Below are 230,686 nucleotides of genomic sequence, written 5' to 3' on the forward strand. Positions count from 1 at the left end.
TTATCGCTCTCGTTTCATTAGTTTCATTCTGCAGCGCCTTGTTTCTTTGAAGCGAAAAGACCATTGATAAAATTTTTTATACCAATAACCTTAATAACTTTATAAATCAAATAGCCCATACCTATGAAGCAAATGTTTTTCAAAACAAAAAGCACCTTATCGTTAGTGCTACCAATTCCTAAGATATATAGTTCATAAATAGATCTAATTGTTTCTAATCCAAAAAACAAAACCGCACCCACACCAAAGGCATAGTAAAAATACTGAAGTTTTAATTTTGTTTTTAGACTTTCCACTAGCTCTGTGTTTTTGCTAGTTCTTAAAAATACAAAATAGATTGCAAACAAAACAAATATCCCACCCATACACAATCCTAACAGATGCTCTAACCCTCCTATATACCCTAAGAATGAATGAGCATATGCTTCCATTATTCTTTGTTTGGCTTGTCCTATCTGCATCAGAAGTTCATACCTTTTTTCTTGCGGTAGCTTTTCTATTTCTATCAGGATATTTTTCAACTCTTCTTGATTCTTTAAAGCTTCGTGAAATCTTTGCTCCCCTAAACTCCCTTTGGGATATAACGAGTCTAGCAAATTTAAAAGATCATTGCTCTGTGAGTTGCTAGGTGGTGGGGCGTTTAGCGGATTGGATCCATGATGCTCTGTTGTATCGTTCATGAAATTCCTTTCAAGAATTAAATTGAGAAATTGTTTTGATATTATACCATTCTCTCTATGAGTTGTGATTGTCTTATCTCTTTGAATTAGGTGCTTCTAAAATTTCATTATTAGGTTACGACTGCTTACTCATTGCTCTTACTTTTTGAGTTGCATCGTGTTTCATCTTGCTTCTTATTTGAAGCAATTCGCTGCTTACATTACTTATAAGGAATCTTTGTTCAACGCCTTATCCAAAAAGGTTTTTGTTAAAGGTTTTTTCAAATATATATTTTTACAGAAATTTTGCTATACTATAACTGAAATTGTTTTAAGGAGTTTTTGATGAAAAAATTTCTCAAGTATTTCTCAAGTTTTACAACCAACGAACCAATGAACTAAACAATAAAGCTGTCGCATGTTAGGGAAAAAAAACGAGAAAGTCTTGATTGATGAAAATTTGGTTGGGGGTGTGATAGCCCTTGATAGATTGGCAAAACTCAATAAGGCCAATAGGACTTTCAAAAGGGCTTTTTATCTCTCTATGGTGCTCAATATCGCCGCTGTAACGAGTATTGTAATGATGATGCCTTTGAAGAAAACGGATATATTTGTTTATGGCATTGATCGATACACAGGAGAATTTAAAATTGTTAAACGCTCCGATGCTAGACAAATTGTCAATTCTGAAGCTGTTGTGGATAGTGCAACTTCAAAATTTGTTTCATTGCTGTTTGGTTATAGCAAAAATTCTTTGAGGGATCGCAAGGATCAACTAATGCAGTATTGCGATGTGAGTTTCCAAACCCAAGCAATGAGAATGTTCAATGAAAATATCAGACAATTCGTAGATAAAGTCCGAGCAGAAGCTATCATTAGCTCTAACATACAAAGAGAAAAAGTCAAAAATAGTCCCTTAACGAGATTAACGTTTTTCATTACCATCAAAATCACGCCTGATACAATGGAAAATTATGAATATATCACTAAAAAACAAGTAACTATTTATTATGATTTTGCTAGAGGTAACTCTTCTCAAGAAAATCTTATCATCAATCCTTTTGGCTTCAAAGTGTTTGACATTCAAATCACAGATTTACAAAACGAACAGACGGTAAGCGAAATTTTAAGAAAGATTAAAGAAGTGGAATCAAAAAATAAGGCATTAAAACAATAAGAGCATGTTTAATATTAAAAGGACTTTTTTTATAACGATCATAAGTTTTTTTCTCATTGTTCCTAATTGGTTGAAAGCTATTGATTTGCCCATTGTTTCAAATCTCAAAATTTACCAAACAGTTTATTGCATGCTGATACCGAGTTATGTTTTAACCAACAAAAGTTTTGCAGATATTTTGACAGGCTATACATCTATTGGTGCATCAGGGAGTGGAAAGAGTTCAGGGCAGGGTGTGATCGAAGCGCTTAGCACACCATTAGCCACAAGTTTAGCCGCTAGCAATCTGGTGAAATATTTGAATACTTTAGGTCCTTTATGGGGATCGGCGTGGGCAAGTGTTGCTACAGCTATACAAGGTTTTGCTCTAACGCCATCAAGTGGCTGTAATTTTGGTTGGAACGCATTGATAAATAAAAACATAGATGTATCCATGGATAGCGTGCTAGACAATTTGAGCAACAAGATTCAGAATTTTACCAAAGGCGGTGTTGAGGACAATGTGAAAGGCAATATTCTTTTGCAAATAATTGGCTCAATAACCGCTCAAGCTTCTACGAATATTACAGCTGATGGTTTAATTTGGCTGATTGGTAAAGAATTCACTGCAAATAAACTGCAAAACAACACTACAGCCATGCTTGCTTTTGCCGCATTAGAATCTGTTGTCAAAGGAGCGGACGCTGCTGTTCTTCCTGCATATGGTGTAGTCAATCTGCCTGATATTATCATAGGGCAAGGGTCATATCTTGATTTTGTTTCTTACCTAATTTATATTGTTTTTGGGATTTTTGTTTTTATTTCTTTTATGAAATTGAGAGATATTTCAAATGGCATTCAGCTTAACATAGGTTTTGAATACATGCGATTTATTGGGGGGACATTATTCAAAATGGCGATGGTCTCTTTTATTGCCTATGCAGGTTTTGGTTATCTTTATAAAATCTCTTATTCCATTTATTTTGGTTTAGCAGGCGCTTTTGGGCTGAATCAAGTTCTTTTTTGGGCTTTAGATTTAGTGCTGAATTACACTGTTAATTCAATTTTACCTGCGGTAAGAGCTGTTTTTTCTAATGTTGGCAACAACGCTCCTAGTTTGTTACAAGGCTTGCAAGTGGCAGGTATTTCTTTATTCGCTATTTTTATGCAAGTAACTATCATTATGAGAATAAGCACTGTGGTTGTGAAACCTTTGATAGCGGGGGCTTTTAGCGGTATTGTGTTCCCTATTGCGGTATGTTTGATCGTGCTAGATTGGTTCAAAGATTCTATGAAAAACATATTGATATGGTTTATTAATAATTTGTTTATCTTGGTTTTAGCTATTCCTATTTTGCTCTTTGGTGTTTTGGCATTATTGGCATTCAATTTGACCATAACGCCCTCTGTTGCTATACAGAACATCAATCAAGGGGGACTAGGTATCGATTCAACCATTGCGAGTCTTATCACTTTATTTATTTTAAAGGGTTTCATAGAGACGATTATTGAAAGTGTCAATGCGATCGTTAACACCATTTTCAGCTCTGTTTCTATGGATGGCAGCAGAATGGATAGAGAAAGAGATGCCTTAATGGTTGGAAGAGTTGGTGGATCTATGTTTAAAGGATAAGCCACTTTATTCTTGTGTTGCAATTACAAATATTTTTTAAGAGGAATTGTTGATGGGGCAGGCATTTTTTAAAAAAATTGTTGGCTGTTTCTGTCTTGGTTATTTATTTTTATCTAGCGTAATAGAAGCAGCAGCACCTGACATTAAAAATTTTAATCGTGGTAGGGTGAAAGTGGTGAATAAGAAGATTGCTTATTTGGGAGATGAAAAACCTATTACGATTTGGACTTCATTAGACAATGTTACTGTGATCCAACTTGAAAAAGATGAAACTATTTCTTACATCACAACAGGTTTCAATAAAGGTTGGAGTATTGTGCCTAATTCTAATCATATATTCATTCAACCTAAATCGGTAAAAAGTAATCTCATGTTTGAAAAAGAAGCAGTGAATTTTGCCCTAATGACAAGAGATTACCAAGAATTTTTAAAAACAAAAAAACTTATCGTAGATGCACCTGACCCTAAAGAATTAGAAGAACAAAAAAAAGCTCTAGAAAAAGAAAAAGAAGCTAAAGAACAGGCGCAAAAAGCGCAAAAAGATAAAAGAGAAAAAAGAAAAGAAGAACGCGCAAAAAATAGAGCCAATTTAGAAAATCTCACTAACGCTATGAGTAACCCACAAAATTTGAGCAATAACAAAAATCTTAGCGAATTTATCAAGCAACAACGAGAAAATGAATTAGACCAAATGGAACGACTAGAGGACATGCAAGAGCAGGCTCAAGCTAATGCGCTCAAACAAATTGAAGAACTCAACAAGAAACAAGCTGAAGAGACAATCAAGCAAAGAGCCAAAGATAAAATCAGTATTAAGACAGATAAGCCTCAAAAAAGTCCTGAGGATAACTCCATAGAATTATCTCCTAGCGATAGCGCTTGGAGAACTAATCTTGTTGTGCGGACTAATAAAGCCTTGTATCAATTCATTTTGAGGATAGCTCAAAAAGACAATTTTGCTTCAGCGTATCTAACAGTCAAATTAGAATACCCACAAAGACACGAAGTTTCTAGCGTTATTGAAGAGGAGCTAAAAAAGAGGGAAGAAGCAAAGAGGCAGAGAGAATTGATCAAGCAAGAAAATCTTAACACCACAGCCTACATCAATAGAGTGATGATGGCGAGCAATGAACAGATTATCAACAAAGAAAAAATAAGAGAAGAAAAACAAAAAATTATACTAGATCAAGCAAAGGCGCTAGAGACTCAATACGTGCATAATGCATTAAAAAGAAACCCTGTGCCTAGAAACTACAATTACTACCAAGCGCCTGAAAAACGCTCTAAACATATTATGCCCTCTGAAATTTTTGATGATGGCACATTCACTTATTTTGGTTTCAAAAACATCACTCTCCAACCCGCTATTTTTGTGGTTCAACCTGATGGGAAATTGAGCATGACTGATGCCGCCATTGATCCTAACATGACCAATTCAGGATTGAGATGGTATAGAGTTAATGAAATTGCAGAAAAGTTTAAGCTCATTAAAGACAAAGCCCTTGTAACAGTAATAAATAAAGGCTATGGGAAAAATCCATTGACAAGAAATTACAATATCAAAAACTATGGTGAATTGGAGCGCGTGATTAAAAAGCTCCCTCTTGTCAGAGATAAATAAAAAGGCGTTAAGACATGAATGAAGAAAACGATAAACTTGAAACTTCTCAAAAAACCCAACAACATTCACCCCAAGATTTATCCAATGAAGAAGCGACAGAAGTCAATCATTTTGAAGATTCTTCAAAAGAATCCAAAGAAAGCTCAGATCATTATCTTGACAACCCCACAGAAACTAAAACCAATTTTGATGAAGACAAGTTAGAAGAAACCCAAACTCAAATGGATTCTGGAGGTAATGAAACTTCAGAATCTAGCAATGGCAGTCTGGCAGACAAGTTATTCAAGAAAGCCAGAAAATTGGTTGATGATAAAAGACCTTTCACTCAACAAAAGAGTTTAGATGAAGAAGTCCAAAAACTGAACGAAGAATATGATCAAGAAAATAATTGGCATCAAGAAGAAACTCAAACGGACTTAATTGATGTTGATGATAAAAGACCTTTCACTCAACAAAAGAGTTTAGATGAAGAAGTCCAAAAACTGAACGAAGAAGACGATCAAGAAAATAATGAGTATCAAGAAGAAACTCAAACGGGCTTAATTGATGATGAAACTTCTAAAAAAGCCCAACAAGATTCACCACAAGATCTATCTAATGAAGAAGCGACAGAAGCCAATCATTTTGAAGATTCTTCAAAAGAATCCAAAGAAAGCTCAGATCATTATCTTGACAACCCCACAGAAACTAAAACCCAAGAAACTAAAACCCATTTTGATGGAGACAAGCTAGAAGAAATAACTGACGACTCTAACGATCAAGAGATTATCAAAGGAAGCAAAAAGAAATACATTATTGGTGGCATTGTAGTCGCTGTTCTTATTGTGATTATTTTATTTTCTAGAAGCATTTTTCACTACTTTGTACCTTTGGAAGATAAAAGCTCTCGTTTTAGCAAAGACAGGAATCTTTATGTCAATGATGAAATCCAAATAAGGCAAGAGTATAACCGATTGCTGAAAGAACGGAATGAAAAAGGCAATATGATCGATAAGAATCTTTTCCTCAATGACGATCCCAATAGAACCTTATACAACTATTTGAATATTGCAGAAATTGAGGACAAAAACCCATTGAAAGCCTTTTATGAATGTATTAGTAATGGCGGCAACTATGAAGAATGTTTGAAGCTTATCAAAGACAAAAAACTTCAAGATCAAATGAAAAAGACTCTAGAGGCTTATAATGACTGCATCAAAAATGCCAAAACTGAAGAAGAAAGGATCAAGTGTTTAGATTTAATCAAAGATGAAAACCTGAAAAAAAGCTTACTGAACCAACAAAAAGTTCAAGTGGCGCTAGATTGTTTGAAAAACGCCAAAACCGATGAAGAACGAAACGATTGTCTAAAACTCATCAATGACCCTGAGGTTAGAGAGAAATTCCGTAAGGAATTAGAGCTTCAAAAAGAGCTTCAAGGGTATAAGGATTGTATCAAAAACGCCAAAACAGAAGCTGAGAAAAACGAATGTTTGAAAGGCTTGTCTAAAGAAGCTATAGAAAGATTGAAACAGCAAGCTCTAGATTGTTTGAAAAACGCTAAAACCGATGAAGAACGAAACGAGTGCTTGAAAAATATTCCCCAAGACTTGCAAAAAGAACTACTAGCTGATATGAGCATCAAGGCTTACAAGGATTGCGTATCTCAAGCCAAAAACGAAGCTCAAGGCGAAAAATTACAAAGCGATTTTTAGCTAAAACAGGTTTAAAGCTTATAAAAACGCTATCTCAAGCCAAAAACGAAGCTGAGAAAAAAGAATGCGAGAAATTACTCACCCCTGAAGCGAAAAAACTGTTAGAGCAACAAGCACTAGATTGTTTGAAAAACGCTAAAACCGATGAAGAACGAAAAAAGTGTATCTCAAAAAACGAAGCTTGCGAGAAATTACTCACGCCTGAAGCGAAAGACTTGCAGAAAAAGGTTTTAGCCAAAGAGAGCGTTAAAGCTTATTTGGACTGCGTTTCAAGAGCTAGAAATGAAAAAGAGAAACAAGAATGCGAAAAATTACTCACCCCTGAAGCGAAAAAACTTTTAAAAACGCTAAAACCGATGAAGAACGAAAAAAGTGTATCAAAGATCTCCCTAAAGACTTACAAAGCGATATTTTAGCTAAAGAGAGTCTTAAAGCTTATAAAGACTGCGTATCTCAAGCCAAAACTGAAGCTGAAAAAAAAGAATGCGAGAAATTACTCACCCCTGAAGCGAGGAAACTTTTAGAAGAAGAAGCCAAAGAGAGCGTTAAAGCTTACTTGGATTGCGTGTCTCAAGCCAAAACTGAAGCTGAGAAAAAAGAATGCGAGAAATTACTCACCCCTGAAGCGAAAAAAAAGTTAGAAGAAGCTAAAAAAAGCGTTAAGGCTTCCTGAAGCTCAAGAAAAAAAAGAATGCGAGAAATTACTCACGCCTGAAGCGAAAAAACTCTTAGAGCAACAAGCACTAGATTGTTTGAAAAACGCTAAAACCGATGAAGAACGAAAAAAGTGTATCAAAGATCTCCCTAAAGACTTGCAGAAAAAGGTTTTAGCCAAAGAGAGCGTTAAAGCTTATTTGGACTGCGTTTCAAGAGCTAGAAATGAAAAAGAGAAACAAGAATGCGAGAAATTACTCATTTTAGAAGAGGCTAAAGAGAGTCTTAAAGCTTATAAAGACTGCCAAAAATTACTCACCCCTGAAGCGAGGAAACTTTTAAAGCTTAAAGCTTAAAAAAGCCAAAAAAGAATGCGAGAAATTACTCACGCCTGAAGCGAAAAAACTCTTAGAGCAACAAGCACTAGATTGTTTGAAAAACGCTAAAACCGATGAAGAACGAAAAAAGTGTATCAAAGATCTCCCTAAAGACTTGCAGAAAAAGGTTTTAGCCAAAGAGAGCGTTAAAGCTTATTTGGACTGCGTTTCAAGAGCTAGAAATGAAAAAGAGAAAAAAGAATGCGAGAAATTACTCACCCCTGAAGCGAAAAAACTTTTAGAAGAGGCTAAAGAGAGTCTTAAGGCTTATAAAGACTGCGTATCAAAAGCCAGGAATGAAAAAGAGAAACAAGAATGCGAAAAATTACTCACCCCTGAAGCGAGGAAATTTTTAGCGAAGCAAGTGCTAAGTTGTTTGGAAAAAGCTAGAAATGAGGAAGAAAGAAAAGCATGTCTTAAAAATATCCCTAAAGACTTACAGAAAAATGTTTTAGCCAAAGAGAGTCTTAAAGCTTATAAAGACTGCCTCTCTCAAGCTAGAAATGAAGAAGAAAGAAAAGCTTGCGAAAAATTACTCACCCCTGAAGCGAGGAGACTCTTAGAGCAAGAAGCTAAGAAGAGCGTTAAGGCTTATTTGGACTGCGTATCAAAAGCTAGGAATGAAAAAGAGAAACAAGAATGCGAAAAATTACTCACCCCTGAAGCGAGAAAATTTTTAGCAAAAGAACTCCAACAAAAAGATAAAGCGATCAAAGATTGCTTGAAAAACGCCGATCCTAACGACAGAGCGGCCATTATGAAGTGTTTGGATGGTTTGAGCGATGAAGAGAAGCTCAAATACCTGCAAGAAGCTAGAGAAAAGGCTGTCTTGGATTGTTTGAAAACGGCTAGGACCGATGAAGAAAAAAGGAAATGCCAAAACCTTTATAGCGATTTGATCCAAGAAATCCAAAATAAAAGGACACAAAATAAACAAAATCAATTGAGTAAAACAGAAAGATTGCATCAAGCAAGCGAGTGCTTGGATAACTTAGATGACCCTACTGATCAAGAAGCCATAGAGCAATGTTTAGAGGGCTTAAGCGATAGTGAAAGGGCGCTAATTCTAGGAATTAAACGACAAGCTGATGAAGTGGATCTGATTTATAGCGATCTAAGAAACCGCAAAACCTTTGATAACATGGCGGCTAAAGGTTATCCGTTGTTGCCAATGGATTTCAAAAATGGTGGCGATATTGCCACTATTAACGCTACTAATGTTGATGCGGACAAAATAGCTAGCGATAATCCTATTTATGCTTCCATAGAGCCTGACATTACCAAGCAATACGAAACAGAAAAAACCATTAAGGATAAGAATTTAGAAGCTAAATTAGCTAAGGCTTTAGGTGGCAATAAAAAAGATGACGATAAAGAAAAAAGTAAAAAATCCACAGCAGAAGCTAAAGCAGAAAGCAATAAGATAGACAAAGATGTCGCAGAAACTGCTAAGAATATCAGTGAAATCGCTCTTAAGAACAAAAAAGAAAAGAGTGGGGAATTTGTAGATGAAAATGGTAATCCCATTGACGACAAAAAGAAAGAAGAAAAACAAGATGAAACAAGCCCTGTCAAACAGGCCTTTATAGGCAAGAGTGATCCCACATTTGTTTTAGCGCAATACACCCCTATTGAAATCACTCTAACCTCTAAAGTAGATGCCACTCTCACAGGTATAGTGAGTGGGGTTGTAGCCAAAGATGTATGGAACATGAACGGCACTATGATCTTACTAGACAAAGGCACTAAGGTGTATGGGAATTATCAAAGCGTGAAAGGTGGCACACCCATTATGACACGCTTAATGATAGTCTTTACTAAAGCCATTACGCCTGATGGTGTGATAATACCTCTAGCAAACGCTCAAGCAGCAGGCATGCTGGGTGAAGCAGGGGTAGATGGCTATGTGAATAATCACTTTATGAAGCGCATAGGCTTTGCTGTGATAGCAAGCGTGGTTAATAGCTTCTTGCAAACTGCGCCTATCATAGCTCTAGATAAACTCATAGGCCTTGGCAAAGGCAGAAGTGAAAGGACACCTGAATTTAATTACGCTTTGGGTCAAGCTATCAATGGTAGTATGCAAAGTTCAGCTCAAATGTCTAATCAAATTCTAGGGCAACTGATGAATATCCCCCCAAGTTTTTACAAAAACGAGGGTGATAGTATTAAGATTCTCACAATGGACGATATTGATTTTAGTGGCGTGTATGATGTTAAAATTACCAACAAATCTGTGGTAGATGAAATCATCAAACAAAGCACCAAAACTTTGTCTAGAGAACATGAAGAAATCACCACAAGCCCCAAAGGTGGCAATTAATTCAAGAGAAAGGATAAAATATATTGATGTTATTAAACTCGGTTCTTTACAAAATAAAAAACAAAACCAACGACAGGCTCTTCTAGAGAATATAGTGGCGGAAAAAACCAAGCAAAAACAATGAAAGGAAACAGCAATGGAACTCGGTTTTAATGAAGCAGAAAGACAAAAGATCTTAGACAGCAACAGATCTCTTATGGGAAATGCAAATGAAGTAAGGGATAAGTTTATTCAAAATTACGCCTCTTCTTTAAAAGATAGCAACGATCCGCAAGATTTTTTGAGAAGAGTTCAAGAGTTAAGAATCAATATGCAAAAGAATTTTATTAGTTTTGATGCTTATTACAACTATTTGAACAACCTTGTGTTAGCCAGTTACAATCGTTGCAAACAAGAAAAGACTTTTGCAGAAAGCACGATCAAAAATGAACTAACGCTTGGGGAGTTTGTTGCAGAAATTTCTGACAACTTCAATAATTTTATGTGTGATGAAGTGGCAAGAATTTCAGACCTAGTGGCTTCTTATCTGCCAAGAGAGTATTTACCGCCATTCATAGATGGCAATATGATGGGCGTGGCGTTTCAGATTCTAGGGATAGATGATTTTGGGAGAAAGCTCAATGAGATTGTCCAAGATATAGGGACTAAATATATTATTTTGAGCAAAAATAAGACTTATCTCACTTCTTTAGAAAGAGCTAAATTGATAACCCAATTAAAATTAAATTTGGAATAAGAACATGACTGAAGACAGATTGAGTGCAGAAGATAAAAAATTTCTAGAAGTAGAAAGAGCCTTAAAAGAAGCGGCATTAAATCCTCTAAGGCATGCTACTGAAGAACTTTTTGGTGATTTTTTAAAAATGGAAAATATCACTGAGATTTGTTACAATGGGAACAAGGTTGTGTGGGTTTTAAAAAATAATGGCGAATGGCAACCATTTGATGTGAGAGACAAGAAAGCCTTTAGTCTGTCTCGTTTAATGCATTTTGCCCGGTGTTGTGCAAGTTTTAAGAAAAAAACAATAGACAACTATGAAAATCCTATTTTGAGCAGCAATTTAGCGAATGGTGAAAGGGTGCAGATTGTCCTTTCCCCTGTTACAGTTAATGATGAAACCATTTCCATATCCATAAGGATACCTAGCAAAACAACCTATCCTCATAGCTTCTTTGAAGAGCAGGGTTTTTATAATCTGCTAGATAACAAAGAACAAGCGATCAGCGCGATTAAAGATGGTATTGCTATTGGTAAGAATGTGATTGTTTGTGGTGGCACAGGAAGCGGTAAAACGACTTATATCAAAAGCATCATGGAGTTTATCCCCAAAGAAGAAAGGATCATATCCATTGAAGACACCGAAGAGATTGTATTCAAACACCACAAGAACTACACACAGCTTTTTTTTGGTGGGAATATCACCTCTGCTGATTGCTTAAAGTCATGTTTGAGAATGCGGCCTGATAGAATCATTTTAGGAGAACTCAGAAGCAGTGAGGCATACGATTTTTATAATGTGCTTTGTAGCGGTCATAAAGGCACGCTAACCACTCTGCATGCAGGGAGCAGTGAAGAAGCGTTTATCCGTTTAGCCAACATGAGTTCATCTAATAGTGCAGCAAGGAATATCAAGTTTGAAAGTCTTATTGAGGGCTTTAAAGATTTGATTGATATGATTGTCCATATCAACCACCACAAACAGTGTGATGAATTTTATATCAAACATAGGTAGTAGGCGCAATGGAAGACTTTTTGTATAACACCTTATACTTCATAGAGGATTATAAGTTGGTTGTTATTTTTAGTTTCATAGGGTTAATAGCGTTATTTTTCCTCTACAAATTCATAAAAGCTCAAAAAAAGGCTTTTAAAGATAAAGCTAACCAACCTCAAAAGAAAAAAAGCTTTAAAGAAATCATTATAGATGGGCTGAAAGAAAGGGTTAAAACCTTTGGCTTTTGGTTGCAAGCTATATTATTACTATCCTATTCTTTTATCACATCAGGGTTATTTTTCTTGATTCTCTTAGGTAATTTTTATGATGATAATCGATCGCCTGAGAGCGATGATGATCTTTTTGATATATGGATCTATGCGATACAAGATTTTCCTAATTACTATTTTAAAGCGCTTGGTTTTAGTTCACTCAAGATTTATGGGTTCAATATATCATTAGTCGTATATAGTTCTATTTTATGTTCTTATATCTTCATTACCTTTTTTGTGTGGTTCTTAAAATACTTAACTCGGACTAGAGACATAGGAGCGAATAAAAAAGTTGATGATCTCTTTGGGAGCGCGAGTTGGGAAACTGAAGAGAAAATGATCAAAGCTAAACTTATCACACCCAATAATAAAAAACGCGCCTTTGACAAACGAGAGGTTATTGTAGGCAGGCGTGGTTTAGGGGATTTTATCGCTTACGCAGGACAGGCGTTCATTGGCTTGATTGCTCCTACTAGAAGCGGTAAAGGTGTGGGTTTCATCATGCCCAATATGATCAATTATCCTCAAAATATCGTTGTGTTTGACCCTAAGGCGGACACTATGGAAACTTGCGGAAAAATCAGAGAAAAACGTTTCAACCAAAAAGTGTTCATCTATGAACCTTTCTCCTTAAAAACACACCGATTTAATCCTTTCGCTTATGTGGATTTTGGTAATGATGTGGTTTTAACTGAAGACATACTCTCTCAAATTGACACACGCCTAAAAGGGCATGGGATGGTGGCTAGTGGGGGGGATTTTTCCACTCAAATCTTTGGATTGGCAAAGCTCGTGTTCCCTGAAAGACCTAATGAAAAAGATCCTTTTTTTAGCAATCAAGCGCGGAATCTTTTTGTCATCAATTGCAATATTTATAGGGATCTCATGTGGACTAAAAAGGGGCTTGAGTTTGTCAAAAGAAAAAAAATCATCATGCCTGAAACCCCCACAATGTTTTTCATAGGTTCTATGGCAAGCGGTATCAACTTGATTGATGAAGACACAAACATGGAAAAAGTCGTGTCTCTGATGGAATTTTTTGGAGGTGAAGAAGATAAGAGTGGCGACAATCTAAGAGCGCTTAGTCCTGCTACTAGAAACATGTGGAATAACTTCAAGACAATGGGTGGCGCTAAAGAAACTTATAGTTCTGTGCAGGGGGTTTATACATCAGCGTTTGCGCCTTACAATAACGCCATGATCAGGAATTTCACGAGCGCTAATGATTTTGATTTCAGGCGTTTAAGGATTGATGAAGTGAGTATTGGCGTGATCGCTAATCCTAAAGAAAGCACTATTGTTGGGCCGATATTAGAGCTGTTTTTCAATGTGATGATTTATAGCAATCTTATTCTGCCAATCCATGATCCACAATGCAAAAGAAGTTGCTTAATGCTTATGGATGAATTCACGCTCTGTGGCTATTTGGAAACCTTTGTTAAAGCGGTAGGGATCATGGCAGAATACAACATGCGCCCCGCTTTTGTATTTCAAAGTAAGGCGCAACTAGAGAATGACCCCCCACTTGGTTATGGTAGGAACGGCGCTAAGACTATTTTAGACAACCTTTCTTTGAATATGTATTATGGGATTAACAACGATAACTACTATGAACATTTTGAAAAACTTTCTAAGGTGTTAGGGAAATACACAAGGCAAGACGTGAGCCGGAGCATTGATGATAATACCGGTAAGACCAACACTTCTATCAGCAACAAAGAGCGGTTTTTGATGACCCCTGATGAATTGATGACTATGGGCGATGAGCTTATCATTCTAGAGAATACGCTCAAACCCATCAAATGCCACAAGGCGCTTTACTATGATGATCCATTCTTCACTGATGAACTCATCAAGGTGAGTCCAAGCTTGAGCAAGAAATACAAATTGGGGAAAGTGCCTAATCAGGCAACATTCTATGATGATTTGCAAGCCGCTAAAACTAGAGGTGAATTGAGCTATGACAAGTCTTTAGTGCCTGTGGGTTCAAGCGAACTGTGATTAAGACAAAATATCTTAACAAAAAGAAGCAAAATATATTTTAGAAAAATTAAAAGATAATGGTGTAAATGATATTATTATAAATTCATAAAATAATAGGATTGTGTCATCAAAATTGCTTATAAAATGAGTATGCTCTACTCGTTATATCGCACTTGAGAATAGATGCAACGGAATTTCTTCACGTAAGCGCCATTAGGGTTGTGTTTCATTCCCCCATTGTAAGCGCCTATTGCCATTTCTACTAATTGATACACGCTTTTGTTGGGATATTTCTGTTTGTAGTAATCAAAATTTTCTTTTAAAATTTGTTTGGCTAATTGGATCGCAAAATCCACATCATTGAGCAATTTGAACTTGAGGAGCGTTTTAGAATAGGTAGGATAGAATTTTTTAGCGGTGTTCAAAGTGATATGAAACATGGAATAAGAAGTGTCTTTTAGGGAAATTTCACGCTTGTTGTTCAAGCCCAAAGAACTTTCTAGTAAAGCGATAGAAATGAGCGTTCTGCACATTATTTCATTGTCGCAGCCTTTTTGATGGATATGGATAAGATTTTCGTATTGCTTGAAACTGATGGTTATTTTTTGGCATGGATAGGCTAAGGAATTAAGAAGTAAAGTCAGACCAATCCATTTCCCAAACAAAACTTCACTTTACTTTGAATCTTTCAGTAACGCTTTTTGTAACTTTTGCTTGTCGTATTTGAGCTTGTCCTTTAATGGCAAAAGTAAAGTTTGAACGCTCTCATAACCACACAGCATTCCCTCTTTATAGGGGTCGTTTTTGATTTTTACATAAAGACTGATGCCATTAGCATAACACAAACCATTAGACTTGATATAGTAGCTTTTGATTTCTTCTTCTAAGTTTCTCAAGTCATTAGGGTTGATAGGCGATTTTTTGCTGTAAGAATTTTCGCTAATCAAAGTCCCCTCATAGCTTCTTTTGATCGTGGTTTCTTTATCCACTAATAATCCATTATAGTTTTCTTTTTCTTTGACAACTCTCATTGTTTCAAAAGAATTACTTGTTTTAGGAGAAATAGGCACTTCCACTACTCTAGGTTTCTTAGCATTTTTCTTTTTCAACTCTGCTTCTAAAGCTTTTAGTTTCTTTTGATTTTCTAAGTCTTTGAGCTTGTATTTAGCCAATTCAGCCTCTTGTTTTTCTTTTTCTGCCAAGAGTTTCTTTTCCCTCTCTTCTTCATTGGCTATGAGTTGGGAGTTAGCGATTAACTCCTCTATGAGCTTCTCTTTGCTGTTTTCAGGAGCGGTTTGAGTGGCTGATGGTTGGGCCTCATTGGCGTTATTTGTCTCTTTTAGTTTATACAGGCTATAAGGAGCAATGATATTGGGTTTTTGAGTAACGCTATCGCTAGTGGGCATAGCGACCATCTCATCTCTTAGGGGCGAACACACTTCATCATTGGGTCTGCAGATCACATCGTTGGCGTAGTTGAAATACGCGCGTTTTTGTTGTTCAAAAAGCTTGTTCTCATCAATTGACGCTCCCTTATCAAGCGTGTGGGCATTGGGATCGCTTCTTTTTGGCACTCTCAAAAAAGTCGCTTGGGCATAAGGCATGTTCTCATTGATTTTTAACACAAACTTAGCGTTTCGTTTGTTGAGCGCTTTGAGAATGTTGTAATACCCATTGACTTGTTCTAATGAACCTGTGATGATGATGAGATCCGCATAAGTCCCCATCGCTCTTGTTTTGATAATGGGGTTTTCTATGGATAAATAGTTGTTGTAATCCAATAGATCCATAGCGTAGAGATAGGTTTTGTCTTTCAAAGCGCTATTACCAAACCAATCCCCAAAGCTTTTATCATTCACGTTCAAGGTGTCGTATATATCAAAAAGTGCTTGAGTTTTTGTGTCATCAACAGAGGCATATTGAGGTTTCTTATGATCAGGGATCTGTCGGCGCTGTTTAGCTTCTTTTTTGAGTCGTTTAGCTTCTTTCTTGGTCTCTTTAGTTTCTTTAGTGGCCTTAATGACCTTATCGGCTTCACTTATTTCTTTAGCATAAAGAGTGTTAGAGGTTAGTAAGCCTATGAGCGATACAGCGGTTGCTAGTTTTCTAAACATTAGTTTCCTTTTTTTCAGATTGGTATAGAGACAAAATTCCATATTCCATTGCATTTAAGGTAAGCGATGTAGCTGTAAAAAACTCATTGTTTTTGAAATTCTTTTTTCTTTTCATCAATCCATTGCATTTGGGATATTTAGGATCTTGTGAATCCACGCTAGCAATCCATTTGCACTTAAGATAATTTTTACACCCTAAGAAAAAAGAATTTTCTTTAATATTAGCTTTTACACTAGCCAAGCAGACCATTTTCATTGAGCCATTTATTTCTCGTAAAACGCCCTTACAGTCGCCTTTATTTACATAATTAGAGCAACTATAAAATGAGACACTATTCAATTCTCTTTGTATCATTTTACAGGTCGCTTGTGTGGGTCATGCAGTGAGTAATAAACCACTACAACGCCTAAATTTTTGAAATTTTCTCTTATTCTTTCTTCAGTCAAAATCGTTGTTTTGCCTCAATCTTTCGTCTCTTTAGCTTCAGTTGGTTCGTTGGTAACGCTTGTTGCTTGAGATTTTTGGGTTTCGTTATTGACAGTTGTTGCCGCTTTAGATTGCTTTTTGAACAATTTTTCAATTAATTTCACTAAGTTGATATTAGAAAAAGACAAAAAGATTCCCATTGCAACAAAGATTATCCCAACAATCCCCATAGCACCGCTCAAGACACAACATAAAACCCCTGCTCCAATGAGACCTAATGAATCATAACGCTTATCAGTCAAACTGTTTTTGAAAAAATTTACAAAAGCGTTTGGTTTTTTTGTTTCATGGGTTGTTTCAGTTGTATTGATTGTGTCAGCCATAGTGTTACCTCCATAATAATGGTATATTCTCAATTTGTTACTATAAAACAAATCCATGTTATTATAGCAAAAAATATAAAACCATTGGTTTGGCTAGAAAAACAGGCTAAAGAATGGCTCAAATTGTAAAAGGACTTGACATGTTTAAAGATTTTTATCGCACCACCCTCTCTTTTTTAAAGCCTTTATTGCTTTTACTAGTTTTATTGTTGTCATTTTCACTTTGTATAGCTGATGAATATATTAGCATAAGTGATGATTGGGATGAAAGGGCACGAAATCAGTGGGATGAAATTGCGCGAAATCATAAGACATATTATTTTGAAAATGGTTTAGACCATTTTAATCAAGGCCAATACAAACAAGCCTTTAAAGATTTTAAATTGGCGCAAGAATACAGCATTGGGCTTGGCAGCGTTTATTTAGCCAAAATGTATTTGGAGGGAAAGGGCGTGAAAGTGGATTACAAAAAAGTGCAATTCTATGCACAAAACGCTATCAAAGGGTATGGGAGTGGCATGCTAGGGGGCACTTTAATTTTAGGACGCATGCAAGCAGAAGGCTTAGGGATGAAAAAGGATTTGAAACAAGCGCTTAAGACTTACAGGCATGTGGTTCGCATATTTTCTAATAAAAGCACAAATTATTTTGCTAACAATTTTAGATTACCAAACCTTGCGTTCACTAGTATGCTTATTGGATCGCGATTCATTGATCTTTCAAGTTTGAGCGCGAATCCTATAAAATTTGGAAAGAAATTTGGAATACTTGTTATGAAATCCACCCAAATCAAAGATAAGACACTTCTTTGGGAAGACATTGCTGAAATTTCAAGCAATATTATTTTACTCAAACAACAAATGGGGGAAATCCTTTATAGAATTGGGATCGCTTATAAAGAAGGGCTTGGCACCAGAAAACAAAAAAGTAGGGCTAAAAAATTCTTGCAAAAATCCGCAGAATTTGGCTATGAAAAAGCCATGGAAGCTCTGTAGTTTTTTTAATCAAACTTGTATCAAGCTTGACTGAATGGGTTAAAAAATCCGTTTAGACTCTCATTAAAGCAAAACCCTATTTTTCCATTATAATAGACACTTGATTGTTTTCAATCTCTATGTAGAGTTCTTTTTGAGAATTAGAGCTGTAAGAGAGCTTGTTTTGCTGGTAGGCTTTGTAATCTTGGTCAAACGCCACATAAAACAAGCGTTTGTTCTGGGAGTTGGGGTAAGGGACCACACTAATAGAAGAAAAAGCGATATTCTTTTTTTCGTTTTTTGCAAACACCCTTTTTTTATACTCTTTAAAAGCGTTGAATTTCATGCCGTCATAGCGGGTGAAATTGGGGTTATAAAAACGCATATAGCGTTCAAAATCGCCCCTAGCCCAGGCTTCTTTCCATTGAAAAAGGGAGCTTAAAATCATGCTCAATTCTTCTTTGGTGCTGGGGAAAAACTTGTCTTCATAGATGATAAGGAACGCTTTTTCGCCTTTTAATACCTTATCATAAGAGCTTAAAAGCGGGTTTTCAATCGCAATACAGCCCTTAGTGTTCAATTCATTCCGATCGCCATTTAAAGGCATTCCATGCACCCAAATGCCATGCCCGGTGCGTTTTTTCAAAGTGTCATACAAATTAGGGTAATTCGTTACAAAAGCCAAAACGCCATAATATTGATCCAAGCGCTCCAATTTCTGCGTGATACGATACACTCCAATAGGCGTAGCCAAATCGCCCTCTAAAGTTTTATCGCCCTTTTTAGAGCCTACAAGGGCTTTAGAGCTGTTGATTTTTTTAAGCATGTTGTTGTCTATTTCATAAAACTCTAAACTAGGCTTGGATTTATTGGCCACAAATAAAAACTGCTTGTTTTGATAATAGCCAAAATCCGTGTCCTTGTTTTGAAGCTCTTCTGCCCAAAAAGCTTTATCCGCTAAATAAGAATCCAACTTTTGACCCACCACTTCCAAGCCTTGCTTTTGATAAAGGTGCATGATTTCTAACAAACGATCACTAGCATTCAATCCCACAAACCCTATTAACAGAGCCGGTAATATTTTTTTCAATCCCTATTCCTTTGATGGATATAACCCAGTTTTTGCAAGCTCTTTTCTTCCTTGCTCCATGATTTTTGAGCGATCACTTGCAAGTTTAAAAAAACCTTTTTTTCGCCCACTTCTTGCATTTTCAATCTAGCACTAGTCCCGATGCGTTTGATATTCACCCCGTTTTTGCCTATCACGATTTTTTTTTGGCTTTCTTTTTCTACAATAATATACGCATACACCTTGTCTATGCGTTCTTCTTCTATAAATTTATCAATCATCACATCGCTTTCATAAGGGATTTCATCGCTCAAAAAAACAAACAAACTCTCCCTAATGATTTCCTTATAAATATCGCGCATTTTTTCATCGCTCATCAAATCCTTTTCAAAAAGCCATGCGCTAGGGCTTAAATGCTTGCTGATGCATTCTAAAAGCGCGTTTAAATTTTGAGATTTTTTCGCGCTCAAAGGCACTAGAGCTAAAAATTGCGAAGCGTATTTTTGATACTCTTGTAATTTTTGCAAAACCTGCTTATGCGTGGCGGTGTCAATCTTACTCACAGCCAAGATATGGGGTTTTTGGCACAAACTCAAAAACTCTTCATAGCCTTTTAAATCATCATGCACAGAAGCTAAAAAAACGTGCAATTCAGCATCGCCCATCGCTTTTAAAGCCTGTGAGAGCATGCATTGGTTGAGTAATTTTTCTTGATGGTGAAGCCCTGGAGTGTCTAAAAAAATGATCTGGCTCTCATACCCTTCTTTATCTTTAAAAGGCACAATGCATTTCATTAATTTTCTTGTCGCATTAGCCTTATGCGAAACGAGGGCTAAATGAGCGTTTAATAAAGTGTTTAAAAGAGTGCTTTTTCCAGCGTTTGGTTTGCCTATAAGAGCTACAAAGCCTGCCTTAGTTTTCATTATAAAATATACTTCACTAAATTTTCATCAGCCACTAAATCCTCTAGCTTTGATTGGACCAACTCTTTAGTGATAGTAACATTTTGCCCCGAATAATCCTCCGCTTCAAAACTAATGTCTTCTAGCACTTTTTCAATGGTGGTGTGCAACCTTCTAGCGCCTATATCTTCGCTTTTTTGATTGGCGTTATAAGAAAGTTTGGCTAACTCTTTGATCGCATCGTCTTCAAACGCAATTCCTACGCTCTCCACTTTTAAAAGGGCTTGGTATTGCTTGATGATAGAGTTTTTAGTTTGGGTTAAAATCATATACATGATTTCTTCGGTTAAATCCTCTAACTCCACCCTTAAAGGGAAACGCCCCTGCAATTCAGGGATCAAATCGCTCGGTTTAGAAAGATGAAAAGCCCCGGCTGCAATGAATAAAATATGCTCTGTTTTAATAGAGCCATACTTCGTATTCACCACACTCCCCTCTACAATCGGCAACAAATCCCTTTGAACCCCCTCTTTACTAGGATCTTGACGGCCTCCTTCTTTAGAGCTTACAGCGATCTTATCAATTTCATCAATAAAAATCACCCCTGAACTTTCCGCGCGCTTCAAACCCTCCATTTTAATGGCTTCGCCATCTAAAAGCGTGTCGCTAATTTCTGCCTTTAGGGCTTCTTTAGCCTCTTTAACGCTTAAAGTTTTTTTGACTTTATCATGTTCTTTATGGAAAACCTTAATCAAGTTTTCTTGAACCCTTAAAATTTCAGGTGGCACATTAGAATCAATCTCTATGCTTTTTTTACGCACTTCAATTTCAATTTCTCGGCTATCCAACTCGCCTTGCGCGATTCTTTGTTGCATTTTTAAAAGGCTGTTAGCGTATTCTTGTTTTTTTTCTTCGCTCACGCCACTAGGCAAGGGGGGTAGGAGTTTTTTAGCGATTTTTTCTATAACCGCTTCTTCAATCTTATCTTTTAATTTTTCTTTATGCTCATTTTCCACTAAAAGCACGCTGTTATTGACTAAATCCCTCACCATAGACTCCACATCGCGCCCCACAAAACCCACTTCTGTGTATTTGCTCGCTTCCACTTTCACAAAGGGGAGTTCCATGATTTTTGCTATTCTTCTTGCGATTTCAGTTTTACCCACGCCAGTAGAGCCAATCATCAAAATGTTTTTAGGCGTGATTTCTTCTTGTAAGGATTTTTCCAGTTGTAAACGCCTGTAACGATTCCTAAAAGCGATAGCGATAGACTTTTTAGCTTCCTTTTGCCCAATAATATATTCATCTAAATAAGCGACAATTTCTCGTGGGGTCATATTCAATTTAGACATTAAAGCTCCAAAATTTTAATATTCGTGTTGGTGTAAATGCAAAGATCCCCTGCGATTTTTAAGGACTCTTCTACAAGTTTTCTGGGCTCTAAATGAGCGAAATTATCTAAAGCCCTAGCCGCGCTTAAAGCGTAATTCCCCCCACTCCCAATAGCAGCGATCTTATTGTCTTCAGCCTCTAAAACATCGCCCGTGCCGCTCAAAATGAAAATGTGATCCAAATTTAAAACGATCATCATCGCTTCCAGTCGGCGTAAATACTTATCTTTGCGCCATTCTTTGCTGAAATCCACCACGCTTTTAAACAAATCCCCTTTTTTGCTCTCTAAAATGCGTTCAAACATATCAAACAAACTAAAAGCGTCCGCAGTGCTCCCGGCAAATCCGCTTAAAACCTGGTTGTGGTACAAGCTTCTGATTTTTGTCGCATTGGCTTTGACCACGCAATTACCCAAAGTTACCTGCCCATCGCCTCCAATGAGCGCGAACTTCTTGCCCCCCATCTCCCCTCTATAGCCTAGAATCGTCGTCGCTTCAAACATTTTCTACTCAGCCACCACATCAATTTTAAACACGCCCACAACCCCAAATCCGAGCTTGACTTCAATCTCATAAATCCCTGTGCTTTTAATCGGGTGTTTGAGCTCAATGTCTTTTTTATCTAAATCCAAATTCGCATGCTGTTCTTTCAAACGCTCCGTGATTTCTTCCTTAGTGATCGCTCCAAATAAAGAGCCGTTCGCACCGACTTTTTTATGGATAGTCAGCGTGATGGTTTGTAAGGTTTCTACCATTTGCAATTTTTGCACCTTTTCTAGGGCTTCTTTTTCAGCTTTCTTTTTAACTTCGGCTTTGTATTTGTTGATCACTTCGTTAGTGGCGAGTTTGGCTTTTTGGTTAGCGATTAGAAAGTTATTCCCATAGCCATCCTTAACCTCACACACTTCACCCGCTTTGCCTAAATTTTTCACATCTTCTAGTAATAGAACCTTCATTACATCCCCTTTAAGTTTTAAGTAGTTTGTAATTATACTCTTTATTTTAATAAGTTGGGTTTTTATTGCCTGTTCCTACCACCCATCTGTTTTTCTAAAGCCTGTTTGATCAACCCCAAACAATAAGGGATATCCTCTTTTGTTTTTAGTTTGACTTCTATGTTTCCAACGCATGAATGACCGATATTGGAAACATCTCTAATCTTTAGTTTTTCCTTTATTTCACCTTGCAACTCAGAAAATTCAATTTTTAACATCAATGTTAATTCATCTTTTGAGGGAACAATGCTCGTAAAAATGGTGTCAAACTTATAAGTTATATATGCTTTCGTAAAGCTTTCGGCGATCTTTTCATCAAAAGCTTTAATCTTTTCTCTTAAAATATCAAACAATTCCCTTGAATGAGAGCTAAACTTATAAGAGCTTAAATCATAAGCCTTTTTTCTCTTTTTCCTTTCTGTTTATATTTCTCTAATGTTTCTGCATCTAGATTGTGGTAAGTCCAAATCTTTAAAGCCCAATCCGCTAAATCATTAGCTCTTTTTTCAATCTCTTTTTCGCCAAAAGATTCTAAATCCCTCAAACCCTGATTGAGTCTCAACGGGCTTTGTTTGAAGCCCTTCTCCATATCTCTTTTTTCTTGGAAAGATTTGTTACTATACTCTTTGTTATAACCGGTTAGAGTGAGATTGCCTATTGTGTGGAGGTATTTATCATGTATTGCTTGAAAATTTTCACCAAGATCCCTTTTCCATTCTAAGTTAAGGGTTTTAGGCATGATGTGTTCTATAGTGCATTCCTTAGTATTGACCGGCTCTTTTGTGTCAAAATTTTCTAACCTTTCAAAAAAGTATTCCTTTTTTCCAAACTTATAAAAATTTATCGTAATAAAAAGCTTTTTAAACTCATCATTGTTTGGGAATCTTTGTTTTTCTGTCAGATAGCCAAAATGCGCTTTTAGGCTTTTAAAATATTCATCTTTTTGGATGTGCTTTGTAAAAGAGAGAAAGACTTTATTGAGACTATTTGTGCCAAGCCCGCACACCGCCCTTCTGCAAATATAGCTCTCTGTTAAATAGATAGTAGGGATAAAATCAGCCTTGGATAAAACCCCATCGCTATAATCGCTATAAAGCTCTAGTAATAGCGGATAGATCACATCCATCTCTAAATCCACCAAAAAACTTAAAGCCTTGTTTAAATCTTTATCGGCTTCTTTTTTGAATGCAATCTGGCAAAAATACCCGCAATATTTTTGCAAATCTTTTAGTAAATCCTCTATTTCTATCCTCTCTTTTTGCTGATAATCCTTGAAAGCTTCATAAACTCTTTTCTCATTGGGAATTTTTCCTATTTTGATCGTGAGATAGTGCCTGACAAATTTACTAAACAAATCCTCTCTCTTACTCTGTTTCTTACTCTGTTTCTCACTCTGTTTAAAATCTTCCTCCATAGCCCTCCAATATTGATTATAAAAATCTTCCCGTTTTCCAACCTCTGTTTCCATTATGATATAGTTTCTGAGCAAATCCGCTTGCGTGAGTTCGATACCTTTTGAGTTCATGCTCTCAAAAATAAGTTGAGGATCATCTTTTCCTTTTTCTAAAGCAATCCAAACTATCATGAGTTTTTTTAATCCTTTAAAAATCGTTTCTAGTTTGTCGGTGTTTTTACGGATCCATTCTTCAAATAATTCAAAATTTTCCATTATTTTTAACGAAGGCTCGCTCGGTTTTCTTCTGTCTTTATCAATCAAAGATAGCAGGGTATCTTTATCAGACTCTGAGAGGATGAGTCTGAATTTCTTATCGCCGTCCTTATCGCTATTGATAAGATAGTGATCCTCTATTTCTTTACGCTCAACTTCATCGTTTAAATGATCCCTCAAAGCGATGAGTAAAATCGTGATAGTGGTGAGCCTTTGTTGGCCATCAATAATGAGTAATGTATTGTTAGAGTGTGTAATATTATCTAGCACATACAAAATAGAACCGATAAAATGCCCATCCATCTTATCATTTCCACCAATTTTTATAATATCATCCCATAATTGCTTGCATTGCTCCTTTTCCCAACTATACAATCTCTGATAGATGGGAATGACCAATTGATTCTTTTGATTTTCTTTAATAAAATTTAATAGTGTGGTTGCCTTTGCTTCCATAATAACACTCCTTGATTTAGCGGATTTTACCGCATGCATCTTAATAAAACTTGATACAGATTTTACTTTTTTTACCCCATAAATGCTATAATCACCCCTATCAATCAAACTCAATTCATAACAATTAAAGGTGGTTAATGGTAGTAAGAACTCAAAATAGTGAAAGCAAGATCAAAGAGTTTTTTGAATTTTGCAAAGAAAATGAAGTGGAATTTGTGGATTTTAGATTCAGCGATATTAAAGGCACTTGGAATCATATCGCTTATTCTTTTGGGGCTTTAACGCATGGCATGTTTAAAGAGGGGATTCCTTTTGATGCGAGTTCTTTTAAGGGATGGCAAGGCATTGAACACTCTGATATGATTTTGACCCCCGATTTGGTGCGTTATTTCATTGACCCTTTTAGCGCGGATGTGAGCGTGGTCGTGTTTTGCGATGTGTATGATGTGTATAAAAACCAACCTTATGAGAAATGCCCTAGAAGTATCGCTAAAAAAGCCTTACAACATTTAAAAGATTCAGGTTTGGGCGATGTGGCTTATTTTGGCGCGGAGAATGAATTTTTTATCTTTGATTCCATTAAAATTAAAGACGCTTCTAACTCACAATACTACGAAGTGGATAGCGAAGAGGGCGAATGGAATAGAGATAAGAGCTTTGAAAATGGCGTGAATTTTGGCCATAGACCGGGCAAGCAAGGGGGCTATATGCCTGTGCCGCCAACGGATACGATGATGGATATTCGCACTGAAATTGTGAAAGTCTTAAACCAAGTGGGGTTAGAAACTTTTGTCGTCCATCATGAAGTCGCGCAAGCGCAAGGCGAAGTGGGCGTGAAATTTGGGGATTTAGTGGAAGCCGCTGACAATGTCCAAAAACTCAAATACGTGGTTAAAATGGTCGCCCATTTAAACGGCAAAACCGCCACTTTCATGCCAAAACCTTTATACGGGGATAACGGGAGCGGGATGCACACCCATGTAAGTATTTGGAAAAACAACGAAAACCTTTTTAGCGGCGAAACTTACAAGGGCTTGAGTGAGTTGGCGTTGCATTTTTTAGGGGGAGTGTTGCACCACGCTAGAGGGTTAGCCGCTTTCACTAACGCTTCCACTAATTCTTACAAACGCTTAATTCCAGGCTATGAAGCCCCATCTATTTTGACTTATTCGGCTAATAACAGGAGCGCGAGCGTGCGCATCCCTTATGGGATTTCTAAAAACAGCGCGAGGTTTGAATTCAGATTCCCGGATAGCTCATCAAACCCCTACTTGGCTTTTGCAGCGATTTTAATGGCAGGTATGGATGGCGTTAAAAACAAGATTGATCCCGGCGAAGCGATGGATATTAACCTTTTCAAATTGACTTTAGATGAAATCAGAGAAAAGGGTATCAAACAAATGCCCCACACTTTAAGGCGATCGTTAGAAGAAATGCTAGCCGATAAGCAGTATTTAAAAGATAGTCAAGTCTTTAGCGAAGAATTTATTCAAGCCTATCAGTCTCTTAAATTCAACGCTGAAGTGTTCCCATGGGAGAGCAAACCCCATCCTTTTGAATTTATCACCACTTATTCATGCTAAAACAATGAGCGGGTCAATAATCCCATTTTAAAAATTTAGAATAAGGCAAAAATGCCTTGTTCTTAAAAAAAGTGGTTGGAAAAATTTATTTTCTTTGCTTTTTAAATAAGTCTTACTTAACGCTCTTTAATCTTTAAAAAGGGGTTTTTAACTTTATTGTTTATGTAAAACCCATTTTTTAAGTGGATAGAGAGCGTTTGAAACAACACCCCTAAAACCCCAACTAAACCCAGTGTCGGTTTAGTCAGTGTGGTAATGGCTATCAAAGTCTTTGAGCGTGTAACGTGCTTCTTTCTCTACAAACAAGCGTCTTTAACACAAGCAACACGCAAAGCGTCAAAATAAGTCCCAACGCTAGCGCAACCGCCGAGTAAAGACGCTCCAATAAACACGCTATTTCTAATGGTTTTCATTTTATATCCTTTTGTTCTAAAATTTTTTAATAACTCAAATACTTTAATCATGCGTTTATGATAGTTAAGATTTATCATTAAACAAAAAGTAAATAAAACTCAAAACAACTGAAATAACGCCCTAAATCCAAAAACAGAAACGCTACCCTTTGTAATCTTAGATAATTTTTGCTATAATAAAGCCCTAACTGAAATTGTTCGTTTTATTTTAGTTAGGCTCCTTGAATTGAAATTATAGATGGGTTTTACCACACTAGCCTTGTGTTATTAATCACACAAGGCAAGATTAATCCTTACAAAATAAACTCTTCCAATACAGCAAAGAATTAAAACATTCAACCAAACATCTCGTTGATTTCATATTTTTTAGCGGCTTTATCCTTAAGCCATAGAGCCACTTCTAAAGCCCCTTTAGCAAAAATAGATCGGTTAGTCGCCGTATGGCTAAGCTCTATGTATTCGCCCTCTAAATAAAACCCTATCGTGTGCTTCCCGGCAACATCGCCCCCCCTTAAAGCGGCTATGCCAATGCTTTCTTTAGAGCGCAAACCTTCTCTGTGAGTGGTAAGGGCGTTTTTTTCATCATACCCCCTAGCCTTAGCGCAAGTTTCATACAAACTCAACGCAGTGCCGCTCGGCGCGTCTTTTTTGAGATTGTGGTGCGTTTCTACAATTTCAATATCCGCATCTTTTAATTTCAAAGAAGCTAAAAAGGCTAATTGATTGAGCATCGTAATCCCTAAAGACATGTTGTGCGCATGCAAAAGCGGCGCTTTTAAGGCTAATTGTTGCATTTTTTCTAGCGTTTCTTTTTCCAAACCGGTCGTGCCAGAAACTAAAATTTTAGGGCATTCTAAAAGAGCCTCTAGCAAATTATCCACGCCTTTAGGTAAAGAAAAATCAATCACGCATTCGCATGCCCTCACAAACGCTTTTAAATCATTGGTTACTAAAGGGGCGCACGAAAAAGAACTGAAATCCGTTTCGCATTTTTGCCTGACAAACACGCTAGATAGCTCTAATCCCTTATACCCCCCTTTTAATTCTTCTAAAAGCAGTTTCCCTATACGACCGCTCGCTCCATAAACACCGATTTTCATGCGCTTTCCTTGCTTTTAACCTTACAACCCCATTTTAAAAGGGTTTAAAATATTATTAGGATCAAGGGCTTTTTTAATATTCCTAAAAAGCTCCATTTCACTCTGATTGAACGCTAAAGGCATGAATTTGGCTTTAGACAAGCCTATGCCATGCTCCCCACTTAAAGTCCCCTCCAAACTAATAGCGGCCTGAAAAATCTCTTCCATAGCCTTATGCCCTTTTTCTAAATCCCTTTTAGGATCTTCTAGCATGATATTCACATGCACATTGCCATCGCCCGTATGCCCAAAGCAAGGGATTTTAAAGCCGTATTTTTGGCTTATTTTAGCGACTTCTTGCAACAAACTCGGCAAACTCGCCCTAGGAACGGTCACATCTTCATTCAATTTCTTTTTACCATAAACGCTAATACTTTGGGAAGCATTACGCCTTGAAAACCACAGATCTTGTTCTTCTTGTTCGTTTTGAGCGATCTTAAAACCCACGCACCCATTGGCTTTGAAATGCTTTTCTATTTCATTGAGTTGCCATGCAATCTGCTCTTTAACCACGCCATCCACTTGAGTGATGAGTATCGCTCCAGCGTCTTTGGGTAAGCCTTTAGAAAATCGTTCTTCAACCGCCTTGATGCTCAAATTATCCAAAAATTCCATCGCCACAGGCGTAACGCCGCTGCTCATTGTCTTATAAACGGCGTTCATGGCGTCTTCAATATGGTTAAAAACGCCCATCGCGCTTTGTTTTAGGGGCGGTTTGGCTAAAAGCTTTAAAGTGATTTCAGAAATCACGCCCAAACACCCCTCACTAGCGATCATCAGCCCTGCAACATTAAAGCCTGCGACATCTTTGATCGTTTTTTTGCCTGCCCTTATGATTTCACCATTCGCTAAAACCACCCTTAAAGCCATGACATAATCTTTCGTAATGCCGTATTTAGCCGCACGCATGCCACCGGCGTTTTCAGCGACATTCCCCCCTAAAGTGCTTTGATTTTCACTCGCTGGATCTGGGGGGTAGAAGAGATTCAATTTTTCCACTTCGTTTTGGAAATGCTTGTTAATCACGCCCGGCTCGACTCTAGCGATTAAATTTTTAGTGTCAATCTCTAAAATCTTATCCAAGTGCTTTTCCACGCTTAAAACTAGCCCCCCGCTCACGCTCAACGCCCCCCCTGTAAAACCGCTCCCAGCCCCCCTAGGCACAACGATGATACGATGCTCGTTGCAATATTTTAAAATCTGGCTGATTTCTTGCTCGTTTTTAGGGAAAATCACACCGCTAGGCAAATGCCTTTCTTTGGTAGCGTCATAGCAATAAGCGTTCAAATGCGCTAAATCAGTGAAAAAATCCTCTCCCCCTACTAGGTTTTTAAAATATTGGATGTGTTGCTTCTCTAACATGCTATTTTTTACCCGCTTCTAGTGCCTTTCTTCGCTCTTCAAGCTCTTTTTCATCTCTTTCTTGATGCTCTTTCGCTCTTTGTTCAAATTCTCTCGCTCTTTGTTCGGCTTTGGCTTTTTTCTTTTCTTCTTTCAAGCGGCGTTTTTCTTCTTTAGAATTTGGTTTTTTCTCTTCTTTAGAAGCGTTGTTCTCTTTAGGAGCGTTTTTGTTTTCGCCTTGTTGGGTGGCGTTATTTTCATTACTTGGCTCTTTAATGGCTCCTTGCTTGGTTTCTCGCTCATTTTCTTTGGCATTGACTTTTTCATTGCCTTTATCCATTTCTAAAGCTTTTCTTCTTCCTTCAGTCTCTTGTTCATCCCTTTCATCATGCTCTTTTTCTCTTTCTTCAAATTCCGTAGCCTTTTTGGTGGCTTTGGCTTTTTTCCTTTCATCTCTTAAATAGCGCCTTTCTTCTTTAACATCAAGTTTGCGCTCTGCTTTTTGGTAGTTTTTCTCTTCTAAAGTAGGAGCGTTTTCTGTGCCTTGATTGGCTTTTTTAGGCTCTTTAATGGCTTCTTGATTGATTTCTCGTTTAATTTCTCTAGCATCAACCTTTTCTTCTCTCTTTTTAATCCTTACTTCTTTGCGTTTTTCTTTTTTCACTAAAGCGTCATAGTAAGCGAAGTAATTTTTAGATTGACTGCCTGAAAAAAGTTTCCCTAGCGTGCCTGCATCAATGCCCTCAACCCTAGAAAAAAACGGCGTAGAAGTTTTAGTAACACCGCTTGTATCCAGCTCTCTTTTTTCTAAAATTTCAAAACTCTCACAGCTTAAAATATTGAGCGTGTTGGTGGTTACAATATAAACCACCCCCACGCTATAAACATTGCACGCTTTTCTTAAATTAGCGATTTTTGGGTCAAACCCGTTCAAAAAAGTCACCAACAAATCAGAACTAATAAAATTAATATCGGTATTAGTCGCTCTGATTTGCTCATAGATTTCATCATTAGGAGCGATTAAAAACGCTTGGTTGTTGAATTGCCTAAAATAGACCAAATCGCCCTTTCTAGCGACCATTCTTGGAGTGGGCAAATGGGTTTGTTTCATTGACTCAAACGCTCTGAATTTAGCCGTTGCGACGCCATTTTCAACGGCAATAATGACCACTTCAGAATTAACGATTTCATAATCTGAAAGTTTAGTAACGACAAAACCAAACTCCCCCACTTGCAAATCATGAGCAGGAAAACGAATGATTTTTTTAGGCAAATCCACAAATTCTATACTCACTCTTAAGGGTTCTTGCCAAGAGGCTGATTGCAAGCTTATAAAACTCATTAAAAGAAGTCCCATCAAAAGCCTTAACATACAATTCCTTTTAAACATTTTTAAACTTTTTTAAATGCCACAAAATGGCTAAAGACAATCCGGTGGTTTTAGCGTATTGAAAATCCATTATAAAATCAAGAGCTTTTGATCGCTCTAAAAACAGCACTTCAATCTTTTCGGTATCAATCCCCCCACCCTTTGAAACCCTCAAATTCTTATGCACTTCAGCGTAATAGAGCGTTTGCAAACTCCCGCTCAACCCAGTCGCACTATAAAATTGGCCTATTGTTTCTAAATTTTTAGGGCTGATCTGATAACCGCATTCTTCTAGCGCTTCTTCGCAAGCGATTTCTTCTAAAGTCTTATGAGCCTTATCCACAAGCCCTGCACACAATTCATAAGTGTATCCGTCAATATTTTGATCCTGATCGCGCTTAAAATGAAAATGGCGCGCATAAATGGCTGGGCGGAATTGTTTCACAATCACAAAACAATCGGATTCTTTTTCATAGAGTAAAACCGCCACGCTGTCTAAAGACTTAATAATATCCCATGTTTTCTTAGTATTCTCTTCATTATAATGCATGCGTTTTAATTCTATGAAATTAGAGCTAGAACAAGGCTCTAAATACACACTAGAATCATCTATTAAAGATTTTTGATTGAAAGCATTTTTAAAATAAGACATTAAAACCCCTCTAAAAGATAAAATGAATTTTTTTCAAAAGAATGGGTTTTCAAAAGTTCTTCTAATTTTTGCTTAGAATGCTGAGCTTTTTCTAAAAAAACCTCTCTTTGCTTGCCGTGTAATTTGCTTTTAGCGGTGCGGATATAGCCTAAAGGATTAATGGGGCGGGAGTTTTTATACACGCCAAAATGCAAATGCGGCCCGGTGCTAAAACCCGTGCTTCCCACTCTTCCTATGATTTGCCCTTTTCTAACGAATGATCCTTTTTTTAACCCCTTAGCAAACGCGCTCATGTGGGCATACACCAAACGCAATTCATTCAAATGGATTTCAACCACACTCCCATACCCCACCTTAACCCCTATAAAACCCACACGACCATCTGAAGCAGAATGGATCAAACTGCCATGTTTAGCCGCATAATCCACGCCGTAATGAGGCCGTCTGACTTTTAAGACAGGATGGAACCTCCCATACGAAAAAGGCGAAGAAATGCGGGTGTATTTCACCGGGGTTTCTAATAAAAACCCTGCCACTTCTTGCGCCTTTGAATCGTAATAGCGCCCGTTTGAATGGGAAAAAAGATAGTATTGGTTAGAGTGAGAGCTGACCATCGCCATTTTGATAGTCGGTTGGCCAAACGCTTGCCCCACGCGATAATCTCTTGTATAAACGATAGCGATTTTATCGTTTTTTGCTAGGCGTTTAAAAGGCACGCTTTTTTTATACGCGTTTATCAATTGGTTGGCTAAAAGGGGGTCATTGGTGGCTTTGATAATATCTTGATAGGGCGAAGTTTGTAAAGAAAGAAGCAAAGTTTTTTCTTTACGAGTGAAAATAATAGGGATAAAGTCTAAAAAATAATCCTCCCCTTTTTTGTAAATATGGATTTGCAAATCCTGGCTTATAGGGATAAGGGCTTGAATGAGCGTGTTGTTAGCATCTCTTAAGGTATAGTAGGTAACATTGCTTTGGATTTCAGCGCTCAATTCTTTATCTTGAGAGCTCAGGTTGTAGTAGAGTTTTTGGGGGATATGGTTTTTTTCTAAAAACCCTAACAGCGTGAGCTTATCCCACACAAGCCTTTCACCCACCAATAAAGTTTGCTTTTTAGCCATTTCATCGGCTTTTAAAAGAACCCCATGGGATAAAAAAGCAACCATTAAAGAATAGATAAAATTTAAAATAATTTTCTTATGAAAAAATACCATGCAGTCGTTTAATGCCTTCAATTGAATCTGTATTTTATTAGTATAACATAAGCCATTAAAGAAAAACGATACAAGTTTAAAGCCTAGCCTTGTTTTTATAGCTTTATGAAGCGCGTTTTATTGGTGCATGGTGGTTTCTCATAAATGGTTTTATCTCGCCTTATAGCGTTGGGTATTCCTTTTTAATCAATCCATATCATTGTTAATTTTGAAGTATTTTTTCTAAAATCTTTAACACATCGTCATGGTGCGCTTGGCTTAAAAGTCCAAAAATTTTAAGCATTTTTAAAAACATGGGAGCGTTGGTTTTATGGATAATCAAAAGAGCATGTTCTTTGAGTGTAGCCGTTCTGTTTAATAAGGGGGTAGCGGTTTTTAATTCCAAAATAGAAAAGCAAAAATACAGCATGGCTTGGGTTTTAGAGCCATATTGTTGTTCTCTAATAACAATCTCACTCAACTGATTATCATTAAAAGAATGAATGAGTAAAGGATAAGAAATGCGTGAAAGTTCAAAATCCATGCCACCAAATTGATGCGATCTAAATCTTTCTCTTGTAATCATAAAATTATCTTCTATAAATTGTTTTTGTTTTTCTAAATATTTTAAAGTATTTTCTAAATTTTCTAAACTGATTAACCCTAATTGCTTAGCGTAATAAATCATTTCGCTCAATTCATAAAGAGTTTTTACTTTATTATTAGCCCCTAAAAAATAATATTTTTCATCTTTTAAAGCAGTGAGTTCAAATTTTTCTTTATCTTTAATGGGGACATCATAACCGATTTGCCACTCTACATAATGTTTTAAACTGAAAGGGATTTTTCTAGTCGCTGTTGAAATACCATAATCGCTAAAGGCATGCCTGATTTTCACACGCACTTTGCCTGAAATTGAAGTTAAAGGAATAGAAACCTCAATTACTTTTTTACTATCATCAATCCTAATCAAACTCACAAGGGTGTCCTTGAAACAATTTTTTAAAATATTCTAAACGCACTCTTTTATCTTTTAAAAAAGCGTCTTTAATTTTTAAAAAAGCAAAATGATCGATAATAATATCTAAATTACCAAAATAATAAGGGATTTTAGGAGCGATTTCCTTAAAATAATGGATATATTGGTAATAAATCAATTTATCTTGACTGATTCGCACCGCATTTTCGCTTGGTGCGTTTAAAAAAGTTTTGTTGCGTTTGAGAGCGTTAATATCTCGCATGGGGAAAAAATAGCCCACGCATTCACTGACTCTTTGAGCGTTAGGGTATTTATCCACATAATTGGCTATATAATCAAAATCGTTTAAACATAGCGTTGTGTCATAATCCGTTTGGAAAACAAAACGCCTAATATCTGCATAGTCCATTCGCCCTTGCTCATATAGGGCTATCACGATAGGAAACTCGTTACTTTTAGTGAAATGTTTGGAAGAAACAACCAAAGCGTCTAAAAGCCTGTAATGATCCTTAAATAGCTTTAATTGCTTAAAATTAGCTTCTTTGATGAGGTAAGATAAAGGGTGTAACACGCAAATAAACGCCGGCTTTAAAATTGCAAAAGATTTTAAAAAACTTATCCCTAAATCCCTAGATTTCAAATCGTTGTCTATCTCAAAAATGAAATCTTTATTTTTAATATCTTGTTTGATAAAAGAAGTTCTATCGTTATAGGGGGGATTTCCCACGACGATTAAAGGCTCATCTTGGCTAATGCCATAATTTTCTCTTTTAGGATTGGCTAAAGCGTTTATCATTAAAGCACCACACTTAGGGTCAATATCCGCTCCTATTTTTTTAGGGTGGTGGAGTTTTAAAAACTCTTTATTGCCACATGCGGTGTCTAAAAGCGTGTAGTTTTCAATACCAACATGCTTTTTTAAAAGCTTGTAAGCGCAATCCACTAAATAAGGGGGCGTGTAGTAAGCCCCTAAATTCACGCTCTCTCGCTGATTTAAATGTTTAGGGGTTCTAATCAAGATCCCTTACACATCTAGCTGCTTTACATCTTTAGCATGCGCTTGGATAAAGGCTCTTCTAGGCTCTACTTCATCGCCCATGCAAAGCGAAAAGACTGCATCGGTTTTTTCTAAATCTTCAATTTTAAGTTTGATTAAGCTGCGGTTTTCTTTATGCATGGTCGTTTCCCATAAATCATTAGGGTTCATCTCGCCTAGCCCCTTATAGCGCTGGATATTCGCTCCCTTTTTAGCGTGATTTTCCACTTCTTCTAAGAACGCCAAAATATCCTTATTTTCCAAGAAATCTAAATTATACTCCATAAGCTTTTGATAAGTGTAATTCGCTTCTTCAAACAACACTTCTTTAAAGAGGTTGTCATCTAGGTTAAATTCCACCAAGCCTTTAGGGGTTTGCGCATGCAAATTTAAGCTTTCTTCAGTAGCAAAAGAGCGTAAGATCTGATAATTCAAGCCCTCTAATTTTTCTAAAATGCTTTTTTCTAAAACTTTCATATCAAGGCTTAAAGCGTCCTTAGTTTCAATCAAAAAGCGTAAAATTTCTAGCAAATTGTAGCGTTTTTCTAATTCCAAAAGCGCGTAGCGGTAATGGCGCGCCACTTTTAACAAACCCATCAAATCGTTCTTGCCAATCCCTTCAATATCCACCGAATTGATGCCATGCTCAATTAAAAAATGATCCAAAGCGACGCCGTCTTTAAGATAAATTTCTGTCTTGCCTTTCTTGTATTTGTAAAGAGGGGCTTGAGCGATATAAACATGCCCTTGTTCAATCAGCGGGCGTAAATAACGATAGAAAAAAGTCATCAGCAAGGTTTGGATATGGCTCCCATCCACATCAGCATCGGTCATGATAATGATTTTATGATAGCGCAATCTTTCTATATCAAAACTCTCTTGAATGCCGCACCCAAAAGCCGTGATCATGTTTTTAATTTCTTCTGATTTCAGGATTTTTGACAAATGGCTTTTTTCCACATTTAAAATCTTACCTTTTAATGGCAAGATCGCTTGGAAAGCCCTATCGCGCCCTTGTTTAGCGCTCCCGCCCGCGCTATCGCCCTCCACTAAAAAGATTTCACTCTCTAAGGGGTCTTTACTCTGGCAATCGGCTAATTTTCCAGGCAAAGTGCCGACACTCAAATTATCTTTTTTCCTTGTAAGCTCTCTGGCTTTCTTGCTGGCTTCTCTGGCTTTTGCGGCTAGTAGGGCTTTATTGGCAATGATTTTGGCTTCGTTAGGGTTTTCTTCTAAAAATTGATGGATCTTATCATAGACTAATTTTGAAACCAACGCGCGCGCATACGAACTGCCGAGTTTGGATTTAGTCTGCCCCTCAAATAAAGGCTCACTCATTTTCAAGCTCACAACCGCAATCAACCCCTCTTTAATGTCTTCAGAAATGGGGCGTGACTCTTTAGTTTTAATGTTATTGTCAATATATTGTAAAATCGCTTTAGACAAGCCCATTTTAAAGCCCGCCTCATGCGTGCCACCCTCAGAAGTTTTAATGTTATTCACAAAGCTTAAAGTGTTTTCGTTGTAATCATCAGCATACGCTAGAGCGACTTCTATAGAAGTGCGCGTTTCTTCATCCATGCTTTTAAACGAAATAATGGGGGTGAGCAACTCTTTTTTAGCGCTGTCTTTAACGAATTGTTTCAAGCCGTCTTCATAGAAATAAGTCTCTTGCAGTTGGGTTTTTTCTTCTTTGAAAGAAATTTTTAAGCCGTCGTTAAGATACGCCATCTCTTTGAAGCGTTTTTGCAAAATACCCGCTTGAAATTCAACGACTTCCATCACGCTTTCATCAGGGAAAAATTCAATAGTCGTGCCGCTTTCTTTAATGCTTTTGGTTTTGCCAATGATTTCAAGCTCGCTAATGGGGATACCCTTTTGAAACTCTTGGCGATAGATTTGACCCTCTTTTTTAATGGTCATAATCAAGCGTTTGCTTAAAGCGTTCACAACCGAAACGCCCACGCCATGCAAACCGCCTGAAACTTTATAAGTATCGTTATCAAACTTGCCCCCCGCATGCAAAATCGTTAAAACCACGGTGCAAGCGGGGATTTTTTCCGTGGGGTGAATATCTACAGGAATGCCTCGCCCGTTATCTTCTACAATGCATGAACCCTCACCAGTCAAAGTGATATTAATCGTATCGCAAAAACCCGCCATGCTCTCATCTACAGCGTTATCCACGACTTCATACACCATGTGGTGCAACCCACCCACATTGGTATCGCCAATATACATTCCAGGGCGTTTCCTAACCCCCTCTAAGCCTTTTAAAACCTTGATACTATGGCTCTGGTAACTTTGCATTCAAATCAGCCTTTATAGTGTGATTGGCATCATCAAAGTGGAGATTTTAGCGTTCAAGTGGCTTTGCTTTTCATCAAGAGGCTCTTGGATTAAAAAAGGCGAAGAAGGCTCATTGCATTTTAAAACAAATTGCGTTGTCCCTAAAGCGTTTAAGGCTTCAAGGAAAAATTTCGCGTTCACGCCCAAATGAAAGGCTTTTTCAATATCCAAACCTTTTTCAATCTCAACAGAGGTTTTAGCCGTTTCGCTATGTTCAGAATCCAAAGATTCAAACAAAGCGTTGTTTTTTTCTAAAGTGAGTTTAATGGTGGAGCTTAAAGAACTGCATAACTTAATGCTCTCTTTAAATTCTTCCTTGCCTAATGTGAAAGAAGAAGTGTATTCTTTAGGGAGGATTTTTTGATAATCGGGGTAATTCCCATCAATGAGCTTGGTGAAAAAAGTGTGCGTTTCGTTTTCAATTACCGCTAACATGCCATCGCTTTTAAAACTGAAATTTTCATAAAAAAGCTTAAGGATTTCTAATAAAGCTCTTTTAGGTAAAATACAAGAGATGTCTTCTTCGGTGGAATGGATAGAGATTTTTTCTAACTGCGTGTAAGAGAGCCGTTTGGTATCCGTGCCTACTACTGAAAGGGTTTGATGTTTTTGATCAAATTGCATTAAAATACCGGCTAATTCCCTTTTATAGCTGGTTTGCTCAATCACAGGAGCGATCTTTTTAAACGCATCTGTTAAAAAGGGGGCATTGACTTCCAAACTCACTTTGGGATCAATAACAGGGAATTCAGGGAACTCATCAGCGTCAAACATGGGGAGTTTGAAAGAGCTTTTATTTTGTTTGATCACCAAGCTGTCATCTTTAGTTTCTAAAATAATATTAGAGTCTTTTAAACATGAGATAATATCCAAAAACTTTTTCCCGTTGATCGTGCCTACGCCCTCTTTATCGCTAGATTGCGTAAAAATATAGCTTTTTAGCCCAATATCTGAATCGCTGGCTTTTAAAAAAAGCTTTTCTTTAATGACTTCTAAATGGATGTGTGAAGCGATAGAAGAAGCGTCCTTTTTATCCAAAAAAGCTTGCAAGTAGCGCAAAGTATTTTCTAAATCGTTTTTACTAACACTGATTTTCATAGCCGAATAATCCCCTTGAATTTTTGGTCTTAATTATAGCATAAAAGAACGCTTTTTTAAGGGTTTAAGCGTATTCCTACCCCTATACGATTGGAAAAAACATCGTATTCATACAAGCCATCGCCATAGCCGTTAAACCACTGCGCATAAATCCCCACAAAAGGGTTAATACGGTAGGTATAGCCTAAGCGGAAAGCTCCATGCCAGCGATCATAACGCCAGTATTGCGTGAAAATATCATAAAGTTGCAATTCAAAATGGTGGCGCCCTCTCCTGTAATCAATTTTAGCGTTACCATACCCCATGTAATCAATCAAATTAGGGTTGGATTGATCATAAGGGACATAGGGCCAATAAGCGACCATGATTTTTAGGCCTCCCTTTTCCCACACCAAACGAAACACAGGGCGTTGCCCCGCGCTCACCGAACGACACCCCCCCCAGCGCACATCTTTTTGCCCGTTATAATCTTTAACGATTACAGGTCCTCCTGGGAATTGGTTTTCAGGATTACCTTCTTTATTAAAAGGCTGATAACATTGCGCGCCTCCCACGCCATTAGAAATGTGTTGCCAACCTATCCAAATCTCAGAAAAATTCCCTATTTTACCCCCAAAAGGTTTGAAATTGATAGGATAAACATAAATGAGTTCAGGCATGAAATTGATCATTCGCATGGGAGCGGATTGGGGGTTATTGTAAATTTGAAACCAGTTAGTTTGGGTATAAGCCAGATAAAGCGTGCCTTTAGTCCAAAGAATATGCCTAAACACAGGCACTCTAAAACTGATTTGGAACTTAAACTCATTGCGTTGATAGGGGTTGATATTGGGGTGGTACCATTGAAAAATGGGGGTGAAACTATGATAAAAAGGCAAAAAATAAGTGCCTAGATAATCCATCATGTTTAAATATTTTTTAGCAAAATCCACCCAAGAATGTTCTTTGGGGGCTTTTTGTGGAGGGAGATACCAGGCATTGGACAAATCGTTTTGCGTTTTAATGATGTGCAAATCCTGTTTGCGCAAATAGTAGTTATAATCCACCTTAAAATTATCTTGTGAAAATTTTTTGCCTTCTAACTGACAAACTACAAAAATCATAAAGAGCAAAATGCTTTTCATCAAGCATCCTTATTTCACTTAAATTGCAAGATGAAAATCGCTAAAATCACTACAGGCGCGATAAAACGAATGCTAAAATGCCACGCTTTAAAAGCGTTTGCGTTAAAGAAATGCTTCGTGGCTAAAAAAGAGCGCTTTTTATTTAAAATCCATCCTACAAACAAGACTGAAAACAAGCCTCCCAAAGGCATTAAAAATGAAGAAGTAATGAAATCCAGCCACCCAAACACGCTCTTATGAGCAAAACTCAAAAACTTAGCGTATCGTTCATTCATAGAAAGAATGACTAAAACGCCTAAAACATACACAACAATCCCTATCCATAGCGACGCTTGAGTGCGCGAAAAATTAAAACGATTGATCAGATAAAGCGCTAAAGGCTCTATCAAAGAAACCGTAGAAGTGATCCCAGCAAAAACAAGTGCCATAAAGAAAAAAAGCGAGACAATCTGCCCGCTTATCCCCATTTTAGCGAAAGTCAAAGGTAAGGAAATAAAAACAAGCCCTGGCCCTTGAGACACATCTGCATGGTATTCAAACACAAAGGTAAAAATCATCACCCCGGCAATGAGAGAGATTAAAATACCCGGTAATACAATAAATAGAGAGCTTTTGAATAGGTTTTCTCTTTTGGGCGTAAAAGCTGAATAAGTAATGATCGTGCCTACCCCCAAACTCAAAGAAAAGAACATCTGCCCTAAAGCGTCCATAACAACCTTAAAATCAATCTTTTGAATCTCAAAATTAAACAAAAAGTGCAAAGCTTTAGGCATGCTTTCTAAAGTCATCGCATAGATTAAAAGCCCTATGAAAATCACAAACAATAAGGGCATCAGCACGACATTTAATTTTTCAATCCCTTCTTCAATCCCCCTAGAAACAAACCATATTGTCGGCAATAAGCATGCACTAAAGCCAATAACAGGCCAAATTAAACTGCCATTTTGGAGCATGCCAAATTGCATTTTGGCTTGCTCTAAATCTTTAGGCAAATCAAAAGTTACTACAAAAAGATAGTAAAGCACCCAACCTAACACCACCGCATAAAAGGATAAAATGAGAGGGCCGCCTAAAATAAAAAAAGAAGTGAAAGGGTAGTATTTTTTCCTTTTAGGATCTAGTATTTGATAATTAGAAACAACATCTTTTTTACCCAAATTCCCAATCAGCATTTCTACTAAAAGCATAGCAATGCCTAAACTCAAGGTTAGCACCAGATATAAAAGCACAAACGCGCTCCCCCCATTATGACCTACCATATAAGGAAAGCGCCAAATATGCCCTAAACCGATAGAGCTACCCAAAGTGGCTAAAATAAAGCCTAATTTAGAAAATTTTCCCATGCTAAATATTTTAATAAATCTTGCTCAACCAAATAGAAAACACAATTAAAGGGGTGATGTATTTAAGCAAGAAATACCAAGTTGCAAACAATTTAGGGCCTAAAAAGTGCGTGCTTAAAAGACGCAATTTTTCTTTTTTCAAAACCCAGCCCATAAAAATAAAGGTTGCCATCCCGCCTAAAGGCATGATAATGGTGCTTGATGCAAAATCCAACCAATCAAAAAGACTTTTTTCAAAGAAAGTGAGATAGTCTTTATAATCCTTATGGAGCGAAAAAATCAACACCACGCCTACGATAAAAATTAGCGCTACAAGACCCCAAGTAACCTTAAAACGAGAGTATTGATACCTTTCGGTAAGATACATCACGCTTGGCTCTAATAAAGCCACCGTAGAAGTGATGCCAGCAAAAGCGAGTGCGAGCAAGAAAAGAACTGAAACAAGAATGCCTATCGCTCCCATTTGGCCAAAAACTACCGGTAAAGAAGTGAAGATTAACCCTGTGCCTTGTGAGACATTCGCCCCATATTCAAACACAAAAGTGAAAATCATAAGCCCTGCCACAAGAGAAATTAAAATCCCTGATAAAACCACCCAAATAGTGCTTTTAAGCAAATTCTGCGTTTTATCCGTAACCGCAGCATAAGTGATATTGATCCCTAAACCGATGCTTAAAGAAAAGAAAACCTGCCCCAAGGAATAAGTGAACACTTGAGAAGTCAAATCTTTTGGTTTGAAATCAAACATGAAATGGAAAGCTTTAGAAAAAGAATCCATGCTCATCGCATAGAAAAGTAAACCAAAAAAAGTGGCAAAGAGTAAGGGCATTAAGACTAGATTGAGTTTTTCAATCCCTTCTTTAATCCCCCTAGAAACAATCCATCCGGTTATGAATAAAACGCTAAAAAGCCCTATGGATTGTAGCCCTATAGACTGCAAAGTTTGAGTAAAAATTTGTTCAGATTCTTGGATATTGTTAGGCAAATTAAAACTAACACTCACCAAATAATAAAGCACCCAGCCTAAAATCGTGCCGTAAAAAGTCAGTATTAATGGCCCAGAAATAAGCAAAAGCCCTGCGTATTTCCAGCGTTTTTTAGGGTTAAGGTCAAGCTCTTTAAAAGCTTCTGTTACATTTTTTTGCGTGCTTTGTCCTAATAGCATTTCAGCGATAAACATCGCCGCGCCAACGCTTAAAGATAAAAATAAAAACAATAAAACAAAAGCACCCCCACCACTCACCCCAGTCATATAGGGGAAACGCCAAATATGCCCTAAACCTATCGCGCTCCCTAATGCCGCTAAAACAAATCCTAATTTAGAAAAATGATTACCCATTTTTAAACTACCAAACTCCTTGTAAATGATTAAAATTAAAGAGCGATGTCCTTAATCGCCCAACTATTGCTGTATTAGTTTTTTGAAATCTTTAAAGATCTTAAGATTTAAGAAAAAACCCACTTTAAAAATACCTAAAAAACATAAAGCAAGACCACTAGATTATACTATAGTTAAGTTACATATTGTATAATTTTGAGAAAAATTCATTATTCAAGTAAGGGGAATTAATGCGCTGTAGGGTATATTACGAAGATACCGACTCTGAAGGCGTGGTCTATCATGCGAATTATTTGAAATATTGCGAAAGGGCTAGGAGCGAGTTTTTTTTTAAACAAAAGGTCTTGCCAGAAAATGAAGAAGGCGTGTTTGTTATCCGCTCTATCAAAGCGGATTTTTTCACCCCTGCGAGCCTTGGGCAGGTCTTAGAAATAAGAACGCAAATTAAAGAATTAAGAAAGGTTTTTGTGGTGCTTTTTCAAGAAATTTATTGTATCCAAAACGCTTCTTTAGAGCCTATGAAGCCTTTTAAAGTCTTTGCTTCAGAAATCAAGTTTGGCTTTGTCAATCGCTCTACATACAGCCCTATTGCCATTCCTAAATTGTTTAAAGAGCTGTTCAATGCCATCTGATTCAGGAAAACCCACCATTATTTACCCTTGTCTTTGGGATTATAGGGTGATCATGACTACTAAAGATGAAAGCGTGTTAAAAGAGCTTTTAAAAACCTACCAACGCCCCTTTAAATTGGAATTAAAAAACACTTCTAAAAACGCTAAATTTTATAGCTTTAATGTTTCTATGGAAGTTTCAAATGAAGAAGAACGGAACGAGATTTTTCAAAAAATTTCACAATTAGACAAAGTGGTTCAAACGCTTTAATCTTTTAAAACAAACGCTTTAAATTTTTGACCCCTTTCTTTATACGAAGAAAATTGATCCAAACTGGCCGCGCTGGGTGAAAGCAAAGCGATTTCATTTTGCGATAAAACGCTTTTAATTTCTTGAACCGCTTTTTCTAACTCCAAACAAACCTGACAAGAAACATTAAATTCTAACGCTAAGGCTTGGACGATAAAAGCGCTTGATCCTATCGCATAAAGGCTTACTTCATGGTTTTTAAATTCTTCAAAAAGGGGGGTTAAATTGACTCCTTTAATATCGCCCCCTAAAATCAAATGGATTTTTTGGTTTTTAAAGGTGTTTAGGGCTTGTAAGGTGGCGTCAATGTTCGTGGCTTTGCTGTCATCTACCCACAAACGCCCTTGTTTATCCCTAAATTCTTCCATTTTATGCGAGCCGATTTTAAAAGCGTTCAGTCTTTTAAGGGCGTTTTCTCTATAATCTTGCCATTTTAAATTCTTTATTTTTAAAAATTGCTCATAAACTAAAAGGGCTAAGGCAGCGTCTAATAAAAACGCTCCCTTAAAAAAAAGAGCGTTAGAAGGGATTTTTAAATATTCTAAAACCTCTTCGCTTGTGTCAAAAAAGATTTTTTGCGCTTGCGAGTTTTGAATAATGGGGTGTTCTTTGAATTTTAAAGGGAGGATAGCGAGCGAAGTTTTAGGCATCAATGTTAAAACCTTGAGTTTAGCGTTCAAATAATTTTCAAAACTGCAATGCCAAGTCAAATGATCGGCTTCTACATTGATGAGCAAGTAGATTAAGGGGTAAGCCTTATTGGTGTAATGCAAAGAAAAAGAGCTTGTTTCTAACACCCACAAAAGCGATTGCTTTTCAAACAATTCAATCAAGGGCGTGCCGATATTCCCCCCACTCACAGCCTTAAAATCTTCTAAAAGCATGGTGAGCATTTCTGTCGTGGTGGTTTTCCCGTTAGTGCCGCTAATACTGATTATAGTAGGCGTGAAAACCAAATCAAACAAGCTATTAATATAATCGTATTCGCTCACTAAATGCTTGGCTTTTATGACTAAAGGGTGCGTGAAACTGATGCCAGGGCTGACTATCTCTAATTGGGAATCATTAGGGTTGAAATTCTTACTAGGGTAGCAAAGAAAACCCTCTCTATCCTTATGAAATGAAGAGAATTGATCATCAAAAAATTTGACTTCGTTATGGTTTTTTTTAAAAAAACGCGCTAGGGCTAGAGTGGTTTTGCCATGCCCCAATAAAGAGATTTTCATTTAACGCACCTTCAAGCTTAAAAGAGCGACTAAATTACTCAGCATAGAAATGATCCAAAAACGCACGATCACCTTGTTTTCTGCCCAGCCCTTTTGCTCAAAATGATGATGGATTGGCGCCATTAAAAAAAGGCGTTTTTTACGGGTTTTATAACTCCCTACTTGCAAGATCACAGACAAAGTTTCTACCACAAAAATTGATCCCATTAAAACCAATAAGATTTCATTATGCGAAACAATAGCGTTATAAGCGATAAACCCCCCTATTGCCAAACTCCCGCTATCGCCCATAAACACGCTTGCCGGGTTGCAGTTATACCACAAAAAGCCAAAGAGCGATCCCACTAACGCCAGCGAGACAACAAACAATTCCCCCACATCTATGACTTTAGGATAGAGCAAGTATTTAGAAAATTCCGCATTCCCTGCCACATACACAAAGATAGAAAGGCTTAAGAGGGTGAAAATGCTAGGCACGCTCGCTAAGCCGTCTAACCCGTCGGTTAAATTCACCGCATTGCTCGTGGATAAAAAAACCAACACCCAAAAACCAACCGCTAACATCGTGGGCATTTCAAACAAGGGGTTTTTCAAAAAAGGCACGTATAAAAAAGTGTCTAACCCCTTAAGGCTCAATAAAACAGACACCACAAGAGAAAGGACAAAAAGCATACCAAATTTCATTTTCGCGCTCATTCCGGCATTGCTTTGTTGGTTGATTTTAGTGTAATCGTCTCTAAAACCCACAAAACTAAAGCCCATTAACACTATTATCCCTAACAACACATAAAGATTACCCAAAGACGCGCACAACACGCTCGCAACAATGGTTGCAAAAACAAAAACAATCCCCCCCATCGTAGGGGTATCCTTTTTATTCTGGTGGCTTGGCACGAAGTTAGAAATGGGCTGGTTAGCCTTTTTAGCCTTGGCCCATAGAATGAATTTGGGCATTAAAAAAAGCGTGAGGAAAAAGGCTATGAAAAACCCTAACCCTGCTCTAAAAGTCAAATACTGGAAAAGATTGATATTGAAATAACCATATAGTAAAGAATAGAGCATAAAATCCCCTAAAATCGCCATGCTTGAAATTTAGAAAAAAGAAAATTGTAGCGCAAATTGATTTACTTAAAAATAGCATGAATAGGGTAGGATAGGAGTTTATTTTAATTTTTAGGAGTTTTTTATGGAGCGTTCGCTTATTTTTAAAAAAGTTAGAATTTATTCTAAAATGTTAGTGGCTTTAGGGCTTTCAAGCGTGTTGATCGGTTGTGCGATGAATCCAAGCGCTGAAACAAAAACACCAAATGACGCCAAAAATCAAGTTCAAACTCATGAAAGAATGAAAACAAGCTCTGAATATGTTACGCCACTAGATTTTAATTATCCAATACATATTGCTCAAGCCCCACAAAACCATCATGTTGTAGGTATTTTAGCGCCACACATTCAAGTGAGCGATAATCTAAAACCCTATATTGATAAGTTTCAAGACGCTTTAGTCAATCAAATCCAAACTATTTTTGAAAAAAGAGGCTATCAAGTGTTGCGTTTTCAAGATGAAAAGGCTTTAAGCACTCAAGATAAGAGAAAGCTTTTTTCCGTTTTGGATTTGAAAGGGTGGGTAGGAATCTTAGAAGATTTGAAAATGAATTTAAAAGATCCCAATAATCCTAATTTAGACACGCTAGTGGATCAAAGCTCAGGCTCTGTGTGGTTTAATTTTTATGAGCCAGAAAGCAATCGTGTAGTCCATGATTTTGCTGTGGAAGTAGGGACTTTTCAGGCAATGACCTATACTTACAAACATAGTAATTCTGGAGGGTTTGATTCTTCAGACAGCATTATCCATGAAGGTTTAGAAAAGAATAAAGAAGACGCGATACATAAGATCTTAAACAGAATGTATGCCGTTGTCATGAAAAAAGCTGTAACAGAACTTACAGAAGAAAATATTGCCAAATACAGAGACGCTATTGATAGAATGAAAGGCTTTAAAAGTTCTATGCCTCAAAAAAAGTAGTTCTTAAACGAACCATTTAAAAATTAGCCTTAAAATCAGTCTTTTTAAAGGCTATTTTAAGTATAATGCAAAGTTTATTTCAATAATTAAGGATATACAATGGCAAAAAGATGCACTTTAACTTTCAAAGGGCCTATGATAGGCAATCATGTCAGTCATGCGAACAACAAAAATAAACGCCGCTTACTCCCTAACTTGCGATCGATTAAGATCCAATTAGACGATGGCACGACTAAACGCATTAAAGTGGCTGCTTCCACTTTAAGAACCATGCGTAAAGGGGCTTAGTTTTTAGAATTTCTGTCCGTTTTGATTGTAGGGGTGGTTTTGATGTTTTTGATAACCTTTTTAAAACTCCCCTTGAGATCTAAACTTCTTTTTGAGATTAAAACACAGCTTAGGTTTAGCGTTTTGATTAAATTTAGAGGTAAACGCTTTCAAAAGAATTTATTTTGATCTAGGAATTGGTTTTGTTTGAAAAGTTGAAATTTTTTAAAATCAAAAAAGACGATGAAATTCAGCCAGAAGTCAATTTAAATTCTGAAATCTATGAGCAATTTAAGGTCTTTAGACTCCCGCTTATTTTAATCCAATTACTCGTGCTTTTAGGCACTCTGGGATACTTCGCCCTAGAAAATTATAGCCTTATGCAGGCTTTCTTCCAAACGACTTACACCATGACAGCCACAGGGTTTGGCGCTTTAAATGAAAGCCAGTTTGGGCCTATAAGTATTTTTTTAACTTCCATTTTAATGTTTTTTGGGGCAGGAATTATTGCCTTTAGCGTGGCTATTTTAGTTAGCGTGGTTAATAAAGGCACGCTTACCAGATTGATTAAGGAGAAAGGTATGATTTATAAAATCGCGCGCCTTAAGGATCATTACGTGATTTGTTACCACAACGAATACACCATTGAGTTGAGCAAGCAGTTCCGTTCCGCTCAAATCCCTTTTGTGGTCGTGGATAATGACCCTAGTTTTGAAGAAGAAGCCATTAAGCACAAATACCCCTACTATATCATAGGCGATCCGCACACCAATTTAGCCATGCTAAAAACCCACTTGAGCAGCGCTAGGGGTGTTGTGGCTTTGTCTAAGATTTTACCGGTGAATGTGGCGTTAATGGTGAGCGTGCGCTTGTTTGAAAAGGAATTAAAGCGCAAACCTTACTACATCATTGCAAGCGCGCATAGCGATGAAGGCTTAGAAAAATTAAAAAAATTAGGGGCTGATATGGTGGTTTCCCCTACAAAACTCATGGCGCAGAGAGTGAGCGCGATGGCGGTGCGCCCGGATATGGAAAATATCTTAGAGCGCTTTATCAATAAAAAAGACACGCTTTTAGATTTAGAGGAAGTGATTGTCCCTAAAACCAGCTGGCTTGTGTTAAGGAAATTAAAAGAAGCCCATTTTAGAGAGATCGCTAAAGCGTTTGTGATTGGTATCACTCAAAAAGATGGCAAATACATCCCCATGCCCGATGGAGAAACGATCATTGCAAGCGAATCCAAGCTACTAATGGTTGGCACTTCAGAAGGCGTTGCGACCTGTAAGCAACTCATTGCCAACCATCAAAGACCCAAAGAAGTGGATTACATTTCCTTGTGATTGATACAGCCTTTTTTAAATAAAAAATGTTTTTGCTAATTGGCGTTTAAGGTGTTGGTTACCTCTTGCTCGTTAGTTCGCATGCTCGTATTGAAAGAATTAAAAAAGCTCTCGTATTCTTTCATTTTATTTTTCAAGCGCTCGCCGGAGTTACCGATCCATTCAATGGAGTTTCTTAAACTGCTGTCAATCTCGTTAGCGTTTTTGAAAAAGTCAAAACTCAAAAGCACTTCTAAAATCCTAACGATGCCTTTAAGGCTCAGTTCTACTTGCTCGGTAAAAAGCGCGTTACTCTTTAAAGCGCTCTGTAGTTGCTTTAAAAGCTCGTTAGTGATTTCTTTTACCTGTGGTTGTTCTGTGATTTCTAAAGCGCTGTTAGGCAAATTAGGATAGTTCATTATGTTCTCCTTGACTTATTCAAGTTTTTTAAGTATTGTTCTTTTTAGCACCACTATAGGAACTCAACCTATGGTGCACCTTCACATCAGCGTCGAGTGAGGTGCTTGAAAATTCTTTATAAACTTCATTATTCTTATAATCTCCTTTACTCTTGAACATTGTTTTTAAAACTAATTCATTTTTCTTATTGATCGCTTGCTCTACCACTACCGCATAATCATTAACTTGTTTAAACGCCGTTATAGCTTCTTTGTCGTATTTGTCTAAAGTCCTAAGAATTGCATCAGCGTTATTAACGATATATCTATAATTCGCTATATCTTCGTTCGTAATAGGAATTTCTCCATTTCTAACATTAACAGAATTAACGCCATGCCTTTTGAGTATATGAGCGATAGCATCATGATCTAAACTCGCTCTTATGTTTTCAGGGTGTTTAAAGTTAGCGTCAGCTAAAAGTTCTAATTCTTTGTTAGAGGCTTTTTCTATAATCATTTTCTTGTTGTTTTTGTGCAGGAATTCAACAATTTCAGGGTTTAGGTTATTAGTTCCAAAAGTGATCGCGTCTCTCCCGCTTGTAGGGATTTCTGCGATCAGTTCTGAACTCTTACTAAACTCGCTTGCAAAGTAGCTTTTTTCAACGCATAGCCGCTAAACTAAAAAACCTTTTTTAAGAGCACAGTTGTTGTAAGGCTTCTTTAATCGCTGCTTCTATGCTGAGATTGGGTTTTAGGGTCTTTAACACTTTATTGATTTCGGTGCTTTTAAAGCCCAAACTCTCTAGGGCTAAAAAGACTTCATTGCGCGCAGGGCTTGTTTCATCTTGAATGAAAAAGCCAATGAGATCCACCATGATCTTATCAGCGAGCTTTTTGCCTATGCCTGGGACTTGCTGGAGTCTTTTGACTTCTTTAGTGGCAATAATGTTCTCAAATTCATTCGGCGAAAAGCTTGAAAGAATGGCTAAAGCGATACGCCCCCCTACCCCATTGATTTTTAAAAGCCTTTCAAAGAAGATTTTTTCGCTCTCTTCTAAAAACCCGTATAAAAGATGCGCATCTTCTTTAATCACTTGTAAGATTTTCAAACGCGCTTTTTGACCCGCTTGAAGCAAAGCAGAAGTTCGCATAGAAACTTGCACCCCATAAACAACCCCTTGCACTTCTATATGCACTTCTAAAGCAGAAATTTTTTCCACAACCCCTATCAAACCCACTATCATTTTTATCCCTTTTTTATTTCTCGCTCTAGCCTTTTATAGCGCTTTTAGGGACTTTTTTGATTTTATGATCTTCATAGATCACATTCACGCTTTCATTATGGCTTAACATAGCGCTCAAGTTGCTCACTTTAGGGTAATTGCGATGATAGATCACGATATTTTCTTGCTTGAAAGGGTTTTTAGTCATAATACTTGCATGTTGAAAGCTGTTTTCTATGCTGATGAGTTTAGCGTAACATTCGTTATTGATTTTTTGCAATTCTAGCATTTGGGCTTTTAAGATTTTCAAACGCTTTAAGGCAAACATAAACTCGCTATAAGCGTCTTTCACGCTTTCTTGTTGCATTAAAGAGCGTTTGATCTCTTCGGTGGCGTTTTTAAGCTTTTCCATGATGGCTTGATGGTTTTTGACTAAATGGTTTAAGGACTGGTGCTGAGCGATGATTTTTTTAGATTTTAACCCTAGCGCATTGAGTTTTTGTTTAGCGGCCTTCAACTCTTCTTGGTTTTCTCGCCCTCCAAAAGCGTAAAAAATAAAGCGGTTGCCATTACCATCCACCTCATCAATCCAACATTGCTTGGAAAAATACAGCTTGTTATCGCTTTTAAGCTTTTCTAAAGCGATTTCTTTCGCATAGACCACGCTCCCCGCGCTCGCTTCCACTTTAACGCTATTGGCATACACCTTAGCGCGCTCTAAATACTTGCACTCAAACTCTTTAGCGTAGCACACGCCCTTATGATTAGTGATGCGCGCTTTATTGGCATAGACATAGCTTTCAGGGTGGATTTGCCCCTCTATAGTAATTTCTTTGGCCACTAAGATCACATTCTTGCCCACATTGCCCTTAATGTTAATCGCGCTCGCTTCTAAAATGAGATTAGAATCAATCGCATCGCTCAATTCGTCTTTAGCTTGAATTTCTAAAACTAGCCCGCTCTCCACTCCCCCTAAAAGATTAGGCACTTCAATGGATTTGATCCCATTTTTAAAAATAAAATTTTGCTTAGAAACCAAACGCCCTTTTTCCATTTTAACCCCTTGTAAGGCTTTGGAGTAATACACTAAAGCGTTATTTTCTTCTCTTTCTTCAAAAGCGTTTTTGTCATGCCCTATAGGGGTGGGCGAATTGGCAACTTTAGGCAATTCAATATAAAGGCCTTTAAGGTTACGGCCGTCTTTGCCTTGTTTGGGGTAATTCACGCAAGCGACTTTTTGATTTTCTTTAGCGATATAATCATTTTCTTTAACCAACGATTCTTCTTGATCGCTTAAAAAAATGGTATGGGTTGGAAGGTATTCTTCTTCTAATAAAAAATGGGATTGTTCTTCTACATTAGGGATAAAGGTTGAAGAAGCGTATAAAATAAAGCGCTTATTTTGGGCTTCTTTTTTATATTTTCTCAATTCTGTTTTTAAATTTTCATACATTTGTGGAAAGTGGCGAAACACCACGCCCTCAAAAGCTAAACGCTCTTTAATATACGCAAACATTTCTTGGTAATGCTCTTCAGTGTCTAGGACAATAAAACACTCATCTAGAATGATTTCTATTTTGCTCAAATTTTCATCCACTTCCACTTCAAAAAAGCGCTTATAAGCGTTTGATTTGATTTTAATGTCGTGGGTTTGATAAAGGGTTAGCTCTTTTTTTTCATAGTATTCATCTTCTTCTAATTGCTGCAATTCCCCACCAAAAGCCTCGCTAAAATCGTCTTTAGCGCTGTTTTTGATAAAAATAGAAGTTTTTAAAATCTCAAACCATAGATCTTCTGTTTGTAATTTATTTTCAGCGGCCACTTTTTTTAATTCTTTTTGAATGTCTTTGCACCGCTCAACTTTTATAGGGGCAAAATGCTCCAAGCTCATTTTTTAATCCTTAAATGGTATAATATAAGAATTTGAAAAAAGGAATATGCTAACAAAAAAACACTGAAAATTAGGTAATAAATACAACCAATATGCTAAAAAAAATATTTTTAACCAACAGCTTAGGGATTTTATGCTCTAGGATTTTTGGCTTTTTACGGGATTTGATGATGGCTAATATTCTAGGGGCTGGGGTGTATAGCGATATTTTCTTTGTGGCTTTCAAATTGCCTAATTTGTTCAGGCGTATTTTTGCGGAAGGTTCTTTTTCACAAAGCTTTTTACCGAGCTTCATACGAAGTTCCATTAAAGGGAGCTTTGCGAGTTTGGTGGGGCTTATTTTTGGTAGCGTTTTATTGGTATGGTGCTTACTAGTAGCATTAAACCCCTTATGGCTGACCAAACTCCTTGCTTACGGCTTTGATGAAGAAACGCTCAAACGATGCGCCCCTATTGTAGCGATCAATTTTTGGTATCTTTTATTGGTGTTTATTACCACTTTTTTAGGCGCGCTCTTGCAATACAAACACAGCTTTTTTGCCAGCGCTTATAGCGCAAGCTTGCTCAATTTATGCATGATTTCAGCCCTTTTGATTTCTAAAGACAAAACGCATTTAGAAGTGTTGTATTATTTGAGCTATGGCGTGCTTTTAGGGGGCGTGGCTCAAATTTTATTACACTTTTATCCTTTAGTCAAATTGGGCTTATGGGCTTTATTATGGAAAGGATTTTTGAGCTTTAAGACCAAAAACGCCACCAAAAAAGAATACCGCTCTAAAAGGGCTAAAAAAGATCTAAAAGGGTTTTTCAAGCAATTCCTCCCCAGCGTCTTAGGCAATTCTAGCGCTCAGATCGCTTCTTTTTTAGACACCACGATAGCCTCTTTTCTGGCGAGTGGGAGCGTGTCTTATTTGTATTACGCTAATAGAGTTTTCCAGCTCCCTTTAGCTTTATTTGCCATAGCCATATCCACAGCCCTTTTCCCTAGCATTGCGATCGCCATTAAAAACAATCAGCAGGATTTAATCTTAGAGCGCTTGCAAAAGGCGTGGTTTTTTTTGGTGGGGGTTTTGCTTCTTTGCAGCATTGGGGGGATCATGTTAAGCAAAGAAATCACAGAGCTTTTATTTGAAAGGGGGCAATTTAGCCCTAAAGACACCCTAATCACTTCGCAAGTCTTTTCGCTCTATCTTTTAGGCTTGCTCCCTTTTGGGCTAACCAAACTCTTTTCTTTGTGGCTTTATGCGAAATTAGAACAAAAAAAAGCGGCTAAAATCTCTTTAATTTCGCTTTTTTTAGGTTTAATGGCTTCTTTGAGTTTAATGCCTTTGTTAGGGGTTTTGGGTTTAGCGTTAGCGAATAGTTTGAGCGGGTTATTTTTATTTGTTTTAACGATAAAAGCGTTTGGCTTTCAATCATTCTTGGGTATAATCAAGAATTTAAAATCATGGCTTGTAATCCTTTTCCTCGCTTGCGTGGAAATCTTATTACTCTTAGCGTTCAAATCGTGGGTTACACATTTATATTTATTTTATTATTTTCAAGGTTTTTAAATGTTCATTTATGATACCAAATTAAAACAAAAAGTCCCTTTTGAGCCTCTAATTGAAAAAAAGGCGAATATTTATGTGTGCGGGCCTACGGTGTATGATGACGCTCATTTAGGGCATGCCAGGAGCGCGATTGCTTTTGATTTGTTAAGGCGAACGCTTGAATTGAGCGGCTATGAAGTGGTGTTAGTAAGGAATTTCACGGATATTGACGATAAAATCATCAACAAAGCCTTAAAAGAAAACAAAAGCATTCAAGAATTAAGCAGCATTTATATTGAATCTTACACGAGGGATTTAAACGCTTTGAACGTGAAAAAACCCAGCCTAGAGCCTAAAGCGAGCGAGTATTTAGACGCTATGGTGGGCATGATTGAAACGCTTTTAGAAAAAAATATCGCTTATCAGGTCTCTAATGGGGATATTTATTTAGACACGAGCAAGGATAAAGATTACGGCTCTTTGAGCGTGCATAATAGTAGTATTGAATTTGGCCGTATTGGTTTGGTGCAAGAAAAACGGCTTGAACAGGATTTTGTGTTATGGAAAAGCTATAAGGGGGATAATGATGTGGGCTTTGATAGCCCTTTAGGCAAAGGGCGCCCTGGCTGGCATATAGAATGCTCTAGCATGGTTTTTGAAACTTTAGCGCTCGCTAACGCCCCTTATCAAATTGATATTCATGCAGGTGGAGCGGATTTGTTATTCCCCCACCATGAAAATGAAGCGTGCCAAACCCGTTGCGCCTTTGGCGTGGAGCTTGCCAAATATTGGATGCATAACGGCTTTGTGAATATCAATAACGAAAAAATGTCTAAAAGTTTAGGGAATAGCTTTTTTATTAAAGACGCCCTGAAAAACTATGATGGCGAAATTTTGCGCAATTACTTACTGGGGGTGCATTATCGCTCTGTTTTGAATTTCAATGAAGAAGACTTGTTAGTGAGTAAAAAACGCTTGGATAAAATCTATCGTTTAAAACAGCGCGTTTTAGGGACTCTTGGAGGAATCAATCCAGACTTTAAAAAAGAAATTTTAGAATGCATGCAAGATGATTTAAACATTTCTAAAGCGTTGAGCGTTTTAGAAAGCATGCTTTCTTCCACTAATGAAAAACTGGATCAAAACCCTAAAAACAAGGCTCTAAAGGGCGAAATTTTAGCGAATTTGAAGTTCATAGAAGAACTGCTTGGCATCGGGTTTAAAGACCCTAGTGCTTATTTCCAATTAGGCGTGAGTGAAAGCGAAAAACAAGAAATTGAAAACAAGATAGAAGAAAGAAAACGCGCCAAAGAGCAAAAAGATTTTTTAAAAGCCGATAGCATCAGAGAAGAGCTTTTGAAACAAAAAATCGCTTTGATGGACACCCCACAAGGCACGATCTGGGAGAAGTTTTTTTAAACGCCTCCAATTTTACCTTTTTACACATTCTAGCCACAAATTTCAACATTTTTGCTTTTTAATCTTGTAAATTTTATATTCATTTACCTAATACTTGATAGAATTGGACATTGGCTGTAAATACTACATATTTATAACCTTAATCGTAAATACAACGGAAATTTTCCAGTTTAAAGTCGCACCCTTTGTGCAAAAATCGTTTTATTAAGAAGAAAGGAAGAAAATGGAAATACAACAAACACACCGCAAAATCAATCGCCCTCTGGTTTCTCTCGCTTTAGTGGGGCTATTGGTCAGCATCACACCGCAAAAAAGTCATGCCGCCTTCTTTACAACCGTGATCATTCCAGCCATTGTTGGGGGTATCGCTACAGGTGCTGCTGTAGGAACGGTCTCAGGGCTTCTTGGTTGGGGGCTCAAACAAGCCGAAGAAGCTAATAAAACCCCGGATAAACCCGATAAAGTTTGGCGCATTCAAGCAGGAAGAGGCTTTAATGAATTCCCTAACAAGGAATACGACTTATACAAATCCCTTTTATCCAGTAAGATTGATGGAGGTTGGGATTGGGGGAATGCCGCTAGGCATTATTGGGTCAAAGGCGGGCAATGGAATAAGCTTGAAGTGGATATGAAAGACGCTGTAGGGATTTATAAGCTTTCAGGGCTAAGAAACTACACCGGTGGGGATTTAGATGTCAATATGCAAAAAGCCACTTTACGCTTGGGCCAATTCAACGGCAATTCTTTCACAAGCTTTAAGGATAGCGCCGATCGCACCACGAGAGTGGATTTTAACGCTAAAAATATCTTGATTGATAATTTTTTAGAAATCAATAACCGCGTGGGTTCTGGAGCCGGGAGGAAAGCTAGCTCTACGGTTTTAACTTTGCAAGCTTCAGAAGGGATCACTAGCGATAAAAACGCAGAAATTTCTCTTTATGATGGCGCCACGCTCAATTTGGCTTCAAACAGCGTTAAATTAATGGGTAATGTGTGGATGGGCCGTTTGCAATACGTGGGAGCGTATTTGGCCCCTTCATACAGCACGATAAACACTTCAAAAGTAACAGGGGAAGTGAATTTTAACCATCTCACTGTGGGCGATAGAAACGCCGCTCAAGCAGGCATTATCGCTAGTAACAAGACTTATATTGGCACACTGGATTTGTGGCAAAGCGCGGGGTTAAACATTATTGCCCCCCAGAAGGCGGCTATAAGGATAAACCTAATAGTACCAATTCTCAAAGTGGCGCTAAAAACGACAAAAATGAAAGCGCTAAAAACGACAAGCAAGATAGTAACACTCAGGTCATTAACCCACCCAATAGCGGACAAAAAACAGAAGTTCAACCCACGCAAGTCATTGATGGGCCTTTTGCTGGCGCCAAAGACACGGTGGTCAATATCAACCGCATCAACACTAACACTGATGGCACAATTAAAGTGGGAGGGTATACAGCTTCTCTTACCACCAATGCGGCTAATTTGAATATCGGCAAAGGCGGTGTCAATCTGTCCAATCAAGCGAGCGGGCGCTCTCTTTTAGTGGAAAATCTAACCGGGAATATCACCGTTGATGGGGCTTTAATGGTGAATAATCAAGTGGGCGGTTATGCTTTGGCAGGCTCAAGCGCGAATTTTGAGTTTAAGGCTGGTGTGGATACCAAAAACGGCACAATCGCTTTTAATAACAATATCAGTCTGGGAAGATTTGTGAATTTAAAAGCGAGCGCTCATACGGTCAATTTTAAAGATATTGATACTGGTAATGGTGGTTTCAACACCTTAGATTTTAGTGGTGTTACAAACAAGGTCAATATCAACAAGCTCATTACAGCTTCCACTAATGTGGCCGTTAAAAACTTCAACATTAATGAATTGTTGGTTAAAACCAATGGGATAAGTGTGGGGGAATACACTAATTTTAGCGAAGATATAGGCAATCAATCGCGCATCAACACCGTGCGTTTGGAAACTGGCACTAGGTCAATCTATTCTGGGGGCGTTAAATTTAAAAGCGGTGAAAAACTGGTTATCAATGATTTTTACTACGCCCCTTGGAATTATTTTGACGCTAGGAATATTAAAAATGTTGAAATCACCAACAAACTTGCTTTTGGACCTCAAGGAAGCCCTTGGGGCACATCACAGCTTATGTTTAATAATCTAACCCTAGGCCCCAATGCAGTCATGGATTATAGCCAATTTTCAAATGTAACCATTCAGGGGAATTTTATCAACAATCAAGGCACTATCAATTATTTGGTTCGAGGCGGGAACATAGAAACCTTAAGCGTAGGCAATGCAGCAGTCATGAGTTTTAATAATGATATAGATAGCGCGACTGGATTTTACAAACCGCTTATCAAAATTAACAGCGCTCAAGATCTCATTAAAAATAAAGAACATGTCTTATTGAAAGCGAAAATCATCGGTTATGAAAATGCTTCTTTAGGCACTAACAGCATTAGTAATGCGAATCTAATAGAGCAGTTCAACGAGCGCCTAGCTCTTTATAACAACAATAACCGCATGGATACTTGTGTGGTGCGAAATACCGATGACATTAAAGCATGCGGGATGGCTATTGGCGATCAAGCCATGGTGAATAACCCTGACAATTACAAGTATCTTATCGGTAAGGCATGGAAAAATATAGGCATTAGCAAAACGGCTAATGGCTCTAAAATCTCTGTGCGTTATTTAGGTAATGCTACCCCTGCTGAGAATGGTGGCAATACCACAAATTTACCTACAAACGCCCCTAAAAATGCGCGTTTCGCTAGCTACGCTCTCATAAAGAACGCTCCCTTCGCTCATTATAGCGCCACTCCTAATTTAGTCGCTATCAATAAGCATGATTTTGGCACCATTGAAAGCGTGTTTGAATTGGCTAACCGCTCTGGTGATATTGACACGCTTTATGCTAACTCAGGCGCGCAAGGCAGGGATCTCTTACAAACCTTATTGATTGATAGCCACAATGCAGGTTATGCCAGAACAATGATTGATGCTACAAGCGCTAATGAAATCACCAAGCAATTGAATACGGCCACTGACGCTTTAAACAACATAGCCAGTTTGGAGCATAAGACAAGCGGCTTACAAACTTTAAGCCTGAGCAATGCGATGATTTTAAATTCTCGTTTAGTCAATCTCTCCAGAAGGCACACCAACAATATTGACTCATTCGCCAAACGCTTGCAAGCTTTAAAAGACCAAAGATTCGCTTCTTTAGAAAGCGCGGCAGAGGTGTTGTATCAATTTGCTCCTAAATATGAAAAACCCACCAATGTTTGGGCTAACGCTATTGGAGGAGCGAGCTTAAATAGCGGTGGCAACACTTCATTATATGGCACAAGCGCAGGCGTAGATGCTTACCTTAATGAGAAAGTGGAAGCCATTGTGGGCGGATTTGGAAGCTATGGTTATAGCTCTTTTAATAATCAAGCGAACTCTCTTAACTCAGGAGCCAATAACGCTAATTTTGGCGTGTATAGCCGTATCTTTGCTAACCAGCATGAATTTGATTTTGAAGCTCAAGGAGCTGTAGGGAGTGATCAATCAAGCTTGAATTTCAAAAGCGCTTTATTGCGAGATTTGAATCAAAGCTATAATTACTTAGCCTATGGCGCTGCAACAAGAGCGAGCTATGGTTATGACTTTGTGTTTTTTAGGAACGCTTTAGTGTTAAAACCAAGCGTGGGCGTGAGCTATAACCATTTAGGTTCAACCAACTTTGAAAGCAACAGCACCAATAAAACGGCTTTAAAAAATGGCGCAAGCAGTCAGCATTTATTCAACGCTAGCGCTAATGTGGAAGCGCGTTATTATTATGGGGACACTTCATACTTCTATATGAATGCTGGAGTGTTACAAGAATTTGCTCATTTTGGTTCTAGCAATGCGGTGTCTTTAAACACCTTTAAAGTGAATGCCGCTCGCAATCCTTTAAATACCCATGCAAGAGTGATGATGGGTGGGGAATTGAAATTGGCTAAAGAAGTGTTTTTGAATTTGGGCTTTATTTATTTGCACAACTTGATTTCCAATGCAGGCCATTTCGCTTCCAATTTAGGAATGAGGTATAGTTTCTAAATACCGCTCTAAATACCGCTCTTAAACCCATGCTTTGGCATGGGGTTTCTTAAGAGATCTTACAAAACATTTAACCCCTACAACGCATACACGACAAGCTTGTTATCATGCCAGATCGCTTCTAGGGGCGTGTCATAGAGCACGCTTAAATTGTGCGAAGTCATAGCGATTGGCGTGGAAGCTTGCAAAAAAAGTTTTTTATCTTTGAGCATGACCACATGCGTGGAGTGCCTAGCAACCAAATTGGGGTCATGGATATTGACTAAAACGCTCAATTCTCGTTTTTTCATCTCATCTTTAATCGCATCAAAAAAAAGGGCTTGGTTTTTTAAATCTAAAGCGCTCGTAGGCTCATCTAGTAACAATAAGGGCGTTCTTTGCAACAAACTTCTGGCTAAAAGCACCATTTGCCTTTGACCGCCGGACAAATCATTAATACCTTGATCTTTTAGGGACTCTAAATCCAAGCGCTCTAAAACGCTAACAGCTTCTTTAATGTGCTTGGCTTTAGGCATAGCGAACAGATTCAAATGCGTCGCTTTCCCCATTAAGACAAAATCCAGCACGCTGAAATTAAACGCATAAGATTCCACTTGGGGGATATAAGCGATTAGTTTAGCTTTTTCATAAGGCTTTAAGGGTAAAATATCTTTGTTACACGCTTTAATTTCGGTTTCTTCTAAAGGCTTTAAAAGCCCTAAAAGGCATTTTAAAAGCGTGGTTTTACCCGATCCATTAGGCGCTAAAATGCTGGTAATGCTGTTTTTTGGCACGCTAAAACTCAATTTATCCAAAATGAGTTTTTGAGAATATTTAAAGGACAGGTTTTTAACTTCTAAGACCATCACACCCCCCTAGTCCTGAATAAAAGCCACAAGAAAAAAGGCGCTCCTAAAACGCTTGTCGCAATGCCCACCGGTAAATCATAGGGGGTAATGGTTTTAGCCACCACATCCGCTAAAAGCAAGAAAAACGCTCCCATTAACAAAGAGCTTAAAAGCAGTTTTTGCAAATTCGCCCCAAAAAACAACCTAGCCACATGCGGAATGACTAACCCAATCCAGCCAATCGTGCCGGACACGCTCACCGCTAAAGCACTCGCCACGCTCACGCACACCAAACAAAGCGATCGCAACAGCACCGGGTTAATCCCCAAGCTCAAACTTTGCGCATCGCTCAAGCTCAATAAATTAATGCGCCACCTTAACAAAAAAAGCGGGATAAAGCCTAAAGATAGCCCTATGAAAGCGATCAAGCAATCCTTATAACTGCTCAAAGACAAGCTCCCTAAAAGCCACACGACAATCGCTTGCGCTTTTTGGGGGATCACAAAGAATTTTATCGCTCCGGCTAACGCGCTTAAAAACGCGCTCAACACCACCCCTGAAAGCACCAACGAAAGGACGGAATTGCCTAAAACCCTATTCATCGCTAAGACAGCAAGGCTGGCTAAAATCGCCCCAAAAAACGCCAAAATCGCAATGTTAGACTCCACTACCGCTATCGCCATCGCCACGCCTAGCATCGCCCCGCTAGAAATCCCTAGTAAAAAGGGATCCACTAAGGGGTTTCTAAAAATCGTTTGCATTACCACCCCACTCCCGGACAAACTCGCTCCCACCAGGAGCGCTAAGATCACTCGTGGTAGTCGTATTTCTAAAATAATAATACTTAAGGAGCTTAGTTCTTCATTGTGCAAAAAGTGGTTTTTCACATTAAGGCACACTTCTTGCCATTCTTCCAAACTCAAAGACTCCCCTCCAAACAACAGCACCACCACCGCTAAAATCACGCAAGCTAATGCAATATGATAGGTTTTAAGCATCACGCTTCCTTTTAAGAACGATTAATCTGAACAAAGAATCATACCAACTACTCGGGAGGATTCTATACAACGCTAACAATAATTGGGTTTTTAAGCCGATCAAATAGCGGGCCTTGATTTTTTGACTCATGGTAAGAAAAACGATTTTTTGCGCCACGGCTTTAGGGCTTAGGGCTTTTTGATACACGCCAGAATAAAAGTTTTTAGCCGCATTCACCTCTAAGGCATAAAGGCCGTTTTCATTCTCAAAATTCTCAACTGAAAAAGCGGTTTTTTCCCAGTTGCTTTTCACCGGGCCTGGCTCAATCAAACACACTTGAACATTAAAAGGTTTAAGCTCTAAACGCAAGGCATCGCTATAAGCCTCTAAGGCATGCTTACTCGCGCTGTAATGGCCTAAAAAGAGCATGCTCACACGCCCTGCTATGGAAGAAAGATTGAAAATCTTAGAATGGGGCTTGTTTTTTAATAAGGGCAAACAAAACTGCACCACTTCACAAAGGGCGAAAAAATTCACGCTAAATTGCTTTTTAACCTCTTCAATAGGCGTGTCTTCTACGCTCCCAAACACCCCATAACCGGCGGAATTGATCAAAACATCGCAATGATTTTCTTTAGCGCTGATGTTTAAAAACGCTTCTTTTAAAGCGTTAGAATCGCTCACATCAATATCAATGCTCTCGCATAACGCATGGTTTAACGCTACGCACAAAGTCGCATGCCTAGAGAGCGCATAGACTTTATACCCTTGATCTAGTAGCATTAACGCGCACTCCAACCCAATCCCAGAACTCGCCCCGGTGATAATTGCCACCTTTTGGCTTTCTTTTTTCTCGCCCATTCTCTAACGCCAACTCTCTTATTATTTTTATAATTCCTCTAATATTCACTCAATATTACTTAATTTTTACTAATATATAGTTCTTGGAATGTTTTTTACAAAAGACATTTTTAACACCAATTTTAATTAAGGAGAAGCAATGCCTCAAATACAATCATCGCATTCTAGCCATTTTGATTTTACTATAGACACAGCGGATCGCACTAAATTATTGATGAGCTATTTAGTCGTGCCTACAACCGCTAATTTCAACAATGTCATGCATGGGGGGGAATTATTGAATTTATTGGATAAAGTGGCTTATGTGTGCTCAACTCGTTATTGCGCTAAAGGAACGGTCACTTTAAGCGTGGATGGGGTTACTTTCAAATACCCCATTCCTGTAGGGAATTTGCTCACTTTTTTAGCCAGTATCAATTATGTGGGCAACACTTCGTGCGAAGTGGGGATTAAGGTTTTAAGCGAAGATATTAAAACTCGTGAAATCACGCACACCAATTCATGCTATTTCACTATGGTGGCTGTGGAAAATGGCAAACCCACCCCCATGCCTAAATACGAGCCTAAAACAGAGGTTGAAATCCGCCGTTATGAAGGGGCTTTGAAACGCAAGGAAATGCGCACACGAGGGTATTTAAAAAGCGGGAAACACGAGAATATTTAAAAAAACAAAAAGCGTGAGCGGTGTTTTAACCCTAAATTTTACCCCTAAAAAAGGGGGGGTAGTTGGTGGGCGATTAGTTTAAGCGTTATGAGTGGTGTGGGCGGTTCAAAACAACTCGTTATGACTGCCTAGTCTTACTAAAAATAGAGTGTTTTCTTGTTTTTTAATTTGATAGACAAGCAATAAATCCGGTTTTAAGTGGCATTCCCTAAAATCTTTTAAACCGCCTTTGAGTGGTCTTTGTATTGGGGAGCTAGGGGTTGCTCTTTGGCTCAATTTTCAACCACTTTATATAAAAGCTTTAAATCAAATTCGTTTTTAACAAGAATTTTAAAATCCTTATCAAATTTTTTACCGGTTTCAATCATCAGCATTTTTAAATCTTAAGTTTTCACAATGCTTTTTAAAATCCTCTATGCTTTTAAAACAAAGGTGGTTCTTGGTATCTTTAGCCCTTGCTAAGATTTCTCGCTCTTCTTCTATGGTGTATCCATTTTCGGTTAAATGGAGCGCTTTAAATTGGAGTGCTTTTTTAATTCTTTGTTTTTGAGCTTGGATTTCTTTCAATTTTTCTAACGCTCTTTTTTGTTTGGTCTTAATAGAATTTAAAAAGTTAAAAAGCTGTTTTTCGCTGTATTGTGTGTAGTCTTTTTTGGTGGGAGAGTTAGGCATGCTTTATCCTTTTTTAAAAATACCGCTTCATTATAGCGCAAGCGATAGAGCGAGAAAGGTTAGGAAAATAAAAACTTAAAAAGTGCTTTGAGGAGTCAGCAAAAAATCAGTAAAAAGAAAAAGATCAAACCCCCCCAAAAAAAAAGAGAATTTAAAAAAGAAATCCCTTAAAAAAAGAGGGTTCAAAAAAAGAGCTTAAAAAAAGAGCTTAAAAAAAGAGCTTAAAAAAAGAAACCCCTTAAATAAAAAGAAAGAGTTCAAAAAAAGAAATCTCTTTAAAAAAAGACTTCAAAAAAGCTTTAAAAAGAAACCCCTTAAAAAGGGAGTTTCACAAAGGGTTTTAAGCTTTTAGTAAGCGAACACATAATTCAAATACACGCTATAAAGCCTTCTGTATTTGAGTTCAGCCCCCATAAAGGAATAATAATTGGTGTTGATGGTGGGGATTTTCACGCCTAGCTCAATCCCATGCTGAGCCACATGATCGCTGTCTTTTTTCTTAGGTCTGGCTAGATTCATTCTCACTCCCATGTTGAATAAGAATTGGAAATTCGCCACATTCATTTTAGCGTTATAGACATTATTCACGGTGGCTAAATTCACATATTCAGAATTAAGCCATGAAGTGCCCGCTAACGCAATCCCGCCAAAAAGCCCCACGGAAAGCTTGTTGTTCTTGCCTAAGAAATTAGTGGCTTTATCGTTGATGAAGTTATAAAGAGCGTCCGCTCCAAAGCCATAAGTCCATACATCAGAAGCCGAGTTGAAGAAGCTGGATTTAATAAATGCATGGTTGTAATCAAAAAAGCCGTAATACCTAGCGCCCCATTTTCTTTTTTGCCCAAAGAATTGCTTGTAACCCACTTGAATACCGATCCCATTCATGGCACCGTTGTTGGTTTGAGAGCTGACGATGCCCATTTTCCTGAAAGGGTTACGCCCTAGTTCTTGGTTGATGGTTTGGATTTGGTTATAAGAATTTTGATTCAAGTAATAATTGGTTTCTATGCCTTGCGGGCTATAGGGGTTGTTCTTTTGGCTCACCACGCTTTGCAAGCTTTGCGCGTTAGGGACTTTGGAGAGCGCGGTGGTGATGCTGTTATAAGTGTTGCCCAATTCGCTGTATCGGGATTTGAAATTCACTAGAGTGTCAGCGATGTTTTCGGCTTGCTGTATCTGCTGTTCTTGAGTGCCAAAATGAGCGATGGAGTTGTTTAAATTCGTTATGGTTTGTTCCACATAGGCGCAACCGGAAGCGAAAGTTTGAGTGGTCACTGTGCCAGGAGGTGAACCTTGTGTGCCACTAGTGCCAGCTGTTGAGGGGTTATTGCATGTGGCTAAAAAGTCTTTAACAAAATGTTGAAAATTCCCGGTAAGCCTGTCAGGGTTAAGGGTTTGCCCCACTTGTTCGCTCAAATTGAGCATTTTGGCTTGCGCTTGCGCGTTAGCGAGCATGCCTTGCGCGAAGCTAGCGTCTGTGTAGGGGTTGAAAGGCTTGCCATTACTGCCTCCCACTTGTTGATTTGTTTGTTCATTGCTGTTAATCACACTCGTTTGATTGACAAGCTCTTGCGCGTCCGTGATCATCTTTTGGATCGCGCTGATTTCTTCTGAAAAAGCACCGCATATTTTCCCAGTAGTAGTAGTGAATTTTGGGGCATTAGCCTCACTGCTATTATTAGCATGGAAATACGGGCATGCGGTGTTGATGGTGTTGATGAGCGTGCTCGCTTGCGCTAACAAGGCTTGAGCGTTATCAGGCACTCCGTTTAATTGGTTGGTGATTTCGGTGTAGGAGACACCTGATGTGTTACCACTTGCTCCGCTATCAACGACTTTCGAACTGATCGTGATATTCACTTGCTTGCCGTCTATGGTTTGGGTTTCAGTCTTGGTTCCGCCGTTTTGATTGCTTACACCTGTGGCTTGTTGCGAGCAGTTATCATTCCCATTCCCTGAACATGTGTAGGTATAGGTTACATCGACCTTCCCGTTTTTTTGATTGAGCGTTGGCAAGCCTCGTTTCAAAGCCGTTTGGAGGATTTGATAGGCTTCGTTAAGCTTTTTAAAATTCTCAATACTCATAGGGCCATAGTATCCAGGAGTATGACCATTCAGAGAACAAGTGATGGAAGTGGATCGATACCCTGGCTCGTTGTTGAAGATGGTTGTTGAAGAGCTGCTTTCTTGACCATTGGCATTACCTCCGCATTGCGTAACATAGCCTAAGACATTCCAAAACCCCACCGCCGCGTTGATCGCTAAAAGCACGGCTTGATAGGCGGGGGAGGCTTTTTCGCCGATCAAATTCTTCGCGCTCGCGCCCAGATTTTCACGTGCCGCATTAATCGCACTCGGGTCAGAGGATAATTTGATGAGGGTGTTTAGGGTGCTGTATCGGGTTAAAAGCTTGCTCAAGTTTTCATAATTGTCTGAAAGCTGTTGGATGCCTTTGGTGTTTTTCACCATTTGAGCGGCTTCACCGATTTGATAGCCTGCGCTCATGTAAAAGCCGTCGTCTTCAGCGCTCAAAGTGGAAACTAAAAGCGAGCCTAAAGCTAATGAAAGGATGTGTTTTTTCATGTTTTCTCCTTTTTAGATTGAATTGAATATTAGGGATTTCATACATTCATTGGATATTTGGAATGTATTTGAAGCATTATAGCATAAAAGCGTTTTTTTTTTTTTGTCATTTTCTTAAAAATTTTATCATTTTTTTGATTTTGGTGTTTTTGGTTTCGTTTGGTGGTGTTCGTTTGGTGGTGTTCGTTTGGTGCTAGAATTTTGTTAAAAATCATTTTCTTTAAAGGGATAGTTTAAAAAGATAGGGGGGATTTTTAAAAGAGATTGGTTGCGGAGAATGGATTTGAACCACTGACCTTTGGGTTATGAGCCCAACGAGCTACCGGACTGCTCTACTCCGCGCCAAAATACGCTAATATGAGGAAAAATGGCTGGGGTGCAAGGATTCGAACCTCGGAATGCCAGGACCAAAACCTGGTGCCTTACCGCTTGGCGACACCCCAAAAACTAAAAAAAGCATTATACAAAAGCTTTTTAAAAAAGTCAAGCTAAAACGCTATAATTTCATCATGGAAGAAAACGGATTTGACCCCCTCATTTATAAACGCTACCTGAAAAAGAAAGAAACCTTTTTGCTTTTTAAAAAAATCGCTCAAGTCTCTGCACTTAAAAATTTAAAACTCCAACTCAAGCGAAGAGAAGCGATTAAGCGCTATGTTTCTCAAGCTTTGGGGGATTTAAAAAAAGGCTTTAGATACGCCAAAATAGAAAATCAAATCCTAAAAATCTATTTCACGCACCCTAGCTATTTGAAAGCCTTTAAAATGGAAGAAGATCATTACACCAACCACCTGAAAGCCCATTTTAAAGAAACGCAAAAAATCCTAAAAGCTTTGGATTACCCTTTTGATTTTAAGGCAATCCAAGCGGGCGTGAAAAAAAGGGCTTATCAAAAACCGGTTGAAAAAAAAGAAAATCCTCCTAAAAAACCGGTTAGCATCAATGTCAATTGCGAAGGTTTGAGCGATTTCACTAAAAGGCAATTTTTAAAGCTCAAACGCGCTTGTAACGATAATACGCCGCGCACGCCCCCTCAGAGCTGACCATGCAACTGCCGATCGGATTTTGTGGGGTGCAAATTGTGGCGAATAATGAGCAGTCTAGGGGCTTAGCGATGCCTTTTAAAATTTCCCCGCACTTGCATGCCTTGTTTTCTTTAGAGGTTTTGTGGCTTAAGTGTTCTTTAAAGACTTTTTCAGCGTCATAAGAAGCGAACGTTTCTTTGAGTTTGAGAGCGGAATGTTTGATATTCCCTAGACCTCTCCATTCAAAATCTTCCCTTATTTCCATGCAAGCATTGACTAACTCTTGCGCTTTCACATTCCCCCAATAGCTCACCGCTCTTTTGTATTGGATTTCTAGCTTGGCTTCTTTGCTTAAGGCTTGTTTGATGAGCATCAACACGCTTTCTAATATATCCACCGGCTCAAAACCGCTCACGATAATGGGGAGTTTAAAGCGATCCACTAAAGGAGAATAGATTGAAGCACCGCTTATCACGCTCACATGGCTAGGGGCTAAAAGAGCGTTGATTCGGCATGCTGGATCTTTTAAAATCGCGCTCACGCTGGGAGGCACTAAAATGTGGTTGATGTGGAAAAAAAGATTGTGGAGTTTTTCTTTTTTGGCGTTCCATAAAACGCTAGCGCTCATGGGCGTTGTGGTTTCAAAACCGATCGCAATGTAAATGACTTTTTTATGCGGGTTTTCTTTAGCGATCTCTAAAGCTTGCATGGGCGAATACAAAAAACGCACATCTAGCCCCTTTTCTCTGGCTTGTATCAAACTCCCATAGCTCCCGGGGACTTTCATCATATCCCCTAAACTTAAGATGATGCTGTCTTTGATCATAGCGAGTTCATAAGCTTCATCAAGGCGCGCTCGTGGCATCACGCATACCGGACACCCTGGCCCATGCACAAACTCTAAATTTTTAGGCATCAAATCTAAAAGCCCGTATTTCATGAGAGAATGCGTATGCCCTCCGCACACTTCCATGATGACTAATTTTTTTTCAAGTTTAAAAGCGAGTTTTTTGATTTCATTAGAGAGCGCTAAAAGGGTTTGCTTGTCCCTAAAGGGCGAAATGAGATGATCAACGCTCATTGTTTTTATTCATGCATTTATTCATGCGTTTCGTTCATTTTGGCGATCATTTCTTGATACAGCTCAATGGATTCTAGGGCTTCTTTTTCATCAATCTTACTCATCACATAGCCGATGTGGAGCAACACGTAATCGCCCACTTTAACGGACTCACCCATTAAATCCAAGCTCGCCTCTCTTTGAACGCCCAAAGTCTCTAAGAGCGCCACATTATCGTTAATGGCTATGACTTTAGAGGGGATCGCTAAACACATTAAAACGAATGCGTGGATTGGTAATTTTCACGCTTTTTTTCTAAAAGGAAGTTTTTAAAATCTTCCAAACTTTTAGGGTCTTTGGAGCTCATTAAAAAAATGGGCGCTTCAGGCTTTAATTTTTGCATGTCTTCTCTGACTTGAGAAACCCTAAAATTAAACACTTCAATCATGTCCGCTTTACTGATAACCACCGCATCCGCGCACATGAACATCGTAGGGTATTTTAGCACCTTATCATCGCCCTCTGGAACGGAGAGTAAAACGATATTCATCGCCGCCCCTAGATTATAGCTTGAGGGACAAACCAGATTCCCCACGTTTTCAATGATTAAAAAATCGCTTTTTTCTAACGCTCCCTCATCTTTGAGCAAATCAAACGCCCCTTCAATCATGCTCGCTTCCAGATGGCACGCTTCGCCGGTGGTGATCTGGTGCGCGCTCACGCCTTTTTTACGCAATCTGTCCGCATCTCTATTGGTTTGCAAATCGCCCTCCACCACGCAAAACTTAAAGTCTTTAAAATCCGCTAGATTTTCTAGCATTGTGGTTTTCCCGCTGCCAGGAGAACTCATGAAATTTAACACATACAAGCCTTCTTTTAGGTAGCGTTCTTTCATTTCAGCGGCTTTGATGTCGTTCTTGCTCAAAATCTTTTCCACGATTTTGACATCTTTTTTACTCAAATTAGGGTTATTTTGTAAAGATTCTTTTCGTTGTTCGCTCATGTTTTTCCTTTCTTTTAAAATTTTCGTATCGTAGCGCGCTTAATTAAACGGCTATGATCTAGCGGCTTTTTTTATCTTTTGGGCTATTTTTTTAAATCAAAAAAATCCGCCTAATTTAACCCCTTTCGTTGCTGTCGTCTTTATTCTTTAGCACTAATCTAATAATCCTCCAGATGATGATTAATAAAATTATGGTTAAAAGCAAATACCAAGTATTCATAAAAACAACTTTCATCATTTCATTTTCCTTATTTTTTACTTAAAGATAGCCTTATAACGCTATTTTCTAAAGCGTCCAAACGATGCAAAACTTGGGCTTCTAGGCTGATTAACGCCCCTTTTGGCATTTCTATTGTTTCATTTTCTACCTCAAAAATGATTTTGCCCTCTAAAACCTGCACGCTGATAGCTCCCGGGGCCTTGTGTTTGTCTAGGATCGCTCCTTTGGGCATGCAAATGCGGATTTCCTTATTGGAAGAATTTTCACTCAGCACTTCAATGTGGAGTTTTTCAAAATGAACGCCCTCTAAAAAATTAATTACTCTCATCAAACAACCTTTATTTTAATTTTTCTACTATTTCTTTCGCTTGTAAAGCGATTTCTAGCTCTTCATCAGTAGGGATTCGTAAAACCTTAACTTTAGAATCAGGCTGGCTCAAATCCACTAATCCGTTACCCGGATTGTCGTTGGTGGGCTTACATAAAGCGATCCCTAAATCTTCTAATCCTTCACACACGCTCTCTCTTAAAGCGGGGTAATTTTCCCCCATCCCCCCAGTAAAGATAATTGCATCCACTTTTTTTAAGACTGCCATGTAAGCCCCAACATCCTTTTTAATGCGATAAGCGCACATTTCAAAAGCGAGCTTGGCTTGCTTATCGCCTTTTTCTTTTCTGGCTTCTATGTTTCTGGCGTCATTATCCCCACAAATGCCTTTCAAGCCGCTTTCATGGTTTAAAATTTTCATCACTTCTTCTAAACTTTTATTAGCGCATTGCGCGATGTATTCCACCACGGTAGGATCAATATCCCCACACCTTGTGCCCATGATCAAGCCTTCTAAAGGGGTTAGCCCCATAGAAGTGTCCACGCTTTTACCCTTTTGAATGGCTGCTGCACTTGAGCCGTTCCCTAAATGCAAACTGATAGCGTTAAATTCCTCATAAGGAATATTCAAAAACTTCGCCGCTTCTTTAGCCACATAATGGTGTGAAGTCCCATGGAAACCATAACGGCGGATTTGATACTTTTCATACAATTCATAAGGTAAAGCATACATGTAAGCGTAATTAGGCATAGTGGCATGGAATGCGGTGTCAAAAACAGCGATTTGAGGGATATGGGGGTGCGCTTTTTGAACAAACTCAATACCGGCTAAATTCGCCGGGTTGTGTAAGGGGGCTAAAATAGAAAGCTTGCCAATTTCTTGCATGACTAATTCATTGACTAAGACTGGGGCATGGAATTTATCCCCCCCTTGAACCACACGATGCCCTATAGCGTCAATTTGATTAAAATCTTTGATGATCCCCATTTTCGTTAAACTCTCACGAATCATTAAAAGCCCGCTCGCATGATCTTTAATCACAAGCTTTTCTTTAAGCTCTTGATCGTTATGGTGTAAATGCGATTTGATTTTCAACTGCCCTATTTCTTCGCCGATTTTTTCGGCTAAACCGCTCGCTAAGGGCTTGTTTTCTTGCATGTCAAACAATTTAAACTTAATAGACGAACTGCCCAGATTCAACACTAAAATTTCCATCAATTCCTCCTAGTGAATTAATCTTGCGCTTGAATGGCGCTAATCAAAACGGTGTTAATAATATCTTCCACTAAAGCGCCCCTACTCAAATCATTAATGGGCTTGTTCAAACCTTGTAAGATGGGCCCTATCGCCACGGCTTTAGCGCTTCGTTGCACCGCTTTATAAGCGATATTCCCAGCGTTTAAATCCGGGAAAATAAAAACGCTAGCTTGCCCGGCCACTTGGCTGTTAGGCATTTTTTTCTTCGCTACGCTTTTATCAATGGAAGCGTCAAATTGTAAAGGGCCATCAATTTCTAATTGCGGATCTAAACGCTGAGCGATTGTTACAGCTTCGTTGATTTTGTCTATCATTTCGCCTTGAGCGGAATCGCCTGTCGCATAAGAAAGCAAGGCCACTTTAGGCACGATATTGAATTGTTTAGCGCTTTGCGCGGAAGTGATAGCGATCTCAGCTAATTCTTTAGGGCTAGGGTTAGGGATAATCGCGCAATCCCCAAAGACTAGCACTTGAGTGTCTAAGCACATTAAAAACACGCTTGAAACCAAGCTCACGCCGGGCTTAGTTTTAATAATTTGTAAAGCGGGTCTAATGGTCTCAGCCGTGGTGTGATTCACCCCAGAAACCATCGCATGCGCGTAGCCTAAATGCACGAGCATGGTCGCAAAATAAGTCTTATCCAGCGCTAATTGATTAGCTTCTTGCTCACTCAAGCCCTTTGATTTTCGCAATTCATACAAATTGTTAGCGAATTCTTCTCTATAATGAGAAGTGTTGGGATCAATGATTTCCACATTTTCTAAATTCAAGTTCAAATTTTTCGCTTGCGAATTAATGGCTTCTTTATCGCCTAATAAAATCAATCCTACCGCACCCATAGCGTTCAAACGATGCACGGCTTTTAAAATCCTTTCATCTTCGCTCTCGGGTAAAACCACTTTTTTAATCTGTTTTTTAGCCTTTTTTTCCAAACTCATTTGAAAGGCTAAAGGGGTAATAATCTTGCTTTTTGTTTGCAACACGCTTTCTATCAGATCCGCTTCTAATTCGCATTGTTGCTTGCAAAGAGACGCGCTTAAAAAATGTGGTTTTTCAAGCATTTCGCCCACAAATAACCCTACAGCGAAAGGGACTTCTTTTTTGAGAATGTGAGAATGCATGGCTTTCAAATATTCTAAACTCGTTTGCGCGACAGCCACAATAGGAGCGTTTAAATGCTTGGCTAAAGTGGTGTTTAAATCTAAAAGAGCGTTTAAGAAAAACTTCGGTGCATACCCTAAATTAATGACAAAGTCATGCGTGGTTTGTAATTCATCGTAGCGTTTGAGAATTGTTTCAAATAGTAACTCTTCTTGAGCAGCACTCACAAGCTCTAAAGCCTTTTGTTTGTCTATGGCGCTATGAAATTCTAAAGGGTTCAAGCCATAGCACCCCAAAAAGCCCTCACACCCCCCATCAATGGGCGAAAACAATGCGATTTTTTGATAGCGTGGCTTTAGCACTTTTAAAAGGCTCTTGCAAGCAACCCCTAAAACTTCTGTATCCTCTGGGTAAATCCATAAACTTCGCATGAAACCTTGCATGCCAAAACTCCGTAAATTATCGTTTTTATTTAATTGTAGCAAAATTTAATTAAACCTAAACGAAACCATGATTTTGTAAAATGCTTTTAGCATTTTTACTACACAATGATAAAAGAGCTTAACGCCAGTCAAGCGGTAGCTGATTAAAAAACAGAGTCAAGGAACTCTTTTTGCTTAATTCCCACCATGTAAAATAAAAGAGTTGTTTTAAAAGGATAAAATATGCCATCTCCTATTAATCCCATTCACACCAACGCAAGCGCCAACGCAAACGCTTTAAATAGCGGAGCGAAAAACGAAGTTAAAGACACCAAAAACGCCCCTAAAAGTGCATCAAAGGATTTCAGTAAGATCTTAAACCAAAAGATCTCTAAAGACAAAACCGCCCCTAAAGAAAATCCTAGCGCTTTAAAAACCTCGCCCAAAGACGCTAAAGAGGACGCTAAAGAGCTTGAAAAAACCCCTACCTCACACCACCAACACGCTCAAAATCTCGCCAAAGACCAACAAGCCCCTACCTTAAGAGATTTGCTCAACCACAAAAAAACCACCGCCTCGCATGAAGCTCAACATGAAACGCACAAGATGCATGAAACTAACCCAAAAACCCCTAACGAAACTTTAAACAAGAATGAAAAAAAGCCTAATGGAGTTGCTTCTAGCGCTCATCAAACCAACTTAACCAATAAAAACCCACTAACCCCCACTAACCACGCTAACCACGCTATCAAAAACCCCACAGCCCCAACCCATAACGCTAAAGATCCAAAAACCCTTAAAGACATCCAAACGCTCAGCCAAAAACATGACTTAAACGCTAGTAACATTCAAGTAAGTGCTCCGTTAGAAAAAAAAGAAACCCCCTTAAATGCAAGCGATCAGCTTGCTTTAAAAACAACGCAAACACCCATTAACCACACCCTTGCAAAGGACTCTAAAAACACCGCCAACCTTTCTAGCGTTTTGCAATCCTTAGAAAAAAAAGAATCGCACAATAAAGAACACGCAACCCCCCCTAATAACGAAAAAAAAACGCCCCCTTTAAAGGAAGCTTTACAAATGAACGCCATTAAAAGGGATAAAACGCTTTCTAAAAAAAAGCCAGAAAAAACCCCTATTCACGCTAAATCCCAAATTACAACCCCAAGCACAACGCCAGAAAATGCCCCTAAAATCCCTCTTAAAACGCCCCCTTTAATGCCTTTAATAGGAACTAACCCCCCTAATGATAACGCTCCAACGCCCCTAGAAAAAGAAGAAAAAACTAAAGAAATAAGCGAAAATAAAGAAAAAACTAAAGAATCCACTAACAGCGCTCAAAGCGCGCAAAACGCCCAAGCCAGCGATAAGACAAGCGAGAATAAAAGCGTTGTCCCTAAAGAAACGATCAAGCATTTCACCCAACAATTAAAGCAAGAAATCCAAGAATACAAACCCCCCATGAGCAGGATCTCTATGGATTTATTCCCTAAGGAATTGGGCAAGGTTGAAGTAACCATTCAAAAAGTGGGTAAAAACCTTAAAGTGAGCGTGATTTCTCACAACAACAGCTTGCAAACCTTTTTAGACAACCAACAAGATCTCAAAAACAGCCTGAACGCTTTAGGCTTTGAAGGGGTGGATTTGAGCTTTTCGCAAGATTCTTCTAAAGAACAACCCAAAGAGCAACTAAGAGAGCCATTCAAAGAGCAGGAATCAACCCCCTTAAAAGAAAACGCCCTAAAAAGCTACCAAGAAAATACGGATAATGAAAACAAAGAAACGAGCATGCAAATCACTCTTTATGCGTGATTTTAAGCAAGTTTGCTCTATAATAGGACATCTTTAATAAGGAAGAGATCATGGCCATTGATTTAGCAGAAGTTACAGGAGCTAAAGCCGCACAAGAAAGGAAAAAAGAGCAGCCCACAATCGCTAACGGGTTGGATAAAAACGCTTTCATGAAACTCTTTTTAGAGCAATTGAAAAATCAAGACCCTACCGCTCCTATGGAAACGGATAAGATCATCACCCAAACCGCACAGCTCACGCAAGTGGAAATGCAAGAAGAAAACAAAAAAACCATGCAAGAAGTCGCCAGCGCGATGAAATCCAATAAAGAAACTAACGAGTCTTTAAAAGACTTTCAAGGCGCTTTAAAAGACACCATGGAAAACCTTAATAAAGGCATGGACGATAGCCTAAAGGCTAATAATGCTTTAAGGGAAGTGAGCGCGCTCAATTCTGTGAGCATGATAGGTAAAATCGCTGAAACCGATGTGAGCGGGGCGAATTTTGATGGCAACAATAAGCTTTCTTTTTCGCTCTTTTTTGATGAAAAAATTGACGCTTCTAAAGGAGTGCCAGCGATTCAAATCCTGAATGAAAACAATGAATTAGTCAAAACGATTCCTTTAAAAGATTATAACGGGCAAAAGGGGTATATCAATTTTGAATGGGACGGCTTGAACGAAAAGGGCGAAAAAGTCCCTAAAGGCAATTATAAAATCAAGGCTGAATACAATTTAGACTCCCAAAGCAAGCAGTATTTGCAAACGCGCATCGGTAGGGGCGAAGTGGAAAGCGTGATTTTTGATAAAGGCAAGCCCATGCTAAGAATGGGCGAAATGGTTTTACCCATAGACAGCGCGATAGAGTTTTATAAACCGGATCAAAAACCCCTTGATCAAAAGCCGCTCGAACAAAAACCCCTTGATCAAAAGCTCTCTGATCAAAAACCTCAAAAGCTCTCTGAACAAAAGTCGCTTGATCAAAAACCGCTTGATCAAAAACTCTCTGATCAAAAGCCCCAAACCCCCCCTAAAGAGACAGCATGAACGACACCTTATTAAACGCTTATAGCGGGATTAAGACCCACCAGTTTGGCATTGATAGCCTTTCAAACAATATCGCCAATGTCAATACTTTAGGCTATCGCTCCAATGATCCGGAGTTTAAGACCCTATTTTCTTCGCATTTAGACGCTTTGAACGCCAAATCCGTTGTGGCTAATGACCGAAATTACGGCGTTACAGGATCAGGCAATGTCCTTTCTAATAAAGACGGGGAATACATGCCAAGCGAGGGGGAATTCCACATGGCGTATCAAGGCAAGGGCTGGTTTGTGATAGGGCCCAATAAAAATGGGGAAATGACCATTAATAAAGACGGCTTTAGCAAAAAACAGGATAATTTTCTCACGCGCGCCGGCAATTTCGCCAGGGACGCTGATGGCTATTTAGTAACCCCTGAGGGCTATTATGTCTATGGCATTGATTTGAAAAAAATCAAAGACGGCACGCTCAATTCCACCGCCAGAGATGAAGACATTGAAAAATTGCATGGCAACACCCTTTCGCCCTTACAAATCCCCCAAGATTTGACTTACCAGCCCGTGCTTAGCACGAAAGTGGGTATTAGCGTGAATCTAAACCCTAAAGACCATTTAAAAGGCGCACAAGATTTTTTCTTAAACGACAAGGGCGAGATTATTAAAGAGCGTTTTTTAAACCAGGATATTAACGCTTTAGCGAATGACGATAACGAGCCAATAGATGCAATCACCAATCGTAAATTAAACATCAGTATCCAAAAAGAGAATGGCAAAAAAGAGGATTTGGTTTTCACTTATGGGGACGCTGAAAAAGGCGAAAACCAATTCAAAACTTTAGGCGATTTGCAAAAACTCTTTAAAGAAAAAACCGGGCTAGACTTAAACCTCATCAAAAGCGAAAAAGACGCCAAAAGCCCACCCCTTTTATTAGAGATCGCTAATCCTAGCCAAACGCCTATCACCTTTAGCTTGAGTGGGGGCATTGCGGATAAATTGGGCTTGAAAGCGGACGGAATGGAACTAAAAAAGGGCATTAGCAGGGATTCAGTAGCGATCAAAATCCCTTATTACAGCACAGAAGTGGATATTTATGATAAAGCCGGGGATAAATACTTGCTCCAAAGCGAATATTACATGACCAATTCTAACGATCCCACATCAAGCCCCACGAGTAAAAGGAAAAACCAAACTTGGGAAGTGAAAAGCTACATCGCAGATCCCAAAAACAAAACCCCTATCAATGATCCTACTTGGGAAATTGTCGGCTTTGATTCAGCCACGCACAAAATGAAATCCGCCCCCATGACTTTGGATTTTAAAGGCAATAAACTCACCTACTCTTTAGATAAAAGCGAAAACCATGATTCTAGCGATTTGTCTTACCAAGACTCCAAACTCCTAGAAGCGAGTCAAGACGGCAAGCCTAGGGGCATTTTTAGAGACATGCGCATTGAAGAAAATGGCGTGATTTCTCTAGCCTTTAGTAATGGGGTGGTAGAGCCGGTCGCTCGCATCGGTATTTTAGCTTTCACTAACGATCAAGGCTTGAGAAAAATCGGCGGTAACCTCTATGAAATGCAAGAAGGCACCATTAATGGCGAAAACAGACCCCTAAGCGGTAACCCCATTTTAGGGTGGGACGAAGAGGGCAAGCTCAAGTTTGGGAAAATCAGGCATAAATATTTAGAAACGAGCAATGTGAATGCCGGGAACGCCCTAACCAATCTCATTTTAATGCAAAGAGGCTATTCTATGAACGCTAGAGCCTTTGGCGCGGGCGATGACATGATTAAAGAAGCTATTAGTTTGAAAAAATAAAGGACTAAAATAAGGAGTGTGGTAAAATATCCTTTTTAATAAGGATATTTAATGATACCCACACAGCTTAATGAAATTGCAAAATTTTTAAAAACAAACCCTTATAATTTGTCTCAACCCTTACAGGATGGACGCTTAAATTCATCGGTCAATGAAGAAGAAATTTTAAACGCCATCAAACATTTTTTTCCTATCCAACTGCCAAAAGCCAGAGAGTGGTGGGATTTTAGTTTTAAAGAAAACGATATTTTTTATCCTGTCAATATTAAAATCACCACCACAAAAACCGCTGACAATCTTAATTGTAAATTAGGGATTTATTATGCGTTGTGTGGCTTATTGCCGACTTTCAATAACGAAATTGCATGGGAAAAATACTTTCAAAAACTGCATAAAGACTTAGGCAAAAACACCGATAGGGACTATTATTTTTTAATTATCAACAAAAACGATCCTAAAGATATTTTTATCAATTCCTTAAAAGGCATTCAAACTCTTCAGCCAAATGGCAATAACTTGCCCTTCCAATGCAAGTGGGATAACAACAGAGAAATCATTCAAAGAGATTTTGATGGAAGTAAAAACTCCATCTTAAGCGCTTTAGCTGAAAGTGTTAAGTTAATAGCTAATATTTATTTAGCATTCAAAGAATTTTTTGGAGGGTTTTTTGCATCAATTAGATATTAAAACTTTAGGGCAGGTTTTCACCCCTAAAAAGATAGTGGATTTCATGCTCACTCTCAAACACAATCATGGGAGTGTTTTAGAGCCAAGCGCGGGCGATGGGAGTTTTTTAAAGCGCTTAAAAAAGGCTGTAGGGATTGAAATCGATCCTAAAATCTACCCTAAAAATGCCCTTTGCATGGACTTTTTTGACTACCCTTTAGAAAACCAATTTGACACCATTATCGGCAACCCGCCCTATGTCAAGCACAAGGATATTGCGCCAAGCACTAAAGAAAAACTCCATTACAGCCTTTTTGATGAAAGGAGTAATCTATACTTGTTTTTCATAGAAAAAGCGATCAAGCATTTAAAACCTAAAGGCGAATTGATTTTCATCACCCCAAGGGATTTTTTAAAATCCACTTCTAGCGTGAAATTAAACGAATGGATTTACAAAGAAGGCACGATAACGCATTTTTTTGAATTAGGCGATCAAAAAATTTTCCCAAACGCCATGCCTAATTGCGTGATTTTTCGTTTTTGTAAGGGTGATTTCAGTAGAATCACCAACGATGGTTTGCAATTTTTGTGCAAAAAAGGCATTTTGTATTTCCTCAACCAATCTTACACGCAAAAATTAAGCGAGGTTTTTAAGGTTAAGGTGGGGGCAGTGAGCGGGTGCGATAAGATTTTTAAAAATGAAAAATACGGGAATTTAGAATTTGTCACTTCAATCACGAAAAGAACCCATGTTTTAGAAAAAATGGTTTTTGTCAATGAGCCTAATGATTATTTACTCCAGCATAAAGATAGCTTGATGCAAAGAAAGATTAAAAAATTCAATGAAAATAACTGGTACAAATGGGGTAGAATGCATCACATATCCCCTAAAAAACGCATTTATGTCAACACCAAAACGCGCCAAAAAAACCCCTTTTTCATCCACCAATGCCCTAATTATGACGGCTCTATTTTAGCGCTATTCCCTTATAACCAAAACCTAGACTTACAAAATCTCTGCGACAAACTCAACGCTATCAACTGGCAAGAATTGGGCTTTGTGTGCGATGGGCGTTTTTTGTTTTCGCAACGCTCTTTAGAAAACGCACTTTTGCCTAAAAACTTTTTAAATGAGGGTAAAACTTGTTAGAAACTTTGCCATTAAACCCTGAGCAAAAAAAAGCGGCTTCAGCTTTGAAAGGGTATAATTTAGTGATTGCAAGCGCCGGCACAGGAAAGACTTCTACGATTGTGGGGCGCATTTTATACCTGCTTGATAACGGCATCAAGCCTGAAGAAATCTTGCTTTTGACTTTCACCAATAAAGCGAGTAATGAAATGATCGCTAGGGTGGCTAAATATTTTAAATCAAGCTCAAAAATTGAAGCGGGCACTTTCCATGCGGTGGCGTATCGCTATTTAAAAGAGCATTACCCCAATTTAAGCCTAAAGCAACCTAAAGAATTGAAAAAACTTTTAGAAAGCATTGTGGATACCAAAAACGCCATAGATGACGATAAAAAGCCCTACACTCCGCAGCATCTCTACGCCCTCTATTCTCTTTACACCAACGCTCTAAAACAAGAAGATTTTAGTACATGGCTTTCTCATAAAAACCCTGAACACACACCATACGCCGCCTTTTATGAAAACATTTTAGACGAATTTGAAAACACTAAAAAAAAGCATAATTATATTGACTATAACGACTTACTGCTGCTATTTAAACAAGCGATGCTAGAAAGACCTAGCCCTTATAAAGAAGTGCTTTGCGATGAGTTTCAAGACACTAACCCCTTACAAGAATCCATTTTAGACGCTATCAACCCTCCCAGTTTGTTTTGTGTGGGCGATTACGATCAGAGCATTTACGCTTTTAATGGGGCGGATATTTCTATCATTTCTAATTTCACCCAAAAATACAAAAACGCCCAGGTTTTCACGCTCACTAAAAACTACCGCTCTTCTAAAGAGATTTTGGATCTCGCTAATCAAGTGATACAGTGCAACGAGCGCATTTACCCTAAAAATTTAGAAGTGGTGAAATCAGGGAAATTCAATAAACCCACGCTTTTAAATTACAACGACAATATCGCGCAATGCCAAGACATCGCTAAACGCATTGTCATGCGAAAGAATTTTAAAGAAGTGGCAGTGATTTTTAGGAATAACGCGAGCGCGGATCAATTAGAAGCCGCTTTAAGATCCCACAATGTGCCAAGCAAAAGAAAAGGGAGCGCGAGCTTTTTTGAATCCAAAGAAGTGGCGTTAGCGTTAGATATTTGCGCGCTCATCTTTAACCCTAAAGACATTATGGCAGCCATTCACGTTTTAAGCTATATCAGCGATATTGGCTCTAACACCGCTAAAGACATTCATGAGGCCTTAATGCTTTTAGGCAATGGCGATCTCAAATTGGCTTTAATCCAGCCTGATAAAGAAGCCAAAATTTACACGAAGAAAAAAGAAATCACCTCTATGGGGCTTTTTGAAGAAATTTTTGCCCTAGAAAACAGCTCAAGGTTTAACAGCGTGATAGATAAAGCGTTTCATTCGCACCCGGTGTTGATGCACCCTAAAATCTCACTCAATGGGGCTAAAATGCTTAGCGATTTTTTCATTCTTTATACCAAAGCCCCTACCCATTCCCCTAGTGCTTTAATCCAACACATTTTAGAAAGCGCGTTTTTTCAAACCTTTAAAACACGCCTTTTAAAAGAGCGATCCAAAAATAAGGACGGCTCTTATAATGAGTTTAAAAAACTCCAGGTGCAAAAACGCTTCAATGAAAAAATGGACTTGCTGAGTTCTTTGGCGAAAAATTACCAAAATTTAGGGCGTTTTTTAAACGGCACTTTAATAGGATCTAGTGAAGCCACGCAAGGCTGTGGCGTGAATCTATTGAGCGTGCATGCTTCTAAAGGCTTAGAATTTAAAGATGTTTATATTATAGATTTAATGGAGGGTCGTTTCCCTAACCACAAGCTCATGAATACCGGTGGGGGCATTGAAGAAGAGCGGCGGCTTTTTTATGTCGCTATCACAAGGGCTAAGGAAAATTTATGGCTTTCTTATGCGAAAAACGAATTGAGAGAAAACGCCAAACCTAAAGAGCATAAGCCTTCGGTGTTTTTGTATGAAGCGGGGCTTTTGAAACCCGATTTAAAATAAAATTGATTTTTGTATTGTTTGTTTAAGCAGAAAATGATATGATTACAGCGATAGTTAAGCCCCTAAGAGCTAGGAACTCTTAAGAGCTTGTTTTTAATAAAGTGGCTGTGTTAAGATTACCACTAAAACTATCGCTATAAAAATGACTTTCATGGTAGTGCCTCCTAACGGAGTGCCACCCACTGCAATCTCCCAACCCATTAGTTCAAAACTAATTGCTCCAAATCCGCTTAACACTAGAACACTACCATGTCATATCATTTGAGTATTATAGTGGGATTTTGTGGGATACAAAAAAACGCTAGCAATCATAGATTTTAAACTCTAGCTTGCGCTAGAGCCAAAATTTTAGTATAATGGCGTTGTGAGGACCATTAAAACTATGATTACCAATAGTAATTTCATAGTTGGTTATCTCCTTTCGGGGTAACCACCCACTATCACCCCAAACCCTAACATGCTCCAAATTTTCACAACAAAAGAGATAACTTAAAATGACTATTTGCGTTAGCGTGATTATAGTTTAAAAAACTTAGAAATGCCCAAAAGCGTTTTTAAAACCCCCAAAAATTTAAGGCTAATCCCCCTATGAAATCCCGTTTTTTTTTTTTTTGTAAAAAGCGCTCTGGTTGTTGTAACTTTATTTCCTTGATAAGGGGGTTTTAAGGGGATTTTTAAGGTTAGTTTAATTTTCATTATGTGAAAATACTATCAATTACATCTAACAATTTGTATGGTAATACCATATCATAAGCCCTGATGTAACTTAAATCCCAAATTTAAACTCAATCAAGGAGCATCCCATTGATAAGGAAAATCATGATAAAGAAAAATAGAACGCTGTTTCTTAGTCTAGCCCTTTGTGCTAGTATAAGTTATGCCGAAGATGATGGAGGGTTTTTCACCGTCGGTTATCAGCTCGGGCAAGTCATGCAAGATGTCCAAAACCCAGGCGGCGCTAAAAGCGACGAACTCGCCAGAGAGCTTAACGCTGATGTAACGAACAACATTTTAAACAACAACACCGGAGGCAATGTCGCAGGGGCGTTGAGTAACGCTTTCTCCCAATACCTTTATTCGCTTTTAGGGGCGTATCCAGAGAAACTCAATAGTAACGATGTGTCTGCGAACGCTCTTTTAGGGGGTGCGGTAGGCAGTGGGACTTGTGCGGCTGCAGGGACGGCTGGTGGCAACTCTCTTACCACCCAAAGTGCTTGCACCGCTGCGGGCTATTACTGGCTCCCTAGCTTGACTGACAGGATTTTAAGCACGATCGGCAGTCAGACTAACTACGGCACGAACACCAATTTCCCCAACATGCAACAACAGCTCACCTACTTGAATGCAGCGAATGTGTTTTTTAATGCGATGAATAAGGCTTTAGAGACTAAGAATGGAAGTGGTAGTAATGCTAGTGGTGCGACTGGTCAAAATGGTCAAACTTACTCCCAACAAGCTATCCAATACCTTCAAGGCCAACAAACTATTCTCAATAACGCAGCCAACTTGCTCAAGCAAGATGAATTGCTCCTAGAAGCTTTCAACTCTGCCGTAGCCGCCAACATTGGGAATAAGGAATTCAATTCAGCCGCTTTTACAGGTTTGGTGCAAGGCATTATTGATCAATCTCAATTGGTTTATAACGAGCTCACTAAAAACACCATTAGCGGGAGCGCGGTTAATAGCGCTGGGATAAATAGCAACCAAGCTAATGCTGTGCAAGGGCGCGCCAATCAGCTCCCTAACGCTCTTTATAACGCGCAAGTAACTTTGGATAAAATCACTGCGCTCAACAATCAGGTGAAAAGCATGCCTTACTTGCCCCAATTCAGAGCCGGGAACAGCCGTTCAACGAACATTTTAAACGGGTTTTACACCAAAGTGGGCTATAAGCAGTTCTTCGGGAAGAAAAGGAATATCGGTTTGCGCTATTATGGTTTCTTTTCTTATAACGGAGCGAGCGTGGGCTTTAGATCCACTCAAAATAATGTAGGGTTATACACTTATGGGGTGGGGACTGATGTGTTGTATAATATCTTTAGCCGCTCCTATCAAAACCGCTCTGTGGATATGGGCTTTTTTAGCGGTATCCAATTAGCCGGTGAGACCTTCCAATCCACGCTCAGAGATGATCCCAATGTGAAATTGCATGGCAAAATCAATAACACGCACTTCCAGTTCCTCTTTGACTTCGGTATGCGAATGAACTTCGGTAAGTTGGACGGGAAATCCAACCGCCACAACCAGCACACGGTGGAATTTGGCGTAGTGGTGCCTACGATTTATAACACTTATTACAAATCCGCAGGGACTACCGTGAAGTATTTCCGTCCTTATAGCGTTTATTGGTCTTATGGGTATTCATTCTAAGAAAGGGGGGAAGAGACAAACATGAAACAAAATTTAAAGCCATTCAAAATGATTAAGGAAAATTTAATGACACAATCTCAAAAAGTAAGATTCTTAGCCCCTTTAAGCCTAGCGTTAAGCTTGAGCTTCAATCCAGTGGGCGCTGAAGAAGATGGGGGCTTTATGACCTTTGGGTATGAATTAGGTCAGGTGGTCCAACAAGTGAAAAACCCGGGTAAAATCAAAGCCGAAGAATTAGCCGGCTTGTTAAACTCTAACACGACAAACAACACCAATATCAATATTGCAGGCACAGGAGGCAATGTCGCTGGGACTTTGGGCAACCTCTTTATGAACCAATTAGGCAATTTGATTGATTTGTATCCCACTTTGAACACTACCCATATCACACAATGTGGTGCTACTAATAGTGGTAGTAGTGGTAGTGCGACCACTGCTGCCACTGCTACTAGCAGTGGCCCTTGTTTCAAAGGCAACCTGAGTCTTTATAAAGAAATGGTTAGCTCTATCAAAACTTTGAATCAAAACATCAACAAGAATATCTTTCAAGGCAACAACAACACCACGAGCGCTAATCTCTCCAACCAGCTCAGTGAGCTTAACACCGCTAGCGTTTATTTGACTTACATGAACTCGTTCTTAAACGCCAATAACCAAGCGGGTGGGATTTTTCAAAACAACACCAATCAAGCTCATGGGAATGGTGTTACCGCTCAACAAATCGCTTATATCCTAAAGCAAGCTTCAGTCACTATGGGGCCAAGCGGTGATAGCGGGGCTGCCGCAGCGTTTTTGGACGCCGCTTTAGTGCAGCATGTTTTCAACTCCGCTAACGCTGGGAATGATTTGAGCGCTAAGGAATTCACTAGCTTGGTGCAAAATATTGTCAATACTTCTCAAAACGCTTTAACGCTAGCCAACAACGCTAACATCAGCAATTCAACAGGCTATCAAGTGAGCTATGGCGGGAATATTGATCAAGCGCGCTCCACCCAACTATTAAACAACACCACAAACACTTTGGCTAAAGTTGCCGCTTTGAATAACGAGCTTAAAGCTAACCCATGGCTTGGGAATTTCGCTGCCGGTAACAGCTCTCAAGTGAATGCGTTTAACGGGTTTATCACTAAAATCGGTTATAAGCAATTCTTTGGAGAAAACAAGAATGTGGGCTTACGCTACTACGGCTTCTTCAGCTATAATGGTGCTGGCGTGGGTAATGGCCCTACTTACAATCAAGTCAATTTGCTCACTTATGGGGTGGGGACTGATGTGCTTTACAATGTGTTTAGCCGCTCTTTTGGCAGCCGAAGTCTTAATGCGGGCTTCTTTGGGGGGATCCAACTCGCAGGGGATACTTACATCAGCACGCTAAGAAATAGCCCTCAGCTTGCGAGCAGACCTACAGCGACAAAATTCCAATTCTTGTTTGATGTGGGGTTACGCATGAACTTTGGTATCTTGAAAAAAGACTTGAAAAGCCATAACCAGCATTCTATAGAAATCGGTGTGCAAATCCCTACGATTTATAACACTTATTATAAAGCTGGCGGTGCTGAAGTGAAATACTTCCGCCCTTATAGCGTGTATTGGGTCTATGGCTACGCTTTCTAAAAAAGCTCAAGGCCTTTTATAGGCTTTGAACAAACCCCTTTAACCCCCATTTTAAAAACAAACCCAAAATATCCTTATCCAATAGTTAAATAATTGGGATTAACCCCCCAAGAACACTTGATTAAAAGCTAGTATTCACAAAAAGCTTAACGCTCAAGGCTTATTGAGATTTTAAAAAACGCTTTATTAAAAACTTTTAAAAAGCTTTAGCGCTTCAAAATTTTTATACTTAGAAAAACAACCCAAAATATTTATCAAATGTTGTCAAATATTGAGATGATCCCCCAAGAACGGCTTTAATGCTAAAGGTGATCAAACGCTAAAGATATTTAGAATTTCTGTGGTTTAAAACTTTGTTTTGTGGTTCTAAATTTTATGGTAAAACTCGTTTTTTAAGGGGATAGGAAGTATTTTGAAACCCCCCCAAAACTAAATCCCCCTAACCCAAGAAAACCGCTTTTAAAACCCCCAAGCAGAAATCCTAAACATCTTTAGTGTTTGGGGTGAATGCCGCTAATTTGTTATAATACCCCCATACATTTGCATCTAGTGCAAGGAAGCGTGCAAAGTTACGCCGGAGATATGATGCGCGAAAGCTGTAGAGGGAATGCGTTGGAGATCAAACTCTGTAAAATCCATTAGGGACACAAAGCGAGAACCAAACTCTCCCCCAACATCAGGAAGCCCAATCGTATTTAGCGTTTGGGCACTTCACAAAACTAGCTTTGCGCAAAATCTTTTATACTCAGATTTTAAAAAATGCCTTGGAGTGTTTTTATAACTTGCTGCGGTTTGATTGGGAATCAAAACTTCAGCGTGAGATTGGTCATCATGTAACTTCTGTCTTGGTAATTAGCGCTAAAATCGCCATCCGGGTTATTGAATTTGGGCGCTCCAAAATACCCTGCTTGATACCCTTTATTGATCCTAGCCCCATAATAAGTGATCCTAAAGTTAAGAAGAACCGATTCAGTGAACGCGTAGCTCGCATTGAATTGCAAGGAGTATTCATTAGCCCTTCCCACTTGCCCTAACGCATTTTTATTCGCATGAGAGACACGCCCAAAAACATGCCATGCAAAACGCTTATGGATCCCTCCAACAGAAGTGTAAAAAGTGAAAGTGTTAGCGTTAGTGATCGCATCAGCCAGCCCATCATAAGCCGTATTATCCCAAAAATCATAGCCGATCATTCCGGCATGCCTGGTCGTTACTGAGATTTCATTAGCGATATAGGAAGTGTTATTACCCCTTGGCATCGTGTGAGAGCCTAAAAAAGCGTCTGAATTGCCAAAGGTGTTATAAAAGCCAATGGACCAGTTGAAATTATCCCACCAAAAAACCTGGCGGATATTTAAAGTAACGCCATTTCTCCCTAATAACGAGCCATGGGGCGTGCTGTCTTCCAAACTATAAGTGTTTGTCTCTGGGTTATACCACCCCCTATAATATAAAGGAAAGGTCGTCATGATCATGCTTTGAGAACGAAAGCCGACATTTTCAAAATTCCTATTCGTGTCATAAACTAGCTTAAAACCAGGAGCGTTATAAGTCTTAGGCGCAAAATAATAAAAAAATTGAGCGTCTAAACCTTTATAAGAATAAGTCGTGGTGATCCCATGCCAGCCATAATTGATGAAATCGTTGCTGTTATTAGGATTGCCTCCCTTTTTCAAATAAGGCACTGTCGCAAAAAACTCATAAATCCAAGAGTTGAACGCTAAACCTCTCCCAAAAGAACTCCACCACCAAAACCTTAACCTTTGCGTTTCAGTCTTATAGGGCTGATAATACACTTCCCACCCTTGATTCGAACCGCTCATAAAATCAATATTCGCTTCATAACGCCCCGCCTTAAACCCAAAAACATCTTTGTAATCGTATTTTAAAAAAGCGGTATCCACCACATAAGGCCTTGCATGATAGCTCGCTGATTGAGAAGTCCCCGCATAAGCAGGGCCAAGATACTTATTGAAAAAGTATCCATGATAGCCCCCAATGAAATTCTCTACAATTGAGCCAAAAATCTTCCCGTTAGCTTGGTTAATATCATACTTAGTCTTATCATAAGGAATGGCTGCAATCGCCCCACCCAAAGAAACAGAGAGCCTATGGTTTTCGGTGCCTTTAGGGAGTAAATTGACTTTGACTTGCGCTAAAGTTACAATATCTATAAAACTTTCAGTAGGATAAATCCCTTTTTTAGTATTGATTTGAGAATTGTTAAAACCAATCTTAGAAAAGTTCTCCACACGACCACTAAACCGATAATCAAAAGCTTCTACAGGACATAATAAAAACGATAAAAGCGATAAAGAAGAAGTCAAAAAATACTTTTCTTGCCTCATTAAACTCTCCCTAATTTTAATTGTATGATCTTTTTTGTTGAGATTATAATTATAATCAAAAAAAAAAATGGCATGAAGTTAAAATATTAATTAAAATCCACAACCCTATTTTACAAAAAATAACCATTCATTGTCAATTGGTTTAAAATTAAAGGATTAAAATCATATATTTGTTACTTCTAAAGAATGTTTTATTGTTGATTAGATCCGCTACCCATATTAAAACTTATAAGAAATTTCAAATCTAGCGTTAAAGCCAGGCTCTGCCATGCCCCTTGCGTATTTGTCTTGATTGGGTTCATCAGGGCTCATCACCGGGCTTGCTTGATCAATATATTGTTGGTTGAAAACATTGTTAAACACAGTGTTCAGGCTCAACCCTTCAAGTTTTTTATAAGTGGGCTTGTAAGTGATAAAAAAACTGCTCACCCCATAGCCGGGTTTATGCACATAAAAAATCCCGGGCGTTTTAGGGCAATTGCTAGGCCGTCTGTCAATATCCGTAGGGCCGTTACGATAAGGGCTATAAGAGCAATAATTTAGATCGGTAACAAAGCGTGAAAGCCAAGTGATGCTAAGACCGGTGCGTGGGATTGTATAACTTGCCGTTAAAATAAACACATTGCCTGTCGTGGCAGCCAATTCATACACATCAGCGATCAAACGCCCCTTTAAAGAAGGCCATGATCGCGCCACGCTCAAGCCCAAAGAAAAGCCCTTGTATTTAGCCGTCCCTGAAACTTCATAACCAGGCACATAAATAATATCTTGTGCGGGCAAGTTGGTTACAAAAAGCGTTGAAGAAAATTGGTTGATGTAATTAGAAATCAATTGGACAAAACCGGCGGCTCTGAAATCAAAATACTGACTGCTGTATTCGGTGTTAAATTCCACATTTTGCCCAATTTCTGGCTTTAAATTGCGGTTATAGCGCAAATTATCTTGACGCATCCACACCAAACCTCCAGGCATAGGGCCTCTGGTTACATACGCGTAAGAAAGCCTGAAATTCAAATTTTCTAAAGGCGAGACATTTAAAGCCGCGCTAGGGCTAAACCCTTGGGTTATGTGCAATTGCCAGTCTTTATCCACTAAAGTATAGACATCATAACGAGTCCCTGCCCCTAAAGTTACCATAGGGTGCAAGGTGTAATTCGCTTGCGCATACACCCCAACCACATTCGCAGTAGCGCCATTTCGTTGGCAGCGCCCATTCATGTTGGGATCATTGGGACCCATAACCCTTAAGCATGCATCAGGGGCATCGCCGGGTTTGACTAATTCGCTATTAGGGATCGCTTTATCAAAAGTGGTTAAGTTTTGGTAATTCAACCCGTATTCCAAAAGATTGTCATTCTTATGGTCTATGGTGTGGATCACATTCGCATTGAACCCGGAATTGATGATGAATAAATTTTTATTAGCCACCACAGAACCCCCTCCAAGGCTTTTAAAAGTGATGGAGCAAGTTTGTTTAACAGCGTTATAAATACCCCCTTGCGTCACGCATTCATTCTCTTCGCCACGTTTTGGGTTTGGGGTGAAAGGAACACTAGCCGCTATATCGTTAGGCTTAAAAAGCGGATCAATTTGGACATTCCTAATACTTGTATAACCATTGATTTTTAATTTAGGATCACCAAAACGACTCCCCCCTTCTCTTTCATAATTCAAACTCACGTTATGCACTAAATTGACGCTATAAGTTTTAAACAAACTAGCGTCATTTTCAAACAAGCAATCGCTAGGGTTTTTCTCGTTAGGGAAAGCGTTAAAATCACCGCAAGAATAGGGTAAAAAAGTGCCTGTAAAATTCGCTCTTAAAGGGCGATTAGCGTTATCTCTGGTCATGTTATAACTGAGCGTTAAGGTATCCCTTTCGCTCAAATAACCATTGATCTTAGCCATCACATTATTTTGCTCGCTAGGACTTCCTGTAACTTTATTATCCGCTTTAGGTCTAAAGAGATCCTTTGTAGCATTATCCCCATCACGATAATAAAAAATATTTTGATGCGTGTAATATAAAAGAATATCAAAATGATGGTTACGATAAGCGCCCATCACGGTTTCTCGATCCCCAAAGTTGGTTAAAAAAGTGGCAGCCCCACTTATGGCGTAGTCTTTACCTTTAGGGATAAAATCGCTCGCGCTTCTAGTCTCCATTTTAATCGCACCAATCAAAGCCATAGGCCCCGCGCTCGCTTGAGCCGCTCCCTTAGTAACCACCACGCTTTTGAGCATTCCAGGGTCAATAATCGTATTGCCTTGATGCCCATAGCTTGCGCCCATTTGCGCCGCGCCATCCACCGTAACCCTAGCCAATCTGTCTTCAATACCGCGCACATAAATTTTTTGCGCTATAACCGTGCCACCGCCCACATTGATATTAGGGTTTCTTCTAAACATGTCGCTGATCTGGTTGGCTTGCCTTCTTTCTAATTCCTTACTTGAAATGGTTGTCTGGTTGTTGTAATTAAAGATTTTAGCCGCTTGAGTGGTAACTTTGCCTAGAGTGTGTTGGGCGTTCTTTTTTTTATCTTTTTTTCTTTCTGTCTTTCTTTCTTCTTTTTCTTCTTCTTTAGCCTCCAATTCAAACATGCCTAATAAGGACAAAAAAATAGAAAAACTCCAATACTTCCTAAAACGCTTGTCATTCATTCTTAAAATCCTAAATATTATAATTATTGTTTTTGAAAAAACAAAATTGTTATTATAACTAAAAAAGTATTATTTTTAGAGAAAGATTTTTCTCGGTTACTTTATTTTATGATATAAAAACTCATTTCCTTAAGGGGATAGGGGGGCATTTTGCGATAATGTCCCCCTTAACCCCCTTAAGAAACCCCCTAACCCAAGAAGACCGCTTTTTTCAAGAGATTATCGCTTGATTAAAATCAAGCTCTTTTATTTATCTTTTTTATCTTACTCTCACTTTTTTATCTTTATAGAGTTTGAATATTTTAGAACTAGCGCTTTCAAACAAACCCCTTTCATCGCTCACAATGACATCAGCGAGATTGGAAGCGATTTCTTTATCATAAGCGCATTGGGTGAGGTTGGCTGAGGTACTATAGAGCGTTTTAAAACGCTTTAAAAAATCCCCATGCCTGCCCCTAATTACACGAACGGCCTTAGAGTTAGGGTAAATAAAAGTGGTTTTAGCGCTTCTTCTGATGAGGTTTTTAAAAGCGTTGGGTGCGCGCACCAGGCTTTTTAGGGTGCTAAAATCAGCGCTTTCTATTAAAACGCTTTGGTTTTTAGGGCGATTTTTTAAGGCGTTGAGCTTTTCGCTGTCTTTAGAAAGCAGCCCTATAGTGGTATCGCTTTGAACGAGATACACTAACGCCATCAAATTACTTCAAATAATCTTGTAAGGCTAACAACTCGTCTTTTTGAGAGCTTTCTTCTAACGCTAAAAGTAAGACTTCTATCGCGCTTAAAGTCGTGAAATAACTCACATGGTTTTTAAGCACAGAAGCGCGGATGAGTTTGGCGTCATCTTGAGATTTGTGATCACTGGTGTTGATAGCCATGCTGATTTCCCCATTCATCATTAAATCCATGATATTAGGGCGGCCCTCAGAAATTTTAAGCACCTTTAAAGACTTCACCCCAGCTTTTTCCAAAGCTTTATGCGTGCCTTCTGTGGCGCACAATTCAAAACCCAATTCAACCAATCGCTTCATTAAAACGCATGCTTCTTCTTTATCCTTATCTTTAATAGAGACAAAAATAAGCCCCTTGTTTTTAATGGGGTTAAAGCAAGCCGTTTGTGCCTTGAAAAATGCAAGCCCTAAAGATTTAGCAATCCCCATCACTTCGCCGGTGCTTTTCATCTCAGGCCCTAAAATCAAATCCGATCCATAAAGTTTATTAAAAGGGAAAACCGCTTCTTTTAAAGCCACAAAATGGGGCATTTTAGGCTTATAAACGCCTTTAGAATATTCTACGATATTTTTTTTATCATAAAACTTCAAGGCTTCTTTCAAATCTTCTAACACCATAACCCTAGTCGCTACTTTGGCTAAAGGAACGCCTAAAGCCTTACTCAAAAAAGGCACGGTTCTGCTGGCTCTGGGATTGACCTCAATCAAATACAGCGAATTTTCATAAACAGCAAATTGGATATTCAATAGCCCCACTACGCCTAAATGCAGAGCGATTTTCGCGCTCACTCGCTCAATTTCATCTAAAATTTCAGCCCTTAAAGTGGAAGGGATAAAGCACGCCGAATCGCCTGAATGGATTCCGGCTTCTTCAATATGCTGTAAAATGCCGGCAATATAGACCTCTTTTTTATCGCAAATGGCATCAACATCTAATTCCACCGCTTTTTCTAAAAACTTATCAATGAGGAGCGGATTTTTAGGGCTAATCTCTAAAGCATGCGTAACGCTTTCTAAATAATGGTGCAGTTCTTCAATATTTTCTAAAATTTGCATGTGTTGGCCGCCTAGCACATAACTAGGGCGCACAATGATAGGGAAACCAATCACATTAGCAATGCTATAAGCTTCATCAACGCTTTTAGCCATGCCGTTTTCAGGCTGCTTAATGTCAAGCTCTTTTAAAAAGAGGGAAAATTTTTCTCTATCTTCAGCAATATCAATCACCTTAAAAGGCGTGCCAATAATGGGGGCTTGCATCTTCGCTAAATCTTTAGCGAGTTTTAAAGGGGTTTGTCCCCCAAAATGCACGATAATGCCATCCACTCGCTCCCTTTGAATGATGCTCTTCACGCACTCAAAATGAATGGGTTCAAAATAGAGCGTATCGCTGGTATCATAATCCGTGCTTACAGTTTCTGGATTGCAATTGAGCATGACGCTTTTAATGTTTAAATCTTTCAAAGCAAAGCTCGCATGCACGCAACAATAATCAAATTCAATGCCTTGACCGATGCGGTTAGGCCCAGAGCCTATGATTAGGATTTTCTTTTCTTGTTTTTCTTGTTTGTTTTCAATGGGGGGCAAAGGGTTGGGGGCATAGGTGGAATACAAATAAGGCGTGAGCGATAAAAACTCAGCCGCGCAAGTGTCCACTTCTTCAAAATGGGGCGCGATTTGTAAATGCATTCTGGCTAATTCCACTTCAAAAGGACTCACCTCTAAATTGTCATTTTCTTTGATTTTAGCGGCAATCCTAGCATCGCTAAAGCCTAAACTTTTAAGCCCTCTTAATTTTTTGGCGCCCGTTAAAACGCTAGAATTGATGCCTTCTTCTGCCTTGATTAGCTTTTGGATTTGAGATAAAAACCACCTGTCAATCTGGCATAATTCAAACACTTCATCAACACAAACACCAAGCCTGAACGCATCAGCGATATAGAGCAAGCGCTTGAAATTCGGCCGGCGGATTTCCTTTTTTATCATCTCTAAATCTTTGCTTAACGATTCAAACCCTAGCCAATTGTTTTCCAAAGAGCATAACGCTTTTTGTAAGGCTTCTAAGAAATTCCCCCCTATCGCCATCACTTCGCCAATGCTTTTCATAGAAGTCCCTAAAGTGCTAGAAACACCGGCAAATTTTTCAAACGCAAAGCGAGGGATTTTCACCACGATATAATCCAAACTAGGCTCAAAACTCGCCGGAGTGTTGGTAATATCGTTTTTAATTTCATCTAAGCTAAAACCCACCGCAAGCATGGTAGCGACTTTTGCAATGGGAAACCCGGTCGCTTTTGAAGCTAGTGCTGAGCTGCGACTCACTCGTGGGTTCATTTCAATCACAACCATTCTTAAAGTCTCTGGGTGGATCGCAAATTGCACATTACTCCCGCCCGTATCCACGCCAATTTCTCTCAAAATCGCAAAGCTCGCATCACGCATGCGTTGGTATTCTTTATCGGTTAAGGTGAGGCTTGGAGCGATGGTGATGCTATCACCGGTATGAACGCCCATGGGATCAATATTTTCAATACAGCACACAATGATGCAATTATCCTTGCTGTCTCGTATGACCTCCATTTCGTATTCTTTCCACCCCAATAAGGACTCTTCAATCAAAATTTCATTAATGGGCGAAGCGTCTAGGGCGTTTTTAGCCAATTCTTGAAACTCTTCAATATTATAAGCAACCCCACTCCCTCCCCCAGCCAGCGTGAAACTCGCTCTGATAATGGCTGGAAAGCCAATTTCATTAATGGCTTCTAGGGCTTCTAACTCGCTATAAGCGTAACGCCCTTTAGGCAAATCCATCCCGATTTTTAACATCGCTTCTTTGAAAGCCTGCCTGTCTTCGCCTTTTTTAATCGCTTCAATCTTAGCCCCTAAAAGCTCCACGCCTTCTAACATGCCCTTTTGGTGCATTTGCATGACTGCATTCAAAGCGGTTTGCCCGCCCATTGTTGGTAAAATAGCGTCAATCTTTTCCTTTTTGATGATAGCGGCGATATTTTCTGGGGTGATGGGTTGGATATAAGTTTGATGAGAAAATTCAGGATCAGTCATCACGGTGGCCGGGTTAGAATTGATTAAGATCACTCTATAACCTAAAGATTTTAAGGTTTTACAACTTTGAGTCCCTGAGTAGTCAAATTCGCAAGCTTGTCCGATCACAATAGGGCCTGATCCTATCAGTAGAATGTTGGAAATATCGGTGCGTTTAGGCATAACCAATCCTTAAAGAAAGAATATCAACGAAGCGTTATCAATATTTTAAAGTATTTTTTATTAGGTTTTTGCGTGGCGTCCCCTCCTATGTTTTCAAACTATTTGTCTCTGTCTGAAAAAATACCAATGATTTGCAAGATGGAAATGAAGACATTCAAAAAGTCTAAATACAAGCTCACCGCCGCATCAATGGGGCTATCATACATGCCTTTAACGATGTTTTGGGTGTCATAAGCGATGTAAAGACTGAATAAAATCGCACTCGCTCCCGCAATGACAACCTGGAACATGGGGCTACCCAAAAACAAGTTAATGAGCGAACACACCACCACCACAATCAAAGCGATAAAGAGCATTTTACCCATATTCGCTAAGTCGTTTTTCGTTTTAAGGGCATACACGCTCATCAAACCAAAAACAATAGTTGTCATGCCTAAAGCTTGCCAAATCGCTCCTAAACCAGCTTTTGCAATCACCATACCTAACAAAGGCACCAAAGTAACCCCTGATAATGAAGTGAAGGCAAACAGCATGAATAGATTCAATCCGGGTTTGGATTTAGAAAACATCAAACCAAAAAGCACCGCAATTTCAGCGATAAAAAACACCCATTTATACTGCACTACGGCTTGAAAGTTCATCAAACCTAATAACGCCCCGATAGTCGCTAGTAACAAACTGCCTGCAAAGAACTTGTAAGTCGTTTTAACAAAACCCACCAGCTCGCTTTCATGCGATAAAGAATTTTCTGCATACGCATTATGAGAATTAGCTCTGTCATACAATGCCATGTTTTACTCCTTGAATTTCAACTCAATCAATAATTTAATTAACCCTATAGCTAGGTTCAATATAATAGCGCAAAATGTAGTAAAATACCAAACAAAACCCCCTAAAATTGAAATTGAAGTCTGAAAATAGGATAATAGTTACGATGAAAATTTTTATCAATGGATTTGGCCGCATTGGGAGATGCGTTTTAAGAGCGATTTTAGAGCGTAGCGATACAAACCCCAACTTAGAAGTGATAGGCATCAATGACCCTGCTAATTGGGAAATTCTCGCTTATCTTTTAGAGCATGACAGCGTGCATGGTCTGCTCAATAAAGAGGCACATTATTCTAATCATAAGCTTATTATCGGCTCGTTAGAAATCCCTGTTTTTAATAGCATCAAAGACTTGAAAGGCGTGGATGTTATCATAGAGTGTTCAGGGAAGTTTTTAGAGCCTAAAACGCTGGAAAATTATCTTTTGCTTGGGGCTAAAAAGGTTCTGTTATCCGCTCCCTTTATGGGCGAATACGATGAAAAACAATACCCTACTTTAGTGTATGGGGTCAATCATTCTCTCTATCAAAACCAAGCCATTGTTTCTAACGCCTCTTGCACGACCAACGCTATCGCGCCCATTTGCGCTATTTTAGATAAAGCTTTTAATATTAAAGAGGGCATGCTAACGACTATTCATAGCTATACGAGCGATCAAAAACTCATTGATTTAGCCCACCCTTTGGATAAACGGCGCTCAAGAGCGGCCGCAAGTAACATTATCCCTACCACCACTAAAGCCGCTCTGGCCTTGCATAAAGTTTTACCCAATCTCAAAAACAAAATGCATGGGCATAGCGTGAGGGTGCCTAGCCTTGATGTGTCCATGATAGATTTGAGTTTGTTTTTAGAAAAAAAGACTCTCAAAGAGCCAATCAATGATTTATTGGTTGAAGCTTCCAAAGGGGGTTTAAAAGGCGTGTTAGAGATAGATTTAAAAGAAAGGGTGAGTTCTGATTTCATTTCTAACCCTAGTAGCGTCATAATCGCGCCTGATTTGACTTTCACGCTAGAGAATATGGTCAAAATCATGGGGTGGTATGATAACGAATGGGGGTATTCTCATCGTTTGGTGGATATGGCGCAATTTGTGTATCATTATTAAGTCATTTTGCGAATCTTTTTGAGTTTGTTTAACATCAAGTTGTATAGTGTGGGATTTACAAAAACGATCGGAGTTTAAATGGCGTTTAAAAAGGCTGGATTGATTTCTAAGTTTATTTCAAAGGGATCTTTTAAATTAAATAAGATCTCAAAGAAAATTTTCAAATTGAATCTAATCTTGAAGCGTGAAAAGCCCTTAAAATGCCATAAAAAAACAAAATCCATTAAAAAGCCCTTTAATCAAAACAAATCTTTTTTAAAAGCTTCGGTTTTATTGATAGGAGCGTTGGGGGGATTATCTCACCTAAGGGCTAGCGAGTGCCGTTATTGGTCATGGTCGTCTTGGGGTTATCATGACAATATTGAAAGCGGTTCTAATTCCCCCACGCACAACTCTTATTGTCTTTTTAGCAGCGCTCAAGGCTCTGGGACTTACTATTTAAACACCCTTACCACTTATAGCACTGGTGAGGCTAGTTTCACGCAAAAATTCAATAATGGTACGCTTGATGTGGGAGGGAATATCCGTTTTGGAGGCACGGGTGTCAATGGAGGTGATGTAGGCTATATCACGGGCACTTATGACGCTCAAACGATTAATTTTAATTCTAGCCGTATCACAACCGGCAACTCATTTTCTACTGGCGGTGGGGCCACTCTCAATTTTAATGCAACTAACCATATCACTATCAATCAAGCCAGCTTTGATAATAGCGATGCAGGAACACAGCACTCTTACATGAATTTCAGTGGTTCTAACATCAATGTGAGCTCTTCTAGCTTTACAGACGACACCAATGGGGGCTTTAGTTTCAGCGGGAATGGGACTAACAGCAATCTCTCTTTTGACAAAACGAACTTCAATCAAGGCACTTACAAATTCACTAACAGCGCTAACTTAAACTTCAACAGCAGCACTTTCAATCAAGGGACTTACAACTTTAATAGCGCTCAATCCACTTTTAATAACGACACTTTCAATCAAGGGACTTATAACTTTAATGCAAGCAAGGTGAGTTTTTCAGGCGCTAACACTTTAAATTCAAGTTCGCCTTTTGCTAGCCTTAAAGGCAGTGTGTCCTTTGGTTCTGGTGCGATCTTTAACCTCAATCAAACCCTTAATAGCAATCAAACCTATGACATTCTCACGACAAACGGGACCATCCAGTATGGGGTTTATCAAAGCTATTTGTGGGATTTGATCAACTATAAGGGCGATAAAGCCATTAGCCATGTTGAAGTGGGTAGTAACACTTATGATGTAACCTTTGACATTAACGGGCAAGATGAAACCTTACAAGAAACCTTTAACAATCAATCCATTATTACCCAATTTTTAGGAGACGATTTACAACAACAAGCCCAACAAACCTATCAAGAGGATCTAACCAATTCCCAGAGCACTTTAAATAACGCTGCTAGTGATAGTAAGATCGCAAATAGCGATACAGACTACACCACCAATAAAAACGCTACTATCGCTACAGACGCTCAGAATTTAGAAAACACCAACCAACAAATCGCTAAAGATCAACAAGTCTTAGAACAAGATTTAGACAAGCTCAACCAATTAGCCAACTCTAAAACAGGCTTTAATGAACAAGCCTTTAATACTGCACAAAAACAAGAACAACAAGATTTAAAAACCTTACAGAACGATGAAAACGCTTTTAATACGGAACAAGAGGGATTGGAACAAGCGATAGCTAACGCTAAGCCTACAAGCCCAACACCCACTCCTACAAAGCACACAGCGCCAAACACTCCCCCTAATAAAGTTCCTCCCACACCCCCTACTCAAAATTTACCCACAACGAATGTGTGGAGTGGGGTTTATAACCTTCAAAATCAAACTTACTCAAACAAAGGGGTTTATTATATTGATCCCAATCTTTCAGGACAGAGCGGTCAAAGCGGCAACACGCTTAGCACTTATACAGCCAATTTGTTTGGAAGGAGTTTTAGCGTTAACACCCAAAATGGCACTTTGATCATAGGGAATAATACAGAGAGCGTGAATGATAATGGGTTGATTTGGATAGGGCATGGAGGCTTTGGCTATATCACGGGAACTTTTAATGCGGCTAACATCTATTTGACCAATAATTTTAAAACCGGTGAAGGCGTTTCAAATTCAGATGGTGGGGGAGCGAACATTACCTTTAAAGCAAGCGATAATATCACTATGGATGGCTTGAATTATAATGACGCTGAAACCGTTACTAAAATGATTCAAACAGGGGCTAGCCAGCATTCCTATGCCGCTTTTGACGCTACCAATAATATCAGCGTAACCAATTCCAATTTTAGCGATATGACTTGGGGGAAATTCAGTTTTAGCGCTAAGAACATTTCGTTTTCTAACGCTTCGTTCAGCGGCTTTACAAACCCTGGAGGATCAAGCGTGATCAGCGCTAACGCTTCTAATTCTTTAAGCTTTATCAATTCTCGTTTGAATGGTGGGGCGGTTTATAATTTGTGGGCTAATAGCCTTATTTTCAATAACACGCAAGCGGTTTTTAATGTTTTGTATTCTAGGGGGACAAGCAATTTTAACGCTACAACACAGCTTTTAGGCAACACGAGTTTCACGCTTAGCTCTCAAAGTTTGTTGAATTTTAATGACGATACAACCTTACAAAACAACGCTAATATCACGCTTGGTAATAAAAGTCAAGCCGCTTTTAAAAATTCTTTAACGCTTGATAATGATTCTAATTTAAGTTTAGACAATCAAAGCGTTTTGAATGCGAATGGATCAAGTGCTTTTAACAATCAAGCGAGTCTCAATATTTATAACGGGAGTCAAGCGACCTTTAACAGCCTCTTTTTTAATGGCGGGATAATCAGTCTTAACGCTAACAGCAAGCTCAACGCTTCTAGCGCTAGTTTTTCAAACAACACCACTATCAATTTAGACGATAGCGTTTTATCGGCTAGCAACACAAGCTCTTTAAACGCTAATATCAATTTTCAAGGCGCAAGCCAGGCTGATTTTGGAGGCAACACGACTATTGATACAGCAAGCTTTAATTTTGACAGCACAAGCTCATTGAGTTTTAATAACCTTACGGCTAATGGGGCGTTAAATTTTAATGGCTATGCGCCCTCTTTGACTAAGGCTTTAATGAGCGTTAGCGGGCAGTTTGTTTTAGGGGATAATGGGGATATTAATTTATCTGACATCAATATTTTTGACAACATCACAAAATCTGTAACCTACAACATCCTAAACGCTCAAAAAGGGATTACTGGCATTAGTGGGGCTAATGGCTATGAAAAAATCCTTTTTTACGGCATGAAAATCCAAAACGCTGCCTATAGCGATAGTAATAACATTCAAACTTGGTCGTTTATAAACCCTCTCAATTCTTCTCAAATCATTCAAGAGAGCATTAAAAATGGGGATTTAACCATAGAAGTTTTAAATAACCCTAACTCAACTTCTAACACTATTTTTAATATCGCTCCTGAGCTTTATAATTACCAAACTTCTAAGCAAAATCCTACCGGTTATAGTTATGATTATAGCGATAACCAAGCAGGCACTTATTACTTGACAAGCAACATTAAAGGCCTTTTCACCCCTAAAGGCTCTCAAACTCCTCAAGCCCCAGGCACTTATAGCCCGTTTAACCAGCCTTTGAATAGTTTGAATATCTACAATAAGGGTTTTTCTAGTGGAAATTTAAAAACGCTTTTAGGGATCCTTTCTCAAAATTCCGCTACCTTAAAAGAAATGATTGAATCCAATCAATTAGACAATGTCACTAACATCAATGAAGTGTTGCAACTCTTAGACAAGATTAAAATCACCCAAACGCAAAAGCAAGCGCTCCTAGAAACGATCAACCATTTGACTGACAACATCAATCAAACCTTTAATAATGGGAATCTCGTTATAGGCGCTACTCAAGATAATATTACAAACTCTACCAGCTCTATATGGTTTGGGGGCAATGGCTATAGCAGTCCTTGCGCGCTAGATAGCGCCACTTGTTCTTCTTTTAGAAACACTTACTTGGGGCAATTATTAGGCTCAACTTCCCCCTATTTAGGCTACATCAACGCTGATTTTAAAGCTAAAAGCATTTATATCACTGGAACAGTGGGAAGCGCTAACGCCTTTGAAAGCGGAGGGAGCGCGGATGTAACCTTTCAAAGCGCTAATAACTTAGTGTTAAATAATGCTAACATAGAAGCTCAAGCTACAGACAATATCTTTAATCTTTTGGGTCAAGAAGGGATTGATAAAATCTTTAATCAAGGGAATTTAGCGAATGTTCTCAGTCAAGTGGCTATGGAAAAAATCAAGCAAGCCGGCGGTTTAGGAAACTTTGTAGAAAACGCTCTAAGCCCTTTGAGTAAGGAATTGCCCGCTAGCTTGCAAAATGAAACCTTAGGCCAACTTATAGGTCAAAATAACTTAGATGATTTATTGAATAATAGTGGAGTCATGAATGCAATCCAAAATATTATCAGTAAAAAACTAAACATTTTTGGCAATTTTGTTACCCCATCCATCATAGAAAACTACCTTGCTAAGCAGTCTTTAAAAAGCATGCTAGACGATAAAGGGCTTTTGAATTTTATCGGTGGGTATATAGACGCTTCTGAATTAAGCTCTATTTTAAGCGTGGTTTTAAAAGATATTACTAACCCCCCTACAAGCCTGCAAAAAGACATCAGTGTGGTGGCGAACGACTTGTTGAACGAGTTTTTAGGGCAAGATGTCGTTAAAAAGCTAGAAAGTCAAGGCTTAGTGAGTAATATTATTAATAATATCATTTCTCAAGGCGGGTTAAGCGGCGTTTATAATCAAGGTTTAGGGAGCGTGTTGCCACCCTCTTTACAAAACGCGCTCAAAGAAAACGATTTAGGTGCTCTTTTATCGCCTAGAGGCTTGCATGATTTTTGGCAAAAAGGGTATTTTAATTTTTTAAGCAATGGCTATGTTTTTGTCAATAACAGCTCTTTTAGCAACGCTACAGGGGGCAGTTTGAATTTTGTCGCCAACAAGTCTATTATTTTTAATGGCGATAATACGATTGACTTTAGCAAGTATCAAGGCGCATTGATTTTTGCTTCTAATGGTGTTTCTAATATCAATATCACCACCCTAAACGCTACGAATGGCTTAAGCCTTAATGCGGGTTTGAATAATGTGAGCGTTCAAAAAGGGGAAATTTGCATCAATTTAGCCAATTGCCCCACAACCAAAAACAGCTCTTCTACAAACTCCAGCGTAACCCCCACCAATGAATCTTTAAGCGTGCATGCTAATAACTTCACTTTCTTAGGAGCAATCACCTCTAATGGGGCTATTGATTTGTCTCAAGTAAAGAATAATAGCGTTATAGGCACGCTCAATCTCAATGAAAATGCGACCTTACAAGCCAATAATTTAACGATCACTAACGCTTTTAACAACGCCTCTAACTCTACAGCTAACATTAATGGTAATTTCACCTTAAACCAACAAGCGACTTTAAGCACTAACGCTAGTGGCTTGAATGTCATGGGGAATTTTAACAGCTATGGCGGTTTGGTGTTTAATATCAGCCATTCAGCTAGCCATGCCATTATCAACGCTCAAGGCGCAGCGACAATTATGGCTAATAACAATAACCCCTTAATCCAGTTCAACACTTCTTCAAAAGAAGTTGGCACTTACACGCTCATTGATAGCGCTAAAGCCATTTATTATGGGTATAACGACCAAATCACAGGAGGTAGCAGCCTAGATAATTACCTTAAGCTTTATGCGCTCATTGATATTAATGGCAAGCACATGGTGATGGCTGGCAACGGCTTAACCTATAACGGGCAAGCCGTGAGCATTAAAGATGGCGGTTTAGTTGTAGGCTTTAAGGACTCTCAAAATCAATATATTTACACTTCCATTCTTTATAATAAAGTGAAAATCGCTGTTTCTAATGATCCTATCAATAACTTACAAGCCCCCACTTTAAAACAATATATCGCTCAAATTCAGGGCGTTCAAAGCGTGGATAGCATTGAACAAGCTGGAGGCAGTCAAGCGATTAATTGGCTCAATAAAATCTTTGAAACTAAAGGAAGCCCTTTATTCGCTCCCTATTATTTAGAAAGCCATTCCACAAAAGATTTAACCACGATCGCTGGAGACATTGCCAACACTTTAGAAGTCATCGCTAACCCTGATTTTAAAAATGATGCCACTAATATTTTACAGATCAACACCTACACGCAGCAAATGAGCCGTTTGGCCAAGCTCTCTGACACTTCAACTTTCGCTCGTTCTGATTTCTTGGAACGCTTAGAAGCCCTTAAAAACAAGCGATTCGCTGATGCGATCCCTAACGCTATGGATGTGATTTTAAAATACTCTCAAAGAAACAGAGTCAAAAATAATGTGTGGGCGACAGGAGTTGGAGGGGCTAGTTTCATTAATGGAGGCACTGGAACTTTATATGGTATCAATGTAGGGTATGATAGGTTTATTAAGGGCGTGATTGTGGGGGGCTATGCCGCTTATGGGTATAGCGGGTTTCATGGAAATATCACTCAATCAGGCTCTAGCAATGTCAATATAGGCGTTTATAGCCGAGCGTTTATCAAAAGAAGCGAATTAACGATGAGCTTGAATGAGACTTGGGGATACAATAAGACTTTCATCAACTCTTATGACCCCCTACTCTCAATCATCAATCAGTCTTACAAATACGACACTTGGACGACTGACGCTAAAATCAATTACGGCTATGATTTCATGTTTAAAGATAAAAGCGTTATTTTTAAACCTCAAATAGGCTTAGCTTATTATTATATTGGTTTGTCTGGTTTAAGGGGTATTATGGATGATCCTATTTACAACCAGTTCAGAGCCAATGCTGACCCTAATAAAAAATCCGTTCTAACGATTAATTTTGCCCTAGAAAGTCGGCACTACTTCAATAAAAACTCTTATTATTTTGTGATTGCGGATGTGGGCAGAGACTTATTTATCAATTCTATGGGGGATAAAATGGTGCGTTTCATTGGTAATAACACCCTAAGCTATAGAGATGGTGGTCGATACAACACTTTTGCTAGCATTATCACAGGCGGGGAGATAAGGTTATTCAAAACCTTTTATGTGAATGCCGGCATAGGGGCTAGGTTTGGGCTTGATTATAAAGATATTAATATTACCGGAAATATTGGTATGCGCTATGCTTTTTAATGGTATCATTAAACCTATTTTTAACAAGCCCAATTCATAGCAGGATAACCATGCAATTTCCAAAAGCCTTATTACATTCATCATTCTTTTTACCTTTATTTTTATCTTTTTGTATCGCTGAAGAAAATGGGGCGTATGCGAGCGTGGGGTTTGAATATTCTATCAGTCATGCTATCCAACACAATAACCCTTTTTTCAATCAAGAACGCATCCAAACCATTTCTAACGCTCAAAATAAGATCGATAAGCTCAATCAAGTTAAAAATGAAATCACCAGCATGCCTAACACCTTTGCCTATATTAACAATAATTTAAAAAACCATTCTAAATTAACCCCCACTGAAATGCAAGCTGAGAAATACTACCTCCAATCCACCTTTCAAAATATTGAAAAAATCATCACACTTAGCGGTGGCGTTGCATCTAACCCCCAATTAGTCCAAGCATTAGAAAAAATACAAGAACCCACTAATAGCCCTTTAGAATTTGAAGAAAACTTAAAAAATTTAGAAGTGCAATTCAATCAATCCCAAAACCGCATGCTTTCTTCTTTATCTTCTCAAATCGCTCAAATTTCAAATTCCCTAAACGCGCTTGATCCTAACTCTTATTCTAAAAACATTTCAAGCATGTATGGGGTGAGTTTGAGCGTAGGGTATAAGCATTTCTTTACCAAGAAAAAAAATCAAGGGTTTCGCTATTACTTGTTCTATGACTATGGCTATACTAATTTTGGTTTTGTGGGTAATGGCTTTGATGGTTTGGGCAAAATGAATAACCACCTTTATGGGCTTGGAATAGACTATCTTTATAATTTCATTGATAATGCGCAAAAACATTCTAGCGTGGGTTTTTATGCGGGCTTTGCTTTAGCGGGGAGTTCGTGGGTAGGGAGTGGTTTGAGCATGTGGGTGAGCCAAACGGATTTTATCAACAACTATTTGACCAATTATCAGGCTAAAATGCACACGAGTTTTTTCCAAATCCCTTTGAATTTTGGGGTTCGCGTGAATGTCAATAGGCATAACGGCTTTGAAATGGGCTTAAAAATCCCTTTAGCGGTCAATTCCTTTTATGAAACGCATGGCAAAGGGTTGAACACCTCTTTGTTTTTTAAACGCCTTGTCATGTTTAATGTGAGTTATGTTTATAGTTTTTAGGGGGTTAGGGGAACAGACACCTCTTAAGTGTTAGCGTATCGCAACCTTTGAATTTTAAAAACTAGATTTAGTTTTTTTGCCTCAAATGATGGACGCTCTCGCCCCCAAGACCATAATTATTGGGATCAACTTCATCTATAATGACCACAACAGAAGCCTTATTTTTGTTTAACACCTTAACCATCAACTCTGAAACCCCTTCAATCAGTTGCTGTTTTTGCTCGTTTGTTGGCCCTCCATTTTCTGGCACAAGTTTGATATTGATAAGCGACATAGTATTTCCTTAAAATTGAGATAACGCATGATAACGCTTTTATCCATAAACTTGAAACGATTTTTTAAAAAAACAATGGATAAAAACCCTTTTGATCCCTTTGGAGTTAAGTTTGATATACTAACAGAATGAATACTTATAAAAACAGCTTGAATCACTTTTTAAATTTAGTGGATTGTTTAGAAAAAATCCCCAATGTGGGTAAAAAGTCCGCCTTTAAAATAGCGTATCATTTGGGTTTAGAAAACCCCTATCTGGCGCTCAAAATCACGCATGCTTTAGAGAACGCCCTAGAAAACCTTAAAACATGCGCATCTTGTAATGCGCTCAGTGAGAGTGAGGTTTGTGAGATTTGTTCTGATGAAAGCCGACAAAATTCTCAGCTTTGCATGGTTTTACACCCAAGAGATGTGTTTATTTTAGAAGATTTAAAGGATTTTTTAGGGCGCTATTACGTGTTAAATTCCATAGAAGAAGTGGATTTTAACGCCCTAGAAAAACGCCTGATTGAAGAAAACATTAAAGAAATCATTTTTGCTTTCCCTCCCACTTTGGCTAATGATTCTTTAATGCTTTATATTGAAGATAAATTACAGCATTTCCACCTCACTTTCACTAAAATCGCTCAAGGCGTGCCTACTGGAGTGAATTTTGAAAACATTGACTCAGTTTCGCTCTCAAGGGCGTTCAATTCAAGGATCAAAGCATGAATTTAAATTTTATGCCCCTATTGCATGCTTATAACCATGCGAGCATTGATTTTCATTTCAATTCTAGTGCTAGGGATTTTTGCGTGCATGAAGTGCCTTTGTATGAATTTAGCAACACGGGCGAACATGCCGTTATTCAAGTGAGGAAAAGCGGTTTAAGCACTTTAGAAATGCTTCAGATTTTTTCTCAAATTTTAGGGGTAAAAATCGCCGAATTGGGTTATGCGGGCTTGAAAGATAAAAACGCGCTGACGACTCAATTCATCTCACTCCCTAAAAAATACGCCCCTTTATTAGAAAAAAACACGAGCAACTTTCAAGAAAGAAACCTTAAAATCCTGTCTTTGAATTACCATCATAATAAAATCAAATTAGGGCATTTAAAAGGGAATCGCTTTTTTATGCGTTTTAAAAAAATGACTCCCCTAAACGCTCAAAAAACGGAGCAGGTTTTAGAACAAATCGCGCAGTTTGGCATGCCTAATTATTTTGGATCGCAACGCTTCGGGAAGTTCAATGACAACCACCAAGAGGGTTTAAAAATCTTGCAAAATAAAACGAAATTCGCCCGTCAAAAATTAAACGCTTTTTTAATTTCAAGCTATCAAAGTTATTTGTTTAACGCGCTTTTAAGCAAACGATTAGAAATCAGCAAAATCATTAACGCTTTCAGCCTGAAAGAAAATTTGGAATTTTTTAAACAAAAAAATTTAAATATCAATTCAAACACCCTAAAAGCCCTTAAAAACCAAGCCCACCCCTTTAAAATCTTAGAAGGCGATGTGATGTGCCATTACCCTTATGGGAAGTTTTTTGAGGCTTTAGAATTAGAAAAAGAGAGCGAAAGGTTTTTGAAAAAAGAAGCTGTGCCTACGGGGTTACTAGACGGCAAAAAAGCTCTTTATGCCAAAAATTTGAGTTTAGAAATTGAAAAAGAATTCCAGCATAACCTTTTAAATAGCCATGCTAAAACGCTAGGATCCAGGCGGTTTTTTTGGGTGTTTGTAGAAAATGTAACTTCTCAATATGTGAAAGAAAAAGCGCAATTTGAATTAGGATTTTACTTGCCTAAAGGGAGTTATGCGAGCGCGTTGCTCAAAGAAATCAAGCATGAGAAAGGAGAAAATAATGGTGGATTTTGAAAAAATTATCGCGCAAAACAGGCTCAAAACGAACGCGGTTTTAGCGACTTACTGCGTGATTTTTGCTTTTATCGGGTTGTTGGTGGATGTGATTAGAATTAACGCTAATGATTTAGGAACAGCTCTTTTTAAACTCATGACTTTTCAAATTTTCCCTACGATCACCATTATCATGTTTTTAGTGGCTTTTGTCATTATTGTTGTTTGTATCCAAAATTTTAGCTCTATCATGTTAAGCGGTGATGAATACAAGCTTATTGACACAAGCAAGGTTTTAAGCTCTAAAGAAAATCAAATCCATCGCCTTTTGTTAGAGCTTTTAGAAGAGGCTAATCTTCATTTTGAGCCTAAGCTTTATATCATTAACGCCCCTTACATGAACGCTTTTGCGAGCGGGTGGAATGAATCTAATTCTCTTATCGCTCTTACAAGCGCTTTAATAGAGAAGTTGGATAGAGATGAATTAAAAGCCGTGATCGCTCATGAGCTCAGCCACATCAGGCACAATGACATCCGCTTGACCATGTGCGTGGGGATTTTAAGCAATATCATGCTGTTAGTGGCTAATTTTAGCGTGTATTTTTTCATGGGGAACCGCAAGAATAGTGGGGCAAATTTAGCCCGAATGATTTTATTACTCTTACAGATCGTTTTGCCTTTTTTAACGCTTATTTTGCAAATGTATTTGAGCCGCACACGAGAATACATGGCCGATAGCGGGGCGGCGTTTTTAATGCATGACAATAAGCCCATGATTAGAGCCTTACAAAAAATTTCTGACGATTATAAGGAAAACGATTATAAAGATATAGATAGAAATAGCACCCGATCGGCGGCTTATCTTTTTAACGCTGAAATGTTTAGCACCCACCCTAGCGTTAAAAATCGTATCCAATCCTTAAGAAAGCGTGTGATTTAAATGGAAAATTTTTTCAACCAGTTTTTTGAAAATATCGGCGAAGACAAGAATCGAGAAGGCTTGAAAGAGACGCCTAAAAGGGTTCAAGAATTATGGAAATTCTTGTATAAAGGCTATAAAGAAGATCCTAAAGTGGCTTTAAAAAGCGCGTATTTTCAAGGCGTTTGCGATGAAATGATAGTGGCTCAAAACATTGAATTTTACTCCACTTGCGAACACCATTTGCTCCCTTTTTTTGGGAATATTAGCGTGGGATATATCCCTAAGGAAAAGATTGTAGGCATTAGCGCGATCGCTAAACTCATTGAAATTTATAGCAAACGCCTACAAATCCAAGAAAGGCTGACCACTCAAATTGCAGAAACCTTTGATGAAATCATAGAGCCAAGAGGCGTGATCGTGGTTTGTGAAGCCAAGCATTTGTGCATGAGCATGCAAGGGGTGCAAAAGCAAAATGCGATCATTAAAACAAGCGTTCTAAGAGGCCTCTTTAAAAAAGACCCTAAAACCAGAGCTGAATTTATGCAACTCTTAAAATCTTAGGTTATAATTCTAAGCATGAGTAGCCCTAATTTATCCTTTTATTATAATGAGTGCGAGCGTTTTGAAAGCTTTTTAAACCACCATCATTTACACCTTGAAAGCTTCCACCCTTATTTGGAAAAAGCCTTTTTTGAAATGGTGCTTAATGGGGGTAAAAGGTTCCGCCCTAAGCTTTTTTTAGCCGTGCTTTGCGCGTTAGTGGGTCAAAAAGATTATTCTAACCAACAAACAGAATATTTTAAAATCGCTTTAAGCATTGAATGCTTGCACACTTATTCGCTCATCCATGACGATTTGCCATGCATGGATAACGCCGCTTTAAGGAGAAACCACCCCACTTTACACGCTAAATACGATGAAACCACAGCCGTTTTAATCGGCGATGCGCTCAACACTTATTCTTTTGAATTGCTTTCAAACGCTTTACTAGAAAGCCACATCATTGTGGAATTGGTCAAAATTTTAAGCGCTAATGGGGGGATTAAAGGCATGATCTTAGGGCAGGCCTTGGATTGCTATTTTGAAAACACGCCCTTAAATTTAGAACAGCTCACTTTCTTACACGAGCATAAAACCGCTAAATTGATTAGTGCAAGTCTGATTATGGGGCTTGTTGCGAGCGGTATTAAAGATGAAGAGCTTTTTAAATGGCTTCAGGCTTTTGGGTTAAAAATGGGTCTTTGCTTTCAAGTGCTAGATGATATTATAGATGTTACGCAAGATGAAAAAGAAAGCGGTAAAACCACTCATTTAGACAGCGCTAAAAACAGCTTTGTGAATTTATTGGGGCTAGAGAAAGCAAGCGGTTACGCTCAAACTTTAAAAACAGAAGTTTTAGATGATTTAAACCTACTAAAACCCGCTTATCCTTTATTGCAAGAAAATTTAAACGCATTATTGAACACCCTATTTAAAGGCAAGACATGAAAAAAATTTTACTCACCAACGATGATGGCTACCATGCAAAAGGCATTAAAGCTTTAGAACAAGCTTTAGAAGAAATGGCAGAAATTTATGTGGTCGCCCCAAAACATGAAAAAAGCGCATGCTCGCAATGCATCACGATCACCGCGCCTTTGAGAGCGGAGAAAATTAAGGGTAAAGAAGGCCGGCATTATAGGATTGATGATGGCACGCCAAGCGATTGCGTGTATCTGGCGATCAATGAGCTTTTTAAACATGTTTGTTTTGATTTAGTGATTTCAGGGATCAATCTTGGATCTAACATGGGCGAAGACACGATTTATTCTGGAACGGTGGCCGGAGCGATTGAAGGCACGATTCAGGGCGTGCCTTCCATTGCGATTTCTCAAATCCTTTCTCCTAAAAATAAAAACACTCCCCTGAGTTTTGATCTGGCTCAAAAGATCATCCAGGATTTGGTCCAAAACATTTTCACCAAAGGCTACCCTTTAAAAGGGCGCAAACTCTTGAACGTGAATGTCCCTAATTGCTCCTTACAAGAATATAAGGGCGAATGCATCACCCCTAAGGGCTATAGGCTGTATAAAAAAGAAGTACATAAGCGCACAGACCCCAAGAATGAAAGCTATTTTTGGCTAGGGCTACACCCTTTAGAATGGCAAAAGCGCGAAAATGAAGACAGACTCTCTGATTTTGACGCTATTGCTTCAAACCATGCCTCTATCACGCCTTTAAATTTAGATTTAACCAGTTATGATGATCTAAAAAGCTTGGAATCTTGGCATGAGGGAATGTTAAAGTGATTAAAAAGCACCGCTTGGCTTTTTTAGGGCTAATTGTTGGGGTGTTTTTTTTCTTTAATGCATGCCAGCACCGCTTGCACATGGGGTATTATTCAGAAGTTACAGGGGATTATTTGTTCAACTATAATTCCACTATCGTGGTGGCTTATGACAGAAGCGATGCGATGACTTCTTATTATATCAATGTGATCGTTTATGAATTGCAAAAATTAGGCTTTTACAATGTCTTCACGCAAGCGGAATTCCCATTAGATAAAGCCAAAAATGTGATCTATGCGCGCATTGTCCGTAATATCTCGGCTGTGCCATTCTACCAATACAATTACCAACTGATTGATCAGGTCAATAAGCCTTGTTATTTTCTTGGGGGGCAATTTTATTGCTCTCAAACCCCTACGGATTACTACGCTATCAATGGCTTTAGCGAGCAAATTTTAATGAGCGCTAATTCGCATTTTATTTTAGATTGGTATGATGTGGTGCTGCAAAAACGGGTTTTATATGTGGATGGGAGCGTGAATGGGAGAACTTGTGGCTATCAAATGCTTTATAGGGATTTGATTAAAAGCACGATCAAACGCATTGATTTTAACCGCCCTGAACGCTACTACTATAATTTAAGACTGCCCCTTTATCAGCCATGTTATAGGGAGTGAGCGATGGTTATCAGGCGGTTGTATAAATTTTGTGCTAGCCATGTGGTGCGTAATTGCTCTTCTGTAAAATGTGCTCAAAATATCCATGGGCATAATTATGAAGTGGAAGTCTTTATTGAAACCAACCGATTAGATCATGCGAACATGGCCTTAGATTTTGGGCTGATGCAGCAAGAAATGCAAACCTTTATAGACTCCTTTGATCATGCCCATCATTTTTGGGATAAAGAAAGCGTTGAGTTCCAGCGTTTTATAGAAAATCATTGCGTGCGTTATGTGAAATGCTCGTTTAATTTGAGCGCGGAGAGTTACGCTCTCATGTTTTTATACTACTTGACAAGGATTTTACAAAAAAGCGTTTTTTCTAATAATGAAGGGGAGTTAAAAGTCTCTAGCGTGCGCGTGCATGAGACTAAAAACGGCTACGCTGAAAGCTTTTTAAACGATTTAGAAAACCCTCATTTTAAATCTTTAGTGCATCCAAATTGCGTCTCTTTCTCGCAAGGCATTCAAAGTTTGTGGCATGATAAGGACTTTTTCCATAAAATCATTAGCGATGAAAAACAATGCTTTTTTCACACTAAGCCCTTACACCAGATCCCATGAAACTCCCGGTCGTTGAGAGCTTTTTTTCCTTACAAGGTGAAGGAAAAAGGATAGGCAAGCCCAGTCTTTTTTTGCGCTTAGGGGGGTGTAACCTTTCATGCAAGGGCTTTAATTGTAAAACCCCATTCAATGATGAAATCCTAACAGGTTGCGATAGTTTGTATGCGGTGCATCCTAAATTCAAAACATCTTGGGATTATTACAATGAGCCTAAGCCCTTGATTGAACGATTAGTTAATTTAGCCCCTAGTTATAAACATTTTGATTTCATTCTCACAGGCGGGGAGCCAAGTTTGTATTTTAATAACCCTATTTTATTGAGCGTTTTAGAGCATTTTTATCGCAAAAAAATCCCTTTATTTGTAGAGAGTAATGGCTCTGTTTTTTTTGAATTTAGCCCTATTTTAAAAGAATTGCATTTCACTCTAAGCGTCAAACTTTCTTTTTCTTTAGAGGAAGAAAGCAAGCGGATCAACCTCAAAGCCTTACAAAATATCTTAAATAACGCTAAAAGCACGCATTTTAAATTTGTATTGGAGAGTCAAAACGCCGCCCAATCTATTACAGAAATTCAAAGCCTTTTGAAACAACTCTCCTTAAAAAATAATGAAATCTTTTTAATGCCCTTAGGCACAAATAACAACGAGCTAGACAAAAACCTCAAAACCCTAGCCCCCCTAGCCATAGAGCATGGTTTCAGGCTGAGCGATAGGCTCCATATCCGCTTGTGGGACAATCAAAAAGGGTTTTAGGAAGTTAGGAAGTCATGACCATCAAAGCTTTTTCGCCCAAATACCCCACTGAATTAGAAGAGTTTTACGCTGAGCGCATCGCTGATAACCCTTTAGGGTTTATCCAACGCCTGGATCTTTTGCCTAGCATTAGCGGGTTCGTTCAAAAATTGCGCGGGCATGGCGGGGAATTTTTTGAAATGAGAGAGGATAAAAAGCTCATTGGGATCTGCGGGCTTAATCCTATCAATCAAACAGAAGCCGAGCTGTGTAAATTCCACATAAATAGTGCTTATCAATCTCAAGGGTTGGGTCAAAAACTCTATGAGAGCGTGGAGCGATACGCTTTCATTAAAGGCTATACTAAAATCTCTCTGCATGTGAGCAAAAGCCAAATCAAGGCATGCAACCTCTATCAAAAGCTGGGTTTTAGGCGCATTAAAGAAGAGGATTGCGTGGTTGAGTTGGGCGGAGAGACTTTGATTTTTTCCACTCTTTTTATGGAAAAGATTCTGTCTTAATTAGCGCATCAATTTGACACACGCCCAAGCGACAGTTCAGATTATCAAACTTTCATTAACACAACCTAATTCATGCTAAATTAGCCCCAAAACAAACGCTTGTTTTTAAAATTTTGTTTCCATATGAAATTTTAATCCCTTGTAAAAACTTTAAATTCCAAAAAACAAACAAGCAATCCCCTTAAATTGTATAATAAAGACACTATAAACTAAAAAGAGATAACCATGAGAAAACTATTCATCCCACTTTTATTATTCAGCGCTTTAGAAGCGAATGAGAAAAATGGCTTTTTCATAGAAGCCGGGTTTGAAACCGGGCTGTTAGAAGGCGTGCAAACGCAAGAAAAAAGACACACCACAACTCAAACGACCACAAAAACCACCACGAACAATTACAATTATTTACCACTAAACTCCATTTTACAAAGAGCAACTAATCTGTTTAAGGATGCGGATATATCCAAGTTATCGTTTTCCTCTTTAAGCCCTGTTAGGGCGAGTTTAGATTTGAGTGGTCATTTAACGATAGAAAACTTTTTGCCTTATAATTTAAATAATGTTAAGCTTAGTTTTACAGACGCTCAAGGCAATGTGATCGATTTAGGCGTGATAGAGACTATCCCTAAGCAATCTAAAATCGTTTTATCTTACCAACAATTCAGTGAAACCAAACAGGTTTTTGATAATATTATGGAGGAGCAGAAGAAGTACTATGAAAAAGAAGCTAAACGCAGGAAAAATAAAACAACTAGCAGTGTTAGTGAAACCAAGCGTGAACCTAGCTTCACTTTCCCCACTTTCGAAGTCTTGAGCACGCCACATTCTGATCCTAACACGCAAAGGGTGTTTGAAACGCTCAGTAAAATCAACACTAATTTGGTCATGAAATACAGCGATACAAATAATTTTGAAAGTGCCAAAGATAAGACGGAAAAATTCACCGCTAAAACCGCCGAAGAATTCACTAATTTAATGTTGAACATGATCGCTGTCTTAGACTCTCAGTCTTGGGGCGATGCGATTTTAAACGCTCCTTTTGAATTCACTAATAAAGGCGGAGGGGAATGCGATACGAGCAAAGAGAATGAATGCGTAAATCCCGGGACAAACGGGCGTGTTGATTCTAAAGTTGATCAACAATATGTGCTAGACAAGCAAAGCATCGTCAATAATTTCAGAGGCAAAACGGATCTTGATGTGAGTCTTTTGAATGGAGCTGGGGTTGATGGGCTAGGTTCTAATACTACTCCCACAGATAATGATGATGGCAAGAATTACGGTCAATTAGCCGTAGTCGCTTCGGCTCTAAACCCCCAAAAACTCTTTGGCGACAACCTTAAGACTATCAATTTAGAGAATTTAAGAGCCATCTTGCATGAATTCAGCCATACTAAAGGCTATACCCATAACGGGAACATGACTTATCAAAGAGTGCCGGTAACGAAAGATGGTCAAGTGGAAAAGGATAATAATGGTAAGCCAAAAGATTCTGATGGCCTCTCCTATAATGTGTGTTCGCTTTATGGGGGATCCAATCAGCCCGCTTTCCCTAGCAACTACCCTAATTCCATCTATCACAATTGCGCGGATGTCCCGGCTGGCTTTTTAGGGGTAACAGCAGCGGTTTGGCAGCAGCTCATCAATCAAAACGCTTTACCCATCAATTTCGCAAATCTCAATAGCCAAACAAACTACAACCTAAACGCTAGTTTAAACACGCAAGATATGGCTAATTCTGTGATTGGCACCATTCAAAAAACCCTGACAACCACTTCCACGACAACAACGACTTCTTATCACCATTCAAAGAGTTCGCAACGCTTCAGATCCCCTTTATTGGGCGTTAATGTGAAAATAGGCTATCAAAACTACTTTAATGATTTCATAGGGTTGGCTTATTATGGCATCATCAAATATAATTACGCTAAAGCCGCTAACCAAAAAGTCCAGCAACTAAGCTATGGTGGGGGGATAGATTTGTTATTGGATTTCATCACCACTTACTCTAATAAAAATAGCCCTATAGATATTCAAACGAAAAGAAACTTTTCTTCATCTTTTGGTATCTTTGGGGGGTTAAGGGGCTTGTATAACAGCTATTATGTGTTAAACAAAGTCAAAGGAAGCGGCAATTTAGATGTGGCTACTGGGTTGAACTACCGCTATAAGCATTCTAAATATTCTGTAGGCATTAGCATTCCTTTAATCCAAAGAAAAGCCAGCGTCGTTTCTAGCGGTGGCGATTATACGAACTCTTTTGTTTTCAATGAAGGGGCTAGCCATTTTAAGGTGTTTTTTAATTACGGGTGGGTGTTTTGAGCGTGAAATGAATTGATAGAAATATTCTTTTTTTAAATAAAAACCTTATTTTTGTCTTTTTTTCGTATAATAAGATTTAAGTTAGTGTTGATAGTGGTGCGTTAAGGTTTTTCAATCTTGCGCGATCAAACCAATATTTCTTAATAAGATCATAGCTTTAATATTCAAAATAGTATAAAAAGGAAAGTTATGTATGCGGCTCATCCTATTAAACCCCTAAAAGCCCCTAAACTCAAAACTAAATTTTTGAGACGTGTGTTTGTGGGCGCGTCTATTAGGCGCTGGAATGACCAAGCATGCCCTTTGGAATTTGTGGAATTAGACAAGCAAGCCCATAAAGCGATGATTGCGTATTTGCTTGCTAAAGATTTAAAAGATAGGGGTAATGACTTAGATTTAGATCTTTTAATCAAGTATTTTTGCTTTGAATTTTTGGAGCGCTTGGTTTTAACCGATATTAAACCCCCTATTTTTTACGCCCTCCAACAAACACACAGCCAGGAATTAGCCTCCTATGTCGTGCAAAGTTTGCAAGATGAGATCAGCACGTATTTTTCTTTAGAGGAATTAAAAGAGTATTTAAGCCACAGGCCCCAAATTTTAGAAACTCAAATTTTAGAGAATGCGCATTTTTATGCGTCTAAGTGGGAGTTTGATATTATTTATCATTTTAACCCCAACATGTATGGCGTGAAAGAAATTAAAGATAAAATTGACAAGCAACTCCACAATAACGAGCATTTGTTTGAAGGGCTTTTTGGGGAAAAAGAAGATCTGAAAAAATTGGTGAGCATGTTTGGGCAGTTGCGTTTCCAAAAGCGCTGGAGCCAGACCCCAAGAGTGCCGCAAACCAGTGTCTTAGGGCATACCTTATGCGTGGCGGTTATGGGGTATTTGTTGAGCTTTGATTTAAAAGCTTGTAAAAGCATGCGGATCAATCATTTTTTGGGCGGGCTTTTCCATGATTTACCCGAGATTTTGACCCGAGACATTATCACGCCCATCAAACAAAGCGTTGCGGGGCTTGATAACTGCATTAAAGAGATTGAAAAAAAGGAAATGCAAAACAAAGTCTATTCCTTTGTCTCTTTGGGCGTTCAAGAAGATTTGAAATATTTCACCGAAAACGAGTTTAAAAACCGCTACAAAGACAAGTCCCACAAAATCATTTTCACTAAAGACGCTGAAGAATTGTTCACGCTTTATAACAGCGATGAATATCTTGGGGTTTGCGGGGAGCTTTTGAAGGTGTGCGATCATTTGAGCGCGTTTTTAGAAGCTCAAATCTCTCTTTCTCATGGGATTTCTAGTAACGATTTGATTAAAGGAGCTCAAAACCTTTTAGAATTGCGATCCCAAACAGAACTGCTTGATTTGGATTTAGGGAAGTTGTTTAGAGATTTTAAGTGATTTATAGATCTATTTAATAACGTATTGGTTATAAAATTTAAAAAATGCAAAAAAAGTATTTTAATTTTATCATTGACGCTCAATGAGAGCAAAATCGTTTGATTGGTTCTTTTCAAGCGCGCATCAAATAGAGCTTTTTCCTTTCGCTTGAAGAAGCAATATTGAGCAGTTGGCGGTATTTGGTGATCGTTCTTCTTACCATTTTCAAATGGAATTTTTCTTCAATGAGTTCTAAAATCTTAGCGTCGCTCAAAGGCTCTTTTTTGTCTTCATTCTTAATCAATTCTAAAAGATAGTCTTTAATCACAGCGTTTGAAGTCTCGCTATTGTCTAAGGCGGTGCTAAAGAAATGTTTAATGGGGAAAACCCCCCTTTCGCATGCCAAATATTTATTAGAAATGGCCCTTGAAATCGTGCTTACAGAGTGGTTAAACTCATTGGCTAAATCCAATAATTTTAAAGGACGCAATTTTTTACCCTTAAAAAAATCGTATTGATACTCTAAAAGCATGAGACCGATTTTATAAATCGTGGCTTTTCTCAAATTTAGAGCATCAATCAAATCTTTGCCCTCTTTTAATTTTTCTTTTAAATAGCCGCTATCCTTAAAGCGATTTTCTTCTAAACTGATCGTCGGGTAGCTCTCATCATTCAAACGCACGATGATTTCATCATCCACTTCTACAATAAAAAGTTCAGGAATGACTTCTATTTCCTTTTCTAAAAACTCAATGGCTGGGGGGTTTTTAAAGGATTTTAAAATCTTTAAAGCCTTTTCATAATAAAAATCTTTAGAAAATTCATGGTGTTTTTCTAAATTTAAAATGATTTTTCGTGCTTCTTCATAAAGCTCGTTATCGTCTAATTCCCTACTCTCTAACTGGAATAAAAAGCTCTCTTTCACGTCTTTAGCGCCAATGCCAGCGGGATTAAGGTAACTAAAACGCTGGCGCACTTTTTCATAAACTTCGCTCTCTACCCCTAAAATTTTAGACCTTTCTTCAATGTTTTCTTCAAAATACCCTTCACTATTTAACCCGCTGATAATATCCATAGCGATTTTTTGAGAGGTTTCAGTAGGAAAGAGGGGGGGAATGATTTGAGATTCTAAAGTTTCAAAAAGGCTTTTAGATGCGATTGCGGAATTTTCTAAATGATCGCTGCTCTTTTTAGCGCTAAAACGATCGCTAAAATTTTTGATGCGTTTGTTTTCAATTTTGATTAAGGGGTTATCTAGGGCGTTTTGTTTCAACACCTTTTCTAAATCTTCAAGCTCGCTTTGTAAAATGGGGAGCCACCCTTTTAAGGTAGCGTTTAATTTGTTTTTAGGGCTAAGGTTTGCGCGTAAGATCGCCATATTCACACCTTAAAATTTTCCCCTAAATAATACTTACGCACCAAAGCGTTTTCATAAATTTCATTAGCGTTCCCGCTCGCTAAAAGCGTGCCGCTTTTAATCACATACGCCCTGTGGCACACGCTCAAAGTCTCTCGCACATTGTGATCAGTGATCAACACGCCAATGTTTAATCCAATCAAGCTTTCAATGATTTTTTGAATGTCAATCACCGCAATCGGATCCACGCCCGCAAAAGGCTCATCTAATAGCACGAATTTAGGATTTTTCATTAAAGCCCTAGCGATTTCTACGCGCCTTCTTTCTCCCCCACTCAAGCTCATGCCCTTGCGCTCTCTTATGGCTTGGATATTAAAAGCGTCTAGCAAGCTTTCCATTTTTTCTTCGCTCTCTTTAGAGTTTTTAAAAGTGCTCTCCCCTGCTAGGGCTAGATTTTCTTCCACGCTCAATTCTTTAAAAATGCTGGATTCTTGGGGCAAGTAGCCTATGCCTAAGTTAGAACGCTTGTGTAAAGGGTATTTAGCCAAATCCACATCGTTTAAATAAACGCTCCCCCCACTAGGCTCTAAAAGCCCGCATATCATATAAAAGGTGGTGGTTTTACCCGCCCCATTAGGCCCTAAAAGCCCCACCACTTCGCCGCTTTTCACTTCTAAAGAAACATCTGAAACGATTTTGGTTTTTTTAATCTGTTTGTTTAAATGCTCTGCTTTTAAAATATCCATTCAAGCGACCCTTTAAGCGATCTTTATTGTATAAAAACGGCTGGTTAATTCGGTTTTAATTTCCACAACCTTAATAGCTAAATCGTATTTTTTTAAAATTTTTTCTAATTTTTCATCGCCCCATTCCACAAAATGAATCCCCTTTTCTAACAAACACTCTAACATGCCAAGCTCCAAGCAAGCCTCTAAATCGCGCATGTAAAAATCATAATGGAACACGCTCTCGCTATAAGCATGCATCAAGCTAAAGGTGGGCGAAGTCGCTTGAATGTCTAAACCCAAGTGTTTCAAGCACGCTTGAACTAAAGTCGTTTTACCGCTCCCCACAACGCCTTTTAAAAGCACCACCCCCTTAAAATCATCTTTTAAAATTGCAGCCGCCACTTTGTCCAACTCATCTAAATTCGCTCTCATAACAATTCCACGCTTTTGATTTCAAACTCACTCTTAATCTCTTCAATGAGGTTAGAATGGTTAGCCATAAATTCTTGCAAGGCTGTAGGGGCTTGTTTTGGTTGGGCTTCTTGAACCTCTTTAGTGTCGTTTTCTTGAATCTCTTTTTTTTGAATCTCTTTTTTAACCGCTTCTTTAGTTTCTTTTTCTTTCATTTCAGCCGTCGTTTCGGTGGTTGGTTGGGGTAAGATTTTTTCCCTTAAAGAAGAGATTTTAAAATCTTTAATCTCTTTAGTTTCTTCTCTAGCGCTTTTATTTTCTGAATGATTTTTTAAAGCGATTTTGATATTTTCACCCTTGCCAAAAACGCTATCAACGATACCTTTCACGATTTTAAATCGTTCTCTTAAAAGCTCCTTATCCTTATCAGTGGCTAAAGACTCCCAAGTCAAGGTTTTAGTCTGGCTGTCAAAATCAATGAAACGGATATTTTTTTCAAACACCGCCCCCAATTCGTAATTGCGCTCATAAACCAATGTTTGAACTTGTTTGAAAAGGTTGTGAAAAATGCGATCTTTAGCTGAAAGCATGGGAGTTTGCGGGGTTTCTGCGTTCTCTTTTTTTTCTGGCTTTTCTCTTTTCTCTGCACTTTTGGGTTCTTGTTTGGGAGCGTTAGCGTTTTGATTTAAGGGCTGAAAAGCGCTTTCTTTGGTTTGCTCTAATTCCAAAATCGCATCGTCTAGGGCTTTGAGTTTCAAAGCTTCTTTGAATTTCATTTTCAATAACAACAGCACAAAACTAGCATTTGCCCCTTCTTTTAAAAGGCTCAAACTACTCATAATGATTTTAAAAAAGCGCTCTATCAAAAGAATGGAATAAGTATCAGGGCTTAATAATTTCGCTTTCAAAAAAAGCATCATTTCTTCTAAAACGCTCTCGGTTTCATAATTTTCTAAAATGGCATAACGCTCTTGCAATCGCGCTTCATCTTGGTTGATTAGGCTTTGAAAAAAATCTTCTAAAACGCTCCGATCAATCGCTCCTAACATTGCAGCCACTTTGCTTTCTGTGATAGCGTTATCACAATAATTGATGGCTTGCTCTAAAAGAGTGATCGTATCCCTCAAGCTCCCTTGCCCGCTGTGGGCCAGTTTTTCTAACGCGCTTGTTTCATAGCTCACCTGTTCTTTTTCTAAAATGGTTTTTAAATGAGAAATAACGGAATTTTCAGGGATTTTTTTAAACCTGAAATGTTGGGTGCGGCTGAGTATGGTAGCGGGCAATTTCAAGGCGTCCGTTGTCGCTAAAAGGAATTTCACATGGCTAGGAGGCTCTTCTAAAGTCTTTAAAAGCGCGTTAAACGCTTCGGTGGTGAACATATGCACTTCATCAATGATAAAGATTTTATAGCGCCCAAAGCTTGGTTTGTAGCGCGTTTGCTCTATGAGGTTACGGACATCATCAATCCCCCTATTAGACGCTCCGTCCATTTCTATAATATCTATATGGTGGTTGTTTAAAGCACTCTGGCACTGGATGCAAGTATCGCAAGGCACGGCTTTTGGCCCCTCTTCACACATTAAAGCCCTAGCAAAAATCCTAGAAGAGCTGGTTTTACCCGAACCTCTTAACCCGCTGAATAAATAAGCGTTAGCCAAACGCTGGTTATTTAGGGCTAAAGAAAGCGTTTTAGCCACGCTCTCTTGACCGACTAGCTCGCTAAAATGTTTGGGTCGGTATTTTAACGCTAAAACTTGCATACTGATTGTAATCCTTAAAACTCATTTAGGAGTATTGTAATGCAAAATGACTTAAAACTAGCCCCTTTTTAGGTTTTACTCAACAGCGCTAAAAAATCCCTAAATAAAGTAACGCTGAGCGTTCCCATGATAGCGGTTACAAAGAGATTCACCCCCATAAAAATTTTTTGGTTGTTTAAAAGTTTAGAGCCATAGCGTAAAGATAGGGTGCATAACAATAAAAGCCAAGAAAGAGCCGCCGATAAAGTGCCGGCTAAAAAGACAAATTTTTGCACTAAATCAAAAGACAAAGCGCTCGCGCCAATCAAAAACACCATTTCCAAATACACTTGAGGGTTGAGTAAGGTAACGCCTAAAGTGAATAATAAGGTCTTTTTTAAGGATAATTTTTTAGGGGTTTGGACTTGCTTTTTTTTAAAGGTTTGAAAAAGGGTTTTTAAAGCTAAAAAAGCGTAAAATCCGGTAAAAACTGCCCCAAATAAATTCAAAAACAAACTCAAATAAAGATTTTTAGCAAAATAAGCCCCCACGCCAAACACGCCCATGCTCATTAACACAATATCGCACATAAAACACAGAGCGCAAATCAAAAACACATAATTCCTAGCCATCCCTCGCTCTATAATAAATAAGGATTGCGCCCCCACCGCCGCGCACAAAGAAATCGCTAAACCAAAACCTTCTATAAAAACCACAAACATCTTGCTTAAATCCTTTCACTCAAAATAAGCCAAAACCATCAGCACTGCCATTAAAAATTCAAAAACGATATTTTAAAATTTTAGGGTTTAAAATGACCTTTATAAATAAAAGTTAAATGACGCAATGGCTTGCGCGAAATTTAAAAACCCCATTTTTTAGCACTCTTAGTGGCGTTTGAGAATAAGTTAAAAATAACATGGTAAAATGCCAAAATTTGCTGTTGTTATGCGGCAAAAATTTGGACAACAAGGAATTGGGAATGAGAAGGAGTTTGGCTTTTTGCCTGATGGTTGCACTTGGATTACAGGTTTTAGGCGCTAGGGATTTTTCGCAACTCAAAAACGAGGAACTTTTAAAATTAGCAGGCACTCTGCCTTCTAATGAAGCGATTGATTATCGCATGGAAGTGTCTAAACGCCTTAAAGCTTTAAACGCTGAGGACACTAAGAAATTCCGTGCGAATTTCAGCCGGATCGCTAGGAAGAATCTTTCCAAAATGAGTGAAGAGGATTTCAAAAAAATGCGTGAAGAGGTGCGTAAAGAATTAGAAGAAAAAACCAAAGGTTTGAGCGATGAAGAAATCAAGGCAAAAGGGCTTAATGTGAGCGTTTGCAGCGGCGATACGAGAAAAGTTTGGTGTAGGGCTGTTAAGAAAAAAGACGAACATTGCTCTCCTAAGTGAGATAAAATTTAATTTAAAAGGATAAAACATGAAAAAAGCGTTGAAAATACTTTCTGTTAGCGCGTTGCTATTTGTGGCTTTAAACGCCAAGGATTTCAGCAAAACAAGCGATGAAGATTTGGCTAAAATGGCTGGTATTGTCGCTCCGCAGGATATTGTGGATTATAAAAAAGAGTTGAGAATGCGCATGAAAAAAATGCCTGAAGACAAAAGAGAAGCGTTCCATAAGCAGTTGCATGAATACGCGGTTAAAAACACAGACAACATGACCGTGGCGGATTTTGAAGCGCACCAAAAAGCCGTTAAAGAAGCGCTTAAAAAAAGCAACATGAAGGACATGGATGATGATGATTTGGGGTTGAGATCATGCAAGCATGGGAAAATGCACAAACACCACAAACACCACAAACACGATGGTCAAAATAAAGCAAAAGGGCATGGTAAAGAACAAGGCAAAAAAGATCACGATCATGATGATCATGGCGAAAATGAGAAATAAAGCTTAAACCACACCCCTTTTTCTATCAAAGCTTCAAACCCTTTAAGCAGAAATCCTAAACGCTTTGAGCGTTTGGGATAAATGCGTTCTGTTAAGCGTTATCAAAATTCTATTCTCATTAAGTATTGCTTATAAAATTCAAAAGATGATTTTATCGTTACAAAAATCAACACTCCAAAGATAAATAAGTTAAAATACCCCAAAATCCTTTTTTTTTTTTTTGAAATCCAATAAGTCTATGGTAAAATTAAATAAATTGTAAATCTATTACTATTTAGAATATTTTTGCAACAAAAAATTACTTTAAGGAACACTTTTATGAAAAAGACAATTTTACTCTCTCTCTCTCTCTCTCGCTTCATCGCTTTTAAACGCTGAAGACAACGGCTTTTTTGTGAGCGCGGGCTATCAAATCGGCGAAGCGGTGCAAATGGTCAAAAACACCGGTGAATTGAAAAACTTGAACGACAAATACGAGCAATTAAACCAGTATTTAAATCAAGTGGCTTCGTTGAAGCAAAGCATTCAAAACGCCAACAACATTGAGCTGGTCAATAGCTCTTTAAACTATTTAAAAAGCTTTACCAACAACAACTATAACAGCACCACCCAATCGCCCATCTTCAACGCCGTGCAAGCCGTTATCACTTCGGTATTGGGTTTTTGGAGTCTTTATGCGGGGAACTACTTCACTTTTTTTGTGGGTAATAAGGATACTAAACAACCCGCTAGTGTCTATGGTAACCCTCCTTTTAAAACGATTGTAAGCAACTGCTCAGGAATTGAAAACTGCGCTATGAATCAAGACACTTACGACAAGATGAAAAAACTTGCTGAAGAACTCCAAGCAGCTCAACAAAACTCTGCCACTAAAGTGAACAATCTTTGCGCTTTATCCGGATGCAATGCAACAGAAGGCCAAAGCCCAAACTCAACCGTAAGCAACGCTCTTAATTTGGCGCAACAGCTTATGGATTTAATCGCAAACACTAAGACTGCTATGATGTGGAAAAATATCGTCATCAGTGGTGTTTCAAATGTGTCTGGTGGTGGTATCACATCCACTAATTACCCAACGCACTATGCGGTGTTTAACAACATTAAGGCGATGATACCTATCTTGCAACAAGCGGTTACGCTTTCTCAAAGTAACCACACTCTATCCGCTAAGTTGCAAGCTCAAGCTACAGGATCTCAAACAAACCCTAATTTCGCTAAAGACATCTACACTTTCGCTCAAAACCAAAAGCAAGTCATCTCTTACGCCAAAGATATTTTCAACCTCTTTAATACTATCCCTGCAGATCAGTTTAAGTATTTGGAGAAAGCTTATTTGAAAATACCCAATGCGGGTCAAACTCCTACTAACCCTTACAGACAAGAGGTGAATTTAAACCAAGAAATTCAAACGATTAAAAACAATGTGAGTTATTATGGTAATCGGGTGGATGCGGCTTTAAGCGTGGCTAAAGATGTTTATAACCTAAAATCCAATCAAACAGAGATTGTAACCGCTTATAACGACGCTAAGAATTTGAGCGAAGAGATTTCTAAACTCCCACACAATCAAGTCAATACAAAAGACATTGTCACACTATCTTATGATAAAAACGCTCCAGCAGCGGGCCAATACAACTACCAAATCAACCAAGAGCAAGCGTCCAATCTTTCTCAAGCTTTAGCAGCGATGAGCAACAACCCCTTTAAAAATATAGGAATGATTAGCTCTCAAAACAATAACGGCGCGTTAAACGGGCTTGGCGTGCAAGTGGGCTATAAGCAATTCTTTGGCGAAAGCAAAAGATGGGGATTAAGGTATTATGGCTTCTTTGATTACAACCACGGCTATATCAAATCAAGCTTTTTTAATTCGTCTTCTGATATATGGACTTATGGCGGTGGGAGCGATTTGTTAGTGAATATCATCAACGATAGCATCACAAGAAAGAACAACAAGCTCTCCGTGGGTCTTTTTGGTGGTATCCAACTGGCAGGGACTACATGGCTTAATTCTCAGTATGTGAATTTAACCGCGTTAAATAATCCTTACAGCGCAAAAGTCAATGCTTCCAATTTCCAATTTTTGTTCAATCTCGGTTTGAGGACGAATCTCGCTACAGCTAAGAAAAAAGACAGCGAACATTCCGCGCAACATGGCTTGGAGTTGGGCATTAAAATCCCTACCATTAACACGAATTACTATTCTTTTCTAGGCGCTCAATTGCAATACAGGAGACTCTATAGCGTGTATCTCAATTATGTGTTCGCTTACTAAAAGCTCTCTTTTTTAAAATAGGGGGAGCTTCATCAAATCTATTTTGATAGTTATCAATATTTGATGAAAATAAAGTCAAAAACAAAATAAACCAAATTACCCAATTATCTTTGATAATTGGGTAATTTAAGAAAATCGTTCAATACTCTTCAAACATTTCTTGGATTTTTGCTTTATCGTTCGTTTTGGTTAAAGCGAGTTGTAAAAGCACCCTAGCTTTTTGGGGGTTTAAATTGTCGCTTGTGATAAAGCCATAAGCTTTGTCATCAATCTCGCCTGAAGTGATTTCACCGCTGCCTACCCTGCTAGAACGAACGATTAAAACCCCCATTTTGCTCGCTTCTTGCATCGCTTTTAAAAATTCCGCGCTCACATTCCCATTACCCACCCCAGCTATCACAACGCCTTTTGCATGCGAGTTTAGGCTCGCTTGGAATAAATCAGGGGTCATGCCGGCATGCGTGTAAATAATATCCACTTTAGGCAGGGGGGTTTTGAGTTGTGAAAGGGAAAATTCGCTCTTCATGGTGTGTTTTCTCAAAGGCTGCATGTAGTAGCGTGTTTTGCCATAATACACGCTCCCTATCGCACCGCTATTTAGGGCTTTAAAGGTGGAAGTGTGGGTGGTGTGCGTTTTAGCCACTTCTCTAGCGCTAAAAATATTATCGTCCATCACCACCAGCACGCCTTTATTTGCGCTTTTTTCATTGGCCGCTACGCTCAGCGCATTATACAAATTCAAAGCCCCATCCGCGCTCAAAGAAGCAGCATTACGCATCGCTCCCACTAGCACGACCGGTTTTGTGGAGTGTAAAACTAAATTTAAAAAATACGCGCTCTCTTCTAAAGTGTCCGTGCCATGCGTGATGACCACGCCTTGAATACGGCTATCGTCTAGCAATTCTTGGGCGCGTTTAGCGAGCTTGAACCATACCTCTTCATTCATGTCTTGTGAGCCAATGTTAGAAATTTGCTCCCCTTGAATGCGAGCGAGTTTGTTAAGACTAGGGATAGCCTTAAGAAGCTCTTTGATGCCCAATTCGCCACTTTTATAACTGCCCGAACTCGCGCTCGCGCCACTCCCTGCAATCGTCCCTCCTGTCGCTAGTAAAGCAATGGTGGGTAAATTTTGAGCCATAACTTGCCCCTTCAAACAAAATAAAAGAATCAACAATTTCAAAAATATTCTCATTATAGACCACCTTTTGAAATTTAAAAGGTTTTATAGTATAGTAAAACATCGTTAAAATAAATTTAAAAAGGGTTAATGGTGGATGCCTTTTTTCAGATTGTAGTGTTACTTTTTTCGCTTTTTTTAGGGGCAAGGCTAGGGGGCTTGGGAGTGGGCTATGCGGGGGGTTTGGGCGTGCTTATTTTATGCTTATTTTTGGGGCTAAATCCGGGCAAAATCCCTTTTGATGTGATTTTAATCATCATGGCAGTCATTAGCACTATTAGTGCGATGCAAAAAGCGGGGGGATTGGATTACTTAGTCCAAATCGCTGAAAAAATTTTAAGGAAACACCCCAAGCAAATCAACTACCTCGCCCCAAGCGTGGCGTATTTTTTAACGATACTAGCGGGCACTGGGCATACGGTTTTTTCTTTGATTCCGGTGATTGTGGAAGTGAGCCAGAGCCAAAACATCAAACCCAAAGCGCCCTTAAGCTTAGCGGTAGTCTCTAGTCAAGTCGCTATTACCGCAAGCCCGGTGAGCGCGGCGGTGGTGTTTATGAGCGGTATTTTAGAGCCTTTAGGAGCGAATTACTTGACCCTTTTAATGGTTTGGATCCCTACGACTTTTTTAGCATGCATGCTCACGGCGTTTGTTATGGGTTTTACTGATTTGAAATTAGACAGCGATCCGAATTATTTAGAGCGCCTGAATGCAAGAAAAATTTCGCCCCCTATCATCAAAGAAGAAAAAGAAACCTCAAAAAGCGCGAAATTATCGTTATGGATTTTTATCGGTGGGGTTGTAGCGATCGTTTTTTATGCGAGCGCGATTTCTAAAAATATCGCTTTGATTAGCCCGGTGGTTTTAGGCAGAGATTATGCGATTGTGTCTTTCATGTTGAGCGTGGCAACTTTAATTGCGCTTTTTTGCAAAATTAACGCTAATGAAATCGCTCATTCAAGCGTGTTTAAATCCGGCATGCAAGCGTGCGTGTGCGTGTTAGGCGTGGCATGGCTAGGCGATACTTTTGTGAGCAATCATATAGATGAAATCAAGCGATACGCTTCTTTTTTGATCGCAGATTATCCGTTTTTATTAGCCGTAGCGCTCTTTTTGGCTTCCATGCTTTTGTATTCGCAAGCTGCCACCTCTAAAGCGCTCATCCCAAGCGTGATCACAGCCTTAGGCATTAGTGCTAACCATACCGAGCATTTGTATATTATCGTGGCTTCTTTTGCGAGCGTTTCGGCGTTGTTTGTGCTGCCCACTTACCCCACTTTACTAGGAGCGATCGCTATGGATTATACCGGCACCACTAAAATGGGCCGTTATGTGTTTGATCATGCGTTTTTGATCCCTGGGGTTTTAGTCGTGTCTTTGAGCGTGGCGTTAGGGTTTGTTGTCGCGCCGTTGGTTTTGTAGATTGTATCATTAACGGTAAAAAGCTTGGCGTTGCGATTTTTCTAAACCCCCTTAAAAAAGAGGGTTTAGACACTTAGTAAGCGAACACATAATTGAGATACACGCTATAGAGTCTCCTGTATTGCAATTGAGCGCCTAGAAAAGAATAGTAATTCGTGTTAATGGTAGGGATTTTAATGCCCAACTCCAAGCCATGTTGCGCGGAATGTTCGCTGTCTTTTTTCTTAGCTGTAGCGAGATTCGTCCTCAAACCGAGATTGAACAAAAATTGGAAATTGGAAGCATTGACTTTTGCGCTGTAAGGATTATTTAACGCGGTTAAATTCACATACTGAGAATTAAGCCATGTAGTCCCTGCCAGTTGGATACCACCAAAAAGACCCACGGAGAGCTTGTTGTTCTTTCTTGTGATGCTATCGTTGATGATATTCACTAACAAATCGCTCCCACCGCCATAAGTCCATATATCAGAAGACGAATTAAAAAAGCTTGATTTGATATAGCCGTGGTTGTAATCAAAGAAGCCATAATACCTTAATCCCCATCTTTTGCTTTCGCCAAAGAATTGCTTATAGCCCACTTGCACGCCAAGCCCGTTTAACGCGCCGTTATTGTTTTGAGAGCTAATCATTCCTATATTTTTAAAGGGGTTGTTGCTCATCGCTGCTAAAGCTTGAGAAAGATTGGACGCTTGCTCTTGGTTGATTTGGTAGTTGTATTGGCCCGCTGCTGGAGCGTTTTTATCATAAGATAGTGTGACAATGTCTTTTGTATTGACTTGATTGTGTGGGAGTTTAGAAATCTCTTCGCTCAAATTCTTAGCGTCGTTATAAGCGGTTACAATCTCTGTTTGATTGGATTTTAGGTTATAAACATCTTTAGCCACGCTTAAAGCCGCATCCACCCGATTACCATAATAACTCACATTGTTTTTAATCGTTTGAATTTCTTGGTTTAAATTCACCTCTTGTCTGTAAGGGTTAGTAGGAGTTTGACCCGCATTGGGTATTTTCAAATAAGCTTTCTCCAAATACTTAAACTGATCTGCAGGGATAGTATTAAAGAGGTTGAAAATATCTTTGGCGTAAGAGATGACTTGCTTTTGGTTTTGAGCGAAAGTGTAGATGTCTTTAGCGAAATTAGGGTTTGTTTGAGATCCTGTAGCTTGAGCTTGCAACTTAGCGGATAGAGTGTGGTTACTTTGAGAAAGCGTAACCGCTTGTTGCAAGATAGGTATCATCGCCTTAATGTTGTTAAACACCGCATAGTGCGTTGGGTAATTAGTGGATGTGATACCACCACCAGACACATTTGAAACACCACTGATGACGATATTTTTCCACATCATAGCAGTCTTAGTGTTTGCGATTAAATCCATAAGCTGTTGCGCCAAATTAAGAGCGTTGCTTACGGTTGAGTTTGGGCTTTGGCCTTCTGTTGCATTGCATCCGGATAAAGCGCAAAGATTGTTCACTTTAGTGGCAGAGTTTTGTTGAGCTGCTTGGAGTTCTTCAGCAAGTTTTTTCATCTTGTCGTAAGTGTCTTGATTCATAGCGCAGTTTTCAATTCCTGAGCAGTTGCTTACAATCGTTTTAAAAGGAGGGTTACCATAGACACTAGCGGGTTGTTTAGTATCCTTATTACCCACAAAAAAAGTGAAGTAGTTCCCCGCATAAAGACTCCAAAAACCCAATACCGAAGTGATAACGGCTTGCACGGCGTTGAAGATGGGCGATTGGGTGGTGCTGTTATAGTTGTTGTTGGTAAAGCTTTTTAAATAGTTTAAAGAGCTATTGACCAGCTCAATGTTGTTGGCGTTTTGAATGCTTTGCTTCAACGAAGCCACTTGATTTAAATACTGGTTTAATTGCTCGTATTTGTCGTTCAAGTTTTTCAATTCACCGGTGTTTTTGACCATTTGCACCGCTTCGCCGATTTGATAGCCCGCGCTCACAAAAAAGCCGTTGTCTTCAGCGTTTAAAAGCGATGAAGCGAGAGAGAGAGAGAGAGAGTAAAATTGTCTTTTTCATAAAAGTGTTCCTTAAAGTAATTTTTTGTTGCAAAAATATTCTAAATAGTAATAGATTTACAATTTATTTAATTTTACCATAGACTTATTGGATTTCAAAAAAAAAAAAAAGGATTTTGGGGTATTTTAACTTATTTATCTTTGGAGTGTTGATTTTTGTAACGATAAAATCATCTTTTGAATTTTATCATCAGCATTTAATGGGAAAAAAGCCAAACTAAAACAAGAACGCGTAGCTGACAAAAACTTCTTTATTCCTAAAAACGCTGAAGTTTTGTCGGATCGTTTGTTGTTGCCACACATTGCTAGAGCCAAAGTTTTTCCAACTTTGCGCGCTCAAGCTGTAGTAAGGGATTTTTAGCCCCACATTGAAGCGGTTGCGCTTGCCTATATACAAAGAACCCCCAAAATTCACAAAAAACCCCCCACCCGCTGCAAAAAATTTATCATCTTGATTGGTGTTTTGATCTTTATATTGAGGACTCCACAATATTGCGTATTCCACCCCACCCCCACCAAACACGCCTATTTTAAAAAACAGCATTTTTTCTGTTTTTAAAGCGAGTTTTAAAAGGGTGTCTATAGGGAGATTAACAAACACATTCACATTCAAACCAAACGCCATGAAATGCCCGTTATTGAAAAGGAAGTTTTGGGGGTTTGGGGTTTTTTGCAAATTCAAAGAGCCTTGGGCGTTTGAAGCGGTATCGTAGGTTTTAATCGCGCTCGGGTTGTAATTGGCTTGGGATAAAAGGGTATTGCCCCCCACTTTTTGCCCTAATTGCGCTTTAGCGTATTCTATATCCCCCCACACCCTTAATCCTAAAATATGGTATTTATCAATAGCTATTTCATCGCCTATTTGCCCAGTATAAGACAGGTTTTTACCCCCCTTATAATGGGCTTCTAATTTCTCGCCATAACACACGCTGCTAGGGCAAGTGGGGTTGTCTTTATAGGCTTGTTGCCACATGCTTGTGCGCGTATTAGCCCCTGTGCCTAGTCTAAAACCCAAATAAATGTGGTTTTTCGTTTTAAAAAAAGGCGTTTTTTCAGCAACATTGCCCCACAAAACCCCCAAACTGGCTAAAAAAACAAGCGCTTTCAAACGCTTTTTTGATTCAATTCTACCCATAATGGCACTTCACTTTGCAACATTTCTTGATTAAAAAATTCCTCTATGCTCTCTCGCATGCTCTTTACCTCTGTAAGGGTATTGACGCAGTTGCGAAACGCACTCGCTTGCATTTCGCCCTTGGCGTAAGCATGCAAATTTTTCCTAAACATGATCACCCCCCTATCCCCATAAAACTCCACCATTTTATCAAAATGTTCTAAAACCAGGTCTTTTTTCACGACTGCAGGCAATTCGGTGGTGTTGTTTCTGATTTGCCAAAATATCCATGGGGCTCTTAAGGCCGCTCGCCCTATCATTAGCCCATCAGCTTGCGTGATTTGCAAAACTTCAAAGGCTTTTTTCACGCTGTCAATTTCGCCATTGGCTATCACAGGCTTTTTTAAAATCCCTTTCATTAAAGCGATGCTTTCATAATCTATTTTGTCTTTTTGGTATTTGTCGCTTCGTGTCCTCCCATGCACCACCACATAATCCACCGGCGCATCATTTAAGGCATGAGCGATTTCTTTAGGGATTTTTTGATCAAAGCCTAAACGCACTTTCACGCTTGTGATTTTTTTGTTGGTGTTTTCTCTGATGATTTTTAAAAGCTTCACTAAGTGGTCTAAATCCTTCAATAGCCCACTACCATTACCATGGTTAGCCACTTTAGGGGCAGGGCAACCGCAATTAAAATCAATCCCACTCACATGCTCTAAAGCGTTGATTTTTTCAACCGCTTCTTTGAGCACGCCCTCTTTAGAGCCTGAAATTTGCGCCATGAAATGATCTTCTAAATGGGATTTTTCTAACATTTTAGAAGTTTTGTCAAACGCATACACTAACGAATGCGAGCTCACCATTTCGCTTGTGGTAACATCCACGCCAAATTTTTTCACCATGCTCCTAAAAGGCAAATCCGTATAGCCTGCTAGAGGGGCTAGAAAAAGCCATTTTTTATTCTTAAAGTCCATTCGCTCTCATATCAAAGTTTTTTGCTGTATTTTGACACAATCAAGGTTAAAAAGCGCTTTAAAAACTTATCGCTTGATTAAAATTAAGATCTTTTATAGATCCATTAAACTCTCTTTAAAATGGGTTAAAAAATCATGCGTTGGTTGTTTTAAAAACTCTGCGTATAAAACAGGCCGTAAGCGTTTAGGGATATTCAACCGCCTGGCTCTGTCTTTAAAATCCTTTGGCATGCTTAAAGTTTTTGGGGGTTTAAGAGCGATAAACACATGCTCTTTGTCGCTTTCAATGATGAATTTTTGAGCGATTTCTAGGCTAAAAAAATGGCGTTTGATTTCTTCTTTTTGAGAGAAGCTCAACACATACCCCTTTTGCTTTAAGATTTTATCCACCATAAACAGCGTGTTTTGCGAATGCTTAAAAAAAGTGATCCCATGCCTTTGTGAAACGGGAATCAAAGGATAAAACCGCTCTTTTTCTTTATCCAAAAATTTAAAACTTTGGATAATGCCCTTAGAATAATCTTGCATCAAGGAGTTAGCGTAATGTTTCCTGAAAAAATTGCGTTTGAATTTTAAAGAAGAATTAGAATCATCTTCAAAAAATTTTTGATCTTTAGCGAGCGTTTTAAGGGTGTCTTTAGGGGTGTAGAGCAAGGGGCGAACAATCGCATAAGATTCTCTTTTTTCATAGGCTTGAAAGCTTAAAAGCGTGTTTAGTCCGGCGCCTTTGCTTAGTTGCATCAAAAACCATTCCAGTCTGTCATTCAAGTGGTGCGCTAAAATCAAATGCTTGTAAGAATACTCTTTGATTAGGGTTTCAAAAAAATCATAACGAACTTTTCTCGCTTGCATTTCAAAATTGCGTGCAATGTTTGGAGCGTAATGGATGTAGCATTTTTTATGGTGTGTTTTTGCGAGTGTTTGAGCGTGTTGGATGATTTTAAGGCGTTGTTTTTGCGTGTTATAATCCACTAAAGCGATGTCAAAAGCGATGTTTTCTCCAACTAAAAGATGAAACAAGCAAATAGAATCCAACCCACCTGAAAAACCCAATAAATTTTGACCCTCTTTTAAAGGCTCTAAATAGGGTTTAAAATCTTGCATTACACGATCGGCACTGGGCTTGATAGAGCGTCTTCTTTCATGCAATTTTTCATGCAATTTCCTTGCGAGTCAGAATGCTCTTCAACAAGCTTGTGCCTTCTATGCCTAAAATTTCATTCCTGAGTTTTTCCACTTCATTCAAACCTGGAGCTTTTTTGTGTGAACGGCTTCGTTGCGGATCTCTTGAATGATGCTTAGGCTTTTTGAAAAAGGATAATTGATGAATCGGTTTAAGTTTTCTTCTAAATGGCATTGGATTTTTTCGTGTTTGAGTAAAAATTTAACGCTCCCAAGATTGGGCTTTTTAGTGAAAAAATCTTTAAGTATAAGAGTTTTTCCTTGGACTTTATAAGCTAAATCATAAAGGTTGGGATCTTTTGTGCAAGCCTTTAAAAGAACTTGTTTAGCAAAAAGATAAATTTCGTATTCTAAGGTTTTGGAGTATTTGACGATGATGCTGGTAAAATCATTCAAAAGATCGTTTTCGCTTTGTAAAAGCTCTAATTCTGCATGAATGATGTTATTGATGCTATCAGGGTGTAAGAGGTAAAAAAGCCTTTTGCCAAAAACAAAACGCATGAAATTTTCTTGCATCATTAAATATTCTTTGCTTTTATACACGCTCAAATAATGCTTTTCGTCGCCTAAAAAATAACAACGCTCTTCTTTTAACCTAACCGGCAAAGGATAGACATAATTATTCCCGTAAATAGCGTAAGTGTGGTTGTTGGGCGTAATGAAATTGGCTAAAAATTGATCCCTTAAAAGGCTAAAATCTTCCCTGACTAATTCCCTTAAATCGCTGATGATAAAAAAGTCTTCCACTTCCAAATTTTTTTCTTTATAATAACTAGGGATCAAACTCTCATCAATATCTTTAGCAACCTTTATCACCTTAGCGACAAACAAATTAGCGTAATCGGTCAAAAAAAGCTGCAAAAAATTTTCTTCATTGGTGGCTTTGTAAATCTCTTCTAAGGAGTCTTGCTTTTCTTGATCGTTGAGCTTTGATCGGATTTTACCAAAACCCACTTGGGATTTTTCCTGTAAAACGCTTAAATGTTGTTGGATGGCATCTTGTTGGCAGTAAGGATTGTAGAGGATCAAAAGGTGGTTCATGCCTTGTCTTACTTTAAGATTTCTTTAAGGTTTTGCTTGATCTCATCAGGATTTTGCTCGTATTCTTGGATGAGTTCTTTTAAAATCTCAAACAATTCGTCAAAATCTTGCGGGTATTCTTTCTTAAAACCCACGATCAAATCCAAAGTCTTGCCCGCCTTGTTTGATGGATCGTTTTCGCCCTCAAGAGCGTTTTTTATATCCAAAACCATATTGGCAATGCGAGCACTCTGCACGGGGCTTGAAATGCGTTTGCATAAAAAACCCTTAAGCGTATTTGCAAGCTTAAGAGATGAGCAGATTTTAGAAAACATCGCCTTTCCTTATTAAAAGATTAAAACACCGCTTTTAAACTTAGCCAATTTCAAACTCAGCCGACAAGCGTTTTATAATTTTTGGAATTTTAACACAAATTTAATTCATTCCTCTTCAGGCTCAACTTCTATAAAATCTCCGCCGGTTTTAAAAGCTTCACCCATTTGAATCCATTTTTCAAATTCTTGATCCAACTCTTGCGTTTTTTTAATTGCTTCTTCAATTTCTTGAAAGGATTTTTCCAGTTTTAGCGCGCTTGGGAAACATGTTTGTTTGAATTTGGTTTCATCATTGATAAGAGCTAAAATTTCTTTTTTTTGACCTTCAAAATTGGATACCATTTCTTTTTTAGCTTTTTCAAGTTCTTGCTCTTTTTGATATTTGTTATAAGAATCCCATAATTCAAAAGCAATACCGATAAGCGGTAAAGCTTTGTTCAAATTACCTGCCAATTTTACAGCGCCCCAAGGTTTGAATTTGAGAGCTAAATCTATGCCCACGAATTTTCCCACAGACGCTATCGTATCTCTAGCCAGTTTGATGTTGGTTGCATTGATAAACCCGCTTGGATTTAAAAAATTGATTCCAATTTTCCCCAATGTTCCGGCATATTTTTCAAAAAAATTCAAATTGGCATCAAAACCAGTTTCAATTTTAGCCATTTCATTGAAAATCCCTTGCGTTTCTCTTTCAAATGCATTTTGGACTTTTGTTTCTATATCGATGCCTTTATCGCCTATTTCTCTCATAGCGAAATCATTAAAGGTTTCTAGACTGGTTCCAGAAACTTGAGCGATGAGACCGCTAAAATACATCGTTATAAATTCTTTTAAATTCGTGCGGGCTTGAGAAATTTCATTATTTAAATTTTGAAGATCCTTTCGCCTTTTTTCAATCGCTTTATTCAGGTATTCCATTTCTCTTTTAATCTCTTGTTGCGCTTGTTTTGCAAGCGGCATTTGCCTATAGATAACATCTTGAATGACGCTTTTTTTGGCTTCTTCTATGATGGTTAATTTCCCGCCATTTTCTTTAATCTTTTTTTGCGTCGCGTCTTGCAAAGTTTGGATATGCGAAAGCTTTTGGAATTCTTCTTTATGCTCTAGCCAATGTTTAACCCCCAAATCAAAAGGGTTTGCAGCGACAGCGACATCGGTTTTGAATGTTTTCTTCTTTGATGGTAAATCTTTTGTTGTAATCTTATTCATCTTCAATATCCGCTTCTTCATCAAAACGGCTGATGACAAAAATCGTCCTGGATAAAAGATTGAGCGTCCTGAACAACCAATTCAAATCGTCCTTATGGCTTTCTTTGATGGGGTTTGACGGGTTGAACGCGTATAAAATGAGATGGGCTTCGCTGACATATTTTTTGGTAATGTCTTTATAGCGTTCTATTTTGCCGCTATCGTGTTCTTTTGCTTTAAACCCAAACAACCCCGGGGTATCAACCAGCTCCATTTCATTATCTATGTCATAGAACTTAACTTCATCGCTTGATTCTTGATGGGCTATCTTCATGCTCTCATCCAAGCGATCGATCCAGGCTGCCGCTATAGATGTTTTTCCTTAAGAAAAACCTCCCACCAACGCCACTTTCAGTTTCTGCCCGGCAACATTTTCCATCGCATTACGGATTTTGTCTTTGAGGGACTCTTCAATCTGGATGCCGTATTTCTCTCCAGTATGGATAAAATCAAGCAATTTTTTAAGATTTTCTTGATTCCTCTTTTGATTTGCTTTAAATTGTTCTAGCGTTTCATTCATTGTGCTCTCCTTTGTTTTAATGTGGTTTTGATGCGATTAGCTAAGTACCATAAGTCTTCAACGGCTTCTATTAGCCCTTCCCTCCTGCGCTCGTAACAAACAATGAGATCGTTAAGCCCAGCTTTTAAGTCCTCAATCATTTCAGATGCACCTTTTTTGCCGCTTTCAATTTGGTTTCTCATATTCTCTGTGATTTTTTCACAAACTTTATCTAAATTCTTACCCACTTCTTTTCTTTGTTGGGATTTTTTATAGTCTGAATCAAAAAAACTCCACACTGATTTAACTATCCCAATTGCTCCTAAAACCAATCCTCCAATTAGTGCAATCTCACCTACTACAGGCGTCATTAAAAGCAAAGCCAAACCTCCTATTGAAGCGAATAAGCCTATTTTATTAATACCGCTATCAATATTGAAATAAAAACCACTATCAATGTTGATGCGATTTAACATTCTTAGAGAATCTTTAATCCTTTCTTCAAATTGTTCAATATCTTTTTTTATCTCTTCAACAAATCGTTCCTTGCATTCATTAGAACGCTGTTTTATGTTTTCACCCGATTTTTCCATGCCTTTTTGGAGTTCATGTTTAAACATTGTTTTAAGTTCATCATTTTCAATGTCGTCATCAATGTGTTCATGCATTTCTTCTCTAAAACCAACTTTGAATCGATCTTTTTCTTCGGACGCTGATTTTTCTAAATTGGATATAAATTTTCCTTTAGAACGATCCAAATTATCACAAACTTCTCAGTGGTGTTCTTGCAGTTCTTTAATGGTTGGATCTATCTGTCTGTCAATCATAGTTACGATCGCTTTTTGTAATTTTTCTATCGCTTTTAAGGCTTTATTGCAGTTGGATTCTATGATTTTGGCGCGTGAGTTTTCAAGAAGCGCTTCGGTTATAAATCCACCTAATTGTTGGAAACGGGATTTATACAATAACCATTCTTCCGTTTTAAAAAAATCTAAAAATTTTTGTTTGTTTTTGTAAAAATCACTCTCTGGCAGCAACGCCGATGAAAGACCATAGAAAGCCATTTGGGCGCTGACTATTTGATGCCCCATGTAGTGTTTGCCTAAAATGTTTTTCATTTCTTTATTTAAAATTTTTAAGCTTTCTTTTTCGCTTTCATCAATAAGCCCATCTTTGAAAGCTCTCGGGTTGTTAATCGGTTTGTTAAAAATCGTCCATACCTCTGTTTGCGAATCAAGTTGTTTTTGGATTTTTTCAATCGTCCCTTCTTTCCTCTCTTCTCCTTTTTGCGCAGGAGTGGGCTTTTTGGTAACATAAAAAACAGCATGGGCTTTTTTTGTAGCGTTAAGAACTTGCTCCATCACTTTTTCTTCATTGCCTTCTATCCCTGGAACATCAAGCAAAGTAAAGGTTTTGTTGTTGTGCTTGAGAGTGTAAGATTTGGTTTCTAAAGTGAAATCGCTTCTCCCATCGCCTATGATCGCTCCATCTTGCAATCTTTCTAGCCCCAAAAGAGCATGTGCCCGCTACCTCTATCATTTTTCTCTGAATAGAGCCGCTTGAAGCACTCTTGTTCATTCATTTTGCTTTGTTCTTTAAAAAACAGCCTCAAGCATTCAATGAGAGTTGATTTCCCCGCACCGGTTTCCCCATAAAAGGCAATAGTAAAATTTTCCCACTCTTCATTATCTTTTAAACTTTCAAGCTCTTTTAAGCTTTCAGATTCTAATTTTTGAAACACCTCCAACGCTTCTTGGTTGAATTTTTTCAGTCTTTCATCTTTATCATCAGTGTTTTTAAAAATATTTTGGAGATTTTCAATATTGGCTTTCACATCAAAATAAATGTTTTTCATTTTGCCTGTCTCAAGCGGATTTTTTTGACGCATTTTAACAAAAAAAAAAAAAACGCAAACCCCCATGCTCTGGCCACGCTCTAGCCGTGCTTTTAGCCTTATGGCTAACTTTTAAAAAGCCCTTAAAACCTTAGCGAGCAAGATATTGTCTTTAAACACGCTAGGCACAATCGTGTAATGCCCGGGTTTTAAAGGGGTGGTTAGTTCGCTGTCGTTGATCAAGATTTCCCCATCCACTTCAGGCGCCCATCTCAAATCCCTTGCTTTGTAAAAATATTCGCCCTCTTTATTTTCCACTAATGCCTTAATGGGCTTATTCAACAAAGCCTTAAAGGAATGGTTTTGGTGCTTTAAAGCGATTTTATTCAAGGCTTTGATGCGAGCGTTGATGATTTTTTTAGGCACTTTCTCTAAAGAATAGGCATGCGTGTTTTCTTCAGCGCTGAAAGCAAAAATATTCAATCTGTCAAACCGGAATTCGTCTAAAAACGCGCTCAATTCTTCAAACTCGCTCTCACTTTCTTCCGGATGCCCCACAATGATCGTGCTTCTTATAAAGCTTTCTTTAACCTGCTTCATGGCATCTAAAAGCTTTAAATGGTGCGCTTGGCTGGAGTTGCGCCGCATCTTTTTAAGCATGGAGTCGCTGATATGCTGGATGGGCATGTCAAAATAATTTTGAAAAATGGGCGAACTTTCAATCGCGCCAATAAGCTCTAAAGTGGTGCTAGAGGGGTAGAGATATAAAATACGCGCGCTCTTTAAGGCTTGCTGTTTGTCAATCGCTCTAATGAGCTGGACCAAGCCGTCTTTTTGCCCCTTATCGTATAAAAATGAGCTAGAATCTTGAGCGATAAAAGTCATATCCTTATAGCCTTTAAGGGCTAGATCTTCCACTTCTTTTAAAATGGAGTCTAATTCCCTGCTTTGTAATTTCCCCTTAAAGCTAGGGATAGCACAAAAAGAGCATTTTTGGTTACAACCCTCAGAAATTTTAACATAAGCATGCACGCTAGAACCTGTGATAATGCGCGCGTTATAATGCTCGCTTAAAAACACTTGCTCGCTGAATTGGTTTTGTTTTTTAGCGATCAAAATATCAATTTTGTCATAATCCCCCACGCCGGTAAAAATATCCACTTCAGGGATCAGCTCTTTGATTTCATCTTTATAGCGTTCGCTCAAGCACCCGCTCGCAATCAAAATCGCTCCCTTTTTTTTGTCTTTAGCGGCGTTGAGAATGGTTTGGATGCTCTCTTGTTTGGCGCTTTCAATAAACCCGCAAGTGTTGATCAAAATCACATCAGCGCTCTTAGCGTCATTAGTGAGCGTGTAATTATAAAGCTTGCCTAACATCACCTCTGAATCCACCAAGTTTTTAGAGCAACCTAATGAAATTAAGCAGAGTTGTTTGTTTTCTTTAATTTGCATGTCAATGGCTTTTTAAGTTTTTCAAATCCACTTCCCAAAAGAAATCAATCCATTCAGGAGCGTCTTTTAAAAACGCATCGGCTTTGTATTTCGCGCTTGTTTTTTGGAACAAACTCGCGCTATAAAACTTTTTATCAGGGTGTTTATTTTGCAACACTTTAAGCACCGCTTCTAAAGAATTACCGCTATCTACGATTTCATCTACCACAAGAATGGTTTTTAGACGCTCTTTGATCGTGGGGATATTTTCAATTTTGAGAGCGTTTTGTCGGTTGGTGGTATCATAAGAAATCGCATTGATGCCATAAACTTCCCTTAAATTCCAGTGCAAACTCAAAAAATGCGCTAAAGTCATGCCCCCTCGCATCACGCACACGAGGGCTTCTGGGACATTGCAAATTTGCTCTACTTGTTTGACTAATTCCAAACTGTCTTTTAAAAAGGTTTCATAAGAATAGTGCATTATAATCCTTAAATTTCATAGTATTGCTTCAAAAAGGTTGTATTCGCCACGCCATCAAACTCCCTTAAATTCAAATCGTTTAGGGCTAATTCTAGGGCGTTCAAAGCGTAAGCGCTTTTGTAAACAGGAATGATCCCCATGTGGTTGATACGAATGAGCGCGTCTTTATAAGGCTCTTGACCGCCCGCAAATTGCACCTGATATTTTTCTTTCAAAAGGTTTTTTAATTCTTTGGCATGCTCGTTAATAATCGTTGTCATGCTCAAGCTCGGGCTTTTAGGGAAAATCTTTAAACCTAAAGCTAAAACGGCTTTTTGAGTGGCTAAAGCGACTCTTTTGGTCTCTTGATAGAGCACTTCAAAGCCCCCTAAATTTTGCACCAATTCAAAATAGCGTTGCAACCCTAAAGTGTGTAAAATAGGAGCGGTGTAGCTTGTGGTGTTATCTCTTTGGTTTTTCAATTCGCTCTTTAAATTGAAATAAAACCCCACATTGCGTTCTTCTATGCGTTCAATCGCTTTCTGGCTCAATGCGACTAGGCTCATCGCAGGAGGCAGCATGAACGCTTTTTGACTCCCTCCAATGAGTGCATCAACATGCGTTATTTCTAAAGGCTCAACCCCTAAAGCGGTGATAGCATCCACTATCACAAAAACATTCGGATTAGTTTCTTTGATCGCTTGAGCGATTTTTTCTACAGGGTGTCGTAACCCCCCACTAGACTCGCATGCTTGAATGCAAAACGCATCAATGTTAGGGTTGGCTTTAAGCGCGTTTAATATCCCATCCACTTGGGCCGGTGTGTCCCATTCATAGACTAATTCATGGGCTTTGATAGAATGGGCTTTAGCGATCTTGCCAAACCTTTCGCCAAACTTGCCCGCATTAACAAAAAGCAACTCTTTTTGACACAACGAAACCACGCTCGCTTCCATAGCCCCCGTCCCGCTGCTGCTTAAAAGCAAAACTTCTTCTAAACCGGTCATTTTTTTTAAATTTTCTCGCACGCTTTGGAAAATCTTTTCAAAATCTTTGGTGCGGTGGTGGGGCATTGGCTGAGAAAAGCTTGAGCGCATCTCTTCGCTAATGGCTACAGGGCCTGGAGTGAAAAGCAACATTTTAACATTAACCTTTAATTTTTGAGAGAATTTAAAAGTTATCATACTAAAACGCGCTTAAAATTAAGCCTTATTGTTTAAGAAAATCGCTTTTTAATGCAAATAAAATGCTAAAATGCCATGATTTAAAAAGAATTTAAGGCAATAATTGAATAAATTCAGTCTTCGCGCGTGTTTTTTAACCCTTTTTTTTAGCGGGTATTCTAAAAAAGCTCCTGGAACGATAGGGAGTTTAGTAGCGTTGTTACTAGGCTTGCCTGTTTTAATTTTTTCGGCTAACACTTTGTTTTTAGCGGCGATTTTAATCGGGCTTATCGCTATCGCTCAAATAGACAAGGAAGAAGCAGAGAGTAAGATCCATGACAGCTCCTACATTGTGATAGACGAATTAGTGGGCATGTGGCTAGCGATGGCGATTAGCGGGTTATCGTTAGCGGGTGTGGTTTTGAGTTTTATCTTTTTTAGGATCTATGATATTACTAAGCCATCACTCATTGGCAAGATAGACAAAGAAGTTAAAGGGGGTTTAGGGGTTGTGGCTGATGACGCTTTAGCGGGTGTTTTAGCCGGATTGAGCACTTTATTAGTCATCAATATTTTAGGATTTTTTAACATTAAACTTTAATTTTAAGAAAATTCAAAAGCCTTTTTTTAGGTAAATATAGATAGACTTTATTGCAATCGTTTTTAAGGAGTTTGATCGTGGAGTTTTGCGTTTTATTTGGTGGGGCGAGTTTTGAGCATGAAATCAGCATTGTGAGCGCGATCGCACTTAAAGAAGTGTTAAAGGATAGGATTAAATATTTTATTTTTTTAGATGAAAACCATCATTTTTATTTGATTGAAGAATCTGACATGCATTCAAAATACTTCGCTCAAATCAAAGAAAAAAAATTACCTCCCCTAATCCTTACGCGCAATGGCTTGCTTAAAAACTCGTTTTTAGGCGCTAAGATTATAGAATTGCCTTTAGTGATCAATCTCGTGCATGGGGGCGATGGCGAAGACGGGAAATTAGCGAGCTTGTTAGAATTTTATCGTATCGCTTTTATAGGTCCTAGGATTGAAGCGAGCGTGTTGAGTTATAACAAATATTTAACCAAGCTTTATGCCAAAGACTTAGGGGTAAAAACTTTAAATTATGTTCTTTTGAATGAAAAAAACCGCGCTAACGCCTTGGATTTGATGAGCTTTAATCTTCCTTTCATCATCAAGCCTAATAGTGCTGGGAGCTCTTTAGGGGTGAATGTTGTGAAAGAAGAAAAAGAATTGATTTACGCTTTAGACGGTGCGTTTGAATATTCTAAAGAGGTCTTAATAGAGCCTTTCATTCAGGGAGTGAAAGAATACAATTTAGCCGGTTGCAAGATCAAAAAGGATTTTTGTTTTTCTTATATTGAAGAGCCTAGCAAACAGGAATTTTTAGATTTCAAACAAAAATATTTGGATTTTTCACGCAATAAAGCCCCTAAAGCGAATCTTTCTAACACCCTAGAAGAACAATTAAAAGAAAATTTTAAAAAACTCTATAATGATTTGTTTGATGGCGCGATCATTCGTTGCGATTTTTTTATCATAGAAAATGAAGTGTATCTTAATGAGATCAACCCCATTCCTGGCAGTTTGGCCAATTATTTGTTTGATGATTTTAAAACAACGCTAGAAAATTTAGCGCAATCATTGCCCAAAACCCCTAAAATCCCAATCAAAAACTCTTATTTGTTGCAAATCCAAAAGAATAAGTAATGGCCAAACGCAGTATCGCTTATTTGGATAGCGTTTTTGACATTTCCTACACTTTTACAGACCACCATAGCCCTTTAAACGCCTTGTTTTTGCATGGTTGGGGGAGTTCTAAGGAAATCATGCAACAAGCGTTTCAAGGCTGTTTTTTAAATTACAACCATTTGTATGTGGATTTGCCCGGCTTCAATCAAAGCCCTAACGATGAAAAAGTTTTAGAAACTAAAGATTATGCTAATATCATCAATCTGTTTTTAAAAAGCGTGGATAAAAAAGCGCATGTCGTTTTTGGGCATAGCTTTGGAGGGAAAGTAGCGATCTTGTGTGAAAACGAACAAATTGTTTTATTGAGCAGCGCGGGGATCTTAGAGCCAAAACCCTTAAAAGTGCGTTGTAAAATCCTTTTGGCTAAAATCTTTAAAAAATTAGGCTTGAATTTAGGGTTTTTGAGGAGTAAGGACGCTATGGGGCTTAATCAAGCGATGTATGAAACCTTTAAAAAAGTGATTAGCGAAGACTTTAGCGATCATTTCAAACGATGCGAGAAGGAAGTTTTATTATTTTGGGGTAAAGACGATAAAGCAACCCCCTTAAGCTCCGCTCAAAAAATGCAAACCTTATTGAAAAGAAGCGCGTTATTCGTTTTAGAAGGGGATCATTTCTTTTTTTTAAACCAAGCAAAAGAGATTGAAAAACTAGTGGAGAATTATCATCATGCAAAGTCTTAGTTGGCTGAATTTAGCGTTTCGTTGGCTCTTTATAACAGGGCTTGGCTATTATATAATGACTTTATTGCAATGGTATCATTACAGCGTGTTTAGGATTTTAACCAAGCACCACAAAATGCGTTGGCATGGGATTTATTTTTTATTGCCTTTAGGGGTATTTATCCTATCGTATGCTTTCAAAATGCCGTTTGTTTTTGATTTCTTTTGCGGCGTTATTCAAATGCCCATGCTCATTATCTGGGCCAAACGCAACGACAAGCCTTTAGTTTTCACGCCAAGGGTGAAGCGCTTTTTCATCTTCTTATTACTCTTTTTAATCTTGCATGAAATCTTAAATATAGAATTAGTCCCTTTGGATGGGATTTCGCTCGCGCTTGGCTATTTGTGTTTATTTATATTCGTTTTGAGCGCTTCTTTAATCTTTGAAAAAGTCCTATCCAAGCAGTATTTGCAAACCGCTAAAGACAAAATCGCCTCTTTAAAGAATTTAAAAGTCATCGCCATTACCGGAAGTTTTGGGAAAACCAGCACCAAAAATTTCTTGCTTCAAATCTTACAAACCACATTCAACGCGCATGCAAGCCCCAAAAGCGTCAACACCCTTTTAGGGCTTGCGAATGATATTAACCAGAATTTAGATGATAAGAGCGAAATCTATATCGCTGAAGCCGGGGCAAGGAATAAGGGCGATATTAAAGAAATCACCCGCCTCATTGAACCGCACCTTGCTGTGGTCGCAGAAGTGGGCGAACAGCATTTAGAATATTTTAAAACTTTAGAAAATATTTGCGAGACTAAAGCGGAATTATTGGATTCCAAGCGCTTAGAAAAAGCCTTTTGTTATTCTGTGGAAAAGATCAAGCCCTATGCCCCTAAAGATAGCCCCTTAATAGATGTTTCTAGCCTGGTTAAAAACATCCAATCCACTTTAAAAGGCACTTCTTTTGAAATGCTTATAGATAGCGTTTGGGAAAAATTTGAAACAAAGGTTCTAGGGGAGTTTAGCGCTTATAATATCGCTTCAGCTATTTTAATCGCTAAGCATTTAGGATTAGAAACCGAAAGGATCAAACGGCTTGTTTTGGAACTCAACCCTATCGCCCATCGTTTGCAACTTTTGGAAGTGAATCAAAAAATCATCATAGACGATAGCTTTAACGGGAATTTAAAGGGCATGTTAGAGGGCATTCGTTTAGCGAGTTTGTATGAAGGGCGTAAGGTTATTGTAACACCGGGATTAGTGGAAAGCAATACAGAAAGTAATGAAACTTTAGCGCAAAAAATAGACGAGGTTTTTGATGTCGCTATCATCACAGGGGAGTTGAATTCCAAAACGATTGCTTCACAATTGAAAACCCCCCAAAAAATCTTACTCAAGGATAAGGCGCAATTGGAAAATATCTTACAAGCCACCACGATTCAGGGCGATTTGATTTTATTCGCTAATGACGCCCCTAATTACATTTAGGAAATGAACATGCAACATTTATACGCTCCTTGGCGCGAAAGTTATTTGAAAGAGAAAAATAAGAGTTGTGTCTTTTGCGGGATTTCTCAAAACCCTACAAAAGATTCAGAAAACAGAGTGCTTTATAGAAATAGCGATCTCTTTGTGGTGATGAACGCCTACCCTTATAACCCGGGGCATTTGTTGATCATTCCTCATGCGCATCAAGCGAGCGTTGAACTTTTAGATCTTAACATTTGGCTAAACATGAATAAATTAGCGCCTAAAGTGTTAAAAGCGTTGTATGCTTATGGCGCTCAAGGGATCAATTTAGGTTTGAATTTGCACAGAAACGCCGGAGCAGGAATCCCTGAGCATTTGCACATGCATTTAGTGCCTAGGTTTTTAGGCGATAGCAATTTTATGAGCGTTATCGCTCAAACTAGGGTGTGTGGGATTGATTTAAATGAAACCTATCTTGCGTTAAAAAACTTATTAGAAAAGGAGCTTGGTTGAAAACAAACGCTTTTAATTTGGGTGTGTTACAATTGATTTTAATTCATTTTAAGGAGTGTCAGCGATGAAGGCGCGTGGGTTTAAGGCAAAGATGCGTGGTTTTAAGATTTTTTCAGGGAGCGCTCACCCTGCCTTTGGCAAAGAAGTGTCAAAGCATTTAGGCGTTCCCTTATCCAAAGCCGTGATTGGCAAATTCAGCGATGGTGAAATCAATATCCAAATCAGCGAATCGGTGCGCGGTAAGGATATTTTTATTGTCCAGCCCACTTGCGTGCCGGTTAATGACAATTTAATGGAATTGTTAGTCATGGTAGATGCTTTAAGGCGCAGTTCCGCCAATTCTATCACAGCGGTGTTGCCGTATTTTGGCTATGCCAGACAGGACAGAAAAGCGGCTCCAAGAGTGCCTATCACGGCTAAAATGGTCGCTAATTTGATGCAAGAAGTGGGGATTGAAAGGATCATTACAATGGATTTGCATGCCGGGCAAATCCAAGGCTTTTTTGATGTGCCGGTGGATAATTTATACGGATCTATCGTTTTTAGAGATTATATCCGCTCTAAAGCGTTAAAAAACCCTGTGATCGCTAGCCCTGATGTGGGTGGGGTTACAAGAGCCAGGTATTTTGCCAATCAAATGGGCTTGGATTTAATCATCGTGGATAAGCGCCGTGAAAAAGCTAATGAAAGCGAAGTGATGAATATTATCGGCTCAGCAAAGGAGCGCGATGTGATTTTAGTAGATGATATGATTGATACCGCAGGCACGATCTGTAAAGCCGCTTTGGCCTTAAAAGAACAAGGGGCAATTTCTGTCATGGCGTTAGGCACGCATGCGGTTTTGAGCGGGAATGCGATCAAGCGCATTAAAGAAAGCATGTTAGATGAAGTGGTGGTAACCAACTCTATCCCTTTAGTTCAAAAATGCGATAAAATCACCACTTTAAGCGTAGCGCCCTTATTTGCGGAAGTGATCAGAAGGATTTATCATAACGAAAGCGTCCAATCGCTTTTCACTTAAAAAGGGGATAAAAGAAGAGCGGGAGTGGTGGATTCTGTAGGACTTGAACCTACGACCAATCGGTTATGAGCCGAGTGCTCTGACCAGCTGAGCTAAGAATCCAAAATTCCCAAAGGATGGTTTGCTATTGTATCCAAAAATATAGCGAAAAGCAAGCAGGTTTTCTAGGATTGCAAACAGGATCATAAAAGTGATAAAACTGCTCCCCCCATAGCTGAATAAGGGTAAGGGAATCCCCACCACAGGGGCTAACCCTAAAGTCATGGCGATATTCACGCTGGAATAAACAAAGATTAAAATAGAAATCCCAAGGGCTACAATCTTTAAAAACCAATCGCTGTTGCTCTCAAACAGATAAAAAAATAAATGCAAACTCAAGCCTATATAAATCGCAAAAAGCAACATAGCCCCTAAAAACCCGAAACGCTCCACGAAGTAAGCGAAGATAAAATCGCTCGTTGCAATAGGCAAAAATTTGAATTTGGTTTGCGTGCAAGCCTCTTTAGATTTGCCTAAAAACCCGCCCGATCCTATAGCGATAATGGATTGCATGACATGGTAATTAGGCTTTTCAGAAAGAAAGTCTGCGATGCGCTTTTTTTGGTAATCATGCAAAAAATGATAAGCGATAGGCGAAGCCACTAAAAGAGCGATAAAAAGAGGGAGCCACACCCTAGTCCTTAAACCCACGATAAGTAAAATCCCAAAACCCATGATGAGCACAATAAGAGCCGTGCCTAAATCAGGCTGTTTTAAAATCAAAGCCGCCGGTAAGCAAATGTAAAAACTAAGCTTTAAAAACATACCCCAATCATAGCCCTTAAAAGGGGGTGGGTTGATTTTAATCAAATGCGCCAATAACAAAAGGATAGCGATTTTCACGGGTTCGCTAGGCTGTAAAGTGATAGAAGTGAAAGGAATGACTAGCCATCGTTGTGCTCCAAGCTTACTCGATCCCATAAAATCCACTAACGCTAATAAAATAACGCATGCCCAATAAAACACAAAGAGCCAGCGATCGAGCTTTCTGAAAGGGATAAAAAACACGATCCAAAAGAGAATAAACCCTATCGCATAATAAACCCCTTGCTTCAAGCTCAAAACCGCACTGCTCTCAAAAATCAATACAAAAGAAACCACCAACAAGGGGATAATAAACACAAAAGGCAAAAGATCAAAATGCATCCAAATCCTTTTGTCTAATGCCATGCGTTTTTCATAACCCCTAATCTGATTGTGTTAATTGTTTGATTGTATCCAAGTTGAGATAATTCTCCTTGAAAAGGGATTTTATCGTATCCATTGCAGGCAGTTCCACTTCGCCCGTCTCATCATTAAAGCACTTTTCTAGCACTTTCAAATAAGCAAACCCAATGCCTTCTGTGATAGCCACAGCGGTTGCACTCCCTGCAACACTCCCCACAACAGGAATGAATTTAAGCAAACCATTAACGAGCGTTCTCCCCACTTGCGCGATAGCGGTCACGCCCAACAATCCTGTGATTAATGATGCGGCTACAGATTCTTCCAAATCCATTCCAAAAGCGTCATTCATTTTATAGATCATTCCTGCTTGAATGGGTGCAATAGCGAACGCATCGCTAAAGGGTATGGGGATAAGCCCAGCCGCTCCAGCCGCTCCTGATGCAACATGGATAATGGTTTTACATTCCTCTATCATGGCTTGCTTTCTTGCTTGGATGTTAGCTTTTTGAATCAGCAAGAAATGGTTTTGTTTGTTTTTCTTAGCTTCTATCAAGCATTTTTTCGTTTCATCTACCAATTCTTCTAAACCTTCAACAGGGACTTTTAACCCCCTAAACGAAAAGGCAACGGAATTGACTCTCGCATAGGCTTTGATAAAACCTTTAAACCCCCATTCTTCGTCTATGATCCTTTTAGTTTCTTGGACAAATGCCTCGCCGTCTTCGGCTTGAGTGTTTGTGAAAACGATAATCGTTGGGATATTCCAATTTTTAGCGAAGCTTAATAGCTCTCTCTCTCTCTTGAACCCTAGAAGAAGTCTCTTTAACGCACAGATACGCCACATCAATGGCTTCTTTTTCATCAAGCGTTTTAAAAGAATCTTCCATTTCTTTTTTAATGCTTTCCATGGTGTCGTGGTAATCTTTACCTTCAATGCCTTTAGTGTCCCACAAAATCAAGCCCTTCTTTTCATCAACATATTTTTCAAGATGCTGAGTGATGGGTTTTCCTACGCCTGCTTTAGCGATTTCTTTACCAAATAGAGCGTTAATGAGCGAGCTTTTACCCACACCAGTACCCCCCATGAGCAAAACATTCATCTTTGGTTTTTCCTTTTTGATGTGTTCAAGCATCTTGCTCATGTTCAATCCTCCCTCTTTCCCATCAAGCGTGAATGAGTCGCCTAAAAAGCCACGCAAAACGCCGTTCAGTTTATCATGCCCGTTATGTTCCATTAGAACCCCTTTAAAAATGATTTGAGCCACAAAATGTTGGTGCACTGATTATAGCGTATTCAAATAATGAAATAGGATTTTTTTAAGGTTTTGAGTAGAATAATGGTTTTTAAAAATGCAAAAAAGAGTTTGAATGCAAAAAGAGTTTGAATGCAAAAAGTTTTCATCGCCCCTACCCATTACAAACGCCTTGATGAATTTTTAGCCAAAGAATTGCAAATTTCTAAAAACCAAGTATTGAATTTGATTAAAGAGGGGCTGGTGTTTTGTCAAAAAAAGGAGGTCAAAAAAGGGGGGCTAGCCTTAAAAGAGGGCGATGCAATCACGCTTTTAACGCCCAAAATCGCGCCCAAACCCTTAAAAAGAGATCTTGATTTAGAAATAGAAGTCATTTTTGAAGATGAAGACTTATTGGTGTTGAATAAGCCTCCTAATCTAGTCGTCCATAAAGCCCCAAGCGTGAAAGAGCCTACTTTAGTGGATTGGTTAAAATCTCAAAATTACGAGCTTTCTAATCTGGGCTTAAAAGAGCGCTATGGGATTGTGCATCGTTTGGATAAGGATACGAGCGGAGGGATTGTCATCGCTAAAAACAATTTTACCCATGTTCATTTGAGCGAGCAACTCAAAACTAAAATGATGGGGCGCTACTATATTGCCTTGCTTTCAACGCCCTTAAAAGAAGAAAAAATGAGCGTGGAATGCTATTTGGCAAGAAACCCCAATAACCGCTTAAAAATGATAGCGCTCAAAGCGGCTAAAAAAGAAAAAAGCCGTTATTCTAAAAGCGAATTTACTAGCTTGCTGACTTCTCAAAATGGCATGGATTTGATAGGGGCTAAACTATTCACCGGGCGCACGCACCAGATCAGAGCGCATTTAGAATATTTGAACAGACACATCATCGGCGATAACCTTTACGGGCTTAATGAAGCGCTTCCTAAAGAAGAAATAAGAATCATGCTGCATGCCTATTTGATAGAGTTCAAACACCCTAGAAGCGAGCAAAAACTGCGCTTTAAAGTTCCCCTATTAAAGGATATGTTAGAATATCTTAAAAAAGTTTTTGACAAGGAGAATTTAGATGAGGTCTTGGATGAAGAAAAAATACTTCACGCTTTTATTGCAAAGTAGTGTGGTATTAGCGGTTTTTATAGGGTGTTCTTCTACCAGGAATCATACTTTTTCAGCCCTTAATAATCAAGAAAATATAGATACTAAGCTTCCGGTAGTCCATTCTATTAAAACCATTAACGATGTGAGTTCAGTGGGTTTTGAATGGCCTAAAATCGCTGACACTTATGACATTGATGGGTTTATTTTGTATCGTTTGAAAAAAGACTCCAAGCTTAAAAGAATCGCCACGATTAAAAACCCTTATGCGACCCACTATTATGATGAGGGGCTAGAAACAGAGAGTTCTTACACTTACCAATTAGCCACTTACAAGGGCGATAAAATCTCTAACCTTTCAGACCCTATTTTAGTAAAAACCTCTTTTATCAATCCTGTAGAAAGCGTTTTTGCAAGCCTTGAATACCCTAAAAGCGTGAAAGTCTTTTGGAGCCCGCACCCAAATCCCAGCGTTTCTAAATACATCATTCAAAGACAGAATAAAGACGGCAAATTTTTAAATGTAGGGGCTGTAAAAAACCGCTTGTTTGTGGAGTTTTTTGATAAAGATTTAGAGGATGGGAAAAAATACCGCTACCAAGTCATTGCTGAAAATTTCATGGGGGATAAATCCAGGCCTAGCGTCATAGTGGAGGGGAAAACCAAAGACTTACCCAAAGAAATCACTAATGTTAGAGTGAGCCAAAACCTCACACGACACATTGAATTGAGTTGGGATAAATCCCCAGAAGAAGATGTGATAGCTTATCGCATTTACGCTTCCAACAACCGCAACGACAAATACAAATTCATCGCTCAAACCACCAACACTTCCTATGTGGATAAAATAGAAAAAGACAACCTCACTCGTTATTACAAAGTCGTCGCCCTTGATAAAACGCATCTTGAAGGGGCGTTACCCAAAGAGCCTGCCATGGGTGAGACCGCTGACAGACCCGAAGCCCCTATCATCACTAAAGGGACTATTCAAGATTCTTCAGCCTTTATCCAATGGGAAAATAACCCAAGCGCTAAAATAGCCACCTATGCGGTGTATCGTTTTGAAGCCAATTCTAAAACCCCTTTGCGCTTTGGGAATATCACCAAAAACCAATTCGTGGATAAGGACATGAAAGTGGGCGTGGCTTACCGCTATCAAGTGGTGAGCGTGGATAAAGATGGTTTAGAGTCGCACCCAAGCAAAGAAGTGCGTTTGTTTTTAGAGCGCTAAAAGGGTTTTAATGCCCCATTTTTTAGCCAAGCTAGACTCCAAGCCTTTAGAATACCCCTTAATTGAAGGGGATTTTTGTTTTCATAAGGAATTTTTAAGCTTAAAACACCCCACTAAAAGCTGTGTGTATGCGAGTTTTAAGGATCGCATTTTTTTATTGCAAAAAATCCGGCGAGCGGGTGATTTTTTGATCAAAAGCGAAAAAGCAACGCCCTTAAAAAGAGAGGTTTTAAAACAAGCTTTAAGGATTTATTCGCAATCTTTTGAAGTCATTTCGCATAATTTGCAAGAAAATTCTAAACATGCGAGCCAAAAAAAAGCCCTTGATTTAGGAACTTTTGAAGACTTTATTCAAAAAAATCAAGCCCCTATTTTAGCCGAAATTGGTTTTGGGAGCGGTAGGCATTTGATAGAATTAGCCAAAAACAACCCCACTAAAACATGTTTAGGGATAGAGATTCACACCCCGTCTATCGCGCAAGCGTTAAAGCAAATGGAGTTGTTGGATTTAAAAAATCTGCACATCTTGCAAGGCGATGGCCGTTTAATTTTAGAAAGCATGCCACATCACAGGTGCGAGAAAATTTTTGTGCATTTCCCTGTGCCATGGAATGAGAAAAAACACCGCCGAGTGCTAAGCGAAAAGTTTTTAAACGAAGCTTTAAGGGTTTTAAAGCCTAAAGGGTTTTTGGAATTACGAACCGATGATAGCCTTTATTTTGAAGACAGCTTGAAATTGGCCCTAAAAAACTTTAAATGCGAGATAGAAATCAAAAAAAACGCTCAAATCCCGGTGGTCAGCAAGTATGAAGCGCGTTGGAATAAACTCAAAAAAGATATTTATGATTTAAGAATTTATTCTTTAGAATGGAATGAAACCCCTTTTGATAACCATGCATTTGATTTTTCTTTTGATACAATAACAATGAGTAAAAAGAGCGTTAAAACGATTTTAAAAACCCCAAAAATTATTAAAGAGGGGTATTTTGTGCATGTTTGTAATATTTATGAAAATAAGGGGGATTTTTTAGTGGAATTGAGCATGGGGGATTTTGATTGGCCTGTGCGTTTGTTTGTTTTACTGACAGAAAACCAGATTTTTTATCTCAATAAAAGCCCCTTAAAAACCTTAAACAACCACAAAGCGCATCTTTTGCTTCAAAATATCCTAAGCCAAAAGGGAATTGGATGAGTGTGATCATCGCAGCGAATAATCTATGCTTGCAATACCAGCAAAACGAACCGGTCATTAAGCATGCTAATTTGCGCATCAAACGCAAGGATTTTGTGTTCATTTCAGGGCCTAGCGGGAGCGGTAAAAGCACGCTTTTGCGTTCGTTCTATGGGGATTTAAAACTTTTTAGCGGTAAATTAGAAGTTTGCAATATCAACATGAACAACGCTTCAAAATCAACGATTTTAGATTTGCGTAAAAATATTGGCGTGGTTTTCCAAGATTATAAATTGATCCAAGATTACACGATTGAGCAAAACATCAAACTGCCGATGATTATTTGTGGCGTTAAAAAAGAAGAATGCCATTTGCAGCTAGAAAAACTTTTAGGGCATATTGATTTACGCCATAAGGCTAACCGCTACCCCAAAGAGCTCAGTGGGGGCGAACAACAGCGAGTAGCTATGGCTAGGGCTATGGCGAACTGCCCTGAACTCATTTTAGCCGATGAGCCTACCGGGAATTTAGACGATTATTCTAGCGATAAAATCTGGAGCCTATTAAGGGGCATGAACACGCAATTAAACGCTACGATCGTGGTGGTTACGCACAAATTCCCTAAAAATTTTAGCGCTTATCACCGAAAATTTTATATAGAAGATGGGGAAGTTTATGAATACTCTTAAAAAGCATTTAGCCTTTATCATTCCCCTGGTAGCGTTATTGTTTAGCTTGGAGTGCGTGCTATTTATCAATCAAGCGATAGAGCAGAAAGAAAAAAAATTGATTGAAGATTATTCGGTCGTGTTGGCCAGCACGCAAAAATTAGGCTTGGAATTGTTGCGTCAAAATTTTAGCGAAATCATAGCGTTAAAAGAAATGGATCCTAATTATTCTTTAGAGCCTCTTCAAAAAACCTTAGGCACAGACGGGCTTAAGGAATTAAGGAAAAATTTACCCTTTTTTTATTCTTTACAACTTTCCACATTCCCCACTCAAGAGCGTTTAGAAAACATTAAAGAAAAATTGCTCAAAATCCCTGGCGTTCAAAAAGTTGAAGTCTTTGCCAAAACTTACATGCAAGTGTATGATCTCTTGAGTTTTATTAAAGCGGCGGTCTATATCTTTGCGTTAGTGGTCTTTGTCTTATCGGTTTTATTGATGTTTAAGCAAGTCCGCATCTGGATCTATCAATACCATGAGAGGTTAGAGATCATGGATTTATTAGGGGCTTCGGTATCTTTTAAAAACGGGTTTTTGTATAAAATAGCTTTAATGGATTCTTTAATCGCTAGTTTTTTAGCCCCCATGCTCATGCTTTATATCACTTCGCAAAAAGGTTTTGAAAAAACGATGGATACTTTAGGTATTATAGGAGGCGCGTTTGTTTTAAACCATTTTTTATGGGGACTGCTTTTTAGCCTTGTGGTCTCATTTGTTTCTGTTTTACTTGTAGCTTGGAGGACTAGACATGTATAAATTAGGAATATTTTTATTAGCCACCTTACTATTCGCTAACACGCAAAAAGTGAGCGATATTGCTAAAGATATTCAACACAAAGAAACCCTTTTAAAAAAAACCCATGAAGAAAAAAACCAATTGAACAGCCGTTTGAGCTCTTTAGGCGAAGCGATCCGCTCTAAAGAGCTTCAAAAAGCTGAGATGGGGCGCCAAATGATCGCTTTAAAAAAGAGTCTTGAAAAAAATCGTAACGAAAGTTTGGCACAAGAAAAAGTCCTAACCAACTACCGCAAGTCTTTAGATCATTTGCAAAAACAGCGATCGTTTTTACAAAAGAAGGTGTTTGATACGCTTTTACAGGATTTCCTTTTTTCACAAGCCCTAAAGGGGCAGAATTTAGCCTCTTCTAATGATGTTATTTTACAAGTAGCGTTTGAAAACTTGCACCAAAACACTCTGTCTAAAATGTCGCAACTAAGCCAAGAAGAAAAGGATCTCAACGCGCAGGCCTTAAAAGTCAAAAGCAGCATTCAAAAAATCTCATCTGTCATAGATGAGCAAAAAACTCGTGAAGTAACCTTAAAATCCTTACAAACCGAACAAGATAAGCTCATTTTGAGCATGCAAAAAGATTATGCGATTTATAACCAACGATTAACCCTTTTAGAAAAAGAGCGCCAGAATTTAAACGCTCTTTTAAAACGCTTGAATATCATCAAACAAAACAGAGAAAATGAAGAAAAAGTCAGTTTGAAAAAATCTTCTCAAGCCTTAGAAGTCAAACAAGTAGCGAGCTCTTATCAAAATATCAACACCACGAGCTATAACGGGCCAAAAACGATCGCTCCCTTGAACGATTATGAAGTGGTGCAAAAATTTGGCCCCTATATTGACCCGGTTTATAATTTAAAAATTTTTAGCGAGTCTGTTACGCTAGTGTCAAAAACCCCAAACGCTTTGGTGCGTAATGTTTTAGACGGGAAAATCGTGTTCGCTAAAGAAATCAACATGCTTAAAAAAGTCGTTATCATTGAGCATAAAAACGGCATCCGCACGATTTATTCCCAATTGGATAAAATCGCCCCCACCATTAAAAGCGGCATGCGGATCCAAAAAGGCTATGTTTTAGGGCGCATTGATCAACGCTTGGGCTTTGAAGTTACCATGAGAGAAAAACACATCAACCCCTTAGAACTCATCGCGCGCAATTAAGATTTAACAAATCGTTTTTATTGCCGATATTGGCTAAAGAGCTTATGCAAACAAATAAATCATTATACTTGTAGGCATGGAAAAATTTGGAGGTTTTTATGGTCAATAAAGTTCAAGGGATTGGGATTCCCACATCTCACACAAGCGTTCAAACAACCCCTACAAAAGAGATCAGTCGCGCAAATACTATAAACACTATTGATGAATCTAAGACAACAATAGACCCTGATCAATACAAACCCAAGCTAGAATTATTGAGCGAGCGTCTAAATGAAGAAATGAAACGCATCGGCACGGATATTAATTTTAGTTATAACGATACGATTAAAGGGTTAGTGGTTTCAGTTAAAGACGCTAACGGGGATAAGGTGATAAGAGAAATACCCTCTAAAGAGGCTGTGGAGCTTATGCAAAGAATGCGTGATGTGATAGGCATTATCTTTGATGAAAAAGGCTAAAGATTAGAGGTAAAACATGGCAATAGGTTCATTAAGCTCATTAGGGCTTGGCAGTAAGGTTTTGAATTACGATGTGATTGACAAGCTTAAGGACGCCGATGAAAAAGCGTTAATCGCCCCCTTAGATAAGAAAATGGAGCAAAATGTTGAAAAACAAAAAGCCCTTGTAGAAATTAAAACGCTTCTTTCAGCTCTAAAAGGCCCGGTTAAAACGCTTTCAGATTATTCCACTTATATCAGCAGGAAAAGCAATGTTACAGGCGATGCGTTGAGTGCGAGCGTGGGGGCTGGCGTGCCTATTCAAGATATTAAAGTGGATGTGCAAAATTTAGCGCAAGGCGATATTAACGAATTAGGGGCGAAATTTTCTTCAAGAGACGATATTTTTAGCCAAGTGGATACCACGCTCAAATTTTACACGCAAAACAAGGACTACGCCGTTAATATTAAAGCAGGAATGACTTTAGGCGATGTGGCTCAAAGCATCACGGACGCTACCAATGGCGAAGTGATGGGCATTGTGATGAAAACAGGAGGGAATGACCCCTACCAATTAATGGTGAATACCAAAAACACCGGCGAAGACAACCGTATCTATTTTGGCTCACACCTCCAATCCACGCTCACTAACAAAAACGCCCTTTCTTTGGGGGTTGATGGGAGCGGGAAAAGTGAATTGAGTTTGAATTTAAAGGGGGCTGATGGGAATATGCATGAAGTCCCCATTGTGCTAGAACTCCCTGAAAGTGCTTCTATCAAACAAAAAAACACCGCAATCCAAAAAGCGATGGAGCAGGCTTTAGAAAATGACCCTAATTTTAAAGATTTGATCGCTAATGGGGATATTTCCATAGACACTCTTCATGGGGGGGAATCTTTAATCATTAATGACAGGCGTGGGGGAAACATTGAAATTAAAGGGAGTAAGGCTAAAGAGCTTGGGTTTTTACAAACCACCACCCAAGAAAGCGATTTGTTAAAAAGCTCTCGCACCATAAAAGAGGGTAAATTAGAAGGGGTAATTAGCTTGAATGGTCAAAAACTGGATTTAAAAGCCTTAACCAAAGAGGGCAACACCAGCGAAGAAAACACAGACGCTATCATTCAAGCGATCAACGCTAAGGAAGGCTTGAGTGCGTTTAAAAACGCCGAAGGCAAGCTTGTGATCAATTCTAAAACCGGAATGCTAACGATCAAGGGCGAGGACGCTTTAGGCAAAGCCAGTTTGAAGGATTTGGGTTTGAATGCTGGCATGGTGCAATCTTATGAAGCCTCACAAAACACGCTTTTTATGTCTAAAAATTTGCAAAAAGCGAGCGATTCAGAATTCACTTATAACGGGGTGAGCATCACACGCCCCACTAATGAGGTCAATGATGTGATCAGCGGGGTTAATATCACTTTAGAGCAAACCACAGAGCCTAATAAACCCGCCATTATCAGCGTGAGCAGGGACAATCAAGCCATTATAGACAGCCTCACTGAATTTGTCAAAGCCTATAATGAGCTTATCCCTAAACTAGACGAAGACACTCGTTATGACGCTGACACTAAAATCGCTGGGATTTTTAACGGCGTGGGCGATATTCGCGCGATTCGATCTTCTCTTAACAATGTGTTTTCTTATAGCGTGCATACGGATAATGGGGTAGAAAGCTTGATGAAATACGGGCTTAGTTTAGACGATAAAGGCGTGATGAGTTTAGATGAGGCTAAATTGAGTAGTGCCTTAAATTCTAATCCTAAAGCGACTCAAGATTTTTTCTACGGGAGCGATAGCAAGGATATGGGGGGCAGAGAAATCCACCAAGAGGGCATTTTTTCTAAATTCAATCAAGTCATCGCCAATCTCATAGATGGAGGGAGCGCTAAATTAAAGATTTATGAAGATTCCCTAGACAGAGACGCTAAAAGCCTGACCAAAGACAAAGAAAACGCTCAAGAGCTTCTAAAAACCCGCTACAACATCATGGCGGAACGCTTTGCGGCTTATGATAGCCAAATTTCTAAAGCCAATCAAAAATTCAATTCCGTGCAGATGATGATCGATCAAGCGGCGGCTAAAAAGAATTAAAAAAACAGAGAGTTATCAATTTTAAAGGATAAAGGAACATTATGCAATACGCTAACGCTTATCAAGCCTACCAGCATAACCGAGTGAGCGTGGAATCCCCGGCAAAACTCATTGAAATGCTTTATGAGGGGATTTTAAGATTTTCTTCGCAAGCCAAACGCTGTATTGAAAATGAAGACATTGAAAAAAAGATTTATTATATTAACAGGGTTACGGATATTTTCACGGAATTGTTGAATATTTTAGATTATGAAAAAGGGGGGGAAGTGGCAGTGTATCTTACAGGCTTATACACCCATCAAATCAAAGTTTTAACGCAGGCTAATGTGGAAAATGATGCGAGTAAGATTGATTTGGTGTTGAATGTGGCTAGGGGGTTACTAGAAGCTTGGAGGGAAATCCATTCAGATGAACTCGCCTAATGCGTTATTAGATTCCTTTAAAATCGCTCTTATAAAAAAGGATTCTAAGCTTGCCTTTTCATTGATAGAGTGCCTTTCTTTAGAGCAAATAAAAAGCTTAGATTTAGACACGCTTTTAAGCCTTAAGGAAATGATAGCCCAAAGCATTGAACTATTAGAAAAAGAAAAAGAAGAATTGCAATCACAAATGCATAAGGCTAAGAAGATTCAAAAATTTTTGTCTTAGATTTTTTAAACTACGATACAATAAAACCACTATTTTTATTGAAGGCTAAAGATTGTCTGAACCCATAGATAGATTCACACGCATAAGGTGGTTGTTTAAAAATAATTTTGAAAAAATCCGCCAACAAAGGGTTTTAATCTGTGGCGTTGGGGGCGTTGGAGGCTTTGCGCTAGACGCTTTGTATCGTGTTGGGATAGGGCAAATCACTATCATTGATAAAGATGTGTTTGATGTTACCAATCAAAACCGCCAGATTGGCTCAGAAAGGATAGGAGAATCTAAAGTGTTGGTGTTGCAAGATCTCTATAAGGGCATTCAAGCTTTGAATTTGCATGTAGATGAAGCGTTTTTAAATTCATTTAATTTTAGAGATTATGATTACATTTTAGATTGCATGGACGATTTGCCTATTAAAACAAGCTTAGCGATAAAATGCCAAAATTTCGCTTATGGGAAATTTATCAGCTCTATGGGGAGTGCGAAACGCTTGAACCCTAAACACATCCAAGTGGGGAGCGTGTGGGAAAGCTATGGCGATAGATTCGGGCGTAAATTTAGGGATTTTTTAAAAAAACGCCGTTTTAAAGGGGATTTTAAAGTGGTTTTTAGCCCTGAAGTTCCGCATTGCATAGAGCTTGGGAGTTTTAATGCGGTTACAGCGAGTTTTGGTTTGCAAATAGCGAGTGAAGTCGTGCAAGACATTATCCAATAAGGTATTATCAACAATGAAAGGAAGTGGAATGAAAGATTACGAAGACGAATTGGAAGATTTTGAAGAAGAAGAATTAGAAGGCTTTGAAGAAGAAGATGAAGAGTATGGGGATTATAAGAATGTCTATGATGATGACGATTATGAAGACTATAACTCTGATTATGAAGAAGAGTGAAAAATGATTTATGCGAGCGTCCTCCAGCATGCTTATTGCGGCTCTAGAAAAAAAACCATAGAGCATACAGCAAACTTGCTTGAACAAGCGCTAAAAAAACACCCTAAAACCAATTTAGTGGTGTTGCAAGAATTAAACCCTTATAGTTATTTTTGCCAGAGCGAAAACCCTAAATTTTTTGATTTGGGCGAATATTTTGAAGAAGATAAGGCTTTTTTTAGCGCTTTAGCTCAAAAATTTCAAGTGGTGCTGATTGCTTCTTTATTTGAAAGGCGCGCTAAAGGGTTGTATCACAATAGCGCTGTGGTGTTTGAAAAAGATGGATCAATCGCTGGAGTGTATCGCAAAATGCACATTCCTGATGACCCAGGGTTTTATGAAAAATTTTATTTCACGCCGGGGGATTTGGGCTTTGAGCCTATTGTTACAAGCGTGGGCAAATTAGGGCTTATGGTGTGCTGGGATCAGTGGTATCCTGAAGCGGCAAGGATTATGGCTTTAAAAGGGGCAGAAATTTTAATCTATCCTAGCGCGATAGGGTTTTTAGAAGAAGACTCTAATGAAGAAAAAAAGAGTCAGCAAAACGCATGGGAAACTATCCAAAGAGGGCATGCGATCGCTAATGGCTTGCCTTTGATTGCGGCTAACAGAGTGGGCGTAGAATTAGATCCTAGCGGTGCGATTAAGGGGGGCATTACTTTTTTTGGCTCTAGTTTTGTGGTAGGGGCTTTGGGCGAATTTTTAGCTAAAGCGAGCGATAAAGAAGAGATTTTGTATGCGGAAATTGATTTAGAACGCACCGAAGAAGTGCGCCGAATGTGGCCGTTTTTGAGAGACAGACGCATTGATTTTTATAACGATTTGTTGAAGCGCTATATTTAATCGGTCAATCAATTTAAAATTAGAAATTAAGGTTAAAAAGGATTAAACATGGTAGGTGTGGTTTTTTGCGCTAAACAAGCGCAAAAATTCTATCATTTTTGCGCGGTATTTTCGTTTTAACAAGGAGCAAAAATGCTAGAAAATAGCTCTATATGGAGCAATCCTGCCTTTGTGGCTATCATTTGCATGTGCGTTCTCAGCCTTTTAAGGCTCAATGTCATGCTTTCTATGATTAGCGCGACTCTCGTAGCAGGACTTATGGGAGGGCTTGGGATCACGGAGAGTTTTAATGTAATGATAGATGGCATGAAAGGCAATTTAAACATCGCTTTAAGCTACATCCTTTTAGGGGCTTTAGCGGTAGCGATCGCTAGAAGCAATCTCATTAAAGTCGCTTTGAGTAAATTAATAGGCTTGATTAATTACAAGCGATCCACTTTTTGCTTTTTGATCGCTTTCATCGCATGTTTTTCGCAAAATTTAGTGCCGGTGCATATCGCTTTTATCCCTATTTTAATCCCCCCTCTTTTGCATTTAATGAACCGGCTAGAATTGGATAGAAGAGCGGTCGCTTGCGCTTTAACCTTTGGCTTGCAAGCCCCCTACTTGGTGCTTCCTGTGGGGTTTGGCTTGATTTTTCAAACCACCATTTTAGAGCAATTAAAAGCTAATGGCGTTAGCACTACCTTAGCGCAAATCACAGGAGTGATGTGGATAGCAGGGTTAGCAATGGTTGCTGGGCTGCTTGCCGCTGTATTGATGCTATACAAAAAACCCAGACACTACAAAGAAAAATCTTTTAACATAGAAAATTACGCCTCGCTCCAATTAAACTACCATGACTACTTGACTTTTATAGGGATTATCGTGGCGTTTGCGATCCAATTGGCCACCGATTCTATGCCCTTAGCCGCCTTTTTAGCGTTAGCGATCATCTTACTTGGCCGTGGCATTAAGTTTAAAGAAACGGACTCGCTTATGGATGATAGCGTGAAAATGATGGCGTTTATCGCTTTTGTGATGTTAGTGGCTAGCGGGTTTGGAGAAGTGTTGCAAAAAGTGCATGCGATAGAGGGCTTAGTGAATGCGATCACAAGCGTGGTCCAAGGGAAGCTTTTAGGGGCTTTTTTAATGCTTATTGTAGGGCTTTTCATCACTATGGGGATAGGGACTTCTTTTGGCACTATTCCTATCATCGCTGTGTTTTATGTCCCTTTATGCGCGAAATTAGGTTTTAGCGTAGAATCTACGATTTTACTCATCGGCATAGCCGCAGCTTTAGGCGATGCAGGCTCACCGGCTAGCGATAGCACCATGGGGCCCACTTGCGGGCTTAACGCAGACAACCAACACAATCATATCTATGACACATGCTTGCCGACTTTTTTAGTCTATAACCTCCCTTTGATTGTTTTTGGAGTTCTTGGAGCGTTACTATTAGGCTAATCTATCAAGTTAAGAAAATCTTTTCTTTAGCCTTACCCTCTGGGGTCAATGCTTTTTTAGATGTGCTGGTGGTCGCGCTCTCGGTTTTTTTTGTGGGCAAGATTTCGCACCATCACATCGTGGCTTTAGGGGTGGGCTTGCAATTTTTGATGCTTTTTTATGGCATCAATACGATTTTATACACCGGCACTAACGCCATTCTTTCTAGGCTTGTGGGGGCTAGGGATTTTACTCAAATCAACCACGCTTTTTCAAGTATTTTTATAGGGGCGTTTGTGATCTGTTTGGGCGTGCTGTTTGTTTCTTATTTTTTGATTGAGCCTTTTTTAAATTGGATGCAATTACAAGATCCTTCGCGCCAATTGACGCAAGATTATTTAGAAGTCTTAGTGATCGCGCTACCGAGTATTTTTTTAAAAAATGTTTTAGTTTCAGCACTCGCTAGCTTTTCAGACACCTTAACCCCCTTTATTGTTAAAATCATCATGGTCATAGCATGCATTTTTTTGAATCAAGCCTTGATTTTTGGGGATTTTGGTTTTAAAGAAATGGGGATTGTAGGCTCTGCTTTAGCGAATGTGGTTATCTCTTATTGGGAATTACTCACGCTTGGCGTTTGGATACAAATCAAAAAAATCCCTTTAAAATTCAAAATAACCTTTCATTTTTCTTTTTTAAAAACCATGTTTAGAGTGGGTTGGCCGGCCGGGTTTGAGCGCTTATTGAGCTTATTTTCTTTAATCCTCTTATCCAAATTTGTAGCGAGCTATGGGGATAAAGTATTAGCGGGCATGCAAATAGGTATTAGGGTTGAAACCTTTTCGTTCATGCCCGGATTTGGGTTTATGATCGCAGCGATGGTTTTAACAGGGCAAAATTTGGGGGCGAACAAGCCAAAGATCGCCACAGAATATGCGCATTTGATTTTAAAAATCTCTATGGGTTTAATGGGGGTTTTAGGGATTGTTTTAGTCTTATTCGCTAAAGAATTTGCGAGCCTTTTTTCTCAAGATGAAGAAGTCTTAGAAGTGGTGCGATCTTATTTGATCGCTGTGGGCCTCTCTCAAGCCCCCTTAATTGGGTATTTTGTGCTAGATGGAGTTTTTAGAGGGGCTGGCATTTCTAAAGTCTCACTGTATATTAACACTCTAAGCTTATGGGGGTTAAGGATCATGCCTATTTACTTGCTTTTAATTTATCATTTTAAGGTGGAATTTATTTTTGTAGTGATCGCATCAGAAACTTTTTTGCGCTCATTCATCTACTATAAAGTTTTTTCTAAAGGCATATGGAAAAGGTGCGGGAAAAAGGCTTAATCATTGCTTGAGCGTAGCAGTCGTTTTGAAACGATTTTCTCGCACCACTTGCACGCCCACTTCACCCACATACTGAGCACTCTCTTCTATCTTTTTAGCGATCTTTCTGGCAATAATAGGCACTTGATTGTCCCTAACTTGGTTGGATTTGACAATCACTCTTAATTCTCGCCCACTCTCCATCGCATACGCCTTTTCCACCCCATCAAATTCTAGCGCGATCTCTTCTAAAGCTTGCATGCGTTTAGCGTATTCTTCATCGCTCTTTCTCCTAGCCCCAGGACGCCCTGCTGAAAGCACATCAGCCGCGCACACGCTCGCGCACTCCACGCTCATGATCTCTTCATGCCCATGGTGGGCATAAATCGCATTGATCACAACCGGGTCTTCTTTATGGTGCTTGCACACCTCAACACCTAAATTCACATGGTCTCTCCCAAGCTCTTGGGTGAGCGCTTTACCAATATCATGCAAAATACCCGCTCTTCTGGCGAGCTTTTTATCCCCCCCAAGCTGTTCTGCAATCAAGCCGGCTAAAAGAGCGACTTCTTTAGAATGCTGTAAGGCGTTTTGCCCAAAACTAGAGCGGTAACGCATTTTTCCTATTAAAATTTTAAGCTCATCTTCCATAGTTCCAAGCTCCAATTCTAAAACGACGCTCTCTCCCTCAGAAAGCAATTCTTTTTCCATGTTGCGCGCGACTCTGTGATAAACCTCTTCAATCCTGTTAGGCTGGATACGGCCGTCTTCTATTAAAATCTTAAGCGTCTCGCTCGCTACTTCACGCCGATAAAGATTGAAACTAGACAAACACAATTCGCTACTGTCTTCGCTAAATTCTATATCCACCCCGCTGACTTTTTTAAACGCTTCAATATTTTTCCCGTCTTTGCCTATCACACGACCGATATAATCTGAGCAAGGCAAAGCGATACGATTTGTTAAATTCTCTGTCGCATAATTACCCGCAAAACGGGCTGTCGCTTCCGCTAAAATGGCATACGATTTTTTCTTGCCCTCTTCTTTGGCTTCTTTTTCATAACGCCTGATTAACGCACTTTTTTGGGCTTCTAATTCTTCTTCTAACTGCTCTAAAATCATGTTTTTAATTTCATCTTTGGTATAAGCCATGTAATTGAGCATCGCGTCTAGCGCTTTGGCTTGAGCTTCTTTACAAATAGCACGCTGTTTTTTAAAATTTTCTTTTTCTTGTTCTAAAATTTGGCGTTCTTTTTCAAGCTCTTTTTTTTCCTTTTCTAAATAGCGTTTTTCATCTCTTACAAATTCTTTGTGCTGCACTTCTAAATGCTTCAAATGCGCTTCTTTTTTATCAAAATGGGTTTGTAGTTGCAAGTTCTTGTTTTCATATTGCTGCTGCAATTTGCATTCTTGGCTTTTCATGCGCATCTCTTCAGCTTCCACGAAAGATTTCGCTTGAAACTCCATCAATTTGGCTTTAGCTGAAGCGCCTTTTAAAACGGCTTGTGCTCTAGCATAATAGATCTTTTTCATCACATAATACATGGCTAGAGCGGTAATCAAACACGCTACCAAGACTTCTAATGAAATGTAAATTAACCCCATGCTCATAATGTTTCCTTTTATTATTCTTCATAACGATACGAGCATTCATATAAAGATCCGCTTCAATGTCATAGGCGTTTGTAAGAACACCATTAGCTATCGCTAACTCCCTACTCACAAACACGATTAAGGGGCGTTTTAGTCGCCTTTTGAATAATGGGGGCAAACTCCTATCATACATGCCTAGCCCAAAACCCACGCGCCTAAAGCTTGTATCCATTCCTAAAATCGGCACGACAATACAATCCAATTCTAGCTTATAATAGCGCGACAAACTCGGCTCATCAAACCACCCCAAACGCCTTAAGGGCAACCTAAAGGGCGCGATAGTGAAACCCTCTTTAGAAAAATTAGCACCTTTTTTGATGCTTTTGGGCAACCACACGCGCTTATTTTTTTGTCTTAACTTCAAAATCAAAGGTCTGATGTCAAGCTCATGCCCTAATGGGCTATACAATAAAATATTTTGATAATCTTTGAGTTTCAAAAATAAAAGCTTGCAAGCTAGTTTATCCCTGACTGCTTTATCTTTGGTTGGTTTAGCCCTTTTCAAGCGTTCTTTACAAAAATCTCTAAAAATCGTTTTAATGGTTATAATCCTTAAATTTTAGACTTACATTATAGTATAATTTTAGGTTATTAGTTACCATTTTATTATTCTTAAGGATGTGTTTATAATGAGAATTAAGGCTTATTTTTGGCGTTTTATCGCGCTGGTTTTGATCGTTTTGTTGAGTTTTAACGCTTGTAAAAATTCCCAAAAACCTCAAGATTCTCAAAACAATACCCCACAAGAAAATAGCCCTAAAACCTACACCGCTATGGATTTGAATAACCAAGAATACACCATCACAGGCGATTTAGATTCTCTCAATATCAGCCCGGATTCTAACACCCCCACCCTATTAATTTTAAGCGCTTTAGACGATTCTTTGAAAGATTACGCCCCCACCTTTAACATCTTAAAAAAAACTTTTAAAGATCGTTTGAGGGTGCTTATTTTACTCAATAAACCCTATTCAAGCGGTGAAGTCAAAGACTTTAGCACGCGTTCTCAAGCTGATTTTACGATTTTAAACCCTAAAGATACCGCTCTTTTTGATCATTTAAACCATAACGCTTTAGATCATTCTTTTAACATGCTTTTATACTACAAACACCAATTGATTAAAATGTATCAGGGGATCGTGCCAATAGAAATGCTCCAATTTGATATTTCCAATTTAAAGGATTAAAAAAACCATGTTTAATTTTTTCAAAAAAATTGTCAATAAAATTAAGGGTGAAGAGGCTAAAGAAAAAAAGCGCCAAAGCATTCCTAAAGAGGAATTAGAAGAAATTTTGATCAGCTTTGACATCCAATACGATTTGATAGAAAGCCTATTGAAGCATTTAGGCGATTTAGTTACGCCCAAGCAACTAGAAGTCGCTTTGTTGCGTTTTGTGCGTGGGGAGAGCTATTACGATAAAACCCGCCTAAAAACCATCACCACAAAACCCTTAGTGCATTTGATCGTGGGGGTTAATGGGGCGGGCAAAACCACAACGATCGCTAAATTAGCCAAGCTCTCTTTAAAACAGCATAAAAAAACGCTTTTAGGGGCAGGCGATACCTTTAGAGCGGCCGCAGTCAAACAGCTCCAGTTGTGGGGCGAAAAGCTTAACATTCAAGTCATTAGCGCCAAAGAAGGGAGCGATCCAAGCTCTTTAGCTTACAACACCATAGAAAGCGCGATCGCTAAAAATATAGATGAAGTTTTTATAGACACCGCTGGGAGGTTACACAACCAGACCAACCTTAAAAATGAGCTTTCTAAAATCGCGCGCACCTGCTCTAAAGTTTTAAAAGACGCCCCCTTTTATAAATTCCTTATTTTAGACGGCACGCAAGGGAGTTCTGGGCTCACTCAAGCGAAAATTTTCCATGAGACTTTGGCGCTAGACGGCGTGATTATGACTAAGCTTGATGGCACTTCTAAAGGCGGAGCGATTTTAAGCGTGCTGTATGAGTTGAAATTACCCATTCTTTATTTAGGAATGGGCGAAAAAGAAGACGATTTGATCGCTTTTGATGAAGAACGCTTTATAGAAGATTTGGTTGATGCGGTATTTGTGGAACAATAAAAAATACAACTATACCAAATGCGTAAGTATATCATGAACAGTATGATTAAGCAACCTTATGATGAGTTCAATGTTTTCTATAAGGGCGATGATAAAGCACCTTTTGAAAGATTTATTCGAAGAATTAAGATTAAAACATTGCAAAAATAATATAGAAGTTATTACCAATATAGTAAGATAGGAGTTTTAAACTCCTATAACCTTATTCTGAGCACCTATTGATTAATATTGTTATTGTTGTTTTTAATGCCTAATTTATTATATATATCTCCTACTTTTACTTTTTTGATAAAATCACAATGTTTAGTAAGGCTACTCTCTATTTTTTGTTCGAGATCTTCAAAAAGGATAATTTCTGTTTGAATTCCATTTGTTCTAGCCAATTTTAAAGCCGGAGACATATCAGAGTCATATCCTATTAAAACTACTTTTTCTACAAAATGTTTTAAGGAAATTTCTAGCATATCTATTCCAAGAAGCATATCTACTTGTTTTTGAACTTCCACATTACCACGCTTAACAAGTTTCCCGAGTCTCAAAGCAGTATGATTTAAGCGTTCTAGTGTTGACAAGAAATTCAGTATATCTTTCTTTTTAGAATGGCTATCTAGTGGTTTTGCTGTGTAAAAGAATATTCTATATAGATTTAACAAGTCTTTCTCATGGTCTTTGTCTTTCTCATGGTAATTGTCAAAGTAACTGTCAAAAACACATAAATTACAAAAATCTACAACTTTCTGTGGATTACTGTTGTAATCAAAAAAGAGATTTTTCTTTTTCCATGTTTTTTTTAAAAACACCTATTCTCAAATTTTCAAAATCAACGAAAATTGCTGTTTTTTGTGTATGGTTCATAATTTTTATCCTTTTTATGTGGACAACCAGGGCTACAGGAATAAATAACACCCTAGTTGAGTAATATGCTATCTATTATAATAAATTTTTTGTAAGAAGTCAAACTTATAGATTTTTTATGCTTCAATTAATTATTGTTTATAATCGTAGAACTATTGGTGAAATAGAGTCTGTTTTTATAGGATATCAATAACCAAATTTAAAAATGCTATTAGCATTTTTTACAATCAATAGTAAAGAGCTTGACGCTAGTCAAGTGATAGCTTTAAAAAGCGGTCTTCTTGAATTAGGGGTTTTTAGTTGGGGGTTGTAGGGGGAATTATTTCAAAAATACTCCTATCCCCTTAAGAGAATGAGTTTTATCATAAAATAGAATAGCTAAAAACCCCTTTTTTTAACAATAAGACTTTGAGTGTTCATATTTAATGAAAATAGAGCTATTTTAGTCTATTCCGTAATAATAACCCTAAAACTTATATCCATATGGTTTGCTTCTTGCAAAGCGTTACAAACCTCTGCGTTTTTGGCATAAAACTCCTTAAGCGGGATGTGGGAATAAAGCTTTTTGTGCGCTTCATCAATCCTGCAAATTAACGGGCGCAATTCATAAATCTTGCACAGATTGGTTTCTGAATCCAAAAACTTGCACACCCCATTGCCAGCATCAAACCCAATAAGCTCAATAATCCCGGTGATATTTTTACAGCAAAGCCCGCAAGAGGTGCAAGGGAAGCGATTAAGGGTTGTTTGCTTTTTTTTGATTTTTTCATGCTCTCTCCTTTATACTCTCTCTTTCACGCCCTCTTTTTCTCTTTTAAAGCTCCATAGTCTTAAGAAGTCTTGTCGTCTCTTAGATCTTCAAGCCGTACCTGCCTAAATCTAATACCACCCAAGCTATAATTCCCATTTTCTAGGGCATTTATCTGATTTCGCATGAGATTGAGAGCGTTTTGCGCTTTTTTATTGAGCTTTTGGTGTTCATCCATAATAGAGATTTTCAAAAAAGTGCTCAAACTAGAAAGTGTTGAAACGGTAACACAGAGTTGATCTTTTTCTTTTTGATTGTAAAGAGAGGTATCGTAGTGATGCTTTTTCATCGTGGCGATGGCGTCTTGAGAGAGCGAGAAAAACAGTGCATCGCATTTGGTGATCTGTCTGGTGAAAAGCCTCGCCATTTTCTCAACGGCTTGAAGATTAGCAACTATCGCATCTGCTTTTTAACGGCTGCTTCAACTTGAGAGAGATAAGTCTTGGCATTTTCTCGCTTCTTTTCCATTTCAGAAGCGCTCACAGCTCCCAAAATAGCGAGTGCAGGTGCGGCAAAAAGCCCTCCAATCACTGCCATGCCTGCAAGACCACTCGCAGCGAGCCCTCCACCTAACATAGTGCCAGTAGTAAAACTAGAAATAAATAAACCACCATAGCCCGCAAACATTCCCCATATAGCACTCTCCTCGCTCATACCACTGGCATTAAGTTGATTGGTGATTTTTTGTGCGTCTGAAACCTGGCATTGAATGTCTTGCATGTTGATACCTTCAATAATAATCCTACTGCGATTCAATCGGTGGAAATGATCCAAAAAGTTTGAAACGCTATGGCTTAAAACATGGAGTTTTTTCTCGCCAAACCTTGCAAAAGCCAATTTGCAATCAGACTCCGCAGACTCAGCCTTTTTAGCTTCTTCCTCTTTTAAACTCTCTGCCTTTTTAATAAATTCATCAGCTTCGCAATCGGCATCGAGCGCATCAATCCCTTTTTTGACTCCGTATCCTGCTGCCGCTAGGGCTACTCCAGCTAAAATAAATGGTAATGGCATGTTTTTCTCCTTTACATTCTTATGTTTTTATTGCTAGTAATGAGTTCCCAGCCTTCTTGTTTATTATCAAATAACGCCTTTTGACCCAGCCATTCTCGGGATTTGTTATTGACCCCTATGGTCAAATCCGCATCACCCGCACAAAGCACTCTCCTAAGCTCGTCAAAACTCTGATCGAAAAACTTTGTAGTTTCATGAAAATATTGCTCAAACACCTCCTTAAATTGATTTTGATACGCCTCTAAGTGCTTGATGATTTCACGGCATTCTTTTTCAATCTCAATGCGCCTTTGGTGCGCCTCCTTGGCTTCCTTGAGAGTCTTTAGCGAGACATCATAAAAAGTTTTACTCATCACTGTGCCCACAAAACCCCCAATGAGTGCTCCAACTACAGGAATGGGGATTGCTAATTGACCAATACTCCCCATAGCTATACCGCTTAAAAAAGTAGTGTTTTCTTTCCCAAGTTCCTCCAAACACTCCACCCTATCAATCTTTCCACGAAAATATTTAATTAAAATTCTACAACTTTTCACACCAACCCCTACAACCATCGCAGGCATTGAACCCTTGCTAAGGCTTTGGATGGCTTTATTAGCGTTATTATGCATCATGCCCCCCAACAATGAACCCCCAGATGCAATACCATAACTATGCACCACACTCTTTAGAGTCTTAGTGGCGGCGTGCTTGAGTACTTCTTTGTGGTCTTTTCCTTTTTTTTTGGCATTCATAGATACTCTTTACAAATGAAATAGAACCATTCAAGAATTCAAGCCATAAAGCACCTACCCCAGCTTCATGAGAATTTAGCAACACATCTTGATTTAACATAAATTGTCTCCCTTTAGCGGTGTTAATAGACAGAATTTAAGAAGTTTAAAAAGAACGGGGGATTTTGAAGAATCCAAGAAAGGCTTATAAGTAATCCCCCCAGAAAGACTAGAAAAAAACTAGGGATAAAAAACGCTAGGATTTTTTCCATAAGATGCTCTTTATTGTTTAATCCTAGCCACTACAACCAAAAATCCTAAAAAACCGCCTTATTTTTAAAATAAAAAGGTTTAAAATAATCAATATTTTCCCTACCCCCCTGTGTAGTAAAACGCTCTTGTGGGAGTTTCGCTGTTTTTATCATTCCACATGTTTTTTTCTGGTTTATTGATGACAGATTGCTTTAAAAGCCTTTTTATATTTTTTGTATCCTTATTCATGATCGCCTCTTTAGCGTCTATGGCGTCTTGATAGTATAAACATGGGCAAATCTTACCATCAGAAGCCAAACGGATACGATTGCAAGATTGGCAAAAATCATCGCTATGCGGAGCGATAATGCCAAATTGATAGCCATTTTCCAGCGTGTAGATTTTAGAAGACCCTTGTTTGGGTTTTTCTGTCGCAATGATTTGATATTTTTGAGCGATCAAATCTAAAATTTCTCGCTCTTTCAAGCCTTTAACCAAACTTTTAGCATGCGTGTTTTCCATAAATTCAATGTAGCGGATTTGTATGCACCTCTTTTTTGCGTATTCCAAAAGCTCTAAGATTTCATCATCATTAACGCTCTTTATCACAACCGTGTTTAATTTGAGTTTTAAACCCGCTTTCAAGGACTCTTCAATCCCCTCTAGCGTGTTTTTAAGAGCGTCTTTTTGAGAGATTTTTAAAACCCTATCGCTTTTTAAAGAATCTAATGAAACATTCACCCGGGATAAACCGGCATTTTTTAAATCCTTAGCCATTTTTTTGAGTAAAAAACCATTAGTGCTTAAAACTAACGCTACTTCCTTATTATAGGCGTGTAGTTTAGCGATAAACTCGTCTAAACCCTTGCGCAACAATGGCTCCCCACCCGTGATTCTGATTTTTTTAACGCCTTCATCAATAGCGATTTTAAGAAATTCTAAAACATTATCCAAAGGCAATAATTCTTCATCATCAAAAAAATCTAATGGCGTAGCAGGCATGCAATACTGACACCTGAAATTACATTGCTTGGTTACAGAAACCCTAATATAGTCAATAACCCTATTAAAACTATCTACTAACACTCCCTTTTCCCTTATGCCCTTTATTTAAGCTTTTAGTGTAACATAATAAAATAATGACTTAACAACATCAAACATGGATAGATCTTTTGAAAAACCCTATCATTGATAACATTCCTTGCGTTTTATTAGCTGGGGGCAAAAGCTCTCGTTTTACCATCAATAACATTCCAATCAATAAGGCTCTCATGCCTTTAAAATCGTATTCTAGCCTTTTAGAATACCAATACTCGCGCCTTTTAAAACTTTTCGAACAAGTCATTATCAGCGCTAAAAAATCGTATGAACTAAACGCTCCCTATCTTTTAGAAAAAGAAAGCGGCCTTTTTTCGCCCCTTTTTGGCATTCATAACGCTTTTTTAACGCTACAAACCCCTTATATTTTTTTTATCGCCATAGATGCACCTTTAGTGTCCTTTGAAAGCATCAAGGCTCTTTGTGGGATTCAAAACTTTAGCGTAATCTATGCTAAAAGCCCTACAAAAGAACATTATTTGATTTCTTTGTGGCATCAAAGTGTCCTTAACGCTCTTTGTTACGCTCTTAAAACACAAAATTATCGCCTTAGCACTCTTGTGAAAAATACCTCTTCTATCGCTATCCATTTTAATCAAGAAGAAGAATTTTTAAACCTAAACACCTTAAAAGACTATGAATTAGCCGTTCAAATTTTAAAAGAGGGATCAAATGGCTGAAGAAGAAAAAACCGAACTCCCTAGCGCGAAAAAAATCCAAAAAGCCAGAGAAGAAGGCAATGTGCCTAAGAGCATGGAAGTGGTGGGGGTTTTAGGGTTATTGGCTGGGCTGATGAGTATTTTTGTTTTTTTTATATGGTGGGTGGATGGCTTTAGCGAAATGTATCGCCATGTGTTGAAAGATTTTTCCCTAGATTTCAGTAAAGAAAGAGTTCAAGAGCTGTTTAACCAACTGGCTAAAGACACTTTTTTATTGCTTTTACCGATTTTAATCATTTTAGTGGTGGTGGCGTTTTTATCCAATGTCTTGCAATTTGGCTGGCTCTTTGCCCCTAAAGTCATTGAGCCTAAATTTTCTAAAATCAACCCTATCAATGGCGTCAAAAACCTTTTTTCTTTAAAAAAGCTCCTTGATGGGAGTTTGATCACCTTAAAAGTTTTTTTAGCTTTTTTTCTGGGGTTTTTCATCTTTTCCTTATTTTTAGGGGAATTAAACCATGCGGCTCTTTTGAATTTGCAAGGCCAGTTATTGTGGTTTAAAAATAAGGCGTTATTACTCATTTCTTCGCTTTTATTTTTATTTTTTGTCTTGGCTTTTGTGGATTTAGTCATCAAACGCCGCCAATACACTAACTCTTTAAAAATGACTAAACAAGAAGTTAAAGACGAATACAAACAGCAAGAAGGAAACCCAGAAATCAAAGCCAAAATCCGCCAGATGATGGTAAAAAACGCCACGAATAAAATGATGCAAGAAATCCCTAAAGCCAATGTCGTGGTTACTAACCCTACCCATTATGCCGTCGCTCTCAAATTTGATGAAGAACACCCTGTGCCTGTGGTGGTGGCTAAAGGCACGGATTATTTAGCCATTAGGATTAAGGGAATCGCCAGAGAGCATGACATAGAAATTATAGAAAATAAAACGCTCGCCAGAGAGCTTTATAGAGACGTGAAATTAAACGCTGCCATACCAGAAGAATTGTTTGAAGCGGTGGCGATTGTCTTTGCGCAAGTGGCCAAATTAGAGCAAGAACGCCAAAAACAAAAAATCATTAAATCTCTTTAAGATTTTTTAAACCCGCTTTTAAGCCCTAAAAAGACACTCAATCAAGGACACTCAATCAAAAGGCTTTAAGCTATCCCTAACTTGAGTTTTAAATTTTATGCTCCAAACGCCTTAAAGTGTTATGCACATATTCTAAAAGCCACCCTAACAAGCCTAAAAAGTAAAAACCCAATCGCATGCCATAGTATTCTTTAGTTTGAATGAACATGCTAGAGCATAGCACCACCACGCTAAGCCCCACGATCAAAATAAGCGTGTTAGCGTATTCATACAACCCAAAAAGGCGTTTGTGGTAGATTAAAACCAGTATCAACAAAATAAGAGCGAGTGTAAAAAGGGAAAAATCCACGCAATCAGACACGCTTAAAAATCTAAAACTCTGTAAAGAAGAAGCAAAAATCCACACGATGCAAATATTCATAGAGGGTAAGAAAGATTGCTTCATGCTAGCCCCTAAAAAACGCCACAATAAAGTCGCTAACAGCGCAAAGTAGAAAAGATAAAGCACGATTAAAGAATCTTTGATAGGAAAATTCCAAGCGTAGAAAGAAAGGCATAATATCCCTACGCAAGCGCATTTTTGGCGCGTGAGAGTGAAAGGCTTTAGAATAAGCACAAGCAGATAAATCAAAGAAACGCTTATTAGCCCCAAGTAATCTAATTTGACAATGAAATCATAAACATGGTTTTCAAACAAAAAAAACAATTGGGAAAAATCATCGCTAAAATGCGAAAACAACAAAGTTTCCACATTGAACAAAAACAACAAAAAAAACAATGAAGAAAAAACGACTTTATGCGTGTATATTTTTTGATAAAAATTCATCTACAACCTAATCATTGCCTAATCATTCTTGCTGAAGAAACTATCAATGCCATCAGCAATGCCCTTAGCCAAGATCTTTTGATACGGTTTGCTTTGGATGCGTTTAGATTCTATCGCATGGGAATTATAACCAATTTCTATTAAGATTGAAGGCATTAAAGCCCCGGCTAACACCCAAAAAGGTCCCTCTCTCACGCCCCCATCCACCACATCAGGGTAATTTTTGCGGATACTTTGGAGCATGCCGTATTGCACATCAATCGCTAGTTTGTTAGAAACAATCAATCGCTGTGTGTTCAATGAATTTAAAAACAAACTTTTAGAAAAATAATCCATCAAATTCACATCGTCTTTATTTTCTTGCTCAGCCACTTTCCTAGCCCTTTCACTCCTTGCGGTGGATAAAAAATAAGTCTCTATGCCATGAGCGTTAGAAGTGGAATGCTTGGGGATGGAATTGGCATGCACTGAGATGAATAAATCCGCGCTTTTTTTATTGGCTAATTCCGTGCGAGCCACTAAATCAATATAAATGTCCTTATCCCTTGTCAATAAAACGCTATAGCCTCTTTTTTTAAGCTCTTTATGCAAAAACTTCACCACTTCTAAAACAATGTCTTTTTCACACACCAAATTCGCGCTCATCGCCCCGCAATCTTTCCCCCCATGCCCAGCGTCTAAAACGATTTTTTTGTGTTTTTTGCGTTTGGTTTTGATGAAAGTATCATTTTTTTCTGCTATAAAGACTTGGTTCTTACTCTCATTTTTCGCTTCTTTTTTAGGAATTTCTTTTTTAGCGCTCCTTTCGTTCAATGGAGAATGCGTGTGTTTTGAGTGCGCATGCTTAGTTGGCGTTTTTTCTTTAGCCTCTTTAGCCTCTTTTTTAATAGGTTTAGGGGTAGGTTTAGGTGTGGGGTGTTTTAGCGCATGGTGTTTGGGTGTTTTTGGCGCCATTTGATGCCTAATTAAGGGCTTTTTCTCCACGATAGAAACATAAAGCTTGTCTTTAAGGATTTTAATCTCATAAGTCATCTTAGGAGCATGGCTAATGACCACTCGCGCTAATTTAGGGCTAAATTGCGCGATCGTGATGAAAGATTGCTTGGAAAATTGGTAATGCTTTTTAGGAATGGTTAAAACGGCTTCTAATTCCAAATAGCTCTTGAAATTTTTGAGCGAAACTTCTTTGAATTTTTTAACCTCTTGATTGAACAGAATTTTAACACTGCTAGAGCCAAAAGGCACAATGTTGATAATTTTAAGGGTTGTAGCACAAGCAAAATGCAACCAAAAAAGACATGCAACAACCCCTAACCTCACAAGCACTACAAATTAACCCTCTGTAAGCTCTTTAATCAATTCATGCACGCTGATAATCTTATCCACCCTATAGCCGTTAGCCCCGGTAAAATAAAGCCCCTCTTCTCTGTTTCCTAAATAACTGCGCCCCAAGCCATCAGCGATACAATAGCCCACTTTTTTAGCCTCTTCACCCCTGTTGCAAGGCGCTACACAATTGCTCACGCATGCGATTTTGGGCGCGTTACCCTCTTCAATGCGTTTGATCACCCCAGTATTAATAGCCCTAGCGGGATAGCCTACAGGCGATTTAATGAGTAGAATATCTTCTTTGTTGAGCGTGGGCAAAAGATCGGCATACGCTTTAGCGTCGCATTCTTTCGTGCCTAAAAAACGAGTCGCCATCTGCACCCCACTCGCTCCAAGATTTAACATGGTGTCTATATCCTTCCTATCCCAAATCCCCCCAGCAGCGATGATAGGGATATTCCCCCATTCTTTAGAAGCTTCCACGACTTTAGGCACTAAGTTTTCTAATCGGAATTCTTCTTTGAAACAATCTTCGTATTTAAAGCCCTGATGCCCCCCACTCAAAGGCCCTTCCACAATAAACGCGTCCGGGATTCTTTTATAGCGATCGCTCCATCTTTTACAAAGGATTTTTAAAGCCTTCGCTGAAGAAATAATAGGGATGAGCGCCACATCGCTAAAATCCTTAGCGAATTCAGGCATGTTAGTGGGCAAACCAGCCCCTGTAATGATAATATTTGCCCCCGCCTCACAAGAGTCCCTTAAAACACGGCCATAGTCATTGATAGCGTATAAAATATTCGCCCCCAAAGGCTTGTTCCCGCAAATCTTCCTAGCGTTTGCAAAAATCTCATTCAACGCTTTTTTGGAGTAAAAATTCAAGGCTTCAAAGGGTTTTTTAGCCACAATCCTTTCTACAAAACGCATGTTTTTATAATAACCAGTCCCTACGGCTGAAATCACTCCTAAAGCCCCTTCTTTGGCAACATTTCCAGCTAGTTCATCCCAGCTAATCCCCACACCCATTCCCCCTTGAAAGATAGGGAATTTTATGGTGTGCTTACCGATTTTTAGCGGTTTGAGTGTTGATACCATAGCTCTTTCCTTAATATTAGTTAATATTTAATTTCATAAATCTTTTCTTACCAAGCTGTATAACATAATTTCCTTTAACAAAACGATAACTCTCATTTTTTATCGCTTCTTGATTAATCTTTACCCCTCCCCCTTGAATATCACGCCTGGCTTGTGAAGTGGATGGGCAAAAGCCAATCTGTTTTAAAACATCTAAAATCCCAACCCCCTCATCAAAATCGCTCTCTGATAAAATTTCGGGCAAAAGGTTTGCGCTAAACACTTTAGAAAATTGCTCTTTAGCCTTGAATGCTTGATCATTATCATAATAACGAGCCACGATTTCACCAGCGAGATCTTCTTTAACGGCTTTAGGGTGCAAAGTTTGATTTAAAATACCATGTTTTAAGTCTTCAATTTCTTCTAAAGTCTTAGCGCTCAAAAGGGTGTAGTAGCGCCACATGAGATCATCGCTCACGCTCATGATCTTCCCAAACATCGCATTAGGCTCTTCCGTGATCCCCACATAATTCCCCAAGCTTTTACTCATTTTTTGCACCCCATCAAGCCCCTCTAATAAAGGCATGGTGATGATAGACTGCTCTTTATTCAAGCCATAAGATCGTTGCAAAAAGCGCCCCACCAGCAAATTAAACTTTTGATCATTGCCCCCAAGCTCAATATCCGCATCCATCGCTACTGAATCATAGCCTTGCAACAAAGGGTATAAAAATTCCACGATGCTAATGGGGCGATTTTCTTTATAGCGTTTAGTGAAATCGTCCCTTTCTAGCATTCTAGCGACTGAAAACTTCGCGCATAATTCTATAATGCCTTTTGCACCTAAAGCATCAAGCCAAGTGGAATTAAAGCACACTTCGGTGTGTTTTTGATCTAAAATTTTATAGATTTGCTCTTCATAAGTTTTAGCGTTTTCTAAGACTTGTTCCCGGTTTAAGGGCTTTCTTGTTTCATTTTTCCCTGTAGGATCGCCTATCATAGCGGTAAAATCCCCAATCAAAAACTTCACCCTAGCCCCATATTGCTGCAATAAAGCTAGTTTTTGGATCAATACCGTATGCCCTAAATGCAAATCTGGAGCGGTAGGATCAAACCCGGCTTTAACGATAAAGCGTTCATTGGTTTCGTAATATTTTCTCACCAGCTTTTCAATATATTCCAATCCAATGATTTCATTAGCGCCTCTAGCGATCTCTTTTAAGGCGATAGCGATTTTTTGTTCCATGTTCATTCCTTAATTAGGGCTTTATGATTCATAAGCATCATCCAGACTGGATAATTCTACAATCCTATCTTGATATTTGCGATTGATTAAGGCTCTGATCCAATCCGCCTTATCCGTAGCTATTTCAAAACTCACTTCACAATGGCTAGAATACTTGTCTTTATAGCCCAAATAAGACACGCCCACAATGTTGCATTCATTCCTGTTTAAAAAAGTCAATAAGCTTGCTAAAACCGACTTTTTTTCGCCTAAATAAAACATCATTTTATAAATCGTTCGATCCCGCTTGTGCCATTCTATATAAACCATCGGCACTTTAGCATCCACTTCCGCCATCGCTTTTTTGCAAAATTTATGGTGCGCAATCGCTTTTGGATCTTTCAAATCCGTTACAATCGCAATGATTTCATCGCCATATTTAGGATAACAACAATCATTCAACAACACCTGTTTGATTTCTAAAGCGTTGCTTGAACAAACGCTAAAATGTTCTAATTCCTTGCACTGCCATTGCCGGTTTGGGGTTAAAAAATTCAAGACATTGGTTTTAAAACCCAAATACCTTAAACCTCGAGTCCATAAACTCATCTCTTGGTATTCTAAAATCGCATCTTCTTTTAAAGAAAACACCTTATTTTCAATTTCTTCAGTGAGTTTGGCTAAATTTTCAAAGCTTTTCATCGCTTCTGTTAAGGTGGTCTCCACCCCACAATCTGTTAATTTTTCTTCAAAGTTTTTATAATCTTTTAAATCCACGTCTTCAAAAACAGAACGCCCAAAAAAAGTCGTTAGAATATTTACCATGCTCTTAGTGTCAATTTCTTTCAAGCGGTTTCTTCTTTGGATGCGCAAATGGTTTTTAGCCTTAGAAGTTTTAAGCTGATCCATCCAAATGAAACGAGGTATTATTTTATCGCCTTTAACGATTTTAACCACATCCCCACTCCTTAATTCTTGATTGAGTAAGGCTTTTTTACTATTGATATAAGCGTCCGTGGCTTTATCGCCCAAATCGCTATGCACCATGTAAGCAAAATCTAAAGCAATCGCTCCTACCGGTAAGGTGTAAGTGTCCCCATGAGGCGAAAAAACGACAATATCCTCACGATACAAATCGTTCTTAGCGAGTTCGTAAAATTCCTTAGGGTCGTTTTTCAAATCGCTGTCATGGTATTTAAAATTTTGCAACCACCTCATGCCCTCATGGTGATCTTCATGATCCACGCCCCCAGCTTTATACTTCCAGTGGGCTGAATTACCATACTCCGCCCCCATATGCATATCAAAGGTGCGGATCTGCACTTCATAAACAGAAGATTCATCAAAAATGGTCGTGTGTATCGTCTTATAGCCATTTTCTTTGGGTAAAGCGATGTAATCTTTAAAACGAGAGACAATAGGTTTGAAATTCAAATGGATGATCCCTAAAACTTTATAGCAATCAATCGGGTTTTTCAATAAAATCCTAATGGCTAACAAGTCTAAAATTTCATCAATATTGACCGCGCCCTTCCGTTGCATCTTAAGATAGATAGAATAAGGGCGTTTCACCCTTGTAACGAGTTTAAAATCCGAATGGCTAAACCCGCTGTCAAAAAGTTTTTTTTCTAACTTGCTCGCAAAAGCGTTGAGTTTTAAGAGTAAAGACTGCTTGTTTTTGTGCAAATATTCCTTGATATTTTTATACTCTTCTGGATAAATATAATAAAAGCTCTTGTCTTCTAATTCATTTTTGATTGAAGACATGCCCAATCGGCTCGCTATGGGGGCATACACCGCTAGAGTCTCTTTAGAAATACGCACTTGCTTGTCATGAGGCAAGGCGTCTAAGGTGAGCATGTTGTGCAACCTGTCGCTAATCTTTACCACTAAGGCTCTTGGATCTTGTATCGCGCCAATTAAAATCTTTCTGAAAGTGAGCGCTGAAACCACCATTCTGGGATCTTGAGAGCTCACCCCTAATTCTTCTTTCCTGATTTCAGTGATTTTAGTGAGCGCATCCACTAAATTAGCCACATCTTTCCCGAATTCTCGCTCAATCATTTCAATCTCACAAGGCGTGTCTTCTACCACATCATGCAAAAGCGCAGCACACACCATCGCCTCATCGCCCCCACAAAACGCCACCAAGCTTGCCACACAAATAGGATGGACAATATAAGGCTCGCCGCTTTTTCTATACTGCCCCTTATGGCTTTTGGTCGCTAAATTTAGGGCGTTTTCAATTTTGGGCGTGAAATCAATTAAAGTCCTTAAGATTTCAATGCCGCCCTTTGGGGTCGTAACTTTTTTAATAACATCAAGAATCCGTAAGAATCCGATATCAACGGATTTATCAATTTCGTTCATCTATCCTGTCTATATCAATTTTCCCTTCAGCGATTTCTCTGATGGCAATATCCACTAATTTATGGCGTTTAGGATCCATATTCACCAAAGTTTTAGCTCCGGCGTTTAATTGCTTCACACGAGCGAAAACCAAATTATCTAGCATGTAGCGGTCGTTCCCAATATTTTTTAAGGCTTGAGCGACTAAACTCTCTGTTCTCTCTTTTTTCAAACTGATCCTTTTATTTTAGAGTTCTATCCAATTGTAAAGGGCTTATTTTACCATAGAAAATACGCCTTGTTGGTGCTTGATCACTTGCAGTAAATTCCCTTTTTTGAACATGTTACACACCACAATGGGGAGCTTATTGTCTTTAGCTAAAGAAATAGCGGTATCGTCCATCACTTCAATATCCCCTATCAAGGCATCGTTATAGCTTAAAGTGTCTAATTTCTTAGCGTCTTTAAACTTGTTGGGGTCTTTGTCGTAAATGCCATCCACTTTAGTCGCTTTAATGATTAGATCCGATCCAATTTCAATCGCTCTTAAAGTGGCAGCCGTATCCGTAGTGAAAAACGGGTTTCCCGTGCCAGCACCAAAAATCACCACCCTACCCTTTTCTAAATGCCTGATCGCTTTTCTGTAAATGTAACTTTCACAAATCTCTTTGATTTCAATCGCGCTCTGCACCCTTGTGTCTAAGCCGATATGCTCTAAAGCTTCTTGCATGGCTACTGCATTAATCACGGTGGCTAACATGCCCATATAATCCCCACTGGTGCGCCTGATAATCCCCCCTTGAGCCGCACTAACCCCCCTAATGATATTGCCTCCACCAATCACAATACCCACTTCAATAGCGTTTTCCACTAAGCTTTTGATCTCTTTAGCGATGTGATCTAACACATGAATGTCAATCCCAAACTGGTTGTCCCCAGCTAACGCTTCCCCAGAAAATTTCACCAAAACCCGTCTGTTTTTTATTTTTGCTTGCATGATCCCTTCTTAAATTAATTATCAATTAATAAAACTTATGATTGTAACCTAATCTTGCTTAAAAACACCCTTTCTAATTTTTAGCCTCTGTTCTTGGCGGATAACTAAAAGCGCTTGGGTTTTTGAATGCGTTTGAATAACAATTCACGATAGAACGCTTTAAGGCCTAATTGTTCTTTTTTGCCTAAAGTATAGTAAATTTTTTGCAAGTAGTTTAGAATGTCTTGGCGTTTTAAGTTGGTTTTTAAAGCGGCTTCTTTAAGGATGTAGTAAGGGATTTTTGTTTTTTGATGTTTGAAAGCTAAAGACAAGCGCTTGTAAAAATCCTTGTTTTGGTAATAACACAAACGCCCAAAAACAAACGGCAAGCGTTTTTTTTCATACCAAAGAGCGGCTAAATCTATAAAATCTTTTTTAGGGTTGGAATAATAAAACTGCAGCGCTTTATTGCCGATTAACACTTCACCCTTTAACCCTAGCGCTTGAGAGAGGGCGTTTGAAGAAGCGCTTTCTTTATCAAAAGCGTTTTCTCTATTTACAACCAGCACGCTTAAAACTTCCTTATAAGCGACAATGCCTAGAGAATGAGAATAAAGAGCGAATGAATGACCGGCAATAGAAGAAATAAAGCCCGCATCAATACGCCTGAATAAAAAACTCTCATTGAGTTTGGAAGGGTAGGTTTTTTTAAGCCGTAAAAATTGTTTGAAATAACAAGGGGTGGGGTAGGATTTGATAAACACATCAAAAGGGAGCATGTTCAAATAATCAATTTTACCAAAACGCACTTAAAATCCTTTTTTGTATCGCATGGTAGCTAAAGTTTCTTACAACTTAACTAAAAGTAAAAAGAGTTTTGTTATCATGGGGTGGTTTGCATTAGCGAGTAATGCTATTTAAAAAGGAGAAATGATGAAAGATTTTTTAGAAGATTACAAAAAAAGCGTTTCAGAAAGAGAAAGTGAGGGGATTCCGCCACTCCCTTTAAACGCTAAACAAGTTCAAGCTGTCGTTGAGATTTTGATAAAAGATCCCACAAACGCCGCTTTCGCTAAAGAATTACTCATTCACAGGGTAAGCCCTGGGGTTGATGAGGGGGCGAAAGTGAAAGCGGAATTTTTAGCCAAATTGTCTCAAAAAAAACTAGAATGCGCACACATTAGCGCTTTAGAAGCGACCACTCTTTTAGGCACGATGCTTGGGGGGTATAATGTAGAGCCTTTGATTATGGGCTTAGAAAGTCAAGACAAAAACATCGCTAAAGAGAGCGCGAAAGCTTTAAAAACCACTCTTTTAGTCTATGGATCGTTTGATAAAATTGCGGCAATGAGCAAAACTAATGCTTTGGCTAAAGAAGTGCTAGAGTCTTGGGCGAACGCCGAATGGTTTTTGAATAAAGAGCCTTTAAATGAATGCATTGAAGCGTGCGTGTTTAAGATTGATGGCGAAACCAATACCGATGATTTAAGCCCAGCGAGCGACGCTTTCACACGAAGCGATATTCCTTTACACGCCAAAGCCATGCTAAAAAACAGGATTGAAAATTACGAACAACGCATTGAAGCGATTAAAACTAAAGGCGTTCCTGTAGCGTATGTGGGCGATGTGGTCGGCACAGGAAGCTCTAGAAAAAGCGCGACAAACTCTATCATGTGGCATTTTGGTAAGGACATTCCTTTTGTGCCTAATAAAAGGAGTGGGGGCATTGTGATTGGGGGGGTGATCGCTCCGATATTCTTTGCGACTTGTGAAGATAGCGGGGCGTTACCCATTGTGGCTGATGTTAAGGATTTAAAAGAGGGCGATAGGATTAAAATCTATCCTTATAAAGGCGAAATCACGCTGAACGATAAAGTGGTCAGTGCCTTTAAGCTAGAGCCTGAAACTTTATTAGACGAAGTCAGGGCTTCTGGGCGTATCCCTTTAATCATCGGTAGGGGTTTGACGAATAAAGCACGTAAATTTTTAGGGCTAGGCGAATCTGAAGCGTTTAAAAAGCCATCCGCTCATAAAAGCGACGCCAAAGGTTACACTTTAGCCCAAAAAATTGTAGGGCATGCTTGTGGGGTAAAAGGGATCTTACCTGGGACTTATTGTGAGCCAAAGGTTACCACCGTGGGCAGTCAAGACACCACAGGAGCGATGACTAGAGATGAAGTTAAAGAATTAGCGAGTTTGAAGTTTGATGCGCCTTTTGTGTTGCAGAGTTTTTGCCATACCGCCGCTTACCCAAAGCCTAGCGATGTGAGTTTGCATGCGAGTTTGCCTGGCTTTATCACTCAAAGAGGCGGTGTGGCGTTGCATCCAGGCGATGGCGTGATCCATACATGGCTAAATCGCATGGGATTGCCTGACACTTTAGGCACAGGGGGGGATAGCCACACCCGTTTCCCTTTAGGCATTAGTTTCCCGGCAGGGAGCGGGTTAGTCGCTTTTGCAGCGGTTACAGGCACGATGCCATTAAACATGCCAGAATCGGTGTTGGTGCGTTTTAAAGGGGAAATGAATCCTGGGATCACCTTAAGGGATTTAGTGAATGCGATCCCTTATTATGCCATTAAAAAAGGGTTACTCACGGTGGAGAAAAAGGGCAAAATCAATGTCTTTAACGGGCGTATTTTAGAGATTGAAGGCTTGCCTGATATTAAAATGGAGCAGGCTTTTGAATTAAGCGATGCGAGTGCAGAAAGGAGCGCGGCGGCTTGCGTGGTGCGTTTGAATAAAGAGCCGATGATCGAATACTTGAAATCCAATATCAAGCTTATTGATGAGATGATTGCAAGCGGTTATGAAGACAAAGAGACTTTGAAAAAACGCAGAGATGCGATGCAAGCTTGGGTGGATAATCCGGTATTGTTAGAGCCAGATAGTAACGCTCAATACGCCGCTGTCATTGAAATTGATGTGGCAGAAATCACTGAGCCTATTTTGGCATGCCCTAATGACCCTGATGATGTCGCTACTTTGAGCGAAGTTTTAGCGGATACGACCGGCAAAAGACCGCACGCTATTGATGAAGTGTTTATTGGCTCTTGCATGACGAATATCGGGCATTTTAGAGCCTTTGGCGAAATCGTTAAAAACGCTCCTCCCAGTCAAGCGCGTCTTTGGGTAGTGCCGCCCAGTAAAATGGATGAACAAGAGCTTATTAATGAGGGCTATTATGCGATTTTTGGGGCTGCTGGGGCAAGGACTGAAGTCCCAGGCTGTAGCTTGTGCATGGGCAATCAAGCGAGGGTTAGGGATAATGCGGTCGTCTTTTCTACTTCCACGCGCAATTTTGATAACCGTATGGGTAGAGGGGCTAAAGTGTATTTAGGCAGCGCGGAGCTTGGGGCGGCGTGTGCTTTACTAGGGAGAATCCCCACTAAAGAAGAATACATGAATTTAGTGAGCGAAAAGCTAGAGAGCCAAAAAGACAAGATCTATCGCTACATGAACTTTAACTTAATGGAGAATTTCAGGCTCTAGTTTTGTTTTCATTAAAAGGGAATGATTCCTTTTATTTAGCTATGGCTGAGTGTTGAGAGAGGATAAAAAGGAGAGTGGTGGTGAAAAAAATCGTTGTGGGTTGGTGCGTGGCGTTGGCTTTTTTGAGCGCGGATCCAGTGCAGGCCAATAAAGCGATCAGTAATGCGGATTTGATTAAAGAGATAAGGGACTTGAAAAAAATAATCAGCGTGCAAAACACTGAGATTAACAATTTAAGAAAGGTGCAAGAAGTGTTGTCTGGGCAATTAGGGGACATGCGTAAGGATATATTAAGCACTAGAGATTATTGCATTAGCTTAAGGCCTTATATCTATAATTGGCGCTAGGGGGATCATCAAAGCATGAGAGCATGCGCCATTTGTTCCTTTGAGGCAATCCTTTAATGGTTGAAAAATTAAAGTTGGGGGGTTTGGTTTTCGCTTTGTGTCCTTGTAATGGGGATTTTATAGAGTTTGAGTATTTAAAAAGCGCGTTTAATCTCGCACACCTTAAAAAAAGCCCTCTTGTTGGGTTGTAGGGGCGGGATTAGTTTCTTTGTTAGGGTTAAATATCCTATAATAAAATTTTAGGAAATTCAGTTTAAAAGATATTAAAAAATGCCATACGCCTTAAGAAAAAGATTTTTCAAACGCCTTGCGCTGATTGCTTCAACTTTTTGCGCAATAAGCTTGAACGCTAAAAGCTATCTGTTTTCCCCTTTGCCCCCAGTGCACCAGCAAATCATTAAGACAGAGCCTTGCTCTTTGGAATGCTTGAAAGACTTGATGCTACAAAATCAAATCTTTTCTTTCGTGTCTCAATACGATAACAACAACCAAGATGAGAGCCTTAAAACTTATTACAAAGACATACTCAATAAACTCAACCCCGTATTCATCGCTTCTCAAACTCCAGCTAAAGACAGCTATGAGCCTAAGATTGAATTAGCGGTTTTATTGCCTAAAAAGGTGGTGGGGCGTTATGCGATTTCAGTGATGAACACCCTTTTAGCGTATTTGAACACCAGAAACAACGATTTCAATATCCAAGTCTTTGACAGCGATGGAGAGAGTCCTGAAAAATTAGAGCAAACCTATAAAGAAATTGAAAAAGAAAAATTCCCTTTTGTGATAGCCTTATTGACTAAAGAAGGCGTGGAAAATTTGATCCAAAACACCACCATTAGCACCCCTACTTATGTGCCTACGGTGAATAGAGCGCAATTAGAAAATCAAACTGATCGTTCTTTAAGCGAGCGCTTGTATTTTGGGGGGATTGACTATAAAGAGCAATTAGGCATGCTAACGGCTTTCATTAGCCCTAATTCGCCCGTGATTGAATACGATGATGATGGCTTAATAGGCGAACGCTTGAGGCAAATCACGGAGTCTTTAAACATTGCAGTCAAACACCAAGAAAACATTTCTTACAAGCAAGCCACGAGTTTTTCTAAAAATTTTAGAAAAAATGATGCGTTTTTTAAAAATTCTACCTTGATTTTAAACACCCCTACCACTAAAAGCGGTCTAATCCTTTCTCAAATAGGGCTTTTAGAATACAAGCCCTTTAAAATCCTTTCCACACAAATCAATTTCAACCCCTCTTTACTCTTGCTCACCCAGCCTAAAGACAGAAAAAATTTATTCATTGTCAATGCCTTACAAAATAGCGATGAAACGCTTATAGAATACGCCTCCTTATTGGAGAGCGATTTAAGGCATGATTGGGTGAATTATTCCAGCGCGATAGGGCTAGAGGTGTTTTTAAACACGCTAGATCCGCATTTTAAAAAATCTTTTCAAGAGAGTTTAGAAGACAATCAAGTCCGTTACCACAATCAAATCTATCAGGCTTTGGGGTATTCTTTTGAGCCGATAAAAAATGAAAGTGCAACCAAAAAAGAATAATATTTAGATAATTATTTGAATACTTTTATTTTTAATGGGTTTTTTAATAAAATTGGAATATGATGCGAGCGAAAATTAAACAAAGGTTATTCTGTGTTAAAATTTCAAAAATTACCTCTATTGTTTGTTTTTATTCTTTACAATCAAAGCCCTTTATTGGCTTTTGATTATAAGTTTAGCGGGGTAGCGGAATCTTTTTCTAAAGTGGGGTTTAACCATTCCAAGCTCAATTCCAAAGAAGGCATTTTCCCTACAGCCACTTATGTAACCGCCACAATCAAGCTTCAAGTTGATTCCAATCTGCTCCCTAAAAGCATTGAAAAACACAGCTTAAAAATAGGCGTTGGTGGGATTTTAGGAGCACTCGCTTATGATTCCACAAAAACGCTCATAGACCAAGCCACGCATCAAATCTATGGATCAGAACTTTATTACCTCATAGGGCGTTGGTGGGGTTTTTTAGGGAACGCTCCTTGGAAAGACTCTCGTATAGAATCTGACGCTCACACCCGTAATTATGTGCTGTATAATTCCTATTTGTTCTATTCTTATGGCGATAAATTCCACCTAAAACTAGGGCGTTACCTTTCTAACATGGATTTTATGAGCGGTTATACACAGGGTTTTGAACTGGATTATAAAATCAACTCTAAAATAGCGTTAAAATGGTTCAGCTCTTTTGGGAGGGCTTTAGCTGCGGGGCAATGGATACGAGATTGGTATGCCCCTATTGTAACTGAAGACGGCAGAAAAGATGTTGATTATGGCATCCATGCGGTGCAACTCTATTTTTCTAGCAAACATGTTAAAGCCACGCCCTTTTTTTATTTTTCACCTAAAACTTACGAAGCGCCCGGGATTAAAATCCATATTGATAGCAACCCGAAATTTATAGGTTTAGGGTTACGATCCCAAACCCTTATCAATGTGATTTTCCCCGTTTATGCTAAAGATTTATACGATGTGTATTGGCGTAACTCTAAGATTGGCGAATGGGGTTCATCGCTTTTAATCCACCAACGCTTTGACTGCAACGAATTTAACTTTGGCTTTGGCTATTACCAAAATTTTGGCAACGCTAACGCAAGGATTGGCTGGTATGGTAACCCGATTCCTTTTGACATAAGAAGTAACAGCATTTATGGTTTGGTTTTTAGTAACGCTGTTACCGCAGACTCTGTTAGCGGATATGTATTTGGTGGGGGGGTGTATAGAGGGTTTTTATGGGGGATTTTAGGCCGATACACTTATGCCACTAGAGCGAGCGAAAGATCCATTGACTTGCACTTGGGTTATAAATGGGGTTCTTTTGCTAGCGTTGATGTGAATTTACAATACTATGCGGTGAGCATGCACACTGGCTATAAGGTTAATGATCTCACTAGCCCTTTTAATAAAGCCTTTAAAGCGAACACACAAGACAGGAGCAATCTCGTAGTGAGTTTGAAATTCTTTTTTTAAACCCTATCAATTAGGCTTAGTAGAATTGAGCCATTGTTTTTGGAAATTAATGGCTTTTCTCAATTCGACTTCTAGCTGGGATAAAACATCTTTTAAAGGCTTAACATCAATCAAATTGTCTTGCTTGAAGGAATCTAGCTGTTTGTCAATTTGCAAAGCGGCATCTAGCGCGTCTTGGGGGAATACCGGCTCGCCTAAAGACTTCTTAACCGCTTCGCCGATTTCAATCATTTCAGAGCCTTGATGATCTTTTAAGTTAGGATTGTTTTCTTTATCCTTAGGCTTAGGCTCTAAGATCAAGCGCAAATGTTTGATTTTTTCATGCAAATCGTTAAGATCTTTTAAGTGATCGGTATTGCGCCCCCTATCCACCGCTTTTTCTAAAAGCTTATCGCTCAGGCTCACTAACTGATCGCTTAATTTAACGCTGTTGGCTTGAGCTTCTGTTACTTCATCAATATCAATCGCTGCTAAAGCGCTCACAAAATAAAAGGGCAACGCCCACCTTCTAAAACGAGAGAAAAACTTCTGCATTTACCTTCCTTAAATACGCTATAAAAATGATACTTTTTAATATGGTGGAGCTGTGGGGAATCGAACCCCAGTCCAAAAATCTTGTCCTAAACACAAACTTCTACAATGCTTAGAAAATTGGTTAGCTTTTTAGCCTTAAAACTAGCTCTGGTCCAACTTTCTAAAACCTTGAGATAGTTTCAAGAGTTCTTGTTTCTTAGTTTAAAAGGCGAACCACCTTTTAAAAGCGTCTAGCTTAAGGTTATGGAGTGATTAAAACGCTAGAAATTCTAATCAGTCCAGCTCCAAAAGGAGATTAACTCACGCAGCTTTAGCGTAAGCTGGAGCGTAATCTGTGTTGTTTACAGTTATTTTTGTTGCTGTTTTACAAGCAGCGCTTGGCATGCTATCTGCGCGACAAGAAATCTGTCGAAATCCAAGTCAGCCCCACAATAACTTTAAAGGCTTGTCTATTTTAGCTAACTTTTGCTAACAAAATGCAATGAATCATCAAAAATCATTGGCGCACAATATCAATGTTTTCATCTTTAGGCTTAAAAATAAAGATTTCATTAGCGATGGTGGGGTTAATTTCTGTTTGAGAAAAAGTGATCGTTACAAGATTGTTCATTTCATCTTTAAATTCTAGCGAAAAAGGCTTGCCGTCTTTGAAAACCAAACGATAAGTGGTTTTGTTGATAGTCGTTTGAAAAGATCCGTCATCTTGCTTTTTCAAGCGCTTGAGAATGGTGAAAAAATCCGTCTTGTCTTTTAAGGGCGTAATAGTCGCTTGAAACAAATTAGGCTCATAAATTACCACTTCTTTATCGTTCATGTAAATTTCTTTTTTTAAAGGCTTTTCATAAACCCATAAAGCCCAATTAGGGGCTTTAGCCTTTAAAACCCCATAATAAACTAAGGGTTTTTCATTTTTTAAAACCTGCTTGAAATGCGCACTAAAACTTTGCAAATGCTGCAAAACCTCTTCTTCTTTAGAAAGGGTTGAAAGGCTTTTAGCATAAGCAACACTCACAAAAATCAAAACCATTACAATCTTTAAAAAAGCTTTCATTATTCAAACCTTAAAACAATCTCTCATCTTTAATAAAACCCTTTATTTTACAAGACTTTTATTTTATCCATGCTAAAATGGGATTAAAAACTGACGCTTTAATCAAATAAATGGGATTGAAGCACTCTTAAAAGGTTACTATTACCATGATAAAAGCAATCATTGGAAAAATCATTGGCACCAGAAACGATCGTTGGATCAAACAATACAAAAAACAAGTCCTAACTATCAACGCCTTAGAGCCTACTTATGAAAAAATGAGCGATGTTGAGCTGCAAAACGCTTTTGAAGAGTTAAAAAAACGAGTGCGATCCACAGAAAAAGATTTGCAAGAAAAAACCCTTTTAGAAGTTTTACCGGAAAGTTTTGCTATCACTAGAGAAGCGAGCAAAAGGATCTTAAAGATGCGCCATTTTGATGTGCAACTCATTGGGGGCATGGTCTTAAACGATGGCAAAATCGCTGAAATGAAAACTGGAGAGGGTAAGACTTTAGTCGCTACTTTAGCGGTGGCTTTGAACGCTATGAAAGGTGAAAGCGTGTTCGTGGTAACCGTTAATGATTACCTAGCCCATAGGGATTCTAAAGAAATGGAGCCGTTGTATCATTTCTTAGGTTATAGCGTAGGCACGATCACCGCAAGCGTGCGCGATGATGATGAGCGTTTAGAAATTTATTATAAAGACATTGTTTATGGCACTAATAATGAATTTGGCTTTGATTATCTAAGGGATAACATGAAATATTCTTTAGAGCATAAGGTGCAAAAATCGCATGCGTTCGCTATTGTTGATGAGGTGGATTCCATTTTAATTGATGAAGCGAGAACCCCTTTAATCATTTCAGGGCCTGTGGATAGGCGCATGGAAAATTACAACAAGGCTGATGAAGTCGCTAAAAGCATGCAAGTGGAAACCGATTTCACCATAGATGAAAAAAACCGCGCGATTTTAATCACTGAAGAGGGGATTAAAAAAGCCGAAAACCTCTTTGGCGTGGATAATTTATACAAGATTGAAAACGCCGCCCTATCGCACCATTTAGACCAGGCTTTGAAAGCGAATTACCTCTTTTTTATTGATAAAGATTATATTGTAGCCAATAATGAAGTGGTGATTGTAGATGAATTTACCGGCCGTTTGTCTGAGGGGAGGCGCTTTAGTGAGGGCCTGCATCAGGCTTTAGAGGCCAAAGAGGGCGTGAGCATTAAAGAAGAGAGCCAAACCTTAGCCGATATTACTTTCCAAAATTATTTCAGGATGTTTTCTAAACTTTCAGGCATGACAGGCACGGCTCAAACCGAAGCCACAGAATTTTTAGAAATCTACAATTTAGAAGTGGTGTCTATCCCTACTAATTTAGCGATCAAGCGGAAAGATTTGAACGATTTGATCTATAAGAGTGAAAAAGAAAAATTTGACGCCGTGATCCTTAAGATTAAAGAATTGCACGATAAGGGACAGCCGGTTTTAGTCGGCACGGCCAGCATTGAAAAGAGTGAAACCTTGCACGCTTTACTCAAAAAAGAACGCATCCCTCACACCGTTTTAAACGCCAAGCAGCACACCAAAGAAGCTGAAATCATCAAAGACGCTGGGCTTAAAGGAGCGGTTACGATTGCAACTAACATGGCAGGCAGGGGCGTTGATATTAAACTCACTGATGAAATTAAAGAGCTTGGGGGGCTGTATATCATTGGCACTGAAAGGCATGAGAGCCGCAGGATTGACAACCAATTAAGGGGGCGAAGCGGGCGCCAAGGCGATCCGGGAACGAGCCAATTTTATTTGAGCTTAGAAGACAATCTGTTACGCATTTTTGGGAGCGATAGGATTAAGGGGGTGATGGAAAAATTAGGGCTTAAAGACGGCGAGCACATTGAATCAAAGCTTGTTACAAGAGCGGTGGAAAACGCGCAAAAAAAAGTGGAAAACTTGCATTTTGAAAGCCGTAAGCATTTGTTAGAATACGATGATGTCGCTAATGAGCAACGAAAAAGCGTGTATAAGTTTAGAGATGAGTTATTAGATGTCAATTACGATATTGGCGCTAAAATCGCTGAAAACAGAGAATACGCGCTCAAGCAAATCTTTTCTAAACTCAAAGCCTTTGACAATCAAAACCTGTCTAAAGAGGAACTTTTAGGGCTTAAAAACATCTTAAAAGAAGATTTTAACGCTCATGTTGGATTAGAAGATTTAGAAAAAGCCTCTCCTATTGAAAATTTTGTCGCAGAAAAATTAAAAAGCGATTATGAAAACAAAATGAAAGTTTTGGATAGCGAACAAAGAAGCCGGATTGAACGCATCGTGTATTTGCAGATTTTAGACAACGCATGGCGGGAGCACCTTTATACGATGGATAACCTCAAAACCGGTATTAATTTAAGAGGCTATAACCAAAAAGACCCCCTTGTAGAATACAAAAAAGAGAGTTACAACCTTTTCTTAGAACTCATTGAAGACATTAAAATGGAAGCGATCAAAACCTTTTCTAAGATCCAGTTTGAAAATGAGCAAGATTCTAGCGATGCAGAGCGTTATTTGGATAACTTTAGCGAAGAAAGAGAGCATGAGAGCGTAACTTACCGCCATGAAGAAACCTTAGATGAAGATTTGAATGCGACCATGAAAGCTTTCGCTAAAACCCCTAAAAGAAACGAGCCTTGCCCTTGCGGGAGTGGGAAAAAATATAAAGATTGTTGCGCTAAAAGCGGGCCTAAAAAGGGCTTATTTGCCAAATAGATCGTTGATTTTTTTCCTTATCAAGCGTTATTTGCGTTTTGATAAAAGCCAGCCATTTATTAGCATCACCGCTTTGTTAGCTTTTTTTGGGGTGGCGGTTGGCGTGATGGTTTTAATTGTGGCTATGGCGATCATGAACGGCATGAGTAAGGAATTTGAAAAAAAGCTTTTTGTGATGAACTACCCCTTAACGCTCTATACCACAAGCCCTTATGGGATCAGCGAAGAAGTGGTTCAAGCTTTAGAAAAAAAGTTCCCTAATTTGCTTTTTAGCCCCTATTTGCAAACTCAAAGCCTGATTAAAAGCACTCATTCTATGAATGGTGGCGTGGTGTTTGGGGTTGATTTTTCTAAAGAAAGGCGCATCAATGAAGTTTTAAACGACGCTTTAAAAAACACCAATACAAACGATCTTTTTAAAAACCCTTTTAATTTGATCGTGGGGAAAAGCTTGAGATACAGCTTGAATTTAGATCTCAATCAAAAAGCCGATTTGTTTTTCACCGAATTAGAGCCAACCGGTCTCACGCTCTCCCCTATCATGAAGCGTTTTACCATAAAAGGCGATTTTGATTCAGGGCTAAAATCTTATGACATGAGCTACATGTATACTAGCCTTCAAGCCATAAGCGCGATCAGGAGGTTACCCTTAGGGCTTTATGATGGGGTGCATGTCTATTCTAAAGTGCCCATGAAGGATATTGAAATTTTACGCAACGCTTTAAAAACCATCAACCATCATGGCATAGGCATTGAAGGGTGGTGGCAGCAAAACGGGAATTTTTTCTCAGCTATGGAATTAGAAAAAAGAGCGTTATTCATTGTGCTCATGCTCATTATTTTAATGGCGTCTTTGAATATCATCAGTTCGCTTTTAATGGTGGTGATGAACAGGCGTAAAGAAATCGCCCTACTCTTTAGCATGGGGAGTAGCCAGAAAGAAATCCAAAAAACCTTTTTTTATTTGGGTAATATCATTGGTTTAGGCGGTGTGGCGCTTGGGGTGGTTTTAGCGTTTTTAAGCATGTATCTTTTAAGCGTGTTCCCTATCATCTCGCTCCCAGCGGATGTTTATGGCATTAACACTTTGCCTTTGGATCTGTCTTTAATGGATTTTACGCTCACTCTAATAGGCTCTATCATTATCGTAGCCCTTTCTTCTTATTACCCGTCTAAAAAAGCTTCTCATATTGATGCTTTAAGCGTGTTAAGGAATGAATAAATTAAAAAATTAAATAATGTTGAGATTAAGTAAGGCTTTGAATGTCTGTATTTGACTGACAAAGAAAAATTTTATCCTCAAAATTAAAAAAAACAATAATATTATGCTAGTATTAAAAAACGACTTAGTTAAGAATTAACTTTATAAGTCGGACTTCGTAGAAAAAAGGACGAAAGATGAACAGACTGATTAGACTCTCAAGATCTGTAAGAAAAAATTTTCTTTGAATGGTGTTGGCTTACTCTATTATTTAGAATTTTTTGTTTATACTAAGGGTTAAACATGAACTATAAGATTGCATCTGCTAAAAATATTGCAACGCTTCTTTTTTTATTCTCTTCTCAAAGTCAAGCTTTTGATTTGGGTAAAATCGCTAAAATTAAAGCGGGTGCTGAAAGTTTCTCTAAAGTCGGTTTCAATAACAAACCTATCAACACTAATAAAGGGCTTTACCCTACCGAAACCTTTATGACGGTTATGGCTTACATGCAAGTGGATTTTACGGAGCTCTTGCCCAAAAGCGCTACGGCTAACGGGCATCATTTAGACGGGAGTCTTGGGGGTTGGGGGGGTGCTGTTATTTTTGATAGCACTAAGGATTTCATTAACGAAGTTACAGGGAAAACCTATGGGGCTATGGCTTGGAACTATGTGGGCTATTGGGGCGGTCTTGTAGGGCAAAAACCATGGGCTAGTTGCGGGTTAGCCACAGGGAATTTGACCCAAGGCCAATACGATAAGATGACTCAAGCCGAAATGACGCAGTTGTCTAATCAAGAAGCTTTAGAGGCTTCCACTTGCGCGAAAAGTTATGCCGATCACACCAGAAACTATGTGATTTATAACGCTTACTTGCGCTACAACTACAGAGATATTTTTGAAATTAGGGGCGGGAGATACGAATCCCCAGCGGATTATATGAGTGGTTACAACCAAGGCTTGGATATGACATTAAACTTAGGGAATTTCAAATTCTGGTGGTTTAGCTCTTTTGGTCGTGGCTTTGCCTATAATGAGTGGCTTTATAATTTCTATTCGCCCAAAACCTACACCCTTAAAAACGGGCAAACCATAAACCCAGGGGTGCATGCCTTTTATATCATTTGGAATTACAAGGGTTGGAGCGTTCAGCCTTTTGTCTATTTTTCACCCTTTAACGAATACGACCCTAACTTTACGATCACTTATGATAGTAACCCCACTTTTACGGGATTAGGGTTCCGCTCTCAAACAGATGTTACCGTGCTTAATCCTTTTTATGCTAAAAGGTTTTGGGGCACCTATCAATTTGGCATGCCGGCCGGTAAGAATGCGCACAGCTTGATGATCAAACAAAAGTTTGAATGGAATGAATACAATTTTGGTTTTGGGATTTATAAATCCTTTGGGAACGCTAACTGGATGATAGGCTACCATGGTAACCGCTTGGGCTTTGACTTTTGGACGAACACCGTTTATGCAAACACCCTTAACTCTTTGTCTTATATGATGGATGCGAACGCTTTTACCGTGTTTGCCTTTGGCGGTGGGGTGCATAGGAAATTCCTTTGGGGTTTATTGGGGCGTTTGACTTACGGGCCTAGGGCTAATGAACAAGTCCTATCGCTCAACTTGGGCTATAAATTCACTAAAAATTTCTCAGCCGACATTAAATTTGAATATTATAATGTGCTCATGCATCAAGGCTATAAAATGGGGTGGAACGGGCCCAAATTGGACAGCCAACCCGCCACCGATCAAGACAGGAGCCATATTTTCACCGAGATCGTGTGGAAGCTTTAAAAACCCCTTTAATAACAACCCTTTAAGGGTTTGTTAAAACGCCTAGCAAAAACAGCCATTAAAAAACGCTTTATCGCCTATTTTAGAGGGCTTGCTTTTAAAAAAGCGTTAGAATTTTTAAACTTTTTTTATTACGCTATTTTTGACTCTGTTATACTAAAGCTTTTATTTTTAAAAACGGGCTTTTAGTTGCTTTCTGCGATAGTCTCGTAATTCATGTTATTCCTTTTAAAAAATATTTCAAATTCTTTTTACGCAAGCTCTTTTATTATTGATTGTAAAAACGCTTTTAGCATTTTTTAACTTCTTTATTTGGGGTTAGGGGTTTGAAAGTCAATAATTTTTCTCTGTAATATTCGTATTGTTTTTTCCTGGCTTCTATTTCAGCGGGGATACCGGCTAATAAATCGGTGGTTAAAAGTGAAAATTGATCCAAAATCTTAACGATCTCTTGTTGGATCTCTAGGGGTGGGATGGGGAACTTATATTTTTTAAAAGCAGTCATATCCACAGAAGCAAAACCTGAAACATTAGTATTATTTTTGCACCATTCCCCTAAAAGAAAGCATTGGTAAAAAAAGAATTTCATGTCTAAAGCAAGATCACAATTCGCTTTTTTACTTAAAAAAGTGAATCGTTGATTCGCTAACGAATCAACGATTAAAAGGGCATGCTCGCCTATCGTTGCTGTTGTGGAAATGATAATAGAATTTTTAGGGAATAATTTTTTACCCTTTAAAGCCTTTGGGGTAATGTGTTGGATAGAGTCTTTTAAAATCCTCCCATTTTCTCTAATGTCTTCCATTCTAAACCAAGGGATAGTCCCTTTTTCCCAAAATTCAGGATTTTTTTTTGATGGGGTGTAACCATTTTTAATTTCAAAAACCTCTTCAAGCGTTCTAAACTCCACCCCCTTAGGCGCTAAAGTGTGGAGTAAGGTTTTCAAGCGTTTAGGGTAGGTTTTTTGCACTAGTTTTTCTTTTGCGTCTTGGTGGTTTGAATGGATGCCATTGAAGTCTAAAAGCATGTTTTGGTAATACTGGTATTGCTTTTTTCGTGCTTTTAATTCTGTGAAAGCGTCCAAAATCTTAACGATCTCTTGTTGGATTTCTAGGGGTGGGATGGGGATTATTATTTGCATAATGTTATTGCTAGAAATGCTATAAGGTATAGCGCTTCTATTTGAAATAGAATATAAATAATTTTGCATGTTTGTTAATACATAATAAAGGTATCTATTGATTAGAGTTTCTTTTGGAATGACAGAAAAACAAACATCATTTGCCCAAAACTTTTGATTTTGCCAATTGACAAATCCGGCGGTTCCATATTGAGCTATAGTAATTGTATTTTCCTCTCTGTTATATTCATTTAAATATCCCATAAATCCTATTCCACCAGATACAACGGGATATTTTCCTTTATCTAATATTTCTTTTTTTGTAACCCTTTTACCTCTAATTATTTCACACACCTCCCCCAATTTCCTAAACTCCACCCCCTTAGGCGCTAAAGTTTGGAGCAGGTTTTCTATACGGTTCATTTTGCCCCCCTTCTAAATGGCTGATGATGAAATCAAGGCTTTAAGCCCTCATCGCGCGCATGGAATTGGCTAAGGCTAAAAGCGTAACCCCCACATCGCCAAAGACCGCTTCCCACAAGCTCGCTACCCCCATAAGCCCTAGCACGATAAAAACGGCTTTAATCCCCAAAGCGAACAAGATATTTTGCCAAATAATGCTTTTAGTTTTTTTAGCGATCGCTAAAACTTTCACTAAAGAGCTTAAGGAGTCGTTGGTGATCACAATGTCTGCACTTTGCTTGCTCAATTCTGAGCCTTTCCCCATGCCAATCCCCACATCAGCGCTCGCTAGAGTCGGAGCGTCATTGATGCCATCGCCTACAAAAATCGCCGGGGCTTTATAGCGTTCTTTAAAGGTTTTAAACACGCTCGTTTTTTCTTCAGGCAACAAGCTCGCATAATATTCACAGCCCAGAGTTTGAGCGATGCTCTCAGTCGCGCTTTTTCTGTCCCCACTCAAAATGCAAAAATTTTCTATCCCTTGTGCTTTTAAATCCCTTAAACACTCTATGGCGTCATCTTTAATCTCATCGCTAATGACGATATAACCCACATAAGCCTGATTGAAAGCCACATGCACGATCGTGCCGTTTTCTGGGGAAGGGCTGTGCGCGATATTGAATTGATCGAGCATTTTTTCATTCCCTGCGATGATTAAATCCGTATTGCATTGCGCTTTAACCCCCATTCCGCTCACTTCTTCATAATTTTTAATGTCATGTTGGTGCTTATCGTCCTTTAACATTTCTTCGCATGCTTTTTGAATGGATAAAGCGATCGGGTGCGTGGATAAAAGCTGCGAACAAGAAGCGTAATGCAAAACTTCTTCTTTAGAATGCCCGTTTTGCGGCACAATATCTATCACTTTAAAAACGCCTTTAGTCAAAGTGCCGGTTTTATCAAAAGCGATGCTTTTAGCTTGGGTAAGCACCTCTAAAACATGCACGCCTTTCATTAAAATCCCCTTTCTGCTCGCCGCTCCCACGCCCCCAAAATACCCTAAAGGCACAGAAATCACTAACGCGCAAGGACAGCTCACCATTAAAGCCACAAGCCCCCTATAAATCCACTCATCAAAGCTCCCCATAGAAAACAAGGGCGGTAATATAGCGATCATTAACGCAATGAACAAAACGCTTGGGGTGTAGTAGCGTGAAAATTTAGTGATAAATTTCTCGGTTTCGCTCTTTTCATTCGTGGCTTGTTGGACCAAATCCACCACTTTAGCGATAGAAGAATCTTTATACATTTTTTCTACTTTAATTTCAAGGACCGCTTTTAAATTCAAGCTCCCCCCTAAAACTTTAGAATGTTCGCTGACATTAACAGGCATGGACTCCCCGCTCAACGCCCTTTCATCTAGCAAACTTTCGCCCTTAATCACCACGCCATCAATGGGCACTTTTTCGCCGACTTTCACCACCACAATGTCATTGACTCTTAAATCTTCAGGCGCGACACTCACCAGCGCATCGCCCTTTTTCAAATAAGCCAGATTAGGAGCGACATCCACTAAAGCCTTAAGGGATTTTTTAGAGCGAGAGATAGCGAGTTTTTGCAAAAATTCGCCCGCTGAATAAAACACCATAATAGACACGCTCTCTTCATAAGCCCCCACGCAAAAAGCCGCAATAGTCGCAATGAGCATCAAAGCGTTTTCATCAAAAAACTGCCCTTTTCTAAGCCCACGAAACGCCCCTAAAATCACATCTTTACCACTCACTAGATACACTAAAGCCAACACGAAAAACATAGCTTTTTCAATCAAAGGGCTAGGATTTAGGTGTAAGATTAAAATCGCGCCTAAAAAGACCATGATCGTAATAATGAATGGGGTAAAACTCAAGGGCTTTTCTGTAGCCTCTTTAAAAGACAGGCTCAAATGCGGTTCGTTTTGCTTGATGAAAGCCTTAACCTTTTCAAAATCGCTCGTATCCAAAAACAACTTACTGGTGCTGAAATTGATTTGAGCTTTTTTCACATAGTCCAGTTTGTTTAAATCCCTTTCTAATTTAGACGCGCAATCAGGGCAATCCAAATTATGAATGTGGTATTCTTGCATTTTCTCTCCCTTATAAAAATCCTTTTAAGAAATCTTTCTAAAACTCAGCGCTTTAAGCATGTGAGATTTTTCTATGTTCTCGCAAGCGTTTAAATCCGCAATCGTCCTAGCGACTTTTTTGACCTTATTAACAGAGCGCATGGACAGATTAAACCTTTCAATCGCCTGCTCTAACAACTTTTGCGCTTCAGCGTTTAAAGGGCAAAATCGTTCTATCTGCTCTTCATTAAGCTTACCATTAAAAGCGCTCTGTTTCCTTAATTTTTGCTGTTTGAAAGCTAATAATACCCATTGATGCATCTCTTTTGAAGTCCAAGAACGAGACGGCGTGTCTTTATAATTCCCCTCTTCCATTTGCACAAACAAATCAATCCTATCCAAAAAAGGCTCGCTCAAGCGGTTTTTATACTGCGTGATTTCTCTGTCTTGGCAACGGCATGCTTTGGTTGCGCTGAGTAAATTCCCGCACAAACAAGGGTTTTGAGCCCCCACAAATAAAAAAGAGGTTTCGTATTCAATCTTGCTATGCACTCGTGAGATCACCAATTTATTGTTTTCTAAAGGCTCTCTTAAAGCTTCCAAAATATCCTTTTTAAAATGAGGCAATTCATCAAAAAAAAGCATGCCGTTATGCGCTAGCGCGATTTCGCCAGGTTTTGGCTCTTTTAGAGAGCTTGAGCCTAAAATGCTGGATTTTGAAGCGCTTTGGTGAGGGTTTCTAAAACTCCTTAAAGGGTAATAGGCGCTGTCTTGCTCGCTTAAAATGCGTAATTTTGTCGCTTCTAGGATTTCATTCAGGCTCAATGGAGGCAAGATATAACGCATGCGATTGATGATCATGCTTTTCCCACACCCTGGACTTCCCTCTAAAATCAAGTTATGAAACCCAGCGCTAGCGATCAAAGCGGCTTCTTTAGCGACAGCTTGCCCCTTAACTTCTTTAAAATCTAAGGCATAGGCGTCTGAAAAATAATACTCTTTATCGTTCAATTCTATCGTTTTAAAGGGTAGTTTTTTCGTGTGGGTGTCTGCTTTGATTTCAGGGTTTTGCAAGATTTCTAAAGCTTCTTTAAAATGCTCCACAAAAAAGCATTGCAAATTAGGGATGAGCGAAAAAAGCTCTTCATTCGCATTAGGCACAATGACTTTAGCATGGGGGCGCTTAATGGCAATGTCTAAAAGCATGGGGAAAATGTTAGAATTGGGTTTGATCTTGCCATCAAGCCCTAACTCCCCAAAAGCAAACCACTCTTTAAAAGCCAACTCTTGTTTTTGCAAAGCGATTAAAAGAGCGATAGGCAAATCAAAATGGCTCCCGGATTTAGGTAAATCTGAGGGGGAAAGGTTGATGGTGATTTTTAAAGGCGGGAAAGTGAAATCGTTATTTTGTAAAGCCGATTGGACCCGCTGTTTGGCTTCTTGGATAGAGCTATTAGCCAGGCCTGAAATCACAAACGCCGGCAAAGCCCTTGTGAAAGTCGCCTCCACAGCCACGATTTCTGCCACTCCCCTTTGCATGGTCGCACAAAATATCGTGTTAATCATGGTTAAGACTTGTTTCTGGGATTTTTACTTAATTCTTTTAATTCTTTTTCAAATTTCTTACGCTTCAAAATGGATAATTTATCCACGAATAACACGCCATTGAGATGATCGATCTCATGCTGAATGGCTACCGCTAACAGCTCGCTTGCTTCTAAAACTTTCACTTCAGCGAAGCGGTTTTGATACTCTATCTTAACCTTTTCAAAACGCTCCACTTCTTCATAAAATCCCGGCACAGACAAGCACCCCTCTTTATACATTATTGATCCCCCAGTTTCTATAAACTCAGGGTTAATGATTTCTAAGCAGTCTTCTTTGTGTTGCACGCCGTCTTCTCGTGGGAGATTGATGATGAGCATTCTTAAAGGCAAGCCCACTTGAATTGCGGCTAGCCCTATCCCCTCACTAGCGATCATAGTTTCACGCATGTCATCTAGCTGTTGGTGGAGTTTTGCATCAAAAGAAACGACCTCTTTAGAAATCGTTCTTAAGATTTTAGAAGGGTAATGGATAATCTCTAATAACGCCATGCAATCACTTCACATTTTTCTCTAACACTTTATCAATCAAACCATACTCTTTAGCTTCTTTAGCGCTCATATAAAAATCCCTGTCCGTGTCTTTAGCGATTTGCTCCAAACTCTGCCCTGAGTTTTGAGCCAAAATAGAATTCATCAAACCTTTAAGCCTGAGAATCTCATTAGAAATGATTTCAATATCGCTCGCTTGCCCTTGAGCCCCCCCTAAAGGCTGGTGGATCATAATCCTTGAATGGGGCAGTGAAAAGCGCTTGCCCTTAGCCCCACAGCTCAGTAAAAATGCCCCCATAGAAGCCGCTTGACCGATGCAAATCGTGGAAACATCAGGGCGGATAAAATTCATGGTGTCATAAATGCTAAGACCGCTTGTTATCACCCCACCGGGAGAATTGATATACAAGCCAATGTCTTTTTCAGGGTCTTCAGCTTCCAAAAACAAGAGTTGGGCCACGATAGAAGACGCCACGCTATCATTGATCTCACCGCTCAATAAAACAATGCGATCCTTTAAAAGGCGCGAGTAAATATCATAGCTACGCTCCCCACGATCGGTATTCTCTATTACATAAGGAATATATCCCATCATCTCTCCTTTTTTAGCCGTTTAACCCACTTGAGTTTTTTGAGCGTTGGGTCTCATTTTTTCCAAAATTTCTTGTTGCTCTTTAGGCAGGTTTTTATCCAACAAATAAGCTAACACCCTATCTTCAATCATCGCCATTTTCACCGCCGCTAACATGTTGTTTTTGCGGTATTGTTCAATGAGGCTTTCTGGGTTTTGCCCTGTCATCATCGCTTCATAATACAAAGTTTGAAAGACTTCATTGTCATGCACGCCAATTTTTTCTTCCTTCGCTAAAGCGTCAATGATAAAAGTGATTTTCACGCTTTTTGTCGCATCGTTCCTAAAGCTCTCACGCTTTTCTTTGGCTTTTTCTTGACTTTCTTGTAAAGATTTGACTTCCTCAGCTTGCATGGAATAAAGAGCGTTCCTGAACAACAAATCCATTTCTTGCTCTATGATCGTTTTAGGCAAATCAAAAACGATCTTTTCATCTAAATTTTCAATCAATTTTTCTTTCAACTCTTCATTATAGAGCCTGGCTTTATTTTCTAAAAACAACTGCCCTTCAACCCTTTCTTTTAAAAGCTTTAAAGCCGCATTCTCTTCATTAGCCAGCACGATTTTAGCGAGTTCGTCATTGATTTCTAACACTTCACGCGCTTGAATCTGGTGCAATTTCACTTTAAAAAGGGCTTCTTTGCCAGCCAAATGCTCTGCGTGGTATCCGCTAGGGAAAGTCAAAGGGAATTCTTTTTCCTCGCCCGCTTGCATGCCTAAAAGAGCCTTTTCAAAATCTTCTAGCATTTGCTTATTGCCTAAAATCAAACTGAAATTCTCAGCCTTGCCCCCTTCAAAAGGCGCATTATCTATAAAGCCTTCAAAATCAATCGTTAATTTATCGTCGTTTTGAGCTTTTCTTTGAGCGTCAGTATCCACAAATTTCGCATAATCTTTAGCGAGTTGTTTCAAACGCTCATTAATTTTTTCTTCATTGGGGATTTCCACTCCCACGCTAGGCACGCACTCTTTGATCTTGTCTAAAACAATCGTGGGTTTTAAGCCAATGTCCGCTTCTATTTCAAAATGCGTGTCTTTTTTTTCAAATTTAGTGAGGTTGGGGCTGCCGATTAAATCCTTATTTTCAATCCCTAATTCCTTAAAAGCGTTTGCTAAAATCTCTTGAATCATTTCTTCTTGAGCGTCTTGTTCAATTTGAGCCTGATAACGGGTTTTCACTAAACTAAGGGGGACTTTACCTCTTCTAAAGCCATCAATTTTAACTTTTTGGGCGATTTTTTGAGCGATTTTATCGTAACGCTTTTCTAAATTCTCAACGGAAGGTTTAGCGCTCAAACGGGCGTTAGCGGTGTCAATCTTTTTCACTTCAAGATTCATTTTTTTCCTTACATGGCTAAAAAATTAAATTTTTGCATCATTATAGCTTAATTTGTTTTAATTCTGGTTTATAAAAAGCGGTTTTAATTCTAGTTTTCAAAAATTTAAAAAACTAAAAATCATAAGTTGAAGTGAGATAGACAGAAATATTGCGCTTGAAATGAAGGGTGTATAAAGGGGTTTTAAAATAATCGTTGGTTAAAAAAGGGGTGCGCACACCCAATTCTATCGCCCAATTCTTATACCTTGAAAAGCGGTAACGATACCCCACATTCAACATCACTTGAAACATGTAAGGGTGATAAACGCTTAAAGGATCTTTAGCCCACTTTTTAAAAATCTTTGTTTCATAAAACCAGGTTTCGCCCACGAAATTCATCCCTAAAATCAGCGTTCCAAAAGCGCGTTTGTATAAAAAGTCAGCTCCCGCGCCATAAAAAATAGCGTTAATAAAAGTCTCTTTTCTTTGCAACTTTTCTCTATAGCTTTTAGGGATCTGCGAACTCTCCCTCAAACTATCGCCCAACACGCCCTTATTTTTAAGAAAAAACCCATAAGCATAGTCCAAAGAAATATAAAAGCGCAAACCATAGCGCTCTTTTTTAGGAAAAAATTACTTATAGCCATAAATCAAACTGACTTCAGCAAAAGGAATGTCTCGGTATTTTGAATAGTTTTCAAATTTTTCCCTACTCTGTAGCCATGACATTTGCACCACGCTTGTGCCATAATAATGGGAGCTTTTGTCTATGTTAAAAAGTTTTTTTTGGGCTTTTTAGGCTCAGCAAAACATGGAGGGTGGGTTTTACCCCTTAAACACTTCTTGGCTAAAAACCGCTGGTATCCTAGATCTTTTTCTTTGATGATGGTGTAAGTAACCAAATCATCAGCCCTTAAATACACGCTCAAAAAGAACGCTAAAACACCCCCTTTAAGCAGTTTGTTCAAGCGTTCTTTTCTTATGCGTTATTTGTCTTTATCGGTTTCTCTTGTTTTTCAATTCCTTGGCGTCTTTTTGATAAGATTCTAAATTCTTTTGAGTGAGTTTTTTGTCTATTTCTTGCATGATACTTGTAAAAATCTTATTCAAAGCGCTCTTGATCGCGTCATTAGAATTATCCGTTCCCTTAACCATAGTGCTAACTAACCCTCCGCTATGGCTTGAATGGGTGGTTTTTAAGAATTTTTCTTGAATGTCCAACTCGCTCAAATCCATCGTAAAAGAATCCAAAGATTCCCCACTCATAGGCTCTAGTATGGTAACCTTGACAAACCCGGCCGGGATTAAAACCCCTTCCATTTTATCCAAACCGGTGGAGAACAATAACCCGGGTTCTGATTTTTTCTGTATGGTCCTTTTAGGATCGGGGCGTAAAACAATTTCGCCATTCATAGCAACCGCCAAATATCCTTCTTTTTTTTGCGAAAAAGAAAGATCGTCTTTATCGCTGCTATCTACATTGATAACCTTATAGCCCTGATTTTGCAAAATCTGTTCAACCTTGAGCGTGGTTTGATTCTTGAATTTGTTTTCATACTCTTTAGCAATATTATCGCTGTATTGAAAAGCTGGCCTTAAAAGCAAAATCTTTTCATCTAACGCTTGAACTTTCTCGCTAGCTGGATGGTAATTCAACTTCAAAGAGACCTCATTGGTTTCAATAATATGCGGGCTGCATCCCACCAATAAAGCCACCACGCTCGCACCTAAAAGGCATTTTTTCCATGCAAAATCTTTAAAATGACCATTTGCTTTCATCGTTCTATCCTTGATTGTAATATTTTAGACTTCTATAACAACAAACCCGAAGCAACCAACACGCTTTTGTTGTCAAAGTGTTATTTTACCCTAACATCTTTAGATTATCAGTCTTTTTCTATTTTTTAGCGTTATAATCCCCACTTTTGCCTCCACTTTTATGCTCCAACATCACACCGCTAATTGTCATGCTCTTATCAATGGCTTTCACCATGTCATAAATGGTTAAAAGCCCTACGCTCACGCTCATTAGCGCTTCCATTTCTACGCCCGTTTTAGCTTGAGTTTTAACTCTCGCATAGAGTTTGAAACCGCAAGTCTCTTTTTCTTCTAAAATATCAATATCCACCCCATTGAGCATGATTGAATGGCACATAGGAATGAGCTCGCTTGTCTTTTTAGCTCCCATAATCCCAGCAATAACCGCAGTCTGTAACACCGGACCTTTTTTGACGCCATGATTAACAATAGCGTCATAAGCCTCTTTATTCATGCTGATACGACCGCTCGCTATAGCGATTCTTTCAGTGGTTTCTTTATCCCCTATATCCACCATTTTAGGCTGATTTTCTTCATTCAAATGAGTGAGTAGCATTTTTTTACCTTATTGTTTAGGGCGAAACGCTTGAATGTTTTTTTCATTCACTTGCATATAATTCCCTAAAATCAAATCCACGCAATAAGGAATCGCTGGAAAAACCGCCTCTAAGCATTCTCTAATGCTTTTCGGCTTACCAGGGAGATTGACAATCAAACTCTTATTCCTGATGCCAGCGCTCTGGCGCGATAGAATCGCTGTAGGCACATATTTTAAACTGGTCATTCGCATAAGCTCTCCAAAACCAGGAAGCATTTTTTGGCACACTTTTTCTGTGGCTTCTGGGGTTATATCTCTTAAAGCAGGGCCTGTGCCTCCTGTAGTAACGACTAGATCGCATTGGTATTCATCGCGCATTTTAATCAGCGATTTTTCAATTAAATCCCTTTCATCAGCGACAATTTCGTAATAAAATTCTAAAGGATTGAGCAGGTATTCGCTCAACACTTCTTGTATCGCCTTGCCGCTTAAATCTTCATAAATCCCTTTTGACGCTCTATCGCTCGCGCTCAAAACGCCTATATGAATCGTTTGCATTTGAACTCCTTTTTAAGCTAAAAGCCCACTCCCTTTTAAAAGGTGGCTTCTTTCTTTAGCGTAGATGCATTTATTGCGGATTAAATAGTATTTCCAAATAGGAGCGTTATGCTTAAAATCTTCAATAAAATCTTCGTATAGTTCTAAGGCATTTTTTCTATTCTTTCCCATTAAAACGCATAAAAATGAGCTTTGCCCTATCAAAACATCGCCCAGGCTGTGCGCCATTTTTAACACCACGCCCAAATCTTTGGCTTTATGGTGCCATTTTTCAAACCAAGTCTTTAATAGCGCTTCATAAATATCAAAACTCAAGCCTTGAATGTTACCCTCCCCTCTCACAATCCCCACAAACACACAAAACGCTCCAAAGTTTTTCGCGCAAGCTTCCTCTTGATAGGCTTTTAAAAGCTTCTCCGTATCTAATGCCCCTTGAATGATTTTTAACACCTAGCCCCCACAAACCGGCGGCAACAAGCTTATTACATCGCCATCTTTTAAAGGCGTGTTTAAATTGTCTATTAAACGATCATTAAGGGCTATCGCGCAAACGCCCAACCACTCCTTTAAGCCCTCTTTTTCTTGTAAAACCGCTCTTAATTCCTTCAAATCACTCGCTTTGATGGAAAAATTTTCTTCTTTTATGGGTCCAAAAAATCGCACTTCTACCATCATTTACCCTTATATTAAATCTTTTAAAAGCATGATTTTAATCTTTTTAAAACCTCTTTAAAGCGCTCATAATTTTCACAATAAATGCCCCATTTTGAGCTTTTTGACTTCCAAATACCCTTGATTGTGTTCATTAGCGCACACGATCAGGCTCTCTCTTGTTACTTCAGCGTATTTTTCTAAAGCGGCGATTTTTTTAGGGTTGTTTGTGAGTAAGCGCATTTTTTTAATGCCGTAATATTCTAAAATTTCACCCGCAATACTATAATCCCTTTCATCGTCTTTAAACCCTATCATTTCATTGGCTTGAATGGTATCATAGCCCTTATCTTGCAAAGCGTAAGCATTGACTTTATTAAATAGCCCTATCCCACGCCCTTCTTGGCGCAAATAAATCACTAGCCCCCCTTCTTTAGAAATCCTTTCTAACGCCATTTGCAACGCCCCACCACAATCGCATTTTTGAGAGCCTAGAGCGTCGCCGGTTAAGCATTCTGAATGCAAACGCACTAAGGGGTTTTGAGAAAAATTAGGGGTGAAAATGACTAAATGATCTTTAGAGCCATTAGAACCCTTTTCTCTAAAACATTGGATATAAAACTCCCCAAATTGAGTGGGTAATTTGGCTTGGTTAGAGACTTCTAATCGTTTCAAGGATACTCCTAAAATTAGTTTTAAAACGCATCTTTTAAAAAAAGGTATTCTATCAAAACTCTTTATAATTTTCTTAAAAAATCAATATCAAAGATGAAATCATAACGCTTATTTAAGCTGTTGTCTGCGGTGTCTTCACCCACTACTAGGGCAGTTTGGCGTTCGCTCGTATAGTCGGCTCATAGATAGAGCGGTGGTATTCATTGGTGAAAATGTTTTTAAAATCGCTTGATGCGGGTTATTCTTTAGAATTTGTAAGTTAAATTCAAACCATTGGGGCTTAAATTAGAACGGATTTCATGTTTATTATAAATCCCTAAAGCTTCCCCAAGCCCTAAATCCCTGATCACAAAACCGATAGGATCCATAAGAGCGATGGCTAAACGCCCTAAAAATAAAGAGCCAAAAAGCTTGCCTTGGTTGCGTTGGATATAGCACGTGAGCTGGTAAAACCCTTCCCCTAAAATAGAGCCTAATAAAGGCGTGATCACTAAATCCTGCCAGCTAGGCACTTCCACAAACGCTTCCAAGCCATATTCCCAAAAAAGCGTGGAAGTGATAAAAGAAAAAAACGCTGATGCCATCCAGCTAAACCCAGCCATGCGCGGTTGCATATAATACATGGCCCCAAAATAAGGGTGCAAAATTTCATTGAAAATAAAACTATCATTGTCCAGTTTTGGCCCCATGCGGACATTTTCAAACCAACTTTTGATTCCAAACTTTTCTCTATCCCAATTCGTTACGCTCTCTGGCATGAGATACAACCCAACAATCCCTATCACCAAAGACACGCCTAAAATCCCAACACTCGTGCCTAAATATTTCCAACGGCTGTTTGGGGTATAAGGGATCGTGTTGCTCTTTTTAAACTTCTTTTTAAAATAATGCCATGAGAGATTTTTAGAAGGGCGTCTGAGCGTTTCTTCTAATTGAATGCTGTTAGCGTTTAAAAAACTACAGCCTAACCCCCAAATAACCACGCAAACTACCCAAATCTTTTGGAAGGTTTTTAGGAATATTTTCAATAATATTTTTAGGAATGTTTTTAATGAAATCAGCATAAACTCTATTATTACTCTCATCAGGTTGCAAACTTTATTGCTTGACTTAAATAGGGTTTATTATACCTTAAAAACATCACAACACATTCAATGAAACTGAACAAGCCTCATTAAAGGCTAATCGTTTCTACAAGCTTAAGCCCAAACCCGCTCAAAGCCTTATACTGCCTGTCTTCAGAAGAGCTTAAAAGCCTGAAATCCTTTATCCCCAAATTTTTTAACACTAACGCCCCAATCCCAAAATCTTTAACGATATTGTTTTCTTTGGAATGCGTGTTCATAAAGATCAAATAACCCCCTTCGCGCTTTAAATATTCTAAAGCCTTAAAAAACACTTCAAACGCGCCAGTCGTTAAAAAATCAAAATCCTCTTTGATAGGGTGGAAACGCACTAAAGGGGCTAAACCATTGGTTGTTGCACCCTTAAACTTAAAAGCGTAATGGTTTTTTTGCTGGTGGTCTAAAAAAGTGTAGCATCGCGTTTGGTGTTTTAAAAATTCCCTTTCTTCTTGGCAAAACATTTTCAGCAAACTTTCATTTTCTAAACGATAGCTGATCAAATCAGAAACATAGAGGGTTTTAAGGTTGTGTTTAATGGCGAAATCGTTCAAAAATTTATCCCCTCTCCTCGCCATAGAGCCATCTTCTTTCATGATTTCACAAATCACGCTCACGGGCTTTAATCCAGCTAATTTGCACAAATCCACGCTCGCTTCAGTATGGCCCGTGCGCGCTAACACGCCTCCATCTTTTGCGATTAAAGGGAAAATATGCCCCGGGCGCACAAAATCGCTGGGTTTGGTGGCGTCTTTACACAGCAATTCAATCGTTAAATGCCTTTCAAAAGCAGAAATCCCGGTTTTGGCTTCTTTAGCGTCAATGGAAACCGTGAAAGCGGTCTCATGGTTAGAATCATTCACGCTAACCATAGGGGGTAATTCAAATTTTTTCGCTAAATCTTTAGTCAAAGACACGCAAATCAACCCCCTAGCATGCGTGGCCATGAAATTGATTTTCTCAGGGGTAGAAAAAACCCCGGCTAAAACCAAATCCCCCTCATTTTCTCTGTCTTCATCGTCCATAACAATAAGCATTTCGCCATTTTTATACGCTTCTAAAGCTTCAGTAACTCGTTTTAAGATCATTCTAACTCCCTAGTTTTATTCAATAATATTTAGTTTTATAGAAAAAAGAAATATAGCATGTTTAATAACGATTATTACTTTATTGCTTCATTTAGATACAAACCGCTAAAGCCTTTAAATAAATTGAATGAAACTTCCCCTATCATGCAAGAAATGCTCAAAGACTTATTCTAATGTTTGCAAATTCTGATTAATTTTTGGGCTATACCTAAAAACTTTATCCAAGATTTTAACCGCGCTTTTATGCAAAAAACGGCCAATCCTAATGCTTAAAGGTAATTTTTTAGGCCTTTGTTTTTCTGTGTTGGAGTTTTGGGAATTCATTCCATCACAAGTAATCGCAAATTCTTCTAACACATAGTTTTTGACCCCATGCCAATAATGCCTATCCATCACGCAATCTATAGGCATCACCCATTCTTTCGCGCTGTATTTCAATAATTTTTGCGCGGCTTTTGGGGCTAAAACATACCCTTGAGTGCCAATGCCATCTTTAAAATTTAAGATTTGAGAAACCCCTTTAACGGGAGTTTTTTGTTTAGCCACATTTTCTTCTAAATGCATCAAACGGATATAGCCTAACTCGTTGATGTGTTTATCACAAAACTCCAGACTCTCTTTAAAACGATCTTTTAAAACAATATCATCTTCTAAAATACAGATCGCTTCATTGAGCTCTATGCATTTTTGCCACAACGAATAATGGCTCGCATAGCACCCAAGCTCCCCAAACCCCATCCTCTTCCCGCAATGCTTGAGCGCGTAAAAGAAATTTTTTAACGCGCAATGGGGGTGTTTTTTATTTTCACAAAAAGCCCATAAATCTTCAACCATAAAAGAAGGGTGCAAATGCTCTAAAATCAAGGGGTGTAATTGAGTGGGAGAGATTTTAGAATAGATCGCATCAAAAATTTCATAAGAGACCCCTTGAAGTTTAAGGCTCTCTAAAAGGGGGGTTATATGAGTTTCTTTTAAGGAAAAATTTTGACAGGTTTTTGGGCTTAAATGAATAATAAAAACACGCATGTTAGCCTTAATTCTTAATGCAAATAAAATCAATATTAAACAGACTTACATTCTAGCGCAAATTTTAGTAAAATACGCATCATGTTAGATGATATTCCTATTACCATTCAAAAAAGTAAAAAAATCAAAACCCTAAGCTTGAATATCACGCCCTCTTTAGAAGTGATTCTCAAAATGCCCGATTCTTGCTCTCAAGCTAGGGCGAACGCTTTTTTAAAAGAACAAGAAGCTTGGCTCAAAAAAACCCTTTCAGCCATGCAAGAAAAACACTCGCTCTTGCACGCTAACCTAGAAAAATATCAAAACAAAATCCTTGTGTTTGATGAGGTGAAAAACGCCAACGATTACACCCTAACAGATCTTAAAAAAATCTTAAAAACTTATTTAGAGCAGCAACTCCCTTTAAGCGCTCAAAAAATGCAAACTTCATACACCCATTTCAGCATTAGAAATAACGCTAAAGTTTTAGGGAGCTGCTCTTATCATAACCGCTTGAGTTTTGCTTTATTACTGATTTGCGCCCAAAAAGAAGCGATTGATTATGTCATTATCCATGAGCTCGCCCACACGATCCACAAAAACCATTCTCAAAATTTCTGGCGTTGCGTAAAAACCTTTTGCCCTAATTACCGCGCTCTAAGAGAGTATTTAAAACAAAGGGTTGTTTTTTATACCCAACTGCTCAAGCAACTACAGCCATAAAGATTAAGCCTTAAAAATGATAGCTCACATACGCTGTGATGCTTCTAGGAGGTGCGGCTTCTTTACCATTAGGGCTAGTGCCTATCCCGCTAAACCAATATTTCATGTTAAAAATGTTATTGATCTGCAAGCTCGCACTAACGCTTTGCTTTTTGCGTTCCCACAAAGTGCTAGAAATTTGCAAATTCCACACCCAATACCACGGCGTCATGCCCGCTGTTTTGGTAACGATAGTGCCGTTTTTGATCGTGGGCGCGTATTGAGTGAAAGGCACGGTGTTTAACACATCGCTATAAGCCGTGCTATAAAAGAAAGAGCTCAACCCAATCGTGGTTTTAGCGTAAGTGTAGCTCGCGTCTAAAATAAATTGGTGCGGGCTGACAAAAGGGAGTTTTTTGCCAAAAATATCTTTTTTAGGCCCTTTAGGATTAGCAGGGTTAGTAACCATCGTGTGGCTTGTGATATTAGCATCTATAAAAGTGTAAGCCGCATGGAGATTAAGCCCTCTAATTGGCGTGTAATACAACTCTAACTCCACGCCTTGCGATCTCGCATTGACCGGTTCTTTATTATCCCCATAGCGCCCGGTAAAATAGTTATTCGCAAAAATCACAAAATAATTCGCGTTAAAACTCACTTGATTGTTGAAATAATATCTTGAGCCGCCTTCCATGACATTAAAGATTTGAAAATAATCCGTGCTTGCGCCTACAAAACTACCGATATTGCTGAACTGTGGCGGAATGTAACTTCTTTGATAGTTGAAATAAAACAACCAATCTTTAATGGGTTTATAACCGACATTCACTGCTGGATTCCATTGGTTATAACGATCTTTAATGGTTTTTGGGACTTGACCTTCTTTAAAAGGGGGAGCGTCTTTTTTTTCGTAATTTAAAAAAGTGTATCTCAAGCCCGGCGTGATCGTTAGCATGCCGTCATTGAAATTGATTTCATCGCTGGCATACACAGCAGTATAATTGTTGAAATTATTGAGTGAAGTTCCTGCATCAAACCCACTACTATTATTAGGCATGCTAGGGTTTTTCCTAGTGGTGGATCGGCGGTATAAATCTTCAGTTAAAAAGCGCATTCCCATATTAAAAGTTTGTTTGACTTTACCGGTATTGACGATAAGATTGAGTTTTGGCTCAAAGGCATTCACCACGAAGCGGCGGATATTGTCAAAAAATTGCCAACAAGGGCTGTTCGTGTCGCTATAAGAATACAAACCGCAATTAGGGTTTTTCGCGCTAATTTCTCCTTTTCCTTTAAAGGGTAAAATCTTATTTTGACTGCTCATATACACGCTTTGGTATTGGTTGGAAAACCCAAAATCCCTACTCATGTCATGCGTGAAATAAGTGAATTTAAAATCTCCCCCCACTTTCCTATCCGGATCGCCAAAATAATTTTGATACACGATCCCAAAGCGTTTGGCTCGCCCTCCATCTTGATTGTCAGGGCGCTCATTAATGAAGCGGTTATAGGCGTAATCTTGTGCACTCAAAGTGCCTGGATGGTAAGAATTGTATTGATAATATTGGTAATAAGCTTTAAAAGTGTTGGTCGCATTGATCTTATAGATCGCATCCAACAAGTAGTTTTGCACCTTTGTAGGGCTGTTTTGCCTGAAACCTTGCCCGTTAATCCAATTGCCTTGGGCGCTAATTCCTATATACTTACCCAACATCCCGGCCGTTCGCCCATAAGTGTTAAACAGCATTTGGTTTCCTAAAGTTTGGGCTAAAGGCTTACCTTTTTCTTCAGGATCGACAAAATTCCCATTAGAGGATCGCCCCCAAAAAGTGATCCTTTCAGCCGCTTGATTTTCCCACTCTTTAGGGATTTCTTTAGTGATGATATTCACCACGCCTCCAAAAGTGTTAGGGCCATATTGCACGCTCGTTCCCCCTTTAATCACATCAATCCTATCCACTGACTGGAAGGTTACAGGGAAAATCGCCAGTTCAATATTAGAATACGGCGCGCCATAAATGGGGATACCATTGACTAAAATCATGCCCGTATTGCTATGCCCGTTACCTCCCCCACCAAAACCGCGCACCGAAATTTTGGGCAACACGCCTGTGCCTGTAGCGTCTCTGATTTGAATCCCAGGCACGTTTTGCAAAGCGTTTTCAATATTCAAATTACCCGTTTTTTTGAGTTCTTTGTTGGAAATCACCGTGCGAGAGCTTGTGGAATTACGCACTTCTTCGCTTTGCCATGAAAGCGGCGCGGTTGAGCTGAATTTTTGCTCAGTGGTTGTAACTTTTTTTAAAAAATGGTGCTTATCTTTTGCGATCATAAAAGAATTAAAAGTCCAAAAAGTCAAAACGACCGACGCTAAAAAATACGGGGTTTTTACCCTCAAATAACCATTCATTATGATAACCTTTCTCATTTAATTCAAACCGATGCATATTATAAAAATAATCATTATAATTAACTTAAATTTTGAAGTTTGATTTTTTTATTTGCAATTTGTTATCAAAACGATTTGAAAAAGGTTTTTTGCGTTTTTAAACAGCTGCTAAGCGTTTTTTAAAACAGAATGTTAGTTTTAGAATGCGTTATTTATCTATTTGACGCAGAAACCATCACAACCGCTATCGCAAAACCAGCGTCATGGCTGATGCTCGCGCTCAAGCTTTGGATATTGAAATAATCCATTTTTTCTTTAGAAAGGGTGATTAAGGGGGCGTTTTTAGGGCTTTTAGAAATATGCATGTCTAAAAAGCTCAATTCCTTACCAATACCCACTTGAAGGGCTTTAGAGCAAGCCTCTTTAAGCGCGAAAAACCCGGCGATACTGCTGGATTTATCCTTACATAAAACGATCTCACTTGGCGATAAAAAACGCTCTAAAAACTTCATTTTAAAGCGTTTTACGCACTTTTCTATCCTAGCAACAGAGACAATATCTATGCCAATCATTTAAAATTATTGGATGATAAAATCAGTGAAAAAGACATTTTTAATAAAGCCATCAATCAAAAACGAATTCAAATGGCTCTTAATTTCATCTTTAAGCTTGTTTTTGCCTTTATTGGTAACCACTTCTTCCACGCTTTTAGACGATAGAATTTCTATAATCGTGTCTTTAATCGCTGTGTCCTTAACCTTGACTTCATTTAAAAGCTTTTCATTACTCAATTCTAACGAAATAGAAGCCTTAAGGTAGCGTCTGCCATTTTGAGAAACCAAATTCACCGCAAAAGGCGCATCAATCGCATACAAAGGCCCAAGCACCAAATATTGCTGGATATTAGAGCCTTCTTTGGCCTCTTGATTTTTATTCGCCATAGGATTAGCTTGAACTTCTTGGGTGTTTTTAGAAGCGTTTTCTTTAGATTCTTCCTTATTCCCCATAAGTAGCATGATAATCACCCCCACCAATAAAAGCATCACTAACACGCTCCCGATAATGACAAATAAAAGGGCTTTACTTTTTTTGGGAGGTTGTTGCGCGGTATTTTCTTGTTCTTCTGCCATGCCTATTCCTATTGAAAATAAGTTAAAGTGGTTTTTCCAAATTTTTTCTGTTTGATTATAGCTAAAGTTACAAGACTTTTAGGCATTTCATGCGCGCTTTCATGCTCAAAAACCACTAAAAGATTTTTTGGATTGAAGCGTTTCAATAATGTTTCTAAAGCTTGAAAACACTTTTCATAAATCCCTAAAAACCCGCTTGTTTCAAAAGGAGGATCAAAATAAAGGATATTCAAAACGCCATTTTTTAAACACAGAGTGGGCAAAAGCTTGAAAGCGTCATCTAAAAAGGTTTGAATTTCAATTTCCTTTTTCAGGCGGTTTTTAAAAAGGGAAATATTTTCTAAAAGCGTGGCATAAGCGCTTTTATTTTGCTCAAAAAACACTGCACTTTTAGCCCCCCTACTCAAAGCCTCTAAACCCATAGAAGCGCTTCCTGAAAACACCTCTATAAAATGCGCTCCCCTAATTTCTGCTTGCAAGGTGTTAAAAAACGACTCTCTTACGATCGCTTTCGTGGGGCGCGTGCTAGAAATTTCAGGCAAATTCAAACCCAATCCCTTACAAGCCCCCCCAATAATCTTAAATTTTTTTACTGGCTGATGATTTGGCATAATTTGTGGGTGTATTCTTCTAGTAATTGCTGGATCTTTTGCTCTTTAGAAAATTGGATTTCTTCGCAAGGTTTTTCGCTCGTCTTTAAAGCGTGATAAAAATTTTTTATATCTTCTTTCACGCTCTGTTTAGTGAAAGGCTTTCTTAAGCGCTCTTCTATAAAGCATAGGGGCTTATTGGTTTCTAGCGTTTCATCATCGCTTAAAACAAAGTCGCAAACTTCCACAGGAGAAAGACAACCGCTCAAATAAAATTCCAAACTTTTTTGGTTCAACAAAGACTTGCAAGAAAGAAAAATTTTCAAAAAACCCCTTTTATCCCATCAATTTAAATTGTTTCAAATTATAGCAATTCTTTCTTTTAAGCGCCATATTAAATAAATAAATTCAAAAATTGTTTCATTTTGTAAAAAAGTTAAAAAGAATGTTAAAAGTAGAGTTTAAATAACATCGTTTTTTTTTTTTTGTATAATGCTCGGCGAAGGTAAGAGCAAAAGGCAAAAATATTCCTTCCTTCTTTACTATAACTTAGCATTTTAATAAACTTTTTCATTAAAATGTCCTGACGCTCTTACCTTTCCCCCTTTAAAAAAATGCAAGCTTTTTATTAATTATTAATTATTATTAGATTGTCAAAATGCTTTTAATTTACATTTTATTTTTTTTCACAAACTCTAACGCCTTGAAACGCTCCCCCAAACCCCCAGGGCTAATTAGGGGCTTGATTTTAGCCGCTTCTTTCAAATACCTTTCATAACCCACGCTCTTTGAAAATATTTCTAACAATCCCATAAGCCCCATATCAAGCAAAGCGTTAGCCTGCGATTTGAAGAATGAAAATTGTGCATGGTGTTTTTCAAACAAAAAGCGCACCAAAGAAAAATTGACATCATAGGTCAAATCGCTCTTTTGATACAAAGAAGCTAGATTGTTTAAAATATCCTTAAAATCCAGTGCTTGGTGGTTTTTAAAAGCCCTTAAATGCATGTCTTTTCTCTCTGTTTCATCGCCATAATCAAAGCTCAAAAACACCCAAGAAGGAGCCTCATTCAATTTTGCTAACAAATCCTTAATGAAAGCCTCTAAAAACAACGGCGCGCACCCTTGTTTTAAATCCAAATTTTTAAGAAGTTCTTTAGTGGGTTCATCAATAGCGCCCCAAACGCCCTTATGATCATGGGTGATAAAAAGCATTTTGTTATCTTTGATGATCTCGCAAGCGAACGCGTCAAACAATTCATTAGAGACAACAAACGCATTTTCATGCCCCTTGAAATCTAGATCTTTCAGATCGCAGATCGTCAAATCCAATTGCGTGGTTTGTTTGAAAATAGTTCGTTGGAGTTTTTGCAATTCCTTTAAAGGCTCACAGCTGATAAACTCGCATTTTTCCATTACGCCCACGCTCAAAGCGTTTAAAAAACTGGCTATATCGCTCAAAAAATGCCCATGATGAGAGCCAATTTCTACAATTTTTAAAGGCAAAAATAATTTTTCTTCTTCTAAAAGCTTGATGATATAAAACGCCATAGCGCCCCCAAAAAACTTACTCAAAGACACCGAAGTGTAAAAATCCCCTTTTGGACCGATTAGCGCCTTTCTGTAATACCCCTTTTTTCCATAAAGCCACTCTTGCATGTAATTCCCAAACGATCGCACGATTTTCCTTTCATTCAAACTCATCTCAACCAACAATAATAGAAGCGCTATTCTAGTCAAAATCGCCTTATTTTTGCGCTATGATATTCCATAATAATGACTTTTAGGCTAGTTTGAAGGGAGTGTAGAGTTTGGAAATTTTAAGGCGAGAGTGTGGGGCGGTGGAAGAAAACGCTTATATTGTGAAGCTTTCTAGTGGGATAGATTTTATTATCGATCCCGGATTTTCTAGCAGCGAATGGGTGTTAGAAAACGCCAAAAACCCTAAGGCGATTTTAATCACGCATGGGCATTATGATCATGTATGGGATAGCGCTCAATTGTCAAAAACCCTTAAAAACACCCCCATTTACGCCCCAAAAGACGATGTGTTCATGCTAGAAAATGATATTTTCCATTTAGGCATGCCGGTTTTTAGCCCCAATTTTAGCGTGCCTTGCAATAAGGGTTGCACCACTTTAGAGATAGAAAACACTACCATTAAATACTGGCATTTTCCCGGACACACGCCCGGTTGTTCTATCATAGAAATAGAAGGGGTGATTTTTAGTGGGGATTTTATTTTTTATCGCAGCATTGGTCGTTATGATTTCCCTTATTCTAATGAAAAAGACATGAAAGAGTCCCTGTTAAGGTTTCAAAATTTAGACTTTCCTAAAGACATAGAGATTTATCCAGGGCATGGGGATAAGACAAGTTTTTTTGCTGAAAGAGAGCATTCTAAAATTTGGGTTTCAAGGATGGCTTAATTGTTAAGCCGGCCAGAAAAAGAGCGTTATTTACGCCATATCATGCTAGAAGATGTGGGCGAAGAAGGCCAATTGAAGCTTTTAAAATCTAGCGTTTTAGTCATTGGGGCTGGGGGTCTTGGATCAGCGGTTTTGATGTATTTGTGCGCCGCTGGGATAGGAAAAATAGGTATTGTAGATTTTGATGTGGTAGATATGAGTAATTTGCAACGCCAGATTATCCATTCACAGGATTTTTTAAACCAATCTAAAGCCTCTAGCGCGAAAGCGCGCTTAAAACAACTCAATGCCGGTATTGAAATAGAGACTTTTGAAGAACGCTTTAAGGCTCATAACGCTCTTTCTCTCATAAAACCTTACGATTTTATCATAGACGCTACAGACAATTTCAACGCTAAATTTTTGATTAATGACGCTTGCGTGTTAGCCCAAAAACCCTATTCGCATGCCGGGGTTTTAAAATACATGGGGCAAAGCATGAGCGTTTTACCCCATAGCGCATGCTTAGCGTGTGTTTTTGATAAGCCCCCTAAAAAGGGATTAAATCCTATTTCAGGGCTTTTTGGGGTCTTACCCGGGGTTTTAGGGTGTATCCAAGCGAGCGAATGCCTTAAATATTTTTTAGGGTTTGAAACTTTACTTATAAATACTTTACTTATAGCCGATATTAAAACAATGGATTTTAAAAAAATTCAAGCACCCAAAAACCCTGAATGTAGGGTTTGTGGCACGCATAAAATCACGCATTTACAAGATTATGAAATTTAGATTAAGGGGTAAGTTTTGGATTTATCAACCATACTAGGCTTGGTATTGGCGGTCGCTTCTATTTCGCTAGGCGATATTTTAGAAGATGGTAACCCGTTGCACATTATCCATTTGAGTTCAGTCATCATCATCGTGCCTACTTCGCTTTTTGCCGCCATGACAGGCACACATGCTCGTTACGTGAAAGCCGCTTACAAAGAGATAAAAATTGTTTTTTTAAACCCTAAAATCAATTTAAACGAAACCATTAAAAATTTAGTGGAATTAGCCACTTTAGCCAGAAAAGATGGGGTGTTGAGTTTGGAGGGGCGAGTGGCGCAAATTGAAGACGATTTCACCCGTAATGGCTTGTCTATGATCATAGATGGCAAGGATCTCAAATCCGTTAAGGAAAGCTTAGAAATCAGCATTGAAGAAATGGAAGAGTATTACCACGGCGCCGCTCATTATTGGGAGACGGCCGGCGAGACCGCTCCTACTATGGGGTTAGTGGGGGCGGTTATGGGGCTTATGCTAGCCTTGCAAAAACTGGACAACCCGGCTGAAATGGCAGCAGGAATTGCTGGGGCTTTTACGGCTACTGTTACAGGAATTATGTGTTCTTATGCGATTTTTGGCCCTTTTGGGCATAAGCTCAAGGCTAAGTCTAAAGACATTATTAAAGAAAAAACCGTTCTTTTAGAGGGGATTTTAGGCATCGCTAATGGGGAAAACCCAAGGGATTTAGAAAACAAACTCTTAAACTACATCGCTCCCGGTGAGCCTAAAAAATCCCAATTTGAGGGCTAAACATGGCTAAGAAAAACAAACCCACCGAATGCCCCGCCGGCGAAAAATGGGCGGTTCCTTATGCGGACTTTTTGTCGTTGTTGCTCGCGCTTTTTATCGCTCTTTATGCCATTTCAGCGGTCAATAAATCCAAAGTGGAAGCCTTAAAAACCGAATTCATTAAGATTTTTAATTACGCTCCCAAGCCAGAGGCGATGCAGCCGGTTTTAGTGATCCCACCTGATTCAGGGAAAGAAGAAGAGCAAATGGCGAGCGAAAGCTCCAAACCGGCTTCGCAAAATACCGAAACAAAAGCCACTATCGCTCGCAAAGGCGAAGGCAGTGTTTTAGAGCAAATTGATCAAGGCTCTATCTTAAAGCTCCCCTCTAATTTGCTGTTTGAAAACGCTGCATCAGATACTATCAATCAAGACATGATGCTCTATATTGAACGGATCGCTAAAATCATTCAAAAACTCCCTAAAAGGGTGCATATTAATGTGAGAGGTTTTACAGACAACACGCCTTTAGCTAAAACCCGTTTTAAAAGCCACTATGAATTAGCCGCCAATCGCGCTTATAGGGTGATGAAAGTCCTTATACAATACGGCGTGGATCCTAACCAATTGTCTTTTTCTTCTTATGGCTCTACCAACCCTATCGCGCCTAATGATTCCTTAGAAAACAGAATGAAAAACAATCGTGTGGAAATCTTTTTTTCAACCGATGCGAACGATTTGAGTAAGATCCATTCTATTTTAGATAATGAGTTCAACCCCCACCAAGAATGAGCCATGAATAAATTTTTTCTCTTCATCTTTCTTTTTTTAGCGAGCCTTATTGCTAGAGAAAAGGACGCTTCTTCAAACCTTTTTGATTTGATTGATAAAGGGATCAACAGAGAACAAGAACTAAAAGAGCAGGAGCAAAAAACGCGCTTAAAACTGGCTCAAAGCCCTTTAGTGGCTTTAGAGATTGTCCCCCAAGAAACGCCCTATTTAGAATGGCAAGGGGCTAGGGAGTCGTATTATTTAAAGGTGAGCGCTGTCGTGGAGAGCGTGGTTATCTTAAAAATTGATATCAATCAAGGGCGTTCTTGCTCGCTCTACCCCACGCCTAAAAGCGTTTCTTTAGTGAGGAATCAAAGCGTAGCCTATGAAATTTTATGCGAAAACCAGCCCTTGTGGATTGAAGTGAGCACGAATTTAGGCAAACGCACCTTTCAGTTTTAATTTTATTAGTTTTTGGCTTTGTTTTAAAAAAGCTTGTGCTTATTATAATTAAAATGATAAGAACTTGATTCAAACCCAATATTAAAAAAACCTTTTTATATAAAATAAGTTTGGTTATAATGCTAGGCATGGGCGTTTTTAAACAATTGATCAAAGAATTGTATGAATGGTTGCTCTATTCTATAGATGTGGCTACGCAGCATTTAGTTGCCGTGGTGTTAAAAATAAGCGTGGTAAAATATTTGATAAAAGAATTTCATGATCGCTTCATTTATTTTATAGACTTGATTGCACAGCATTTTATCATCGTTGCACTTTCTGGTTTTTTTGTGCTGGTGTTTGGGGTTTTGATTGGGGTTTTGGTGTTTTATAATTCAAAGGCTAGGGCGTTCTTGCTCCCTATAGTGAATTTCCTTTACACCATCCCATCGCTTGCGTTATTCGCTTTACTCATTCCTGTGATTGGGGTTGGGTTAAAAAACGCGCTTTTAGTGTTGGTCTTATACGGCTTATTACCCATTGTCCATAGCACTTATAACGCTTTAAAAGAGGTGAGAGAAGAAGTCATTAAGGCCGCTATTGGGCTAGGGTGTAACCCCAAAGAGTTGTTTTTTAGGGTGCACTTCTTGCTCGCTATCCCCCAAATTTTAGTGGGTTTAAGGATTGCGGTGGTGATGTTAGTGGCGATGGCTGGGATTGGAGCGCTCATTGGGGCTGGAGGCTTAGGGCAGGCGATCTTTAGAGGGCTAAACACGCAAAACACCACGCTTTTAGTGGCGGGTAGTTTGATCATTGCTCTTTTTAGTGTTTTAGCGGATAAATTTGTGAGCGTCTTTCAGCATGAAAACGCCTTGCAACGCCTATTTTCTCAAAACGCCACCAAAAAACAAAAAAGAAAAGTTTATCTTAATTTAGCGGTGTTCCTTTTTTTATTGCTAGCGAGCACTTTATGGCTTATTCCTAGAAACGCCATAGAAGAAAAGCCCTTAGTCGTGGCGACAAAACCTAGCAGCGAGCAGTATATTTTGGGCGAGGTTTTAAGCCTTTTGTTAGAAAAACACCATATCCCTATCAAGCGAGCGTTTGGCATTGGCGGGGGGACGATGAATATCCATCCGGCATTAATTAGGGGCGATTTTGATTTGTATGTGGAATATACCGGCACCGCTTGGGTGAACACGCTCAAAAACCCTTTGACTCAAAAAGTGGATTTTGAAACGATTAAAAAGCGTTATGAGAAGGAATTTAATCTTTTATGGGTGGGGCTTTTGGGCTTTAATAACACCTATTCCTTAGCGATTTCTAAAGAAGACGCTCAAAAATACGCGATTGAAACTTTCAGCGATTTAGCCTTTCATAGCCCAAATTTTGATTTTGGAGCGGAGTTTGACTTTTTTGAAAGAGAGGACGCTTTTAAAGGATTAGTGAAAGCCTATCCATTCCATTTTAGAAGTTTGCATGAAATGGATATTAATTTGCGCTATAAAAGTTTTGAATCCCATAAAATCAACGCTTTAGATGTCTTCACTACAGACGCTCAAATCAAAGAGCTAAATTTAAAGGTGCTTAAGGACGATAAAGGGTTTTTCCCCAATTATCAGGCCGGTATTGTTATGAGAAAAGAAATTGTAAAAAAGTATCCGGAAGCGTTAAAAATCTTAGAAAAATTGGATTCAAAATTTAGCGATGAAATGATGCAAGATTTAAACTATCAGGTGGAAGTGTTGAAAAAAAGCCCCCAAATAGTCGCTAAAGATTTTTTAGAAAGATTGGGATTATAAAGCATGAAAGAAATCGTTACCATAGAGAATGTGTCTTTTAACTACCACAATCGCGCTGTTTTTAAGGATTTTAATTTAAGCATTCAAGAGAGGGATTTTTTATGCGTTTTAGGGGAGAGTGGGAGCGGTAAAAGCACGCTTTTAGGCTTGATTTTAGGGCTTTTAAAACCCAGTCTGGGGAGCGTTAAAATCTTTAATGAGACCCTTTCAAACAACGCTTTTTTACGCCAAAAAATAGGCTATATCGCTCAAGGCAATTCCTTATTCTCTCATTTAAACGCCATGCAAAACATGACTTTTTGCCTTAATTTACAAGGCATAGATAAAGAAACCGCTCAAAAAGAGGCCAAAGCCTTAGCGTTAAAAATGGGGTTAGAGGAGAGCCTTATGGATAAATTCCCTAACGAATTGAGTGGGGGGCAAGCCCAAAGAGTGGGCATTATTAGGGGGATTATCCATAGGCCAGAACTCATTTTATTAGACGAGCCTTTTAGCGCTTTAGATAGTTTTAATCGTAAGAATTTGCAAGATCTCATCAAAGAGATACACCAAAATTCTCACGCTACTTTCATTATGGTAACGCATGATGAAAGCGAGGCTCAAAAGTTGGCCACAAAAACCCTAGAAATCAAAGCCCTTAAATAAGAGCAATGATTTTAAGGCTGATTTAAAAATTCTGGCGTGGTGTTGTTGGTGGGCGTTTGCATAGAGGAATTAGAGCTGTTTGAAGTTTTTTTAGCGGGTTTTCCATTGAATGGGGGGGCTTTATAGCCGCAAGCTTGAATCGTTATGGCTACAAGCGTTAAAAAGCATGTTAAGATCAGTTTATGGAACAAAATATTTTCTCCTTACTCATTCAAAAAAAGTCTTATAAAAAGCTTGAAACTCTTTTGAAACTCAAAAAGCTTAAGGTTTTTATGCCTTTAAGTTTACAAGAAAATTTGCTTTTTATCTTCATAAAAGACTCTAAATTGCTTTTTGCGTTTAAAGATCTTTGGGCGTCTAAAGAATTTAACCAGCGATTCGCTAAAGAAATCAGCTATTTTTTAAACACGCAAGGGCATGCTTATGGGTTTGACGGGTTAAACGGGTTAGAAATTTTAGGCTATGTGCCTAAAGATTCCTTAGAAAAAGCCAATTTTTATGCCCCCATTAAAAAACAAGCCCGTTTTTATCGCCCTAGCGCTTTAGGGTTGTTCCATAACCCCATTAAAGACGCTCGTTTGCATGAATGTTTTGAAAAAGCGCGCGCTTTGATCCACTACCAACGAAGTTTTTTTGAGGAATGAATGGCTGATTTATTGTCCAGTTTGAAAAACCTTCCTAATAGCAGTGGCGTGTATCAATATTTTGATAAAAACCGCCAACTGCTCTATATCGGTAAGGCGAAAAATTTAAAAAAGCGCATCAAAAGCTATTTTTCTATCCATAACAATGAAATCACGCCCAACCATCGCGCAAGCTTACGAATCCAAATGATGGTCAAACAAATCGCTTTTTTAGAAACCATTTTAGTGGAAAACGAGCAAGACGCTTTGATTTTAGAAAACTCTTTAATCAAGCAGCTCAAGCCCAAATACAACATTCTTTTAAGAGACGATAAAACTTATCCTTATATTTATATGGATTTTTCCACCGATTTCCCTATCCCTTTAATCACACGAAAAATTTTAAAACAGCCTGGCGTTAAATATTTTGGCCCTTTTACGAGCGGGGCTAAGGATATTTTGGACAGCTTGTATGAATTGCTCCCATTGGTTCAAAAGAAAAATTGCATTAAGGATAAAAAGGCATGCATGTTTTATCAAATAGAGCGTTGTAAAGCCCCATGCGAGAATAAAATCACCAAAGAAGAGTATTTGAAAATCGCTAAAGAATGTTTAGAAATGATTGAAAATAAAGACAAACTCATCAAAGAGCTTGAATTAAAAATGGAGCGCCTTTCTAATAACTTGCGTTTTGAAGAAGCCCTCATTTATAGAGATAGGATTGCAAAAATCCAAAAAATCGCCCCTTTCACTTGCATGGATTTAGCCAAACTCTATGATTTGGATATTTTTGCTTTTTATAGTGGGGGCAATAAGGCGGTGTTAGTGAAAATGTTTATGCGTGGGGGTAAAATCATTTCTTCAGCGTTTGAAAAAATCCACTCTCTTAATGGGTTTGACACTGATGAAGCGATGAAACAAGCCATTATCAATCATTACCAATCGCATTTGCCTTTAATGCCAGAACAGATTTTATTGAACGCTTGCTCTAATGAAACGCTTAAAGAATTGCAAGATTTTATCTCTCACCAATGCTCTAAAAAAATCGCTCTTAGTATTCCTAAAAAAGGCGATAAGCTCGCTTTAATAGAAATCGCTATGAAAAACGCTCAAGAGATTTTTAGCCAAGAAAAAACCTCTAATGAAGATCGGATTTTAGAAGAAGCGCGATCGCTCTTTAAATTAGAGTGCATGCCTTATAGGGTGGAAATCTTTGACACAAGCCACCATGCCAACAGCCAATGCGTGGGGGGAATGGTCGTGTATGAAAATCATGAATTTCAAAAAAACTCCTATCGGCGCTACCATTTAAAAGGCTCTAATGAATACACTCAAATGAGCGAATTGCTCACCAGAAGGGCTTTAGATTTTGCTAAAGAGCCACCGCCTAATTTGTGGGTGATCGATGGAGGGAGGGCACAATTAAACATCGCTTTAGAAATTTTAAAAAGCAGCGGGAGTTTTGTAGAAGTGATCGCTATTTCTAAAGAAAAAAGGGATTCTAAAGCTTATCGCTCTAAAGGGGGTGCTAAAGACATTATCCACACCGCTAACGATACTTTTAAATTGCTCCCTAGCGACAAGCGCTTGCAGTGGGTGCAAAAATTGCGCGATGAAAGCCACCGGTATGCGATAAACTTCCATAGATCCACTAAACTTAAAAACATGAAACAAATCGCTCTTTTAAAAGAAAAGGGTATAGGAGAAGCCAGCATGAAAAAATTGTTGGATTATTTTGGGAGTTTTGAAGCGATAGAAAAAGCGAGCGAGCAAGAAAAAAACGCCGTTTTAAAAAAACGAATCTAAAGGAAAAAACATGAAAAAAAGATTGAATATAGGGCTTGTGGGTTTAGGGTGTGTGGGGAGCGCGGTCGCTAAAATCTTACAAGAAAATCAAGAAATCATTAAAGACAGAGCCGGCGTGGAAATTGTGATTAAAAAAGCGGTGGTGCGAGATGTGAAAAAACACAAAGGCTATCCTTTTGAAATCAGTAATGATTTAGAAAGCCTGATAGAAGATGAAGAGATTGATATTATCGTGGAGCTTATGGGTGGGGTGGAAGCGCCTTATCTTTTAGCTAAAAAAACTTTAGCCAAACAAAAAGCCTTCGTTACAGCCAATAAAGCCATGTTAGCGTATCACCGCTATGAATTAGAACAAATCGCTAAAAACACCCCCATAGGCTTTGAAGCGAGCGTGTGTGGGGGTATCCCTATTATCAAGGCTTTAAAAGACGGCTTGAGCGCTAATCACATCCTTTCTTTTAAAGGGATTTTAAACGGCACCAGCAATTACATTTTAAGCCAGATGTTTAAAAATCAAGCGAGCTTTAAGGACGCTTTGAAAGACGCCCAACATTTAGGCTATGCGGAATTGAACCCTGAATTTGACATTAAGGGCATTGATGCGGCGCACAAATTATTGATTTTAGCGTCTTTAGCCTATGGCATTGATGCGAAATTAGAAGAAATTTTAATTGAAGGCATTGAAAAAATAGAGCCAGACGACATGGAGTTTGCTAAAGAATTTGGTTATAGCATCAAACTTTTAGGCATCGCTAAAAAACACCCAGATTGCATTGAATTAAGGGTGCATCCAAGCATGATTAAAAAGGAATGCATGCTCTCTAAAGTAGATGGGGTGATGAACGCTATAAGCGTTATAGGGGATAAGGTGGGCGAGACTTTGTATTATGGGGCTGGGGCTGGGGGAGAGCCTACCGCAAGCGCGGTCATTAGCGATATTATAGAAATCGCAAGGAAAAAAAGCTCTTTAATGCTAGGCTTTGAAACCCCTCAAAAACTCCCCCTAAAACCCAAAGAAGAAATCCAATGCGCTTATTATGTGCGTTTGTTAGTGAGCGATGAAAAAGGGGTTTTTTCTCAAATTAGCGCGATTTTAGCCCAAAACGATATTTCGCTCAACAATGTCTTACAAAAAGAAATCCCACATTCCAACAAGGCTAAAATCTTGTTTTCCACGCACACCACCAACGAAAATTCTATGCTGAACGCCCTTAAAGAGCTTGAAAATCTAAAAAGCGTGTTGGATACCCCCAAAATGATCCGTTTGGAACATTGAATGCGCTTTTTGAACAACAAACATAAGGAAAAAGGCTTAAAGGCTGAAGAAGAGGCCTGCGAGTTTTTAAAAACGCTGGGTTTTGAAATGGTGGAAAGGAACTTTTTTTCAAAATTTGGTGAAATTGATATTATCGCTTTGAAAAAAGGGGTTTTGCATTTCATTGAAGTCAAAAGTGGGGAAAATTTTGATCCCATTTATGCGATCACGCCGAGCAAATTAAAAAAGATGATTAAAACGATCCGCTGTTATTTGTCTCAAAAAGATCCCAATAGCGATTTTTGCATTGACGCTCTTATTGTGAAAAATGGTAAATTTGAGCTTTTAGAAAATATCACTTTTTAGATTTTTATCAAAAATCAATGCGATTTCATTAACATTCTTAAGATAATATAGTTCTCGTTAATCAAAATCAATAGAATATTTAGGAGTAACCAATGAGTCACTATATTGAATTAACTGAAGAAAATTTTGAAAGCACCATTAAAAAAGGGGTTGCGTTAGTGGATTTTTGGGCGCCATGGTGTGGTCCTTGTAAAATGCTATCCCCTGTGATTGATGAATTAGCTAGCGAATATGAAGGTAAGGCTAAGATTTGTAAAGTCAATACCGATGAGCAAGAAGAATTGAGCGCGAAATTTGGGATTAGAAGCATTCCTACGCTTTTATTCACAAAAGATGGCGAAGTGGTCCATCAGTTGGTAGGAGTGCAAACTAAAGTTGCTTTAAAAGAGCAATTGAACAAACTTTTAGGCTAATAGCCATGATAGATTGCGCAATTATTGGAGGTGGTCCTGCAGGTTTGAGTGCGGGGCTTTACGCCACTAGAGGCGGTGTTAAAAACGCCGTTTTATTTGAGAAAGGAATGCCTGGGGGGCAAATCACTGGCAGTAGTGAGATTGAAAACTATCCGGGCGTTAAGGAAGTGGTGAGCGGGTTGGATTTCATGCAACCATGGCAGGAGCAATGCTTTCGCTTTGGCTTAAAGCATGAAATGACCGCTATTCAAAGGGTTTTTAAAAAAGACTCTCATTTTGTTATTTTGGCAGAAGACGGCAAGACTTTTGAAGCTAAAAGCGTGATTATCGCTACCGGTGGTAGCCCTAAACGCACAGGCATCAAGGGCGAGTCAGAGTATTGGGGTAAAGGCGTTAGCACTTGTGCGACATGCGATGGCTTCTTTTACAAAAATAAGGAAGTAGCGGTGCTTGGTGGAGGCGATACCGCCGTAGAAGAGGCGATTTATCTAGCCAATATCTGCAAAAAAGTCTATCTCATCCACAGAAGAGATGGTTTTAGGTGCACGCCTATCACTTTAGAGCATGCTAAGAACAATGATAAGATTGAGTTTTTAACCCCTTATGTGGTAGAAGAAATCAAGGGCGATGCTTCTGGCGTGTCTTCTTTAAGCATTAAAAACACAGCCACTAACGAAAAAAGAGAGCTAGTCGTGCCGGGGTTTTTTGTTTTTGTGGGTTATGATGTGAATAACGCCGTGTTGAAACAAGAAGATGGCTCTATGCTATGCAAATGCGATGAATACGGCTCTATTGTCGTGGATTTTTCCATGAAAACGAACATTCAAGGCTTGTTTGCAGCAGGAGATATTCGCATTTTTGCCCCTAAGCAAGTGGTTTGTGCTGCAAGCGATGGCGCTACGGCAGCCTTAAGCGTGATTTCTTACTTAGAACACCATTAAGCTTATAACCCTAGATTTTAGGGTTATGAGTTCTCGCTTCAATATTCATTGGATCTTTTAAAACTTTTTTGTAGCCGTGATGCGATTTTATTCGCAAAGTTTTATTGTAAAACAGAGCCTAAAAATGATATACTCTATTAAAAATTATGGGAGTCTAAGCTTTGCGTGTTTTTATCATTTCTTTAAATCAAAAAGTGTGCGATAAATTTGGTTTGGTTTTTAGAGACACCACGACTTTACTCAATAGCATCAATGCCACCCACCACCAAGCGCAAATTTTTGATGCGATTTATTCTAAAACTTTTGAAGGCGGGTTGCACCCCTTAGTGAAAAAGCATTTACACCCTTATTTCATCGTACAAAACATCAAAGACATGGGAATTACAACCAACCTAATCAGTAGGGTTTCTAAGTTTTATTACGCTTTAAAATATTATGCGAAGTTTATGAGCTTGGGGGAGCTTGGGTGCTATGCGAGCCATTATTCTTTGTGGGAAAAATGCATAGAGCTAAATGAGCCCATTTGTATTTTAGAAGACGATATAACCTTGAAAGAGAATTTTAAAGAGGGCTTGGATTTTTTAGAAAAACACATCCAAGAACTAGGCTATGCGCGTTTGATGCATTTGTTGTATGATGCCAGTGTAAAAAGTGAGCCATTGAGCCACAAAAACCACGAAATACAAGAGCGTGTAGGAATTATTAAAGCTTATAGTCATGGGGTGGGGACGCAAGGCTATGTGATCACGCCAAAGATTGCCAAAGTTTTTAAAAAATGCAGCCGAAAGTGGGTTGTTCCTGTGGATACGATAATGGACGCTACTTTTATCCATGGCGTGAAAAATCTGGTGTTACAACCTTTTGTGATCGCTGATGATGAGCAAATCTCTACAATAGCGCGAAAAGAAGAACCCTATAGCCCTAAAATCGCCTTAATGAGAGAACTCCATTTTAAATATTTGAAATATTGGCAGTTTGTATAGCCAATAATCAAAATACTAAAGAGCGTTTTTAAAGCGTTAGTTGCCCCTATTTGATTAGAATAATTTAATTAAAATAAGACTGATTTTTAACCGCTTTTAAAAATGGATCACAATTTTTAAATGGATTTTAAAAGGGTTTTTAACCCCTTTTAGCTTCTATAAGCAACCTAAATAAAACGAAGAGAATAAAACGCATTAGAAAATGATTTTCTTACTAAGACTTTTTAGGATTGGCTTCGGTTACCCTAATCGTTCTGCCCATAAAATCCGTATTATCCAATTTAGCAATCGCTTCCCTAACGCCCTCTTCTTGCATTTCCACAAAGCCAAAACCTTTAGGTTTCTTCGTTTCTCTGTCATAAATCAGTTTGACATTAAAAACTTTGCCAAATTGACTGAAAAGCTCCTTGACTTGCTCACTAGTAGCGCTATAAACCAAATTCCCTACATAAATGTTTTTCAAGATAAAATTCTCCGGTAAAAAAATGACAACATACCCATAAGAATATGAAAAAGTTATAAAAAAGTAACACTTCTAAAACCCAAACACATCCAAAACAGAAGTATGGTGGATTTTATCTAATGATTGCTTAAAAAATTATAAAAGCTATTAAAATTGGGTATTGATAATAAAATAGAACTTACACAAGCAAGCGGTAATTTTAAAAAGCGTTATCAAAGGATAAGGGGAATATGGTTTCAAAATCACCCCCCTATCCTTTTAAGCTTTACCATAAAACAAAGTTTTAAAAAACCATATTAAAGCCAAAAACAAGAATGTTTTGCTTAATGCCCTTCATCGGTTAAAACAGCCCCTGCCAAATACACATAAGTAAGGATCATAAAAACAAAAGCTTGTAAAATCCCCATAAAAAACAAAACCATAAAAGGCGCTACAGGAACCGCCCAAGGCACTAATAAAAGCATGATGAGCAAGAACATGTCATCGCCCTTGATATTCCCAAACAAACGGAACGATAAAGACACGATCCTAGAAAAATGCGAGATGATCTCAATAGGGAACATGAAGGGGGCGAGCCATTTCACAGGGCCTGCAAAATGAGCGAAATACTTAAAAAATCCCTGTGCTCTAATGCCTTCAAAATGGTAATAAAAAAACACAATCAGCGCTAAAACCAGCGTAAAGCTCCAGCTAGCCGTAGGGGATTCAAAGCCAGGAATGATGCCTATCATGTTAGAAAAAAAGACATACAAAGCGATCGTGCCTGCTAGTGGGAAGTATTTGCGGGCTAATTCTTCGCCTATAATATCCTTAGCCACGCTCAAAATTGCGCTAATAATACTCTCATACACATTCTGCAAACCCATAGGCACCATCTGTATTTTGCGCGACGCACCAAGCGAGATTAAAAACATCAAAACCGCTGTCAAAACAACGAAAAAACCGGTGATAAAATCATGATTGGAGCTAAAAAAATTAGCAATAGTAAATACTCTGTGTTCCATAAAAAAGTTTCTCTAAGCCTTATTGAAAATTTCCTTAATTGTAGCAATTAAGTTTTAAAAACTCATTAAACCAAGCTTTTTAACGAGTTTTTTAACGATTTGTCTTGTTTTCTTTTACAATTCACCCATAATAATTAGGGGCTTCTTTAGTAATATCCACGCCATGCACATGGCTTTCTTTTAACCCCGCACTAGTGATTTCTACAAATTCAGCGTTTTGATACAATTCCAAAATGTTTTTCGCTCCCTGATACCCCATAGAAGAGCGCACGCCCCCTACTAATTGGAAAATCATATCCGAAACCTTACCACGATAAGGCACACGCCCCTCAATGCCTTCTGGAACTAATTTTTCACTCGCTACGCCCTCTTGAAAATACCTGTCAGAGCTCCCTTTAGTCATAGCCCCAATGCTACCCATGCCCCTATAGCTTTTATATTGCCTCCCTTGATAGATCATAAAATCCCCTGGAGATTCTTCCGTGCCAGCGAGTAAAGAGCCTATCATCACGCTTGATGCCCCCAAAGCCAAAGCCTTAGCCACATCGCCTGAATAGCGGATCCCTCCATCTGCAATCACAGGAATATCAAATTTAGACGCTACTTCTACGCAATTATCAATCGCGCTCACTTGGGGCATTCCCACTCCAGCCACAATCCTAGTGGTGCAAATGCTTCCTGGCCCAATACCCACTTTAACAGCGTCCGCTCCCGCGCTAATCAAATCGCTTGTGGCCTCTTTAGTTACCACATTCCCCACAATCACATCCACCACCAAGCTTTTTTTAATCTCTTCTAAAGTGTGTAAAATGTTCGCCGAATGCCCATGCGCGCTGTCTAACACCAACGCATCCACCCCCGCTTTAACTAACATTTCAGCCCTATCTAGTTGCCCCACTCCAATAGCCGCCCCCACTCTCAACCTCCCAAAATCATCTTTATTGGCCTCAGGGTATTCAATGCGTTTTTGAATATCCTTAATCGTGATCAAGCCTTTTAAAACATTATCTTTATCCACAATGGGCAATTTTTCAATCTTATGCTTGTGCATCAAATCCCTAGCCTCTTCCAAACTGATACCCACATGAGCGGTAACTAAAGGCATTTTAGTCATCACATCGCCCACTTTTTTACTCAAATCCGTTTCAAAGCGCACATCTCTGTTAGTTAAAATCCCGATCAACAACCCCTTATCATCTACCACAGGCACGCCTGAAATCTTGTAATTATCCGTTATGACTTTAGCGTCCGCTAGCGTCCTGTGCGCATGGATAAAAATAGGATCATTAATCACCCCGCTCTCACTTTTTTTAACCTTAGTGATTTCTTTGACTTGCGTTTCAATATCCATGTTTTTATGCACGATGCCAATACCCCCAAGGCGCGCCATAGCGATAGCGGTTTTATGCTCTGTAACCGTATCCATAGCCGCGCTAATAAAGGGGATATTCAAACCAATGTTTTTGGTTAGGCGGGATTTTAAGCTCACATCTTTAGGTAAAACGCTGGATTTTCTAGGCACCATCAACACGTCTTCAAAAGTCAAAGCCCTTTGTAAAATTCTCATTTCCTGTCCTTAATCTAATTTTAAATCTAATTCTTGCTCTAAAGCGTAAGAAACATCTAAAAGGCTTTGCTCATCAAAAGCCTTAGCAATGAATTGCATCCCTATGGGCAAGCCTAAAGGATCTTTAGCGACCGGTAAAGAAAGGGCCGGCAAACCGCTCAAATTCGCCCCAATCGTGTAAATATCGCTCAAATACATTTCTAAAGGGCTTGCATGGTAATTGAATAGGTGGGCACTCGTGGGAGCTACAGGGGTGAAAATCAAATCCACTTCTTCAAAAATCTTGTTGTATTGCTCTTTAATCATCAAACGCATTTGCTGGGCTTTCAAATAATAAGCGTCATAATACCCGCTGCTTAAGACAAAATTCCCTAACATGATGCGCCGTTTCACCTCATCGCCAAAACCTTCACTGCGGCTTTTGAGATACAATTCTTTCAAATCTTTAATATTTTGAGCTCTCCTCCCATAACGCACCCCATCGAATCTGGCCAGATTCGAACTCGCTTCAGCCATGCTGATAATATAATAGATAGAGATTTGATAATGCGAATCCAGCATCTTTTTTTCCACAATCTCATGCCCCATTCCTTTCAAGGCTTTAAGGGTGTTTTCATAAGCGAGTTGCACTTCATTGCTCGCGTCTTTAATGTGATCCCTTAAGATAGCGATTTTAAAGCGTTTATCTCTGTTAAGGTTTTTAAAGGTTTGCGTGGGTTTGAGATTAGCGCTCGTGGAGTCCTTGCTATCATACCCACTAATTGCGTCAAATAAAATAGAAGCATCCTCTACATTTTGCGTGATAGACCCGATTTGATCAAAACTAGAGCAATACGCGATCAAACCATAACGGCTCACTCTCCCATAAGTGGGCTTTAACCCCACGCACCCGCAATAACTAGCCGGCTGCCTGATAGACCCGCCCGTATCGCTCCCTAAAGCCGCCACCGCTAAGCCACCCGCCACGGCTGCCGCGCTTCCTCCGCTACTCCCTCCAGGCACTCTGTTTTTATCTCGTGGGTTTTTAGTGATCCCATAGCAACTAGACTCTGTGGTGCTTCCCATCGCAAACTCGTCCATGTTAGAAAGCCCAAACCCTGCCATGCTGTTTTGGTGCAAGTTTTCAATCACGCTCGCATGATAAGGAGCTATATAGCCTTCTAAAATCTTACTGGAGCAAGTGATTTCCCACCCCTTCACGCTGATATTGTCTTTTATAAGGATTGGCACACCCTTAGCGCTAGCACCATTAAGGCTAGGGGCTTTAATATAAGCGTTCAAATCTGAAGCTCTAACCTTAGCGTCAATTTCGTTTTTAAGGGTTTCTAATTCATCTTGGGATAAAGAAAGGGCTTGTTTTAAAGTGATCATGTTTTTAGCCTTACAAAAAATTTAATGGTAGTTTAACATGCTTAGAGATAAAACGAGCTTATAAGAGCGTTTTTAAAAAGC

At 38.7% G+C, this 230,686-nt stretch carries 196 protein-coding genes, 3 tRNA genes, 1 other RNA gene and 11 pseudogenes (1 of these 211 only partly in view); 94 read left to right on the plus strand and 117 right to left on the minus strand.

What is annotated here, in order from left to right; translation table 11 throughout:
- Positions 1-23: 23 nt before the first annotated feature.
- Entirely contained in the window at positions 24-680 is a 657-nt protein-coding gene (cagU, locus tag QAP06_RS03835; RefSeq protein ID WP_140548515.1) for a cag pathogenicity island translocation protein CagU, read from the minus strand.
- 397 nt (positions 681-1,077) lie between these two features.
- Between cagU and cagV the strand changes: the two genes are divergently transcribed.
- The 7 genes and pseudogenes from cagV (at position 1,078) to cag5 (ending at position 14,105) form a co-directional block, all read left to right on the plus strand.
- On the plus strand, positions 1,078-1,836 hold the full coding sequence (gene cagV, locus QAP06_RS03840) for a cag pathogenicity island type IV secretion system protein CagV (protein ID WP_231258031.1): 759 nt from the start codon (positions 1,078-1,080) through the stop codon (positions 1,834-1,836).
- A gap of 4 nt (positions 1,837-1,840) precedes the next feature.
- The gene (gene cagW / locus QAP06_RS03845; RefSeq protein ID WP_286464861.1) at positions 1,841-3,448 is read left to right on the plus strand and encodes a cag pathogenicity island VirB6 family T4SS protein CagW; all 1,608 of its coding nucleotides are present in this window, start codon (positions 1,841-1,843) and stop codon (positions 3,446-3,448) included.
- Positions 3,449-3,500: 52 nt separating this feature from the next.
- Positions 3,501-5,069 carry a type IV secretion system apparatus protein CagX gene (gene cagX / locus QAP06_RS03850; protein ID WP_286464862.1) on the plus strand — a complete coding sequence of 523 codons (1,569 nt, stop codon included), beginning with the start codon at positions 3,501-3,503 and terminating at the stop codon, positions 5,067-5,069.
- Between the two features lie 14 nt (positions 5,070-5,083).
- Positions 5,084-10,117 (plus strand): annotated as a pseudogene (locus tag QAP06_RS03855) (CagY family CD-EC repeat-containing protein).
- A 136-nt stretch (positions 10,118-10,253) separates the two neighbouring features.
- The gene (gene cagZ / locus QAP06_RS03860) at positions 10,254-10,853 is read left to right on the plus strand and encodes a cag pathogenicity island translocation protein CagZ (RefSeq protein WP_000418795.1); all 600 of its coding nucleotides are present in this window, start codon (positions 10,254-10,256) and stop codon (positions 10,851-10,853) included.
- A 4-nt stretch (positions 10,854-10,857) separates the two neighbouring features.
- The gene (virB11, locus tag QAP06_RS03865) at positions 10,858-11,850 is read left to right on the plus strand and encodes a cag pathogenicity island type IV secretion system ATPase VirB11 (protein ID WP_000133874.1); all 993 of its coding nucleotides are present in this window, start codon (positions 10,858-10,860) and stop codon (positions 11,848-11,850) included.
- Positions 11,851-11,858: 8 nt separating this feature from the next.
- Positions 11,859-14,105 carry a VirD4 family type IV secretion system ATPase Cag5 gene (cag5, locus tag QAP06_RS03870; RefSeq protein WP_140490664.1) on the plus strand — a complete coding sequence of 749 codons (2,247 nt, stop codon included), beginning with the start codon at positions 11,859-11,861 and terminating at the stop codon, positions 14,103-14,105.
- A gap of 137 nt (positions 14,106-14,242) precedes the next feature.
- Here the strand turns inward: cag5 and cag4 are convergent, their stop codons facing one another.
- The 4 genes from cag4 to QAP06_RS03890 all read right to left on the minus strand — a co-directional run bounded on the left by cag4 (position 14,243) and on the right by QAP06_RS03890 (position 17,011).
- Positions 14,243-14,752, minus strand: coding sequence for a VirB1 family T4SS lytic transglycosylase Cag4 (gene cag4, locus QAP06_RS03875; RefSeq protein WP_021303448.1), 510 nt, complete (start codon positions 14,750-14,752; stop codon positions 14,243-14,245).
- A 9-nt stretch (positions 14,753-14,761) separates the two neighbouring features.
- Positions 14,762-16,201 (minus strand): type IV secretion system outer membrane cap subunit Cag3, encoded by a 1,440-nt coding sequence (gene cag3, locus QAP06_RS03880; protein ID WP_286464865.1) that lies wholly within the window; start codon positions 16,199-16,201, stop codon positions 14,762-14,764.
- Positions 16,194-16,556: a cag pathogenicity island protein gene (locus QAP06_RS03885; protein WP_286464866.1), complete on the minus strand. Its 363-nt coding sequence runs from the start codon at positions 16,554-16,556 to the stop codon at positions 16,194-16,196. The genes cag3 and QAP06_RS03885 overlap by 8 nt, the downstream gene beginning before the upstream one ends.
- 107 nt (positions 16,557-16,663) lie before the next feature.
- Entirely contained in the window at positions 16,664-17,011 is a 348-nt protein-coding gene (locus QAP06_RS03890) for a cag pathogenicity island protein Cag1 (protein ID WP_286464868.1), read from the minus strand.
- A 140-nt stretch (positions 17,012-17,151) separates the two neighbouring features.
- Between QAP06_RS03890 and QAP06_RS03895 the strand changes: the two genes are divergently transcribed.
- The gene (locus tag QAP06_RS03895) at positions 17,152-18,006 is read left to right on the plus strand and encodes an SEL1-like repeat protein (RefSeq protein WP_286464869.1); all 855 of its coding nucleotides are present in this window, start codon (positions 17,152-17,154) and stop codon (positions 18,004-18,006) included.
- A gap of 76 nt (positions 18,007-18,082) precedes the next feature.
- Here the strand turns inward: QAP06_RS03895 and csd6 are convergent, their stop codons facing one another.
- From csd6 to QAP06_RS03925, 6 genes and pseudogenes are all read right to left on the minus strand, one after another.
- Entirely contained in the window at positions 18,083-19,075 is a 993-nt protein-coding gene (gene csd6 / locus QAP06_RS03900; protein ID WP_286464871.1) for a cell shape-determining L,D-carboxypeptidase Csd6, read from the minus strand.
- Entirely contained in the window at positions 19,072-19,977 is a 906-nt protein-coding gene (gene era, locus QAP06_RS03905) for a GTPase Era (RefSeq protein ID WP_286464873.1), read from the minus strand. Before era ends, csd6 begins: the two co-directional genes overlap by 4 nt.
- On the minus strand, positions 19,977-21,308 hold the full coding sequence (gene hslU / locus QAP06_RS03910) for an ATP-dependent protease ATPase subunit HslU (protein WP_286464875.1): 1,332 nt from the start codon (positions 21,306-21,308) through the stop codon (positions 19,977-19,979). The genes era and hslU overlap by 1 nt, the downstream gene beginning before the upstream one ends.
- A complete protein-coding gene (gene hslV / locus QAP06_RS03915) occupies positions 21,308-21,850 on the minus strand; it encodes an ATP-dependent protease subunit HslV (RefSeq protein WP_000461053.1) in 543 nt (180 codons plus the stop codon). Before hslV ends, hslU begins: the two co-directional genes overlap by 1 nt.
- 3 nt (positions 21,851-21,853) lie before the next feature.
- Positions 21,854-22,303: a 50S ribosomal protein L9 gene (rplI, locus tag QAP06_RS03920; RefSeq protein WP_286464876.1), complete on the minus strand. Its 450-nt coding sequence runs from the start codon at positions 22,301-22,303 to the stop codon at positions 21,854-21,856.
- 62 nt (positions 22,304-22,365) lie between these two features.
- Positions 22,366-24,467, minus strand: a pseudogene (locus QAP06_RS03925) (GmrSD restriction endonuclease domain-containing protein).
- A gap of 137 nt (positions 24,468-24,604) precedes the next feature.
- Here QAP06_RS03925 and glnA point away from each other — a divergent pair.
- A complete protein-coding gene (gene glnA, locus QAP06_RS03930) occupies positions 24,605-26,050 on the plus strand; it encodes a type I glutamate--ammonia ligase (RefSeq protein ID WP_286464877.1) in 1,446 nt (481 codons plus the stop codon).
- 296 nt (positions 26,051-26,346) lie between these two features.
- Here glnA and QAP06_RS03940 read toward each other — a convergent pair whose 3' ends face one another.
- The 13 genes from QAP06_RS03940 to QAP06_RS04000 form a co-directional block, all read right to left on the minus strand.
- Positions 26,347-26,463 (minus strand): hypothetical protein, encoded by a 117-nt coding sequence (locus QAP06_RS03940; protein WP_000849526.1) that lies wholly within the window; start codon positions 26,461-26,463, stop codon positions 26,347-26,349.
- A 335-nt stretch (positions 26,464-26,798) separates the two neighbouring features.
- Positions 26,799-27,563 (minus strand): 4-hydroxy-tetrahydrodipicolinate reductase, encoded by a 765-nt coding sequence (dapB, locus tag QAP06_RS03945; protein ID WP_286464880.1) that lies wholly within the window; start codon positions 27,561-27,563, stop codon positions 26,799-26,801.
- A 21-nt stretch (positions 27,564-27,584) separates the two neighbouring features.
- A complete protein-coding gene (gene glcD / locus QAP06_RS03950) occupies positions 27,585-28,964 on the minus strand; it encodes a glycolate oxidase subunit GlcD (protein ID WP_286464882.1) in 1,380 nt (459 codons plus the stop codon).
- Between the two features lies 1 nt (position 28,965).
- Positions 28,966-30,315, minus strand: a complete 1,350-nt coding sequence (pgbA, locus tag QAP06_RS03955) for a plasminogen-binding protein PgbA (protein WP_286464884.1) — start codon at positions 30,313-30,315, stop codon at positions 28,966-28,968.
- A gap of 10 nt (positions 30,316-30,325) precedes the next feature.
- On the minus strand, positions 30,326-30,964 hold the full coding sequence (locus QAP06_RS03960) for an NUDIX hydrolase (protein WP_286464886.1): 639 nt from the start codon (positions 30,962-30,964) through the stop codon (positions 30,326-30,328).
- Positions 30,964-32,175, minus strand: a complete 1,212-nt coding sequence (gene csd3, locus QAP06_RS03965) for a peptidoglycan DD-metalloendopeptidase Csd3 (protein WP_286464889.1) — start codon at positions 32,173-32,175, stop codon at positions 30,964-30,966. Before csd3 ends, QAP06_RS03960 begins: the two co-directional genes overlap by 1 nt.
- 202 nt (positions 32,176-32,377) lie before the next feature.
- Positions 32,378-33,133, minus strand: a complete 756-nt coding sequence (locus tag QAP06_RS03970) for a R.Pab1 family restriction endonuclease (protein ID WP_286464891.1) — start codon at positions 33,131-33,133, stop codon at positions 32,378-32,380.
- Positions 33,120-34,112 (minus strand): adenine methyltransferase, encoded by a 993-nt coding sequence (locus QAP06_RS03975; protein ID WP_286467476.1) that lies wholly within the window; start codon positions 34,110-34,112, stop codon positions 33,120-33,122. Before QAP06_RS03975 ends, QAP06_RS03970 begins: the two co-directional genes overlap by 14 nt.
- Before the next feature lie 45 nt (positions 34,113-34,157).
- Positions 34,158-36,479 (minus strand): DNA topoisomerase (ATP-hydrolyzing) subunit B, encoded by a 2,322-nt coding sequence (gene gyrB, locus QAP06_RS03980; protein WP_286464893.1) that lies wholly within the window; start codon positions 36,477-36,479, stop codon positions 34,158-34,160.
- 12 nt (positions 36,480-36,491) lie between these two features.
- Positions 36,492-37,616 (minus strand): DNA polymerase III subunit beta, encoded by a 1,125-nt coding sequence (gene dnaN, locus QAP06_RS03985; RefSeq protein ID WP_286464896.1) that lies wholly within the window; start codon positions 37,614-37,616, stop codon positions 36,492-36,494.
- Between the two features lie 56 nt (positions 37,617-37,672).
- A complete protein-coding gene (locus QAP06_RS03990) occupies positions 37,673-38,740 on the minus strand; it encodes a phospholipase A (protein ID WP_187888399.1) in 1,068 nt (355 codons plus the stop codon).
- Between the two features lie 14 nt (positions 38,741-38,754).
- Positions 38,755-40,083, minus strand: a complete 1,329-nt coding sequence (locus QAP06_RS03995) for a sodium-dependent transporter (protein WP_286464902.1) — start codon at positions 40,081-40,083, stop codon at positions 38,755-38,757.
- A gap of 10 nt (positions 40,084-40,093) precedes the next feature.
- The gene (locus QAP06_RS04000) at positions 40,094-41,422 is read right to left on the minus strand and encodes a sodium-dependent transporter (RefSeq protein ID WP_286464903.1); all 1,329 of its coding nucleotides are present in this window, start codon (positions 41,420-41,422) and stop codon (positions 40,094-40,096) included.
- A 230-nt stretch (positions 41,423-41,652) separates the two neighbouring features.
- Between QAP06_RS04000 and ybgC the strand changes: the two genes are divergently transcribed.
- Positions 41,653-42,054 (plus strand): acyl-CoA thioesterase YbgC, encoded by a 402-nt coding sequence (gene ybgC, locus QAP06_RS04005; protein ID WP_126131004.1) that lies wholly within the window; start codon positions 41,653-41,655, stop codon positions 42,052-42,054.
- Positions 42,044-42,304, plus strand: a complete 261-nt coding sequence (locus tag QAP06_RS04010) for an HP0495 family protein (RefSeq protein WP_286464905.1) — start codon at positions 42,044-42,046, stop codon at positions 42,302-42,304. Before ybgC ends, QAP06_RS04010 begins: the two co-directional genes overlap by 11 nt.
- Here QAP06_RS04010 and murD read toward each other — a convergent pair.
- Positions 42,301-43,569, minus strand: a complete 1,269-nt coding sequence (gene murD, locus QAP06_RS04015; protein ID WP_286464906.1) for a UDP-N-acetylmuramoyl-L-alanine--D-glutamate ligase — start codon at positions 43,567-43,569, stop codon at positions 42,301-42,303. The two genes, QAP06_RS04010 and murD, sit on opposite strands and share 4 nt — an antisense overlap.
- Complete coding sequence (gene mraY, locus QAP06_RS04020) at positions 43,570-44,631, minus strand: phospho-N-acetylmuramoyl-pentapeptide-transferase (protein WP_286464907.1); 1,062 nt, start codon at positions 44,629-44,631, stop codon at positions 43,570-43,572.
- 124 nt (positions 44,632-44,755) lie between these two features.
- On the opposite strand from mraY, the gene QAP06_RS04025 reads away from it, so the two are divergent.
- The 3 genes from QAP06_RS04025 (at position 44,756) to QAP06_RS04035 (ending at position 47,199) form a co-directional block, all read left to right on the plus strand.
- Positions 44,756-45,592: an HpaA family protein gene (locus QAP06_RS04025; RefSeq protein ID WP_286464908.1), complete on the plus strand. Its 837-nt coding sequence runs from the start codon at positions 44,756-44,758 to the stop codon at positions 45,590-45,592.
- Positions 45,593-45,691: 99 nt separating this feature from the next.
- Positions 45,692-45,880, plus strand: coding sequence for a 50S ribosomal protein L28 (gene rpmB / locus QAP06_RS04030; protein WP_001119005.1), 189 nt, complete (start codon positions 45,692-45,694; stop codon positions 45,878-45,880).
- Positions 45,881-46,062: 182 nt separating this feature from the next.
- The gene (locus QAP06_RS04035; RefSeq protein WP_000461980.1) at positions 46,063-47,199 is read left to right on the plus strand and encodes a potassium channel family protein; all 1,137 of its coding nucleotides are present in this window, start codon (positions 46,063-46,065) and stop codon (positions 47,197-47,199) included.
- 35 nt (positions 47,200-47,234) lie between these two features.
- On the opposite strand, the gene QAP06_RS04040 is transcribed toward QAP06_RS04035, so the two are convergent.
- The 4 genes from QAP06_RS04040 to QAP06_RS04055 form a co-directional block, all read right to left on the minus strand.
- Positions 47,235-47,597, minus strand: a complete 363-nt coding sequence (locus QAP06_RS04040) for a hypothetical protein (RefSeq protein ID WP_286464910.1) — start codon at positions 47,595-47,597, stop codon at positions 47,235-47,237.
- Between the two features lie 28 nt (positions 47,598-47,625).
- On the minus strand, positions 47,626-48,093 hold the full coding sequence (locus tag QAP06_RS04045) for a PBECR3 domain-containing polyvalent protein (RefSeq protein ID WP_286464911.1): 468 nt from the start codon (positions 48,091-48,093) through the stop codon (positions 47,626-47,628).
- A gap of 175 nt (positions 48,094-48,268) precedes the next feature.
- Positions 48,269-48,820, minus strand: coding sequence for a Holliday junction branch migration protein RuvA (ruvA, locus tag QAP06_RS04050; protein WP_286464912.1), 552 nt, complete (start codon positions 48,818-48,820; stop codon positions 48,269-48,271).
- 25 nt (positions 48,821-48,845) lie between these two features.
- Positions 48,846-50,690, minus strand: coding sequence for a FapA family protein (locus QAP06_RS04055; RefSeq protein ID WP_286464913.1), 1,845 nt, complete (start codon positions 50,688-50,690; stop codon positions 48,846-48,848).
- Between the two features lie 92 nt (positions 50,691-50,782).
- Here QAP06_RS04055 and murJ point away from each other — a divergent pair, with 92 nt between their 5' ends.
- The 4 genes and pseudogenes from murJ to QAP06_RS07820 all read left to right on the plus strand — a co-directional run bounded on the left by murJ (position 50,783) and on the right by QAP06_RS07820 (position 57,739).
- Positions 50,783-52,243 (plus strand): murein biosynthesis integral membrane protein MurJ, encoded by a 1,461-nt coding sequence (gene murJ / locus QAP06_RS04060; protein ID WP_286464916.1) that lies wholly within the window; start codon positions 50,783-50,785, stop codon positions 52,241-52,243.
- Positions 52,244-53,641 (plus strand): cysteine--tRNA ligase, encoded by a 1,398-nt coding sequence (gene cysS, locus QAP06_RS04065; protein ID WP_286464917.1) that lies wholly within the window; start codon positions 52,244-52,246, stop codon positions 53,639-53,641.
- Positions 53,642-53,864: 223 nt separating this feature from the next.
- A pseudogene (locus QAP06_RS07815) lies at positions 53,865-56,086 on the plus strand (vacuolating cyotoxin family protein); the annotation flags it as partial.
- Positions 56,087-56,242: 156 nt separating this feature from the next.
- A complete protein-coding gene (locus QAP06_RS07820; RefSeq protein WP_491059807.1) occupies positions 56,243-57,739 on the plus strand; it encodes an autotransporter outer membrane beta-barrel domain-containing protein in 1,497 nt (498 codons plus the stop codon).
- A gap of 77 nt (positions 57,740-57,816) precedes the next feature.
- Here the strand turns inward: QAP06_RS07820 and QAP06_RS04075 are convergent, their stop codons facing one another.
- Genes QAP06_RS04075 through QAP06_RS04085 form a run of 3 tightly spaced genes read right to left on the minus strand, consistent with a single transcriptional unit; the run spans position 57,817 to position 60,405 of the window.
- Entirely contained in the window at positions 57,817-58,584 is a 768-nt protein-coding gene (locus tag QAP06_RS04075; RefSeq protein WP_286464918.1) for an ABC transporter ATP-binding protein, read from the minus strand.
- On the minus strand, positions 58,584-59,564 hold the full coding sequence (locus QAP06_RS04080) for a FecCD family ABC transporter permease (RefSeq protein WP_000921458.1): 981 nt from the start codon (positions 59,562-59,564) through the stop codon (positions 58,584-58,586). Before QAP06_RS04080 ends, QAP06_RS04075 begins: the two co-directional genes overlap by 1 nt.
- Positions 59,557-60,405, minus strand: coding sequence for an SDR family oxidoreductase (locus QAP06_RS04085; protein ID WP_286464920.1), 849 nt, complete (start codon positions 60,403-60,405; stop codon positions 59,557-59,559). Before QAP06_RS04085 ends, QAP06_RS04080 begins: the two co-directional genes overlap by 8 nt.
- 139 nt (positions 60,406-60,544) lie before the next feature.
- Between QAP06_RS04085 and QAP06_RS04090 the strand changes: the two genes are divergently transcribed.
- Positions 60,545-61,069, plus strand: coding sequence for an acyl-CoA thioesterase (locus QAP06_RS04090; protein WP_001135624.1), 525 nt, complete (start codon positions 60,545-60,547; stop codon positions 61,067-61,069).
- Between the two features lie 105 nt (positions 61,070-61,174).
- Here QAP06_RS04090 and QAP06_RS04095 read toward each other — a convergent pair.
- From QAP06_RS04095 to QAP06_RS04115, 5 genes and pseudogenes are all read right to left on the minus strand, one after another.
- A pseudogene (locus tag QAP06_RS04095) lies at positions 61,175-61,443 on the minus strand (HP0892 family type II toxin-antitoxin system mRNA interferase toxin).
- Positions 61,430-61,741 carry a type II toxin-antitoxin system antitoxin gene (locus QAP06_RS04100; protein WP_058338131.1) on the minus strand — a complete coding sequence of 104 codons (312 nt, stop codon included), beginning with the start codon at positions 61,739-61,741 and terminating at the stop codon, positions 61,430-61,432. The pseudogene QAP06_RS04095 and the gene QAP06_RS04100 overlap by 14 nt, the downstream one beginning before the upstream one ends.
- Positions 61,742-62,089: 348 nt before the next feature.
- Positions 62,090-64,324 (minus strand): Hop family adhesin BabA, encoded by a 2,235-nt coding sequence (gene babA / locus QAP06_RS04105; RefSeq protein WP_286464922.1) that lies wholly within the window; start codon positions 64,322-64,324, stop codon positions 62,090-62,092.
- A gap of 265 nt (positions 64,325-64,589) precedes the next feature.
- A tRNA-Met gene (locus QAP06_RS04110) sits at positions 64,590-64,666 on the minus strand.
- 26 nt (positions 64,667-64,692) lie between these two features.
- A tRNA-Gln gene (locus tag QAP06_RS04115) sits at positions 64,693-64,767 on the minus strand.
- Between the two features lie 66 nt (positions 64,768-64,833).
- Between QAP06_RS04115 and QAP06_RS04120 the strand changes: the two genes are divergently transcribed.
- Complete coding sequence (locus QAP06_RS04120) at positions 64,834-65,367, plus strand: hypothetical protein (protein WP_286464924.1); 534 nt, start codon at positions 64,834-64,836, stop codon at positions 65,365-65,367.
- On the opposite strand, the gene hypD is transcribed toward QAP06_RS04120, so the two are convergent.
- From hypD to pta, 6 genes are all read right to left on the minus strand, one after another.
- Positions 65,318-66,430 carry a hydrogenase formation protein HypD gene (hypD, locus tag QAP06_RS04125; protein WP_286464925.1) on the minus strand — a complete coding sequence of 371 codons (1,113 nt, stop codon included), beginning with the start codon at positions 66,428-66,430 and terminating at the stop codon, positions 65,318-65,320. The two genes, QAP06_RS04120 and hypD, sit on opposite strands and share 50 nt — an antisense overlap.
- 17 nt (positions 66,431-66,447) lie before the next feature.
- Positions 66,448-66,684 (minus strand): HypC/HybG/HupF family hydrogenase formation chaperone, encoded by a 237-nt coding sequence (locus tag QAP06_RS04130; RefSeq protein WP_000335461.1) that lies wholly within the window; start codon positions 66,682-66,684, stop codon positions 66,448-66,450.
- Complete coding sequence (gene hypB / locus QAP06_RS04135) at positions 66,684-67,412, minus strand: hydrogenase nickel incorporation protein HypB (protein ID WP_286464926.1); 729 nt, start codon at positions 67,410-67,412, stop codon at positions 66,684-66,686. The genes QAP06_RS04130 and hypB overlap by 1 nt, the downstream gene beginning before the upstream one ends.
- 248 nt (positions 67,413-67,660) lie before the next feature.
- Positions 67,661-67,960, minus strand: coding sequence for a cupin domain-containing protein (locus tag QAP06_RS04140; protein ID WP_286464927.1), 300 nt, complete (start codon positions 67,958-67,960; stop codon positions 67,661-67,663).
- 10 nt (positions 67,961-67,970) lie between these two features.
- The gene (locus QAP06_RS04145) at positions 67,971-69,176 is read right to left on the minus strand and encodes an acetate kinase (protein ID WP_140517211.1); all 1,206 of its coding nucleotides are present in this window, start codon (positions 69,174-69,176) and stop codon (positions 67,971-67,973) included.
- 17 nt (positions 69,177-69,193) lie between these two features.
- Positions 69,194-70,762: a phosphate acetyltransferase gene (gene pta, locus QAP06_RS04150; protein ID WP_286467478.1), complete on the minus strand. Its 1,569-nt coding sequence runs from the start codon at positions 70,760-70,762 to the stop codon at positions 69,194-69,196.
- A gap of 222 nt (positions 70,763-70,984) precedes the next feature.
- Here pta and fliK point away from each other — a divergent pair, with 222 nt between their 5' ends.
- The 8 genes from fliK to alpB all read left to right on the plus strand — a co-directional run bounded on the left by fliK (position 70,985) and on the right by alpB (position 83,213).
- Entirely contained in the window at positions 70,985-72,553 is a 1,569-nt protein-coding gene (gene fliK, locus QAP06_RS04155) for a flagellar hook-length control protein FliK (RefSeq protein WP_286464930.1), read from the plus strand.
- Positions 72,554-72,603: 50 nt separating this feature from the next.
- Positions 72,604-73,578 carry a flagellar hook assembly protein FlgD gene (gene flgD / locus QAP06_RS04160; RefSeq protein ID WP_140472985.1) on the plus strand — a complete coding sequence of 325 codons (975 nt, stop codon included), beginning with the start codon at positions 72,604-72,606 and terminating at the stop codon, positions 73,576-73,578.
- Entirely contained in the window at positions 73,575-75,392 is a 1,818-nt protein-coding gene (locus QAP06_RS04165) for a flagellar hook protein FlgE (protein ID WP_140484535.1), read from the plus strand. The genes flgD and QAP06_RS04165 overlap by 4 nt, the downstream gene beginning before the upstream one ends.
- 51 nt (positions 75,393-75,443) lie before the next feature.
- On the plus strand, positions 75,444-76,079 hold the full coding sequence (locus tag QAP06_RS04170; RefSeq protein WP_286464936.1) for a restriction endonuclease: 636 nt from the start codon (positions 75,444-75,446) through the stop codon (positions 76,077-76,079).
- Complete coding sequence (locus QAP06_RS04175) at positions 76,048-77,208, plus strand: class I SAM-dependent methyltransferase (protein ID WP_286464938.1); 1,161 nt, start codon at positions 76,048-76,050, stop codon at positions 77,206-77,208. The genes QAP06_RS04170 and QAP06_RS04175 overlap by 32 nt, the downstream gene beginning before the upstream one ends.
- Positions 77,202-79,229 carry an ATP-dependent helicase gene (locus QAP06_RS04180; RefSeq protein ID WP_286464940.1) on the plus strand — a complete coding sequence of 676 codons (2,028 nt, stop codon included), beginning with the start codon at positions 77,202-77,204 and terminating at the stop codon, positions 79,227-79,229. Before QAP06_RS04175 ends, QAP06_RS04180 begins: the two co-directional genes overlap by 7 nt.
- A gap of 819 nt (positions 79,230-80,048) precedes the next feature.
- Positions 80,049-81,599: a Hop family adhesin AlpA gene (gene alpA, locus QAP06_RS04185; RefSeq protein ID WP_286464943.1), complete on the plus strand. Its 1,551-nt coding sequence runs from the start codon at positions 80,049-80,051 to the stop codon at positions 81,597-81,599.
- A gap of 21 nt (positions 81,600-81,620) precedes the next feature.
- Complete coding sequence (gene alpB / locus QAP06_RS04190; protein ID WP_286464945.1) at positions 81,621-83,213, plus strand: Hop family adhesin AlpB; 1,593 nt, start codon at positions 81,621-81,623, stop codon at positions 83,211-83,213.
- A gap of 803 nt (positions 83,214-84,016) precedes the next feature.
- Here the strand turns inward: alpB and hofG are convergent.
- The 5 genes from hofG to QAP06_RS04215 all read right to left on the minus strand — a co-directional run bounded on the left by hofG (position 84,017) and on the right by QAP06_RS04215 (position 92,966).
- On the minus strand, positions 84,017-85,561 hold the full coding sequence (gene hofG, locus QAP06_RS04195) for an outer membrane beta-barrel protein HofG (protein ID WP_286464947.1): 1,545 nt from the start codon (positions 85,559-85,561) through the stop codon (positions 84,017-84,019).
- A gap of 219 nt (positions 85,562-85,780) precedes the next feature.
- A complete protein-coding gene (locus QAP06_RS04200) occupies positions 85,781-88,222 on the minus strand; it encodes a TonB-dependent receptor domain-containing protein (RefSeq protein ID WP_286464949.1) in 2,442 nt (813 codons plus the stop codon).
- 259 nt (positions 88,223-88,481) lie between these two features.
- Positions 88,482-88,913: an L-threonylcarbamoyladenylate synthase gene (locus QAP06_RS04205; protein WP_120848804.1), complete on the minus strand. Its 432-nt coding sequence runs from the start codon at positions 88,911-88,913 to the stop codon at positions 88,482-88,484.
- A 4-nt stretch (positions 88,914-88,917) separates the two neighbouring features.
- Positions 88,918-92,175, minus strand: a complete 3,258-nt coding sequence (carB, locus tag QAP06_RS04210; protein WP_286464954.1) for a carbamoyl-phosphate synthase large subunit — start codon at positions 92,173-92,175, stop codon at positions 88,918-88,920.
- Between the two features lie 98 nt (positions 92,176-92,273).
- Positions 92,274-92,966 (minus strand): Bax inhibitor-1/YccA family protein, encoded by a 693-nt coding sequence (locus tag QAP06_RS04215; protein WP_286464955.1) that lies wholly within the window; start codon positions 92,964-92,966, stop codon positions 92,274-92,276.
- Between the two features lie 143 nt (positions 92,967-93,109).
- On the opposite strand from QAP06_RS04215, the gene gap reads away from it, so the two are divergent.
- The 3 genes from gap (at position 93,110) to hopJ (ending at position 102,471) form a co-directional block, all read left to right on the plus strand.
- Positions 93,110-94,108: a type I glyceraldehyde-3-phosphate dehydrogenase gene (gene gap, locus QAP06_RS04220; protein WP_286464957.1), complete on the plus strand. Its 999-nt coding sequence runs from the start codon at positions 93,110-93,112 to the stop codon at positions 94,106-94,108.
- 78 nt (positions 94,109-94,186) lie between these two features.
- Complete coding sequence (locus QAP06_RS04225; RefSeq protein ID WP_286464959.1) at positions 94,187-101,311, plus strand: vacuolating cytotoxin domain-containing protein; 7,125 nt, start codon at positions 94,187-94,189, stop codon at positions 101,309-101,311.
- Positions 101,312-101,361: 50 nt separating this feature from the next.
- Positions 101,362-102,471, plus strand: coding sequence for a Hop family outer membrane protein HopJ/HopK (gene hopJ, locus QAP06_RS04230; RefSeq protein ID WP_286464960.1), 1,110 nt, complete (start codon positions 101,362-101,364; stop codon positions 102,469-102,471).
- A gap of 67 nt (positions 102,472-102,538) precedes the next feature.
- Here the strand turns inward: hopJ and QAP06_RS04235 are convergent, their stop codons facing one another.
- Positions 102,539-102,745 carry a 4-oxalocrotonate tautomerase family protein gene (locus tag QAP06_RS04235; protein ID WP_286464961.1) on the minus strand — a complete coding sequence of 69 codons (207 nt, stop codon included), beginning with the start codon at positions 102,743-102,745 and terminating at the stop codon, positions 102,539-102,541.
- Between the two features lie 128 nt (positions 102,746-102,873).
- Between QAP06_RS04235 and recR the strand changes: the two genes are divergently transcribed.
- From recR to QAP06_RS04295, 12 genes are all read left to right on the plus strand, one after another.
- Positions 102,874-103,455 (plus strand): recombination mediator RecR, encoded by a 582-nt coding sequence (gene recR / locus QAP06_RS04240; protein WP_001099581.1) that lies wholly within the window; start codon positions 102,874-102,876, stop codon positions 103,453-103,455.
- Positions 103,452-104,597: a tRNA pseudouridine(13) synthase TruD gene (gene truD / locus QAP06_RS04245; RefSeq protein WP_286464964.1), complete on the plus strand. Its 1,146-nt coding sequence runs from the start codon at positions 103,452-103,454 to the stop codon at positions 104,595-104,597. The genes recR and truD overlap by 4 nt, the downstream gene beginning before the upstream one ends.
- On the plus strand, positions 104,584-105,516 hold the full coding sequence (htpX, locus tag QAP06_RS04250) for a zinc metalloprotease HtpX (protein ID WP_286464966.1): 933 nt from the start codon (positions 104,584-104,586) through the stop codon (positions 105,514-105,516). Before truD ends, htpX begins: the two co-directional genes overlap by 14 nt.
- Complete coding sequence (gene folE, locus QAP06_RS04255) at positions 105,517-106,059, plus strand: GTP cyclohydrolase I FolE (RefSeq protein ID WP_000426948.1); 543 nt, start codon at positions 105,517-105,519, stop codon at positions 106,057-106,059.
- Positions 106,060-106,074: 15 nt separating this feature from the next.
- Complete coding sequence (locus tag QAP06_RS04260; protein ID WP_286464967.1) at positions 106,075-106,986, plus strand: polyprenyl synthetase family protein; 912 nt, start codon at positions 106,075-106,077, stop codon at positions 106,984-106,986.
- Positions 106,983-107,786, plus strand: coding sequence for a 5'/3'-nucleotidase SurE (gene surE / locus QAP06_RS04265; protein ID WP_286464968.1), 804 nt, complete (start codon positions 106,983-106,985; stop codon positions 107,784-107,786). The genes QAP06_RS04260 and surE overlap by 4 nt, the downstream gene beginning before the upstream one ends.
- On the plus strand, positions 107,783-108,442 hold the full coding sequence (locus QAP06_RS04270) for a hypothetical protein (RefSeq protein ID WP_286464969.1): 660 nt from the start codon (positions 107,783-107,785) through the stop codon (positions 108,440-108,442). Before surE ends, QAP06_RS04270 begins: the two co-directional genes overlap by 4 nt.
- A 3-nt stretch (positions 108,443-108,445) precedes the next feature.
- Positions 108,446-109,048, plus strand: coding sequence for a 6-pyruvoyl trahydropterin synthase family protein (locus QAP06_RS04275; RefSeq protein ID WP_286464970.1), 603 nt, complete (start codon positions 108,446-108,448; stop codon positions 109,046-109,048).
- Positions 109,045-109,800, plus strand: coding sequence for a 7-carboxy-7-deazaguanine synthase QueE (locus QAP06_RS04280; RefSeq protein ID WP_286464971.1), 756 nt, complete (start codon positions 109,045-109,047; stop codon positions 109,798-109,800). The genes QAP06_RS04275 and QAP06_RS04280 overlap by 4 nt, the downstream gene beginning before the upstream one ends.
- Before the next feature lie 14 nt (positions 109,801-109,814).
- A complete protein-coding gene (locus QAP06_RS04285) occupies positions 109,815-110,300 on the plus strand; it encodes a GNAT family N-acetyltransferase (protein ID WP_286464974.1) in 486 nt (161 codons plus the stop codon).
- Positions 110,301-110,525: 225 nt separating this feature from the next.
- Complete coding sequence (locus QAP06_RS04290) at positions 110,526-112,619, plus strand: porin family protein (RefSeq protein ID WP_286464976.1); 2,094 nt, start codon at positions 110,526-110,528, stop codon at positions 112,617-112,619.
- 189 nt (positions 112,620-112,808) lie between these two features.
- Positions 112,809-114,029 (plus strand): HD domain-containing protein, encoded by a 1,221-nt coding sequence (locus tag QAP06_RS04295; RefSeq protein WP_286464977.1) that lies wholly within the window; start codon positions 112,809-112,811, stop codon positions 114,027-114,029.
- 112 nt (positions 114,030-114,141) lie between these two features.
- On the opposite strand, the gene QAP06_RS04300 is transcribed toward QAP06_RS04295, so the two are convergent.
- The 5 genes from QAP06_RS04300 to QAP06_RS04320 form a co-directional block, all read right to left on the minus strand.
- Positions 114,142-115,386, minus strand: a complete 1,245-nt coding sequence (locus QAP06_RS04300) for an RNA polymerase factor sigma-54 (RefSeq protein WP_286464978.1) — start codon at positions 115,384-115,386, stop codon at positions 114,142-114,144.
- Positions 115,387-115,388: 2 nt separating this feature from the next.
- Positions 115,389-116,111 (minus strand): LPS export ABC transporter ATP-binding protein, encoded by a 723-nt coding sequence (gene lptB / locus QAP06_RS04305; RefSeq protein ID WP_000353231.1) that lies wholly within the window; start codon positions 116,109-116,111, stop codon positions 115,389-115,391.
- 12 nt (positions 116,112-116,123) lie between these two features.
- Positions 116,124-116,525 carry a tRNA (adenosine(37)-N6)-threonylcarbamoyltransferase complex ATPase subunit type 1 TsaE gene (tsaE, locus tag QAP06_RS04310; protein WP_077232013.1) on the minus strand — a complete coding sequence of 134 codons (402 nt, stop codon included), beginning with the start codon at positions 116,523-116,525 and terminating at the stop codon, positions 116,124-116,126.
- On the minus strand, positions 116,522-118,264 hold the full coding sequence (locus QAP06_RS04315; protein ID WP_286464985.1) for a DNA polymerase III subunit gamma/tau: 1,743 nt from the start codon (positions 118,262-118,264) through the stop codon (positions 116,522-116,524). Before QAP06_RS04315 ends, tsaE begins: the two co-directional genes overlap by 4 nt.
- A gap of 68 nt (positions 118,265-118,332) precedes the next feature.
- Positions 118,333-118,965 (minus strand): LysE family transporter, encoded by a 633-nt coding sequence (locus tag QAP06_RS04320; protein ID WP_000498341.1) that lies wholly within the window; start codon positions 118,963-118,965, stop codon positions 118,333-118,335.
- Positions 118,966-119,225: 260 nt separating this feature from the next.
- Between QAP06_RS04320 and QAP06_RS04325 the strand changes: the two genes are divergently transcribed.
- The 3 genes and pseudogenes from QAP06_RS04325 to sabA (QAP06_RS04335) form a co-directional block, all read left to right on the plus strand.
- Positions 119,226-119,648: a DUF1104 domain-containing protein gene (locus QAP06_RS04325; RefSeq protein ID WP_286464988.1), complete on the plus strand. Its 423-nt coding sequence runs from the start codon at positions 119,226-119,228 to the stop codon at positions 119,646-119,648.
- A gap of 28 nt (positions 119,649-119,676) precedes the next feature.
- The gene (locus QAP06_RS04330) at positions 119,677-120,147 is read left to right on the plus strand and encodes a sialic acid-binding protein (protein WP_140579716.1); all 471 of its coding nucleotides are present in this window, start codon (positions 119,677-119,679) and stop codon (positions 120,145-120,147) included.
- A 334-nt stretch (positions 120,148-120,481) separates the two neighbouring features.
- Positions 120,482-122,422, plus strand: a pseudogene (sabA, locus tag QAP06_RS04335) (Hop family adhesin SabA/HopD); the annotation flags it as partial.
- A gap of 139 nt (positions 122,423-122,561) precedes the next feature.
- Here sabA (QAP06_RS04335) and QAP06_RS04340 read toward each other — a convergent pair.
- Positions 122,562-123,614 (minus strand): type II asparaginase, encoded by a 1,053-nt coding sequence (locus QAP06_RS04340; protein ID WP_286464991.1) that lies wholly within the window; start codon positions 123,612-123,614, stop codon positions 122,562-122,564.
- 75 nt (positions 123,615-123,689) lie between these two features.
- Between QAP06_RS04340 and QAP06_RS04345 the strand changes: the two genes are divergently transcribed.
- Complete coding sequence (locus tag QAP06_RS04345) at positions 123,690-125,021, plus strand: anaerobic C4-dicarboxylate transporter (protein WP_286464993.1); 1,332 nt, start codon at positions 123,690-123,692, stop codon at positions 125,019-125,021.
- Positions 125,022-125,094: 73 nt separating this feature from the next.
- Here QAP06_RS04345 and sabA (QAP06_RS04350) read toward each other — a convergent pair.
- The 11 genes and pseudogenes from sabA (QAP06_RS04350) to QAP06_RS04410 all read right to left on the minus strand — a co-directional run.
- Positions 125,095-127,035, minus strand: a pseudogene (sabA, locus tag QAP06_RS04350) (Hop family adhesin SabA/HopD); the annotation flags it as partial.
- A gap of 232 nt (positions 127,036-127,267) precedes the next feature.
- On the minus strand, positions 127,268-128,185 hold the full coding sequence (locus tag QAP06_RS04355; protein WP_286464995.1) for an outer membrane beta-barrel protein: 918 nt from the start codon (positions 128,183-128,185) through the stop codon (positions 127,268-127,270).
- Positions 128,155-129,141, minus strand: a complete 987-nt coding sequence (locus tag QAP06_RS04360) for a tRNA dihydrouridine synthase (RefSeq protein WP_286464997.1) — start codon at positions 129,139-129,141, stop codon at positions 128,155-128,157. Before QAP06_RS04360 ends, QAP06_RS04355 begins: the two co-directional genes overlap by 31 nt.
- Positions 129,142-129,234: 93 nt before the next feature.
- Complete coding sequence (gene tilS / locus QAP06_RS04365) at positions 129,235-130,245, minus strand: tRNA lysidine(34) synthetase TilS (RefSeq protein ID WP_286467486.1); 1,011 nt, start codon at positions 130,243-130,245, stop codon at positions 129,235-129,237.
- Positions 130,246-130,294: 49 nt separating this feature from the next.
- Positions 130,295-131,364 (minus strand): annotated as a pseudogene (locus QAP06_RS04370) (HP0729 family protein).
- Between the two features lie 8 nt (positions 131,365-131,372).
- Positions 131,373-131,678, minus strand: coding sequence for a radical SAM protein (locus QAP06_RS04375; protein ID WP_286464998.1), 306 nt, complete (start codon positions 131,676-131,678; stop codon positions 131,373-131,375).
- Positions 131,679-131,783: 105 nt separating this feature from the next.
- Positions 131,784-133,446 (minus strand): annotated as a pseudogene (locus QAP06_RS04380) (LeoA/HP0731 family dynamin-like GTPase).
- Positions 133,443-135,280 (minus strand): annotated as a pseudogene (locus QAP06_RS07790) (GTPase). Before QAP06_RS07790 ends, QAP06_RS04380 begins: the two co-directional pseudogenes overlap by 4 nt.
- A 111-nt stretch (positions 135,281-135,391) precedes the next feature.
- Positions 135,392-136,711 (minus strand): 30S ribosomal protein S12 methylthiotransferase RimO, encoded by a 1,320-nt coding sequence (gene rimO / locus QAP06_RS04400; protein WP_286465006.1) that lies wholly within the window; start codon positions 136,709-136,711, stop codon positions 135,392-135,394.
- Position 136,712: 1 nt separating this feature from the next.
- Entirely contained in the window at positions 136,713-137,174 is a 462-nt protein-coding gene (locus QAP06_RS04405; protein ID WP_075651545.1) for a phosphoribosyltransferase, read from the minus strand.
- Between the two features lie 8 nt (positions 137,175-137,182).
- Entirely contained in the window at positions 137,183-138,292 is a 1,110-nt protein-coding gene (locus QAP06_RS04410) for a pyridoxal-phosphate-dependent aminotransferase family protein (protein WP_286465009.1), read from the minus strand.
- A gap of 148 nt (positions 138,293-138,440) precedes the next feature.
- Between QAP06_RS04410 and QAP06_RS04415 the strand changes: the two genes are divergently transcribed.
- From QAP06_RS04415 to QAP06_RS04440, 6 genes are all read left to right on the plus strand, one after another.
- Positions 138,441-138,917 carry a phosphatidylglycerophosphatase A family protein gene (locus tag QAP06_RS04415; protein WP_131128166.1) on the plus strand — a complete coding sequence of 159 codons (477 nt, stop codon included), beginning with the start codon at positions 138,441-138,443 and terminating at the stop codon, positions 138,915-138,917.
- A 77-nt stretch (positions 138,918-138,994) separates the two neighbouring features.
- Positions 138,995-140,038 carry a D-alanine--D-alanine ligase gene (locus tag QAP06_RS04420; RefSeq protein ID WP_286465013.1) on the plus strand — a complete coding sequence of 348 codons (1,044 nt, stop codon included), beginning with the start codon at positions 138,995-138,997 and terminating at the stop codon, positions 140,036-140,038.
- Entirely contained in the window at positions 140,038-140,763 is a 726-nt protein-coding gene (gene estV / locus QAP06_RS04425) for a lipase EstV (protein WP_286465016.1), read from the plus strand. The genes QAP06_RS04420 and estV overlap by 1 nt, the downstream gene beginning before the upstream one ends.
- Positions 140,750-142,231 (plus strand): Mur ligase family protein, encoded by a 1,482-nt coding sequence (locus tag QAP06_RS04430; RefSeq protein WP_286465017.1) that lies wholly within the window; start codon positions 140,750-140,752, stop codon positions 142,229-142,231. The genes estV and QAP06_RS04430 overlap by 14 nt, the downstream gene beginning before the upstream one ends.
- Before the next feature lie 9 nt (positions 142,232-142,240).
- Positions 142,241-142,726 carry an HIT family protein gene (locus QAP06_RS04435; RefSeq protein WP_286465018.1) on the plus strand — a complete coding sequence of 162 codons (486 nt, stop codon included), beginning with the start codon at positions 142,241-142,243 and terminating at the stop codon, positions 142,724-142,726.
- Between the two features lie 64 nt (positions 142,727-142,790).
- On the plus strand, positions 142,791-143,747 hold the full coding sequence (locus tag QAP06_RS04440; protein WP_286465019.1) for a ribose-phosphate pyrophosphokinase: 957 nt from the start codon (positions 142,791-142,793) through the stop codon (positions 143,745-143,747).
- Positions 143,748-143,772: 25 nt separating this feature from the next.
- On the opposite strand, the gene QAP06_RS04445 is transcribed toward QAP06_RS04440, so the two are convergent.
- The 4 genes from QAP06_RS04445 to QAP06_RS04460 form a co-directional block, all read right to left on the minus strand.
- Positions 143,773-143,849, minus strand: a tRNA-Ile gene (locus tag QAP06_RS04445).
- The gene (locus QAP06_RS04450; protein ID WP_187896256.1) at positions 143,811-144,956 is read right to left on the minus strand and encodes an FtsW/RodA/SpoVE family cell cycle protein; all 1,146 of its coding nucleotides are present in this window, start codon (positions 144,954-144,956) and stop codon (positions 143,811-143,813) included. Before QAP06_RS04450 ends, QAP06_RS04445 begins: the two co-directional genes overlap by 39 nt.
- A 16-nt stretch (positions 144,957-144,972) precedes the next feature.
- Complete coding sequence (locus tag QAP06_RS04455; RefSeq protein WP_286465020.1) at positions 144,973-145,797, minus strand: YcjF family protein; 825 nt, start codon at positions 145,795-145,797, stop codon at positions 144,973-144,975.
- Positions 145,724-146,188 carry a GTPase gene (locus QAP06_RS04460; protein WP_286465022.1) on the minus strand — a complete coding sequence of 155 codons (465 nt, stop codon included), beginning with the start codon at positions 146,186-146,188 and terminating at the stop codon, positions 145,724-145,726. Before QAP06_RS04460 ends, QAP06_RS04455 begins: the two co-directional genes overlap by 74 nt.
- 150 nt (positions 146,189-146,338) lie before the next feature.
- On the opposite strand from QAP06_RS04460, the gene QAP06_RS04465 reads away from it, so the two are divergent.
- The 15 genes from QAP06_RS04465 (at position 146,339) to QAP06_RS04535 (ending at position 160,091) form a co-directional block, all read left to right on the plus strand.
- Complete coding sequence (locus tag QAP06_RS04465; protein WP_286465024.1) at positions 146,339-147,322, plus strand: RluA family pseudouridine synthase; 984 nt, start codon at positions 146,339-146,341, stop codon at positions 147,320-147,322.
- Positions 147,285-148,532 carry a fibronectin type III domain-containing protein gene (locus QAP06_RS04470; protein ID WP_187838634.1) on the plus strand — a complete coding sequence of 416 codons (1,248 nt, stop codon included), beginning with the start codon at positions 147,285-147,287 and terminating at the stop codon, positions 148,530-148,532. Before QAP06_RS04465 ends, QAP06_RS04470 begins: the two co-directional genes overlap by 38 nt.
- Before the next feature lie 10 nt (positions 148,533-148,542).
- Positions 148,543-149,724, plus strand: coding sequence for a tRNA (guanosine(46)-N7)-methyltransferase TrmB (gene trmB / locus QAP06_RS04475; RefSeq protein ID WP_286465026.1), 1,182 nt, complete (start codon positions 148,543-148,545; stop codon positions 149,722-149,724).
- Positions 149,721-150,392, plus strand: a complete 672-nt coding sequence (locus tag QAP06_RS04480; protein ID WP_021064114.1) for an ABC transporter ATP-binding protein — start codon at positions 149,721-149,723, stop codon at positions 150,390-150,392. Before trmB ends, QAP06_RS04480 begins: the two co-directional genes overlap by 4 nt.
- A complete protein-coding gene (locus QAP06_RS04485; protein WP_286465029.1) occupies positions 150,379-151,185 on the plus strand; it encodes an FtsX-like permease family protein in 807 nt (268 codons plus the stop codon). Before QAP06_RS04480 ends, QAP06_RS04485 begins: the two co-directional genes overlap by 14 nt.
- Complete coding sequence (locus tag QAP06_RS04490) at positions 151,178-152,380, plus strand: murein hydrolase activator EnvC family protein (RefSeq protein WP_286465030.1); 1,203 nt, start codon at positions 151,178-151,180, stop codon at positions 152,378-152,380. The genes QAP06_RS04485 and QAP06_RS04490 overlap by 8 nt, the downstream gene beginning before the upstream one ends.
- A gap of 98 nt (positions 152,381-152,478) precedes the next feature.
- Positions 152,479-152,838: a flagella length regulator FlaG gene (flaG, locus tag QAP06_RS04495; RefSeq protein ID WP_286465032.1), complete on the plus strand. Its 360-nt coding sequence runs from the start codon at positions 152,479-152,481 to the stop codon at positions 152,836-152,838.
- 16 nt (positions 152,839-152,854) lie between these two features.
- The gene (gene fliD, locus QAP06_RS04500) at positions 152,855-154,912 is read left to right on the plus strand and encodes a flagellar filament capping protein FliD (protein ID WP_286465033.1); all 2,058 of its coding nucleotides are present in this window, start codon (positions 152,855-152,857) and stop codon (positions 154,910-154,912) included.
- A gap of 41 nt (positions 154,913-154,953) precedes the next feature.
- The gene (gene fliS, locus QAP06_RS04505; protein WP_001199081.1) at positions 154,954-155,334 is read left to right on the plus strand and encodes a flagellar export chaperone FliS; all 381 of its coding nucleotides are present in this window, start codon (positions 154,954-154,956) and stop codon (positions 155,332-155,334) included.
- Positions 155,321-155,560, plus strand: coding sequence for a hypothetical protein (locus QAP06_RS04510; protein ID WP_286465034.1), 240 nt, complete (start codon positions 155,321-155,323; stop codon positions 155,558-155,560). Before fliS ends, QAP06_RS04510 begins: the two co-directional genes overlap by 14 nt.
- Before the next feature lie 52 nt (positions 155,561-155,612).
- On the plus strand, positions 155,613-156,272 hold the full coding sequence (locus tag QAP06_RS04515; RefSeq protein WP_286465035.1) for a tRNA threonylcarbamoyladenosine dehydratase: 660 nt from the start codon (positions 155,613-155,615) through the stop codon (positions 156,270-156,272).
- A gap of 28 nt (positions 156,273-156,300) precedes the next feature.
- Positions 156,301-156,447: a hypothetical protein gene (locus tag QAP06_RS04520; protein ID WP_000656201.1), complete on the plus strand. Its 147-nt coding sequence runs from the start codon at positions 156,301-156,303 to the stop codon at positions 156,445-156,447.
- Positions 156,448-156,450: 3 nt separating this feature from the next.
- Complete coding sequence (locus QAP06_RS04525; protein ID WP_286465036.1) at positions 156,451-157,329, plus strand: carbon-nitrogen hydrolase; 879 nt, start codon at positions 156,451-156,453, stop codon at positions 157,327-157,329.
- 132 nt (positions 157,330-157,461) lie between these two features.
- The gene (locus QAP06_RS04530) at positions 157,462-158,775 is read left to right on the plus strand and encodes a Na+/H+ antiporter family protein (RefSeq protein ID WP_286465037.1); all 1,314 of its coding nucleotides are present in this window, start codon (positions 157,462-157,464) and stop codon (positions 158,773-158,775) included.
- Positions 158,775-160,091 (plus strand): MATE family efflux transporter, encoded by a 1,317-nt coding sequence (locus QAP06_RS04535; protein ID WP_286467521.1) that lies wholly within the window; start codon positions 158,775-158,777, stop codon positions 160,089-160,091. Before QAP06_RS04530 ends, QAP06_RS04535 begins: the two co-directional genes overlap by 1 nt.
- On the opposite strand, the gene rny is transcribed toward QAP06_RS04535, so the two are convergent.
- Positions 160,092-161,603 carry a ribonuclease Y gene (rny, locus tag QAP06_RS04540; protein ID WP_286467526.1) on the minus strand — a complete coding sequence of 504 codons (1,512 nt, stop codon included), beginning with the start codon at positions 161,601-161,603 and terminating at the stop codon, positions 160,092-160,094.
- The gene (locus QAP06_RS04545) at positions 161,581-162,255 is read right to left on the minus strand and encodes a 5-formyltetrahydrofolate cyclo-ligase (RefSeq protein WP_286467528.1); all 675 of its coding nucleotides are present in this window, start codon (positions 162,253-162,255) and stop codon (positions 161,581-161,583) included. Before QAP06_RS04545 ends, rny begins: the two co-directional genes overlap by 23 nt.
- Positions 162,256-162,352: 97 nt before the next feature.
- On the opposite strand from QAP06_RS04545, the gene QAP06_RS04550 reads away from it, so the two are divergent.
- Positions 162,353-162,910: a hypothetical protein gene (locus QAP06_RS04550; protein WP_286465038.1), complete on the plus strand. Its 558-nt coding sequence runs from the start codon at positions 162,353-162,355 to the stop codon at positions 162,908-162,910.
- A 7-nt stretch (positions 162,911-162,917) separates the two neighbouring features.
- Positions 162,918-163,799, plus strand: a complete 882-nt coding sequence (gene ftsY / locus QAP06_RS04555; protein ID WP_286465039.1) for a signal recognition particle-docking protein FtsY — start codon at positions 162,918-162,920, stop codon at positions 163,797-163,799.
- A 215-nt stretch (positions 163,800-164,014) separates the two neighbouring features.
- On the opposite strand, the gene QAP06_RS04560 is transcribed toward ftsY, so the two are convergent.
- The 5 genes and pseudogenes from QAP06_RS04560 to moaA form a co-directional block, all read right to left on the minus strand.
- Positions 164,015-164,599, minus strand: a complete 585-nt coding sequence (locus QAP06_RS04560) for an NYN domain-containing protein (RefSeq protein WP_286465040.1) — start codon at positions 164,597-164,599, stop codon at positions 164,015-164,017.
- A 502-nt stretch (positions 164,600-165,101) separates the two neighbouring features.
- On the minus strand, positions 165,102-165,416 hold the full coding sequence (locus QAP06_RS04565) for a YkgJ family cysteine cluster protein (RefSeq protein WP_286467531.1): 315 nt from the start codon (positions 165,414-165,416) through the stop codon (positions 165,102-165,104).
- Between the two features lie 68 nt (positions 165,417-165,484).
- Positions 165,485-166,473 (minus strand): annotated as a pseudogene (locus QAP06_RS04570) (sortase).
- An 11-nt stretch (positions 166,474-166,484) separates the two neighbouring features.
- Positions 166,485-167,207 (minus strand): hypothetical protein, encoded by a 723-nt coding sequence (locus QAP06_RS04575; RefSeq protein ID WP_286465041.1) that lies wholly within the window; start codon positions 167,205-167,207, stop codon positions 166,485-166,487.
- A 351-nt stretch (positions 167,208-167,558) separates the two neighbouring features.
- Positions 167,559-168,524: a GTP 3',8-cyclase MoaA gene (gene moaA / locus QAP06_RS04580; protein ID WP_350317254.1), complete on the minus strand. Its 966-nt coding sequence runs from the start codon at positions 168,522-168,524 to the stop codon at positions 167,559-167,561.
- Positions 168,525-168,610: 86 nt separating this feature from the next.
- Between moaA and mobA the strand changes: the two genes are divergently transcribed.
- Together mobA and flhB are read left to right on the plus strand one after the other, a co-directional pair.
- On the plus strand, positions 168,611-169,216 hold the full coding sequence (gene mobA, locus QAP06_RS04585) for a molybdenum cofactor guanylyltransferase MobA (RefSeq protein WP_286465042.1): 606 nt from the start codon (positions 168,611-168,613) through the stop codon (positions 169,214-169,216).
- Entirely contained in the window at positions 169,209-170,285 is a 1,077-nt protein-coding gene (gene flhB / locus QAP06_RS04590) for a flagellar biosynthesis protein FlhB (protein ID WP_286465045.1), read from the plus strand. The genes mobA and flhB overlap by 8 nt, the downstream gene beginning before the upstream one ends.
- Before the next feature lie 88 nt (positions 170,286-170,373).
- Here flhB and QAP06_RS04595 read toward each other — a convergent pair whose 3' ends face one another.
- The 8 genes from QAP06_RS04595 to QAP06_RS04630 form a co-directional block, all read right to left on the minus strand.
- Positions 170,374-171,111 (minus strand): hypothetical protein, encoded by a 738-nt coding sequence (locus QAP06_RS04595; protein WP_286465047.1) that lies wholly within the window; start codon positions 171,109-171,111, stop codon positions 170,374-170,376.
- Positions 171,112-171,129: 18 nt separating this feature from the next.
- Positions 171,130-172,437 (minus strand): N-acetylmuramoyl-L-alanine amidase family protein, encoded by a 1,308-nt coding sequence (locus tag QAP06_RS04600; RefSeq protein ID WP_286465049.1) that lies wholly within the window; start codon positions 172,435-172,437, stop codon positions 171,130-171,132.
- Positions 172,438-172,443: 6 nt separating this feature from the next.
- Positions 172,444-173,535 carry a decanoate oxidase/trans-2-decenoyl-[acyl-carrier protein] isomerase FabX gene (gene fabX, locus QAP06_RS04605; protein WP_286465050.1) on the minus strand — a complete coding sequence of 364 codons (1,092 nt, stop codon included), beginning with the start codon at positions 173,533-173,535 and terminating at the stop codon, positions 172,444-172,446.
- Positions 173,536-173,551: 16 nt separating this feature from the next.
- Positions 173,552-174,760, minus strand: a complete 1,209-nt coding sequence (gene tyrS, locus QAP06_RS04610) for a tyrosine--tRNA ligase (RefSeq protein WP_286465051.1) — start codon at positions 174,758-174,760, stop codon at positions 173,552-173,554.
- Positions 174,761-174,781: 21 nt separating this feature from the next.
- Complete coding sequence (locus QAP06_RS04615; protein ID WP_286465053.1) at positions 174,782-177,109, minus strand: RelA/SpoT family protein; 2,328 nt, start codon at positions 177,107-177,109, stop codon at positions 174,782-174,784.
- On the minus strand, positions 177,096-177,320 hold the full coding sequence (locus tag QAP06_RS04620) for a DNA-directed RNA polymerase subunit omega (protein ID WP_000712202.1): 225 nt from the start codon (positions 177,318-177,320) through the stop codon (positions 177,096-177,098). Before QAP06_RS04620 ends, QAP06_RS04615 begins: the two co-directional genes overlap by 14 nt.
- Before the next feature lie 42 nt (positions 177,321-177,362).
- Positions 177,363-178,085: a UMP kinase gene (pyrH, locus tag QAP06_RS04625; RefSeq protein ID WP_001148072.1), complete on the minus strand. Its 723-nt coding sequence runs from the start codon at positions 178,083-178,085 to the stop codon at positions 177,363-177,365.
- 104 nt (positions 178,086-178,189) lie between these two features.
- Complete coding sequence (locus QAP06_RS04630; RefSeq protein ID WP_286465055.1) at positions 178,190-178,873, minus strand: MqnA/MqnD/SBP family protein; 684 nt, start codon at positions 178,871-178,873, stop codon at positions 178,190-178,192.
- Between the two features lie 124 nt (positions 178,874-178,997).
- On the opposite strand from QAP06_RS04630, the gene acnB reads away from it, so the two are divergent.
- From acnB to hofE, 4 genes are all read left to right on the plus strand, one after another.
- Positions 178,998-181,556 carry a bifunctional aconitate hydratase 2/2-methylisocitrate dehydratase gene (gene acnB / locus QAP06_RS04635; protein WP_286465056.1) on the plus strand — a complete coding sequence of 853 codons (2,559 nt, stop codon included), beginning with the start codon at positions 178,998-179,000 and terminating at the stop codon, positions 181,554-181,556.
- Between the two features lie 80 nt (positions 181,557-181,636).
- On the plus strand, positions 181,637-181,903 hold the full coding sequence (locus tag QAP06_RS04640; RefSeq protein WP_286465057.1) for a hypothetical protein: 267 nt from the start codon (positions 181,637-181,639) through the stop codon (positions 181,901-181,903).
- 270 nt (positions 181,904-182,173) lie between these two features.
- On the plus strand, positions 182,174-183,463 hold the full coding sequence (locus QAP06_RS04650; protein WP_286465058.1) for an IS701 family transposase: 1,290 nt from the start codon (positions 182,174-182,176) through the stop codon (positions 183,461-183,463).
- Between the two features lie 93 nt (positions 183,464-183,556).
- Entirely contained in the window at positions 183,557-184,924 is a 1,368-nt protein-coding gene (gene hofE / locus QAP06_RS04655; RefSeq protein ID WP_286465059.1) for an outer membrane beta-barrel protein HofE, read from the plus strand.
- Between the two features lie 6 nt (positions 184,925-184,930).
- Here hofE and QAP06_RS04660 read toward each other — a convergent pair whose 3' ends face one another.
- The 3 genes from QAP06_RS04660 to lolA all read right to left on the minus strand — a co-directional run bounded on the left by QAP06_RS04660 (position 184,931) and on the right by lolA (position 186,509).
- Positions 184,931-185,458, minus strand: coding sequence for a hypothetical protein (locus QAP06_RS04660; protein WP_286465061.1), 528 nt, complete (start codon positions 185,456-185,458; stop codon positions 184,931-184,933).
- Between the two features lie 42 nt (positions 185,459-185,500).
- Positions 185,501-185,886, minus strand: a transfer-messenger RNA (tmRNA) gene (gene ssrA, locus QAP06_RS04665).
- A gap of 68 nt (positions 185,887-185,954) precedes the next feature.
- Positions 185,955-186,509, minus strand: a complete 555-nt coding sequence (gene lolA, locus QAP06_RS04670) for a LolA-like outer membrane lipoprotein chaperone (protein ID WP_286465063.1) — start codon at positions 186,507-186,509, stop codon at positions 185,955-185,957.
- Positions 186,510-186,655: 146 nt separating this feature from the next.
- Between lolA and secA the strand changes: the two genes are divergently transcribed.
- From secA to hofF, 3 genes are all read left to right on the plus strand, one after another.
- Positions 186,656-189,253, plus strand: a complete 2,598-nt coding sequence (gene secA, locus QAP06_RS04675) for a preprotein translocase subunit SecA (RefSeq protein WP_286465065.1) — start codon at positions 186,656-186,658, stop codon at positions 189,251-189,253.
- Positions 189,243-190,475: an ABC transporter permease gene (locus QAP06_RS04680; RefSeq protein ID WP_286465066.1), complete on the plus strand. Its 1,233-nt coding sequence runs from the start codon at positions 189,243-189,245 to the stop codon at positions 190,473-190,475. Before secA ends, QAP06_RS04680 begins: the two co-directional genes overlap by 11 nt.
- 282 nt (positions 190,476-190,757) lie before the next feature.
- A complete protein-coding gene (gene hofF, locus QAP06_RS04685) occupies positions 190,758-192,257 on the plus strand; it encodes an outer membrane beta-barrel protein HofF (RefSeq protein WP_286465068.1) in 1,500 nt (499 codons plus the stop codon).
- Between the two features lie 289 nt (positions 192,258-192,546).
- Here the strand turns inward: hofF and QAP06_RS04690 are convergent, their stop codons facing one another.
- The 16 genes and pseudogenes from QAP06_RS04690 to QAP06_RS04765 form a co-directional block, all read right to left on the minus strand.
- Positions 192,547-193,800: a restriction endonuclease subunit S gene (locus tag QAP06_RS04690; protein WP_286465069.1), complete on the minus strand. Its 1,254-nt coding sequence runs from the start codon at positions 193,798-193,800 to the stop codon at positions 192,547-192,549.
- 40 nt (positions 193,801-193,840) lie between these two features.
- Positions 193,841-195,901, minus strand: a complete 2,061-nt coding sequence (locus QAP06_RS04695; protein ID WP_286465071.1) for a heavy metal translocating P-type ATPase — start codon at positions 195,899-195,901, stop codon at positions 193,841-193,843.
- Positions 195,902-195,925: 24 nt separating this feature from the next.
- Positions 195,926-197,446, minus strand: a complete 1,521-nt coding sequence (locus QAP06_RS04700) for a YifB family Mg chelatase-like AAA ATPase (protein WP_286465072.1) — start codon at positions 197,444-197,446, stop codon at positions 195,926-195,928.
- Positions 197,447-197,448: 2 nt separating this feature from the next.
- The gene (gene def, locus QAP06_RS04705; protein WP_286465073.1) at positions 197,449-197,976 is read right to left on the minus strand and encodes a peptide deformylase; all 528 of its coding nucleotides are present in this window, start codon (positions 197,974-197,976) and stop codon (positions 197,449-197,451) included.
- 4 nt (positions 197,977-197,980) lie between these two features.
- A complete protein-coding gene (gene clpP / locus QAP06_RS04710) occupies positions 197,981-198,568 on the minus strand; it encodes an ATP-dependent Clp endopeptidase proteolytic subunit ClpP (RefSeq protein ID WP_000540571.1) in 588 nt (195 codons plus the stop codon).
- 21 nt (positions 198,569-198,589) lie between these two features.
- Positions 198,590-199,945 carry a trigger factor gene (gene tig, locus QAP06_RS04715; RefSeq protein ID WP_286465074.1) on the minus strand — a complete coding sequence of 452 codons (1,356 nt, stop codon included), beginning with the start codon at positions 199,943-199,945 and terminating at the stop codon, positions 198,590-198,592.
- A gap of 112 nt (positions 199,946-200,057) precedes the next feature.
- Positions 200,058-200,893 (minus strand): annotated as a pseudogene (locus tag QAP06_RS04720) (outer membrane protein).
- Positions 200,894-200,921: 28 nt separating this feature from the next.
- The gene (gene hpaA / locus QAP06_RS04725; protein ID WP_286465076.1) at positions 200,922-201,704 is read right to left on the minus strand and encodes a flagellar sheath lipoprotein HpaA; all 783 of its coding nucleotides are present in this window, start codon (positions 201,702-201,704) and stop codon (positions 200,922-200,924) included.
- Between the two features lie 118 nt (positions 201,705-201,822).
- Positions 201,823-202,299, minus strand: a complete 477-nt coding sequence (gene moaC, locus QAP06_RS04730) for a cyclic pyranopterin monophosphate synthase MoaC (RefSeq protein ID WP_286465077.1) — start codon at positions 202,297-202,299, stop codon at positions 201,823-201,825.
- Between the two features lie 9 nt (positions 202,300-202,308).
- Positions 202,309-202,839: a molybdopterin adenylyltransferase gene (gene mog, locus QAP06_RS04735; RefSeq protein WP_286465078.1), complete on the minus strand. Its 531-nt coding sequence runs from the start codon at positions 202,837-202,839 to the stop codon at positions 202,309-202,311.
- A gap of 12 nt (positions 202,840-202,851) precedes the next feature.
- Entirely contained in the window at positions 202,852-203,289 is a 438-nt protein-coding gene (locus QAP06_RS04740) for a molybdopterin synthase catalytic subunit (protein WP_286465080.1), read from the minus strand.
- A complete protein-coding gene (locus QAP06_RS04745; RefSeq protein ID WP_286467546.1) occupies positions 203,290-203,511 on the minus strand; it encodes a MoaD/ThiS family protein in 222 nt (73 codons plus the stop codon).
- A 75-nt stretch (positions 203,512-203,586) separates the two neighbouring features.
- Positions 203,587-204,165 (minus strand): GTP cyclohydrolase II, encoded by a 579-nt coding sequence (gene ribA / locus QAP06_RS04750; RefSeq protein WP_000825056.1) that lies wholly within the window; start codon positions 204,163-204,165, stop codon positions 203,587-203,589.
- 245 nt (positions 204,166-204,410) lie between these two features.
- A complete protein-coding gene (locus tag QAP06_RS04755) occupies positions 204,411-205,148 on the minus strand; it encodes a DUF3943 domain-containing protein (protein ID WP_286465081.1) in 738 nt (245 codons plus the stop codon).
- 191 nt (positions 205,149-205,339) lie between these two features.
- Positions 205,340-206,374, minus strand: a complete 1,035-nt coding sequence (locus QAP06_RS04760) for a bifunctional 3,4-dihydroxy-2-butanone 4-phosphate synthase/GTP cyclohydrolase II (RefSeq protein ID WP_286465082.1) — start codon at positions 206,372-206,374, stop codon at positions 205,340-205,342.
- Between the two features lie 165 nt (positions 206,375-206,539).
- Complete coding sequence (locus tag QAP06_RS04765) at positions 206,540-207,400, minus strand: glycosyltransferase family 25 protein (RefSeq protein ID WP_286465083.1); 861 nt, start codon at positions 207,398-207,400, stop codon at positions 206,540-206,542.
- A gap of 81 nt (positions 207,401-207,481) precedes the next feature.
- Here QAP06_RS04765 and QAP06_RS04770 point away from each other — a divergent pair, with 81 nt between their 5' ends.
- Positions 207,482-208,102, plus strand: coding sequence for a M48 family metallopeptidase (locus tag QAP06_RS04770; protein ID WP_286465084.1), 621 nt, complete (start codon positions 207,482-207,484; stop codon positions 208,100-208,102).
- 10 nt (positions 208,103-208,112) lie between these two features.
- Here QAP06_RS04770 and QAP06_RS04775 read toward each other — a convergent pair whose 3' ends face one another.
- From QAP06_RS04775 to QAP06_RS04800, 6 genes are all read right to left on the minus strand, one after another.
- A complete protein-coding gene (locus tag QAP06_RS04775) occupies positions 208,113-210,491 on the minus strand; it encodes a TonB-dependent receptor family protein (protein WP_286465085.1) in 2,379 nt (792 codons plus the stop codon).
- A gap of 191 nt (positions 210,492-210,682) precedes the next feature.
- Positions 210,683-211,042 carry a holo-ACP synthase gene (acpS, locus tag QAP06_RS04780; RefSeq protein WP_286465088.1) on the minus strand — a complete coding sequence of 120 codons (360 nt, stop codon included), beginning with the start codon at positions 211,040-211,042 and terminating at the stop codon, positions 210,683-210,685.
- Positions 211,043-211,048: 6 nt separating this feature from the next.
- A complete protein-coding gene (gene fliL / locus QAP06_RS04785) occupies positions 211,049-211,600 on the minus strand; it encodes a flagellar basal body-associated protein FliL (RefSeq protein ID WP_000797017.1) in 552 nt (183 codons plus the stop codon).
- A gap of 8 nt (positions 211,601-211,608) precedes the next feature.
- Positions 211,609-212,211 carry a 16S rRNA (guanine(966)-N(2))-methyltransferase RsmD gene (gene rsmD, locus QAP06_RS04790; protein WP_180453695.1) on the minus strand — a complete coding sequence of 201 codons (603 nt, stop codon included), beginning with the start codon at positions 212,209-212,211 and terminating at the stop codon, positions 211,609-211,611.
- Positions 212,190-212,516, minus strand: coding sequence for a hypothetical protein (locus tag QAP06_RS04795; protein ID WP_286465092.1), 327 nt, complete (start codon positions 212,514-212,516; stop codon positions 212,190-212,192). The genes rsmD and QAP06_RS04795 overlap by 22 nt, the downstream gene beginning before the upstream one ends.
- 343 nt (positions 212,517-212,859) lie before the next feature.
- Positions 212,860-213,870 carry a class I SAM-dependent methyltransferase gene (locus QAP06_RS04800; RefSeq protein WP_286467555.1) on the minus strand — a complete coding sequence of 337 codons (1,011 nt, stop codon included), beginning with the start codon at positions 213,868-213,870 and terminating at the stop codon, positions 212,860-212,862.
- 131 nt (positions 213,871-214,001) lie between these two features.
- Here QAP06_RS04800 and QAP06_RS04805 point away from each other — a divergent pair, with 131 nt between their 5' ends.
- The 7 genes from QAP06_RS04805 to egtV all read left to right on the plus strand — a co-directional run bounded on the left by QAP06_RS04805 (position 214,002) and on the right by egtV (position 219,813).
- Positions 214,002-214,619 carry an MBL fold metallo-hydrolase gene (locus QAP06_RS04805; protein ID WP_024112321.1) on the plus strand — a complete coding sequence of 206 codons (618 nt, stop codon included), beginning with the start codon at positions 214,002-214,004 and terminating at the stop codon, positions 214,617-214,619.
- Complete coding sequence (locus tag QAP06_RS04810) at positions 214,620-215,387, plus strand: HesA/MoeB/ThiF family protein (RefSeq protein WP_286465096.1); 768 nt, start codon at positions 214,620-214,622, stop codon at positions 215,385-215,387.
- A 15-nt stretch (positions 215,388-215,402) separates the two neighbouring features.
- Entirely contained in the window at positions 215,403-216,176 is a 774-nt protein-coding gene (gene motA, locus QAP06_RS04815; RefSeq protein WP_000366185.1) for a flagellar motor stator protein MotA, read from the plus strand.
- A 2-nt stretch (positions 216,177-216,178) separates the two neighbouring features.
- Entirely contained in the window at positions 216,179-216,946 is a 768-nt protein-coding gene (gene motB / locus QAP06_RS04820) for a flagellar motor protein MotB (protein ID WP_286465097.1), read from the plus strand.
- 3 nt (positions 216,947-216,949) lie between these two features.
- Positions 216,950-217,387: a hypothetical protein gene (locus QAP06_RS04825; RefSeq protein WP_001031792.1), complete on the plus strand. Its 438-nt coding sequence runs from the start codon at positions 216,950-216,952 to the stop codon at positions 217,385-217,387.
- A 119-nt stretch (positions 217,388-217,506) separates the two neighbouring features.
- Positions 217,507-219,168, plus strand: a complete 1,662-nt coding sequence (gene egtU / locus QAP06_RS04830; protein ID WP_286465099.1) for an ergothioneine transport permease/ergothioneine binding protein EgtU — start codon at positions 217,507-217,509, stop codon at positions 219,166-219,168.
- Between the two features lie 3 nt (positions 219,169-219,171).
- Positions 219,172-219,813 carry an ergothioneine transport ATP-binding protein EgtV gene (gene egtV, locus QAP06_RS04835; RefSeq protein WP_286443769.1) on the plus strand — a complete coding sequence of 214 codons (642 nt, stop codon included), beginning with the start codon at positions 219,172-219,174 and terminating at the stop codon, positions 219,811-219,813.
- Between the two features lie 11 nt (positions 219,814-219,824).
- Here egtV and QAP06_RS04840 read toward each other — a convergent pair whose 3' ends face one another.
- Positions 219,825-220,004, minus strand: a complete 180-nt coding sequence (locus tag QAP06_RS04840; RefSeq protein ID WP_000468796.1) for a hypothetical protein — start codon at positions 220,002-220,004, stop codon at positions 219,825-219,827.
- Between QAP06_RS04840 and QAP06_RS04845 the strand changes: the two genes are divergently transcribed.
- The 7 genes from QAP06_RS04845 (at position 219,996) to QAP06_RS04875 (ending at position 226,200) form a co-directional block, all read left to right on the plus strand.
- Entirely contained in the window at positions 219,996-220,457 is a 462-nt protein-coding gene (locus tag QAP06_RS04845) for a hypothetical protein (RefSeq protein WP_180391518.1), read from the plus strand. The two genes, QAP06_RS04840 and QAP06_RS04845, sit on opposite strands and share 9 nt — an antisense overlap.
- Complete coding sequence (uvrC, locus tag QAP06_RS04850; protein ID WP_286465101.1) at positions 220,458-222,242, plus strand: excinuclease ABC subunit UvrC; 1,785 nt, start codon at positions 220,458-220,460, stop codon at positions 222,240-222,242.
- A gap of 10 nt (positions 222,243-222,252) precedes the next feature.
- Entirely contained in the window at positions 222,253-223,518 is a 1,266-nt protein-coding gene (locus QAP06_RS04855) for a homoserine dehydrogenase (protein WP_286465102.1), read from the plus strand.
- Complete coding sequence (locus tag QAP06_RS04860; RefSeq protein WP_033587184.1) at positions 223,519-223,863, plus strand: YraN family protein; 345 nt, start codon at positions 223,519-223,521, stop codon at positions 223,861-223,863.
- A 92-nt stretch (positions 223,864-223,955) separates the two neighbouring features.
- Positions 223,956-224,276, plus strand: coding sequence for a thioredoxin (trxA, locus tag QAP06_RS04865; RefSeq protein ID WP_000020199.1), 321 nt, complete (start codon positions 223,956-223,958; stop codon positions 224,274-224,276).
- A gap of 5 nt (positions 224,277-224,281) precedes the next feature.
- Positions 224,282-225,217 carry a thioredoxin-disulfide reductase gene (gene trxB, locus QAP06_RS04870; protein ID WP_286465107.1) on the plus strand — a complete coding sequence of 312 codons (936 nt, stop codon included), beginning with the start codon at positions 224,282-224,284 and terminating at the stop codon, positions 225,215-225,217.
- A gap of 161 nt (positions 225,218-225,378) precedes the next feature.
- A complete protein-coding gene (locus QAP06_RS04875) occupies positions 225,379-226,200 on the plus strand; it encodes a glycosyltransferase family 25 protein (RefSeq protein WP_286465108.1) in 822 nt (273 codons plus the stop codon).
- Between the two features lie 214 nt (positions 226,201-226,414).
- Here QAP06_RS04875 and QAP06_RS04880 read toward each other — a convergent pair whose 3' ends face one another.
- The 5 genes from QAP06_RS04880 to coaE all read right to left on the minus strand — a co-directional run.
- On the minus strand, positions 226,415-226,663 hold the full coding sequence (locus tag QAP06_RS04880) for an RNA-binding protein (RefSeq protein WP_000790555.1): 249 nt from the start codon (positions 226,661-226,663) through the stop codon (positions 226,415-226,417).
- 323 nt (positions 226,664-226,986) lie between these two features.
- Positions 226,987-227,667 carry a F0F1 ATP synthase subunit A gene (locus QAP06_RS04885; protein WP_245053331.1) on the minus strand — a complete coding sequence of 227 codons (681 nt, stop codon included), beginning with the start codon at positions 227,665-227,667 and terminating at the stop codon, positions 226,987-226,989.
- Between the two features lie 121 nt (positions 227,668-227,788).
- Positions 227,789-229,234: an IMP dehydrogenase gene (guaB, locus tag QAP06_RS04890; protein ID WP_286465109.1), complete on the minus strand. Its 1,446-nt coding sequence runs from the start codon at positions 229,232-229,234 to the stop codon at positions 227,789-227,791.
- Positions 229,235-229,243: 9 nt separating this feature from the next.
- Entirely contained in the window at positions 229,244-230,605 is a 1,362-nt protein-coding gene (gene gatA / locus QAP06_RS04895; RefSeq protein ID WP_286465110.1) for an Asp-tRNA(Asn)/Glu-tRNA(Gln) amidotransferase subunit GatA, read from the minus strand.
- Between the two features lie 58 nt (positions 230,606-230,663).
- A protein-coding gene (coaE, locus tag QAP06_RS04900) for a dephospho-CoA kinase (RefSeq protein WP_286465111.1) crosses the window boundary here: on the minus strand, positions 230,664-230,686 show its final stretch. Its footprint extends 568 nt past the window's final position; 23 of the gene's 591 nt are visible here — the last part of the coding sequence; its start codon lies beyond the right edge, outside the window; the stop codon is at positions 230,664-230,666.

The sequence above is a fragment of the Helicobacter pylori genome (assembly GCF_030323545.1).
Lineage (GTDB): Bacteria > Campylobacterota > Campylobacteria > Campylobacterales > Helicobacteraceae > Helicobacter > Helicobacter pylori_CO.

Excerpts from the sequence above, each read along its gene's own strand:
- fliK (WP_286464930.1), top strand. The coding sequence starts at position 70,985 with ATGCCATCTCCTATTAATCCCATTCACACCAACGCAAGCGCCAACGCA.
- clpP (WP_000540571.1), bottom strand. The coding sequence starts at position 198,568 with ATGGGATATATTCCTTATGTAATAGAGAATACCGATCGTGGGGAGCGT.
- cag3 (WP_286464865.1), bottom strand. The coding sequence starts at position 16,201 with ATGTTTAGAAAACTAGCAACCGCTGTATCGCTCATAGGCTTACTAACC.
- QAP06_RS04090 (WP_001135624.1), top strand. The coding sequence starts at position 60,545 with ATGCCTCAAATACAATCATCGCATTCTAGCCATTTTGATTTTACTATA.
- QAP06_RS04120 (WP_286464924.1), top strand. The coding sequence starts at position 64,834 with ATGGAAGAAAACGGATTTGACCCCCTCATTTATAAACGCTACCTGAAA.
- QAP06_RS04440 (WP_286465019.1), top strand. The coding sequence starts at position 142,791 with ATGAAGGCGCGTGGGTTTAAGGCAAAGATGCGTGGTTTTAAGATTTTT.
- QAP06_RS04855 (WP_286465102.1), top strand. The coding sequence starts at position 222,253 with ATGAAAAAAAGATTGAATATAGGGCTTGTGGGTTTAGGGTGTGTGGGG.
- hslU (WP_286464875.1), bottom strand. The coding sequence starts at position 21,308 with ATGTCTAAATTGAATATGACCCCACGAGAAATTGTCGCTTATTTAGAT.
- QAP06_RS04650 (WP_286465058.1), top strand. The coding sequence starts at position 182,174 with ATGCCATACGCCTTAAGAAAAAGATTTTTCAAACGCCTTGCGCTGATT.
- gap (WP_286464957.1), top strand. The coding sequence starts at position 93,110 with ATGAAAATTTTTATCAATGGATTTGGCCGCATTGGGAGATGCGTTTTA.
- recR (WP_001099581.1), top strand. The coding sequence starts at position 102,874 with ATGAATACTTATAAAAACAGCTTGAATCACTTTTTAAATTTAGTGGAT.
- hslV (WP_000461053.1), bottom strand. The coding sequence starts at position 21,850 with ATGTTTGAAGCGACGACGATTCTAGGCTATAGAGGGGAGATGGGGGGC.
- QAP06_RS04455 (WP_286465020.1), bottom strand. The coding sequence starts at position 145,797 with ATGTGGCGTATCTGTGCGTTAAAGAGACTTCTTCTAGGGTTCAAGAGA.
- QAP06_RS04550 (WP_286465038.1), top strand. The coding sequence starts at position 162,353 with ATGAGAATTAAGGCTTATTTTTGGCGTTTTATCGCGCTGGTTTTGATC.
- htpX (WP_286464966.1), top strand. The coding sequence starts at position 104,584 with ATGGTGGATTTTGAAAAAATTATCGCGCAAAACAGGCTCAAAACGAAC.
- QAP06_RS04315 (WP_286464985.1), bottom strand. The coding sequence starts at position 118,264 with ATGCAAGTTTTAGCGTTAAAATACCGACCCAAACATTTTAGCGAGCTA.
- acnB (WP_286465056.1), top strand. The coding sequence starts at position 178,998 with ATGAAAGATTTTTTAGAAGATTACAAAAAAAGCGTTTCAGAAAGAGAA.
- murD (WP_286464906.1), bottom strand. The coding sequence starts at position 43,569 with ATGAAAATCTCTTTATTGGGGCATGGCAAAACCACTCTAGCCCTAGCG.
- flhB (WP_286465045.1), top strand. The coding sequence starts at position 169,209 with ATGGCTGAAGAAGAAAAAACCGAACTCCCTAGCGCGAAAAAAATCCAA.
- QAP06_RS04595 (WP_286465047.1), bottom strand. The coding sequence starts at position 171,111 with ATGAATTTTTATCAAAAAATATACACGCATAAAGTCGTTTTTTCTTCA.
- fliD (WP_286465033.1), top strand. The coding sequence starts at position 152,855 with ATGGCAATAGGTTCATTAAGCTCATTAGGGCTTGGCAGTAAGGTTTTG.
- QAP06_RS04845 (WP_180391518.1), top strand. The coding sequence starts at position 219,996 with ATGGAACAAAATATTTTCTCCTTACTCATTCAAAAAAAGTCTTATAAA.
- QAP06_RS04025 (WP_286464908.1), top strand. The coding sequence starts at position 44,756 with ATGGAGCGTTCGCTTATTTTTAAAAAAGTTAGAATTTATTCTAAAATG.
- def (WP_286465073.1), bottom strand. The coding sequence starts at position 197,976 with ATGGCGTTATTAGAGATTATCCATTACCCTTCTAAAATCTTAAGAACG.
- QAP06_RS03885 (WP_286464866.1), bottom strand. The coding sequence starts at position 16,556 with ATGATACAAAGAGAATTGAATAGTGTCTCATTTTATAGTTGCTCTAAT.
- QAP06_RS04465 (WP_286465024.1), top strand. The coding sequence starts at position 146,339 with ATGCAAAAAGTTTTCATCGCCCCTACCCATTACAAACGCCTTGATGAA.
- csd3 (WP_286464889.1), bottom strand. The coding sequence starts at position 32,175 with ATGGTATTTTTTCATAAGAAAATTATTTTAAATTTTATCTATTCTTTA.
- cysS (WP_286464917.1), top strand. The coding sequence starts at position 52,244 with ATGTTCATTTATGATACCAAATTAAAACAAAAAGTCCCTTTTGAGCCT.
- virB11 (WP_000133874.1), top strand. The coding sequence starts at position 10,858 with ATGACTGAAGACAGATTGAGTGCAGAAGATAAAAAATTTCTAGAAGTA.
- tig (WP_286465074.1), bottom strand. The coding sequence starts at position 199,945 with ATGAATCTTGAAGTGAAAAAGATTGACACCGCTAACGCCCGTTTGAGC.
- secA (WP_286465065.1), top strand. The coding sequence starts at position 186,656 with ATGATAAAAGCAATCATTGGAAAAATCATTGGCACCAGAAACGATCGT.
- QAP06_RS03990 (WP_187888399.1), bottom strand. The coding sequence starts at position 38,740 with ATGAAAAGCATTTTGCTCTTTATGATTTTTGTAGTTTGTCAGTTAGAA.
- QAP06_RS04045 (WP_286464911.1), bottom strand. The coding sequence starts at position 48,093 with ATGATTATAGAAAAAGCCTCTAACAAAGAATTAGAACTTTTAGCTGAC.
- QAP06_RS04375 (WP_286464998.1), bottom strand. The coding sequence starts at position 131,678 with ATGTTTTCTAAAATCTGCTCATCTCTTAAGCTTGCAAATACGCTTAAG.
- glnA (WP_286464877.1), top strand. The coding sequence starts at position 24,605 with ATGGTAGTAAGAACTCAAAATAGTGAAAGCAAGATCAAAGAGTTTTTT.
- ruvA (WP_286464912.1), bottom strand. The coding sequence starts at position 48,820 with ATGATAGTGGGTTTGATAGGGGTTGTGGAAAAAATTTCTGCTTTAGAA.
- QAP06_RS04000 (WP_286464903.1), bottom strand. The coding sequence starts at position 41,422 with ATGGGTAATCATTTTTCTAAATTAGGATTTGTTTTAGCGGCATTAGGG.
- hopJ (WP_286464960.1), top strand. The coding sequence starts at position 101,362 with ATGCAATTTCCAAAAGCCTTATTACATTCATCATTCTTTTTACCTTTA.
- tilS (WP_286467486.1), bottom strand. The coding sequence starts at position 130,245 with ATGCAAGATTTTAAACCCTATTTAGAGCCTTTAAAAGAGGGTCAAAAT.
- murJ (WP_286464916.1), top strand. The coding sequence starts at position 50,783 with ATGCTAAAAAAAATATTTTTAACCAACAGCTTAGGGATTTTATGCTCT.
- QAP06_RS04285 (WP_286464974.1), top strand. The coding sequence starts at position 109,815 with ATGACCATCAAAGCTTTTTCGCCCAAATACCCCACTGAATTAGAAGAG.
- QAP06_RS04525 (WP_286465036.1), top strand. The coding sequence starts at position 156,451 with ATGATTTATGCGAGCGTCCTCCAGCATGCTTATTGCGGCTCTAGAAAA.
- QAP06_RS04295 (WP_286464977.1), top strand. The coding sequence starts at position 112,809 with ATGTATGCGGCTCATCCTATTAAACCCCTAAAAGCCCCTAAACTCAAA.
- rplI (WP_286464876.1), bottom strand. The coding sequence starts at position 22,303 with ATGAAGGTTCTATTACTAGAAGATGTGAAAAATTTAGGCAAAGCGGGT.
- QAP06_RS04460 (WP_286465022.1), bottom strand. The coding sequence starts at position 146,188 with ATGGAACATAACGGGCATGATAAACTGAACGGCGTTTTGCGTGGCTTT.
- QAP06_RS04485 (WP_286465029.1), top strand. The coding sequence starts at position 150,379 with ATGAATACTCTTAAAAAGCATTTAGCCTTTATCATTCCCCTGGTAGCG.
- QAP06_RS04405 (WP_075651545.1), bottom strand. The coding sequence starts at position 137,174 with ATGCACTATTCTTATGAAACCTTTTTAAAAGACAGTTTGGAATTAGTC.
- surE (WP_286464968.1), top strand. The coding sequence starts at position 106,983 with ATGAAAAAAATTTTACTCACCAACGATGATGGCTACCATGCAAAAGGC.
- acpS (WP_286465088.1), bottom strand. The coding sequence starts at position 211,042 with ATGATTGGCATAGATATTGTCTCTGTTGCTAGGATAGAAAAGTGCGTA.
- flgD (WP_140472985.1), top strand. The coding sequence starts at position 72,604 with ATGGCCATTGATTTAGCAGAAGTTACAGGAGCTAAAGCCGCACAAGAA.
- flaG (WP_286465032.1), top strand. The coding sequence starts at position 152,479 with ATGGTCAATAAAGTTCAAGGGATTGGGATTCCCACATCTCACACAAGC.
- QAP06_RS04140 (WP_286464927.1), bottom strand. The coding sequence starts at position 67,960 with ATGAGAGTAATTAATTTTTTAGAGGGCGTTCATTTTGAAAAACTCCAC.
- QAP06_RS04200 (WP_286464949.1), bottom strand. The coding sequence starts at position 88,222 with ATGAATGACAAGCGTTTTAGGAAGTATTGGAGTTTTTCTATTTTTTTG.
- QAP06_RS04360 (WP_286464997.1), bottom strand. The coding sequence starts at position 129,141 with ATGGACTTTAAGAATAAAAAATGGCTTTTTCTAGCCCCTCTAGCAGGC.
- gyrB (WP_286464893.1), bottom strand. The coding sequence starts at position 36,479 with ATGCAAAGTTACCAGAGCCATAGTATCAAGGTTTTAAAAGGCTTAGAG.
- tsaE (WP_077232013.1), bottom strand. The coding sequence starts at position 116,525 with ATGAGAGCGAATTTAGATGAGTTGGACAAAGTGGCGGCTGCAATTTTA.
- alpA (WP_286464943.1), top strand. The coding sequence starts at position 80,049 with ATGATAAAGAAAAATAGAACGCTGTTTCTTAGTCTAGCCCTTTGTGCT.
- lptB (WP_000353231.1), bottom strand. The coding sequence starts at position 116,111 with ATGGATATTTTAAAAGCAGAGCATTTAAACAAACAGATTAAAAAAACC.
- cagW (WP_286464861.1), top strand. The coding sequence starts at position 1,841 with ATGTTTAATATTAAAAGGACTTTTTTTATAACGATCATAAGTTTTTTT.
- QAP06_RS04325 (WP_286464988.1), top strand. The coding sequence starts at position 119,226 with ATGAGAAGGAGTTTGGCTTTTTGCCTGATGGTTGCACTTGGATTACAG.
- glcD (WP_286464882.1), bottom strand. The coding sequence starts at position 28,964 with ATGTTAGAGAAGCAACACATCCAATATTTTAAAAACCTAGTAGGGGGA.
- cagU (WP_140548515.1), bottom strand. The coding sequence starts at position 680 with ATGAACGATACAACAGAGCATCATGGATCCAATCCGCTAAACGCCCCA.
- QAP06_RS04690 (WP_286465069.1), bottom strand. The coding sequence starts at position 193,800 with ATGAACCGTATAGAAAACCTGCTCCAAACTTTAGCGCCTAAGGGGGTG.
- QAP06_RS04745 (WP_286467546.1), bottom strand. The coding sequence starts at position 203,511 with ATGGTAGAAGTGCGATTTTTTGGACCCATAAAAGAAGAAAATTTTTCC.
- fliS (WP_001199081.1), top strand. The coding sequence starts at position 154,954 with ATGCAATACGCTAACGCTTATCAAGCCTACCAGCATAACCGAGTGAGC.
- fabX (WP_286465050.1), bottom strand. The coding sequence starts at position 173,535 with ATGGTATCAACACTCAAACCGCTAAAAATCGGTAAGCACACCATAAAA.
- QAP06_RS04700 (WP_286465072.1), bottom strand. The coding sequence starts at position 197,446 with ATGATTAACACGATATTTTGTGCGACCATGCAAAGGGGAGTGGCAGAA.
- QAP06_RS04355 (WP_286464995.1), bottom strand. The coding sequence starts at position 128,185 with ATGGGTAGAATTGAATCAAAAAAGCGTTTGAAAGCGCTTGTTTTTTTA.
- QAP06_RS04215 (WP_286464955.1), bottom strand. The coding sequence starts at position 92,966 with ATGGCATTGTATGACAGAGCTAATTCTCATAATGCGTATGCAGAAAAT.
- QAP06_RS04010 (WP_286464905.1), top strand. The coding sequence starts at position 42,044 with ATGCCATCTGATTCAGGAAAACCCACCATTATTTACCCTTGTCTTTGG.
- dnaN (WP_286464896.1), bottom strand. The coding sequence starts at position 37,616 with ATGAAAATCAGTGTTAGTAAAAACGATTTAGAAAATACTTTGCGCTAC.
- QAP06_RS04480 (WP_021064114.1), top strand. The coding sequence starts at position 149,721 with ATGAGTGTGATCATCGCAGCGAATAATCTATGCTTGCAATACCAGCAA.
- QAP06_RS04275 (WP_286464970.1), top strand. The coding sequence starts at position 108,446 with ATGGTTATCAGGCGGTTGTATAAATTTTGTGCTAGCCATGTGGTGCGT.
- QAP06_RS04320 (WP_000498341.1), bottom strand. The coding sequence starts at position 118,965 with ATGTTTGTGGTTTTTATAGAAGGTTTTGGTTTAGCGATTTCTTTGTGC.
- guaB (WP_286465109.1), bottom strand. The coding sequence starts at position 229,234 with ATGAGAATTTTACAAAGGGCTTTGACTTTTGAAGACGTGTTGATGGTG.
- cag5 (WP_140490664.1), top strand. The coding sequence starts at position 11,859 with ATGGAAGACTTTTTGTATAACACCTTATACTTCATAGAGGATTATAAG.
- QAP06_RS04885 (WP_245053331.1), bottom strand. The coding sequence starts at position 227,667 with ATGGAACACAGAGTATTTACTATTGCTAATTTTTTTAGCTCCAATCAT.
- QAP06_RS04165 (WP_140484535.1), top strand. The coding sequence starts at position 73,575 with ATGAACGACACCTTATTAAACGCTTATAGCGGGATTAAGACCCACCAG.
- babA (WP_286464922.1), bottom strand. The coding sequence starts at position 64,324 with ATGAAAAAACACATCCTTTCATTAGCTTTAGGCTCGCTTTTAGTTTCC.
- lolA (WP_286465063.1), bottom strand. The coding sequence starts at position 186,509 with ATGAAAGCTTTTTTAAAGATTGTAATGGTTTTGATTTTTGTGAGTGTT.
- hofF (WP_286465068.1), top strand. The coding sequence starts at position 190,758 with ATGAACTATAAGATTGCATCTGCTAAAAATATTGCAACGCTTCTTTTT.
- QAP06_RS04760 (WP_286465082.1), bottom strand. The coding sequence starts at position 206,374 with ATGATCTTAAAACGAGTTACTGAAGCTTTAGAAGCGTATAAAAATGGC.
- QAP06_RS04530 (WP_286465037.1), top strand. The coding sequence starts at position 157,462 with ATGCTAGAAAATAGCTCTATATGGAGCAATCCTGCCTTTGTGGCTATC.
- fliL (WP_000797017.1), bottom strand. The coding sequence starts at position 211,600 with ATGGCAGAAGAACAAGAAAATACCGCGCAACAACCTCCCAAAAAAAGT.
- QAP06_RS03890 (WP_286464868.1), bottom strand. The coding sequence starts at position 17,011 with ATGGCTGACACAATCAATACAACTGAAACAACCCATGAAACAAAAAAA.
- alpB (WP_286464945.1), top strand. The coding sequence starts at position 81,621 with ATGAAACAAAATTTAAAGCCATTCAAAATGATTAAGGAAAATTTAATG.
- motB (WP_286465097.1), top strand. The coding sequence starts at position 216,179 with ATGGCTAAGAAAAACAAACCCACCGAATGCCCCGCCGGCGAAAAATGG.
- QAP06_RS04170 (WP_286464936.1), top strand. The coding sequence starts at position 75,444 with ATGATACCCACACAGCTTAATGAAATTGCAAAATTTTTAAAAACAAAC.
- uvrC (WP_286465101.1), top strand. The coding sequence starts at position 220,458 with ATGGCTGATTTATTGTCCAGTTTGAAAAACCTTCCTAATAGCAGTGGC.
- trxB (WP_286465107.1), top strand. The coding sequence starts at position 224,282 with ATGATAGATTGCGCAATTATTGGAGGTGGTCCTGCAGGTTTGAGTGCG.
- folE (WP_000426948.1), top strand. The coding sequence starts at position 105,517 with ATGGAAAATTTTTTCAACCAGTTTTTTGAAAATATCGGCGAAGACAAG.
- carB (WP_286464954.1), bottom strand. The coding sequence starts at position 92,175 with ATGCCTAAACGCACCGATATTTCCAACATTCTACTGATAGGATCAGGC.
- QAP06_RS04225 (WP_286464959.1), top strand. The coding sequence starts at position 94,187 with ATGGCGTTTAAAAAGGCTGGATTGATTTCTAAGTTTATTTCAAAGGGA.
- gatA (WP_286465110.1), bottom strand. The coding sequence starts at position 230,605 with ATGATCACTTTAAAACAAGCCCTTTCTTTATCCCAAGATGAATTAGAA.
- QAP06_RS04145 (WP_140517211.1), bottom strand. The coding sequence starts at position 69,176 with ATGGAAATTTTAGTGTTGAATCTGGGCAGTTCGTCTATTAAGTTTAAA.
- QAP06_RS04130 (WP_000335461.1), bottom strand. The coding sequence starts at position 66,684 with ATGTGTTTAGCGATCCCCTCTAAAGTCATAGCCATTAACGATAATGTG.
- QAP06_RS04615 (WP_286465053.1), bottom strand. The coding sequence starts at position 177,109 with ATGAACGAAATTGATAAATCCGTTGATATCGGATTCTTACGGATTCTT.
- QAP06_RS04770 (WP_286465084.1), top strand. The coding sequence starts at position 207,482 with ATGTTAGATGATATTCCTATTACCATTCAAAAAAGTAAAAAAATCAAA.
- rpmB (WP_001119005.1), top strand. The coding sequence starts at position 45,692 with ATGGCAAAAAGATGCACTTTAACTTTCAAAGGGCCTATGATAGGCAAT.
- QAP06_RS04430 (WP_286465017.1), top strand. The coding sequence starts at position 140,750 with ATGCAAAGTCTTAGTTGGCTGAATTTAGCGTTTCGTTGGCTCTTTATA.
- QAP06_RS04470 (WP_187838634.1), top strand. The coding sequence starts at position 147,285 with ATGAAGAAAAAATACTTCACGCTTTTATTGCAAAGTAGTGTGGTATTA.
- QAP06_RS04775 (WP_286465085.1), bottom strand. The coding sequence starts at position 210,491 with ATGAATGGTTATTTGAGGGTAAAAACCCCGTATTTTTTAGCGTCGGTC.
- tyrS (WP_286465051.1), bottom strand. The coding sequence starts at position 174,760 with ATGGAACAAAAAATCGCTATCGCCTTAAAAGAGATCGCTAGAGGCGCT.
- era (WP_286464873.1), bottom strand. The coding sequence starts at position 19,977 with ATGAAAACTAAGGCAGGCTTTGTAGCTCTTATAGGCAAACCAAACGCT.
- cagX (WP_286464862.1), top strand. The coding sequence starts at position 3,501 with ATGGGGCAGGCATTTTTTAAAAAAATTGTTGGCTGTTTCTGTCTTGGT.
- QAP06_RS04235 (WP_286464961.1), bottom strand. The coding sequence starts at position 102,745 with ATGTCGCTTATCAATATCAAACTTGTGCCAGAAAATGGAGGGCCAACA.
- QAP06_RS04260 (WP_286464967.1), top strand. The coding sequence starts at position 106,075 with ATGAGTAGCCCTAATTTATCCTTTTATTATAATGAGTGCGAGCGTTTT.
- QAP06_RS04765 (WP_286465083.1), bottom strand. The coding sequence starts at position 207,400 with ATGCGTGTTTTTATTATTCATTTAAGCCCAAAAACCTGTCAAAATTTT.
- QAP06_RS04660 (WP_286465061.1), bottom strand. The coding sequence starts at position 185,458 with ATGCAGAAGTTTTTCTCTCGTTTTAGAAGGTGGGCGTTGCCCTTTTAT.
- QAP06_RS04080 (WP_000921458.1), bottom strand. The coding sequence starts at position 59,564 with ATGCTTAAAACCTATCATATTGCATTAGCTTGCGTGATTTTAGCGGTG.
- hpaA (WP_286465076.1), bottom strand. The coding sequence starts at position 201,704 with ATGAAAGCAAATGGTCATTTTAAAGATTTTGCATGGAAAAAATGCCTT.
- cagV (WP_231258031.1), top strand. The coding sequence starts at position 1,078 with ATGTTAGGGAAAAAAAACGAGAAAGTCTTGATTGATGAAAATTTGGTT.
- cagZ (WP_000418795.1), top strand. The coding sequence starts at position 10,254 with ATGGAACTCGGTTTTAATGAAGCAGAAAGACAAAAGATCTTAGACAGC.
- pta (WP_286467478.1), bottom strand. The coding sequence starts at position 70,762 with ATGCAAGGTTTCATGCGAAGTTTATGGATTTACCCAGAGGATACAGAA.
- QAP06_RS04860 (WP_033587184.1), top strand. The coding sequence starts at position 223,519 with ATGCGCTTTTTGAACAACAAACATAAGGAAAAAGGCTTAAAGGCTGAA.
- hypB (WP_286464926.1), bottom strand. The coding sequence starts at position 67,412 with ATGAGCGAACAACGAAAAGAATCTTTACAAAATAACCCTAATTTGAGT.
- dapB (WP_286464880.1), bottom strand. The coding sequence starts at position 27,563 with ATGAAAATCGGTGTTTATGGAGCGAGCGGTCGTATAGGGAAACTGCTT.
- QAP06_RS04510 (WP_286465034.1), top strand. The coding sequence starts at position 155,321 with ATGAACTCGCCTAATGCGTTATTAGATTCCTTTAAAATCGCTCTTATA.
- hofG (WP_286464947.1), bottom strand. The coding sequence starts at position 85,561 with ATGAGGCAAGAAAAGTATTTTTTGACTTCTTCTTTATCGCTTTTATCG.
- QAP06_RS04205 (WP_120848804.1), bottom strand. The coding sequence starts at position 88,913 with ATGGCGTTAGTGTATCTCGTTCAAAGCGATACCACTATAGGGCTGCTT.
- QAP06_RS04290 (WP_286464976.1), top strand. The coding sequence starts at position 110,526 with ATGAGAAAACTATTCATCCCACTTTTATTATTCAGCGCTTTAGAAGCG.
- QAP06_RS04575 (WP_286465041.1), bottom strand. The coding sequence starts at position 167,207 with ATGAATGCCAAAAAAAAAGGAAAAGACCACAAAGAAGTACTCAAGCAC.
- QAP06_RS04280 (WP_286464971.1), top strand. The coding sequence starts at position 109,045 with ATGAAACTCCCGGTCGTTGAGAGCTTTTTTTCCTTACAAGGTGAAGGA.
- QAP06_RS03995 (WP_286464902.1), bottom strand. The coding sequence starts at position 40,083 with ATGGGAAAATTTTCTAAATTAGGCTTTATTTTAGCCACTTTGGGTAGC.
- egtV (WP_286443769.1), top strand. The coding sequence starts at position 219,172 with ATGAAAGAAATCGTTACCATAGAGAATGTGTCTTTTAACTACCACAAT.
- QAP06_RS03940 (WP_000849526.1), bottom strand. The coding sequence starts at position 26,463 with ATGAAAACCATTAGAAATAGCGTGTTTATTGGAGCGTCTTTACTCGGC.
- QAP06_RS04695 (WP_286465071.1), bottom strand. The coding sequence starts at position 195,901 with ATGCAAGAATACCACATTCATAATTTGGATTGCCCTGATTGCGCGTCT.
- QAP06_RS04075 (WP_286464918.1), bottom strand. The coding sequence starts at position 58,584 with ATGGTCTTAGAAGTTAAAAACCTGTCCTTTAAATATTCTCAAAAACTC.
- QAP06_RS04435 (WP_286465018.1), top strand. The coding sequence starts at position 142,241 with ATGCAACATTTATACGCTCCTTGGCGCGAAAGTTATTTGAAAGAGAAA.
- QAP06_RS04100 (WP_058338131.1), bottom strand. The coding sequence starts at position 61,741 with ATGCCTAACTCTCCCACCAAAAAAGACTACACACAATACAGCGAAAAA.
- rny (WP_286467526.1), bottom strand. The coding sequence starts at position 161,603 with ATGAAAAAGATCTATTATGCTAGAGCACAAGCCGTTTTAAAAGGCGCT.
- QAP06_RS04825 (WP_001031792.1), top strand. The coding sequence starts at position 216,950 with ATGAATAAATTTTTTCTCTTCATCTTTCTTTTTTTAGCGAGCCTTATT.
- mog (WP_286465078.1), bottom strand. The coding sequence starts at position 202,839 with ATGCAAACGATTCATATAGGCGTTTTGAGCGCGAGCGATAGAGCGTCA.
- QAP06_RS04300 (WP_286464978.1), bottom strand. The coding sequence starts at position 115,386 with ATGGCGATCTTACGCGCAAACCTTAGCCCTAAAAACAAATTAAACGCT.
- QAP06_RS04055 (WP_286464913.1), bottom strand. The coding sequence starts at position 50,690 with ATGAGCTTGGAGCATTTTGCCCCTATAAAAGTTGAGCGGTGCAAAGAC.
- rsmD (WP_180453695.1), bottom strand. The coding sequence starts at position 212,211 with ATGCCAAATCATCAGCCAGTAAAAAAATTTAAGATTATTGGGGGGGCT.
- rimO (WP_286465006.1), bottom strand. The coding sequence starts at position 136,711 with ATGCAAATTAAAGAAAACAAACAACTCTGCTTAATTTCATTAGGTTGC.
- hypD (WP_286464925.1), bottom strand. The coding sequence starts at position 66,430 with ATGAGCGTTGATCATCTCATTTCGCCCTTTAGGGACAAGCAAACCCTT.
- pyrH (WP_001148072.1), bottom strand. The coding sequence starts at position 178,085 with ATGCAAGCAAAAATAAAAAACAGACGGGTTTTGGTGAAATTTTCTGGG.
- QAP06_RS04040 (WP_286464910.1), bottom strand. The coding sequence starts at position 47,597 with ATGAACTATCCTAATTTGCCTAACAGCGCTTTAGAAATCACAGAACAA.
- egtU (WP_286465099.1), top strand. The coding sequence starts at position 217,507 with ATGCTAGGCATGGGCGTTTTTAAACAATTGATCAAAGAATTGTATGAA.
- QAP06_RS03960 (WP_286464886.1), bottom strand. The coding sequence starts at position 30,964 with ATGTCTTATTTTAAAAATGCTTTCAATCAAAAATCTTTAATAGATGAT.
- QAP06_RS04345 (WP_286464993.1), top strand. The coding sequence starts at position 123,690 with ATGGTGGATGCCTTTTTTCAGATTGTAGTGTTACTTTTTTCGCTTTTT.
- ftsY (WP_286465039.1), top strand. The coding sequence starts at position 162,918 with ATGTTTAATTTTTTCAAAAAAATTGTCAATAAAATTAAGGGTGAAGAG.
- QAP06_RS04490 (WP_286465030.1), top strand. The coding sequence starts at position 151,178 with ATGTATAAATTAGGAATATTTTTATTAGCCACCTTACTATTCGCTAAC.
- truD (WP_286464964.1), top strand. The coding sequence starts at position 103,452 with ATGAATTTAAATTTTATGCCCCTATTGCATGCTTATAACCATGCGAGC.
- estV (WP_286465016.1), top strand. The coding sequence starts at position 140,038 with ATGGCCAAACGCAGTATCGCTTATTTGGATAGCGTTTTTGACATTTCC.
- pgbA (WP_286464884.1), bottom strand. The coding sequence starts at position 30,315 with ATGTTAAGGCTTTTGATGGGACTTCTTTTAATGAGTTTTATAAGCTTG.
- QAP06_RS03895 (WP_286464869.1), top strand. The coding sequence starts at position 17,152 with ATGTTTAAAGATTTTTATCGCACCACCCTCTCTTTTTTAAAGCCTTTA.
- QAP06_RS04520 (WP_000656201.1), top strand. The coding sequence starts at position 156,301 with ATGAAAGATTACGAAGACGAATTGGAAGATTTTGAAGAAGAAGAATTA.
- QAP06_RS04450 (WP_187896256.1), bottom strand. The coding sequence starts at position 144,956 with ATGGCATTAGACAAAAGGATTTGGATGCATTTTGATCTTTTGCCTTTT.
- QAP06_RS04340 (WP_286464991.1), bottom strand. The coding sequence starts at position 123,614 with ATGAGAATATTTTTGAAATTGTTGATTCTTTTATTTTGTTTGAAGGGG.
- QAP06_RS04085 (WP_286464920.1), bottom strand. The coding sequence starts at position 60,405 with ATGGGCGAGAAAAAAGAAAGCCAAAAGGTGGCAATTATCACCGGGGCG.
- moaC (WP_286465077.1), bottom strand. The coding sequence starts at position 202,299 with ATGCTACTCACTCATTTGAATGAAGAAAATCAGCCTAAAATGGTGGAT.
- QAP06_RS07820 (WP_491059807.1), top strand. The coding sequence starts at position 56,243 with ATGGTGAATAACCCTGACAATTACAAGTATCTTATCGGTAAGGCATGG.
- QAP06_RS04330 (WP_140579716.1), top strand. The coding sequence starts at position 119,677 with ATGAAAAAAGCGTTGAAAATACTTTCTGTTAGCGCGTTGCTATTTGTG.
- ybgC (WP_126131004.1), top strand. The coding sequence starts at position 41,653 with ATGCGCTGTAGGGTATATTACGAAGATACCGACTCTGAAGGCGTGGTC.
- QAP06_RS04410 (WP_286465009.1), bottom strand. The coding sequence starts at position 138,292 with ATGTTGCTTTTCACTCCAGGCCCTGTAGCCATTAGCGAAGAGATGCGC.
- trxA (WP_000020199.1), top strand. The coding sequence starts at position 223,956 with ATGAGTCACTATATTGAATTAACTGAAGAAAATTTTGAAAGCACCATT.
- trmB (WP_286465026.1), top strand. The coding sequence starts at position 148,543 with ATGCCCCATTTTTTAGCCAAGCTAGACTCCAAGCCTTTAGAATACCCC.
- mraY (WP_286464907.1), bottom strand. The coding sequence starts at position 44,631 with ATGCTCTATTCTTTACTATATGGTTATTTCAATATCAATCTTTTCCAG.